The 230,686-nt window shown below is 44.5% G+C and carries 192 protein-coding genes, 1 tRNA gene, 1 pseudogene and 1 riboswitch (2 of these 195 only partly in view); of the genes and pseudogenes, 118 read left to right on the plus strand and 76 right to left on the minus strand.

Annotated elements, in window-relative coordinates; translation table 11 throughout:
- Positions 1–1,352 carry the 5' portion of a DNA cytosine methyltransferase gene (locus tag ACGHAV_RS09340; RefSeq protein ID WP_390379490.1) on the minus strand. The gene continues 259 nt to the left of window position 1, outside the view, so only the first 1,352 of its 1,611 coding nucleotides appear in the window; it begins with the start codon at positions 1,350–1,352; its stop codon lies beyond the left edge, outside the window.
- 424 nt (positions 1,353–1,776) lie between these two features.
- On the minus strand, positions 1,777–3,474 hold the full coding sequence (locus ACGHAV_RS09345) for a methyltransferase domain-containing protein (protein ID WP_390379493.1): 1,698 nt from the start codon (positions 3,472–3,474) through the stop codon (positions 1,777–1,779).
- A gap of 199 nt (positions 3,475–3,673) precedes the next feature.
- Here ACGHAV_RS09345 and ACGHAV_RS09350 point away from each other — a divergent pair, with 199 nt between their 5' ends.
- From ACGHAV_RS09350 to ACGHAV_RS09360, 3 genes are all read left to right on the plus strand, one after another.
- A complete protein-coding gene (locus ACGHAV_RS09350) occupies positions 3,674–5,767 on the plus strand; it encodes a TonB-dependent siderophore receptor (protein ID WP_390379496.1) in 2,094 nt (697 codons plus the stop codon).
- A 163-nt stretch (positions 5,768–5,930) separates the two neighbouring features.
- Positions 5,931–6,464, plus strand: coding sequence for a hypothetical protein (locus ACGHAV_RS09355; RefSeq protein ID WP_390379499.1), 534 nt, complete (start codon positions 5,931–5,933; stop codon positions 6,462–6,464).
- A 111-nt stretch (positions 6,465–6,575) separates the two neighbouring features.
- The gene (locus ACGHAV_RS09360; protein ID WP_390379502.1) at positions 6,576–7,133 is read left to right on the plus strand and encodes a hypothetical protein; all 558 of its coding nucleotides are present in this window, start codon (positions 6,576–6,578) and stop codon (positions 7,131–7,133) included.
- A 66-nt stretch (positions 7,134–7,199) separates the two neighbouring features.
- Here ACGHAV_RS09360 and ACGHAV_RS09365 read toward each other — a convergent pair whose 3' ends face one another.
- Entirely contained in the window at positions 7,200–8,420 is a 1,221-nt protein-coding gene (locus ACGHAV_RS09365; protein ID WP_390379505.1) for an acyl-CoA dehydrogenase family protein, read from the minus strand.
- A 228-nt stretch (positions 8,421–8,648) separates the two neighbouring features.
- Between ACGHAV_RS09365 and ACGHAV_RS09370 the strand changes: the two genes are divergently transcribed.
- The 4 genes from ACGHAV_RS09370 to ACGHAV_RS09385 all read left to right on the plus strand — a co-directional run bounded on the left by ACGHAV_RS09370 (position 8,649) and on the right by ACGHAV_RS09385 (position 12,869).
- Positions 8,649–9,572 carry a LysR family transcriptional regulator gene (locus ACGHAV_RS09370; RefSeq protein WP_390379508.1) on the plus strand — a complete coding sequence of 308 codons (924 nt, stop codon included), beginning with the start codon at positions 8,649–8,651 and terminating at the stop codon, positions 9,570–9,572.
- A 40-nt stretch (positions 9,573–9,612) separates the two neighbouring features.
- On the plus strand, positions 9,613–10,374 hold the full coding sequence (locus ACGHAV_RS09375; protein WP_390379511.1) for an MBL fold metallo-hydrolase: 762 nt from the start codon (positions 9,613–9,615) through the stop codon (positions 10,372–10,374).
- A 174-nt stretch (positions 10,375–10,548) separates the two neighbouring features.
- Positions 10,549–11,937: a YcjX family protein gene (locus ACGHAV_RS09380; protein WP_390379514.1), complete on the plus strand. Its 1,389-nt coding sequence runs from the start codon at positions 10,549–10,551 to the stop codon at positions 11,935–11,937.
- A gap of 2 nt (positions 11,938–11,939) precedes the next feature.
- Positions 11,940–12,869 carry a DUF697 domain-containing protein gene (locus ACGHAV_RS09385; protein WP_390379517.1) on the plus strand — a complete coding sequence of 310 codons (930 nt, stop codon included), beginning with the start codon at positions 11,940–11,942 and terminating at the stop codon, positions 12,867–12,869.
- A gap of 130 nt (positions 12,870–12,999) precedes the next feature.
- Here ACGHAV_RS09385 and ACGHAV_RS09390 read toward each other — a convergent pair whose 3' ends face one another.
- The 11 genes and pseudogenes from ACGHAV_RS09390 to hemC form a co-directional block, all read right to left on the minus strand.
- The gene (locus ACGHAV_RS09390; RefSeq protein WP_390379520.1) at positions 13,000–14,226 is read right to left on the minus strand and encodes a threonine/serine exporter ThrE family protein; all 1,227 of its coding nucleotides are present in this window, start codon (positions 14,224–14,226) and stop codon (positions 13,000–13,002) included.
- Between the two features lie 209 nt (positions 14,227–14,435).
- Entirely contained in the window at positions 14,436–15,569 is a 1,134-nt protein-coding gene (gene thiH / locus ACGHAV_RS09395; protein WP_390379523.1) for a 2-iminoacetate synthase ThiH, read from the minus strand.
- Positions 15,570–15,720: 151 nt separating this feature from the next.
- Positions 15,721–16,482: pseudogene (locus ACGHAV_RS09400) on the minus strand (thiazole synthase); the annotation flags it as partial.
- A 2-nt stretch (positions 16,483–16,484) separates the two neighbouring features.
- Positions 16,485–16,694: a sulfur carrier protein ThiS gene (gene thiS, locus ACGHAV_RS09405; RefSeq protein ID WP_390379526.1), complete on the minus strand. Its 210-nt coding sequence runs from the start codon at positions 16,692–16,694 to the stop codon at positions 16,485–16,487.
- Entirely contained in the window at positions 16,681–17,433 is a 753-nt protein-coding gene (locus ACGHAV_RS09410) for a HesA/MoeB/ThiF family protein (RefSeq protein WP_390379529.1), read from the minus strand. The genes thiS and ACGHAV_RS09410 overlap by 14 nt, the downstream gene beginning before the upstream one ends.
- Positions 17,423–19,024: a thiamine phosphate synthase gene (gene thiE / locus ACGHAV_RS09415; protein WP_390379533.1), complete on the minus strand. Its 1,602-nt coding sequence runs from the start codon at positions 19,022–19,024 to the stop codon at positions 17,423–17,425. Before thiE ends, ACGHAV_RS09410 begins: the two co-directional genes overlap by 11 nt.
- A complete protein-coding gene (gene thiC, locus ACGHAV_RS09420; RefSeq protein ID WP_390379541.1) occupies positions 19,021–20,994 on the minus strand; it encodes a phosphomethylpyrimidine synthase ThiC in 1,974 nt (657 codons plus the stop codon). Before thiC ends, thiE begins: the two co-directional genes overlap by 4 nt.
- A gap of 196 nt (positions 20,995–21,190) precedes the next feature.
- Positions 21,191–21,302: riboswitch (TPP riboswitch) on the minus strand.
- 86 nt (positions 21,303–21,388) lie between these two features.
- The gene (locus ACGHAV_RS09425) at positions 21,389–22,564 is read right to left on the minus strand and encodes a heme biosynthesis HemY N-terminal domain-containing protein (RefSeq protein ID WP_390379544.1); all 1,176 of its coding nucleotides are present in this window, start codon (positions 22,562–22,564) and stop codon (positions 21,389–21,391) included.
- Positions 22,561–23,727: a uroporphyrinogen-III C-methyltransferase gene (locus tag ACGHAV_RS09430; protein WP_390379547.1), complete on the minus strand. Its 1,167-nt coding sequence runs from the start codon at positions 23,725–23,727 to the stop codon at positions 22,561–22,563. The genes ACGHAV_RS09425 and ACGHAV_RS09430 overlap by 4 nt, the downstream gene beginning before the upstream one ends.
- Positions 23,728–24,468 carry a uroporphyrinogen-III synthase gene (locus tag ACGHAV_RS09435; protein WP_390379550.1) on the minus strand — a complete coding sequence of 247 codons (741 nt, stop codon included), beginning with the start codon at positions 24,466–24,468 and terminating at the stop codon, positions 23,728–23,730.
- A 27-nt stretch (positions 24,469–24,495) separates the two neighbouring features.
- The gene (hemC, locus tag ACGHAV_RS09440; RefSeq protein ID WP_390379552.1) at positions 24,496–25,434 is read right to left on the minus strand and encodes a hydroxymethylbilane synthase; all 939 of its coding nucleotides are present in this window, start codon (positions 25,432–25,434) and stop codon (positions 24,496–24,498) included.
- A gap of 175 nt (positions 25,435–25,609) precedes the next feature.
- On the opposite strand from hemC, the gene ACGHAV_RS09445 reads away from it, so the two are divergent.
- Positions 25,610–26,671, plus strand: a complete 1,062-nt coding sequence (locus ACGHAV_RS09445; protein WP_390379554.1) for a GGDEF domain-containing protein — start codon at positions 25,610–25,612, stop codon at positions 26,669–26,671.
- A gap of 125 nt (positions 26,672–26,796) precedes the next feature.
- Here the strand turns inward: ACGHAV_RS09445 and ACGHAV_RS09450 are convergent, their stop codons facing one another.
- On the minus strand, positions 26,797–27,468 hold the full coding sequence (locus ACGHAV_RS09450) for an alpha/beta hydrolase (protein WP_390379557.1): 672 nt from the start codon (positions 27,466–27,468) through the stop codon (positions 26,797–26,799).
- 254 nt (positions 27,469–27,722) lie between these two features.
- On the opposite strand from ACGHAV_RS09450, the gene gmk reads away from it, so the two are divergent.
- The 13 genes from gmk (at position 27,723) to ACGHAV_RS09515 (ending at position 41,774) form a co-directional block, all read left to right on the plus strand.
- Positions 27,723–28,364 carry a guanylate kinase gene (gene gmk / locus ACGHAV_RS09455; protein WP_390379560.1) on the plus strand — a complete coding sequence of 214 codons (642 nt, stop codon included), beginning with the start codon at positions 27,723–27,725 and terminating at the stop codon, positions 28,362–28,364.
- A gap of 172 nt (positions 28,365–28,536) precedes the next feature.
- Complete coding sequence (rpoZ, locus tag ACGHAV_RS09460) at positions 28,537–28,809, plus strand: DNA-directed RNA polymerase subunit omega (RefSeq protein WP_334014604.1); 273 nt, start codon at positions 28,537–28,539, stop codon at positions 28,807–28,809.
- Positions 28,810–28,952: 143 nt separating this feature from the next.
- Positions 28,953–31,064, plus strand: coding sequence for a bifunctional GTP diphosphokinase/guanosine-3',5'-bis pyrophosphate 3'-pyrophosphohydrolase (gene spoT, locus ACGHAV_RS09465; protein ID WP_390379563.1), 2,112 nt, complete (start codon positions 28,953–28,955; stop codon positions 31,062–31,064).
- Between the two features lie 21 nt (positions 31,065–31,085).
- Positions 31,086–31,472, plus strand: a complete 387-nt coding sequence (locus ACGHAV_RS09470; protein WP_334014601.1) for a RidA family protein — start codon at positions 31,086–31,088, stop codon at positions 31,470–31,472.
- A gap of 3 nt (positions 31,473–31,475) precedes the next feature.
- Positions 31,476–32,180, plus strand: coding sequence for a tRNA (guanosine(18)-2'-O)-methyltransferase TrmH (gene trmH, locus ACGHAV_RS09475; RefSeq protein ID WP_390379566.1), 705 nt, complete (start codon positions 31,476–31,478; stop codon positions 32,178–32,180).
- Positions 32,181–32,417: 237 nt separating this feature from the next.
- Entirely contained in the window at positions 32,418–34,490 is a 2,073-nt protein-coding gene (gene recG / locus ACGHAV_RS09480) for an ATP-dependent DNA helicase RecG (protein WP_390379569.1), read from the plus strand.
- Positions 34,483–35,271, plus strand: a complete 789-nt coding sequence (locus ACGHAV_RS09485) for a class I SAM-dependent methyltransferase (RefSeq protein ID WP_390379572.1) — start codon at positions 34,483–34,485, stop codon at positions 35,269–35,271. The genes recG and ACGHAV_RS09485 overlap by 8 nt, the downstream gene beginning before the upstream one ends.
- 9 nt (positions 35,272–35,280) lie before the next feature.
- Positions 35,281–35,754, plus strand: a complete 474-nt coding sequence (locus tag ACGHAV_RS09490; protein ID WP_390379574.1) for a peroxiredoxin — start codon at positions 35,281–35,283, stop codon at positions 35,752–35,754.
- 418 nt (positions 35,755–36,172) lie between these two features.
- Positions 36,173–36,997 (plus strand): hypothetical protein, encoded by an 825-nt coding sequence (locus tag ACGHAV_RS09495; RefSeq protein ID WP_390379577.1) that lies wholly within the window; start codon positions 36,173–36,175, stop codon positions 36,995–36,997.
- Between the two features lie 9 nt (positions 36,998–37,006).
- The gene (locus ACGHAV_RS09500; protein WP_390379580.1) at positions 37,007–38,041 is read left to right on the plus strand and encodes an extracellular solute-binding protein; all 1,035 of its coding nucleotides are present in this window, start codon (positions 37,007–37,009) and stop codon (positions 38,039–38,041) included.
- On the plus strand, positions 38,038–39,558 hold the full coding sequence (locus tag ACGHAV_RS09505; protein ID WP_390379583.1) for an ABC transporter permease: 1,521 nt from the start codon (positions 38,038–38,040) through the stop codon (positions 39,556–39,558). The genes ACGHAV_RS09500 and ACGHAV_RS09505 overlap by 4 nt, the downstream gene beginning before the upstream one ends.
- On the plus strand, positions 39,558–40,589 hold the full coding sequence (locus tag ACGHAV_RS09510) for an ABC transporter ATP-binding protein (protein ID WP_390379586.1): 1,032 nt from the start codon (positions 39,558–39,560) through the stop codon (positions 40,587–40,589). Before ACGHAV_RS09505 ends, ACGHAV_RS09510 begins: the two co-directional genes overlap by 1 nt.
- A gap of 3 nt (positions 40,590–40,592) precedes the next feature.
- A complete protein-coding gene (locus tag ACGHAV_RS09515) occupies positions 40,593–41,774 on the plus strand; it encodes an NAD(P)/FAD-dependent oxidoreductase (protein ID WP_390379589.1) in 1,182 nt (393 codons plus the stop codon).
- 20 nt (positions 41,775–41,794) lie between these two features.
- Here the strand turns inward: ACGHAV_RS09515 and ACGHAV_RS09520 are convergent, their stop codons facing one another.
- Positions 41,795–42,865, minus strand: coding sequence for a carbohydrate porin (locus tag ACGHAV_RS09520; protein WP_390379592.1), 1,071 nt, complete (start codon positions 42,863–42,865; stop codon positions 41,795–41,797).
- A gap of 159 nt (positions 42,866–43,024) precedes the next feature.
- On the opposite strand from ACGHAV_RS09520, the gene ACGHAV_RS09525 reads away from it, so the two are divergent.
- The gene (locus tag ACGHAV_RS09525) at positions 43,025–43,300 is read left to right on the plus strand and encodes a hypothetical protein (RefSeq protein ID WP_390379595.1); all 276 of its coding nucleotides are present in this window, start codon (positions 43,025–43,027) and stop codon (positions 43,298–43,300) included.
- An 18-nt stretch (positions 43,301–43,318) separates the two neighbouring features.
- Here ACGHAV_RS09525 and ACGHAV_RS09530 read toward each other — a convergent pair whose 3' ends face one another.
- Positions 43,319–43,705, minus strand: coding sequence for a response regulator (locus ACGHAV_RS09530; RefSeq protein ID WP_390379597.1), 387 nt, complete (start codon positions 43,703–43,705; stop codon positions 43,319–43,321).
- A 185-nt stretch (positions 43,706–43,890) separates the two neighbouring features.
- Between ACGHAV_RS09530 and ACGHAV_RS09535 the strand changes: the two genes are divergently transcribed.
- The 4 genes from ACGHAV_RS09535 to ACGHAV_RS09550 are packed head-to-tail and all read left to right on the plus strand — an operon-like array spanning position 43,891 to position 47,018.
- Positions 43,891–44,403 carry an STAS domain-containing protein gene (locus tag ACGHAV_RS09535; RefSeq protein WP_390379600.1) on the plus strand — a complete coding sequence of 171 codons (513 nt, stop codon included), beginning with the start codon at positions 43,891–43,893 and terminating at the stop codon, positions 44,401–44,403.
- A complete protein-coding gene (locus tag ACGHAV_RS09540) occupies positions 44,403–44,759 on the plus strand; it encodes a hypothetical protein (protein WP_390379602.1) in 357 nt (118 codons plus the stop codon). The genes ACGHAV_RS09535 and ACGHAV_RS09540 overlap by 1 nt, the downstream gene beginning before the upstream one ends.
- Positions 44,722–45,105 (plus strand): ATP-binding protein, encoded by a 384-nt coding sequence (locus ACGHAV_RS09545; protein WP_390379605.1) that lies wholly within the window; start codon positions 44,722–44,724, stop codon positions 45,103–45,105. The genes ACGHAV_RS09540 and ACGHAV_RS09545 overlap by 38 nt, the downstream gene beginning before the upstream one ends.
- 2 nt (positions 45,106–45,107) lie before the next feature.
- Positions 45,108–47,018, plus strand: coding sequence for an ATP-binding protein (locus ACGHAV_RS09550; protein ID WP_390379608.1), 1,911 nt, complete (start codon positions 45,108–45,110; stop codon positions 47,016–47,018).
- 56 nt (positions 47,019–47,074) lie between these two features.
- Here the strand turns inward: ACGHAV_RS09550 and ACGHAV_RS09555 are convergent, their stop codons facing one another.
- The 3 genes from ACGHAV_RS09555 to ACGHAV_RS09565 all read right to left on the minus strand — a co-directional run bounded on the left by ACGHAV_RS09555 (position 47,075) and on the right by ACGHAV_RS09565 (position 49,828).
- The gene (locus tag ACGHAV_RS09555; RefSeq protein WP_390379611.1) at positions 47,075–47,557 is read right to left on the minus strand and encodes a hypothetical protein; all 483 of its coding nucleotides are present in this window, start codon (positions 47,555–47,557) and stop codon (positions 47,075–47,077) included.
- A 170-nt stretch (positions 47,558–47,727) separates the two neighbouring features.
- Entirely contained in the window at positions 47,728–48,600 is an 873-nt protein-coding gene (locus ACGHAV_RS09560; protein ID WP_390379614.1) for a mechanosensitive ion channel family protein, read from the minus strand.
- A 28-nt stretch (positions 48,601–48,628) separates the two neighbouring features.
- The gene (locus ACGHAV_RS09565) at positions 48,629–49,828 is read right to left on the minus strand and encodes an HD-GYP domain-containing protein (protein WP_390379617.1); all 1,200 of its coding nucleotides are present in this window, start codon (positions 49,826–49,828) and stop codon (positions 48,629–48,631) included.
- A 279-nt stretch (positions 49,829–50,107) separates the two neighbouring features.
- Here ACGHAV_RS09565 and ACGHAV_RS09570 point away from each other — a divergent pair, with 279 nt between their 5' ends.
- On the plus strand, positions 50,108–51,319 hold the full coding sequence (locus tag ACGHAV_RS09570) for a diguanylate phosphodiesterase (RefSeq protein WP_390379619.1): 1,212 nt from the start codon (positions 50,108–50,110) through the stop codon (positions 51,317–51,319).
- Between the two features lie 78 nt (positions 51,320–51,397).
- On the opposite strand, the gene ACGHAV_RS09575 is transcribed toward ACGHAV_RS09570, so the two are convergent.
- Complete coding sequence (locus ACGHAV_RS09575) at positions 51,398–54,271, minus strand: M14 family metallopeptidase (RefSeq protein WP_390379622.1); 2,874 nt, start codon at positions 54,269–54,271, stop codon at positions 51,398–51,400.
- Between the two features lie 321 nt (positions 54,272–54,592).
- Here ACGHAV_RS09575 and ACGHAV_RS09580 point away from each other — a divergent pair, with 321 nt between their 5' ends.
- The 3 genes from ACGHAV_RS09580 to ACGHAV_RS09590 are packed head-to-tail and all read left to right on the plus strand — an operon-like array spanning position 54,593 to position 56,449.
- Complete coding sequence (locus ACGHAV_RS09580; RefSeq protein WP_390379625.1) at positions 54,593–55,321, plus strand: hypothetical protein; 729 nt, start codon at positions 54,593–54,595, stop codon at positions 55,319–55,321.
- 22 nt (positions 55,322–55,343) lie between these two features.
- Positions 55,344–55,847: an RNA polymerase sigma factor gene (locus tag ACGHAV_RS09585; RefSeq protein ID WP_390379628.1), complete on the plus strand. Its 504-nt coding sequence runs from the start codon at positions 55,344–55,346 to the stop codon at positions 55,845–55,847.
- 41 nt (positions 55,848–55,888) lie between these two features.
- Positions 55,889–56,449, plus strand: a complete 561-nt coding sequence (locus ACGHAV_RS09590) for a hypothetical protein (RefSeq protein WP_390379631.1) — start codon at positions 55,889–55,891, stop codon at positions 56,447–56,449.
- Positions 56,450–56,534: 85 nt separating this feature from the next.
- On the opposite strand, the gene ACGHAV_RS09595 is transcribed toward ACGHAV_RS09590, so the two are convergent.
- Both ACGHAV_RS09595 and ACGHAV_RS09600 read right to left on the minus strand, forming a co-directional pair.
- The gene (locus ACGHAV_RS09595) at positions 56,535–58,592 is read right to left on the minus strand and encodes a TonB-dependent receptor (protein ID WP_390379634.1); all 2,058 of its coding nucleotides are present in this window, start codon (positions 58,590–58,592) and stop codon (positions 56,535–56,537) included.
- 144 nt (positions 58,593–58,736) lie between these two features.
- Positions 58,737–59,621 (minus strand): ArgP/LysG family DNA-binding transcriptional regulator, encoded by an 885-nt coding sequence (locus tag ACGHAV_RS09600; protein WP_390379637.1) that lies wholly within the window; start codon positions 59,619–59,621, stop codon positions 58,737–58,739.
- 217 nt (positions 59,622–59,838) lie between these two features.
- Here ACGHAV_RS09600 and ACGHAV_RS09605 point away from each other — a divergent pair, with 217 nt between their 5' ends.
- Complete coding sequence (locus tag ACGHAV_RS09605) at positions 59,839–60,441, plus strand: LysE/ArgO family amino acid transporter (RefSeq protein WP_390379640.1); 603 nt, start codon at positions 59,839–59,841, stop codon at positions 60,439–60,441.
- Between the two features lie 62 nt (positions 60,442–60,503).
- Here the strand turns inward: ACGHAV_RS09605 and ACGHAV_RS09610 are convergent, their stop codons facing one another.
- Together ACGHAV_RS09610 and ACGHAV_RS09615 are read right to left on the minus strand one after the other, a co-directional pair.
- Positions 60,504–61,220, minus strand: a complete 717-nt coding sequence (locus ACGHAV_RS09610) for a DUF1499 domain-containing protein (RefSeq protein WP_390379642.1) — start codon at positions 61,218–61,220, stop codon at positions 60,504–60,506.
- Between the two features lie 91 nt (positions 61,221–61,311).
- The gene (locus tag ACGHAV_RS09615) at positions 61,312–63,219 is read right to left on the minus strand and encodes a CHASE3 domain-containing protein (protein ID WP_390379645.1); all 1,908 of its coding nucleotides are present in this window, start codon (positions 63,217–63,219) and stop codon (positions 61,312–61,314) included.
- Between the two features lie 76 nt (positions 63,220–63,295).
- On the opposite strand from ACGHAV_RS09615, the gene ACGHAV_RS09620 reads away from it, so the two are divergent.
- The 5 genes from ACGHAV_RS09620 to ACGHAV_RS09640 all read left to right on the plus strand — a co-directional run bounded on the left by ACGHAV_RS09620 (position 63,296) and on the right by ACGHAV_RS09640 (position 71,479).
- Positions 63,296–63,982, plus strand: a complete 687-nt coding sequence (locus tag ACGHAV_RS09620) for a DNA-J related domain-containing protein (protein ID WP_390379648.1) — start codon at positions 63,296–63,298, stop codon at positions 63,980–63,982.
- Between the two features lie 256 nt (positions 63,983–64,238).
- Positions 64,239–65,381, plus strand: a complete 1,143-nt coding sequence (locus ACGHAV_RS09625) for an efflux RND transporter periplasmic adaptor subunit (RefSeq protein ID WP_390379651.1) — start codon at positions 64,239–64,241, stop codon at positions 65,379–65,381.
- A 20-nt stretch (positions 65,382–65,401) separates the two neighbouring features.
- Positions 65,402–68,503 carry an efflux RND transporter permease subunit gene (locus ACGHAV_RS09630; RefSeq protein ID WP_390379999.1) on the plus strand — a complete coding sequence of 1,034 codons (3,102 nt, stop codon included), beginning with the start codon at positions 65,402–65,404 and terminating at the stop codon, positions 68,501–68,503.
- Between the two features lie 163 nt (positions 68,504–68,666).
- A complete protein-coding gene (locus tag ACGHAV_RS09635; RefSeq protein WP_390379654.1) occupies positions 68,667–70,508 on the plus strand; it encodes a GNAT family N-acetyltransferase in 1,842 nt (613 codons plus the stop codon).
- The gene (locus ACGHAV_RS09640; protein ID WP_390379657.1) at positions 70,505–71,479 is read left to right on the plus strand and encodes a histone deacetylase family protein; all 975 of its coding nucleotides are present in this window, start codon (positions 70,505–70,507) and stop codon (positions 71,477–71,479) included. The genes ACGHAV_RS09635 and ACGHAV_RS09640 overlap by 4 nt, the downstream gene beginning before the upstream one ends.
- Before the next feature lie 25 nt (positions 71,480–71,504).
- Here ACGHAV_RS09640 and ACGHAV_RS09645 read toward each other — a convergent pair whose 3' ends face one another.
- Together ACGHAV_RS09645 and ACGHAV_RS09650 are read right to left on the minus strand one after the other, a co-directional pair.
- A complete protein-coding gene (locus ACGHAV_RS09645) occupies positions 71,505–72,032 on the minus strand; it encodes a DUF6436 domain-containing protein (RefSeq protein WP_390379660.1) in 528 nt (175 codons plus the stop codon).
- Positions 72,033–72,065: 33 nt separating this feature from the next.
- Positions 72,066–73,547, minus strand: a complete 1,482-nt coding sequence (locus ACGHAV_RS09650) for a methyl-accepting chemotaxis protein (RefSeq protein ID WP_390379662.1) — start codon at positions 73,545–73,547, stop codon at positions 72,066–72,068.
- Between the two features lie 205 nt (positions 73,548–73,752).
- On the opposite strand from ACGHAV_RS09650, the gene ACGHAV_RS09655 reads away from it, so the two are divergent.
- A complete protein-coding gene (locus ACGHAV_RS09655; RefSeq protein ID WP_390379665.1) occupies positions 73,753–74,628 on the plus strand; it encodes a RimK family alpha-L-glutamate ligase in 876 nt (291 codons plus the stop codon).
- A gap of 55 nt (positions 74,629–74,683) precedes the next feature.
- Here ACGHAV_RS09655 and ACGHAV_RS09660 read toward each other — a convergent pair whose 3' ends face one another.
- The 5 genes from ACGHAV_RS09660 to ACGHAV_RS09680 form a co-directional block, all read right to left on the minus strand.
- Positions 74,684–76,189, minus strand: a complete 1,506-nt coding sequence (locus tag ACGHAV_RS09660; protein WP_390379668.1) for a DUF3300 domain-containing protein — start codon at positions 76,187–76,189, stop codon at positions 74,684–74,686.
- Between the two features lie 171 nt (positions 76,190–76,360).
- Positions 76,361–76,975 carry a GTP cyclohydrolase II gene (gene ribA, locus ACGHAV_RS09665; RefSeq protein ID WP_334014558.1) on the minus strand — a complete coding sequence of 205 codons (615 nt, stop codon included), beginning with the start codon at positions 76,973–76,975 and terminating at the stop codon, positions 76,361–76,363.
- A gap of 151 nt (positions 76,976–77,126) precedes the next feature.
- On the minus strand, positions 77,127–79,964 hold the full coding sequence (locus ACGHAV_RS09670; RefSeq protein WP_390379671.1) for an EAL domain-containing protein: 2,838 nt from the start codon (positions 79,962–79,964) through the stop codon (positions 77,127–77,129).
- 82 nt (positions 79,965–80,046) lie between these two features.
- A complete protein-coding gene (locus ACGHAV_RS09675; RefSeq protein WP_390379674.1) occupies positions 80,047–80,370 on the minus strand; it encodes a hypothetical protein in 324 nt (107 codons plus the stop codon).
- A complete protein-coding gene (locus ACGHAV_RS09680; RefSeq protein ID WP_390379677.1) occupies positions 80,358–81,773 on the minus strand; it encodes a YdiU family protein in 1,416 nt (471 codons plus the stop codon). The genes ACGHAV_RS09675 and ACGHAV_RS09680 overlap by 13 nt, the downstream gene beginning before the upstream one ends.
- A gap of 149 nt (positions 81,774–81,922) precedes the next feature.
- On the opposite strand from ACGHAV_RS09680, the gene ACGHAV_RS09685 reads away from it, so the two are divergent.
- Positions 81,923–82,591: a glutathione S-transferase gene (locus ACGHAV_RS09685; RefSeq protein WP_390379680.1), complete on the plus strand. Its 669-nt coding sequence runs from the start codon at positions 81,923–81,925 to the stop codon at positions 82,589–82,591.
- An 81-nt stretch (positions 82,592–82,672) separates the two neighbouring features.
- On the opposite strand, the gene recQ is transcribed toward ACGHAV_RS09685, so the two are convergent.
- The gene (gene recQ, locus ACGHAV_RS09690) at positions 82,673–84,514 is read right to left on the minus strand and encodes a DNA helicase RecQ (RefSeq protein WP_390379683.1); all 1,842 of its coding nucleotides are present in this window, start codon (positions 84,512–84,514) and stop codon (positions 82,673–82,675) included.
- Positions 84,515–84,845: 331 nt separating this feature from the next.
- Between recQ and mgtE the strand changes: the two genes are divergently transcribed.
- Complete coding sequence (gene mgtE, locus ACGHAV_RS09695) at positions 84,846–86,183, plus strand: magnesium transporter (protein ID WP_334014552.1); 1,338 nt, start codon at positions 84,846–84,848, stop codon at positions 86,181–86,183.
- A 215-nt stretch (positions 86,184–86,398) separates the two neighbouring features.
- Positions 86,399–87,310 carry an EamA family transporter RarD gene (gene rarD / locus ACGHAV_RS09700; RefSeq protein ID WP_390379686.1) on the plus strand — a complete coding sequence of 304 codons (912 nt, stop codon included), beginning with the start codon at positions 86,399–86,401 and terminating at the stop codon, positions 87,308–87,310.
- Positions 87,311–87,316: 6 nt separating this feature from the next.
- On the opposite strand, the gene ACGHAV_RS09705 is transcribed toward rarD, so the two are convergent.
- Positions 87,317–88,594, minus strand: a complete 1,278-nt coding sequence (locus ACGHAV_RS09705; RefSeq protein ID WP_390379689.1) for a diguanylate cyclase — start codon at positions 88,592–88,594, stop codon at positions 87,317–87,319.
- A gap of 39 nt (positions 88,595–88,633) precedes the next feature.
- Positions 88,634–90,805, minus strand: coding sequence for a DNA helicase II (gene uvrD / locus ACGHAV_RS09710; protein ID WP_390379692.1), 2,172 nt, complete (start codon positions 90,803–90,805; stop codon positions 88,634–88,636).
- A gap of 383 nt (positions 90,806–91,188) precedes the next feature.
- On the opposite strand from uvrD, the gene cysE reads away from it, so the two are divergent.
- On the plus strand, positions 91,189–91,995 hold the full coding sequence (gene cysE, locus ACGHAV_RS09715; RefSeq protein WP_390379695.1) for a serine O-acetyltransferase: 807 nt from the start codon (positions 91,189–91,191) through the stop codon (positions 91,993–91,995).
- Between the two features lie 99 nt (positions 91,996–92,094).
- Here the strand turns inward: cysE and ACGHAV_RS09720 are convergent, their stop codons facing one another.
- From ACGHAV_RS09720 to ACGHAV_RS09755, 8 genes are read right to left on the minus strand one after another with little or no spacing between them, the layout of a single operon-like run.
- Positions 92,095–92,838 (minus strand): HAD-IA family hydrolase, encoded by a 744-nt coding sequence (locus tag ACGHAV_RS09720; protein ID WP_390379698.1) that lies wholly within the window; start codon positions 92,836–92,838, stop codon positions 92,095–92,097.
- Positions 92,839–92,849: 11 nt separating this feature from the next.
- The gene (gene xerC, locus ACGHAV_RS09725) at positions 92,850–93,770 is read right to left on the minus strand and encodes a tyrosine recombinase XerC (RefSeq protein WP_390379701.1); all 921 of its coding nucleotides are present in this window, start codon (positions 93,768–93,770) and stop codon (positions 92,850–92,852) included.
- A gap of 5 nt (positions 93,771–93,775) precedes the next feature.
- Positions 93,776–94,471 (minus strand): DUF484 family protein, encoded by a 696-nt coding sequence (locus ACGHAV_RS09730; RefSeq protein WP_390379703.1) that lies wholly within the window; start codon positions 94,469–94,471, stop codon positions 93,776–93,778.
- On the minus strand, positions 94,468–95,298 hold the full coding sequence (dapF, locus tag ACGHAV_RS09735; RefSeq protein WP_334014544.1) for a diaminopimelate epimerase: 831 nt from the start codon (positions 95,296–95,298) through the stop codon (positions 94,468–94,470). Before dapF ends, ACGHAV_RS09730 begins: the two co-directional genes overlap by 4 nt.
- 35 nt (positions 95,299–95,333) lie before the next feature.
- Positions 95,334–96,584, minus strand: coding sequence for a diaminopimelate decarboxylase (gene lysA, locus ACGHAV_RS09740; RefSeq protein WP_390379706.1), 1,251 nt, complete (start codon positions 96,582–96,584; stop codon positions 95,334–95,336).
- Positions 96,584–96,775, minus strand: a complete 192-nt coding sequence (locus ACGHAV_RS09745) for a lipoprotein (protein ID WP_390379709.1) — start codon at positions 96,773–96,775, stop codon at positions 96,584–96,586. Before ACGHAV_RS09745 ends, lysA begins: the two co-directional genes overlap by 1 nt.
- Before the next feature lie 51 nt (positions 96,776–96,826).
- Positions 96,827–97,894 (minus strand): MJ1255/VC2487 family glycosyltransferase, encoded by a 1,068-nt coding sequence (locus ACGHAV_RS09750; protein WP_334014541.1) that lies wholly within the window; start codon positions 97,892–97,894, stop codon positions 96,827–96,829.
- Position 97,895: 1 nt separating this feature from the next.
- On the minus strand, positions 97,896–98,414 hold the full coding sequence (locus tag ACGHAV_RS09755) for a phosphatase PAP2 family protein (protein ID WP_390379712.1): 519 nt from the start codon (positions 98,412–98,414) through the stop codon (positions 97,896–97,898).
- Positions 98,415–98,725: 311 nt separating this feature from the next.
- Between ACGHAV_RS09755 and rraA the strand changes: the two genes are divergently transcribed.
- Positions 98,726–99,211: a ribonuclease E activity regulator RraA gene (gene rraA, locus ACGHAV_RS09760; protein ID WP_334014538.1), complete on the plus strand. Its 486-nt coding sequence runs from the start codon at positions 98,726–98,728 to the stop codon at positions 99,209–99,211.
- A gap of 41 nt (positions 99,212–99,252) precedes the next feature.
- On the opposite strand, the gene ACGHAV_RS09765 is transcribed toward rraA, so the two are convergent.
- From ACGHAV_RS09765 to mpl, 3 genes are all read right to left on the minus strand, one after another.
- Positions 99,253–100,062 carry a S1/P1 nuclease gene (locus ACGHAV_RS09765; RefSeq protein WP_390379715.1) on the minus strand — a complete coding sequence of 270 codons (810 nt, stop codon included), beginning with the start codon at positions 100,060–100,062 and terminating at the stop codon, positions 99,253–99,255.
- A 2-nt stretch (positions 100,063–100,064) separates the two neighbouring features.
- Positions 100,065–100,697 carry a flavin prenyltransferase UbiX gene (locus tag ACGHAV_RS09770; protein ID WP_390379718.1) on the minus strand — a complete coding sequence of 211 codons (633 nt, stop codon included), beginning with the start codon at positions 100,695–100,697 and terminating at the stop codon, positions 100,065–100,067.
- Between the two features lie 137 nt (positions 100,698–100,834).
- Positions 100,835–102,184: a UDP-N-acetylmuramate:L-alanyl-gamma-D-glutamyl-meso-diaminopimelate ligase gene (gene mpl / locus ACGHAV_RS09775; RefSeq protein WP_390379721.1), complete on the minus strand. Its 1,350-nt coding sequence runs from the start codon at positions 102,182–102,184 to the stop codon at positions 100,835–100,837.
- A gap of 398 nt (positions 102,185–102,582) precedes the next feature.
- On the opposite strand from mpl, the gene ACGHAV_RS09780 reads away from it, so the two are divergent.
- The 3 genes from ACGHAV_RS09780 to ACGHAV_RS09790 all read left to right on the plus strand — a co-directional run bounded on the left by ACGHAV_RS09780 (position 102,583) and on the right by ACGHAV_RS09790 (position 104,850).
- A complete protein-coding gene (locus ACGHAV_RS09780) occupies positions 102,583–103,551 on the plus strand; it encodes a class 1 fructose-bisphosphatase (RefSeq protein WP_334014534.1) in 969 nt (322 codons plus the stop codon).
- Between the two features lie 140 nt (positions 103,552–103,691).
- A complete protein-coding gene (gene ppa, locus ACGHAV_RS09785) occupies positions 103,692–104,222 on the plus strand; it encodes an inorganic diphosphatase (RefSeq protein ID WP_334014532.1) in 531 nt (176 codons plus the stop codon).
- Between the two features lie 190 nt (positions 104,223–104,412).
- The gene (locus tag ACGHAV_RS09790; protein WP_334014744.1) at positions 104,413–104,850 is read left to right on the plus strand and encodes a DUF3299 domain-containing protein; all 438 of its coding nucleotides are present in this window, start codon (positions 104,413–104,415) and stop codon (positions 104,848–104,850) included.
- 19 nt (positions 104,851–104,869) lie between these two features.
- Here ACGHAV_RS09790 and ACGHAV_RS09795 read toward each other — a convergent pair whose 3' ends face one another.
- Both ACGHAV_RS09795 and ACGHAV_RS09800 read right to left on the minus strand, forming a co-directional pair.
- The gene (locus tag ACGHAV_RS09795; protein ID WP_390379725.1) at positions 104,870–105,568 is read right to left on the minus strand and encodes a 2OG-Fe(II) oxygenase; all 699 of its coding nucleotides are present in this window, start codon (positions 105,566–105,568) and stop codon (positions 104,870–104,872) included.
- A gap of 28 nt (positions 105,569–105,596) precedes the next feature.
- Positions 105,597–106,016 (minus strand): acyl-CoA thioesterase, encoded by a 420-nt coding sequence (locus tag ACGHAV_RS09800; RefSeq protein ID WP_390379727.1) that lies wholly within the window; start codon positions 106,014–106,016, stop codon positions 105,597–105,599.
- Between the two features lie 269 nt (positions 106,017–106,285).
- Between ACGHAV_RS09800 and ACGHAV_RS09805 the strand changes: the two genes are divergently transcribed.
- Complete coding sequence (locus tag ACGHAV_RS09805) at positions 106,286–107,788, plus strand: Hsp70 family protein (protein WP_390379730.1); 1,503 nt, start codon at positions 106,286–106,288, stop codon at positions 107,786–107,788.
- A 133-nt stretch (positions 107,789–107,921) separates the two neighbouring features.
- Here the strand turns inward: ACGHAV_RS09805 and ACGHAV_RS09810 are convergent, their stop codons facing one another.
- The gene (locus ACGHAV_RS09810; RefSeq protein WP_196494310.1) at positions 107,922–108,089 is read right to left on the minus strand and encodes a hypothetical protein; all 168 of its coding nucleotides are present in this window, start codon (positions 108,087–108,089) and stop codon (positions 107,922–107,924) included.
- A gap of 166 nt (positions 108,090–108,255) precedes the next feature.
- Complete coding sequence (gene uvrA, locus ACGHAV_RS09815; protein WP_390379733.1) at positions 108,256–111,078, minus strand: excinuclease ABC subunit UvrA; 2,823 nt, start codon at positions 111,076–111,078, stop codon at positions 108,256–108,258.
- Positions 111,079–111,378: 300 nt separating this feature from the next.
- Between uvrA and ACGHAV_RS09820 the strand changes: the two genes are divergently transcribed.
- A complete protein-coding gene (locus ACGHAV_RS09820) occupies positions 111,379–112,716 on the plus strand; it encodes an MFS transporter (RefSeq protein WP_390379736.1) in 1,338 nt (445 codons plus the stop codon).
- Between the two features lie 69 nt (positions 112,717–112,785).
- Here the strand turns inward: ACGHAV_RS09820 and ACGHAV_RS09825 are convergent, their stop codons facing one another.
- Entirely contained in the window at positions 112,786–113,418 is a 633-nt protein-coding gene (locus tag ACGHAV_RS09825) for a hypothetical protein (protein ID WP_390379739.1), read from the minus strand.
- A gap of 177 nt (positions 113,419–113,595) precedes the next feature.
- Between ACGHAV_RS09825 and ACGHAV_RS09830 the strand changes: the two genes are divergently transcribed.
- A complete protein-coding gene (locus ACGHAV_RS09830) occupies positions 113,596–114,456 on the plus strand; it encodes an alpha/beta hydrolase (protein ID WP_390379742.1) in 861 nt (286 codons plus the stop codon).
- Between the two features lie 364 nt (positions 114,457–114,820).
- On the opposite strand, the gene ACGHAV_RS09835 is transcribed toward ACGHAV_RS09830, so the two are convergent.
- Positions 114,821–115,822, minus strand: a complete 1,002-nt coding sequence (locus ACGHAV_RS09835) for a LacI family DNA-binding transcriptional regulator (protein ID WP_390379745.1) — start codon at positions 115,820–115,822, stop codon at positions 114,821–114,823.
- A gap of 350 nt (positions 115,823–116,172) precedes the next feature.
- On the opposite strand from ACGHAV_RS09835, the gene ACGHAV_RS09840 reads away from it, so the two are divergent.
- The 12 genes from ACGHAV_RS09840 to ACGHAV_RS09895 all read left to right on the plus strand — a co-directional run bounded on the left by ACGHAV_RS09840 (position 116,173) and on the right by ACGHAV_RS09895 (position 130,890).
- Positions 116,173–117,210 carry an aldose epimerase family protein gene (locus tag ACGHAV_RS09840; protein WP_390379747.1) on the plus strand — a complete coding sequence of 346 codons (1,038 nt, stop codon included), beginning with the start codon at positions 116,173–116,175 and terminating at the stop codon, positions 117,208–117,210.
- 182 nt (positions 117,211–117,392) lie between these two features.
- On the plus strand, positions 117,393–118,448 hold the full coding sequence (locus ACGHAV_RS09845; protein WP_390379750.1) for a UDP-glucose--hexose-1-phosphate uridylyltransferase: 1,056 nt from the start codon (positions 117,393–117,395) through the stop codon (positions 118,446–118,448).
- The gene (gene galK / locus ACGHAV_RS09850) at positions 118,441–119,580 is read left to right on the plus strand and encodes a galactokinase (protein WP_390379753.1); all 1,140 of its coding nucleotides are present in this window, start codon (positions 118,441–118,443) and stop codon (positions 119,578–119,580) included. The genes ACGHAV_RS09845 and galK overlap by 8 nt, the downstream gene beginning before the upstream one ends.
- A gap of 360 nt (positions 119,581–119,940) precedes the next feature.
- Positions 119,941–121,503 carry a sodium/sugar symporter gene (locus tag ACGHAV_RS09855; protein WP_390379756.1) on the plus strand — a complete coding sequence of 521 codons (1,563 nt, stop codon included), beginning with the start codon at positions 119,941–119,943 and terminating at the stop codon, positions 121,501–121,503.
- Positions 121,504–121,707: 204 nt separating this feature from the next.
- Positions 121,708–122,289, plus strand: a complete 582-nt coding sequence (locus ACGHAV_RS09860; RefSeq protein ID WP_390379759.1) for a single-stranded DNA-binding protein — start codon at positions 121,708–121,710, stop codon at positions 122,287–122,289.
- Positions 122,290–122,435: 146 nt separating this feature from the next.
- Positions 122,436–123,620, plus strand: coding sequence for a tyrosine-type recombinase/integrase (locus ACGHAV_RS09865; RefSeq protein WP_390379762.1), 1,185 nt, complete (start codon positions 122,436–122,438; stop codon positions 123,618–123,620).
- Positions 123,621–123,639: 19 nt separating this feature from the next.
- Positions 123,640–125,130 carry a site-specific integrase gene (locus ACGHAV_RS09870; RefSeq protein ID WP_390379765.1) on the plus strand — a complete coding sequence of 497 codons (1,491 nt, stop codon included), beginning with the start codon at positions 123,640–123,642 and terminating at the stop codon, positions 125,128–125,130.
- Positions 125,127–127,196, plus strand: coding sequence for a hypothetical protein (locus ACGHAV_RS09875; RefSeq protein WP_390379767.1), 2,070 nt, complete (start codon positions 125,127–125,129; stop codon positions 127,194–127,196). The genes ACGHAV_RS09870 and ACGHAV_RS09875 overlap by 4 nt, the downstream gene beginning before the upstream one ends.
- Positions 127,193–127,606: a DUF6262 family protein gene (locus ACGHAV_RS09880; protein ID WP_390379770.1), complete on the plus strand. Its 414-nt coding sequence runs from the start codon at positions 127,193–127,195 to the stop codon at positions 127,604–127,606. The genes ACGHAV_RS09875 and ACGHAV_RS09880 overlap by 4 nt, the downstream gene beginning before the upstream one ends.
- Positions 127,607–127,609: 3 nt before the next feature.
- Positions 127,610–128,119 (plus strand): hypothetical protein, encoded by a 510-nt coding sequence (locus tag ACGHAV_RS09885; RefSeq protein WP_390379773.1) that lies wholly within the window; start codon positions 127,610–127,612, stop codon positions 128,117–128,119.
- A complete protein-coding gene (locus ACGHAV_RS09890; RefSeq protein ID WP_390379775.1) occupies positions 128,116–130,350 on the plus strand; it encodes an AAA family ATPase in 2,235 nt (744 codons plus the stop codon). Before ACGHAV_RS09885 ends, ACGHAV_RS09890 begins: the two co-directional genes overlap by 4 nt.
- A gap of 18 nt (positions 130,351–130,368) precedes the next feature.
- Positions 130,369–130,890, plus strand: coding sequence for a hypothetical protein (locus ACGHAV_RS09895; RefSeq protein WP_390379778.1), 522 nt, complete (start codon positions 130,369–130,371; stop codon positions 130,888–130,890).
- Between the two features lie 111 nt (positions 130,891–131,001).
- Here ACGHAV_RS09895 and ACGHAV_RS09900 read toward each other — a convergent pair whose 3' ends face one another.
- Together ACGHAV_RS09900 and ACGHAV_RS09905 are read right to left on the minus strand one after the other, a co-directional pair.
- Positions 131,002–131,448, minus strand: a complete 447-nt coding sequence (locus ACGHAV_RS09900) for a hypothetical protein (RefSeq protein WP_390379781.1) — start codon at positions 131,446–131,448, stop codon at positions 131,002–131,004.
- Between the two features lie 21 nt (positions 131,449–131,469).
- Positions 131,470–133,044: a S1C family serine protease gene (locus tag ACGHAV_RS09905; protein WP_390379783.1), complete on the minus strand. Its 1,575-nt coding sequence runs from the start codon at positions 133,042–133,044 to the stop codon at positions 131,470–131,472.
- A gap of 189 nt (positions 133,045–133,233) precedes the next feature.
- Here ACGHAV_RS09905 and ACGHAV_RS09910 point away from each other — a divergent pair, with 189 nt between their 5' ends.
- The 4 genes from ACGHAV_RS09910 to ACGHAV_RS09925 all read left to right on the plus strand — a co-directional run bounded on the left by ACGHAV_RS09910 (position 133,234) and on the right by ACGHAV_RS09925 (position 138,082).
- On the plus strand, positions 133,234–133,824 hold the full coding sequence (locus tag ACGHAV_RS09910) for a recombinase family protein (protein ID WP_390379786.1): 591 nt from the start codon (positions 133,234–133,236) through the stop codon (positions 133,822–133,824).
- A gap of 672 nt (positions 133,825–134,496) precedes the next feature.
- Positions 134,497–135,486, plus strand: a complete 990-nt coding sequence (locus ACGHAV_RS09915) for a hypothetical protein (RefSeq protein WP_390379789.1) — start codon at positions 134,497–134,499, stop codon at positions 135,484–135,486.
- Positions 135,487–135,606: 120 nt separating this feature from the next.
- Positions 135,607–136,887: an alpha/beta hydrolase family protein gene (locus ACGHAV_RS09920; RefSeq protein WP_390379792.1), complete on the plus strand. Its 1,281-nt coding sequence runs from the start codon at positions 135,607–135,609 to the stop codon at positions 136,885–136,887.
- Between the two features lie 103 nt (positions 136,888–136,990).
- Positions 136,991–138,082, plus strand: a complete 1,092-nt coding sequence (locus ACGHAV_RS09925) for a tetratricopeptide repeat protein (RefSeq protein WP_390379794.1) — start codon at positions 136,991–136,993, stop codon at positions 138,080–138,082.
- 46 nt (positions 138,083–138,128) lie between these two features.
- Here ACGHAV_RS09925 and ACGHAV_RS09930 read toward each other — a convergent pair whose 3' ends face one another.
- The 6 genes from ACGHAV_RS09930 to glpK form a co-directional block, all read right to left on the minus strand.
- The gene (locus tag ACGHAV_RS09930) at positions 138,129–140,258 is read right to left on the minus strand and encodes an alpha-galactosidase (protein ID WP_390379797.1); all 2,130 of its coding nucleotides are present in this window, start codon (positions 140,256–140,258) and stop codon (positions 138,129–138,131) included.
- Positions 140,259–140,527: 269 nt separating this feature from the next.
- The gene (locus ACGHAV_RS09935; RefSeq protein WP_390379800.1) at positions 140,528–141,979 is read right to left on the minus strand and encodes an SLC5 family protein; all 1,452 of its coding nucleotides are present in this window, start codon (positions 141,977–141,979) and stop codon (positions 140,528–140,530) included.
- 18 nt (positions 141,980–141,997) lie between these two features.
- Positions 141,998–142,747 (minus strand): SapC family protein, encoded by a 750-nt coding sequence (locus tag ACGHAV_RS09940; protein WP_390379803.1) that lies wholly within the window; start codon positions 142,745–142,747, stop codon positions 141,998–142,000.
- A 13-nt stretch (positions 142,748–142,760) separates the two neighbouring features.
- A complete protein-coding gene (locus ACGHAV_RS09945; protein ID WP_390379805.1) occupies positions 142,761–144,293 on the minus strand; it encodes a tryptophan halogenase family protein in 1,533 nt (510 codons plus the stop codon).
- Positions 144,294–144,404: 111 nt separating this feature from the next.
- A complete protein-coding gene (locus ACGHAV_RS09950; RefSeq protein ID WP_390379808.1) occupies positions 144,405–147,203 on the minus strand; it encodes a TonB-dependent receptor in 2,799 nt (932 codons plus the stop codon).
- Positions 147,204–147,529: 326 nt separating this feature from the next.
- The gene (gene glpK / locus ACGHAV_RS09955; protein ID WP_390379811.1) at positions 147,530–149,014 is read right to left on the minus strand and encodes a glycerol kinase GlpK; all 1,485 of its coding nucleotides are present in this window, start codon (positions 149,012–149,014) and stop codon (positions 147,530–147,532) included.
- Positions 149,015–149,178: 164 nt separating this feature from the next.
- Between glpK and ACGHAV_RS09960 the strand changes: the two genes are divergently transcribed.
- From ACGHAV_RS09960 to tldD, 29 genes are all read left to right on the plus strand, one after another.
- Positions 149,179–149,937, plus strand: coding sequence for a DeoR/GlpR family transcriptional regulator (locus ACGHAV_RS09960; protein WP_390379814.1), 759 nt, complete (start codon positions 149,179–149,181; stop codon positions 149,935–149,937).
- 243 nt (positions 149,938–150,180) lie between these two features.
- Positions 150,181–151,716: a glycerol-3-phosphate dehydrogenase gene (gene glpD / locus ACGHAV_RS09965; RefSeq protein ID WP_390379817.1), complete on the plus strand. Its 1,536-nt coding sequence runs from the start codon at positions 150,181–150,183 to the stop codon at positions 151,714–151,716.
- A gap of 33 nt (positions 151,717–151,749) precedes the next feature.
- Positions 151,750–152,310 (plus strand): histidine phosphatase family protein, encoded by a 561-nt coding sequence (locus ACGHAV_RS09970; protein WP_390379820.1) that lies wholly within the window; start codon positions 151,750–151,752, stop codon positions 152,308–152,310.
- Positions 152,311–152,444: 134 nt separating this feature from the next.
- Positions 152,445–152,948: a hypothetical protein gene (locus tag ACGHAV_RS09975; RefSeq protein WP_390379823.1), complete on the plus strand. Its 504-nt coding sequence runs from the start codon at positions 152,445–152,447 to the stop codon at positions 152,946–152,948.
- A gap of 181 nt (positions 152,949–153,129) precedes the next feature.
- Entirely contained in the window at positions 153,130–154,038 is a 909-nt protein-coding gene (locus ACGHAV_RS09980; protein WP_390379826.1) for an agglutinin biogenesis protein MshI, read from the plus strand.
- Positions 154,038–154,664 carry a PilN domain-containing protein gene (locus tag ACGHAV_RS09985; protein ID WP_390379829.1) on the plus strand — a complete coding sequence of 209 codons (627 nt, stop codon included), beginning with the start codon at positions 154,038–154,040 and terminating at the stop codon, positions 154,662–154,664. The genes ACGHAV_RS09980 and ACGHAV_RS09985 overlap by 1 nt, the downstream gene beginning before the upstream one ends.
- Positions 154,639–155,286: an agglutinin biogenesis protein MshJ gene (locus ACGHAV_RS09990; RefSeq protein ID WP_390379832.1), complete on the plus strand. Its 648-nt coding sequence runs from the start codon at positions 154,639–154,641 to the stop codon at positions 155,284–155,286. Before ACGHAV_RS09985 ends, ACGHAV_RS09990 begins: the two co-directional genes overlap by 26 nt.
- Positions 155,264–155,605: an agglutinin biogenesis protein MshK gene (locus ACGHAV_RS09995; protein ID WP_390379835.1), complete on the plus strand. Its 342-nt coding sequence runs from the start codon at positions 155,264–155,266 to the stop codon at positions 155,603–155,605. Before ACGHAV_RS09990 ends, ACGHAV_RS09995 begins: the two co-directional genes overlap by 23 nt.
- Positions 155,589–157,337: a pilus (MSHA type) biogenesis protein MshL gene (gene mshL / locus ACGHAV_RS10000; protein WP_390379837.1), complete on the plus strand. Its 1,749-nt coding sequence runs from the start codon at positions 155,589–155,591 to the stop codon at positions 157,335–157,337. The genes ACGHAV_RS09995 and mshL overlap by 17 nt, the downstream gene beginning before the upstream one ends.
- Positions 157,338–157,339: 2 nt before the next feature.
- Complete coding sequence (locus ACGHAV_RS10005) at positions 157,340–158,239, plus strand: ExeA family protein (protein WP_390379840.1); 900 nt, start codon at positions 157,340–157,342, stop codon at positions 158,237–158,239.
- Positions 158,236–159,546 carry a tetratricopeptide repeat protein gene (locus ACGHAV_RS10010; protein ID WP_390379843.1) on the plus strand — a complete coding sequence of 437 codons (1,311 nt, stop codon included), beginning with the start codon at positions 158,236–158,238 and terminating at the stop codon, positions 159,544–159,546. Before ACGHAV_RS10005 ends, ACGHAV_RS10010 begins: the two co-directional genes overlap by 4 nt.
- Complete coding sequence (locus ACGHAV_RS10015; protein WP_390379846.1) at positions 159,546–161,258, plus strand: GspE/PulE family protein; 1,713 nt, start codon at positions 159,546–159,548, stop codon at positions 161,256–161,258. The genes ACGHAV_RS10010 and ACGHAV_RS10015 overlap by 1 nt, the downstream gene beginning before the upstream one ends.
- On the plus strand, positions 161,258–162,490 hold the full coding sequence (locus ACGHAV_RS10020; protein WP_390379849.1) for a type II secretion system F family protein: 1,233 nt from the start codon (positions 161,258–161,260) through the stop codon (positions 162,488–162,490). The genes ACGHAV_RS10015 and ACGHAV_RS10020 overlap by 1 nt, the downstream gene beginning before the upstream one ends.
- A 1-nt stretch (position 162,491) precedes the next feature.
- Positions 162,492–162,980, plus strand: a complete 489-nt coding sequence (locus tag ACGHAV_RS10025; RefSeq protein ID WP_390379852.1) for a hypothetical protein — start codon at positions 162,492–162,494, stop codon at positions 162,978–162,980.
- Positions 162,981–163,044: 64 nt separating this feature from the next.
- Positions 163,045–163,629: a prepilin-type N-terminal cleavage/methylation domain-containing protein gene (locus ACGHAV_RS10030; RefSeq protein WP_390379855.1), complete on the plus strand. Its 585-nt coding sequence runs from the start codon at positions 163,045–163,047 to the stop codon at positions 163,627–163,629.
- A gap of 24 nt (positions 163,630–163,653) precedes the next feature.
- Positions 163,654–164,157: a type II secretion system protein gene (locus tag ACGHAV_RS10035; protein ID WP_390379858.1), complete on the plus strand. Its 504-nt coding sequence runs from the start codon at positions 163,654–163,656 to the stop codon at positions 164,155–164,157.
- 1 nt (position 164,158) lies between these two features.
- Positions 164,159–164,620, plus strand: a complete 462-nt coding sequence (locus ACGHAV_RS10040) for a type II secretion system protein (RefSeq protein ID WP_390379861.1) — start codon at positions 164,159–164,161, stop codon at positions 164,618–164,620.
- A complete protein-coding gene (locus ACGHAV_RS10045) occupies positions 164,610–165,113 on the plus strand; it encodes a prepilin-type N-terminal cleavage/methylation domain-containing protein (protein WP_390379864.1) in 504 nt (167 codons plus the stop codon). Before ACGHAV_RS10040 ends, ACGHAV_RS10045 begins: the two co-directional genes overlap by 11 nt.
- Positions 165,113–165,895 carry a prepilin-type N-terminal cleavage/methylation domain-containing protein gene (locus ACGHAV_RS10050; RefSeq protein WP_390379867.1) on the plus strand — a complete coding sequence of 261 codons (783 nt, stop codon included), beginning with the start codon at positions 165,113–165,115 and terminating at the stop codon, positions 165,893–165,895. Before ACGHAV_RS10045 ends, ACGHAV_RS10050 begins: the two co-directional genes overlap by 1 nt.
- Complete coding sequence (locus ACGHAV_RS10055) at positions 165,885–166,400, plus strand: agglutinin biogenesis protein MshP (protein ID WP_390379870.1); 516 nt, start codon at positions 165,885–165,887, stop codon at positions 166,398–166,400. Before ACGHAV_RS10050 ends, ACGHAV_RS10055 begins: the two co-directional genes overlap by 11 nt.
- Entirely contained in the window at positions 166,400–170,134 is a 3,735-nt protein-coding gene (locus tag ACGHAV_RS10060) for a DUF6701 domain-containing protein (RefSeq protein ID WP_390379873.1), read from the plus strand. Before ACGHAV_RS10055 ends, ACGHAV_RS10060 begins: the two co-directional genes overlap by 1 nt.
- Positions 170,135–170,431: 297 nt before the next feature.
- Positions 170,432–171,475 carry a rod shape-determining protein gene (locus ACGHAV_RS10065; RefSeq protein ID WP_014947909.1) on the plus strand — a complete coding sequence of 348 codons (1,044 nt, stop codon included), beginning with the start codon at positions 170,432–170,434 and terminating at the stop codon, positions 171,473–171,475.
- A 37-nt stretch (positions 171,476–171,512) separates the two neighbouring features.
- Positions 171,513–172,400 (plus strand): rod shape-determining protein MreC, encoded by an 888-nt coding sequence (mreC, locus tag ACGHAV_RS10070; RefSeq protein WP_390379877.1) that lies wholly within the window; start codon positions 171,513–171,515, stop codon positions 172,398–172,400.
- Positions 172,393–172,869, plus strand: a complete 477-nt coding sequence (gene mreD / locus ACGHAV_RS10075) for a rod shape-determining protein MreD (RefSeq protein ID WP_390379880.1) — start codon at positions 172,393–172,395, stop codon at positions 172,867–172,869. Before mreC ends, mreD begins: the two co-directional genes overlap by 8 nt.
- A 33-nt stretch (positions 172,870–172,902) precedes the next feature.
- Positions 172,903–173,493, plus strand: coding sequence for a Maf family protein (locus tag ACGHAV_RS10080; RefSeq protein WP_390379883.1), 591 nt, complete (start codon positions 172,903–172,905; stop codon positions 173,491–173,493).
- Positions 173,490–174,956 (plus strand): ribonuclease G, encoded by a 1,467-nt coding sequence (gene rng / locus ACGHAV_RS10085; RefSeq protein WP_334014476.1) that lies wholly within the window; start codon positions 173,490–173,492, stop codon positions 174,954–174,956. The genes ACGHAV_RS10080 and rng overlap by 4 nt, the downstream gene beginning before the upstream one ends.
- A 26-nt stretch (positions 174,957–174,982) precedes the next feature.
- On the plus strand, positions 174,983–178,951 hold the full coding sequence (locus tag ACGHAV_RS10090; RefSeq protein ID WP_390379886.1) for a YhdP family protein: 3,969 nt from the start codon (positions 174,983–174,985) through the stop codon (positions 178,949–178,951).
- The gene (locus tag ACGHAV_RS10095; protein WP_390379889.1) at positions 178,944–179,762 is read left to right on the plus strand and encodes a carbon-nitrogen hydrolase family protein; all 819 of its coding nucleotides are present in this window, start codon (positions 178,944–178,946) and stop codon (positions 179,760–179,762) included. The genes ACGHAV_RS10090 and ACGHAV_RS10095 overlap by 8 nt, the downstream gene beginning before the upstream one ends.
- Positions 179,755–181,197, plus strand: coding sequence for a metalloprotease TldD (tldD, locus tag ACGHAV_RS10100; RefSeq protein WP_390379892.1), 1,443 nt, complete (start codon positions 179,755–179,757; stop codon positions 181,195–181,197). Before ACGHAV_RS10095 ends, tldD begins: the two co-directional genes overlap by 8 nt.
- Positions 181,198–181,294: 97 nt before the next feature.
- Here the strand turns inward: tldD and ACGHAV_RS10105 are convergent, their stop codons facing one another.
- Both ACGHAV_RS10105 and yjgA read right to left on the minus strand, forming a co-directional pair.
- Complete coding sequence (locus tag ACGHAV_RS10105) at positions 181,295–181,723, minus strand: hypothetical protein (RefSeq protein ID WP_390379895.1); 429 nt, start codon at positions 181,721–181,723, stop codon at positions 181,295–181,297.
- A gap of 69 nt (positions 181,724–181,792) precedes the next feature.
- Positions 181,793–182,350 (minus strand): ribosome biogenesis factor YjgA, encoded by a 558-nt coding sequence (gene yjgA, locus ACGHAV_RS10110; RefSeq protein WP_390379898.1) that lies wholly within the window; start codon positions 182,348–182,350, stop codon positions 181,793–181,795.
- Between the two features lie 72 nt (positions 182,351–182,422).
- On the opposite strand from yjgA, the gene pmbA reads away from it, so the two are divergent.
- Positions 182,423–183,754, plus strand: coding sequence for a metalloprotease PmbA (gene pmbA, locus ACGHAV_RS10115; RefSeq protein ID WP_390379901.1), 1,332 nt, complete (start codon positions 182,423–182,425; stop codon positions 183,752–183,754).
- Positions 183,755–183,800: 46 nt separating this feature from the next.
- Here pmbA and ACGHAV_RS10120 read toward each other — a convergent pair whose 3' ends face one another.
- Positions 183,801–184,658, minus strand: coding sequence for a helix-turn-helix transcriptional regulator (locus tag ACGHAV_RS10120; protein WP_390379904.1), 858 nt, complete (start codon positions 184,656–184,658; stop codon positions 183,801–183,803).
- Between the two features lie 157 nt (positions 184,659–184,815).
- Between ACGHAV_RS10120 and ACGHAV_RS10125 the strand changes: the two genes are divergently transcribed.
- Positions 184,816–187,932 carry a beta-galactosidase gene (locus ACGHAV_RS10125; protein WP_390379907.1) on the plus strand — a complete coding sequence of 1,039 codons (3,117 nt, stop codon included), beginning with the start codon at positions 184,816–184,818 and terminating at the stop codon, positions 187,930–187,932.
- Positions 187,933–188,064: 132 nt separating this feature from the next.
- Here the strand turns inward: ACGHAV_RS10125 and arcA are convergent, their stop codons facing one another.
- From arcA to ACGHAV_RS10155, 6 genes are all read right to left on the minus strand, one after another.
- A complete protein-coding gene (gene arcA, locus ACGHAV_RS10130; protein WP_014996957.1) occupies positions 188,065–188,772 on the minus strand; it encodes a two-component system response regulator ArcA in 708 nt (235 codons plus the stop codon).
- Positions 188,773–188,926: 154 nt separating this feature from the next.
- Positions 188,927–190,573 carry a sensor histidine kinase gene (locus ACGHAV_RS10135; RefSeq protein ID WP_390379911.1) on the minus strand — a complete coding sequence of 549 codons (1,647 nt, stop codon included), beginning with the start codon at positions 190,571–190,573 and terminating at the stop codon, positions 188,927–188,929.
- A 126-nt stretch (positions 190,574–190,699) separates the two neighbouring features.
- Positions 190,700–192,124, minus strand: coding sequence for a glycogen synthase GlgA (glgA, locus tag ACGHAV_RS10140; RefSeq protein ID WP_390379914.1), 1,425 nt, complete (start codon positions 192,122–192,124; stop codon positions 190,700–190,702).
- A 189-nt stretch (positions 192,125–192,313) separates the two neighbouring features.
- Positions 192,314–193,396, minus strand: coding sequence for a methyltransferase (locus ACGHAV_RS10145; RefSeq protein ID WP_390379917.1), 1,083 nt, complete (start codon positions 193,394–193,396; stop codon positions 192,314–192,316).
- Positions 193,396–194,115, minus strand: coding sequence for a tRNA (guanosine(46)-N7)-methyltransferase TrmB (gene trmB / locus ACGHAV_RS10150; RefSeq protein WP_390379920.1), 720 nt, complete (start codon positions 194,113–194,115; stop codon positions 193,396–193,398). The genes ACGHAV_RS10145 and trmB overlap by 1 nt, the downstream gene beginning before the upstream one ends.
- Before the next feature lie 91 nt (positions 194,116–194,206).
- Positions 194,207–194,911 carry an alpha/beta fold hydrolase gene (locus tag ACGHAV_RS10155; RefSeq protein WP_390379923.1) on the minus strand — a complete coding sequence of 235 codons (705 nt, stop codon included), beginning with the start codon at positions 194,909–194,911 and terminating at the stop codon, positions 194,207–194,209.
- A gap of 123 nt (positions 194,912–195,034) precedes the next feature.
- Here ACGHAV_RS10155 and mutY point away from each other — a divergent pair, with 123 nt between their 5' ends.
- The 14 genes from mutY to ACGHAV_RS10225 all read left to right on the plus strand — a co-directional run bounded on the left by mutY (position 195,035) and on the right by ACGHAV_RS10225 (position 209,077).
- Positions 195,035–196,168 carry an A/G-specific adenine glycosylase gene (gene mutY / locus ACGHAV_RS10160; protein ID WP_390379926.1) on the plus strand — a complete coding sequence of 378 codons (1,134 nt, stop codon included), beginning with the start codon at positions 195,035–195,037 and terminating at the stop codon, positions 196,166–196,168.
- Between the two features lie 55 nt (positions 196,169–196,223).
- Positions 196,224–196,496: an oxidative damage protection protein gene (locus ACGHAV_RS10165; RefSeq protein WP_334014461.1), complete on the plus strand. Its 273-nt coding sequence runs from the start codon at positions 196,224–196,226 to the stop codon at positions 196,494–196,496.
- A gap of 151 nt (positions 196,497–196,647) precedes the next feature.
- Positions 196,648–196,723, plus strand: a tRNA-Phe gene (locus ACGHAV_RS10170).
- An 859-nt stretch (positions 196,724–197,582) separates the two neighbouring features.
- Positions 197,583–198,254, plus strand: a complete 672-nt coding sequence (locus ACGHAV_RS10175) for a methyl-accepting chemotaxis protein (RefSeq protein ID WP_390380002.1) — start codon at positions 197,583–197,585, stop codon at positions 198,252–198,254.
- A 55-nt stretch (positions 198,255–198,309) separates the two neighbouring features.
- Entirely contained in the window at positions 198,310–198,675 is a 366-nt protein-coding gene (locus ACGHAV_RS10180; RefSeq protein ID WP_334014459.1) for a response regulator, read from the plus strand.
- A 36-nt stretch (positions 198,676–198,711) separates the two neighbouring features.
- The gene (locus ACGHAV_RS10185) at positions 198,712–200,745 is read left to right on the plus strand and encodes a chemotaxis protein CheW (protein WP_390379930.1); all 2,034 of its coding nucleotides are present in this window, start codon (positions 198,712–198,714) and stop codon (positions 200,743–200,745) included.
- The gene (locus tag ACGHAV_RS10190) at positions 200,742–201,245 is read left to right on the plus strand and encodes a chemotaxis protein CheW (RefSeq protein ID WP_334014457.1); all 504 of its coding nucleotides are present in this window, start codon (positions 200,742–200,744) and stop codon (positions 201,243–201,245) included. Before ACGHAV_RS10185 ends, ACGHAV_RS10190 begins: the two co-directional genes overlap by 4 nt.
- A 47-nt stretch (positions 201,246–201,292) precedes the next feature.
- Positions 201,293–204,190, plus strand: coding sequence for a PAS domain-containing protein (locus ACGHAV_RS10195; RefSeq protein WP_390379933.1), 2,898 nt, complete (start codon positions 201,293–201,295; stop codon positions 204,188–204,190).
- A gap of 3 nt (positions 204,191–204,193) precedes the next feature.
- The gene (locus ACGHAV_RS10200) at positions 204,194–205,024 is read left to right on the plus strand and encodes a CheR family methyltransferase (protein WP_390379936.1); all 831 of its coding nucleotides are present in this window, start codon (positions 204,194–204,196) and stop codon (positions 205,022–205,024) included.
- Between the two features lie 27 nt (positions 205,025–205,051).
- The gene (cheD, locus tag ACGHAV_RS10205; RefSeq protein WP_390379939.1) at positions 205,052–205,681 is read left to right on the plus strand and encodes a chemoreceptor glutamine deamidase CheD; all 630 of its coding nucleotides are present in this window, start codon (positions 205,052–205,054) and stop codon (positions 205,679–205,681) included.
- A complete protein-coding gene (locus ACGHAV_RS10210) occupies positions 205,656–206,690 on the plus strand; it encodes a chemotaxis response regulator protein-glutamate methylesterase (protein ID WP_390379942.1) in 1,035 nt (344 codons plus the stop codon). Before cheD (ACGHAV_RS10205) ends, ACGHAV_RS10210 begins: the two co-directional genes overlap by 26 nt.
- Positions 206,691–206,714: 24 nt before the next feature.
- The gene (cheD, locus tag ACGHAV_RS10215; protein ID WP_390379945.1) at positions 206,715–207,332 is read left to right on the plus strand and encodes a chemoreceptor glutamine deamidase CheD; all 618 of its coding nucleotides are present in this window, start codon (positions 206,715–206,717) and stop codon (positions 207,330–207,332) included.
- 2 nt (positions 207,333–207,334) lie between these two features.
- A complete protein-coding gene (locus tag ACGHAV_RS10220) occupies positions 207,335–208,381 on the plus strand; it encodes a chemotaxis response regulator protein-glutamate methylesterase (protein WP_390379948.1) in 1,047 nt (348 codons plus the stop codon).
- A gap of 423 nt (positions 208,382–208,804) precedes the next feature.
- Positions 208,805–209,077: a hypothetical protein gene (locus ACGHAV_RS10225; protein WP_334014450.1), complete on the plus strand. Its 273-nt coding sequence runs from the start codon at positions 208,805–208,807 to the stop codon at positions 209,075–209,077.
- A 112-nt stretch (positions 209,078–209,189) separates the two neighbouring features.
- Here ACGHAV_RS10225 and ACGHAV_RS10230 read toward each other — a convergent pair whose 3' ends face one another.
- Positions 209,190–211,448, minus strand: coding sequence for a TonB-dependent receptor (locus ACGHAV_RS10230; RefSeq protein ID WP_390379951.1), 2,259 nt, complete (start codon positions 211,446–211,448; stop codon positions 209,190–209,192).
- A 398-nt stretch (positions 211,449–211,846) separates the two neighbouring features.
- Here ACGHAV_RS10230 and ACGHAV_RS10235 point away from each other — a divergent pair, with 398 nt between their 5' ends.
- From ACGHAV_RS10235 to ACGHAV_RS10245, 3 genes are all read left to right on the plus strand, one after another.
- Complete coding sequence (locus ACGHAV_RS10235) at positions 211,847–212,869, plus strand: LacI family DNA-binding transcriptional regulator (RefSeq protein ID WP_390380006.1); 1,023 nt, start codon at positions 211,847–211,849, stop codon at positions 212,867–212,869.
- 171 nt (positions 212,870–213,040) lie between these two features.
- On the plus strand, positions 213,041–214,285 hold the full coding sequence (locus ACGHAV_RS10240; protein WP_390379954.1) for an MFS transporter: 1,245 nt from the start codon (positions 213,041–213,043) through the stop codon (positions 214,283–214,285).
- A complete protein-coding gene (locus ACGHAV_RS10245) occupies positions 214,282–215,817 on the plus strand; it encodes a trehalase family glycosidase (RefSeq protein WP_390379957.1) in 1,536 nt (511 codons plus the stop codon). The genes ACGHAV_RS10240 and ACGHAV_RS10245 overlap by 4 nt, the downstream gene beginning before the upstream one ends.
- A 10-nt stretch (positions 215,818–215,827) precedes the next feature.
- Here ACGHAV_RS10245 and ACGHAV_RS10250 read toward each other — a convergent pair whose 3' ends face one another.
- Positions 215,828–217,618 carry a diguanylate cyclase domain-containing protein gene (locus ACGHAV_RS10250; protein ID WP_390379960.1) on the minus strand — a complete coding sequence of 597 codons (1,791 nt, stop codon included), beginning with the start codon at positions 217,616–217,618 and terminating at the stop codon, positions 215,828–215,830.
- Positions 217,619–217,782: 164 nt separating this feature from the next.
- Positions 217,783–218,667: a DMT family transporter gene (locus ACGHAV_RS10255; protein ID WP_390379962.1), complete on the minus strand. Its 885-nt coding sequence runs from the start codon at positions 218,665–218,667 to the stop codon at positions 217,783–217,785.
- A gap of 169 nt (positions 218,668–218,836) precedes the next feature.
- On the opposite strand from ACGHAV_RS10255, the gene ACGHAV_RS10260 reads away from it, so the two are divergent.
- Positions 218,837–219,340, plus strand: a complete 504-nt coding sequence (locus tag ACGHAV_RS10260) for an HAD family hydrolase (protein WP_390380009.1) — start codon at positions 218,837–218,839, stop codon at positions 219,338–219,340.
- On the opposite strand, the gene ACGHAV_RS10265 is transcribed toward ACGHAV_RS10260, so the two are convergent.
- Entirely contained in the window at positions 219,337–219,495 is a 159-nt protein-coding gene (locus ACGHAV_RS10265) for a hypothetical protein (protein ID WP_390379965.1), read from the minus strand. The genes ACGHAV_RS10260 and ACGHAV_RS10265 overlap by 4 nt on opposite strands.
- Positions 219,496–219,577: 82 nt before the next feature.
- On the opposite strand from ACGHAV_RS10265, the gene ACGHAV_RS10270 reads away from it, so the two are divergent.
- Positions 219,578–223,462, plus strand: a complete 3,885-nt coding sequence (locus tag ACGHAV_RS10270) for an ATP-binding protein (protein ID WP_390379967.1) — start codon at positions 219,578–219,580, stop codon at positions 223,460–223,462.
- Here ACGHAV_RS10270 and ACGHAV_RS10275 read toward each other — a convergent pair.
- The 3 genes from ACGHAV_RS10275 to ACGHAV_RS10285 all read right to left on the minus strand — a co-directional run bounded on the left by ACGHAV_RS10275 (position 223,459) and on the right by ACGHAV_RS10285 (position 225,853).
- Positions 223,459–223,782, minus strand: coding sequence for a DUF3392 family protein (locus ACGHAV_RS10275; protein WP_334014441.1), 324 nt, complete (start codon positions 223,780–223,782; stop codon positions 223,459–223,461). The two genes, ACGHAV_RS10270 and ACGHAV_RS10275, sit on opposite strands and share 4 nt — an antisense overlap.
- 121 nt (positions 223,783–223,903) lie before the next feature.
- Complete coding sequence (locus ACGHAV_RS10280; RefSeq protein WP_390379970.1) at positions 223,904–224,821, minus strand: sugar phosphate isomerase/epimerase family protein; 918 nt, start codon at positions 224,819–224,821, stop codon at positions 223,904–223,906.
- 24 nt (positions 224,822–224,845) lie between these two features.
- Positions 224,846–225,853, minus strand: a complete 1,008-nt coding sequence (locus ACGHAV_RS10285) for a LacI family DNA-binding transcriptional regulator (RefSeq protein WP_390379973.1) — start codon at positions 225,851–225,853, stop codon at positions 224,846–224,848.
- A 367-nt stretch (positions 225,854–226,220) separates the two neighbouring features.
- Between ACGHAV_RS10285 and ACGHAV_RS10290 the strand changes: the two genes are divergently transcribed.
- From ACGHAV_RS10290 to ACGHAV_RS10305, 4 genes are all read left to right on the plus strand, one after another.
- On the plus strand, positions 226,221–227,375 hold the full coding sequence (locus ACGHAV_RS10290; protein ID WP_390379976.1) for a Gfo/Idh/MocA family protein: 1,155 nt from the start codon (positions 226,221–226,223) through the stop codon (positions 227,373–227,375).
- 75 nt (positions 227,376–227,450) lie between these two features.
- The gene (locus ACGHAV_RS10295) at positions 227,451–228,518 is read left to right on the plus strand and encodes a sugar phosphate isomerase/epimerase family protein (protein ID WP_390379979.1); all 1,068 of its coding nucleotides are present in this window, start codon (positions 227,451–227,453) and stop codon (positions 228,516–228,518) included.
- Positions 228,519–228,545: 27 nt separating this feature from the next.
- On the plus strand, positions 228,546–229,763 hold the full coding sequence (locus ACGHAV_RS10300; RefSeq protein ID WP_390379982.1) for a nucleoside permease: 1,218 nt from the start codon (positions 228,546–228,548) through the stop codon (positions 229,761–229,763).
- Positions 229,756–230,686: the 5' portion of a hydroxypyruvate isomerase family protein gene (locus ACGHAV_RS10305; RefSeq protein ID WP_390379985.1), read on the plus strand. 8 nt of this gene lie beyond the right edge of the window; 931 of the gene's 939 nt are visible here — the first part of the coding sequence; its start codon is at positions 229,756–229,758; the stop codon falls past the right edge of the window. The genes ACGHAV_RS10300 and ACGHAV_RS10305 overlap by 8 nt, the downstream gene beginning before the upstream one ends.

Raw genomic sequence — 230,686 nt, forward strand, 5'->3', positions numbered from 1 at the left:
GGTAAGGACGCGGGCTGCACTCGGAACCTGTCTGAAAATTTCCCAGAGTTGAAGTTTTTATGATTAGGTATTAAAGCTTTTGGGAATTCATGAGCCTTTGGGCTGAGTCTATCCCAATTTTCGTTAACTCCAACAGCAGCCCAGCTGCTGCAGAATAGGTAGCGTTGTAAATCAAGAGGCAAATGTTTTCTTGTTTCGTGGTTACAGATGTAATCACCAAGATTTCTATCGTAGAACCATTGCAGCAGAGCTTTATTACCCAATGATCCGGAGCGATTGAGCCCAAAGTTACTCCCTTGCTTGTTTTCTGGTATTTTCAGTTCGGAAACTGTTTCAGCTATATGCCTAGCTACATCATACTGGCCGCTTTTTTCAAGAGAAGCTATTGTTTTGCAAGCCAATGATTTTATAGACTCTAGCCAAGCTTCGTCTGTATTTTCTTCGCGAGATAAACCGCTACGTAAACTTGGTAAATCAGACAACACGTCGCTGACTGAAATCGTATCAGAACATTTTTGTAATATATTGTCTCCCCAGTGATCCGCGATATCTGATCTAATACCTAGTAAAATAACTCTATGCCTGCGTTGAGGAATACCATAGTTTTCACTCTTGACGACATAGTCTTTTGCTTCTAGGTCACTACCTATTTTTTTCGCAGTAACAAGTGATACTATTTTGTACTTATGGCCTTTATGATTTATTGGGTTTAACATTGCCGAGCTTGAAGGGTCTTTGAGGTCGTTAAAGATCGACTTATATATATACTCGCCATTTACTTTTGCAGAGAGCATGCCTTTTACATTTTCCATAACAAAGGCTAGAGGTTGGAACAAGGCTATGACCTTTAGATACTCTTTATACAAAAAATTGCGATTATCTAAACGTGCATCGTATTTTTCATTAGATTTGTTCCTTGCAACCCCAGCTACTGAGTAAGCTTGGCAGGGAGGACCTCCAATTAAAACACAATCATCATCCCCCAAGCTTTTAGAAATTGCGGCGTATATTTTCTCGTCATCTTTGCCTAGCTCTAAATTTAGAGCCTCCTTCTCTGCGGCACTCACTTGAGGGGCAAATTTTGGTATTTTGTAGAGTAGCTCTTCTGGTGTGCGCCCCATTTTCCCTTTCAAAAATTCGTAGTACTCCTTGGGAGCTTGGTCGAACTGTCTAAAAAAAGCTCTCAATTTTAGAGTTTGGTGCGCACTAGGATCTTTTTCTATCGAAGAAATTAACTTGAATGGTCTAAAACCGTGTTCATTTTTTAGTGATGAAAACCCTTCACCAAGTCCACCAGGACCTGAGAATAAATCAATTACTTTTATTGGCTTTTGCATTGGAAGTTTTGACAATATTTGTATATTTATACACTATTTTACCTTAAACAGGTGCCCGTTGATAAGGGAAGAGGACAGTTCAATATAAGAAATTGAAGAAATAGCAGATATTTCGCAAAAGGAGCACTCCAAGATTAAGGTTCGCATTCAAACCTTCTATTTTGGTTTAGCTAAGATGAGAAATATAAAAGGGTATGTAGTCATGAAATGGATAGAAAAGTTGCTCGAATGCGGAGCACGATATCCATAAAGAGTGAATAAGGTAATCGAACCCAAACTAAATTCACTATTTTAATAGTTGCTCATTTTCTGATAAAGGTTAGCGGGTATTTAAAAACTGTTGTTATCAATTCTTTTAGAAGCTTTCATAAAAAACAAAAAAGTCTATCGAAATTCTTTCGAATCAAATAAAGAGCTTTCTTAGTGTATTTTTCTACCATCAACGCCAATCCTCCAACTGCTGCAACGCCTTAATACGGTCACGTTGCAGAGCGAAAGCTTCAAATACATCATCAAAGTTTGTGTTGCTTGGGCTTAAATTCGGAAGAGCCAAATTGGCTTGGCTGAAAAATTCTGCTTGGTTGTGCCGCCAGCCTTGTTTCCACCAAGAGAGTATTTGTTCACGAGAACTAGAAAGCTTTAAACCAGTGGGTAACTTGTCTGATTTATTGGCGTTTATGCTCGATTTCGTTGGTAGCAAATTCCAAAGATCGTTGTTAGGCCATCGCGCAAAAGGAAACGCGTGATCGATAGCGTAGCTAGATAGCCTCAAACGCCTACCTGACCAGCAGCATGCAACATTTTCACTCTTTAGTAATTCGTTAACACGCTTTCGAATCCTTGAAGTGGTGCGTTCTGGATCGTCCCATTTAAGTGCATTTAGATAATCTGCTTTAGTAAGTGGTCTTTGTTTGTTTTGGCTGTACCCAGCCATTAAAGAAGTCCATTCATTAATCAAAGTAGGTTCTATCCATACGCTAAACTGCGTTAATGAATCCCAAATATGAGTGGGAACATAGAACTTACCCAGTGAGGACAAAAAATCGAAGTCTAAGAGAAGGTCGGTTTTAGGTTTTCGAGTTTGATTAAGTTCAACATGAAAAACACCATTATTAGTGCCAGGTAACGTGGTGTACTTAGCGGGCATGTTTTTTACTGTCGAAACGATGTCTTTTAGAGTTCGGTAAATCGCTTGAACCGTTGCACTATCTGAATAGTGCGCGCCAATATAAAAGTCATTACTAGAAAAGGCTTTAATTTGCTGCCAGCCGTCTTCCTTGATAAATCCTAATCCTCTGTTCGCATTGCTGTTTTGCTGCATTTCGAACTTATCAATTAAGGGTTTGTAAAGCTTCAGCCAATAGAGCGCCACCAGTCCAACAGGTAAAACTACATGCTCGTTTGTTTGCTCTATTACAGCGCCTGGATGGCCTTCGGCGATTCTAAGCAGTGTTCGTAATAGTGCTATCTTATACGTTGATGATTTACTGTCGTTTATTACGATATTCCTGATTAAAGGAAATGCACCTGTACCATTATCAGGCAGCGTCAGTAAAACCGTTTGCCACTGAACATCAGCACGACCTAGCTCATCGTTTGACTTTTCAGGAGTAAGCAGTCGATAAGTAAGCCCGAACTGGCTAGCAAATTTAGCCAGTTCATCTGCTGAAACAGGGTACATGGTACGTTCGTCAGCGCAGTTGCCATGTCGCAGCGAGATAATTAACTTGCCATTAGGCTTTAGCAAAGAAGATAGCTTTCTAAAAGCCTGTTCTCGCGACGATGGCGCGAGGTGCATCCAAACTGCACTTAGAAGTATTAAATCAAATTTTGTTTGTAAGCGAAAAACTTCAGTCAGTTCGGGTAGTGTATCTGATATCCAGTGAATTGGGTTTGAAACGGTATAGCCTTGCGCGAGCTCTCTAATGCCAGTTGCGGGCTCGACCGCAACCACACCCAAACCCTTTGAGGCTAAATAACGCGCATCACGTCCAGAGCCTGCACCCACATCCAGCACAATTCCTTCTTTAGGTATGGCGTATAACCATTCTTTGTGAACAGACTCGAAGGGTACGCTATCGTATTGTTTCGCAAGTGTCGAAGCGTTAGTTGAGTAGTACGTTATATTTTGGGTCAAACCGCTAACTTTTTGCCAATCCGTTGAGTGTCTATTTCTAAATCATTTAGCAAGTAAACTCAAATCATCCTTCTTAAAACCAAGGAAGATACTCTAAAATTGTAAATAGCAATAATTATCATTTAAATTAAGTTTAAGCTGTTTTATACTCCTGCCCCGAAAACATACAAACACTTCAAAACCAATAGCAGAGAACACCATGAAATTAAGCAGTTTATTTGCACTAACGCCTATCGCGTTTGCTTTATCGGTAAATGCGCAAACAACGCAAAGCAATACAGTAGAAGTTAAAGAAGCAGACGTTGAAAAAATTCGTATTGTTGGCGTTCGCCAAAACCGCGTTAGCCGTGGTGCAACGGGCTTAACCATGGAAATTAGCGAAACGCCCCAGTCTATTAGCATTCTGTCTGAAGATTTAATGCAGTCGTTTGGCGCGTTTAACATTAATGATGCGCTAAAGCTTGCGCTGGGTATTAACGTAGAAGAGTGGGAGACTAACCGTACTAACTATACGGCCCGTGGTTTTGAAATTAAAAACACGCAAATAGACGGCGTGGGCCTGCCGAACGACTGGGGCATTGTTACCGGCGCTATTGAAGCGTACGGTTATGAAGAAATTGAAGTTATTCGTGGTGCTAACGGCCTGCTAACCGGTGTGGGTAACGCCTCGGGTACCATTAACTATGTGCGCAAGCGCCCAACCAATGAAGAGGGTGGTGAAATTGGCGCAAGCATTGGCTCGTATAACTTTAAGCGCGTACAGGGCGACTATTCAATGCTGCTTACTGAAGACGGCAGCTGGGCAGCCCGCGTGGTAGCAAGCGTTGAAGATAAAGAGTCGCACCTAGATGGCTTGGAAAACGATCGCAGCTTTGTTTACGGTGTAATCGACGGCCAGTTAACCGATAACGCTACGGTAACTTTTGGGTTGTCTTACCAAGATGCGAATACGGATGGCAACACATGGGGCGGGCTGGTGTTTAACTACACTGATGGTACCCAAGCCGAGTGGGACATTAGCGATACCACTACCCAAGAGTGGACAAAATGGGATACGGAAACCACCAATGCCTTTGTAGAGTTAGACTACGTGTTCGACAACGATTGGCAGCTACTGCTTAGCTATAACTACCGCGACTTTGAAGATCAAAGCAAACTGTTTTACGCCTACGGCGCTATTGATAAAGATACCGGCTTAGGCCTGGTTGGCTGGCCGGGTCGTTATGACTCAGAGCGCGATTCTCATCTTGTTGAAGGCCGTGTATTTGGTGATTTTTCGCTATTTGGCCGTAATCACGAAGTAAACTTTGGAGTAAGCCACGCTACCAGCGATGACGTATCTTTCGTTCACGCCTTTGACTATGCCACTACACCTGCTTACGGGCCAACACCCGCGTTCCCTTATGCGCTAGATGCGATTGCCGAGCCAGAGTGGCTGGCGGCTTCCGAGTATTCAAACATTGAACAAACCCTAACCCGTTACTTCGGTTCAGCCCGTTTTAGCATTACCGATGAAATGCATGTCATTGCTGGCTTTAACGCTATTGATTTTGAGCGTACAGGGCAAAATGCCGGGGCGGTTATCGATAACTCAGAAAGCGAAGCCAGCCCTTATGTTGGCGCTACTTACGCGGTAACTGAAGATATTAACGCGTACGTAAGTTATTCGGACGTGTACCAGCCGCAAGAACAGTACGACATTAACGGCCAGTACCTTGACCCTACTAAAGGTAAGAACTTTGAAGCTGGCTTAAAGGCACAATGGTTTGACGACAGACTACTTACCACTTTCGCCTTTTTCACAGCAGAGCAAGATAATTTGGCGGCCTATGCAGGCACTAACCCAGACACGCTTCAGTTCTACTACAAAGGCGTGTCGGTAGAGTCTAACGGTTTTGAAATTGAAGTAGCCGGCCAGGTAACCGATGCACTACGTATTAATGCGTCTTATACCGCTATCGACGTAGAAGACGAGCAAGGCAACGATGCTAACCTATGGGCACCGCGCGACGTAGTAACGTTCCAGCTAGGTTATACCGTACCGCAGGCTCCAGAAATTGAAGTGGGTGTTGGTGGTAGATGGCAGTCTGAGATCAGCAACGTAGACTACAATGTAACCCAAGGCGCTTATTTCTTGGGTAACGTTTATGCCTCACAGGCGTTTTCTGAAGACTTCACTGTTCGATTTAATATTAATAATATTTTCGATAAAAAATATATAAATAGCTTACATACGGTTGGCTTCTACGGCGCTGGAATTAACGCACAGTTGAGCGGCTCATATACGTTCTAGTGTGATGAGCAGTATAAAAATAAAAATGCGGCTTAGGCCGCATTTTTTCTGACTATTTCTCAACTAAAACGTTATGTGAAGAGAGTGAATTTAAAAATTTATTAACTGATTAACAGCACAACCGTTGCTACTCTTAACTGGGTTTAAAATGATGGAGTGTTAAATGAAGAAGCATTCGTATAAGTTGTTTTTGTCCACTATAAAGTTTTCAGTGCTTTCGCTATCTATTTTCTTCGGTGGCTACCTTGCTGCGCAAACCAATGACCGAAATTATGAAACTATTGATATAACGGGTGAAAAATCTACGCCACAGTTAAAGCGTGCATTCAAAAAGCAACAAATGGAATTTATCGAACTTTACAACACGGTAAATACCGACGCGCAGTTCGATGTCATTTGTAAATGGCGCAAGTTTACCGGTAGTCAAATAGCCAGAAAATTGTGTGAGCCACGCTACATGATTGACTTTAGGGCGCTTACTGTTCAAACGTGGTCAACGCAGCCTGGTATCGACTTTAACCGTTTACCTAACGACGACACGCTCCGCTTTTTAACACAAGATACCCGTGAAGAAGCTTATAAGCATGTGGCAGCGCTAGTGGCAACTCATCCTAAGTTGTTAGACAGCTTCTTAAAGCTTGATGCCATACACGAACGTATAAAAGCGCGAAAAGAAGCCGGAATGAATGGCGAATAACGTTGTTAGTTCTAAGCTGAAAGAAATTTTTTATGGACTAAAATATAGGCGTCTTGCTTAAAAGTTAGGCGCTTGCTATTGTGATGTTATATCAAGGAAAAAGGATTTTTTATGAAACACGCTTCAATTACTTCACTTCCATTTATTTTCAAGGCGCTTAGTACAGCTTTAATACTTTCTGCATCAAGCGTTGTGCTTGCCCAAGTAGACAAGCCAGAATCAGATAAGAGGACGGTTGAAACTATTGAGGTTACAGGTCAAAAGACCATTGCGCAGCTTAAAGCAGCGTTCGACAAGCAACGCTTTGAGTTTTTGGACTTGTATAACACTATAAACGAAGTAGCTAAATACGATGTGCTGTGTAGCTATCATCGAACATTGGGGTCGAGGATAGCCAAGAAACAATGTGAGCCACGTTATGTAAAAGACTTTCGTGCTATCGCAACGCAAACGGCAATAATGTCATCTTCTAAACCCGGCTTGGATATCAGCCGTCTTCCCACAGATGATCAAATCATTTTCCTTACGAAAGATCAGCGTGAAGATGCCTATAAGCACGTGGCTGCGCTAGTAGCTACGCACCCTGAATTGTACGAAAGCTTCTCGAAGCTAGATGCGCTGCATCAGCATATCGAAGAGCGTAAAGAGCAAGCTCGAAACGGCGAATAAACCTAATAAAAAAGCGGCGTAAGTGAGTAGCCCTCACTTCGCCGCTTTTTTTGTTTGTACTTTATTTTACTGATACTTCTTCAACTCTAAGCGCGATACCATTCCTTTGTGTACCTCGTCAGGGCCATCGGCCAAACGAAGTGCGCGTGCGCCAGCAGCAAAACGTGCAAGTGGGAAGTCGCTACACATACCCGCGCCACCATGAATTTGAAGCGCCATGTCTACTACATTTTGCAACATATTAGGCACTACTACTTTAATGGCAGAGATTTCTGTCATAGCGTGTTTAACACCTAAGTTATCGATTTTCCACGCAGCGTGAAGTGTAAGCAAACGCGCTTGCTCAATGGCCATACGAGCATCTGCAACGCGCTCTAAGTTGCCACCTAAACGAATTATTGGTTTACCAAAAGCTACGCGTTCGTTTCCGCGCTTAAGTGCTAGTTCAAGCGCTTTTTCTGCCATTCCAATTGCACGCATGCAGTGGTGAATTCGGCCCGGCCCTAAGCGTCCTTGAGCAATAGCAAAACCTTTACCCAAGCCCATAATTAAGTTGTCTTTGCTTACACGCACATTGTCGAAATGCATTTCGCCGTGACCATAAGGCGCATCATAATCGCCATAGGCATCAAGCATACGCTTAATGGTAATTCCCGGCGTATCTAGTGGCACAATAACCATGCTGTGGCGGCTGTGCTTATCGTTTTCAGGGTTGCTTAACCCCATGAAAATGGTGAAGGCAGCATTAGGATGACCTAACCCTGTCGACCACCACTTTTTACCATTAATAACAACATCGTCGCCGTCTTCAATAATGGTGGCAGCCATATTGGTGGCATCAGATGATGCAACGTCAGGCTCTGTCATGCCAAATACCGAACGAATTTCGCCATTCAGCAATGGCGTTAACCACTGTTGTTTTTGTGCTTCGCTACCGAAGTGATAAAGCACTTCCATGTTGCCGGTATCAGGTGCGTTGCAGTTAAAAATTTCTGGTGCAAACAAATACCTGCCCATGCGTTCAGCCATTGGAGCGTATTCAAGAGTAGTTAATCCCTGTCCAAGCTCTGCGTCTGGCAAAAACAGGTTTGCCAAACCAGCTTCACGGGCTTTCGCCTTTAACGCCTCTGTGCCGGGGTGAAGCTTCCATTCTTTCCAATTTGCGTGGTGATTTTCTTTGTGATGAAAGTCGTATACTTCGTTTTCGATAGGAGCAATGTGCTCGGCAATAAACGCGTCTAGCTTTTCTAGTAGCGCTTTTGTTTTGTCGTTATGCGAAAAATCCATAGGGCACCTTTAACATTGGCAATGTGATAAACGTTATTGTGCTATTGCACAGCTTATATCCCTAATAGTAGTGAATGTTGTTTAATGAATGAAATGAAATATAATCCTTTATCTCTGTGAATTTAATTCATTGCTTTTGGGTGTTTCCAGTGCCGAAGTAGCGTAAAAAAGAATAACCTTACGGTTATGATGAATTCAAAAAGCACCCAATATTTAGGGTAAGTAGAAATGTTAGAAAGCAGGCAGTTTGAAAAACTCGATTTAAATTTACTTAAAGTGTTTGAAGCGCTGTGGCAACACCGCAACATGACTCGTGTTGCAGAGGCATTACACATTACACCGTCGGCGGTAAGTCACGCCATGCGACGCTTTCGCGACATTTTGGGCGACCCACTTTTTGTAAAAGAAAAGCAAAGCATGCTGCCAACTGCTGCGTGCGAACGTCTTGCTCCGGCAATACTTAACGCGCTGAATGATATTCGAAAAGCGTTAGGCGAGTTTACCGAGTTCAACCCGCTTACTAGCCATCAACGGTTTGTTATCGCTATGCAAGAGTCGCTAGAGTTAGGTGTACTGCCAACCTTGCTTTCAAAACTGGAAAAGGTTGCGCCAAATGTTCAAATAGTAAGCACTCGCTTACATCGTGATGCAATGCTAGCCGACCTTACAAACCGCAATTTACACTTGGTAATAGACATTGGTCGTGCGGTGGCTTCCCCCATTTCACACTCGCTATTACGGCGCGACACCTACCGCGTAGTGATGAACAAACATAACCCGTTGGCTAAAGGGTTAGATAAACGAAAGTACGTGGCTGCGCGGCATATAACGGTTTCTAACCGGGCAAAAGGGGCGTCGGTTGAAGAAATTGCGCTTCAACAGCTTGGCGTAAGTCGCCCAGCGCTATGGCGTTGTCAAAATTATCGGGCTGCAGCCGACGTGGTTGCCAACACTAATGCACTGCTTACATTGCCAGGTTCGGTGGCAGACGCTGTTAGTGCACCAAACTTAATTAGTACCAAATTGCCTTATGGCCTGCCTGCATTGGAAACACACCTTTACTGGCATAGTCAGCAAGAAGGTGAGGCTGGACTGATGTGGTTAAAGGATTTGATGCTACACTTGTTTGCTGAATCTGGTCTTACCAGATGAGCTTTGATAGGATGCAGGCACGAACAGCAGGGCTTAGTTTATGAAAATTCACACGTTATCGGGTTACATTCAACACATCTATCTAGTGGAAGACTCGAAAGGTATTTTGTTGCTTGATGGCTGTAGCAGAGCCGATGTAGATAATGTGTGCCAATACATTACTAAAACACTGTCGCGCCCGTTAAGTGATTTAAAGCTTGTTGTGGTAACTCATATGCACCCCGATCACGCTGGTGGTGCAATGTTGTTGCGTAAGCGCACCGGAGCACAAGTGGCGTCGCACCCGAAAGCCATTAACTGGTATTCTGGTGTCGCCGGTCGCACCGCACACGGTATAGATTTATTGCTTACATGGTGGGTGGCAAGTCGCATTGGAAAGCCAAGAGCCCCCATTTGGTACAGTCCTATTCTGGCGCCTGACTTAACACTTCGCGACAATCAAACGTTGCCAGGTTTTAGTGATTGGCAAGTGATGTATACCCCAGGGCATACCGATCACGATTTATCACTAGTGCATATACCTACCCAGCAGGCCTACATTGCCGATGTACTTGTGCAGGTGAAGGGTGATTTGGTGCCGCCATATCCTTTGTGTCATCCTAATCAGTATCGCGAAAGCTTATCAAAGCTGGCCAATTCACAAATTGATACATTCTTTTGTGCACATGTGCCGCCTACGAAAAAAGATGATATCGACTTCGAACACGTCATTGAGAACGCGCCCCGAAAGCCAAAGAATCACTGGCATTCAAGCAAAAACCGCATTAAGAAAAAACTATTTGGGCTAACCAAAGACCACTAATTTTTGCCTGCCTTTCTTTTCATTTTCGAAGTGACAAACCCTGCAAAGCTTAGTTTTACGGGTTTGTTGCCTTGCTTTTTGATGTGTTAATAACCACATATACTGTATTGGATTAAGCTTAAGAAAGCAGATGTAGCAAGAGAAGCGCAAAGGTAAGGAGTGCAACAAGTTAGTATGCAAAACACAATAGCTTCTTCATTAATGGGAAAAACGCGCGCTGTGGCATCGTTCACCAGTAACACTCTGGCCGACGTGTTTAGCAAAGAAACCCACCGTTTTACCATTACAGGCTTAAGTCGCAGTGGAAAGTCGATGCTTTTTACTAGTCTTATAACGCTGCTAAAAAGCCGAAGTGAAGAAGGGCTAGCGTGCCTGCCATTGTTGCGGTATTTACCGCCTTCCCGTGTGCTTGATATGCACATTGAACCTATTGAAGGTTACAAGCCATTCCCTCATTTAAAAAACATAGCGGCGCTTGAAGCAGGTGATTGGCCAGAGGCCACCGAAGAGGCTTATGGGTTCAAACTTGTTGTTCGACTAAAGCAAACCGCGTCGATCAAACGCCATCTTATGCCACACAGTGACGTTGTGTTTGAGTTTATTGATTACCCCGGTGAATGGATTACTGATATTCCCATGCTTAATAAAACTTACGCGCATTGGTCTGACTCTGCATGGGCGCAGCTAAGTAGTGGGCCGCAGCAATACTATGCCCATGCGTGGAAGCAGGTGGTTAACGAATTCGACTTCGAACAAACACCTACACCGCAGTTAATTCAACAGCTTGTAACTCACTATCGCGATTATCTTGTACAGGCAAAGGCGAATGGCATTTCTCTACTTCAGCCTGGCAGTTTTTTATTAGAATCTAGCGACTTTAACTGGCAAGAGTTTGGTTTTACGCCGCTACCTTCAAGTATTACCAGCGATGTGTCGCATCCTTGGTATAGGGCTTTTGAAAAACATTATTCAGCCTTTCAAAAAAACTGGCTAACGCCACTAAAGCATTCCATTTTTAAAGAAACTGATAAGCAAATTATTTTAGTCGACTTGTTTGAAGGGTTGAATCACAGCCGGCAGCATCTTTATCAGCTAAAAGAAACGCTAAGCCATTTGGCCGATACTTTTGTGTATGGGCAAAGCGGATGGTTTTCGCGCACTGTGCTTAGAAAGCAACAAATAGGTAAGGTAGCCTTTGTCGCAACGAAGTCAGATCTTATCCCTGAAAATCAGCAGCAGAATTTATTAAGTTTACTTACACAAGTTACTGAAGGGGCTCGAGCTCGATTTAACGATAAGCCCATTCAGTTCGAGCATTTTTTAGTGTCGGCCATGCGGATAACTGATGAAGGCGCAAATAAAGACGCTATTCGTTATACCAATAACGATGGTCAGTATGTGGAATCTACCTTCGAGCCGCTGCCTAAAACCTTAAAAGAAATGGAAGAGGGAAGTCACTTTCCGGTGCCAAGTGTAAATGTGCCGGCCGACTTTAAAGCACGCATATTGGCAGGTAAAGGCATAGATAGATTGCTTCAGTTTTTACTGGGCAAAGGAGAGTAATTATGAGTGGCAAGTCATCAGAAAACCCGCCAAGCAGGCCGGAATATAAAACGAAAGTGACTACACAAACGTTAAATATTGCACAGCCCGAAACCAAGTTACCTAAGCAAATAACGGAAGACGTATGGGAGCTTGAAACCGCCTCAACCGGCGTGTCTTTAGGTAGTGCTACCTTAGGGCTTGGCGTGTTGTCGATATTGGGCTTTTTCGTTTTTGATGCCTACACCACACTAACAGCCAGTATGGCGCAGCACCCTGTTGGCACCAGTGTGTTAGGTGCAATGTTGGCAGGCTTTGTAGGCTGTTTTAGCTTTTTAAGTTTTCGAGAGTGGCGCGGTTACAAGCAAGTAAATACGGCAATGCACGATGCTAAGCAATTACGCGATATGTTAGCCAATAAAGGTGCAAACTTTTCGCCTTCCAAGGTAAGCAGCATTTTAAATAAGCATGGCAAGCGCTTTTCTAAAGACAGTTATGCTGCACACTGTTTTGAACGTTACTCACAGCAGCGTCAAAGCGATATGACGTCGGCAGAACTTTTGGGGTTATACGAAGATACCCTACTAACGCCGGTGCAGGAAAAAGCGCAAAAGGTGTTAAATAAAGAGTCGGTAACGGCGGGCAGCTTGGCGTTTATAAGCCCAAATAACCTAATTCAAACCTTGGCCGTTGTTTGGATAAGCTTTCGTACCATACGCCGTATGGCAAAGGTGTACGGCCTTCGCCCCGGTACTGCGGGTAATTGGAAGTTGCTTAAAGTGCTGGCGCAAAATATTGCGGCTCAGGGCATTTTCGACCTAGCTACCGATGAAGTGGCTAATCAGATTGGTGGCAGCTTATCGGCGAAATTTATGGAAAATTCCGCCGAAGCCATTGCTGCAGGAGCACTAAATGCTCGCTTGGGAAGGGCGCTAATTAAGCTGCTTAAATAGTTGTTAATGGGGCGGCTTAAGTAGTTATTGATTAAAGCTGTACCGCAGAAAATAGTGAAGAAGCTGGTGGATAAATGGTAGCAGTGAAGCAGTAAGCTATGACTAAATTTACCTGAAATTAAATAGGCGCTTACAGCGCCTTTTTAGTAGGTACCACCACGTTGGCAAAGATAAGCCCCGCCACTAGCGACATAAATATTAAGAACACTTCTTGGCCTAGATGATCGGCTTTTACAAAGTCTTGCCCGGTCATAAACGAGTTAAGCCCAATATAGGTTTTCGACCCTGGCACCAGCACAATAAGGCCGTGCATTGCTACAATGGTGGCTGGCTGGTTGGCAATTCTAGTAAATGCATTAGCAAAAATACCAAGTGCAAATGCACCAACGAACGCGCCTAGCCCTGGGCTCATGTAATCAGAGCTCCACGCTGTTGTGCTGTAGGCAATGAACGCCGCCGCCAACGCCCATGGAATGTGCTTTAAACGCGTGCGAAAAATAGCAACAAGGGCAAAGCACAGTAAGAACACTGCAAGCCACGTAGCCCAATAAGGTAGAGACTCAGCAGGCGTATAAATGTTTTCTCCAAAGGCGCTGAAGCCTACCGACACACCTAGAAAAGCACCAAAATACAGTTTAAATAGCTGCATAATGGCGTCCATAGTACGCGCCGTACCCGACACCATATTGCGCGACGACAATTCCGCTAGCCCCATGGTTAGCGCTAAACCTGGTACAAACACAATCACAGACGACAGCACCACCAATGGAATGTTTATGCCGGGGTCGATATAGCTGCCGATGGCACACGCTAATATACCGCCTACAAACGCTGTTGCTGGTTCAAGCATAAGGTTCACACGCTTAGAGCGCTGTGCCCATAGTGTCCATATGTAGGCTACAAGGCCTAGTGCACCCGACCAGCCAATTTCACTCCAGCTTGCCCCCATTAGCATGGCGAAGGCGCCAGTGGCCATAGCGAAAGCAACGCCGGTAATAAGTTTGCCGTAGGGGCTGCCCATGGCATCAATTTCATTCAAGCGTTTGTCGGCTTCGCTTAGCGACATTTTGCCGGCGAGTAGTTCACTGGCTAATTCGTCGGTTAGCGACAGTGCGTTCATGTCTAGCTCGCCAGGTAAAAGGCGGGCTGCATGGTTGTACTCATCTTCGTGACGGTCGCTCCAAATAACAAAAGTAAGCGATGTAGGGGTAGAGATAAACGACGCGTGTACGCCAAGGTATTGCGCTACTTCACCTAAATAGGCTTCAAGACGAAACGCAGGCGTACCGTATTTGTGCAGCATTTTTCCAAGCTTCACGATAAATCTACGAATTTGAATAAATTCTACGGTATCCAACGCAGTGTCCTTAATAGGTTATGGTAATAATATGAGGTAATTAAGATGAAAAAGCCAGACGCTACCTGTTAGGTCTGGCTAAAATTTGCGCGGATTGTACGGAGGGTTTTACCGGAAAGCAAAACATATTTTTTCTTATTTTAAGATAAAAAAACTAATGCATACTTAACGGCTTTTTTATTTGCCAAAATGAGATATTTTATTTTATTTCAAGCTGTTGCGTTAAAAGGCATCCAGTCTTTCCACACGGGCTCCAGCCCTTTATCTACAATGGCAGTTACCACCTCTTCCACTGGCCGGTTATCGTCAATATCAAACTGATTAAGTGCAGTAGAAGGCTGGCTGTAGCCCCCTGGCTGGGTTTGTGAGGCCGCACTCATCGACGTAATGCCTAACGGCAACGCGCCGTCTCTAAAGCGTGCCGACTCTCGTGTGGAAAGCGAGAGCTCAGCATAAGGGTTAAAAATACGGTGGGCACATATAAGCTGTAGGAGTTGTTGCTCGTTGGGTAGCAGTTTGTTTGCATATGTATTTCCACCTGTTGTATTGCCTTCGCAACTTCTAAGGCGCGGAAAAGAAATTGAAACACGGCTTTGCCAATAATGCTGTTGTAGTAGCTGTGCATGAAGTGCTGTCATGGTACTGTCTACCCGCCAGTTACCTAACCCCAACAGTGCGCCAATACCTATTTTATCTATACCTGCCGCGCCTATGCGGTCGGTTGCTTCAAGCCGCCATAAAAAGTCTTGTTTCTTACCTCGTGTATGAAATTTTGCATACTGCATTGGACAGTATGTTTCTTGGTAAACCATAACGGCATCAAGTCCAGCTTGTTTAAGCGTGGCATATTCGCTTTGCTTTAAAGGCTGCACTTCCATCATTAGGTAGCTTATCTTTTCCCTTATTGCACTTAATATCTTTTCAAAATAGGCCATGCCTACTTTAGTTTCGTGTTCGCCCGTCACTAACAGCACTTGGCTAAAGCCCATGTCTTTTATCGCTTGTATCTCGGTAAGGGTGTCGCTTACGGTCAAGGTAGTGCGCTTTAACTTATTGCTCATGGTAAAGCCACAGTAGGTGCATTCATTAGCGCACAAATTAGACAAGTAAAGCGGCACAAAAAGCTGCATGGTGTTTCCAAAACGATGGCGCGTAAGCGTGTAAGCACGCTCTGCCATGGCATCTAAATAGGGAGCTGCAGCAGGGGAAATTAGTGCCATAAAGTCGTGTAGCTGCAGCGTGGTTTTGCACAAGGCACGTTCAACGTCCTTGGTGGTTTTGCTGTTTATCGATAGCGCTAAATGCGACAAATCTTGGGCTAACAGTGTTTGAGCAACATTCATAAAAAGGTTACTCCACCGTGCTTTTATTTGAAGCGCTTTTATCTGAAGCGCTAATGTCTGAACCGCTTATATTTGAACGGCCTGTCCCTGATGAGCCTGCATTTGGGCTGGCTGCTTTTGAGGTGGCTGCTGTTGAGGTCTTCTTTTTTGACGAACTTAAAAACGCAGTAAACGGGCTAGAAGCTTCGGCAAACTTACTGCTGTTACTAAGGCCCGCTTCAAATGCCTGCCTACCGGTTTCAACAGCTTGTGCAAAGGCTTCGGCCATAGCAACAGGGTTGTGTGCAGTAGCAATCGCAGTATTTACCAGCACAGCGTCAACCCCTATTTCCATGGCGTGCATGGCTTGACTGGGCTTACCAATGCCAGCATCTACAATTACCGGCACCCGTGCTTGTTCCACAATAATGTTTAAAAATGGCTCTGTTTGAAGGCCTTGATTACTGCCAATGGGGGCGCCCAGGGGCATAACGGCAGCGCAGCCTACTTCCTCTAAACGTTTGCATAGCACAGGGTCGGCACCGCAGTAGGGCAACACATGAAACCCTTTCTTTACTAAGGCTTCGGCGGCTTTTAATGTTTCGATGGGGTCTGGCAGTAAATAACGTTGGTCAGGATGGATCTCTAATTTTATCCACTGGCTTCCAATGGCTTCATAAGCCAGTTCTGCTGCAAATAACGCTTCACTGGCATTCTTAGCGCCAGACGTATTCGGCAGTAAAGTAACGCCTAAATCCCGAAGTGCCGCCAATGTATTATCACTAGCGCTACTCTGTGCTACGCGCTTCATGGCCAAAGTGACAATAGCACTTCTTGATGCTGCAATAGCTTCTTTCATTACTTTCGGGTGACTGAATTTTCCGGTTCCAGTTAGCAGTCTAGATGTAAACGTATGATTGGCGAGTGTAAGCATAGTTATCCTCCTGCCACTAAAGTGAATATGTCAATGTTGTCGCCTTGTTCTAGGAAGGTTTTAGGCCAGTCTTTTTTGCTCACAATGGCGCTGTTCATCGCTATGGCAGTGCCAGTATCGTTAAGCTGTTTTAAGGCAATAAGTTCGGTGAGAGTAATGGGCGAGATAACGCTTAGGCGTTGGCTATTAACGTGAATATTAATGGTTGTCATAACATACCTTGCAGTAAGTAGACCGAGGAAGAGAGAAAGAGTGTATTTCACCTGTGGCTGCATTTGCAGTTAGGTAGTGCCCCCATTTTAAATTAGCGTTGTCTTTTCTAGCTAAGTACAGCAATGCCTGCGTAGTTTGGTGGCATGCAGCCATACCTACTACTGGGCCAAGAACCCCTTGCGTAATGCAGTTTTCTTGTACCTGAATACTGTTAACTAAGCAGTTGTAGCACCCGCCTTCTTTGTTAGTAGCAACGTTAAGCGCTTGCCAGGCACTTCCACTGGCAGCAGCAATGAATAGGGGTATTTGTGCATCAACACATGCCTGGTTTATTTGTTGACGTATTGCTACATTGTCGGTGCAATCTAGCACGCAGTTTGCGGTATTTATTAAACTTGGTAGGTTATTGCTGTCTGCATAAAGGCATTTTGCATGAATATCTATGTTCGGGTTTACTTTGTACAGCTCGTTACTAAGGGCTTTGGCTTTTAAGTCACCAAGGTGCATTTCGTTGTAGCTAACCTGCCGCTGCAGGTTGCTAATATCAACTATGTCGCCATCTACCAGCGTAATGCGTCCTACACCAGCACCTGCTAAATATCGTGCTGCCAAACTTCCAAGCCCACCTAACCCAATTACAACGACATGTGCGCTAGCAATGTTGTGCTGGCCGCTTTCCTCAATACCACTAACTAAAAGCTGACGGCTATATCGTTTTATGTCTTGGTTAGTTAGCAAAGCCTGCCTCCTTCGAAAGCAGCTTGAAGGCACTAACAGGTTTTTCTGCACGTGTGATAGCGGTCACCATGGCTATGCTATTTACGCCGGTTGCCGCTACATCGCGAATGCTGTCGAAGTCAATACCGCCAATAGCCACTGTAGGTGTTGGCTTACACAGCGCTACATATTTAGCTAACCGCTTAATGCCTTGGGGCTGTGACGGCATACTTTTGGTGGTAGTGGGGAATATATGCCCAAGCGCAATGTACGATGGTTGAAGTGCTTTTATACGCTGAATTTCCGCGTAACCATGGGTAGACAAACCAAGGCGTAGCCCTGCTTTTTGTATTGCTTTAAGGTCTGCTTTATCTAAATCTTCTTGCCCTAAATGTACGCCGTAAGCGCCAAATTCTATGGCAAGCTCCCAGTAGTCATTGATAAAAAGCTGGCACTGGGTGTTTTGTGTAATGCTAACCGCCTCTTTTATTTGGTCAGCAATATACTGCGGCGAGCCTTCCTTTACTCGCAGTTGAATTATTTTTACGCCTGTGGGCAATAGCATTTTTATCCAATCAACGCTGTCTACTACAGGGTAAATACCCATGTTTTCATTAGTAAGTGAGGCAAACGGGGCAGTATTAATTTTACAATTTTCGTGATTGCCGCAGCGCTGTTGCTGAAAATGCTGGTATTCGGCACAGCTAGTAAAAACAGCAGGAAATAGCGCTGATTGCTCTGGGAAGCCGTTGGTTCTTGCTAGGTGCGTACTGTTCGAGAGGTTTACGGTATTTGAAGGACGTGCTGTATTTGATAAAGACGTAGAGCACATTGAAGCCGGGTACAGTGAAGATACTGACTTTTCGCGCACGTGCATAACATACGCATTAGCTAGGGTAAGCGCGTCGTCAATGTCGTAACCGTTGACGACAAATGCACACAATGCACTGCTTAACATGCAGCCAGTTCCACGCAGTCGACCATTCGCGTTTCTGGGTTGCTGAAATACGCGAAAATAGCCGCTGGTAATGAAGTAGTCGTTAACGGTGTCTTGCCATTGCGCATGACCACCTTTTACTAAAATCGCATTTGCACCGCCTTCAAGCAGTGCGTGCGCCGCTGCTTGTAGGGTTTCAGTACTGTTTACGGAAAGCCCGGTAAGCTCACAAAGCTCATCCGTATTAGGTGTTACCAAATCCACAGTGCTTACTAGTGTGGAAATAGTGTTTTCACTTAAGTCAGTTAACATTGCGCCCGTTGAGGTGCGAAGCACGGGGTCCCATACCACAAAAGGTCGTGGGGTTTGCATCGACTGTATTCGCGTACACAGCAATAAGGCTTGCTCATCGTTAGCAATGGCACCTATTTTAATTGCTGCGGGCGTACCCTCGTGTTCAAGCACTTGCCACTGTTCGTTAAGTATCGACGCCCTAACAGGTACACTGTTTACCATCATCGTGTTCGACTGCACGGTGATTTGCGTAGTAATGGCACATGCGTGTACGTCTAAATCTGCCAGCGTAATGGCATCGCGGGTTATTCCCGCGCCGCCACTAGAGTCAACGCCACCCACGCACCATACGGTAGGACGTTTTTCACTGTGCGTTGTCATGGCAGTTCAACCTTGCTGTCGGCACTGTGATAAAGCTCGGCGCCAGATGCGTTGAAGGCCTTTGCCATGTCTTGCATACCTTGGCTTTTTACTTGTGCCTGTTCTGCTGCGTTTTGCTTAGCCTCAGCTTGTTTAGCTACTTCTTGTTTCGCCTGATTTTCTCTTGCCTGATTTTCTTTCTCTACGTCACGCACTTCCTGTGAAATTTTCATGCTGCAGAACTTTGGGCCACACATTGAACAAAAGTGCGCAACCTTTCCAGATGCTTGTGGCAAGGTTTCATCGTGGTATGCACGGGCAGTATGAGGGTCTAGAGCAAGGTTGAATTGGTCTTCCCATCTAAATTCAAAACGCGCTTTCGACATGGCATTGTCGCGTATTTGCGCACCTGGGTGACCTTTTGCTAAATCAGCGGCATGAGCAGCAATTTTGTAGGTAATTAAGCCCTGTTTTACGTCTTCTTTATTAGGTAAACCTAGGTGCTCTTTAGGTGTTACGTAGCACAGCATGGCGCAGCCGTACCAACCAATCATGGCTGCACCGATACCTGAAGTGAAATGATCGTAGCCTGGTGCAATGTCGGTGGTTAAAGGGCCTAGTGTGTAAAACGGTGCTTCATGACAGTGGGTTAGCTGTTCTTCCATATTGGCTTTAATCATGTGCATAGGCACATGACCTGGGCCTTCAATCATTACCTGAACATCGTATTCCCACGCAATTTTGGTTAGCTCGCCTAACGTACGCAGTTCAGAGAACTGTGCGTCATCGTTTGCATCGGCTACGCTGCCGGGGCGAAGGCCATCGCCAAGTGAAAGCGACACATCGTATTGCGCGCAAATTTCACAAATTTCGCGGAAATGTTCATATAGAAAGCTTTGCTTGTGATGGCTTAAACACCATTTCGCCATTATAGAGCCACCGCGAGACACAATGCCGGTAACGCGTTTAGCGGTTAAATGCACGTATTCAAGCAGTACGCCCGCATGAATAGTAAAGTAGTCTACACCTTGCTCTGCTTGTTCAATAAGCGTGTCTTTAAACATGTCCCAAGTGAGGTCTTCGGCTACGCCATTTACCTTTTCAAGGGCCTGATAAATGGGCACGGTACCAAGGGGAACAGGACTGTTGCGAAGCAGCCATTCGCGGGTTTCGTGAATGTTGCGGCCGGTGGACAAATCCATAATGGTGTCGGCACCCCAACGGGTAGACCACACCAGTTTTTCTACTTCTTCTTCAATAGACGAAGTAACCGCTGAATTACCAATGTTGGCGTTAATTTTAACCAAGAAATTGCGCCCGATGATCATAGGCTCAAGTTCAGGGTGATTAATGTTGCATGGAATAATGGCGCGCCCAGCCGCAACCTCATCACGCACAAATTCTGGGGTAATTGTTTCAGGTAAGTTAGCACCGAAGTGTTCACCCTTATGCTGCTGTGTAAGCTCAGCGCTTGTTATAGCTTGTCTGCCCATGTTTTCACGAATGGCAATGTATTCCATTTCTGGCGTAACAATGCCTTGGCGCGCATAGTGAAGCTGGGTAACGTTTTTTCCCGGTTGCGCTTTACGTGGTTTACGCTCTCGAATAAAACGGAAATCTTCGGTGAAGATATCGTTTTCTCGTTCTTTAGCGAACGAAGACGATACACCGTTAAGCGTTATCGTGTCGTTTCGTTCGTTTATCCAAGGCTGCCTTAGCGGCGCTAACCCTTTATGAACATCTATAAACTGAGCCGGATCTCCATAGGGACCTGAGGTGTCATAAACCGGAATAGCGGGGTTAGGCTCAAAGAGTGGATTTTCTTCTGTACCGCCAACCAAGCTGTCGTGCTGATGAATATGGCGCATGGCCACATTGATATCGGCACGGCTACCGGTTTCATAGTGACGAGTTGAATTTGGGTACGCTTCGCCCGCTAATTCATTGATAAATTGTTGCGCTTTTTGGCGCTGTTCGCGTCGAGTAGACATAGCATTTTGGCCTTTTGTTTAGGTTTGAAAATGCTTGTCAGGAGTGAAGGAGAATATAACGCAGGATTGAAGCAAGAAAGTTGTCGCGGTATGTGGCTTTTTGCGCGGTGGAAAACCAAGGCATCAAGATGTAAAGACATCCAAGCCACAGTGGCAACGCGTGCTAATACAACAGCACAACAACATTTCAACTTCAGCATTATATTTTCTTGTTCCCTTCGCAGGTATTAGCCTGATCAGGTTCAACGGATCCCGCTTTCGCGGTCTCAGCTTACTGGATATCCAGTGAAGCACTCCGACAAGTAACTTGCTTTTTACTATATAACCAACGCCCAAGATAAAACAAGAGGACGTGTAAAAGTTATTATTAAAAAATCATTATGTGCGCAACACGTTATCCTGCGCTTTGCTGCCCTTCTTTGTAAAGCTGAAGGGCAGTTACTGTATCTTGATTACGTTCGCTTATGGCTGACAACAGCAATAAGTCTTCTTTTCGCGCTTTCATTTTGGTCGCTTTTAACAACGCTTTTTCGGCAAGTACGTCGTCACCTGAGTTAAACGCTACTTGGCCAAGTGTTGAATATAATGCAACGTTTTCTTCGTCTTGTTTAATCCAGCTTTCTAGCAGTCGTAGTGAAGGTGAAGAGTCTGGAATATCAAGCTGTGAAAACAATGGGAAAAGTTCAGTGTTCGGGCCACGCTTTTGCCACTCAACCAAAAGCTGTTGAGCGTCGGCATGCATGCCTTGATCAAGCAGTTGTTGCACGTAAGCCGCGCGGTATGCGTCGTCATGGCGTAGCTTTCTAGGCAGGTTTTCCCAGTAGCTCTTAAGCTCTACAGCACCTTGTTTGCTGGCAATTTCGGCAAACTTACCTTTAGCTATACGCTTGCTCCATGCGGTGTAGGCATCTTTAGGTAGTGCCTTGCGCCAACCTGATAAGTTTTCTTCCAAGGTTTGCCATTTGCCAAGCTCTGCAAGGGTTTGCGCTTTTAACTGAACGACAGGCTTGCTGTCGCGCTCTTGCTCGTCAAGCGCGTCTAGCTTTTCCAGCGCCTCTGCATGTTTGTTATCTACTAAATCAATACGTGCATGCATTACCGTGGCAGCTACTTTAGCTGTAGGAAAGTCGGTGGCTTGTGTTAAAAAGTAACGCGCTTTCGGTAGGTCGCCATTCGTAAACGCAATTTGTGCCGATGCTAAGTAATTTACACCTTCAAAGTCACCGTTAGTGGTTTTGCCAAGGGCCTTCTGCGCTGTGTCTAAATCGCCAGCGGCCATGGCATGTAAACCATCGTAAAAAGCGCGTTTACGCTTGCGGTCGCCCAAACTACCAAACCACTTATGCGAGCCAGTAATAAGACTTAACGCCCACAGTGTTACTCGTGATAACACGTACCAAGCTACAAGCGCACCAATCAGCAAAATACCGAAGCTGATAATATTCATTTCAACGGCGGTATCACCAAGAGTGAATAGTACATAGCCTTGATCGCCTAACAGCATGGGGCCAATAATCAATGCGGCTACGAACGCGGCTAATACCGCAAGGGCAATAGCTAACCATTTCATAGTACGCTTGCTCCTTGACCAAATACTTGTTTAACACGGTTGTCTAACAGTCTTTCTAGCGGCTTTTGCGATACAAGTTCACTTGGAATAGGGCGCGAAACATCGGTTTTCAATAAGTTCTGTAGCGCGCTAACAAAGCCACTTACTTGGCTAGCTTCAATATCAAACTTTTCAATAAGTATGGTTTGAGCGTATTGAAGTGATTGATTGTAAAGCCCTGCATCGCCCCTAAGCGCTGCAGACTGTGCGTGCATTAGCTGCAGGCGAAGCTGCTCTTTTACTAAAAACTGCGCTTCTAAAGACAGTACGGGTTGTACTGGACCATCTATGGTTTTGATGGTGAGGAAGTCGTCTACCAAAGAGCGCCACACTTTTGCCAAGTTGTCTTTCCAATCATCGGCAGACTCTGACAACGTATTGTCTTCGCCGTTAGCATCAACAGGTTTCTCAAATGTGTCTAAAGGCAGTTTATCAATTTGTGCAACCATGCCGGTTAGCGCTAGTGCAACAGAGCTTGGCGATACTTGTTTTAATTGCTGCAACGTTTGAATATCTTCAGCAACAGCTGCACGAACAGGAAGTACAGACGGGTCAGCTAGCGACTTTAAGCGTTTGTCAGCATTTACTAACAAAAGGATGGCAGTGCGAACATCATTTTCCAGCCAAAGTTTTCTACCTGCCATGCGAACTAAATAGTCGGCTTCGGCAATTAACCAATCGGCAGGGCGGCGGCCTTCCATATTCTGAATTTGTTCAAGTGCCGATTCAGCCTGTAGCGCAAGCATATCGTTTTGCTTTTTAAGCGCAGCTACCGTCTCTTGAAGGGCGCTGTTGGTTTGTTTAACTTCGCTAAGCGAGTTAGCAAGCGTTGCTCGGTCTGCCGCTAGCTGTTGTATTTGGGTGGCGGTGTTTTGCTGGGTTGACTGAACGTTGTTGTGAGCAGATTGTTGTTTGGTGTAGTACCAATAGCCTGCGCCGGCTAGGGCAAGTACCGCCAATAATAATATGAAAACCACAAACCACAGTAGTCCGTTACCCGAAGACTTTTTAGCACTTTTGGAAGCTTTGTCAGCGTTAGTTGCAGTCGACTCGATAACGTCTTTTTCTGAACTTACGTGAACAAGTTCCTCATTATGAGGGCTGTTATCTTTATTGTTGGCCATTCAATACTCCCAATTGTCCTTTACCCAAGCGATAAGTGCTTGGTCGGTTGCGCGATGACATATTTGAACGCGCGAAGCCCCTAATCTGTTGAGTGACGTTGCTATGCGTTCACTTACGGTTACCCATGGTAACGTTAGCAATGCATTGCCATAGTGCGAAATAAGTTGCGTCGCCATGGCCTCGCTTGTAGCGATAATGCCGCTAACGTCGGCAATTTTCCACCGTTTTGTGTACACAGGCTGCGTAAGTAGCTCTCTTTTGTATACACAAAATGTGCTAATAATTCTTCCTTCTCTAGCTAAGCCCTCAGCTATTGCTTGCCGGCCGCCTTCACCTTTCATAATAACTACATGTTGAACATTTGCCTCATTGAAATAGTGCATTGCCACTATTCCCTCTGAGGTGTGTGACTCTGGGGTAACGACGTTCTGAGCAGCGTTTTTGGGTAACCCTTCTCGCAGTTTTCGTGCTGTAGCGTCGCCAACAGCAACAAAAATTGGGTAGCTATCGTGTGCAGACACATAGTCTTGCATTGCAGTAAGTACGGTTTTTACGGCGTACACGCTAGTCACAATCACCACGTCTATAGCATTTGTGGTAAGTAATAACAGCGCTGCTTTGTGCTCTGAAACCACTTGAACTATATCTGTTGTGGCTACGCCCACTGCGTTAATACCTGCAGCATCGAATGCTTTAGCAGTGGTATTGAGTTTGGGCAATGGGCGTGTAAACAGTAACATAGCGTATGGTATGGCTCTTAAGTTAGCTTAGTTATACAGCGCTTTAAGGATGTCACCTGCGCCCTGCGCTAACAGTGCTTCGGCTACTTCAACGCCTATGCTCGTAGCGTTATCTCGCGGCGCTGTTGCCGATGCAAAAAGCAGTTCTGAACCATCTGGTTTGCCAACCATACCAGTTAGCGTAAGGGCATCACCGTCAAGCGTTGCAAAGCTGCCAATGGGCACTTGGCAGCCGCCTTCAAGGCGCTCATTCATTGCGCGCTCTGCGGTTACACGACTATTAGTGTCTGTATGGTTTAATGCTTGTAGTAGCTCAATTAATTCAGCGTCATCATTTCTACACTCAATGCCTACAGCACCTTGTCCCACTGCTGGTAGCGAAATATCTGCCGGTAACGGCATACGAATACGCGATTCCATCTCTAGTCGAATTAACCCTGCAGAGGCAAGAATAATGGCGTCGTATTCGCCCGCATCTAATTTGGCAAGGCGCGTGTTTACGTTGCCGCGTAAGTCTTTAATAACTAAGTCTGGACGAAACTTTCTAATTTGGCATTGGCGTCGAAGGCTTGATGTACCTACAACTGCACCGTGTGGAAGAGCATCTAATGAGTCGAAACTATTTGAAACAAACGCATCGAATGGGTTTTCTCGCTCGCAAATAGCATGAAGCCCAAAGCCTTCAGGAAATTCAACGGGAACGTCTTTCATTGAATGCACGGCTATGTCGGCGCGACCTTCAAGCATGGCGACTTCAAGCTCTTTAATAAACAGCCCTTTGCCACCAATTTTGGCAAGGGGAGTATCTAGAATTTTGTCACCTTGGGTGCTCATAGGTACTAGCTCAACCGCCATTGTGGGGTAATGCTCCAGCAGTTTTGCCTTTACATATTCGGCTTGCCAAAGCGCTAAAGCACTTTTTCTTGTGGCAATTCTAATGGTGCGTGTGGTGTTGAGATTACTCATGGCCTTTCCAAAACTCTAAATTATTAAACTTTATCTATTTCTAGTGCTTAGTATACGCGTTTTCGAACACAAAGTTTGCATGTATAACGAGTTTTCTATTTGTAGATTGGATAAAAACCAGTCTATGCTATGTGTGAATTATGTAGTTGATAATTAAACGGAGATTAAGTGTTGTATGGACCATTCATCGGTACGACAGTTGTTAAGGAATTCGCAGCAGGATGAAGCCGAAACGAAAAGAAGGCGATTAACGCTTTATTTTATTTCGTATGTTGGCGGCACCATTATGGCCTTTATGGCGTGGCTCAACTATGGGGGCGGCGATACATTGCTGGTTGGCTCTCTGGCGGCATCAGCTGCGGTAGTCTACGCCAATGTTGCGCTTTCCCATGCGTTCCCGCGAAACGATACGTTTTATTATATTGCTGGCCTTATCGTAGTCTTTACCGTTAATGCGCTGGTGTACACCGGTGGTTTGAATAACACGGGCCTGTACTTTATTTTTCCACTCATTTTCATTCAAATTATAGTGGTGCGTTTTAAGCCTGCCATCGTGTATGTGTCGGTTACTTTGGGTATAGCCATAGCCCTATTGTTCAATCAAGAACTCATAGTTGCAGAATATCCGCCTGAACACGTGTCACGATTTTTAATTGCTACGCTTTGTTTTATTTGTGTTGCGTTTATTGGCGAGAACTTTTGGCATCAAAGCCGAAAAGAAATGCTGAAAGAAAACTTAGAGCGAATGCGTCAGGCGAATACCGACCCACTCACTAAACTGCCAAACAGACGCTTTCTTGATGCGGTATTTTTTGATAGAGCCATGGAAGACCCTGTATCGTATTTCCCTTTAAGCGCGGTAGTGGTTGATATTGATCACTTCAAAAAAATTAACGACACCTATGGCCATGACGTGGGTGACGATGTGCTTATTCATTTCACTCAGCTAATGAAAGAATGTGTAAGAAATACCGATGTCGTTGCTCGAACAGGCGGTGAAGAGTTTCTCATTCTTTTCCCTCACGCTACATTAAGCCAAGCGGTAAAACTTGCAGAAAAAATTAGGGAAAATGTAGAAGCAAACCCGTTTATTCAAGGCGACATTAACCATCCAATAACGGCAAGCTTTGGTGTAGCAACTGCGTTAACAGACTCCAATATAAACGCCGCCCTTAAACAGGCTGACGATAAACTTTATGTAGCGAAAAAGAACGGTCGTAACAGGGTGGTGGAATAACACTGTTTTGCTTCGCTGGCATTGAGGTATTGGTAATTAACGGTGCTATAAATGCTGTTATTAAAACTAAAAAACCGCTTTTTAAAGCGGTTTTTTGTGTTTCTAACAATATAGGAACTGGCGTACTACTTAAGTACCTTCTGCAGCCAAGCGCTTATGTCGTTTAATTCTTCTATGCATACGTTGTGCTGCATCATATAAGTTTGCCACGTCACGTCAAACCCATTACCTTTCAGTACTTCATACGCTGCGTTACCCATGAAAACAGGTACCACTTCATCTTGCTCACCGTGGGCCATCATTATGGGCGTTGTTTTATTTGTGTTCTGCGCATCGTTTACTAGTAAGGTTGGCTCGCACATATAGGTAGAGAGCGCTAGCACGCCGGCAAATTTGTGTTTAATTCGCGGTGCAATGTGAAGTGCAATAACACCGCCTTGCGAGAAGCCTGCCAACACAATACGGTTTGCAGGAATGCCATTGTCAATTTGCGCTTGAATGAGCTGTTCAACTTGTTCTGCAGATTCTTGTACACCCGCTAAATCGGCGCGGCTGTCAAAATCCATTGATTTTATGTCGTACCACGCGCGCATGCGCATGCCCCCGTTTATAGTGATAGGGCGTTCCGGCGCGTGGGGAAAGATAAACTTAACCGCAAGGCTACTGGGAAGCTTTAACTCAGGAACGATTGGCGCGAATCCGTGACCCGAGTCACCAAGGCCGTGTAACCAAATAACACATGCTGTAGGTGTTGTTGTTGGATTTATTTCCACGCATGGTAAAAGTTGCTTATTCATCTTTCTTTTCCTAATTATAAGCGCTTTTTTAGTTACTACAGGGCAGTAACTGAAGTGCAACTACTACAAAGCGATATCCTTTATCGCCCTAAAAAGCACGGTTTCTCTTGTTTTAATTTAGGTTCAGAAGCCACACCATATTGTTTAGTGGCGTGCAGCATAGCTCACACAATATTGGTTGTTACGGCTGTGATGCTAGATATGCTATCATTGCGATAAGAAATCACCATACTTTGATAGAATTTTAATATTTTATGGCTTCACTCCTTGGCAACTTATTTATACTTGCAGCACCTTCCGGTGCGGGCAAATCTAGCCTGATAAAGGCACTCATGGAAAAATACGAAGGGAACAGCACAACACCAATGCAGGTGTCTGTGTCACATACCACGCGTGCACCGCGCCCGGGCGAGGAAGACGGCGTGCATTACCATTTTGTAAGCCGAGAGCAGTTTGAAGCACTTATCGAACAAGGCGTATTTTTTGAGTACGCCGAAGTGTTTGGCAATTATTACGGCACGTCGCGCGTTACTATTGAACAAACACTGCATCGAGGAATAGACGTGTTTCTAGACATCGACTGGCAAGGTGCAAGACAGGTGAAGAAGCTAATGCCAGATACCTGTGGAATCTTTATTTTGCCACCATCGCTTAATGTATTAGAGCAGCGCCTAAACAATCGCGGTCAAGACAGTGAAGAAGTCATAGCTGGACGTATGTCTCAGGCTGTTTCTGAAATGTCGCATTTTAACGAGTTCGATCATGTAATAGTCAATGACGACTTTGCAACCGCGCTCAGTGAACTTGAAGCAGTGGTTACGGCACAGCGTTTACGAACTGTAAAACAAGAAATGCGTCATCAACCTTTGTTGGACGAATTGCTTGGTAGCGCGTAAGCTAAACCCAGTAATTAGATAATGTGATTTGCAAAATTAGCCGCGAAGGGCGTGATCAACGCGATCTTGCTGTGCTAATTTCAAACAAAACGCTAGGATCGCGATATACAACCATGTATACTACGCGGCCGTTTTTTGAATAACTTGCTCAACCTAATTTTCGGAGATATACATGGCTCGCGTAACTGTAGAAGATGCCGTAGATAAAATTGGTAACCGCTTTGACCTAGTGCTTGTTGCTGCACGCCGTGCACGTCAAATTGCCACTGAAGGCAAAGATCCTATGGTTGACGTTCAAAACGACAAGCCAACCGTAACTGCACTTCGTGAAATTGAAGAAGGCTTAGTTACTGCTGCTACACTTGAGCAAGCAGAACTTCAAGCTCAAGAACAGCAAGAACACGCTGAGTTTGCATCGGTAGCAAACATTTTATCTGAGCAGTAAAAAGTACCCTTTAAGGGCTTTTACGACAAATTTAGCGCCAGTGCTTTGAAAAAGCACTGGCGCTTTACTTTTGGCGTATTGGAATATAGCAGAATAAGACGTATTCTTAAGGTTGTAACGTTTTATAAGGGTCACGCTTAACAGTGTATTTGTTTGAAGGTTTAAAGCAGAAAGTTATTGAGTATTTACCAGCCGAGCGAGTGCAGCTGGTTCAAGATGCTTTTATTTTGGCGCAAGAGGCCCACGATGGCCAAATGCGTTCAAGTGGCGACCCCTACATTACGCACCCTGTAGCTGTGGCAGGTATTCTTGCCGATATGCACCTTGACCATGAAACTATCATGGCAGCACTTTTACACGATGTTATTGAAGATACGCATTACAACAAAGAAGATTTAGCCAGTGCATTTGGCGACACGGTTGCGGAGTTAGTTGAAGGTGTAAGTAAGCTAGATAAACTGGCGTTTGGCTCCAAACAAGAGGCGCAGGCAGAAAACTTCCGCAAAATGATGATGGCCATGGTACAAGATATCAGGGTTATTCTAATTAAGCTGGCCGACCGTACTCACAATATGCGCACGTTGGGCTCACTTCGCCCAGACAAGCGCCGTCGTATTGCCCTTGAAACCCTTGAGATTTATGCGCCTATCGCGCATCGCTTAGGTATTCACGATATTAAAAACGAGCTTGAAGATTTAGGTTTTCAGGCCATGTACCCAATGCGCCATCGTGCGCTCAAATCTGCTGTTCGTCAGGCGCGCGGTAACCGAAAGGAAATCATTGAAAATATTCGCACCGAGCTAAATACTCGCTTAACCGCTTATGAGATTGAGTCTGATGTTCTAGGCCGAGAAAAGCACCTGTATTCCATTTACCGGAAAATGAAAAACAAAGAACTGATGTTCAATGAGGTAATGGATATTTATGCTTTCCGTATTGTGGTGAACACGGTAGATAATTGCTATCGCGCGCTAGGCGCAATGCATGGGCTATATAAGCCTATCGAAAACCGCTTTAAAGACTACATTGCTATTCCTCGCACAAATGGCTATCAATCGCTGCATACGTCACTCATTGGGCCTCACGGTATACCCGTTGAAATCCAAATTCGTACACAGGAAATGGATCAGATGGCCGACAAAGGGGTGGCTGCGCATTGGCTTTATAAAGAGCCCGGCGACAATGGCACAACCGCGCAGCTTCGAGCCCGCAAGTGGATGCAAAGCCTGCTTGAACTTCAACAGTCGGCCAGTTCGTCGTTTGAATTTATTGAATCGGTAAAAACCGACCTTTTCCCAGATGAAATTTACGTTTTCACTCCAGATGGTCGCATCATTGAGCTACCTATGGGCGCTACAGCGGTCGACTTTGCTTATGCCGTACACTCAGATGTGGGTAATACGTGCGTTGGTGTGCGTGTTGAACGCAGAAACTTTAGCCTTAGTAAGCCGCTTGAAAATGGCCAAACCGTAGAAATTATTACTTCACCTAAAGCTAAGCCTAATGCGAACTGGCTGAACTTTGTGGTGAGTGCTCGCGCTCGTGGCAGAATTCGCCAGTATTTGCGCAAACAGCACTCGCAAGAAGCAGTGAACATGGGTAACCGTCTGTTACGTCATGCATTAGGCACGGTGAAACTTGACGATATTCCGCAAGAAGATATCGATCGCGTAGTCGCTGAAACCAAGCACGACAGCTTTGACGACTTGCTGGTCGACATTGGTTTGGGCAACGAACTTAGCGCCATTGTTGCGCGTAGGCTACTTGGTGAAAGTACCAATGACCTGTCGGACAAAAAAGGTAATGTAGCCATTCGCGGAACGGAAGGGCTTTTAGTGAATTACTCACGTTGTTGTCATCCTATTCCAGACGATGAAATTGTGGCTGTATTAAGTCCTGGTCGCGGTATGACCATTCACCAAACAGGCTGTAACAACATTCGTAAACTTGCACGAGAAGAGCCACAGCGCGTGCTTCCAATGCAGTGGGACGATGAACCACAGGGCGAATTTAAAGCGTCGCTACGTATCGAACTGTTTAACCATCAGGGCACACTGGCAACATTAACGAACACTATCTCTGGGTGCGATTCCAATATCATTGGTCTGCAAACTGAAGAGAAAGAGAGTAATATTTACTTTATTGACCTAGAACTCACTACACATAACCGTGTGCACTTGGCTCGCGTGATGAAGAAAATTCGTACCATGCCAGAGGTTCAAAGAGTGTCTCGTCACAGTCAATCTCGACACTAAATTACATTTTTAGGAACTCTTATGTCTAAGTCTATTATTCAGACCGATAAGGCACCTGCTGCTATTGGTACTTATAGCCAAGCAGCGAAAGCAGGCACTACCGTTTATTTATCAGGCCAAATTCCACTTGTGCCAGAAACCATGGAAATGGTCTCTGACGAGTTTGAAGCGCAAGCTGTACAGGTATTTGAAAACGTGAAAGCAGTGTGTGAAGCTGCTGGTGGTAGCACTAACGACTTGGTGAAAGTAAATATCTTTCTTACCGATCTTGGTCATTTCGCGTTAGTGAATGAGATTATGAGCCGTTATTTCAATACGCCTTATCCAGCACGTGCAGCCGTTCAAGTTTCAGCGCTTCCAAAGGGCGCACAAATTGAAATTGATGGCGTAATGGAACTGCCGGAGTAAGTCATGTCACCTGAGCGTTACCAGCGAATTAGAGAAGTGCTGGAAAAAAGGCAAACCGACTTAACGGTATGTCTTGAAAATGTGCATAAGCCACACAATGTGTCGGCGGTTGTACGAACGTGTGATGCAGTGGGCATTCATCGTGTACATACCGTGTGGGAAAAGCAGTATCAATTCAGACGCGGTACTGCCATGGGCAGCCAGCAATGGGTACGCCAAACAAACCACATGAATATCGCAGATGCTATGACTGACCTTAAAGGGCAGGGCATGCAGGTATTGGTTACTAATTTGTCTGAGACCGCTGTAGATTTTCGTGATATCGATTACACCAAACCTACCGCTATTTTGTTTGGACAAGAAAAATACGGCGCTACAGATGAAGCTAAAGCATTAGCCGATCAGGATATTGTTATACCTATGATGGGCATGGTGCAGTCGCTTAATGTGTCTGTTGCAGCAGCACTGGTACTTTACGAAGCACAGCGTCAACGCACTATTGCGGGTATGTACAACACACAGCATCTTGCAGAAGAAGAGTGTCAGGCACTGGCATTTGAAAATGGTTATCCGCGTTTGTTTAAGCTTTGTCAGCGTAAGGGGCTAGCACTTCCACCTATCAATGAATTAGGTGAAATTGCTGCCGATGATAGCTGGTGGCAAGAGATGCAAATTACTCAAGCCGAAGCGAACGCGTTAGAAGCATAATAGCAAATAGGTTAAACAGCCTTGCGCATCGAGTATCGGTATATCGAGTTTTGGTACAAAGCACAAACAAATAAAAAGCCTGCCTAAACCGCAGGCTTTATTTTTGGCCTTAAAAAACTGGACCAAAGCGTACTCGCCAACCTAGCCACAATCCTTTACACTTTCCGTTACTAAGGGCATGTTATCCCTCATCGTTTTTTATTTTTTATCAGTTATTTGAAAGAAGGACATAACTGAATGCAAGCACTCGCCACTACTCCTATTACTGCGCTTAAAGGCGTAGGCGCTAAGGTGGCAGAAAAACTCAACAAAATAGGGCTATTTACGCTTCAAGACATTCTGTTTCACTTACCGCATAGGTATGAAGACAGAACGCGTATTTACAGTGTGGCCGAGTGTCGCCCTTTTACGCATGTAAGTGTGCAGGGCGAGGTAATGAGTGCCGACATTCAATATGGTAAAAAGCGAATGCTGGTGGTTAAGCTAAGCGATGGTACGGGCACTATTACCCTGCGCTTTTTCCATTTTGGTGCTGTGCAGCGTTCTATGATGACGCCGGGCAACACGGTTCGCTGCTTTGGTGAGGTGCGAACCGGCAAGTGGGGCATTGAAATGATGCACCCTGAATTTAAGCTGGTAGATGAAGACGCCCCGCCCAGTGAAGAATCACTAACCCCAGTTTACCCGACTACTGACGGTGTAAAGCAGCTTACGCTTAGAAATTTAACGGAACAAGCATTAGCATTACTTGATAAAGGCGCACTGGCAGACCTGCTGCCGGAAGGCATATACGACGAACAAATTAGCCTGAATGAAGCGCTTCACCTTGTGCATCGGCCTCCGCCAGATGTAGATGTACATGAAATGGAAGAAGGACTGCACCCTGCACAATACCGTCTTATTCTAGAAGAGCTGCTGTCGCATCATTTAAGCGTTTTGAAAGTGCGCAAGCTGTCTGATGCACAACCAGGCATTCCAATTGAAGTAAACCAAACACTTATCGATAAGCTTCTTGCGCAGTTGCCCTTTTCGCCAACCGGTGCTCAGCAGCGTGTTGTTGCCGATATACAAAAAGACATGCAGCACGCCAGACCAATGATGCGCTTGGTCCAAGGCGACGTAGGCTCGGGTAAAACCTTGGTAGCTGCACTTGCCGCGCTGTCGGCTATTGGCGCGGGCCATCAAGTGGCGCTTATGGCACCAACAGAATTACTTGCAGAACAACACGCCAATAACTTTAGAGGCTGGCTAGAGCCGCTTGGCATTGAGGTAGGCTGGTTAGCCGGCAAACTGAAGGGCAAGGTACGTAATGAAGTATTAGCGCGTCTAGAAGCTGGCGATATTCAAATGCTGGTCGGCACACACGCAATTTTCCAAGAGAGCGTGAACTATCAACAATTGGCGCTTGTGATTGTAGATGAGCAGCACAGGTTTGGTGTACATCAACGACTAGCCCTACGTGATAAAGGTGAACAGCAGGGGCGTTATCCGCACCAGCTTATTATGACTGCCACACCCATTCCAAGAACGCTGGCAATGACCGCTTATGCCGACCTAGATACTTCTGTGATTGATGAACTTCCTCCAGGGCGCACCCCTGTGCAAACGGTGGTGCTGCCTGATACGCGTCGCGCCGACGTTATCGAGCGTGTACGCCAAGCATGTAAGGACAACGGCAGACAAGCGTACTGGGTGTGTACGCTTATTGATGAATCGGAAGTGCTTGAATGCCAAGCTGCCGAAGATGCAGCAGTAACGTTACGTACGGCATTACCCGACTTACAGGTTGGCTTAGTACATGGGCGACTAAAGCCTGCAGAAAAAGCGCAAGTAATGGCCGACTTCAAAGATGGAAAGTTAGACTTATTAGTCGCCACTACCGTCATTGAGGTAGGCGTAGATGTCCCTAATGCCAGTATTATGATAATTGAAAACCCAGAGCGTTTGGGCTTGGCTCAACTGCATCAGCTGCGCGGTCGAGTAGGGCGGGGCGCTGTAGAAAGTCAGTGCGTGCTAATGTATCAAAGCCCGTTATCAAAAACGGCTACTCAGCGTTTAGGGGTGCTACGAGAGTCGAACGACGGGTTTTACATAGCGCAGCGCGACTTAGAAATTCGTGGTCCGGGTGAGTTTATGGGTACTAAGCAAACGGGCATGGCAGAACTTAAAATTGCCGATTTGGTGCGCGATGCCGCATTAATACCAAGAGTACAAGAAATTGCATACACGCTATGGGACAAATATCCATCGCACGCGCAAGCAATTATTAACCGCTGGATTGGACACAAGGAGCAGTACGGCCATGCTTAGTCAGCTTCCTATCGTTGTTGCCAGTGCATCAGATGATGAATTGTACGAAGCCGACAACCAGCTAGCGCTCAGTATAAGCGCTAAATGGGGCTTCCCCGTACTATCACACAATGAAAAACCGTCGGAAGGGCTTTATTTACAAGTATACCAAGACGTACTTGGTCTTGCTGATGCAAGTGAGAAAAAAGTGCTGCCGGTGGAAGTGGACTTTGCCTCACCGGCCAGTTTGTACAGAAAGCAGCATGGTGGCGGGCGTAAAGAGCCGATAGTAAAGGCAATTGGGCTTAAAGGTAACGATGCATGGCATGTGGTTGATGCAACGCCAGGTTTAGGGCGCGATGCCTTTGTACTGGTAAGCGTAGGTTGTAGTGTAACTATGATCGAGCGGTCGCCGATAGTTGCTGCCTTGCTTGAAGATGGAATACGGCGTTTAGCGCTGACTTTTCCTGACCTTGCCAACCGAATGTCACTTCAGCATGGAAATAGTGCCGAGGTAATGCAATACTTCAAAGGTGAAAGCGTGGATGCTATTTATCTAGACCCCATGTTTCCACATAAAAAGAAATCAGCCTTGGTGAAAAAGGAAATGCGGCTGTTTCAGCAACTGCTAGGGCACGACCCTGATGCAGATGCGCTGTTGCCGCCAGCACTAATGCTAGCCACGCACCGGGTCGTCGTGAAACGCCCAAATAGTGCAGATGTGCTGGCCGGAGAAAAACCATCAATGGCCATTGAGAGTAAGAAACATCGATTTGACGTGTATTTGTGTCAGAAAAATTAGGAGAACCATATGATACAAGTTGGAAGCACTCTGCCTGAGGTGGATTTTAGCTTATTAGAAAACGGTGAAGTAACTAACCCTGGTACAAATGAACTGTTCACTGATAAAAAAGTGGTTGTGTTTGCTGTGCCTGGCGCTTTTACGCCAACCTGCTCGCATTCTCATCTTCCAGGCTATGTTGCCCTAGCAGATAAGATTAAAGCTAAAGGCGTCGACAGCATTATTTGTTTGTCGGTGAATGATGCGTTCGTAATGGATGCATGGGGCAAAGCAAACAATGCAGAAGAAATTTTAATGGTTGCCGACGGCAATGGTTACTTCACTAAACAAATTGGCCTAGACATGAGTACTGGTAACTTTGGCGGTATGCGTTCACTGCGTTATTCAATGCTTGTTGAAGACGGTAAAGTGAAAAAGCTTAACGTTGAAGACCCAGGTCGTTTTGACGTAAGCGACGCGCAAACCATGCTAGATAGCCTGTAAAAGCTAACATTCTCTTATGCGCCCATTGATGAAAACGGAAATGTGGCAAGCATAAGTACGCTAAATAATAAAAAAGCCCGCTGCAAAGAGCGGGCTTTTTGTTGGGATAGTGAAAAATTTGTATTTATGACCTTAACGTGTGAACTCTTTTATACAAGGCAGGTCTTTTTCATTAAACTGTCATAAGAGTATGATCTCTCACTTTCATTAATACGTTATATAACATGCGCTTAAAGTAGCATTAGTGTGCTTGTAATGCGTGCTAACAGCATTGAATAACGCAATGTTAACGTTTGAAATACGAGTTAAAACGCAGAGGGTGTGTGCGGTAAGCAGTAGCTGTTCGCGGCGTGTCACCTTTACTCTATTAATGATAATAAGTATCATTTGCGGCGATAATTAAGAATTAGGAAACAGTATGACAACAACACTAAAACGAATGAGCGCGCTAGTTTTTGCTTCTGCGATGTCTCTAGCTGTGGTGTCTCTAGCTATGGTGTCAAGTAGGGCCATGGCCAATGGTGAAATAGGCGACCACGTAAATAACCTGCATGCACATATCAGTGAATATACTGAAGAAGTGCATTGGTTAGAGAGCAAGTTCGGTAGTGTAGTTGACGCATACGCTGCGAAAGATAAGTCACTTAAAACAGATGCGCTTATTGAGTACTGGGAAGAAGTGGAATTCCATTCGGCCATTGAAACTCAATTTGTGCCAATTTATGCATCAATTTGGCAAGGCATATACGGCGTTAAAATGGCAATAGACGGTGGAAAGCCGTTGAGCGAAGTTCGCAAAGAGCAAGAGAACTTAAATCATGCCTTGTGGCAAGCGCTAGGCGCAGTTAAACTTGCCGCCCAATATCAGAAGAAAGGCTTAGTGGACGTGGTGAAAACTACGGAAAAAGAACCTACTACTGGCCCTGAAATGATTGACGATATTAAAACTCGCCTTGATCGTGTGGTGGCTAAATATGCAGAGCAATTACACGAAGTAGCAACAACGCTAGTTCACGACACCTATCTTCAGCGTTTCGAAGGTGTTGAAGGCGACCTAATTACAAAAGACGCAGCATTGGTTGAAGACTTGGAGAAAGACTTCAACGTTACGCTACCTCAAGCTATTTCGAAAAATAAAGGGGTAGACAGCGTACGAGCCGTAGTAGAAACCATGCAAACTAAGCTCGACCGCGCTCGCGCACTGCTAGTAGAAGCAGAAAAAAGTCGTAAAGACGTATTTTAAGGAAGCTTTATGCAAAGAAGAACATTCTTACAAGGCTTAGCGGCAGCAGGTGCGTTGGGCAGCATGCCCTTCGGTGCTTTGCAAGCCATGACGCAAACGGGCAGTGTGTCGGTTGAAACGCTTCCCAAATTAGAGGGTGATTTAACCCTTTACCTTGGTCGTGGTGAGGGCGGTCTTTACGAGAATGTGCTTAAAGCAATTGAAAAGCGTAATCCCAAACTAAATCTTAAAGTGCGCCGCGGCGGTTCAGCGGCGCTAGCCAATACTATTGTGGCGGAAACAAAAGCAGGTGTGAAACGCGCCGATTTGTTCTGGGCAGTAGATACGGGTTCTATTGGTGTAGTAACCGATGCAGGTGCGGCAAAGCCATTACCTGCCGACTTAACTGCCCAACTTAAAGATGGTTTTCAATATTCTAGCTGGTCTCCGGTAACAGGGCGCGTTCGTACGTTGCCATATAACACCAAGCGCGTATCTGAACAGCAAATCCCCGACAGCGTAATGGCACTTGCCGACAGCGACCTAAAAATTGGCTGGGCGCCTGCGTATTCATCATTCCAGTCTTTTGTAACTGCTATGCGTATTCTAGAAGGCGAAGCGGCAACCAAGTCATGGCTTAAGGGGATTAATCGTAATTCGAAAAAATACGCTGGTGAACTTGGTGTAGTAATGGGTGTTGAGCGAGGTGAGGTAGATATAGGTTTTGCGAACCACTATTACACCTTGCGCTTGAAATCAGGTAAGCCCGACGCCAACGTAGCGCTTGCCTATACCAACAACGATGCAGGATGTTTGGTGAATGCATCTGGCATCGTTGCATTAAGTGAAGGCAGCTTACCGGCTAACTTTATTCGTTACTTACTAAGCATTGAAGTTCAGGCGTACCTAGCTCGTGAAGCTTACGAAATACCCCTGGTACAAGGCGTAGACCAGCCTCAAGGGCTTGTAAGTTTAAGCGACCTGTCGCCGCCCGACATGGACCTGCGTAAATTGGCAGACTTGCGCCCCACTCTTAATATGATGAGGGATGTTGGCGTACTGTGACAAACTGGCCAAAGTCGTACCCACTGGCTCTACTAATAGCGCTGATGGCTTTATTGCCCGTCGGCGTTTTGTTTTCTTTAGCCCAAGACAGTGCGCAACTTTTCGATACCCATAACCTTCGCGTTTTAGGCAATACTTTATCTTTAGTGGTGCTAACCATCATTGGTGCTGTCGCTATCGGCGTACCACTTGCCTTTTTCACAGCCTACGTGCAAATGCCGTTTAAACGCTTTTGGCTAATATTACTTGCCGCGCCTCTTGCATTGCCCAGCTACATTGGCGCGTTTGCCATGTATTTCTCCTTTGGCCGCGGTGGTGAAATAGAAAACGTACTGGGCTTTTCTACTCCGCCTATAAGTGGACTTTGGGGCTCGGCACTTGTAATGAGCCTTTACACATACCCTTTCGTTATGATGACAACCCGTGCAAGCCTTTTGAGCTTAGACGCTAGCTTGGTAAATGCAGCGCGTACGTTAGGTTTGTCGCTTGGTGCAAGCCTATGGCGAGTTGTGCTGCCACGCGTAGTAAACAGCGTTGCAGCAGGTGCTCTATTGGCAGCGCTGTATGCGTTATCCGATTTTGGCACGCCTGCCATTATGGGGTTAGACACCTTCACGCGAGTTATCTTCGTAGAATACAACGCGTTCGGGCTTAGCCAAGCAGCCATGCTGAGTTTGCAGCTAATGGTTATTGTGTGCCTGATATTGTTTATAGAGAGCCGAATAGGTGGGGCAAAAGAGCGACCAGGTAAGCACCTTATGCTGTTTCCGGCACGTTGGCAGTGTAATGCCATGTTAGCCGCTGCGTTTCCTGTGGTATTTATGGCTATTATTTTGCCGTTGGCGGTATTTATATTGTGGCTTGTGCGCGAGGGCACAGGTGGGTTCGAGCTTGCTTATGCATGGAATTCTGCCCATGCGTCGTTTATTGCAGCCATTGTGGCGGTGTTATTAGCAATACCCGTTGCCAATGCGGCTATTGCAGGTAAAGCAGGGCGCTTTATGGAACGCATCACCTATTTTGGTTTTGGCGTGCCCGGCATTGTTATGGGTACGGCGTTGGTTTATGTGGGCCTTCAGCTTCCCGCGCTTTACCAAACCTTGAGCTTGCTGGTAATGGCGTATGTACTGCGTTTTATCCCGCTAGCGGTAGGTAGCGTTCGAACCACCTCTGAAAATATAGATTCTGGCTTAGTTAAGGCTGCCCGCGTATTAGGCGCTAGCCCGCGTGAAGCGTTTATGCGCATTACGCTTCCTCTTACCCTTCGTGGTATGATTGCAGGCGCTGCACTCGTATTTCTTGAAGCTATGCGAGAGCTACCCGCTACACTAATGCTTGGACCTACAGGCTTTGAAACACTGGCTACCTATATGTGGCGTGTATATGAAGCGGGTTACTTTGGCCGCGCGGCAGTACCTGGTTTATTGCTTGTGTTGTTATCTGGCGTAGGCTTAGTGCTTATGCTGTCGGGCGAAAGAAAAGCCCAATTTACTGTTACTGAGGATGATCGTTCGTAATGCTAAGTGTTAGTAATTTGTCTGTGAATTATGGGTCAACCCGCGTAGTCGACAAGTTAAACCTAGAGCTTGGGCACGACGAAATTCTTATGTTGGTAGGGCCGACTGGCTGCGGTAAAACCACTATATTGCAAGCACTAGCTGGGCTTATTCCTATTTCTGAAGGTTCAATGTCGTTGGGCAATTGGGAAAGCACGTCATCTAAACACGTACCACCTGAAAAGCGTAATGTGGGCATGGTGTTTCAAGATTTCGCTTTGTTTCCGCACCTTACCGTTCAGCAAAACGTGTGCTTTCGTTTAAAAGACACTGCCCTTGCTGATCATTGGATAAACCTACTGGGGCTAGATGCATTTCGCGATGCCAAGCCTGCGCGCTTGTCGGGCGGGCAAAAGCAACGCGTGGCGCTAGCAAGGACCTTAGCGCATGAGCCTTCGTTTGTGTTGCTAGATGAGCCATTATCGAACCTAGATGCAGCGCTTAAAGACAGTCTACGCTGGGAAATACGTGATGCACTTAAAAAAGCGGGTGTACCAGCCATTTGGGTAACGCACGACCAAGATGAAGCGTTAAGTGTTGGCGACAGAGTAGGTATTTTGAATAAAGGCGTGCTAGAGCAGTTAGACACGCCAGAAGCATGCTACTCAACGCCTTCAAGCCGCTTTGTGGCGCGCTTTATGGGTGAAGCAAGTTTCCTAACTGCCACCTTTGACAACAGCAGCAATAACCCAGATAACACGGTTGTTACTGATATAGGTAATGTTCCGGGTACGCCACTTCAAAACGCCAATGGCGATGTGGACTTGTTGGTTCGCCCTGATGACCTAAGCTTAAGTGCAACTCACCCTCAACCAAACGGCACGGTAGATTGGGTGCGTTACGAAGGTGAAAGTCGCTTGTATGCGGTTACACTAGATAACGGTAGCCAACTTAAAGTGCGTGTAAGCCATGAAAATGCCATTAAGCCCGGCGAACGAGCACATATGGCCTTAATTACCACACACCCACTCGCTGTATTTCCTCGGGGCTAAAACGTGATAAAGCGCGATGTAATTGTTATAGGTGCTGGTGCTGCCGGTCTTTTCTGTGCAGCACAAGCAGGTATGCGTGGAAGAAGCGTTGAAGTGCTAGATCATGCAAAAAAAGTAGGTCGCAAAATATTGATGTCGGGCGGTGGCCGCTGCAACTTCACTAATATGTATGCAGGCCCAGAAAACTTTCTTTCCCAAAACCCTCACTTTTGTAAGTCGGCATTAAGCCGCTACACCCAATGGGATTTTATCGGGCTAGTGGCCGACTACGGCATTGCTTATCATGAGAAAACACTTGGGCAATTGTTTTGCGACGATAGCGCAAAAGACATTGTAGATTTACTGCTTAAAGAGTGCGACAAAGCGGGCGTTACTATTACTACGCGTTGTGAAATTTTAAGCGTAGAAAAAGTAGAAAGTGGGTACTTACTTTCAACGTCGAACGGCGATTACGAATGTGAGTCTTTGGTGATTGCTACTGGCGGGTTAAGCATGCCTAAACTAGGCGCTACACCGTTTGGTTATAAAATTGCCGAGCAGTTTGGTCTCAATGTTTTGCCCACGCGGGCGGCACTTGTGCCATTTACGTTGCACGACAAAGACAAAGAAACGCTGGCAGAACTTAGCGGTATAGCCGTAGACGTTTACGCAAGCTGCAACGACACCACATTTAAAGAAGCTATGCTGTTTACTCACCGCGGCCTAAGTGGGCCTGCTATGCTGCAAATTTCAAGCTACTGGGAAGCGGGCGATAGCTTAAGCATTAATACGCTACCAAACCACGACACCCACGCATTTATTAAAGAAGCGCGTGAAAGTACACCCGATGCGTTGCTGGCCACATGCTTAAATAAAGTATTTCCAAAGCGCATGGTACAAAGCTTCATTGAGTATAATCAGTGGCGCAACGTACCAGTGAAGCAACTATCTCACACCGAATGCGACACCATTGCCAACACGTTAGAGAATTGGCAAGTAAAACCTAACGGCACAGAAGGCTACCGCACCGCAGAAGTCACCATTGGTGGTGTAGACACTAATGAACTTTCATCAAAAACCATGATGGCGAAAAACGTAGAAGGCCTATATTTCATTGGCGAAGTAGTAGATGTAACGGGCTGGCTAGGTGGCTTTAACTTCCAGTGGGCATGGAGCAGCGGCTGGGCAGCAGGGCAGGTGGTGTAGTAGCTCTTACAGTGTTTCTCTTAGAAAGTAACTTGTAACCTTACTCCAAGTGCCAACGCATGCCTGTTCTCAAACCCAGCGTTCTCAATGTATTGAACGTTGGGCTGAAGATAAAAATACTCATTAATGTTCTTAAGATACGTCAGCTCAAAGCTGGTTTCATGAGGTTGCGTTAACGCACGCTCTGCATCGTCTCGTTCGCCTCGCTGCACATACGCTATCGCGAAACCTGCAATATCGTTTTCGTTAATATTAAAAGGGTCTGTGTAGCTTATTCCTGTGCCGATGAACCAATCATGCAGATTGGCCTTTTCATTGGCATAGCCTATGCGAACAAAAGCTTGGGTTCGCTGATCGTTAAATTGATGTTCGAACCTTGCGTAAGCGCCCATATTCTTTGTTTGCCTGTTGTTCGTCTCAACGTCTTTAGAGTACTGCCACACACCTAACAACAATTTGCTACGTTGAAGTTCATAAGCGTATTCTGCAATGGTAAAGAAGCCCTCATCACTATTGAATTCTGGTTGTGGTGTATTTAGCGATGTTTCACTGCCCGGAGCGGCATCTAAAATAGCCACTTTAATACTTTGGTTATTATGAATATTAAATTTTGCTCTAACGCCAAAGCTGTAGAAGGGGTAAATAGATGGCCCATTTTCTCCGGTAAGCGCAATATCGTTGCCTATACCATGTGCGCTATTTATAAATAAGTTGGCACTTTCAAGTACATCAAATTCGGCGTTGATATCATAGAGGCCTACTAAAACTGAGCCTGCAGTACTTGTTAGTTGAACCGTTGCTTGACCAAGCTTGGTAAAAGCGCCGCCGCCGTCTAAGTTTGATAAAATGTGTATATCACCTGCTAACTCTTCTGATATTGAATTACCGTTGCTGTAAAGCCCTTGAACTGCGGCCGTTAGTGTCCATGTTTTTGATAATTCGACATCGGTATTTAATGTGATATCTAACAGATCAAGATACTCATTACCTCTGCGAACTCCACCAGAAACGTTTTGAAAGGTATCGCCGGTATATGACACCGACATTGTCGAACTAATACCCGCTAGCGCAATTGGTGAGGAAAAAATCATAAGTGCACTCATGCACATTGAGCGCAGATAGACCTTTGAACGTGATCGAATGACTTTCATAAAAGAGGGCAACAACAATTGCATGAGTCCTATGGATACCTTAGATTTTTTCTTACGGTTCAATTATATCATCGGTGTTGTATAGACTGCCGACGAAAAATGAACGCAGTAAACCATATGATTCAACCTAGCCAACCACCAACTGTCTCTGCATTTTGCTTGCCATCGCTTTTCATTATTTCGCAGTTAAAACAGGTGATCGAGACCATGATTGGTAAAAGTGTTCAGCGAAAGTCGCTAATGCGTAGAGTGGAAGCTAGCGATATGTTTGAAGAAGTTGATGAAAAGGCAATAACGGGTAAGTCACAAGCCCAACTTTACAAACTAAAGCCAGGCGTAAACATTGTTAACTTTGAAAGAAATTTAAGCGTGTAGAATGAAAACTATAGTTTGTCATACCACTGCCTGTTGTGAAAAAGCCTGAACACATGATGTCACCTTATTGTTCAGTCGTTCGAAATCAACAGGCTTTAAAAAATAATCGGTAAATCCCTTTGCTATGAACCCTTGTGCCTCTAAGTCTGTAGCAGCGGTTACCGCTATAATAGGCGTTAGTACGCCGTCTTGTCTTATACAGCGCGTAGCTTCAATTCCATCGCAAATTGGCATTTGGATATCCATCAAAATAACGTCGTAAGCGTCGTTTCTGGTTTTTTGTATTGCCTCTTTACCGTTGATTGCGGTACTTACATGCGCACCTTCGCTTTCAAAAATAAACGACAGCATTTCAAGTATTTGTGCAGAATCATCTGCTATTAGTATATTTAAACCGTCAAACATACGTCATTTCCACCACTATTAGTGTTTCAAATAACAGTAGTTTGCGGTCAAATAATGTTCAATTTTTAGCTTTATTTTTATACTAAAGTATAAGGTCGTTAGGTTTATAAAAAACGACAGCTGTTCTATTTTTGTACAAGGTAGTACTCAACGCTTCCTATAAAGCTATCTACAAGGATAAGGCAATGGCAAGGCATACCAATGGAATTTCAGACAGCGATAAAATACAACACCAGCATGCAACTATCACAAGTCAAAACAGCAAGATAGATGAGCAAAAGCTAGAAATTGATGATTTGAACGACCAAATTCTTGCAAGCCGATTTGATTTACCATTGCTCAAAATAGCCGAAAACGTCCTTATGGTGCCGTTAGTGGGGGCGATGGACTCGGTGAAGTCGCAAAAAGTGATGGAAGACATTTTAGTAAACATCAAAGAGCAGGCGACACGTGTTGCTGTTATCGATATTGCTGGTATTAATATTGTAGATAGCTCGGTGGCGGCACATCTTATCAAAATAGCGAAAGCTACACGCCTTATGGGCTGTAGAGCCATTGTTTCAGGTATATCCCCGCTAATTGCGCAAAATATCGTTAATTTAGGTATGGATGTTTCAGACCTCATTACCACCACTACACTGCAAGATGCTATGCGTGAAGCCTACAAGTTGATTGGGTACGATTTGGTAAAATTATAATGGCGACGTTAAATAGTAAGGTCTCCCAATTACGTGGTGTATCGGTTGTTGATCTTTGTATTGAAGATTTGAACAAAGATAAACTTTGCTATGCCTTTTGCAAAAAAATAGATGCCGCAGGAAGCCAGCAGGTAGTAATCGACCTAACGTTGGTTGATGTCATAGTAAGGGCTGATTTAGAAAAGCTTACAGCGTTAAACACAGGGCTGAAGATGATGGGGCGTAAAGTAATGTTTTGTGGTTTAAACCCTTACACAGCCGCAGTTTTACTGACTTTCGACGCTGAAGTTTCACTCGATACAGAGCTGGATGTTGATCATGCAATCAAAGCGCTTTCATATTCAAGCAAACACTGACGTTCACGCTCTACTGAACAATGTGACCTACCTTACCCGTCAAAAAGTGGTAGACGAGGTAGCTATCACTGAGATTGCTACTGTAACCTCAGAGTTGGCGTATAACATCATAAAATATGGGTGCAGCGGCACTATCACGCTCTCTTACTCAGATAGCCAATGCATCATCGAAGCCATCGATAACGGTACAGGTATGCAAATGAGTATTGAAAAAGCGTTTGTTGAGGGTAATAGCTCATCTGGAAGCCTTGGATTAGGCATGTCATCAATTGTAAGGATGTCAGACGAATTTAACTTATCGACCTCTGATAGCGGTACCTGTATTACGTGTGTAAAAGAGTACTGAACATGGTGTCTCATACCTTTAAGCTTAAACCTTTTACGTCACTAAAAGGCTGTGGAGATTTTGTATGCGTGTTCGAACGAGACAATGACCTGCTTTTTGCACTAGGTGATGTTGGGGGCTATGGAAATATTGAAGTAGGTAATCTAGCCGAGAGAATGCGCACATGGCTAAATGAAAACTACCGGCTATCTATAAAAGAGTTGTTCAATGGCTTATCGAAGGTAGAAGGGGTTGAAAAGTTTGGCGCCACTGTCTTTTTAGGGCGTGTTGATACTGCACAATCGCTACTGCATTATATGAGCATTGGCGATGTTAAAGCAGTTAAAATAGCGTCAGCTGGAGTTAAAAAACTATCAACACAACATGGCGTGTTGGGCTTTACTGCGCCCAGCTCGATGAAAGAATTTGTTACAAATCTAAATCAAAACGATGGCATAGTGGTGGCGTCAGATGGCATAACATCGTTTAATGATGCACTATCACACTTTTCCATGAACTCTGTTGAGACTGTGTGCGGTCACATTGTATCGCAACATACAAAAAAAGATGATGACGCTAGCTGCTTGGTGCTGAAAATGGCAGGAGGCAAGAGTAAGCGAAAAGTACTTGATAGCGCTATGGTTGAAAACGGCGTTACTCAGGAAGAATACAACCACATTGAAACGCACAATAGTACCGCTGCCAAAATCACAGCAAAACAATTATCTCTTCAAAATTCATCATTAGAAATTGCTCATCGACATAGTCCAGATGTTATAGCTTTGCCGGATGAAAACACGTTTTTTTGTGTGTTGGACTCGCAGCTTGCAGCTCGCAAAAAGATAAGAGAATTAAAAGACTATTTGCAGCTTAGTGATAAGCAGCGAATTTCAATGAAAAGCATTGCACTTGAAGCGATATCGACCTTGGGCGTAGACGTAAATGTGTATGTAAGCGAAAGCAGGATGTCTATCACATTTCCCTATAACAATGCTTTCTATCAACAGGTGAATTTAGTAATTGGTGGAGAGCATGTAGGTATTTCACCGTGCGGAAAGTGGCTTGTCGTTTGGGTTGTGTTAGCAAATAACGTAAACATTACATCTACTGTTTTTGACGAATTTAAAGAGCGTGTTCAACTGGGTATTAGTGAAGAAAACTATGCCCAATATCAACAAGACCAAAAGCGCGATGTGGTACTAGCTCAGCAGGCAAAGTTAGCATCTATGGGCGAAATGATTGGGGCCATTGCGCACCAATGGCGCCAACCGCTTAATGAGCTGGCTTTACGTATTCAAACGCTTAAATACAAAGTGAAAAAAGGGATAACCGACGACGATATCAATAGTTTTATTAAAGACAACCTAGTGACTATCGACTTTATGAGCAAGACGGTTGATGACTTTAGAAATTTTTTCCGCATCGATAAAAGCAAAGAAGTGTTTGATGTTGCCAAAACTGTCGAGTCGGTAGTCGTACTGCAACAAGCACAGCTACAAAGTAATGGAATAGATTTAGTTATAACAGGTGCGACGGGCGATGTTGAAGGTTTTAAATCTGAGTTTCAGCAAGTTATTTTAAATTTAGTGAGCAATGCCAGAGATGCATTAAATGCCAAGGGTGATTCCAATAAGGTAATTGAAATTGCTTTCGATCTTAACAAAATAACCGTTACCGATAACGCGGGTGGCATACCGCCTGATGTTATTGAGAGAATTTTTGAACCCTACTTTACTACCAAAGCCCACGGAGAGGGCACTGGAATGGGGCTGTATATGTCGAAAATGATTATTAACGACCATATGAAAGGCGAAATAACAGCTAAAAATGTAACTACAGTAAAGGGTAAAGGCGCTGAATTTACTATAAAGCTGCCGTTCTATGATTCGCCAAGAAATAAACTACCTAAAGCCACGGCAGAACCGAGAGTTTAAGCTCAATAAGACAATCAAAAAAACACTAATTGATAAAAGTTGGTACGTAAACAGGGTTAAAACGAAAAGCCCACAGCAATACCGGCAACTACAGCATCTTCATGATCATGATGATAATCGTAGTGTAGCTGTGGCGATACGGTGAAGTTGTTTATTTCAAACTCATACAGTAACCCTAATCGCCCAACGGCAATTTTGCCACCGCCATGAAACTCTACACCAGGGCCCACCTGTGCAATAAACTTGGGTGTTATATGTAAGTCGGCAACCAGCAAGTATGTATAGGCATCAAGATCTTCAAAGGCGTATTCAGCCACCACACCTACACCTAGAAAGTCGTTAATTCTGTATTCATAATCGATACCGAAGGTGAATGCATGTCCATGTTCGTCTGTGTACGTGGTGCCGGTTAATGCGGAAAGATGATGAGGTGAAGACTGCCAATGATGATGGCCTGCGCTGTTGGCACTAACGCTATTTGGTACGCAGAGCGCTACAACGGAAATCCCAATGGCGCCAATAAAAAATTGCTTGCTCATACTAACCATAACTTGCACAACTACCCGAAACACATTGCTTTGAAAAAATGCTGAAGCAGTAAAAGGGTAGAGTAGTTTTAGCGTTTATGCGCACTAACAAATGCACATAAAGTGCGTCGCTTGTGCAAAGTTATTGAAAATTAGTCGGTTATTTTTAATATGTGGCGTACTTATTTAGCATTCAACGTTTCTTTGCTCGAAAGTAAAAGTTCTCCATCAATATGAATATCTCGTTGTGGGAACGCAATAACAATTCCGGCTTTTTCAAAGGCTTCACATATTAAAAAGCGACAATCACTTCGCGATTTACGCCTTTCCATTTCTGAACTGGCGTTAAGCCAATAATACACTTCAAAATTAAGCGCATTGTCACCAAAGTCATCGAACATAACTGCTGGTGCAGGTGTGCTAAGTACACCGTCTAGCTTTGCTACGGCATCGTATATTAACCTTTCAACTTCTCTTACCGACGAACCATAAGCAACGCCTACGGTTACCGACGTTCTGGTTTCGGTATTTACCAAATTCCAGTTTATTACTGTGTTTTCAAGCAGCTTGCTGTTGGGTACTAGCATATGAACACCATCTACGCGGCGTATGCGGGTAGAACGGGTATTAATTGCTTCTACCCTACCTCTGGTATTATCAACCTCTAGCGTGTCGCCAATGCGGATTGGGCGCTCCCACATTAAAATCCAGCCGCTGATGAAATTGTTAATTATGTTCTGAGCGCCAAATCCAACACCTATAGCAACGGCGCCGGAAACAAAAGCAAATGCGGTAAGCGGCACATTCAAAATGTCTAACGCCGTTATTACCATCACCACAAGCACCAGAATTTGAACAACACGATTGATTAAATGAACGGCATCAGGTGTTGCCCCATTTTTAGAAAGCAGTCGTGGCACTATTTTCGATATAAATTTAAGAAGCCATACGGCTAGAAGGAACATGACGGGGATAAGAATTAGCATACCCACGGTAAATTCCCGCGACATAAATTCAAACGCGGGTTTATTTAAAAACGCTAGAATTCTTTCCATGCTGTTCCTTACAAACAAATTTCTGTTGTTACTGCGTTACTATAAGCTTGTCGATTACTGCATTAATATCAATATCGAAATCACGAGGGTTTACGGCTTTTTCGATAGAATCACTTACTTTTTTTGAGCTTAAGTCGAGCGTCTCTACCTCAATATGCCTTTTATATTTAGCGTTGTAAAAAATGGTCACCGTTGGCTTCAGCGGGTCTTCAAAATTAGTCTTTGTTACCACTGCAATTTTCTGGCTTGCCATCATTACAAGTGTGCCAATAGAGAATAGTCCAACGGCCTTAATGAATTCGTTTAGCAAGGCATCATCGAACTGCTCTGGTCCGGCTTTTTTCATAAGTTTAAAAGCGTGATGCGCAGTCATTGCTGGTTTGTAAACCCGCTCTGCAGTCATAGCGTCGAACACGTCTGCAATGCAGCTCATACGAACATACTGATTCAGCTGGTGTGCAAGCAATCCGTGAGGGTATCCAACGCCTGACAGTCTTTCGTGATGTTCCAAGGCAATTTGAACTGCAAGGCCGTCAATATCCGCTTTCTCAAGAATTTCTGCGCCGTATACGGTGTGATTTTTTATTTCTTCGTATTCAGATTTAGTTAGCTTACCGTTTTTTAATAAAATATCGTCACTAATACGCACCTTTCCCATGTCATGTAAAAGCCCAGCAAGGGTCAAGCGCAACGCTATATCGCTATTAAAATTGAGGTGTTTGGCAAAAATGGTGAGCAAAATAGACACATTTAAGGAATGCTCAAGCAAATAGGCGTCTTTGTTTTGCATCTTGGTCATGCAAAGTAGTGCGTCTGAATTGCGAGTTATGGAATCTAAAAATTCCAACGCCAGTGCTTCAAACTCTTTTGCGTTAAAAGTGCCTTCGCGCTTTAGTCTATCGAATGTTGTGCGTTGAAATTCTCGCGCCTTAGCGTACATTTTTTTAGCAACAGGCAATTCCCGAGCTAAAGGCGTGGCGTTTACTACTTCGCTGGATTTATCCGTATTATCAATCGTAGCTTCAGCAGTCACATCGTGGGAGCTTTGACCTTCGCTTCGGCTGGCGTCAATTTCGACTTCAAGCACTTTCAGCTTTTTCAGGTGCGCTATATTGCCAGTACTTTTGATAATGCCTTCAGATGTCATGATGGCTGACCGTTGAGACTTGGTAACCCTGGTCACATACATGCCGACTTCAAGCTCGTTAACACCGACTAATTTCTTCATACATTAAACTGCACTTGTATAAGAGCCAATAGAGACAACCTGAGTATTAATACTAGGTTACGGTTTTTTGCCTACAAAGCATTAGAGAGCTTATACGAATAGCACAGGATTTAGTTTCTGTCGCATTAAATCAAAGCGTGTTTGTTGGCGCTCGTTTCCTAGAAAACTGTGCGGGCTCCTCAATTGGATACTATACTTTAGTATAGGCCGTGATGTGTAAATGTGAACTTCAGCAATTTTAAGGTGTGTGAAGTTTACCGTTAAAAATGGGGCTCCGATGTGCTTAGACAGTTAATTTACAGAAGTCGTGCAAGCAATGGAATGAATGAGAAGGAGCTTAAAGACTTAACGGATAAAGCGTGTGCAGCGAATAAGCGTCACAACATTAATGGATTGTTGTTGTTTGACGGCGAGTACTTTTTCCAAGTGCTCGAAGGTGACGCAGACGCTGTTCATTCGTTGTTCAAAGTCATCAAAGCCGATAGCCGGCATAATAATGTCGTAAAAATAATGGATACAGTAACGCATAAGCGCGATTTCGGTTGCTGGTGTTTACGAACCATAACGGTAGAATCAGGTAGCGGCTGTTATTGGACTCCACCTGAACTTAATCTTCACCGAGAGAGTCGCGTTTTCGCATTACTTAACGGGTTTGCTACAGGCAAATGGCGTACCTGTTTATCTGATGAAGCGCGCAATGCACTTCGCAATAAGGTGCAGGCACCTTCTGTGGAAGTGTCTAAGTACCCATCTTCAAACATTCAGTTTGCGTTTCAGCCTATTGTTGATACATACAGAGGAATAATTTCATCGATAGAAGCACTGCTTCGCTCTGATGATGGACGTTATCCCGAAGACGTTTTGAATAGTATGTCGCCTTCGCAAAAGTACGAATTTGACTTAACCTCCAAGGCTATTGCCATCTCTCAAGGTGCCCGTCTTTTGCAAGAAGACCAATCGCTGTCGATAAATCTGTGCCCCGGCGCACTGACTTACATGGACGATGTAAGTGGCTATTTATTTGCTTTGGTAGAGTCCAATAATTTAAAGCCTCAGCAACTCGTGCTTGAAGTGACAGAAACGGAAATAATTAAAGAAAGCGCTCCTTTTTACCGAGCTATCGAAAAAATACGTTCCAAAGGAATACGCATAGCCATTGACGATTTTGGAGCCGGATATGCTGGGCTGTCGCTGTTAGCTGACTTCCTGCCAGACAAAATTAAAGTAGACCGCAAAATTACAACGGGTATTCATGAGAACGGGCCAAGACAGGCTATCACTGAAGCGGTAATTGAGTTCGCTAATTCAATGGGAACCCCGGTTGTGTTTGAAGGCGTTGAAACTATTGATGAATGGCTTTGGCTTCAGCATGCAGGCGTGCATCGCTTCCAAGGCTTTCTGTTTGCGAAGCCTAAACTTAACGGTGTTGAACAGCTCACTTTCGACGCTGCCGAACTTACGGTAATGGCTGACAATAGAAAGGCTGGTTAATAAGAACATAAGCGCATTCATGAAAAGTAAAATAAGAAAGGGCCATAGTTGGCCCTTTTTTATAAAGCTATGTTTGCATTAAAGCACTATATGAGCACGGCTGCCTAACCCTGGACCGTAAACAATAGCGTTTAACAGCAAACGGTTGGTTCCATGCGATGCTCCGCGGAAATTAGGTTGGCCAGAGAACAAAATAATTTGCCCTTTTCCGCTGGCTTCACGAGTAAGATAGGCGGTATTTGCAATACGCTGTTGTGCTTCAGGCCATAGTAAACCGCTCATGCGTACATTAAGCGTCTGTCCTTCAGGCAAGGTGAACCATCTATCCGCATTCTTTTTCTCTGTGCTGCTTTCTTTGCGTTTGAAAGGACGGTATACGCCTGCTCGCACAACGGCTTCGCTGCTGTCGTCTGACATTAACAAGGGTTGGTTGCTATATAACAGCGGAAGTACGTCGGGCGAACCTGCAGTTAACCAATGTTTCTGATCGGTTCTGCCTGCCACCATGGCACCGCTTGGCATAAAGATGCGAAGCCACTTGTCGCGGCGAAGCAGTTCTTCGTCTTTAAGCGGTTTTGGAAGGTCATCCCAGGGTACGGTGTAGTCTTCGTCAAAAGCATGCGTCATAGTTGCGTTGGTATCAACCTTGTCGCTAAGTGCCATGTATTCGCGCATAAGCGATATGTCGTAATCAACGGCGTTTTCGAAGCTATTTTCTATGGTTTTCACTTTAGCAATGCCGTCTTTTCCTGCAAGGGCTTGCGTACTGCGGCCATGAGCTATTAGCGTACCACCATTTTTAACCCACTCGTTTAAGGTCGCTTGTACGGTTTTGGTTAGTGCTCCATAGCTGGTGGGAAGCACAATTACATTGTAACGACGAAGGTCTGCACGGTTAATAGAACTTACATCAAGCTGACTGTGGCGAATGCCTAGATTGGTATCGATACTGTGCCATGTTGCACCCACGTCATAGCTTGAGAAGCTTCCGTGGCTAAGAATGGCAACCTGTGGTTTTGTTAATAGTTCAAAGTGCTCACCACCCCATTCAGGTAAATCGCCTTCGCCAAAACCTGTTGTAGAAGCATGAACTGCAATGCCCAGTTCGCCTGCAGTATTGGTAATAAGACTTTCTAGATTCGCGTTATTGGGGTTGTCGGTTACCGTTACGGCAATAGTGCCACGGCTAAAATGGTTACCTTCGTACTCCGATTCTTTATTTACAAACCTTACATACACGCCTTGTTCCATAAGGCGTGCTGCAAAAGATACAGAGCGGTCATCTGCGCCATCAACAAACCACACAATCGCGTTTTCTAGCAGTGTGTTTTCAGCCGAAGATGCCGTGTAAGCAGACAGGTTACGGGTTAAATGTTCAGGTACGGTTACTGTTTCAAGGCCGTACATCATAGATAGGTTCCACGCCGTAGTGTCGTACATGACCGATGAACCATCGCGCAGTGTTTTTTGGCGTTCCTCAACTAATACTGAGTTGTTAACGCCCGCATCGAATTCCATAATGGCAGCAATGAGCGGTGCTTCTGGCTGTCTATTTGGTACAACAATGCTGCCCTTTGGAATAACAAAATCGCTTTTGGTTTCACCCATTTGTGTAACGACTTTGTCTACTTCAATATCCTTGTCGGCTACATAAACATTGATGTCTTGTTCCTGTAGCTTACTTACTAGGGTTTCAGTACGGCACACATTACCATTGGCTAAGATGACAAAAGTGCGTTTGGCGAATTTACCTTTAGCTGCCACGTTTGCCTTTCTACCTTTCCAGTAATCTTGGTACATGGCTTTGCTGTGTTTATCCAGCGTTTTTAAGTTTGCCAGCGTAGACACAAACTGATGATGTACCGATTCGGTGTAGGTTTGAACTGTACCTTCTGGGCGTCTTACACCGTCTTCTGCCATGCGTGACTGTTCATAAAGAATATGCATTGTGCCGCGATATTCTGCGTAGTTTGAGTAACCTGGGTACCAATTTTCAAACCATTCACCCGTATAGTAGCGCCAGCCTTTTTCATCGAAGGCAGCAGACTGATCTTCGGCAAAGGTTACGGCCCATTTCTGTAGGTTTTTATCTATGTTCTGATTTAATGGCTGACGAGGTGGACCCATCAGATAAGTGTCTTGACTTCCCATCTCATGGCCGTCAATCATGAGCTGCGGGCGCCACTGATTGATTAGGGCAACGCGACCTACGGTTTCAGGTTGGGTTAGGTAGAAGAAGTCACGGTTAAGGTCGAAAAAGTAGTGATTAGTTCTACCATATGGCCAATCACCTCGGTGTAACAATGACTGATCATCGACGTTAGGCGCTGTACCGCGATACTGTTCGAGCGACTTTGCAAAGCGAGCACGTCCGTCGGGGTTCATCATTGGATCTATAACTACAATCATATTGTCTAGCAGTGCAGAAACGTCTGCGTCTTTACTGGCAATAAGGTGGTAAATTGCTGCAAGCGCAGCGTCTGCCCCTGATGTTTCATTACCGTGAATAGAGTAGGCCATCCACGCAACGGCAGGCAATGTGTCGATGAGTGTATTAGCTTCGCTGTCACTTGTAGAAAGCGGGTTGGCTAACTTGCCAATATCACCTTTTATCTTGTCGAGTTTAGCAAGTAGTGCAGGTGTTGATATGAACGCCGCTATTAGAGGGCGCCCCTCATGAGAACGCGCGTATTCAACAACATGAAGCCTATCGCTCTGTTCTGCCCACGTCATAACGGCGTTATGAATTTGCAACGGCGTAGCAACCCTCGAACCAACGTCGAAGCCTAAAAGTGTGTCTGGGTGCGTAATACTAGTATCGTAATTGCCGTCTAGTAGCTTTCCGTTGTAGTGAAGGTCTGGGTCGTTAATGGGTTTCATTAATACCGCGGCATAAGAGGGGGCTACTGCAAGTAGCATAAGCAGAGCAGCCCATTTCTTTATGGTTTGCATGTGTATTCCCTTGTTGTTGAACAGTCGCTTTCTTTGAAATGTGAGGCGCACTTTTTATTTTATTCGATAGTGTAGTGTATAAATTGTGCAGTCAATGCGGTTGCGATGAATGTAAGTATTGTTGAGCTATAAAAAATTGTTTTAAATTATTGGTTTACGAATTTTTTAAAAAAGTTTTAAAAAAGTTGTCAGGTTTTCTGAGGTTGTCACGTCTATAGGGGTAATTAACACGGTGATGTCCTACAGGTGAGTCCTTTAGGTGAGAAGTCATAGGCTGTGTTTATAAAGTTTATTAACCACTACAACGCCAAGGAATTTATGATGACTACATCAACTACACAACCGGTTTATAGCGCAGTATCTGCAACGCATTCTCTTAGTACTGGCAAGCCTAAAGTAGGTGAAGCTAAAGAATGGATGAAAAGCGGCTGGACCTTATATAAAAAAGCCCCTGTAAAGCTAACACTTATTACCATGCTGTTTGTTTTAGTGCCGGCCGTGTTTCAAGCGTTGCCAGCGCCTTATGGCGTAACGTTTTCAAAGTGGCTTGGCCCGCTTCTTATGGCTTTGGTTTGGCCAATAATGCATAACATAGCGAAGGACGATAAGTTTTCGTTTAAGCATAATGCAACGTGGGCAAAATGGGGGCGCTTGGCGCTTTGGTCGCTCAGTGGCATTGTGTTTATGGCCCTACATTTCGCTTTTGCGGGTTTGCTTATTGAAGGAGAGCAGTTAACTTCACTACTAGCTGGCCAAGCGGTTGATGTTGCACCTTGGAGAGTAGGTAGTACTTTTGCGTTTATGACGTTAGTGCAAATGCCGTTTATGTTTGTAGGCGCGCAAATTTTAATTGCCAACAAGTCGATATTGCGTGCTGTGAAAGACAGTGTGTCGTCTATTGTGCCTGCATATAAGCCAATGGCATTGTTAACATTAATTGCAATGTTGATTGCATTTCTGGCACCTTATACGGCAGTTTTATCTGCACTACTGCTAGGTCCCATTCTGACTTGCTGCCTATTTAGTGCATATAAGCAGTTAATAAAATAATACATTGCCACATGGATGTACGGTGAAATTACACGTTCCAATACACACTATCTTAACAGAGCACGCGCCTTTATTGGCGCGTGTTGCTGCCACCTTCGAAGCTAATCTAGCGCTTCAAGACGAACTTATTCAGGAAATGTCGCTTGCTGTTTGGCGCGCTTTCGATGCCGGCAGTTTTTCTCATGATGAGGGGTTTCGTGGCGAGGCAAGCATTAAAACGTACGTGGCTAGAATAGCGCACAACAAAGCCGTGGATCACGTTATAAAAGAGCAGAAACGTGTTGAGGTTTCAGGAGCTGAAAACGTGCAGTATGAAAATGCAGTATCAGAGGGTGATTGCACAGAACAAACCCTTGATTTAATGAGTGCACTGCACAAGTTAGAGGTGAAATACAGGCAGGTGATGGCGCTACAGCTAGAAGGGTTTAATCAAAGCGAAATAGCGCAAACACTTGGGTTAACTGAAAGCGCTGTAGCAAAGCGCGCAAGTCGAGCACGTCAGCAGCTTACCAGCTTGATGGGATAGCTTTGTATTAAGCGTAAATTTGAAATAGGTTTGGAAACACAATGAACGTAGATGACCAGCTTGCGAAGTGGCAGACGTCATTTAAACAAGCGACACCAAAAGTAGATGTTGCAGCGTTAATCGAACAAACAAACAAAGCACAACGCGCTTTGAAAATGAAGGCCGCGGTCGACTTGTTACTTGGTGTGGCTGTATCGCTGTTTTGTTTGTATGCGATGTTTTTTAAAGCAGAAACGAGCAATCAAATGCTTCTGTTCGCAGTGCTTGCACCTGTGCCATTAGGGTTTGGCATATGGGGCTATAAGTTCAGGCAGACACAGCTTTTAACCGACACTCTTGATACAAAAGCGATGTTAGATTTTAAACAGCATCAACTTGTGCAGCGTGTGACCTATTGGAAAGTAAGTCTATATGGGTTTGCTGTACTATGGACTGCACTTTTAGCGGTATCACTTTATAACTTCATAGTAGTTAACGCGTACCTAATATGGACAGTTCAACTTGTTATTAATAGTGTGCTTCTTTTATTTGTATATTGGCGGTACGTACGTTTAAAGAAGCAGCTGCCACAGGCGCTTGCTAACATTGATGCCATGCGGTAAATAACCGCATGGTCAAGGTTACTAACACGCTGAAAGATAAGTAGTTAGCCTATCTACATTTTGTTCTTTATCGAAGCCATGTGAATTAATAGCGCAGTGCAAACGACAGCCTTATGTTGCGCGGCTCTACAGGATGAAAGTGTAGGTCCTCTACACCTTCATTAGGCTCACCTTGTAACCGCGATGCATAAAAGTAATCGATGTCATGGTCGTCACTATCGAGTGTGTTTAATACCTCTAGTACAACGTCCCAGTTAGTTGCTCGATAGCGAATTTGTGTGTTAACAATGAATGTTGAAGGAGGAGATATTTCATCATTACTGTCTACAGTGCGCGAGCTTAAATAGCGTGCACGTAAAGTGTAACTTAATCCTTGCTTATTGCTTTGTTCATAATAGGTCAAGCCAGCACTTATTATCCCCGGAACTGTTCCCTCTATATGGTCGCCTTCACCATCAACACTGTTGCTAAAACGAGCGCGGGTCCATGCTGCCTCTATGTCACTAGTAACATAGTCATTTATCCAATAGTACGCGCTGAACTCCACGCCGTAACGCTCAGATGGTCGACTAGCTTCAGTAAACCCAGCGTCGCCTACGTAAACCAGCTCGCTATCGAGTTCTAAATACCATAATGCAGCAGACACATTGAAGGTATGGCTATCGGTAAAGTTTATGCCAGTTTCATAGCCAAGTGACTTCACTAAAAGTGGTGATGGCTCAGTAGACTCTCCGCTTACTGGATCTACATTAAGGGTTGCGCCTCTAGCATCATTTGAGTGAAAGCCTTGGCCTATGTTGATAAAAGTAGTGACTTCGTCGCTTGATAAGTATTTTAGTCCCGCTTTTAGGGTAAATAGGCCGTCGCTGTCATCGCCACTATTAACGGGTAAGTCACTTTCTACGTCAACAGACAAATAGTCATACCTTCCACCTAAGGACAGGCTAAGTGAATCAGAAAGAACAATATTAGATTGTGCGAACAAAGCGCCGCTTAAGCTATCTATAGCGTCTTCTCTAGTAGTGCTAAAACGTTGTAAATTCTGTGTACGGTAAAGCCCAACGTTGCCAATGTCGTCATATTGAAACTGGCTACCTATTGTTACACTGCTTCCTGGTGTAATAGACAAGGGAAGTACAGTAAAAATCTCGCCACCGAAGATGTTGCGCTGGTCAGTTTGTTCGAACTGGTCGCCTCTTGTTGGGTCATCAAGAAAATAGGTAAAGTTTGAAAACAACGAAAGATCGCTATCAATGGCATAAAGTGATGCATTGAAGGCTTCACTTTTATAATTTGCCGATAAGCTGTACCGCGATGAGGTACCGCCAACTTGTGTATCCAGTGAGCCAAGTCTATCTATTAAACCGGTTTCAACGGCGCGCTCTGGTATTTGATCAGCGCCATTCCAACTGTTGTCGTAGGCCATTGCAGTTATAGATAATTCGCCATCAGCAAGCGGTGTAACGTAACGAATGTTGGCATTCTTTTTACGCACATCCTCACTTACGTCTGTCCACGGTCCATCATACGTTTGGTATTCAAACGCAGAGACGATGTTTCCGTGTTCAAGCTCTAATTGATTTAATGCCACACCGCGAAAAAAACCATATTCACCTACCGTGAACACCGCTACGTTCTGCTGAAGCGAGTTTCTTAAGCTGAATAATGCGCCGCCTGCACTCGAAAAATCGCCGATATTCGCATAATACGTACCTTTGAAAAAACGTAAGTTATCTATGAGCTCGGGGATAATAAAATTTAAATCGCTATAGCCTTGTCCATGACCATGGCTACGCATATTAACTGGCATGCCATCTACGTTAACGCTGAAATCTGTTCCGTGATCAAGGTTGAAACCACGAAGAAAATACTGGTTTGCTTTACCCGAACCACTATGCTGCGTGACCATCATGCCTGGAATAAACTCAAGAATTTCGCCCGTACGCAAAGTTGGTCTTTCAACAAGCGTATCGCCGCTCACCCAGCCCTGCGAGGCAGAGACATAAGCGCCATTCTTAGTGCTAACATCACCCTTTACGCGGATGTGCTCAATGTCAGTTATTGACGTTCCATGAGCATGAGAAAAAGTGGGAGTGATTGAAAGAGCGGTGGCAATCCCTAACCACAATTTTTTGTAATTCATTTTGCAGTCCAATTGAATAATGTAATAAGCAAAACGTTTCAATACCTGAAACAGACGCATTTCATTAAAAAAATAAAATGCTGCTCTCAATGTGTGCTCTAAACTCACAACAAGTAAAGTGTAGTGCCCTTTTTCGTTTAAGCGTTAGTAAAGCTCTGCTTTTGCTACTTTTTTTACTGCTTTGGTTAAATCGTCAAGGGCACCTGAATCTAAAGTTAGCCAATGCCAGAACAGCGGAACGCCAAGCGCTTTGTCGGGAAATAAAGGCACTAGTTCGCCGTTAGCCACTTCGTTTTTAACCTGAAGCGTTGGCAATAGCGCCCATACCACGCCATCGAGCGCCATTTTTACAAACCCATGGGATGAAGGGTACCAATGGCAAGTGGTAAAAGACGGTGCAATATCCAAGCACTCTCTTTGATAGTCGGTAAGTAGGGTTACATCGAACTCGTCATATAAAAGACCCGGTGTGTTCATAACAGAGTCTGGCGTGATCCCTTTATTCAAATGACGCGAGATAAAACGAGGAGAGGCAAATAGCTGGTATTTCATTGTGCCAAGCCTAATCGATTGGCCTCCAGTAACAGGCGTTCCCGTTTGGCTGATGCATGCCATTACGTTACCTTGTTGAAGGATATCGCGGGTTTGTGTTTGATCGGCGTTAACAATATGAATGGGATTGGCTCGTGTATCGCTAAAGTGCGCAATAACTTGTGAAAACCACGTAGCCAACACATCATTATTCACCGCTACATTTAATGGTGACGCGCTAGACTCAAGGCCGCTTTGAATATTCAATGCTTCCTCAAGCACACTCACTTTTTGAATATGCCCCAACAGTACCTTTCCCAAAGGTGTTGCTTTAAGTGGCTTCGTGCGAACCAGTACAGGCCCTCCCACGCTTTGCTCTAGCCGCTTTATTTTTTGTGAGACTGCAGATTGTGTAAGGCTAAGTGCTTGCGCGCCTTTCTCAAACCCGCCGTAGCGCAGCACTTCGTTGAAACAGCGTAAAGCATCGTAGTCCAGCATACAGAGTTACCTTATCCGTGCCACTTTTGAAAAAGCAGTGGGTGTAAAAAAAGCGTTATAATTATTAATTTTTCTTATTAAAAACAAATATCATTAATTTAATTTAGTCTATAAGGTTGATTAAAATAAAGCCAATTCATTAGCAGTTAGCGCTTTAAACGTGAAGGTACACGTTGTAAGCAAAGCAAAAACTTAAAGCATATAGAGGCGATTAATTATGTTGGCGGCGGTAACAAGCGGTCTTGTTATGGGTGGTACCCTTATTATTGCAGTAGGGGCGCAAAACAGTTTTCTTATTGAACAGTCGATGAAGCGTCAATGGACAGCACTTTTTGTCATTCTGTTCATTTTAAGCGACGCCATTTCAATTAGCCTTGGTGCAATGGGCTTTGGGCTTCTACTACAAGAATACCCGATGCTGGTTACCGTCACTAAGTGGGCTGGCGTGGCTTTTTTATTGTACATTGCATTTAACAAAATAAAGTCATCAATGGCAGACGACTCTCTTGTGCTAGAGATGGCAAAAAAGCAGCTGTCATTTAAAAAAGCATTGTTGATAGCATTAGCGGTTACTTGGCTTAACCCGCATTTTTACTTAGATACGTTATTGTTAATGGGAAATTTGGCCAGTCAGTGGCAAGAAAATAAGTGGTGGTTTGTCGGTGGTGCCATCGGTGCGTCGGTGGTGTGGTTCGTTGGTTTAAGTACGCTTACCGCTAAATTTGCTCATCATATGCAACGCCCTAATTTCTGGCGTTGGTTTAATAGGCTTAATGCCGCTGTATTGGGTATGGTAAGTGTTCAGTTAGCAAGCCTGTAAATTAGTGTTCGTATCATTAAAAAGCCCGCTGCAGCGGGCTTTCTTATAACAACATCGTTTGCTTAATGATAACCAAGCTGGTTGCGTAGTTCGAAAAGAAACGCATCAATTCGCTGCGCATTTTTTCCTAAATCGCTTTTTCCAACGCGAGACTTGCTTCGAACGTCTACCAATGTATCGTCGTTTTGAACGGTTAAACGAACCACCACATCATCCTTAAAGCCGAACCACGTCGTAGTGTCTGTTGCTTCAAGCGTGTTTGGCAATGCGCCTACCGTTACACGTTCCCACCCTAGTGCATCAATGGTGCGTTCAGCGGCAATGTAAACTTCATTAATGCTTTGAGGAAGAAGTTGTGTTTTAATCTCTGGGTAGGCTTCAAGTTGCTGCTTAGTTACATCTCCGCCTTCGTAACTTACTGGGTTAGGAGCGCCCTCGCGTAGTGGTGCGATAGCAACGAACTCAGGTGGATTAGTCACGTCGGTAGTAATATCGTGAATGGGCGGAACTGCACTGGCTTTGCTCATCATGCTTACAGGCATGCCTACTGCAACAAGCGCCATAGCTGCATAAATAAAGGTGCTTCCCCAGCTTACACTTTTGCGATTTATCAAAACCTGCAAAATGATTAGAATAAGGGCTGCACCGCCTACATACACGCCAAAACGAAGAGAGGTAAATGCAGTGCCAAGGCTTACACCCGCGAACTGATAGAGTGGTCCAGGTAGTACCACCATTAAAAAGCCAACAATGCTGGCAAGGGCAATTAATACTTTCAAGTGAGCTCCAGTTTTTATTATCGTTGTTACTTTAACTTATTCTTTTCGATAATAGTTCAAAAGACTTCTCACAATCGTATCGTGCAAACTATTATGTAACAAGCTGTCGTAGTGTGCTGTTGAGTGCTTTCAAATCTAAAGGCTTTTGTAAAACGGCGTCAAACCCGGTAGCTGTATAAATTGCTTCGTCATCAGCCATAACATTTGCCGTTAATGCAACCACAGGGATCTTTGAATTATCTTTTTTCATAAGCTTACATGCTTCTATGCCATCCAATATCGGCATTTGAATGTCCATTAGTACAATATCGAAATGTTTCTTTTTAAACTGATTAAACCCTTCAGCACCGTTCTCGGCTTGCGTAGGCGTTGTGCCTAGTGCTTCAATGGCTTCTGATATAACAAGCCGATTAATGTCGTTGTCTTCTACTATAAGTACAGACTTATCGTCCAGGCTGACGTGCACTTCTCGCTCGTTTTCTATCGTATTAACTGGGTCTGTTGAACGTGTCAGCGGAATGCTTACTGTAAAACTGCTTCCTTCACCAAACGTACTTTCAACTTTTATTGTTCCGCGCATTAAGGTTACCAGCTGATGTGTAATTGCCATACCTAGCCCTGTTCCACCGAAGCGCCGTGTTATTGTGGAATCTGCTTGCTCAAAACGCTGAAACAGGTGCTGCTGCTCGGACTGTGTCATACCAATACCGGTATCTTTTACGGTTAAGGTTATTCCAGAACTGTCGGCGTTATCTTCAATATTAAAATACACTTCGCCGCTTTGAGTAAATTTAAGTGCATTGGAAACAAGGTTGTCGATAACTTGTTTTAGCCTCACTGGGTCGCCTAGCCAAAAAGGGGGGCTTACGTTGTTACTTTGCGTAAAAGAAATGCCTTTATTGTGTGCGCGTATTGCAACATCAGACAGGCTAAGTTCAATGAGTTCATTCATGTTGAAGGTAGTTTCTTCAATAATTAGTTTACCCTTCTCAATTTTGGATATATCGAGAATGTCGTTAACAATAGCGTTTAGCGATTTAACGGAATACATAGCACGTTCGATAAGTTGTGTACTTTTAGGAGGCTGTTCCTCGTTACCTATGAGCTGAAGTGTGCCGTAAATACCATTCAAAGGGGTTCTTATTTCATGGCTCATATTAGCTAAAAACGTACTTTTCACATTGGCAAGTTCTTCACTCTTTTGTTTCGACTCAGTTAATGCGCCTATATAGGTGGAGACGTTGTGCGCCATATTGCGTAACGTAGAAGATAGCTTCTCAATTTCTGATGTAGAAGGGGGGATAGAAAAGTCGACCTTTTTAGCGTTGTTATAGTGCTGTGCCGCTTTAGTAAGTTGCCTGATAGGTTCAATGACGCGACGGTTAAGCACGAAAATCGACGTTAAAACGACAATGAGCAAAGGAAATTCTGCGAACATGACACCAAAAAAGTGTCGGTTTTTAGAGAAAGCGTGATTTTCCGTTCTTACAGCAAGCAATGCCTGCTCTTCGCTGTTGAATTCATCTAGTAGCTGCCTTATTTGCTGCATTAACGACAGGCCTAAATCACTTCTAACAAGTCGTAGTGCAGCGGCTTTTTCATTGTTATTGGCAAGGTCAATGGTGCGCTTTAGTTCGCGTAATTTCGCGTCAATTAGGGTGCTTAAGTTTAAAAGGCGAGTTTGCTGAGAAGGGTTATCTTTGGTTTTGTTTTGAAGTGTTCGAAGTAGCTCTTGAATACGATCGATACCAATGAGATAGGGAGTTAGATAAGAGTTATCCTCAGTAAGTAAAAAGCCGCGCTGGCCAGTTTCAGCATTTTGAATTTGAATAAAAAGCTGCTGGCTTAATTGTATTACTTCATGAGTATGGGTAACCCATTTTTCATTGTCTTTAGCGTCTGCGCGCCCAGCAATAAGAACAACAAAATTAATTAACAACACAATTGACGCACAAGCTATAAAAAATGCGAGCGCTTTTTTTAAGTCTATCTTGGTCATTTTTTTAGCCCTAACGCTTCCAGCGTTTTTGTGCTTGAATGTTTATCCTAGTCAAGTAACCCAATAGAGTAAAGTTGTGATAAAAAACAAGGCTGAACAGGCTTTGCATCTTCAATTTAATGAAGTGCTGATTGACGCAATAGACACCCTGCAAGAAGAGTTGCAGGAGGGTATAAGTGAATATGCACTTATCTCATTACTGCAAGCACCACCGTTTAACCTTTTTGATGAACGTTGTTTATCTGACCAGTCTACGTTGTTTAAAACTCACTTTATCTTGTTTCACTGCCTTTATCGGCTGCAACAACACTACTTAAAAGCGAACAAGGGATACTTAGAAATACATGCTTTGCGTATTCAGCTAAAGGTGTTTAATTGCAAGCAAGAGCCCACTAGCGACGAGTATTCTAGGCAAAACTCGGTTAACGTGTCGGAACAAGATGAGTTGGCAAAGTATTATTTAGACTGGTCGAATTACAAAACGACAGACAAAGAAATAGACGCATTACTGGCGAGTTTCTGGGAAAGGTTTGTTAAAGGTGGGCATGACAACCTAGCTAACGCGAGTAGTGAAGGTATTAATGCGGCAAGAAATCAGCTAGCGATTCCTGTAGACGTAACGCTATCACGCAGTGTATTAAAGCAATATTATAGAAAGGCCCTTCAACTAGCGCACCCAGATAAAGGGGGCTGTAAAGAGCGTGCACAAGCCGTAATTGCTTCATACAAATTGCTAGTACCCCACGTCACTGCCAGCGATTAAGGTATTCTAAACAGTCTCATCAGTGATTTACCTGAAACCTTCGTTGCTTCGCCTTCCTTATCTTTCATCTTTTTCGTTTCCGCCGCACAATTGCAGCACTTGGTAACACGGAATGAGCAAGCATTTTTAAGCTACATAACGTTACGTGTTCGCATGTTCTATATTTAACCTTATATATCACGTAGCTCGGCGTCTTTTGTAAACGCAAACGGTGCTTTAGCGTTGTCCGAGCAAACTACTGGGAATTTGATTGACTATGAGTCGCATTGTTGATGTTGTCGCAGCGTTGTTTGCGCTGATGGTTATTACTGGTTGCTCAAATGAAAGTGAGCAGTCGCAGAGTGCGCCTAAGCAAATGCCAGCCACTGCGGTGTCTGTTGTTACTTTAAAAAAACAGCCAGTAGTACATGAAATGATATTGCCTGGTAGGGTAAGTCCTTCTCGTCAATCGCAAGTGCGCCCTCAAGTAGACGGTGTTATTACCGAAAGACTTTTTGAAGAAGGTGCTCAGGTTGAAAAAGGGCAGCAGCTTTATCAAATAGATGAAGCGCGCTATTTAGCCCAATTAAACAGTGCTAAGGCAGACCTGAAAAGTGCACAAGCTAACTTAAAAACGCTGGAAGCTAAAGCTAGACGTTACGATGACTTGGTAGCGCAAAATGCGGTAAGTAAGCAAGAATATGACGACGTAATTGCACAAAAGGAGCAAGCGCAAGCGGCTATTTCTGTGGCTGAAGCTGCGGTGGATGTGGCGAAAGTGAATATGGGCTACACCAAGGTGTACGCACCTATAAGCGGTCGTATTAGTCGTTCATTCGTAACAGAAGGCACGCTGGTAACAACAAACCAAGCGCAGCAGTTAGCTACTATCACTCAGCTAGACCCTGTATTTATTGACATGCAAGAGTCTGGCTCGGCCATTTTGACCCTGCGTCAAGCTATGAGTAAACAGGGCGCTATGGATGTAGAGCTCACCGTAGACGAGGTAACAGGAGCGCGTTATGCCCATACTGGAAGCGTAAAGTTCTCTGAGGTAACCGTAGATGAGTCGACAGGCTCGGTAACGCTTCGTGCTGAAATGCCAAACCCTGACAGCGTGCTATTACCAGGTTTGTTTGTGAAAGGTCATGTTATTACCAGCCGAGAAGAGGCATTACTGGTGCCTCAGCGCGCAACAACTAGACAGCCGGATGGCTCGTTGTCGATTTATGTTGTGAACGGCAAAAGTGAAGTAGAAGGGCGCACGCTAGAAGTTGGTAAGATTTATCGCGACCAATACGTTGTACTTGGCGGTGTGCAAGAGGGTGAGCAGGTTATTGTTACTGGCTATCAAAAAGTGAAACCTGGCGCCAAAGTTAACGCGTCATCATGGCAACCATCTTCACGCGGCTCACACTAAGCACAAGGGAATTCACTATTATGGCGCGCTTTTTTATCGACAGGCCTGTATTTGCTTGGGTATTGGCAATAATTACCATGATGGCTGGTGTGCTGGCTATCTACACGTTGCCCATTGAGCAATACCCTAAGGTTGCTCCTCCTACTGTTAGCATTAGTGCTACTTACCCGGGCGCTTCAGCGGAAACAGTGGAAAACTCGGTTACTCAAGTTATCGAGCAAAATTTATCGGGCATCGACAACCTACGTTATTTTTCGGCCAGCAGCTCGAATAGCCGTATGTCCATTAACCTAACCTTTGAGCCCGGCACCGACCCAGATATCGCGCAAGTTCAAACCCAAAACAAAGTACAAGGTGCACTGCCGCTGTTACCCAATCAAGTGCAGCAACAGGGTGTAACGGTCACCAAATCAAATAGTGCGTTTGCGTTAGTTATTGGGTTTTATTCAGAAGACGACAGCATGACGCAATACGATTTAAGCGACATGCTGATATCGCAATTTCGCGACCCTATTTCGCGCGTTAACGGCGTGGGCAATGTACGCGTTTTTGGTGCGCAACGTTCGATGCGTATTTGGCTAGACCCAGATAAGCTGTATAGCTACAACCTAACGCCAAACGATGTTCAAGCTGCGGTGCAGGTGCAAAATACCGACGTATCTGCAGGTCAGTTAGGCGGTATGCCGTCTATCGAGAACCAGCAAATTAACGCCACTATTCAGGCGCAAAGCCGCCTGCAAACAACAGAAGACTTTGAAAAAATTGTGCTGCGTGTGAACACCGACGGTTCACAGGTTCGTGTGCGCGATGTGGCTCGCGTAGAGCTTGGGGCCGAAAGTTACGATGTAATTGTTCGATACGACAGAAACCCAGCGTCTGGTATGGCAGTTAGTTTGGCATCGGGCGCAAACGCACTAGATACCATAGAAGCGGTAAAAGCCCGTGTTGAAGAGCTTCGCGCTAACCTTCCCGACAGCGTAAAAATAGTATATCCACTAGACAGTTCGCCGTTTATCGAACTGTCTATCGAGTCGGTGGTGCATACGCTGATTGAAGCGGTAGTGCTTGTATTTCTAGTGATGTTACTGTTTTTACAGAACTGGCGGGCAACGCTAATTCCTACCATAGCCGTGCCTGTTGTACTGCTAGGTACCTTTGCCGTGCTGCTGGCCTTTGGTTTTAGTATTAATGTTTTAACCATGTTTGCCATGGTGTTGGCTATTGGCTTGTTGGTTGACGACGCCATTGTGGTGGTTGAAAACGTTGAGCGCATTATGGAAGAAGAGGGGTTATCACCCGCCGAAGCCACTAAAAAATCGATGACCCAAATTACGGGTGCCTTGGTGGGAATTGCCGCGGTATTGTCTACCGTGTTTATACCAATGGCGTTTTTCAGCGGCTCTGCTGGCGCTATTTATCGCCAGTTCTCTATTACCATTGTGTCTGCCATGGGTTTTTCCGTTTTAGTTGCTATTGTGCTCTCGCCTTCGCTGTGCGCGACCCTGTTGAAAAAGCACCCTGAAGATCACGACAAAAACAAAGGCTTCTTTGGCTGGTTTAATCGAAACTTCAACAAAGGGCGCGACCGCTATCAAGCTACTACTACACATATGGCGAAACGCGCTAAGCGCTATTTTGTTGTTTATGGTCTGTTAGTTGGCGGAATGGTATTTATTTTCAATCAGCTGCCGGGAGCGTTTTTGCCCGACGAAGATCAAGGCAGAATGATGGTGCTGGTTAGCACGCCACCGGGAGCTACTGCAGGTCGTACGTTAGAGTCGCTAAAAGAAGTAGAAAACTACATTTTAGATAAAGAGCAAGACGCCGTTAATGGCATGTTTGCGGTAGTGGGTTTTAGCTTTGCTGGACAGGCGCAAAATGCGGGTATGGCGTTTCTAAACTTTAACGACTGGAGCGTGCGAGACGAAAGCAATTCTGCTTTTGCTGTGGTAGGGCGTGCTTTCGGCGCTTTCTCACAAATACAAGATGCATCTGCCTTTCCTATTGTACCGCCACCCATAATGGAATTAGGAAATGCCACTGGCTTTGACATGCAGCTAGTTGACCGCGCAGGCAACGGCCATGAAGCGCTAATGAATGCCCGTAACCAGCTGTTGGGTATGGCAGCGCAAAACCCTAAACTGGCAGGTGTGCGTCCAAACGGACTCAGTGATGTACCGCAGTTTAAAATAAATATCGACAGCGAAAAAGCGTCGGCACTTGGGCTTAATTTAAGTGAGATAAATAGCGCACTGCAGATTGCGTGGGGCTCAAGCTACGTGAACGACTTTATTGATAAAGGGCGAATTAAGCGCGTGTATATGCAGGCAGACGCGCCGCACAGAATGACGCCGGAAGATTTAGATAAGTGGTTTGTTCGAAACAGCGACGGCGAAATGGTTGCCTTTAGCACTTTTGCCACTACTCAGTGGGTTTATGGCTCACCGAAGTTAGAGCGTTTTAACGGCGTATCGTCTGTGAACATCCAAGGTAGTGCAGCGCAAGGTGTGTCATCAGGTGAAGCTATGGCCGAAATGCAAAAGCTGGTAGCGCAACTACCACCGGGTTTTGCGGTTGAATGGTCGGGACTGTCATTTGAAGAACAACAAGCGGGTTCGCAGGCGCCAATGCTGTATGCCATTTCAATATTGGTAGTATTTTTATGCCTGGCTGCTTTGTATGAAAGCTGGTCGGTACCTTTTGCTGTAATGTTAGTAGTGCCGCTAGGTATTCTTGGCTCGGTAACTGCTGCATTTATGTTTAGCCTGCCTAACGATGTTTACTTGCAGGTGGCATTTCTAACCACGGTGGGTTTGGCAGCGAAAAACGCTATTCTTATTGTGGAATTTGCCAAAGAGCAGTTTGAGAACGGTGTAGACTTAATGACTGCGGTGTCTAACGCCGCGTCTCAACGTTTTCGCCCTATCCTAATGACATCAATGGCATTTATTTTAGGGGTAACGCCATTAGCGTTGGCAAGCGGTGCTGGCGCAGCAAGTCAAAATGCTATTGGTATAGCGGTAATGGGCGGCATGTTTGCGGCCACTTTCTTGGCCATTTTCTTTGTACCCATGTTCTATGTAATGGTAGAAAAACTGTTTCACGGAAAGGAAAATACGTAGGCAGCTTATCAAGTGTAAAGTAAACACTTCTTTACCCCTATTTAAGACCAAAAGCGTAGACCAAGTAATGGTTTACGCTCTCCCGCTTAGCGTTTGGCTATGGCATTATGTCCTAGCGATAAAAACCATGACACACAGGGTTTAACGAGAAAGGGTAAAAGGTATGGCATTTGAACTACCGCAAGCACCACATTGGCCTTCGTTAATTAAATCGGGTTGCCGTGTTTTTGTTGGCGGCAATGCCTCAGTACCTTACGCATTAATTCAGCACCTTATTGATAATAGCGAAGGCTTTAGCGATATAGAGTTGGTGCACATGCTTGCATTAGGCGATACGCGCTGGGTGCAAGACAAATACAAGAACTTGTTCAAAGCCAATACATTCTTCATTGGTGGCAAGGCTATGCGTCAAGCTGTTGATGAGGGGCGTGCCGATTACACCCCTGTGTTTTTATCTGAAATTTCCAGTTTGTTTAGCGACGGAACCCTTCCTCTTGATGCGGCTCTTGTGAATGTGAGTCCGCCTGACGAATTTGGTTATTGTTCATTAGGCGCAGCGGTAGACATTGCCATGTCGGCGCTGCGACAAAGTAAGAAAGTGATTGCGCAAATAAACAAGCAAATACCGCGTACGGCAGGCCATTCCTACATTCATATAAGCGAAATTGATGCCTGTATTGAAGCAGAAGAACCCTTAGTGGAAGTTGCGCCGCCACCTATCGACTCGGTTGCTGAACGAATTGGGCAGTATGTGTCAATGCTGGTGGATGACGGTGCTACTTTGCAGTTTGGTATAGGTAAAATTCCCAGTGCCACATTAAAGTATTTGTGTAATCACAAAGACCTAGGCATTCATAGCGAGATGCTTACCGACAGCATAATAGAACTTCTTGCATCGGGGGCGGTGACTAATAAGAAGAAAACCTTCCACCCAGGAAAAGTGGTAACCAGTTTCGCCATTGGCACCCGTAAGTTATACGACCTTATCGACAACAACCCTCATATTGAATTTTACCCCAGTAGCTATGTGAATAAGCCAACCAATATTGCTAAAAATGACAATATGGTGGCCATAAACAGTGCGTTAGAAGTTGATTTAACTGGACAGGTTGTGGCCGATTCATTGGGGTACGACTTTTACAGTGGTATTGGTGGGCAAGTAGATTTCGTCACTGGCGCGTCTATCAGCAAAGGTGGCAAAGCCATTATTGCACTGCCGTCTACCGCAAAAGGTGAAAGTGTTTCGCGCATTACGCCACGTATTAGTGAAGGTGCAGGCGTGGTGACCTCACGCGGCAACGTACAGTACGTAGTAACTGAATACGGTATTGCGTCGTTGAAAGGAAAGAGTATTCGAGAGCGTGCGCTAGAACTCATACGTGTTGCACATCCGAAGTTTAGAGCAGCGCTTTTAGAAGAAGTACGACAGCATTATTGGGTGCCGCACTACCAAGAAAAATACCCTACAGATATTGCTGAGTTAGGAGCTATACAGCTTAAAAAACTCGATATTCAGGGCGAAATATTTTACATGCGGCCGCTAAACCCGGCAGACGAGCGACGTTTGCAAGAGTTCTTCTATTCACACACCAAAGAAACGCTAAGATTGCGTTATAACTACGACCCTAAGCAAATGTCGCGAGAAAAATCGTGTAATTTAGTGTCGGTAGATCAAAGCACCGATGCAGCACTTTGCATTGTTCGCCAGGAAGGGTCGCGCATTACCATTCACGCGGTAGGGCGTTTTTATTACAACCCGTCAGATAACACTTGTGAAGCGGCGTTTGTTACACGGGAAACTCAGCAAGGAAAGGGTATGGCAAGTCGTCTTTTAAACGAGCTAATCAATGTGGCAAAGGCGCGAAAGATAAGCAAAATGATGGCGTATGTACGGGGCGACAACAAGCCTATGATAGCGATATTCGAGCAAGCGCAATTTAAACGAAGATTCACCGGTGACCCCAGTGATGTTGAGTTGGTTCTAGATGTGGCGTCGCTAGCATGACAGTAAAGATTTACCGCGGATTACACGGCACCAAGCACGACCTAGGTAACGCGCACCCTGAATCACCAGACAGGCTATTTGCGATTGATGATCAGCTATTGGCTTCAGGTTTAGATATGGTGTGCGAGCACGCTGATGCAAAGCCTATTGCTGAAGCGCATTTGCAGCTAGCCCACGACCCAAACTATATAAAAAGTGTGTTTGAACGTGCTGCACAAGCTAACTTTGGTGATAAAGCGCAAACTTTGTATGCAGGTGAAAAGCAAAATATTGCATGGCTTGATGAAGATACTGGTCTTATGCGACACAGTCTTACCGCGGCGCTAGAGTCGGCGGGAGCAGGGTGTGAAGCCGTAGACTGGGTAATGAGCGGCGAAGACAGACAAGCATTTTGTGCTACACGGCCGCCTGGGCACCATGCCACTTATGATAGCGCCATGGGGTTTTGTTTTTTTAATAACATTGTTATAGCGGCGCGCTACGCGTTGCAGCATTACGAGCTAAAGCGTGTCGCCATTGTCGATTTTGACGTGCACCACGGTAACGGTACCGAAAGCATTGTTGCAGGCGATCAGCGTATTATGCTGCTAAGCAGTTTTCAGCATCCATTTTATCCACATACCGGCTCGCCAGTGCTCGCCAGTAACATACTGTCTGTACCGCTTGAAGCTGGCACCACCGGTGACGTGTTTAGAAATAAAGTGCAGCATTGGTTCGATGCGATTAGAAACTTTAAACCAGAGCTTATTTTGGTATCAGCGGGGTTCGATGCTCACGCCGAAGATCCAATGGCACATTTGCGACTGGTTGAAGATGACTATTTTTGGATAAGTCAGCATTTGCGGGCGATAGCCGATGAATGCTGTAGTGGACGTATAGTAAGTATGCTTGAAGGCGGTTATGACTTAAGTGCACTAGGACGAAGCGTGGTGGCGCATATTAAGGGTATGAGCCAACACCACTCTGAGTGAATTACTGTTTAACTCCACTTTGTTGTTAAATCTGGCAAAAGCAGCCTTGTGCATCAGCATTAATTACGGCTCCTTGATACGGAGTTTGTTTGGTATACGTAACAACCTGATCCACCATATCTTTGCCTGTGAAACAGCCGTAGCCTGTGGCATAAGGGCCTACATATCTAAGTTGATAGTCTTTATCAACAATCACGAGTGCAGGCACCGAGCTAAGCATTTTTTTGAGCATGGCCGCCGACTCAATATTTATTGAAGTAAGCTGATATTGCTCGTTTTCAAAGCGATTGAGCAGCTGTGTCTGATGTGGTTTGGTGAGGCTATTGCAATAGCAGTTTGAGGCAGTACCAATATGTACAATGCTACCTGCTTCTACGTTTTGTTCCTTCAAAAAAGCAACAAAATTACTGTCGAAGTTCGGTGATGTTGAAGCGTGCAGCAAAACACCATCCGGATCGAATTCAGAAAGCTGGCGCTGCCCATGAAGAAGCAGCGCCACAAGCATTGAAACAGCCCATCCTATAAGCAGAGCCCAGTGAATGGCTTGTCGCATGATGTTGCAAGCTTAAAGCTTAAAGCTTAAAGCTTAAAGCTTAAAGCGTTCAATAGCACCACGCATTTTACGCGACACTTTAGTAAGAATTTCAACTTCCGACGCTAATGACTTCGCCGTTGCTACTTCTTCAGAAGTAAATTCGCTGAGTCGCGCAGTGCTTTGTGCAATGGATGATGATGCGGTTTTTTGCTCCATCGCCGACGAGGCAATTTCAGTCATACTTTGGCTTGCATCACGAATCAAGCTCATAATTTGTGTCATAGAATTTGAAGCGGTCTCACTAGATAGCACAGCCTCATCAACCAGCTGTATACACCTTTGCATTTGTTCTACTGAACTTGCAGTTTGGGCAACAAGCTGTTCGGTAATACTGGTAATTTGGTCGGCACTTTCTTTTGAACGAATAGCTAGCGTTCGCACTTCGTCAGCAACCACAGCAAAGCCTCTACCGTGCTCGCCCGCTCTCGCAGACTCAATAGCAGCGTTAAGTGCGAGCAAGTTTGTTTGTTCCGCTACTGCTGTAATAGAACGCATGGCCTCTGAGATATGCGCGCATTGTTCATTAAGCGCAGAGTTGGTTTTAGCCGCGTCATTTAAGGTTTTACGTAATGAATCGACCGTGCGGCTTGAACTTGAAATTGACTCACGCGTTGCTTGAGATGAAGACTCTGCCGCAGACGCTTTGTCGCTAGCCACAGCGGTTTGTTCTGACGACAGCTGCATGGTTTGGGCGATTTCTTCTGAAGACGTTGAAACCATCGCAATTTCTTGGTCAGTTTTATGTGTTATTTCAAACATTTCATTGGCTGAGATTTCCATTTTGCCGCACCCACGAACTACGTCATCAGTAAGCGAAGATGCCAGTTCTACAAGATCCTTTACCTGTTCGATAAGCTCAGCGAATGGCCTTACCACTCTGTTTTTCTTATCTATCTCAACGGTAAGGTCAAGTTTTCCATCGTCTAGCTGCATACTGTCTATCGCTAAGCGAAGTTCGGCTGCACCTGCGCCTTCTTGATGCGCTTGCTTGGCCATATACATTAGAACGCCCCCTTCAGACACTGCAAAAGCAGCATGCATCAGTAGAAGCGGGAAAGTTACGTGGCCTTCTTCGAAAATAAATAGCGGTGCGCCGCCTGATTGCAGAAAGAAAAAGCTAATGTGATGCACAGCTACCACACCAGTGCCGGTAGCTACCACTTTCCAATCACGAAAGTAAGATAAAAATGCCAGCAGCACGAATATCTCGAAATGCATTTCGATTAAACCGAAAGACTGATGTATATGCAGTGCCGTAAGTAGCTGTGCGCCAATGGCCATAGCATGACGGCTTATGGCAGAGTATGGGTCTTGAAAGCTTAAAAATAAGGGGACGGCAGCAATAGGAATACCAAACACAAACGCAGGCAATAGCTCACCAGTAAATATACCTATGGCCACTGCCATAATAAGCTGTGCCACTATAACAACGCGAAATATTTTATGACCTTCCTGAAGCCAAGGGTACTGCATGCTATTCTCCGACCAATATTCTGATGTAATTGTAGGTTATAAATTTAAGGTGTGCTAACTTCCAAAGTTTTACGTAACCGAGTGATTTAAGACCAATTAACTTTGGTTTAAAAAAACATCAAGAAGTGTTTTTTGTTTCCTGTTGCATGTAGAAAAATAAACAACAAAACGTTAAATATGAAAAATCGGGTAAGGAACTAGAGGCATGCCAAACATTGCATTGTTATCGACCGACAATCTTGAAGACTTTTTCGTGTATGACGAACTGTTGATTCCGTATTTCAACAAGCAGGGCTGGGGGGTAGAAACGGTTTCCTGGCACTGTGCATCAGAAAACTGGTCCCGTTTTGATTATGTCATTGTGCGCAGCACGTGGGACTATCAGCAGCACGCAGACGAATTCCTTTCATGTCTTAAGGCCATTGATGCGTCGAAGGCTAAATTATTAAATCCACTTCGTTTAATGCAATGGAACATTGAAAAGTTCTATTTGAAAGACCTATACAATAAAGGTGTAAACATTGTAGATACACTGTGGTGTGACGCCTTTGACTCAAGCGTAATAGAAGACGCCTTCGCCCATTTTGCGACCGATACCATTGTGGTAAAGCCTGTATTAAGTGCCAATGCAGACGATACTTTTAAGCTATCTAAACAGGGCTGGGCAGCGCAATTAAATACTCTTGCGCGCGTGTTTGCATCTCGACGTTTTATGATTCAACCATTCCTAACGAGCGTTGTGGAAGAGGGGGAATACTCGTTATTTTATTTCGGTGGGCAGTTAAGCCATTCCATAAAAAAAGTGCCCCAGCGTGGTGATTTTAGAGTGCAGGAAGAGCATGGCGGTAGTTTGTTTTTGATAAACGCTGATGCCGCCCAACAAGAAATAGCGACTCAAGCGTTAAATGCTATGCCGCTACCCGCGTTATATGCCAGGGTGGACCTGATTAAACAAAGTAACGAATGGGCAATAATGGAGTTGGAGCTTATTGAACCTTCGCTGTACTTTAACTTAGATGATGCTTCGCCTGAACGTTTTGTAAACGCCTTGTTGGCGTATCATGAGGTTGCACAAAAATAAAAAGGCCCCAACAGCGCAGATTCTCCGTTGGGGCAAAGGCTAAAAGCCTGAAGGGTTAATGTCTTACCATTTGTTTAGACGACACCGAGCGCTTACTCTGTATAACGCTTCGCTGTGGCGCTTTGCTAGGGCTTGCTACGTTTCTGCTCACCTTGTTACTTATTTGTCGACTCACTTTGCTACTTTCGCGCTGCGTTTTTAGTTGCTGAGGAGCTCGTCGTTCGTTATAGGTTTTCACCGCTTTTGATTGCCTAGCAGGCACGGTGCTAGTCTGTCGCTGAGTTCTAAAACTGTTATCCACTCTTGCTAATCGCTCAGACTTGGCGCTGGTAATGCGCTGTGTTTTCGCAGTTTTTGCTGAAACGGGCGACAGCCGTTCGGATCTACTTTGCTTAAGCTTTTGAAGCGTTGCTTCTCGTGACGGTGATAACCGACTTTGCTTTGTTTGCTTCAGCTGCGCAGTGGTCTCTAGCTTATGCTTACGCGGCGTAGTGTTGCGCAATTTGTCGCGATGTACGTTTACCGCGGCCTCTTTCTTTCCAGAAAGTCTGTTGGCTTGTAAAGCGCGCGATGTGTTGGCACTTATCTCTCGCTTCGTTACGGCAAGGTGGTTTCTTGGCGACGTAGTTGTGCGTACTACCGAAGAATGTCTGCTTTTACTTTGCGCGTGCTTGGTGTAACGCGCCGGTGCATGATGAACAACCCGTGAAGAATAGCGTGCTCGTCGATGTTCACTTCGATGTTGCCAGCGTTGATAGCCATTGCTTACAGCACGTTTACGCGGGCTGCCGTGATAAAAGTGGCGAACCGGCTGTCTATGCACCACCACATAGCGGTTATGCCAGTGAAGACCGCCAAAGTAGAAGAAACTCGACAAACGAACGCGAGGCGCCCAAAACACATTATGGTGATGGTGATAGCTTACGCGATGGTGCCAGTAAATAGGTGATGTGGCATGCCACCAATTACCATACACAACGTGTGGATTGTAGAACGGTACATACACAACCTCACGCTGGCGGGGGGCAATGTAGATTATCTCTCGTTCACGCTCACGCTCTCGTTCAACTTCAATGTAATCGTTGGTGACAAGGTTACCTGTATTATGTGCATGCTGTCGAAGTACCTGAACGCGGTCTAATACGCGTGCTTCGCTAATCAATACACTATCGCCTAACTGCTGCAACCACTCAAGGTCGCTAGCCATGGTATTGAGTAAGTCGGTAAAGGGCGCTAGTGCTTTTACGCTTGGGTCCCAAGTTACGCTCTCTAATACATTTTCCACTTGCTCGGGCGTCAAATGCTGATTGCTCTGACGCCAGCGGTCGGCAGCAACCACGTCAAGCGGATAGGTAGCAGCAATAAGAATATGTGACAGTAGCGTGTCGGGATATAGCGCGATTGGCGCAAGCATGCTGTCTAGCTCAGCGTCTGAAAACTGCTGTTCACTTGAAACAACAGACATGTCGGCACCACTGAGTAATGGCTCGGTTTGCGCGAGCGCAGGCAACGAGGCTGTGCCTGAAAGCGCTAAAAGTACTGATAAGGTTATGTTTTTCATACAGTCTCCTTACATTGCTCTGCAACTTCACTAAGAAATTACGATGGCAACGTGGTAAGTCTGTATATGTTATAAACAACCTTGCATTAACCTAACCTGAATAAAAAGCCCGCAATTGAACGTGTTTTCAAATGCGGGCTTTTTAAATTGTAGTTATGAGCGGGCTACTTACTATTTAAAAACGTGTGGGTCGAATGCGTGCCCTAGCTTCTCAGTTTTTGTTTTTAAATAGTGTTTATTGTCTTTGGTAATGCCATGATCTATAGGCTTTCTAGCCACTACGTCTATGCCCAACGCCTTCAATGCGCCTAGCTTCTTAGGGTTATTGGTCATTAGTTCTACGTGCTTTACGTTAAGCGTGTCTAGCATCAACTTACAAATGTCGTAGCTTCTTAAGTCTGCGTCGAAACCAAGGTGCTCATTGGCTTCTACGGTATCCATACCGCTGTCTTGTAAGTTGTAGGCACGTATTTTATTTAAAAGGCCAATGCCTCTGCCTTCTTGGCGAAGGTAAAGCAAAACGCCATGCCCTTTATCAACGATATTCTGCATCGCTTTTTCAAGTTGAAAGCCGCAATCGCAGCGGGTGCTAAACAGTGAGTCGCCGGTTAAACACTCTGAATGAATTCGAATTGGCACAACATCGTCTTCTTTCCAATTACCATAGGAAAGTGCAACGTGCTCTTGGCCACTGGCTTCCACAAAGCCGTGAATTTTAAAATCACCCATTCGTGTGGGCAATTTTGCTGAACTGACGAATTCGTATTTAGGCTGTTTGCTACTCATGTTACTTCTACACTTTGGACAGTAAGCAGTAAGTGGGGATAACTTTGTTTTTTGCAAGACAGTTATCGCCAACTTTGGGGCTTAACATATCGGGTTTTCTACATTATACGCGTTTTATCGTTATTTAGCGCGCTCATGGGCGCGTTGAAAGTTACAGAGGCGTGAAATCTTTAAGTGGAGCGGGCTTAGCTACGCCAAAACCTTGGGCAAAGTCTATGCCTATTTTGCCTAGCTCTATCATTATGGCGTCGCTTTCAACAAACTCTCCAACGGTTTGCATGCCCATGGCTTTGGCAACGTCATTAATCGACGCTACCATGGCGGTATCTACACTATCGTTTAGCATGTCTTTTATAAACATACCGTCTATTTTTACCTGGCTTACGGGTAAGCTTTTTAGGTAGCTATAAGATGAAAAGCCACTGCCAAAGTCGTCAAGTGCAAAAGTACAGCCTAGACGATTGAACGTGCGCATAAAGCTAAGCGTGTCTTCCATTTTTATTATGGCGACAGACTCAATAACTTCGAAACATATTTTATGATAAGGAATGTTGTAGGTTTCAAACGCGTTTAACACAAATAACGTGAAGTCTCGGTCTGCTAAAGAATGGCAGTTCAAGTTAATACTACAGCGTTTAAGCTGTTCTAGGTGCTCAGGGTTTTCCGCAAGCCATGTAAACGTATTGGTGATTACCCACTTATCTACCTTCACGTTCATTTCAAATCGTTCGGCCGTAGGAAGAAAGTTAGCGGGTTCCACAATGTTGCCGTTGGTTTCTCTTAAGCGCAGCAGAATTTCGTAGTAGTGACCCTCGTTAGCTTGCCTTAATGGTCTAAGCGACTGGTAGTAAAGCTCGAAGCGACCTTCTTCTAGTGCATTGTTAATCGATGAAACCCAGTCTAACTCTCGTTGGTATCGCTGCATGCTTTCATCATTTTTATTATAACGATGAACCTGATTTCGCCCTTGTTCTTTAGCAAAATAACATGCCGCATCGGCCATACTTAAATACTGACCTGGGTTAACCGTGCTGTCATCGCACACCACCATACCAATACTTACGCCTAGGTTGAAAATGCGGTTGTCCCACATAAACCGATATGCTTGAACGGCATTAAGTATTTTTACTGCATTTACATAAACACAGTCATCATCTTCACCAAAATATATGATGCCAAACTCGTCGCCACCTAAGCGTGCCACCAGTGTGTTGCTGCTAACGGTGTTTTCTATTAATCGAGCAATATCTTTAATTAGCACGTCACCCGCTTTATGGCCGCAGGTGTCGTTAACAACTTTAAATCGGTCGAGATCGAGGAACAACAAGCACATCGGAACATCGGGCTCTTGCGCTATTTTATCTTTGAATTCACTTTCAAATTGCCTGCGGTTGTACACGCCGGTTAATGAGTCGTGAGATGCGAGATATTGCAAGCTCAAGTCAGACTGCTTTTTCTCTGTAATATCAATAATAGAACCATACAGATATTGCCCTTCATCACTCTCTCTTGACTGGCACGACAGTGAAAACCAAAATTCGCTGCCGTCTTGTCGTTTGCCGCGTATTTCCTTACCTGTAACATGACCTTGTTGAGAAAGTTCACCAAGCAGCACGTTTCTGTCTTCTGGGTTGGCGTAAAAGACCTTAGTGCTGGCGCCTTCCGACAACATACTATTCTCGTCCTTAAAACCAAACACTTTGCACATGGCTGGATTCACTGAAATGAGTTTGCCGTTCCACGTAGACGTATAGTGACCTTCTGCAGAATTTCTGAATAAGTCGTAGAAGTGATTAAGGTTGGTGATGGTTTCTGCTTGTTTAGATAGTCGTTGCTGATTAAGCGTTCGCTCTTTTGTAATAACGGCAAAGCCAAAACACATGAAGCCCATGGTAAGGAAAAACAGCATGCCTACCGCTACGTCAATGGTGTAGAGAAGGTTGCCAAACAGGTTTTGCGATACTAGCGCGTAAAAAACAAAAAAAGAAAGCCACGCCACATTATAAGTGCGGCTTACCGTTATGCTGGCATTTTTGTAAAACATTAATGAAAGGGTGACCTGATAAACACCCATCGCGGCGGTAAGTACTAGCAGTATAAGAGTAACGGCGTAGGCATCTAGCATGAAACAATAAGCAACAGCGGCGATAGGCGCTGCATAGTTTGCTAGCCGTAATAGTAGTGGCAGTGGTGAAAATAAATGGTGTGTTACTTTTGCAAGGCATAACAATAACAAACCAAAACATGCGGCGTATGCCCATTCGCTGGTGTTAGTAATAGACTGCCACATCGCTAACCCGCCTTGCGTGATAAATAGCAGTGCCACAATAGTGAGCGACGACATAGTTAACCAAAAGCGTGTAGGTATGCGTTGGTACAAATAAGAGAAGAAAAAGTAGAACGTAAGCACTGCCATCACACCCGACACCGCCCCTAGCAATGTGAGTAAATGGATGTCGTGTTGCCTTAGTAAGTCACGGTTCCATAACGCAATAGGGAAATGCTGTAGCCCTTGATCTTTAATACCAATAAGCAGCTTGGCATCTTGTTGCGGCTGAAGTGAAAACGACAACCTAATGTTGGGTAATGGTTGTTTTAATGAATAATCGCCTATACCCGCCCGATAACGGTAAGACTTAATAATACGCTGACTGCTATCAAGCAAATAAATTTGTAGGTCGTCTACGTTAAGGCGGTCAATGTTCAACACCAAAGGTACTTCGCTGTAGCCTTCGTGGTTAAGTACTGTGGTAAGCCATAGCCTATTGTTGCTTGACGATACGTCAACGGCATGACTGCCTTTCAGTACATCAAAATAGGTTGCAGCATTTGGTGCTACGGTGATGGACGCGTGTTGATTAATAATCTCGCGCGAAAAAGATTCGTTTACCTCAAGCTGCCCGTTAGCATTCGCAGATGTACAAGAACACACGTAGCTAAATAGCAAAGCTACAAGGGAAATTAATAGCGGTTTAGGAAGCAGATTCATGGCAACCTTCGCACTTAAACGTGTGTTTTCTATGAAATAATACTAATCCACATCACGTTATAAAAACAGTTTTGTTTCATTTTTACTCATCAACATTATGAAAGTAACGCATAAGTGCAGCGGTATCTTGTTGAGTGCCAATAGGCTCTAACCATATAGATTCACACAGCCATTCAATGCATAACACGCATTGCAAGAAAGGTTCGCTTGATGTGCTTGAAAGCACCACTTGAAAACGGTCTGCCCCCCAGTCTGACTCACTCGCATCTAACGAAAATAGTTGTTTGAAAGTATCTACCCACTGCTGAGTTTTTAGCGGTGTTGAAGGGAGTGGCTGCATAATTTCAATACTTGTTTGTCCAACACGCATGCTGTTTAGCACAGTGCTTCTTGTTAACTGCTGCATGATAAGCTGACCTGGTTTGAATTCTTAGGAGGCATTGCAATATCGTCGTTGTCCCATTGTGCGTTATACGGTGTAGACGAAGCTTTAAGCACCTGCTGTGCAAGGGTTAAGTCGCCGTTTTCTGCACGCTCAATTGCTTGCTGCAAAATATGCGTTCTTGGAATAAAAGACGGGTTAAAAGCAAGCGTATCACGGTTTACTACAGCCCCTTGGTATGCCGTATACCAGCTATCAAATTTCTCTCTATTTACAAAAAAGTCGCGAATTGGTAGCTGCGATTGGGTTTGTTGTGAAAGCGACAGTGCAAGTCGTCTAAACGACAGCGTGTAGTCTTGCTGCTCGTCTTCTATCATTGCGATAAACCCTTGCATTAAGCCAACGCCTTCCTGTGTAGCCGGTAAGCCCATTCTTTCTGTCATTGCCTTTTGGTATTGGCTTATAAACGTTGTTTCAAATAGCGAAAGGGTTTCTTTGATTTCCTCAATACTCACAAATGGCGAGAAGGCGTGGGCAAGCGCATTTAAGTTCCAAAGTGCAATACCAGGTTGCTGGTTAAACGCGTATCTGCCGCTGTAGTCAGAGTGGTTAAATACCGCATTGGCTTTGTAGTTATCGATAAATGCATAAGGGCCGTAGTCGAAGGTTATTCCATGAATAGACATGTTGTCGGTATTCATTACACCGTGAACAAATCCGTGGGTTTGCCACAAAGCAATCATTCTTGCGGTTCGTAATACAATGGCTTTTAACATTGCTTTATGTGGATTATAGGCACTTTTACACTGTTGAAAATGGTGTGTAAATGCGAAATCAAATAACGCATCAAGTCTGTCTGTTTGACGAGCGTGATAGAAATACTCGAAATGGCCGAATCGAAGGTGGCTTGGTGCGGTGCGGATCATCATCGCACCCATTTCAGGTTGTTCTCTGTAAACGGTTTCGCCACTTGTAAACATGGCCAGTGAACGGCTTGATGGAATACCTAAGTAATGCAGAGCTTCGCTGCCAATGTATTCCCGTAACGTTGAACGTAACACGGCACGACCATCAGCATGACGAGAGTAGGGTGTTGGGCCTGCGCCCTTTAGGTGTAGGTCGGTCGTTTCTCCGTGGCTATTGGCAACCTCACATAACAACAGCCCTCGTCCGTCTCCTAATTCTGGGTTCCATTGACCAAATTGGTGGCCACCATACTTTTGTGCAAATGCCTTTTTTGTAAAGGGGGTAACAGGAGATAAAAGCCACGGAAGCAGCGTTTCTGAGCTATCAATATGCTTATCTAGGCCAATTTCTTGGGCAAGCGACGCGTTAAAAAATGCAAGCTGCATTTCTTTTAATGGTGTGGGTGTTATAACCTGACCTAATGATGACAACGAATCTGCATAGTTATGGGTTATTGTCATCAAAGATCCTTAGTAATGAAGTGCATGAAAGAGTGCATTTAAAAAAAGCAATACATTGAAGCTTAGGAATTAAACCAGCATCCATTAATTGCTGTATATATTACAACACAATAACAACAGCGTTAATAAAGCGTTTTGAGGGAAGGGATATGCTAACACTACATCATTTAAATAATTCACGTTCACAGCGAATATTGTGGCTGCTTGAAGAGCTTGGAGTTGAATATAAAATTGAACGTTATCAGAGGGATAGTGTTACCAATTTGGCGCCTGATTCGCTTCGAGCTGTACATCCATTAGGGCGCTCACCAGTACTTAGCACACCAAATGGTGCCATTGCTGAGTCGGGAGCTATTATTGAATATCTCATTCACAATCATAGTGACTCGCATTTTAAAACGCCTACCGAACCAGAAGCCTTACAGCAATATTGGTTTTGGCTGCATTTCGCTGAAGGCTCACTCATGCCGCCATTAGTGGCAAACTTGGTATTAGAAAAAGCGCGTCAAAAAGGGTCGAAACCTTTCTTTATTAAACCTATTACCAACAAACTGGTAGATGGTATTTTAAATGCCTATTACGGCCCTAATTTAGCGCAAAGCCTGCGCTATGTTGAATCTTATCTATCTAAAAACGACTGGTTTGCTGGCGACGCACCAACGGGCGCTGATGTGCAAATGATTTTCCCACTAGAATCGTTAGTAGCTAGCGGTCGCGCCAAAGACTTCGCCGCCATTCAAAGCTATGTAAAGCGTGTTCACGCACGAGAGGCTTACAAAGCAGCGCTTGAAAAAGGTGGGGAATACGCTTACGCATAGCGCTGTGAAGTACTGCAAGCGTGAAATGGTAAAACGTGAAATAGTATAATTAGTGCACTGTGAGCGACGACAGGTAACCGCCTAGTCGTCGCGGCTTATGTAGTCGCTAATAAGCTGAATAAACGCTTCGCCATAACGTTCTAGTTTAGTTTGCCCAACACCGCTCACATCTAGCATGGTGTTCTTGGTTGTGGGTAGTTTGCATGCCATATCTACCAGTGTGGCATCGCTGAATACCACGTACGGTGGCACCTCGTTTTCCTCTGCCAATACTTTGCGTAAATGCTTTAGGCGCGTAAATAGGGTTCTGTCGTAATTAGCGGGCGCATGCTTGGCTTTCTTCTTATCGGGCTTAAATTCTAGGCGCGGTACGGCTAGTTGAACCGCCACATCACCCTTAAGTACCGGGCGAGCCGCTTCGGTCAATCGCAATGCGGCATGCGCCGTAATATCAACGCGAATAAGCCCTTTGTGTACCAGCTGATTGATAATATTGGCCCAGTAGCTGTCAGACTTGTCTTTGCCAATACCATAAGTTGAAAGCTGATGATGGCCAACTTCTTGAAGTTTTCGCAGCTGTTTGCCACGTAATACGTCAATAACGTATTGGCTGGAAGCCTGCTGTGAAAGGCGCAGAATACAAGACAGTACTTTTTGCGCTATCACTAACCCATCAACCATTTTAGGTGGGTCTAGGCAAATATCGCAGTTACCACAGGCGCTATCGCTAAATTCAGAAAAGTAATTTAATAGAACTTGTCTGCGGCAGGTTTGTGCTTCTGAAAAAGCCTCCATAGCCGCAAATTTTTGTAGCTCAATATGATTGCGTTCGGCAATTTCGCCTTGCTCAATCCACTGCTTTACGCGCGCTGCGTCTTTCTCATCAAATAGCAGTAGCGCTTCTGATTCTAGTCCGTCTCGTCCCGCTCTTCCGGTTTCTTGATAGTAGCTTTCAACGCTTCTTGGCACATCGTGATGTACCACATAGCGCACGTTCGATTTATTAATGCCCATACCAAACGCAACAGTCGCCACTACAATATCGACTTTGTCGTTTAAGAATTGTCGCTGAACTAATTCGCGTTCATCAGAGTCCATGCCTGCATGATAAGCTGCACAGCGGAAACCTTGGCGACAGAGTTTGGCAAATAGGTCGTCTACTTTTGCTCGGCTATTACAGTAAATAATACCGCTACCGTCCTGCTGTTTAGCGTAGTCGACAACCTGATCGAAGGCCTTGTATTTACTCATAACGCGATAGCGTATGTTTGGGCGGTCGAAACTGCCTTTGTATACAAGAGGCTCGGTTAAATTAAGCTGAGTAAGAATATCTGCCTGAGTGGCGGTGTCGGCTGTGGCAGTTAACCCAATAACAGGTATGTTAGGAAAACGAGACTTAATTTGCCCCAGCGCGCGATAGTCTTGCCTGAAGTCGTGGCCCCAGTGCGATACGCAGTGTGCTTCATCAATAGCAAACAAACATATGTTGGCATGGCTAAGTGCTTGCTGAAAATAGTATTGCATTAGCCGTTCTGGCGACACATACAAAAGGTCGAGCTTGCCAGACTGAAGGTCGTCGTTTATACGTGCTTGATCTTCCGGTTCAAGCGTAGAGTTCAAATACGCGGCTTTAACGCCTAACGCTTTAAGCTGTTCCACTTGATCCTGCATTAAAGAAATAAGCGGGGATACCACAACCGCCGTGCCTTCACGTACCAACGCTGGAATTTGATAACACAGCGACTTGCCGCCACCTGTTGGCAATAACACAAGTGCATCACCACCGTCACAAACATGGTGAATAACTTCGTCTTGACCATCACGAAATGCACCATAACCAAACACGTCTTTTAATACACGTTCGGGTGTGGGTTTGGTATCAGATAATGGTTCTGAAATGTTGTCGGCAAAAGCAGATGTCATGCGTGAGATTTTACGCTTTTTTCTTGTGAGCTTCACGGGCAAATGCAAAAACTAGACTAAAATTCAGCGTAAATTTATGCGATAAGGGTGTGACACGGCTATTTTCAAAGCGAGTGGATGAATTTTGTTCGGTTAATTGATAAAGCCAGTCGGAACGCCAGCAAAATTGTGGTTGGAGAGTAATACGATATAAGAAGAGCGGTGATCGCACCGCGTTTGGCACCGGTACTTATGTGCTGGGGTAAATAACCATATCGTAGGTGTTTGTAATATGGGAAAATACTCACCTATAAGCATGAGTTGAAGTCAGTGTTTTTACAGGAGGTACAGCGTGGCTGAACCATTACCAGATTTAATTGAAGAGATTGTTACCGAGAGTATGGGTGACGATCCGGCCACACTATTAGCCACGCTCAGTGGGCAAGATGACGTAAATATTGCGTCGTTACTTGAATCTTTACCTGTTGAAAAGCGTCTTGCTGTATGGGAAGGAATTCCCCGTGACCGCAAATTAGATGTGCTGGTTGAAATGCGTAGCGACCCGCGTGAAATTCTTATCGACAATACACCGCATAATGAATGGGCCTCTATCTTTGCAGACATCGACGCCGAGGATTTATTGGAGCTTTTAGACTCTTTACCGAAGCGCCTCGTTGATATGGCCTATGAGTCACTTGACTCAAAAGAGCGAAAGTATTTTAGAGAGGCAACCCAATTTTCTGACAATCAAATAGGTCACTGGGTTAATCACGAGCAACTGGTACTGCCTTCAAACGCCAAAGTGCGTGAAGGTCTTCGTTTGCTACGTCGTGATATACCGCAGCACTGCGACAGCATATTTTTGGTAAATCGCTCTGGACAGTTTTCTGCTTTGGTCAAGATAAATCATTTATTCACCGCGCAAGACCATGTGTCGTTGTTCGATTTATCTGAAGAAAATGTTACCACTATTCAAGGTGAAGACGACGCCACTAATGCTTCGTTATTGGTGCAACGTTCGGGCCTTGCTTCGTTACCCGTAGTCGATGAAAACAATAAGTTACTGGGCCGTTTGGATGTTACTTCGGCAAGCGAATTGGTAAACGAATTCTATGAACGCCAAGTGATGGCGTCGGCGGGTATGGATGAAGACGAAGATTTATTCTCGCCAGTGGCTAAAAGTGCCAAAAACAGAGCCTTGTGGTTAGGCATTAACTTGTTAACCGCGTTTTTAGCGTCGTGGTTTATAGGGCTTTTTGAAGGTACGCTTCAACAAGTTGTGGCACTTGCAGTGTTGATGCCAGTAGTAGCGAGTATGGGAGGCATTGCCGGTAGCCAAACACTAACGCTTATTGTGCGAGGATTGGCGCTAGGGCAGGTAACCCCTGCAAACTTGCGGGCGCTAATGGTAAAAGAGTTAAAAGTGGGTGGCGTAAACGGCGTTATTTGGGCCCTGGTTATTGGCATAGTGGCGTACTTCTGGTTTACCGACGTTATGCTTGGCGTGGTAATTTGTCTGGCAATTTTATTTAACATCGTAGCGGCTGCATTAGCTGGCGTGTTTGTGCCGGTAATTTTGGATAAATTGAAAATAGACCCAGCGCTTTCAGGCTCGGTAATTCTAACAACGGTTACTGATATTGTTGGTTTCGTTGCGTTCTTAGGATTAGGCACACTTTTCTTACTGTAAATATGTTTAAAGGGCAGCTCAGTGTGCTATAGAGCTGCCTTTTTTCATTTTTAAGAAGCGCAATATCACATTTGTAAGAACACGATTAACTAAACACGCCCTTACATCCTCTATCTTATTGCTTTTGCCGCATCGGAAAGTAAAAAAGGTTGTTAAATCACCTACCGTGATAAACAATACGCGCCTTTCTCCCCCTAGCATATTCGGAGTCTTCCTTGTCTAAGCAAGCAAACGCTGCCCAAGTTGGTGTTATCTGCGCTATTGCCGCCTACAGTATGTGGGGCGTTGCACCAGTTTACTTTAAACAGCTAATGGTACTTCCGGCTGCGGAAATTCTAATGCACCGCGTTATTTGGTCGGTGATATTGCTGGTGGGTTTAATTGCAGGTTTAAAGCAGTGGCCGAAAGTGATGGCAGCGTTCAAAAATAAACGCGTGATGCAGATTTTGTTTGTAGCCGGCTTGCTGCTAGGTGCGAACTGGTTACTGTTTATATGGGCTATTAATAACGATCATATTCTTGATGCCAGTCTTGGTTATTATATTAACCCGCTTATAAACGTGTTCTTGGGTAGGTTATTTTTAGGTGAGCGCTTGCGCACATTGCAACGAGTAGCGGTTGGACTAGCCGTGGTTGGTGTTGCTATTTTGGTTATATCCTACGGACAAGTTCCTTGGATTGCACTTGTGCTTGCAGGTAGTTTCAGTGTTTACGGTTTATTGCGCAAGCAAGTTGCAGTTGATTCTTTACCCGGCCTTTTCATTGAAACGTTAATGCTGTCGCCTTTAGCGATTGGGTATTGGATATTCTTTGGTTCAGAATACAGTAACCTATTTAATAACGACACAACGCTAAACCTGTTTATTTTGGCTGCAGGAATTGTGACTACAGCACCATTGCTATGCTTTACGGCAGCGGCACGACGTATCATGTACTCAACCCTAGGATTCTTTCAGTACATTGGCCCTTCGCTGATGTTTATTCTTGCGGTTTACCTATACAACGAGCCACTTGAGGAGTCGCGTTTGGTAACGTTCGGTTTTGTATGGTGTGCTTTGCTGCTATTCAGCGCAGATTCCCTGGTGAATTACCGTCAGCAGCGTAAATTAAAGCGCGCTGCTGCGTAAGCGTAGTTAAAGTAAAGATGCTTGCTCGATACTAGATGTGTCGGGCTGTTCGCACATTACTTGGTTTCGGCCGTTATTTTTTGCCGCATATAGCTGTTTGTCTGCACTGCTAAGCAGTTTGTCTACACGCTGAGTGCGCGCGCCACACACGCCAATACTGCACGTTACTTTTATGTCGGTTGTTGGTAGCTTGATAACTTCGGCTTCAACTACTTTTCTAAAATCATCCAGTCGTTCACACGCTTCATCAAGAGGCGTGTTTGGCATATAGATACAAAACTCTTCGCCGCCAAACCGCGAAATTATTTCGTCGGGAAAATAAAACTCGATAAGAGCTGCCATTGCTTTTAACACAATATCACCCGCATCGTGGCCGTGGGTGTCGTTTATCGATTTGAAAAAATCCAAATCGATTAGCGCGAGAGCATGATCTTCAGATAAGGACTGGTGCTGAACGGTAACCGTGTAAAAGAAATGGCGACGGTTAGGTAACCCAGTTAAATAGTCGGTATTAGCTACGCGTCTTATTTCTTCAACGCTTTCAATATATTCAACGTTTTGCATAACACGGCAAAGAAATTCTTCATGGCAGTAAGGAATGCGTAAAAAGTCGTTAGCACCACTTTTGATGAAATGGGCAGACATCAACATACCTTGTCCACCTGCTACGCCCATAATGGCCAGTTGCTCTTTTGAAAAAGACTTACGCAAAAACGCAACAAACTTGGTACCTGTCATATCGGGCAACGTGTTATCGGTAATCACCAAACGAATGTTCTGATGCCCCGATAGCTGCTGCATAGCGTCGTTAGCAGTAAGTGATTCAAAAGCAACAAAGTTGTGTCGTTGAAGTAATGAAATGGTACGCGAGCGCAGCACACGATTGGTGCTCACTACTAAAACGCCTGTCGATTTATTCTTTTCTAAACGACTAATAAGACGGCTTAGGTAGTCATAGTTTTGTGAGTTTTCTTTGGGTACATAATCAACCACATCACGCTCTAGCACTTTATCTCGGGTGGCATTGTCGAGGTTTTCTGTGGTGGCGATGGTAGGAATATAAGCACTGGCAGTAAAGTCGATAGCTTGACCGTGAGGGGCATCAGGAAGCGAATAGGCAACAATGGCGCACAAAAAGGTTTCAGGCACATTTTGAGAAAAGCGTGCCTTTCCTTCGGTAAGCGACGTTGCGCCCACAGGTGTTAAGCCGGCGCGACGCACCAGCTTTGCTATAAGTTCAAGGTTGCCTTCACCATTTTCGATGATCAGCACGTGTTGCTGCATACATTCCAACTTAGGTTTGGGCTACCCTGCCGTTATGTTTTACGCTTTTTCCAGCTTAGCGTAGGCAAGGACTAGCCATTTACTGCCGAACTCATCAAAATTTACTTGAACACGTCCGTGTTCACCGCTGCCTTCATAATTCAGAACTATGCCTTCACCGAACTTGCGATGTACAACGCGCTCGCCTAATTGAAATCCAGTCTCTTCAAAGCTTGCGTGCGATGTTGCTTGGCTAAATCGGTTATGAACAGGGCGTGAGATGGTTGATTTTAAACGTACTTCTTCAACGCAATCCGCAGGCATCTCACGAATAAAACGCGATGCCGTATGATACTTATCTTGACCGTACAATCTACGACTTTCTGCATACGTTATATACAATTTTTGCATGGCACGCGTCATACCAACATAGCAAAGGCGGCGCTCTTCTTCCATTCTGCCTGGCTCATCGTTGGTCATTTGGCTTGGAAACATGCCTTCTTCAACACCGGCTAAAAACACCAGTGGGAACTCGAGCCCTTTTGCGGTGTGAATAGTCATCATTTGCACAGCGTCTTGGTCAGTGTCGGCCTGTTGCTCGCCAGCTTCCAACGATGCGTGTGCCAAAAACGCAGCAAGCGGTGTCATTTCTTCGGCTTCTTCAGGCACGATAAAGGTTTTACATGCAGTAACCAGTTCTTCTAAGTTTTCTAGACGCGCCTGTGCCTTCTCACCGCGCTCTGCCTGATACATAGCGTATAAGCCAGACTGGCGAATGGCTTTATCTGCCTGCTGATCAAGAGGTTCATCAAGGGTTGCTTGTTCTAGTTCGGTGATAAGTAACACAAAGCTTTGCATTGCATTTAATGCACGGCCCTTAAACCCACCTTCGTTGATAAGCAGCTGACACGCCTGCCACATAGAGCAGTTGTGCATACGTGCAGTGTCTCGCACTTGAGAAAGGGTTTTCTCACCAATGCCTCTACTAGGCGTATTTACAACACGTTCAAAAGCGGCATCGTCGTGTGGGTGGCTAACCATGCGCATATAGCCCAGTGCGTCTTTAATTTCTTGGCGCTCGAAGAAGCGTAAGCCGCCATAAATACGGTAGGCTAAACCTTCGTGCAGCAGCGCTTCTTCCAGCACTCGAGACTGGGCGTTGTTACGATACAAGATAGCAGTATCGCTTAACGCATTGCCTTGATTCAGCCAATCTTTAATTTTAGACACAATAAAACGCGCTTCATCAAGCTCATTAAAGCCTGCGTAAACTGAAATAAGCTCACCCTGTGCGTCTTCGGTCCACAGCTCTTTGCCTAAACGCCCAGTGTTATTGTCGATAACGGTATTCGCGGCTTTAAGAATATTGCCTGTCGAGCGGTAGTTTTGTTCAAGGCGAATAGTAGCAGGGTCATTAAAGTCTTTAAGAAAGTGCTGAATGTTGTCTACGTTAGCACCGCGCCAGCCGTAAATAGACTGATCGTCGTCACCCACAATCATAATGTTGTTGTCGCCACCGCTACATAACATGCGAAGCCAAGCGTATTGAATGTTGTTGGTGTCTTGGAATTCGTCCACCAGTACTGCACGGAAACGGCGTTGATAGTGCGCAAGTACCTCTGGGTTTTTCGCCCATAATTCATGAGCGCGAAGTAACAGTTCGGCAAAGTCTACCAGACCTGAGCGGTCGCAAGCATCTTGATAGGCCGCATATACTTCACGCATGGTTTTTTGAATATGATCGCCGTGGGTTTCAATGTGTTGAGGGCGTAACCCTTCGTCTTTATTGCCGTTGATATACCACTGGATTTGTCGCGGCGCCCAATGTTTTTCATCCAAATTCATGGCTTTTAAAATACGGCGAATTAAGCGGTATTGGTCGTCTGAATCAATAATTTGGAAGTTTTCGGGTAAGTTAGCTTCGGCGTGATGGGCACGCAATAAACGGTGTGCTAAACCGTGGAAAGTACCTATCCACATATTGTGAAGGCTGCGACCCATCAATGATTCAATTCGGCCACGCATTTCTTTTGCGGCCTTGTTGGTGAACGTTACCGCTAAAATAGAAAATGGTGCAATATTTTCTACTTCCATTAGCCACGCTATGCGATGAACAAGAACACGGGTTTTACCGCTGCCTGCACCGGCTAAAACAAGTGCGTTTTGCAGTGGCGCTGCTACCGCTTCACGTTGTTTATCGTTTAGCTCGTCTAGCAGTCGAGATACATCCATAGTGTGGCACCTATATATTGAATTTCATTACAGCATGTACGCTTTTCGGCGAGGCCAGTATTATGCCAGCTGCCTGTTAATTTATACAGTCCAGTTTTCAATTGCCTGTCTTTGATACATGGTTTGACCGTGCGGGCATAGCGCTTAGGTAGAACGCGTAAATTGAAATAAGTAATAACGAAACAATTCGATAAGTTGATCGAATTATCAGCTCGAAAGGTACAACTTCGGTATTGCCGCTTACTATTCTCAGGTACACTTTAGCGTATGCTTGCTGGCTAGTGATACGGATTAAAATCGACAAGAAGCTAGCTGCACATGCACTAAATCAAGCACTAAATAGTAAAAGACAAACTTAAGTACACTTACTTTGGAACATGCCCATGACCGCACAAGCTATGCCCATTGATTTTTGGTCAACGTTGAAACAAGAAGCGCAAGTTGTAGCAGACAACGAGCCTTTGCTTTCAAGCTACGTCCACGCGAGTGTGCTTGCTCATCATAACTTTGAGTCGTCGCTGAGTTTTATACTGTCTAACAAAATGGCAGACGACGTTATGCCTGCATTGGCTATTCGTGAAGTGTTCGATGAAGCATACTTGCTAGAGCCGGGCATAAGCGAAGCGGCTATGGCCGATATTTTAGCCATTAAAGCCCGTGACGCCGCGGTAAATGACTTCCTTACACCGCTACTTCATTTCAAAGGGTTTCACGCGGTTCAAGTGCATCGTATGGCGCACTATTTGTGGGTACATGGCCGCCATCAACTGGCGCTTTTCCTACAAAGCCGCAATTCAGCAAGTTTTGGCGTAGACATTCACCCTGCTGCTCGAATCGGCAGTGGCGTTATGTTTGACCATGCTACGGGCATTGTGGTGGGCGAGACTGCAGTGATCGAAGATAATGTATCTATTCTACAAAGTGTTACGCTAGGTGGTACCGGTAATGAGTCTGGCGACCGCCATCCTAAAATTAGGCAGGGCGTGTTAATAGGTGCGGGTGCGAAGATACTGGGTAACATAGAGATTGGCGAAGGCTCAAAAGTAGGTGCCGGAAGTGTAGTATTAGATAATGTGCCAGCCCACGTGACGGTTGTCGGGGTACCAGCGAAGGTTGTAGGCCGACCCATTTGCCAAAGCCCATGCGAGTCGATGCTTCAAAATGTGTTAGAAGACAACTCCGAAGTGTAAACCCTAAAGGGATAGCATTTACTGATCCTTTAAGCGCAGTATACGCGCGGTAACTCTCACTATCTTCAAGCCAGACTATTGGTCGATAAATTCTGGTGGCTAGTTGATAAAAAGAGTAAGTTCGGTCAGTGAATCAAGCTGCACATGTGGTAACAATCGCGCGGGTTCACTGTTTAAATTCATGGGTCTGTTACACGCAAACCATGCGGTTTGATATCCAGCATTTAGTGCTCCGTACACGTCTTTAATGATATTATCGCCCACATGCAATATGTGCATTGGCGCAATATCTAGCAAATTGGCGGCTTCGTTAAACATATCGGGCGCTGGCTTCATTGGTCGTTGTAAACTTGCGTGTAAGCTTGCTTGAAAGAAATCATCTATTCCAATCTTTTTAGTGTCTACATTGCCATTTGTGATGGCAACTAGGGGTATGTGGGCACTTACTTTTGCAAGCGTTTGAAGAATGTTTTCTTCAATAGCGAAATTGCTTCTTGCATCGTAGAAGCAGTTGAAGCATTCATCAACGGCCTGATTCAACAGCGGGTCTTCGGATGGCGTTACGCTTAAAGCGTCAGGCGCTGTTCCAGATAGCGCAGCGGTAAGTACTACGCGACGTAACTGACCCATATCAGACGCCAGTCTGTTGTCTTTTACTATGGCTTGTTTTTTTAGCGCAAACCAGTCATTTGCAGCCAGCTTGGCTGCTACTGGATGATGTTTAGCGATATGCGCCTGAAGGGCTTTTTCCGCTTGTCTTATAATGGGTTCATTGTTGTAAAGCGTATCGTCGAGGTCGAAGGTCATCGCCTTCACCTTATTGATAGGTCTAAAAAACTGCATGGTTTACGCCTTTATTTTTTATGTGCACGGGGGTGCGCGGCATCATACACGTTTGCAAGATGTTGAAAATCAAGGTGGGTATACACTTGCGTGGTAGACAAGTTTGCATGGCCTAACAGCTCTTGTACTGCGCGTAAGTCACCGCTTGACTCTAATACGTGCGTTGCGAAAGAATGGCGCAGTTTGTGAGGACTTACTTTTTGCGAAAGCGATTGCTCCTCTGCCATTTTATTTAGCCTGTTCGCCACTTGCCTATTGGAAATACGTGTTTTTCGTTTGCTAACAAATACAGCACTTTCATAGGGTGATGCGTAGGCTGGTCGTACTTTTAACCACGCATTAAGCGCCTTTTGTGCATGCCTTCCAAGGGGAAGAATACGTTGTTTGCTGCCTTTACCCATCACCTTTACTGTGCCGTCTTTTAAACAGTCGGCTAGGTTCAGGCCGGTTAACTCGCTTAATCGAAGGCCGCATCCATACATTAATTCGAACATAGCGATGTCACGAAGCTGCATGCCTTCATCGTCATCAGTGCTCGATACCTTCGAGCCTAGTAATTGTTGCATTTCATCAACGCTTAACTGCTTCGGCAAAGGCTTACCTTGCTTGGGCGCTTGTATACCTTCAACGGGATTGCTGAATAGCTGTTGATGATCGATAAGATACTGACAAAAGGTACGAAGAGCAGATAGGCGCAGCGCTATGCTGCGCGCGCTGTGGCCAGACATTTTTGCATCTGCCATTACGCGCTTAATATCGCTTGGTGTAAGTCCTGACCATTCATAAAGCCCTAAAAGCTTACCCACTTCGCTAAGCTGACGCTTGTAGTTAGAAAGGGTATGAGGCGATAGGCCTCGTTCAACTTGAAGGTGAAGTAAAAACTTATCTAGCCATTGCTGGCATGGTTCACTAAGTAACGCGTCCGTAGACACAACCGTTAGTATCCCATCATTTCTGGCAAAATAATGTTTAACACTTGTTGAAGCTGCTGAAGAAGCAAAGTGTCCATATCGGGGGTGAAATGGCTGGCATCGCTACTACTAATGCCCAATATGCCGATATCTCTGTTATCGCCCAGTAACATCAATGCCACTGATTCAGCTTGGTTTTCACCAAACAAAAGCTGTCGTTCGTGTTGCGATAAACGTCCAAAAAAGAAATTGGTGTTTTTAAAACGCTTTTCGGTGAAAAGGCGTTGCTGCAGTTCAGGGATTGCGTGTGGCCCTTTAAAACTTTTTATTATTGCTGACGAAAGCTGAAGGCGCTCTTGAAGCACATCTTCTAGTGTGAACTGTACTTCGGCAACGCTCTCACATCGCAATAGCTGCACGTTTAGGTCGGTGTAAACGCGGTAAATCTTTTCGTTTTGTTTGGCAATGGTTACCAGCTGATTTAGCTTGTGCGTTAAGTGACGTACCTTTTTGCGAAGTTGGTCACTTTGAATCTCGACCAGCGATACACTGCCTTTTTGCTCGTGTGGAAGCCTTATTTTTTCAAGAAGGTCGGGATGTTGAGCAAAGAACTCTGGGTTTTCTAACAGAAAATCGCGTATCTCTTCCACAGAAAGCGATGGCGTATTATCAAACGGCTCAACTATGTTTGTGGCGCTAGAGTGACCTGTTACTTCGCTCATAAATTAATGTGTCCATCGTATACGTGTTCTGCAGGCCCTGTCATTTTAAGTACATTATCTGGGCCCGGCCAGCGTATACGTAAGCTGCCCCCGGGTAAATCTACCCGCACGTCTTTGCTTAATTTACCCTGTATTTGACCAATTGCAACAGCGGCACACGCTCCACTACCACAGGCAAGGGTTTCACCAGAGCCACGCTCGAATACACGTAATTTGATATGCGAGTCGTTTAGAATTTGCATAAAGCCAACGTTTACGCCCTCGGGAAAGCGCTCGTGCTTTTCCACTAGTGGTCCTATTTCAGCTACGTTGGCAGTGTTAACGTCGTCTACTTCCATAACGCAGTGAGGGTTACCCATTGACGCAGAACCAATAAACAGCGTGCTTTCACCTACGCGAAGAATGTAGGTATTTTCCTGCTTGTTAGCTTTAAGAGGAATGTTAGCTGGCTCGAACTCAGGCTTACCCATATTCACGGTAACTTGGCCGTCTTTTTCAAGGTACAGCACCATTTTGCCAGCTTTTGTACTTACCACAATTTTATTGCGGTTAATTAAACCTTTTTGTTTTACGAATCGGGCAAAGCAGCGCGCGCCATTACCGCATTGCTCTACCTCTGAGCCATCGGCATTAAAGATGCGATAATGGAAGTCTTGTTCGGGGTCGTAAGGCGGTTCAACCATCAACAGCTGATCGAAGCCTATACCAAAGTTACGGTCGGCCAGTTGTTGAATTTTTTCTTTTGAGAAAAATACATTTTGAGTAACGTTATCAATAACCATGAAATCGTTACCCAAACCGTGCATTTTTGAAAATTGAACCTGCATTAACAGCGCATCTATCTTATTAGTTTGTCTCTAGTTTACGGAAGTTTGTACTCACCTTTCCAGAGATCTTTTTGATTTTCTCTTTCACGCACCACAATTGCCTTGTCACCATCAACCATAATCTCGGCTGGACGGCAGCGGCTATTGTAGTTCGAAGCCATTACAAAACCATAGGCGCCAGCACTGCGTACCGCAAGCAAATCCTTTGGTTCAATGGCTAAAACGCGGTCTTTTCCAATAAAGTCGCCAGTTTCACATACTGGCCCTACAACGTCGTAAGTGCGCGGCGTAGCAGCGCTGCCTTCTTTTACAGGAATAATTTTTTGCCAAGCCTGATATAACGACGGACGAAGTAAGTCATTCATTGCTGCATCAACAATGGCAAAACTTTTCTCTTCACCTTCTTTAATAAACTCAACTTCAGTAATTAAAATGCCTGCATTGGCTGCGATTGCACGGCCTGGTTCAAGAATAAGCTTTAAGTTCTCGCGGCCTACCATTTTTTCTGCCATGGCCTGTGCGTAAGCTTTGGGATGGGGCGGCTGCTCGTCGTTGTAGGTCACGCCCAAACCACCACCAACGTCTAAATGCTCAATAATGATACCGCGTTCAGCAAGCTCGTCGATAAGTACTAACAAGCGCTCTAACGCATCTACAAATGGGCCAATTTCAGTAAGCTGTGAACCAATGTGGCAGTCCATACCTACAACGTTTAGGTTGGGAAGTGAAGCTGCTAGTTCGTAGGTAGACAAAGCGCGCTCTCGCGCAATACCAAATTTGTTAGCTTTAAGACCGGTAGAAATGTACGGGTGCGTTTTTGCGTCTACGTCTGGATTAATACGCAGCGATATAGGCGCTTTTACACCTAATTCACCCGCTACTTCATTAATGCGGTGAAGTTCTGGCTCAGACTCAACGTTAAAACACATAATACCTTGTTGAAGGGCATAGCGTATTTCATCATGCTTTTTGCCTACGCCTGAGAATACTACCTTTTTTGCGTCGCCACCGGCTTCAATGACACGGGCTAGTTCACCTGCAGATACAATGTCGAAACCAGAACCTAGTTTTGCTAAAACGCTAAGCACACCAATGTTCGAGTTAGCTTTTACCGCGTAACACACTAAATGTGGATGTTCGCCGATAGCGTCATTAAAAGCATGCCAATGACGTTCTAGCGTAGCACGTGAATACACATACACAGGTGTACCGTGAGTTGCAGCAATTTCGGCAACCGGCACTTGTTCAGCACACAGTTGGCCCTGGTTGTAAGCGAAATAATCCACTAATTAAGTTCTCCAGAGGTAAATGCGGGGGTATCAGTGTCTGAAGAAGGAACAGCGCCACTAGCGTTATCAGAGGGTGTTTCAGAAGGTGCATTTTGCGTGGGCGCATCTGGAATATAAAGCGCCCCTTTGTAACCACAGCCACATAATGCTGTAAGTGTTACCAGAAAAAATACCGACTTTTTAAGCACGAAAAATCCCGCGAAGATTACGACAAATGCCGCTATCATCGCATTGCGGTACTAAATTGCAAGAGCCAATAATCGTTCTTTCGTCTTATCACCATATTGCACGGTTTTCCACAGAGCATCGCAAAGGCTTTTGGTATCAGAAAAGTCGCCATTTTTCAGCCAATCAATAAGAATATTGGGGTTGTCTGGAAAGGCAATGGCTTCGTTGTCTGGCGCTTCTAACCACTCTTCAACAATGTCGGTATCTAGCTGAAATAGTGTTTGGCACAAGTCTAACTGGCTGAGCGTTAACACATTTGATAATTGCTCGAACTGACCGTGAAGCGGCTTTATTAAGAGTTTTTTACCCAGCTGTAATGCTTCACTAGACAGTTCAAAGCCGCCGTTAGCGATTACGCCACTGCAATGTTGAAGCGCTTTTTGGAATTGTTTTTTAGACGTTGGATACCACGTAATATGCCCAGCCGTCTTTTGCTCCTCGATATTGGGATGAAAGCATTGAAACTGCTGATCGCTTAACGGTTCGAGCATTTGCTGTATGTCTGCTACTTCTTCAAACGGTAAGTATACCAGTACGTGGCCTTTAGCTGGCGTGAGGGCAGGTTTGTCTACCACAAACGGCGGTATAATTGGCTGATTAAAGTGATACCAATGCACGCCTAGCTGTAATTTTGTTGGCGCAAAGATTTTCATTAACAAGGTGTCTAAAAACGTGTTACCACTTTTAGGAACATCGTAGGTAAATGATGCTTGGTGGCTAATAGAGATTGACGGGGTTTCTTGTCGTCTTGCAGCCCACGCTGTTACCGGCTCGAAATCGTTGATGAGCAGGTCGTAGCCTGAGGTGTCAAAGGCTTTTACGTCTTTAATAAACTGGCTAATGTTGGCGTCTTTTACCGTGGCCCATTTATCTACCTTTCCACTTTTTGTGATAAAGCTTAGGCCTGTGAACGTTCGATAACTACCAAATACATCCATATCGAAATATTTGTTGGGCGGGCGACCAGTAAAAACAAAGTCGACGTCTATGTCGTCACGTAGTGCCAATGCGGCAGCCATAATTCGAGCGCGTGCTATGTGGCCGTTACCTGTGCCTTGAACGCCATATAATAATTTCATATCAACCTAAAATGTAAATGCTGGTAGAAGCGATAGTGATGCCAAGTAAGGTGCCTGCCAACACATCTGACGGGTAGTGTACGCCAAGTAAAATGCGCGACATGCCAATAAGCGAAGCCCAACTGTAAGCAATAACTGCAAAAGGCGGATAATAGTGCGCAACAATGCTCGCCATTAGCCATGCTGCCGCTGTGTGGCCCGAAGGAAGCGAAAACTTATCTGATGGTGTTACGTGTGCCTTTAAATTGATAAGGAAGTCACATGGGCGAGGGCGCTTAAACATTTTCTTAAGCAATACATAAATAGGTAGCTCAAGGGCATATGCCATCAGTGCCGTATAGAGGAATATTTCGCCGTGCTCTGGTTCGAAGGCCCAAAGCAGCATGCCGATAACGAAATAAAGGTAGCCGTCACCTGTTTTAGACAACCAAATAATGCTGCGACAGTCTCTTTTTAGCGTCAGTTTGTACAGGCGATAAAATAAGTCAGTATCGACCTTATTCAAGGATTTTATAAGCATCGCCTCGTCCTCTTTCGGTTATTTAATGCACAGGCTAAAGTCGCTCTGTGACCTGTGGGTGACGAAAAAAAGAAACTTTTCTTACAATCAAGCACACAATGTTGTCTGCACCATAGGTTTAACAATGTGTGTTAGCAATATGTGTGCTCATTTAACGCATGCGTTAAATATAATGATGTTGTTTGACTGAAACCGAATAATTCTGCGAGTGACGAATAATCAGAGGTTTGCATTACTTCATTTAATGCTATGCTAGTTATTAAGAGGTCTAAACTCCTCTCTCTCGTTATCAATGTATGTAAGGCAGAGCAATGGAATACAACACATCTGAATTATGCGATTTGTTTGCTGACAACGTAGACGTGGTAGACCCTATTTTCGCAAGTTTTGGCGGTCGCTATTCCTTTGGGGGAGAGGTCACTACAATTAAGTGCTTTGAAGATCGAGGGTTGATAGACCGAGTGCTCGCTCAACCCGGCGCGGGAAAGGTACTTCTTATTGATGGCGGCGGTTCAACACGACGCGCGCTTTTTGACGCCTCGTCGGCGCAAATTGCCATTGATAATGATTGGGAAGGCATTGTTTGCTATGGCAGTGTGCGAGAAGTGGATAGCCTGGCTGAGTTAGATATCGGTGTGCTGGCTGTGGCCGCAATTCCGGTAAATGCAGAGAGTGAAAGTATCGGTGAAGTTGATGTGCCAGTAAATTTTGGTGGCGTTACATTTTTACCCGAAGACCATCTTTATGCAGACAGTACTGGCGTTATTCTTTCGCCCGAACCTCTCGATGTTGATTAGATTTTCATAAAAAAAAACGGAGGTTTTAGCCTCCGTTTTTCTTATCGCTGTGCCTCTTCAAATACCTCGTTAAGGTACATAGCAATGCGGATGCCAGCCATTTGTAAACGTTTCTTCGCCGTGGGCAAATGGTTGTAAAGGTAGTCATAGCTCATGTTATTCGCATTTTCTGGGTATATAGTGTCGCGAATTTCAGTGCTTTCTCTTATCCATATCATAACGTCAGTGGTTGCCCAATCACGAATATCTTGTGAAGTAATGGTTTTGCTAAGCCACTCAGTCCATTCTGTATAAGACAAGTCGCGCTGATCTAGCATTTGCGAGTCCCACACGCGGTGTAGATTAGAGTCTTGCCAGAAGAAACGTACTTTAACATCGTTACCACCGCGGTCGGTGCCGTTACCCGCATGAAGTGGCTGATGCAAATCGCCAACAATGTGAACGATAAACTGAAGCGCTAAGCGTTTCTCATCAATAGTTGCGGTTTTGCTTTTCAACGTTTCGGTAAATTGCTTTAGTGCGGTTACTGCATCGCCCTGAGGAGGCGCACCTACCTCATGGTATTCTTTGCCTTCAGGCACAGAAACATAGTGCCATGGGCTTGCCGTTTTTTGCCAAAATTCACTTGGGTTAGAGCGCATTTCGTCGGCATGTGTCGATGCCTCGGCAAGCGAACCATGCGGTAATAATTCCATCAGTGCCGCTTGTGAAAGTGGGCTTAAATACTGCTCGGCAATAGCCCCTGTTACACGGTGACCTGTTTGCCCCCATCCAAAAGCGGGTGTTGCGGCACATAATGCCATTACTGCGCTAAGCGCGACTGCGCAAGTCCTGTTTGCGAACGCGAACATAGTTATTCCTCTGCGTGTTTCTTAGTGTGGTAGCCCCAACGTGCTACCAATGATTGTTCAATACCTAGATGGTCAAGTATACGTGCTACAACAAAGTCTACCAAGTCATCAATAGTTTTAGGGTTGTGATAAAACCCTGGCGCAGCTGGCATTATGGTTGCGCCCATTTGTGATAGCTTTAACATATTCTCAAGATGAATTGATGACAGTGGCATTTCTCTCGGCACTAAAATAAGCTGACCGCGCTCTTTAAGTACAACATCGGCAGCGCGTTCAATTAAGTTGTCGCTTGCGCCAATGCTTATGGCAGACAGCGTACCCGTTGAACACGGGCAAACCACCATTTTAGCTGGTGCGGCCGAGCCCGACGCTACCGGGGAAAACCACTCCTCTTTACCAAATACTTTTATTTGGTCAGGTTTAGCGTCGCAATGTTCGGCAAAAAATGCTGCAGCATCTTCAGGACGCGCTGGAATTTTTATATTTTCTTCAGTGGCAAACACTACTTTTGCCGCCGAAGAAATTAATACGTAAACCTGATAATCAGCGTTTACTAGCGACTTAAGCAGTGTAAGCGCGTAGGGGGCACCTGATGCGCCTGTGATAGCAAGTGTGACTTGCTTGTCGTGTTTCATTTTATTGCCTCAATGATATGCGCCAATGTCTAGCGACAGTGGAAAGCACAGATGCTTGGTGTCCATGTGTAGGGCATTCTGTAACAAGCTTAAACACCGCTATCTGTGCATAAACGTAACTATTGTCTATATGTTTGCTACTTGTTTTCTAACGCTTGCAAGATGCGCCCATGAATACCTTCAAAGCCACCATTACTCATTATAAGAATGTGGTCGCCTGCCTGTGCTACGTTTGTAACCTTCTGAACGATCTGTTCCACATCTCGAAAACACTGTGCGGGTGCGCTGCTTCGTTTTACAGACTCTACCAGAGACCAATCCATACCCTGTGGTTCATACACAAATACGTCATCGGCTTTCTGCCACGAATTAGCCAGTGTGTCTTTATGTACCCCCATTTTCATCGTATTAGAACGGGGTTCAAGCACGGCAAGTATGCGCGCGTTACCCACTTTTTTTCGAAGCCCGTCGAGGGTTGTGGCTATTGCGGTTGGATGATGTGCGAAATCATCGTATACCGTAATATCATTCACTTGCCCTTTAACTTCCATGCGTCGTTTAACGTTTTTAAAGCTTGATAGCGCGTGAATGGCGTCTTTTAATGTCACGCCTGCATGGTGCGCCGCACCAATAGCCATTAATGCGTTATCGACATTATGCTGCCCCATTAGTGACCAGTTTACAGTACCCACTACTTCACCGTTGTGTAACACATCAAATGCACTGCCATCTTTATTGTGCAATGCTGCTGACCATGTTTTACCCAAAGATTGACGCGACGACCAACACCCGCGCTGCAAAGTATCTTCTATGGAAGGGGTATCGTTCGGGGTAAGTATAAGACCGTTTTCAGGCACCATTCTTACTAAATGATGAAATTGCGTTTGAATGGCATTAAGGTCGGTAAATATATCGGCATGGTCGAACTCTAAATTGTTGATGACCAGTGTTTTAGGCCGATAGTGCACGAACTTAGATCGTTTATCGAAAAAGGCACTGTCGTATTCGTCAGCTTCGATAACAAAAAATGGGCTTTCGCCAATACGAGCAGAAACCCCAAAATTCTCAGGTACGCCGCCGATAAGATAGCCAGGGTTGAGTCCTGCACTTTCTAATATCCACGCCACCATACTTGTGGTGGTTGTTTTACCATGAGTTCCCGACACGCCTATAACCCAGCGGTCTTTTAAGAGGTTGTCTAGTAACCACTGTGGGCCGCTGGTGTAGGGCAAATTACGGTTTAAAACGTATTCAACAGCCGGATTCCCACGCGACATCGCGTTACCTATTACTACCATATCAGGTACAGGGTTAAATTGGCTTTCATCATATCCTTCGGTAAGTTCAATACCCAAGGCTTCAAGCTGCGTGCTCATAGGAGGATAAACATTGTTATCCGAACCAGTTACTTTGTGACCTAGCGACTTAGCGATAGCGGCAATACCGCCCATAAAGCTGCCGCAAATGCCTAAAATGTGTACATGCATAGCGCATTCTCTAAGAATTATCATGTGATAGGGTACTGTATCAGAACCGCGTAAGGCTGCCATCATGCAATTTATGGGTTTTTATTGCTTGGCTGTGAATTTATGAAACGCTGTTGGGCAGTGCCTTAGCGGTGTACTTGCCTAGCAACTTTTTGCAATCGCCCTTCAGCCTAAAACTGGTATGTTGTGTAGTAGGTTATTGATATGCATGTTTCACTTGAGGTCGAACACGGTTACAATCTAATCATCGATGACATAAGGCATGCACGCAGATGTTTCTGCAAAGCACAAAAAATAGAACCAATGCACCGATAAATGTAAAAAGCATCGCGACCACTAAGGAACGTGGAGCCGCTTTTCACATAAACACCCTACACACGAAAAAAGGCTTACATTCAATGAAACGTTTAAATTCCCAATTGCAACAAGACGGTGCACCGCTTGAGTTAATTCTGCTCATTCGTACGCTGTTAGCAGGCTGCAAAGAAATCTCTTTCCGCGTGAGTCAAGGCGCGCTAGCTGGTGTACTCGGTTCTACACTATCTGAGAACGTTCAGGGCGAGACACAAAAAAAGCTCGACGTTATTTCAAATCAAATTCTTAAAGATACGCTTCGTGAGTCTGGCTATGTAAAAGCAATCTCTTCTGAAGAAGAAGACGACGTTGTACCGTGCAATCCAGAAGGTAAATACTTAGTAAGCTTCGACCCGCTAGACGGCTCTTCAAACACAGAGATTAACAGTCTTATTGGTACTATCTTCTCTATTACTCACGCGCCTCAATGGATGGAGCCTGACGACCCATCGGCGTTTTTACAGCCGGGTACACAAATGGTTGCTGCAGGCTATGTGCTTTACGGCCCGTCTACTATGCTTGCGCTGACTACAGGTCGCGGTACGCATATCTATACGCTTGATAAAACCCACGGCGGCTTCCTGCTTACGCATCCAAACATTCAAGTGCCGGCAGATACGTCAGAATTTTCCATTAACGCATCTAATCAGCGTCACTGGGAACCTTCAATGCAGGCGTACATTGCAGACTTGCTTGCAGGTAAAGAAGGGCCGCGCGAAAAGAACTTCAATATGCGTTGGGTTGCCGCCATGGTGGGCGATATTCATCGTTTACTATGCCGCGGTGGTATTTTCATGTACCCATATGACAGCCGCGACCCATCTAAAGCGGGTAAGCTGCGTCTGCTTTACGAGGCAAACCCTATGGCGTTCCTTATGGAGCAAGCGGGTGGTAAAGCCGAAACAGGTGATGGCCGTATTCTTGAAGTTATGCCCGAAGAAATTCATCAACGCGTTCCTTGTATTATTGGCTCAAGTAATGAAGTAGATATGTGTGTGAGCTACCGTTCATAAGCAAATAACGGTAAAAAGTGGCAAAATTTAACGAAAAATAAAGAGATTAGTACGACAAGAGTCGTAAACCGTTTTTATTTTGCCGCGCTCGCCGTATACTTAGCGCAAAATTTCTCACATATCATTGAAAGGACCATAGAATGAGCTTAAGTGCTATTTCTGCTGGTAAGAATGTACCAGACGAAGTAAATGTAATCATCGAAATTCCAGCGCACGCTGACCCGGTGAAGTACGAAGTAGATAAAGACACAGGTGCACTATTTGTTGACCGTTTCATGGCAACGTGCATGCACTACCCAACTAACTACGGTTACGTTAACAACACCTTGTCTGAAGACGGTGACCCAGTTGACGTACTAGTAATGACACCTTTCCCTCTTCTAGCGGGTTCAGTAATTAAGTGTCGTCCAGTTGGCGTACTAAACATGACTGACGAATCTGGTAAAGATGCAAAAGTACTAGCTGTACCAGTAGACAAGCTTTCTACTATTTACCGTGACGTTAAAGAAATTGAAGACTGCCCAGCGCTTCTTCTTAAGCAAATTGAACACTTCTTCGAGCACTACAAAGATCTTGAAGAAGGTAAGTGGGTGAAAATTGACGGTTGGGCAAATGCTCAAGCGGCTAAAGACGAAATTACCGCAAGCATCGCGCGTTTCGAAGCAGAATAATTCACGCTGCTACACATTAGTGATAAAAAGGGCTGGTTGATACCAGCCCTTTTTGTTTTTAGCTAAGATTCTGTAAAGCGTATTTTGTAAAGCGCTTAGTTGAAAAAGCAAAGTGAAAAGAAAAGTAGAGAAATAAACAGATATGCAGTTTTTAAAAGCAACACGGTTATTAACTTTGGCCTTGTGTGTGATGATGACAAGTCTGTCGTTGTCTGCAAACAACGAACCTGTAGAGGTATACTGGGAAGACTTGGTGCCAGAGGGTTTTAATGAGCTTGCCCCACCAGCTGTACAGCACAATGGCGAAATGAGTCAGCTTCAACCCGATGCACCTGTAGTTGAAACCTACGACAAAAAACGGGTAAAAATTCCAGGCTTTGTTGTTCCGCTAGAAGGTGACGGTGAACTTACCACTGAATTTTTGCTTGTGCCTTACTTTGGCGCATGTATACACGTACCGCCTCCGCCATCAAATCAAATTGTGTATGTAAAATTTGAAGACGGCGTGCGCATAGACAATATCTACGATGCCATTTGGGTTACTGGCACCTTGTCTACCGATGGGTGGAAAGGCGATATAGCGTCGGTGGGATACCGCCTAACAGGTGAAGCTGTAGAAGGTTTTTAAACCTAGCTAGCCTTAAAGGTTAGCTTTGCGTGTAAATTTGCTCGGCGCGGTTGAATAAAAGCCAAGATGTAAGAATATACTTGTCGTTACTCTTTGGAATTTGACCGCGATGCGTATGGGTAAAATACGCAGGCGCAATAACCATTCTTCCCGCCTTGGGTTTAACCGCACGATTTTGATAATAGAACTCGGTTTCTCCACCTTCTTCCACATCGTTTAAGTAATACATAAACAGTAAAATGCGGTGCAGTGCGTCGTTGTGCTGCATTTGTGGGTACACTTCAGAATGCCAATAAGGGTAACCACCATTCCCCGCTGTGTAGCGCTGCGCGTTAACATCACCTACGCGAAATAGGTAATTCACAAGGTTGGCAAGGTTGGGCTTACCCACTTCTTCAAAGTTCTCGCCTGTTACTTTTACGGGCTCACCGGTTTTAGGGTGACGCACCGTTAGGCCAATTGGGCCTACCAACGCGTAAAAATACTTCTCTATGTAGGCTACAAGTTGCTGACCCGTATGCTGCATTACCTGCTGGAATAAGTCTTGAAACTCACTATTTCGACTTATCGACACATCCATACTGCGTTTTTTATCTAAATCAACACCGCCGCCAGTGCGCCCTTGTACTACGTTGGGGCTACTTTCAAAGCGCGCCATTAATTGCGTACATAACTCTGGAGGAAGTACATCGTCAATTACTTCAATAAAATCACTCATGGGCGCCTCGCTAACTGCTGGTGGTACGTTATTTGGTTTCTAGTGTTTTAAAATGACTTTGAAGTTCTGCTTTTATGTCATCAGGAATGGGCGCAGAGCGCTGTGTTTTATAATCGAAATGCACCATGGTGGTGATGCCTGTCGAGCATAACTTTTCGTCTTGCCAAAGTTCCTGAAATACATCGAAAGCGCTGTTGCCTAAACGGCTTATATAGGTTTTTACCGTAACGGGTTTGCCGTAAAAAATCTGGGCAAGAAAGTCTACTTTGTAGCTTGCTAAAATAAGCGGCCAGTTCTGTAAATCAAGCTCGGGCGTAAACATGCGAAAAATGGGCTCGCGCGCAGCTTCAAACCATGCAACTAACGCGGTATTACTTACGTGCTGCAGGGCGTCTGTTTCACAAAAACGTACGTCAAAAGACGTTACTAAAGGTGCTGTATCTGTCATAACGTGTGTAGGACTTTTTTGGTTTTAATATCACCACTTTAGCACTAAGGCGACGGCTTTTCAGCGCAAAATCGCCATGGCTTAACATTCTTTGTTTAGAGTATGGCAACCAATGTGCACAAGTCCTAGGGCTTCACGGAATTAAACCAGAGTGTTTGTAGAGCATGCCTAAAAACATTTGAAGAAAACCAACGGTAGAAAGCACAAACGCTTTTCCTTACAATCGCGCATCACTGTGTTTAATGCGAAATGATTTAAGCGAACAAATTATGACTGCAATTGGGATTGACTACGGTACATCAAATTCTGAAGCTGTATATTTTGATGGTAGCACCCATCAACACATCAAGCTTGACCCACTAGATAAGAAAGGGAATAAGATTCGCTCTTCGGTATTTATCTATTTTGAAGATGAATTGCCGCCACCGCCTGATGCTATGGTAGAGGCGAAAGTGTCGCAGCTACAGCGCGCTATCAATGATCAAATCGATAAAGCGAAAGACGGCTACTATTCGGCTAAAGATCCAAAAGAGCAGGCCATGTACAGCGACCGCATCGATTCATTGCGCGGCGACCTTCACAACAAGCCAGCACTGCAAAGAAAAGCCATTGCGCAGCTTATGCATGCTATGTCGCTTGATGAAATTCCATTACTTCGTTTGGTAGAACACGGAAAATTTGCGTTTGGTGAAGAAGGCTTTCGTCGCTTTTTAAAAATGCCTGATAAGGGCAGATTAATTTACTCGCCAAAGAACTTTCTTGGCGCGTCGCTTGATGGTGATCAAAAGCAGGCGTTTATTGGCATTATTGCAAAGCAGCTTGCGTATTTTAAGCAGTGTGCAGAACAGCAGTTAGGTAAGCAGGTTCACAGCGCGGTAATAGGTAGACCCGTTAAGTTCCACGGCACGCGTGGTGAAGAAGGTAATGCCCAAGCTATACAAATTATGACCGAAGCTGCTACTAAAGCTGGCTTTACTGGTGTGAATTTCTTGGATGAGCCTATAGCCGCGGCATATAAAATTGAACAAACACTGCCAAAAGACACCACCACACTTATTGTTGATATCGGCGGCGGTACAACCGATATCTGCAGTATTAAATTGTCGCCAGAGCGCTCAAATCTGCTCGATCGAAAAGACGATGTACTGTCGGTAACGGGGCGTCGTTTAGGTGGAATGGATTGCGATAAAAGCTTAGTACTTAAAGCTATTGCGCCTGAAATGGGAATGGGGCTTAAAATGATAAACGGGCTGCCTGTTCCGCCTACCTATTTTTCCGACATGTGTGCAGTAGACAATATTCCTGCGCTTACTCGCTTTTTCTCAGATGACTATGGGCTAGATATTTCACAAACCATGTCGGTCATTAAAGAGCCTGCACAATTAGAACGTTTGCTAATTGTTCAAGAAAATAAACTGTCGGCACGGGTAGTGAATTCGGCTCGCCTTGCCAAAGAGCTGCTATCCAGCAAGCAAAATATAACGTTACCGCTTACTTATATTGAAGATGACTTTACTGTTGAAATTTCACAAGATGCGCTGAAAAAAGCATTAAAGCCGTGGCTTGATAAAGTAAAAGCGCTAGTTGTTGAATGTTTAGCAAATAGCACTGAAAAGCCCGAGGTGGTAATGATTACAGGCGGGATGAGCTTGTCGCCTATTGTGGTTGACGCCTTATATGAAGAGCTTCTAACAGGGCTGCCGCGTTTAGAGAACGATGCGTTTAACTCGGTGTGTGAAGGGTTGGCGATTCAAGCGGCGAAGCATCAGTAGCACAATGAAAAAAGCGTTAACCCACAAAGGGCTAACGCTTTTTTTGAATCTGATGTTGCCTTGGTTAGTTAGGCTTATCTACATGGTGCCTAACCGATAGGGCAAACTAGGGTAGCGCTAAGTATTTAAGGCCCTAGTGCTTAAGGATGTTGTGCTCTTTAAGGTACATCGCGATTGCCTCAGGAGACTCAAACGCTTTTAACAACATCTCTTGAGCACGCGCTTTCACGTCATTGTCTTCCGATGAAGACAGTAGGTGGTACCAAGTTTTAACAAGGGCAAGTGGTGGCGTTTGATTCATTCTTTATTGCTCCGGCAATGCTTAATGCAAATACGTTTACTATCCTATCTTAGGAAATCCCAAAACAAGCTCTGACCAGCGCCACTTTTATGAATTTTTGCGACAAAACACACGTTTTCACTGCGTAATGCCGCTTAGATTGATAAAAGCACGCTCTTTTAGCTTGTTACAGCATGGGCTTTAAGAAACGACCTGTATGTGAAACGTCTTGTTCAGCCACATGCTCCGGTGTTCCCTCTGCAATAATCTGGCCACCTCCGGATCCACCCTCTGGACCCAAGTCCACAATCCAGTCAGCCGTTTTAATTACATCAAGGTTATGCTCAATAACCACCACGGTATTACCGTGATCGCGCAGCCTGTGAAGTACCGCAAGTAGTTGTTTAATATCGTGGAAATGAAGACCTGTTGTCGGTTCATCCAGAATATAAAGTGTTTGGCCAGTGTCTCTTTTTGACAACTCTTTTGCCAATTTTACACGTTGCGCTTCACCACCTGATAACGTGGTTGCAGCTTGTCCTAGTCGGATATAAGACAAGCCAACATCCATCAGCGTTTGCAGTTTTCGGGCAATCGAAGGAATCGCATCGAAGAACGTGCGAGCGTCTTCAACGGTCATTTCTAATACTTCATGAATGTTCTTATCTTTGTATTTAATCTCCAAGGTTTCACGGTTGTAGCGTTTGCCCTGGCATACATCACAAGGAACGTATACGTCGGGTAAGAAGTGCATTTCAACCTTAATGACACCGTCACCCTGACATGCTTCACAGCGGCCGCCCTTAACGTTGAAACTGAAACGTCCTGGCTTATAACCGCGAGAGCGTGACTCTTGGGTACCAGCAAACATTTCACGAATAGGCGTGAAAATGCCTGCGTAGGTTGCAGGGTTTGAACGTGGTGTTCTTCCAATGGGGCTCTGGTCGATATCGACCACTTTGTCTAGATGTTCCAAACCCGTCATAGATTTATGCGGGGCAGGTTCAGACGTGGTGGCTTTGTTAAGCTCTCGCTGAGCTATCTTATAAAATGTATCGTTAATAAGCGTAGATTTACCTGAGCCCGACACACCGGTTACACAAGTCATTACCCCGGTAGGAATGCGCAGGTCGACCGATTGTAAATTGTTACCTGTTGCGCCTTTTAACTCTAACCAATGATTGTCTTTTACTGGTGTGCGGGAAGCTGGAACGTCAATCTTCTCCCTGCCAGAAAGGTATTTCCCAGTAAGTGAGTCTTCACTGTTTTTGATATCGTCTAGCGAGCCCTCAGCAATAATCTGCCCGCCGTGCACACCAGCACCAGGTCCAATATCAACAATGTAGTCTGCTTCGCGGATTGCATCTTCGTCGTGCTCTACCACAAGCACGGTATTACCTAAATCTCGCAAATGCGTAAGCGTTGATAATAGGCGTTCATTGTCACGCTGGTGCAAACCGATAGACGGTTCGTCAAGCACGTACATTACGCCTACCAAACCCGCACCTATTTGGCTCGCTAAACGAATACGCTGCGCTTCACCACCCGATAGCGTGTCGGCACTACGCGACATAGACAGATAATTAAGCCCCACGTTTACTAAGAAACGAAGGCGGTCCATTATCTCTTTTAAAATCTTTTCAGCAATTTGCGCTTTTTGCCCTGCAAGGCTCAGTGTTTCGAAAAAATCGAACGCATCGGCAATAGACATATCGGCGATGGCAGGTAAGTTTGTGCCTTCAATAAACACGTTTCGCGCTTCCACGCGAAGGCGTGTACCATCACAACTGTTACAGGGCTGTTGGCTTAAGTATTTTGCTAGCTCTTCTCGCACCGAGTTAGACTCGGTTTCACGGTAGCGACGCTCCATATTCGGAATAATGCCCTCGAAAGGGTGCTTACGCTCCATAATATCGCCGCGCTCGTTAATGTACTTAAACGAAAGAGACTTGCCCTTTGAGCCGTATAGCACGATGTCTTTGTGCTTTTCATCTAGGCTTTCAAAAGGGTCTGTTAAACTGAATTCGTAATGGTCAGCCACTGCTTGCAGCATTTGGAAGTAGTAATAGCTGCGTTTATCCCAGCCTCTAATAGCGCCGCCGGATAAACTTAATTCAGTATTGCCAACAACGCGGGCAGGGTCGAAGAACTGTCGTGTGCCTAGACCATCACATGTAGGGCAAGCACCAGCAGGATTGTTGAAAGAGAACAAGCGAGGTTCTAGTTCACTTAAGCTGTAGCCACAGTGCGGACAGGCAAAATTAGCCGAGAATACAATTTCTTCAGCGTCTTTATCGTCCATGTCGGCAACTACAGCGTTACCGCCAGCAAGTGAAAGGGCGGTTTCAAACGATTCAGACAAACGCAGTGCCATGTCGTCGCGTACCTTGAAACGGTCTACAACCACTTCAATGGTGTGCTTTTTATGCAGGTCTAGTGGCGGTGGATCGGATAAATCGCACACTTCACCGTCTATACGAGCGCGAATAAAACCTTGGGCAGAAAGATTCTGCAAGGTTTTAACGTGTTCACCTTTTCGATCTTTCACAATAGGCGCCAGCAGCATTAGCTTGCTACCTTCAGGCATTGCCAACACCTTGTCTACCATTTGGCTTACCGTTTGTGCATCCAAAGGCACATCATGGTCTGGGCAACGCGGCGTTCCTACGCGAGCGAACATCAAACGTAGGTAGTCGTAAATTTCTGTAATGGTGCCCACGGTTGAGCGAGGGTTGTGCGATGTTGATTTTTGCTCAATGGATATTGCCGGCGACAGGCCCTCAATATGATCAACATCTGGCTTTTCCATCATGGAAAGGAATTGACGCGCATAGGCCGATAACGATTCAACGTAACGGCGCTGGCCCTCAGCGTACAGCGTATCGAATGCAAGAGACGATTTGCCCGAGCCAGAAAGGCCGGTAATTACCACCAGTTTGTCTCGTGGCAGTGTTAAATCGATGTTTTTCAGATTGTGGGTGCGGGCACCGCGAATTTCGATTTTATCCATTGAAGCCTAAGTGAGAATAAAAGTGTGAGAAAAAGAATCAGTATGCCATAGGTGTCAACTAAAGTGATATGACAATCAAGTTATACTGCGTGTTTAGTGTGGAGATCACATTGCATTGTCTACAACGCGTGGAATTCGATGCGTTGAATTAACTTACTAGAAGTGTGCGAATTAATCCGCGTTAAGGTACGTGGGAAGCAATACAATTTATGCTACACTCCTGCACCGTATTTTTGCCGCAGAGTAACTTACTCTGGGGCGCTGAGCTTCAGTTTTGATTTTTTGAGGAATACAGCTGCTTTGAACGCTTTGGAATTACGCGCTGCGTTGGCGCTAGCATCGGTTTATGTTTTGCGCATGATGGGTTTGTTCATGGTGATGCCCGTGCTCGCTGTCGCTGCCATGGACTATCCTGATTACTCTCCTTTGTTCGTTGGGCTGGCCGTTGGTGGCTATGGCTTAACTCAGGCGGCGCTACAAATTCCCATGGGCATGATGTCTGACAAATGGGGCCGCAAGCCAGTCATATTGCTTGGGCTTAGTGTTTTTGCCGTGGGCAGCTTTATTGCCGCGCAAGCTGATAGCATGGCGATGATGATTGTAGGGCGTATTTTGCAAGGCGCTGGTGCAATCGCTGGCGCCATTATGGCGTTAGCCACCGATGTAAGCCGAGAAAGCCAGCGGGCTAAAGTACTTGCCATTATTGGTATTGCTATTGGCTTTTCCTTTTATTTAGCGGTAATTGTTGGGCCGCTTATTGCCAATAGTTATGGTTTGGCGGGCGTATTTGCTATCACAGGTCTGCTAGCGGTGCTATGCATGCCATTGGTGAAATGGGTTGTACCTAATGGTGAACAGCTAAGTAGCGGCGACACGCTTCCTCAACAAGGCCAGTTAAAACGACTTTTCTTATCTCCTCAGTTATGGCGTTTAAACGTAAGCGTTATGTTGCTGCACATGCTTATAACGCTGCTTTTTGTGCAGCTTCCCGTTACGCTTTTAAACTTCGACATCTCACTAGCAGAGCACTGGACTGTGTATGTTCCTGTGTTAGGTATTTCTATTGTTGGCTTAGTGATAATGATGGGAATAGCGCGAGGAAGAACCCCTAAATCTTTGCTTCTTGCCGGCGTAATGTTGATGGGCTCTGCATTTACTATGCTGGCGTTTCAAGCACAAAGTTGGTGGATGATAACCGCTGCAGTTGTACTTTTCTTTACCGGCTTCAATTATCTAGAAGCCAATTTCCCTGCGCTTGTTTCAAGCATTGCACCTGCAGGTCAAAAGGGAACAGCTATGGGCATTTATGCCAGTTTCCAATTCTTTGGAGCGTTTCTTGGTGGTGTGCTGTCTGGCGTAGTCACCGATATATGGACACCTGAAATGGCGTACCTTGTGGGCGCAATTAGCACTATTTTATGGTTAAGCATATTAAGCGGCATGAAAGAAGTTAGCCGCGTAAAACGTGTAATGATGCACGGTGATTTCAATGAGACCAAGCACCCTAAGATTACGCACGACCTACTACTGGTGCCCGGTGTACTAGAGGCAACGCTTAGCCCTGAAAATGGCGCGGTATATCTAAAGGTTGACCGCGACTTTGATGCCGTCGCGGCTAGAAAAGTCCTTAACGGCTAAAAAAGCTCTCAACGGCTAAATAGTCTGCAACGGCTAAAGAGTCTTCAACGACTACAAAGCCCTTAACGGCTAGTTTAATCCCGCAATACTGTCTACTGGGTCGTCACATTGGTGCAATAGTGACGACTTAACGCGCTGTGTAGCTTTGTGAATCGCTTCTTTTACAGCACCTTTTGCCACTAAGGCGTAGTCGTCGTTGTCACTGTTTGTATTCACTTTTACGCTTTGCCCTCTGTACGACACTTCGGGTGAAAACTCGTCTGCATAGTGCGGTTTGTATTGAACATTTATTACCACAATCGCCATTAGGTTGTTGCCCAGTGTTTTTACAAACGCTTTTTCAAGGGCCACTTTAACGCTGTTGTTACTTTCAACCGTTGGCGCAACATTCATGTCTAGTAAGCTTTGCTCTAAAAAGCCGTACAGCGCATCTTCCGAAACACTATTACTACCTACCAGTAAGTCTTTGCTAGCGCGTATGTCAGTAAGTTCATCTAAGTGAAGCGGACACGCTTTTGCTTTAGACATACTTGCTTGGTAACCCTTTCGTTGAGCTTCAGGTATTAGCGTAGAGTCGAGTACAGGCATTGGTGTCGACTCGCACGCTACAATCGCCGTAACAGATGCACAAATAAGTGCCGTACGGAATAACTTGGCAAAAAGCTGAGAGAATGGCGTAGCGTGAAAATGCGAAGTCGTCATAAGGAGATTCTTCTTGTTTGTTTTGCTGGGAGGCGTCTTTATGCACTTGCCCTACTTATTTATTCTTAAGTATAAGAAATTATTTAAGGGCGTTAAACACAACAACTGTTGCAAACTGTTTCAGTTGGCATAGCATGTAAAGTCTAACATTTAGACAGCACGGACAGTGTCCCTATAATGAAAACTAGTCGAGCGCTTTACCTTTTCTTAGGCGTTATTACGCTTTGTGGCTGTGCTATTAATGTCACACCATCAGCGTTTTTTTATCAAGACAGCGCCACTAAACCTCTAGACACAACAAAGCTTCACGCGTCTATTCAAAACGATAAAACGTCTGCGGGTATTACACGTGTTGAAATAGAGAACACGCAAGGGCTAATACTTAGAGGCGTGGCGGTTTCTTACCCTAATCCTATAGTAAATGTTGTGTTTTTTGCAGATAACCGTATGGCAATTAGCGAAAATAACAGTGTTATTCATCGCTTAGGGCAGTTGCCTGCCAACATACTATGGCTTGACTACCAAGGCGTTGGTGCCAGTGACAAAGCGATGAACTTAAGCATAAACGCTATCAAACAAGATGCGCTTACGCAGTATGATTATGCCGTGACAACGTTTGATAGTTCACTGCCCACTATTGTTCACGGCAGAGGATTTGGAAGTTATTTTGCCAGTCATGTGGCTGCAAATCGCAATGTTAATGCGCTAGTCCTTGATGGTGCGTTTAACGATATTTCCGACTTAATTGCTAACATAATGCCTGGTTTTTCAAACGCCATAACGCGTATGAAGCTGCATGACGAAGTACACAGCATGCAGATAGCGCCTATTCTTCGTCATTACGATGGCCCGCTTTGGTTACTTGTAGGCGAAGCTGACAAAATTACGCCTTACCCTATCAGCCAACAGCTATTAGAAACTGCCGCAAGTTCGCAAAAATATATTTCAGTAGTGCCAGGTGCAACCCACAAAGCAACGCTGAAATCAGATTATGCAATTGCAGAATACAAACAATTCATTACGCGTTTCACACAGTAAATTGACGCTTTTTTTACCTGTGGATAAATAGTGGAAAACCTTGTTGGTAACTCTGTTAATAGCTATGTGGAACAACAGATCACGATCTTACTCGGGATATCTGGTCCGATCACGGCTTTTCAGTAAAATCAAGTGGTACAGCAGGATAAATGCCGATCGTGATTGAATTTGATCGAACTTAGATGAAGGATCGTGCGATTTTCACGATTGGGGATAAAAACTTTCCAACACGATCAACACCCTTGTATTGTCAATAGATTGACGTAATGAAATTTTTAGAATTGAGCTGCCACTAAACTCCAGTAATAATCGATTAGAAGGTTATAGCGATTGAAAGAACTTACCGACTAGAACCGTCTGTCGATTACACCCGCACCATAGACTCTCGTTTCACAATGGTGGGTGTGTATTTGAAAGTAAGCCCGTCTTCAGGCGTACTGCCCGATGCATATTTAAGTGCAAGCTCGGCTGCCTTGGAGGCCATCATTTCAACTGGGTAGCGCAGCGTTGTCAGCTTAGGGCGACAATACTTTGCGAGTAATACATCGTCGTACCCCATTACAGAAACGTGCTCGGGCACTGCAATTCCGTGGTCTTGAAGCATTGTCATTGCACCCGATGCCATAGCATCGTTATAGGCCAATACGGCAGTAAACTTAGCACCAGTTGCTAGCAAGTTTTGCATAGCCAGTTCGCCACCTTCCTGATCAGGTGTGGCGTATTCAATCATGCTTTCCGGCAACGACAAACCAGCGGTGTCCACGGCATTTTTAATGCCCTCTAAACGATGATTTGGGTCGTCTATTCGATATTGACTGCTTATAACCGCCAAGTTTTGATGACCTTGGTTAATCGCATGCTCAGCCATAAGACGGCCGCCAGTTATGTTATCTAACCATACGCAGCGATTAGCAATTTCGGGAATGTAGCGATTTATCAGTACAAAGCCTGGTACTTGGTTCGCAAACCCAATCAGCGTATCATCGTCAAGCGCTTTACTGTGCACAACCATTGCTTCTACCCGATGCTCAAGTAGTGTTTCAATGGCTTGTAGCTCAGTCTCTTTTTCGATAGACCCAGCACTTAACAGTATTTGCACGTTGTTCTTGCGTGTAACAGACTCAACGCCGTGCGCCAGCATGGCAAAGAAGGGGTCGTGAAGTTCGGCGATAACAACGCCAAGCGATGCACTTCGTTTTGTAACCAATGCTCGAGCGTTAGCGTTCGGACGATAGCCCATTTCCTGCATTATTTTTTTAACGCGTTTGCGCGTGTCATCGCCTACCTTAGGTCCGTTATTAATGACTCGTGAAACCGTCGCCAGTGATACACCCGCTGCTTGAGCGATATCTTTTATTGTTGCCATGCTTGTTGCTATTTCTTATTAGGGTTTTTAGGCCAACCTTCGTGATGGGCACATTACAGGTAGGCATTATGTAAGTAATGAACCACTAGCGTACATTATATTTACATAAAAAGATAAGGTTCTACGAGTTTACAGCAGTGAAAGTAGTGCAAACTTTAGTACAAAGCCGTTACATACGTATTTATTGGCAAATACACTATTAAAAACAATGGAAAACGTATAACCTCAAAGCATTATTAGGTGAAAAAAAGATGCTACCTGTACAACAATACGCGGTGTTTTGAAATCAAACACGTACTAGTTGTTACGTCGCATCGTTTGCCAGCTCAGCTAAAGGTTAAAAAATTGTTATGAAAGTAGATGTTTCTACATTCGGTGAAATTGACGGTGCTACGGTTTATCAGTACGTGCTAAATAATACCAACGGAATGAAAGTTGCGCTTTTGAACTATGGCGGAATTATTAAAGAAATTGTGCTGCTTGATAAACACGGTAATCAGAAACACTGTGTTCAAACCTTTAACACGCTACAAGAATACATCAATGATGAGAGTTATCGCGGCGCCATCGTAGGACGATATGCAAATAGGATAGGGCAGGGTAAATTTTCGCTCGATGGGCAACTGTACCAACTGGATAAAAACGGCGGTGAGCACAACTTACATGGCGGACTTGCTGGGTTTCACAAAAAAGTATGGCATGGACAATACAGTGAACCAGAGAACAGTGAATCAGAAGACAGTGTAAGTGTAACCTTTACACTTAATAGTCCAGATGGTGAAGGGGGATTTCCTGGAAATGTGTCGGTAGCCGCTCATTACACATTGAACAATGACAACGAACTGTCACTTCACATTACAGCAAACACAGACAAAGCCACGCCGATGAGCTTTACGCAGCATGCATATTTCACATTGGGTAATGAAAAGACCATAGGTAATACACTGCTTTATATTGATGCTGACCAAGTAACCGATGCTGACGAGACACTGTTGCCAACAGGAGAATTAGTATCAGTAGAGGGTACCGAATTCGACTTCCGTGAACTGTCTGTTATTAAAGAAAAAGCGGCTAGTTCACCGGCTTCAGCACTTTACAAGATGGTGGGCGGGTACGATCACAACTACGTATTAAACACATCGGCAGAAAATGCGATGCAAGCCTTGGTAAAGGCTGAAGATACCGGCATTTCCATGGCGCTTTTCACCAATCTCCCTGGCCTGCAGTTTTACACCGGGTCATTATCTTCACCCCAACAACTTGGCGCATTTTGTCTAGAGCCTCAGCAATTTCCCGATGCACCTAACAAAGCGCAGTTTCCCAACTGTATAGTGCAGCCTGGCGAAACACTACATGCAAACTTTCGCTATCAATTCTCTGTTCAGTAACCTAATAGCTGCTTACTACATACCAAAAGAAAATTAAATGTTATTAAATTAACATTTAATTTTCTTTGCTGTGGGTTTGATAAACATCTATTCTTGATATACTATTGTTGGGTAAACGTTTAACCCGTTTCAATCTAAAAGTTTAAGAGCAAGTTTTGTAACGCCTTTCTGAGAGAGTGATTATGGCAACGCCATTCGACCCAACAAATGATCCGCACCGCCGATTTAATCCTTTACTGGGTGAGTGGGTTCTTATATCTCCGCATCGCGCTAAACGTCCTTGGCAGGGCCAGTCTGACGAACCGGATAACGAACAAAAGCCTTCTTACGACTCAACCTGTTACCTGTGCCCTGGTAATAAAAGAGTGAATGGCGAAGTAAATCCGGCGTACACAGGTACTTTTGTTTTTGAGAACGACTTTGCTGCTTTAAAGAAAGACACCGAAGTAACAAGCGAAAAGAACGGCTTATTTCAATTTGAAACGGAACAAGGCTGTAGTCGTGTAATTTGCTTTTCACCTGATCACAGCAAAACATTACCCGAACTAAGCGATGAAGAGCGTGTTGACGTAGTAAATTGTTGGAAGCAGCAAACTGCCGAGCTAAGTGAAGATTATTGCTGGGTTCAGGTATTCGAAAATAAAGGCGCAATGATGGGGTGCTCAAACCCTCATCCTCACGGACAAGTGTGGGCCCAGAAGCACATCCCTTCTGATCCAGCCAAAAAACTCGTTCAGCTAACGCAATATTTTAACGACAACAACACGCCAATGTTATTGGACTACGCTGAGCAAGAAGTCAGTAAAAATGAGCGTGTCGTGTGCTTAAACGAACATTGGGTAGTGGTAGTGCCTTATTGGGCAGCGTGGCCTTTTGAAACACTTCTTCTCCCACGATTTAATGTGCAGTCGATGCATGAATTAAACGACGAACAGTCTTTTAGCCTCGCTCAAATTATTGGCGATATTACTGCGCGATACGACAATTTATTTGAAACGTCTTTCCCTTACTCGATGGGGTGGCACAGTGCACCGTTCGATGATAACGCACATCCAGAGTGGACGCTTCATGCACACTTTTTCCCGCCGTTGCTTCGATCTGCCAGCGTGCGTAAATTCATGGTGGGTTATGAAATGATGGCCGAAGCGCAGCGCGATTTAACGCCAGAACAAGCAGCAAATAGGCTAAAAGCACTGTCGAATGTGCATTACAAAAAACGTGAGAACGCGAATGGATAATCAGACACTTTCTGCTACGTTTCAACAGTTTTATGGTGAGTCGCCAGCACTGGTTGCGCATGCCCCCGGCCGCGTGAATTTAATTGGCGAGCACACCGATTATAACGAAGGGTTTGTTTTTCCCGCAGCAATTAACTTTGGTACGTGGGTGGCGGCGGCGAAGCGTAGCGACGACGTTATTAACGTAACGGCCATGGACTACGACAACCAACAAAACGAATTTGCATTAACTGATATTAAGTATGATGAAAACCAAGGCTGGGCGAATTACGTTCGTGGCGTTGTAAAAGTACTGAAAGAAGCCATGCCCGATTTTAGTGGTGCCAACCTACTGGTAACAGGAAATGTGCCACAAGGTGCAGGGCTTAGTTCGTCAGCATCGTTTGAAATTGCAATTCTTAAAGCACTTAGTGCGCTTTATGCATTACCGTTAGATGGAATTAAAGCAGCGTTGCTGGGGCAGAAGGCGGAAAACACTTTTGTGGGTTGCTCTTGCGGCATTATGGACCAGCTAATATCAGCTATGGGTAATGAAGGCCAAGCGATGCTGTTAGATTGCCAGTCGTTAGATATTCAGCATTCTCCATTACCTGATTCACACCAGATAGTCATTATTAACTCGAATGTTAAGCGTGGACTAGTAGACAGCGAATATAACCTTCGACGTGAACAGTGCGAGGAAGGCGCAGCCATTCTAGGTGTTTCGTCTTTGCGCGAAGCCAATATGACTATGCTTGAAAAGGCAAAGTCTCGCATGTCAGACGTAGTGTACCGACGCGCTAAACATATCATTACTGAAAACCAGCGTACCCTTGAAGCCAGTGAAGCCCTTAAAGTAGGCGATATTCAAACGGTGAGTACTGCCATGGCACAGTCTCATGTGTCGATGCGTGACGACTTTGAAATTACCGTTCGTCCTATTGATTATTTGGTAGAAATTATTGATGAGGTGCTCGGCAATACCGGTGGTGTACGTATGACTGGCGGTGGTTTCGGCGGATGCGTTGTGGCACTTGCTCCTACCGACAAAGTAGACGCTGTTAAGCAAGTTGTAGCTAATAAGTATTTCGACGAAACCGGCTATCAGGCAGACATTTATGTTTGCACAGCTACGCAAGGTGCTTTTGCTTAAACAGTGAATTGATACACCAACTCATATTCCTTTCTTGTCAGAACAATCCTACCCGTACGATTGTTTGTGTCCCTTGAGCCGTATCTTTGATGCGGCTTTTTTTACATTTTTGCATATTTCTTGTTAATTTCTGTTAATGCGACCGTTCAAAGTGTGATACAAATATCGCACGCCGACCGCGAAGTTAATAACAAAACTCATTGATATCGCATATGGTTGGCACCAGCATCTGCCTAAAGGTGCAACACTGGTGTGGCATACTTAAAATTATAAAAAATACAATTTTCACCTGTGTACCCTACTACGTATATCGCTACGTAAGTGCCGCCGCACCCAAAAATGAACACTTTGGGAATAACTATGAAATTAGCATCATTAGATATCACTTTGTTCGTGATATATGTTGTAGCGCTTATCGGAATTGCATGGTGGGTGTCGCGCGAGAAACAGGGTCATGAAAAAGATACCAACGATTACTTCCTAGCTGGCTCAAGCCTTCCTTGGTGGGCCATCGGTGCATCGCTCATTGCCGCCAATATTTCAGCGGAACAAATCATTGGTATGTCTGGCTCTGGCTATCAGCTAGGTTTAGCCATTGCATCGTATGAATGGATGGCAGCCATTACCCTAATTATTGTAGGTAAGTTCTTCCTGCCGGTTTTTCTTAAACACAAAATTTACACCATGCCGCAGTTTCTTGAGCAGCGCTACGATCACAGGGTACGTAAAGTGATGGCGGTATTTTGGTTAGGTGTTTATGTATTTGTAAACCTGACCGCGGTGCTATGGCTTGGCGCCCTAGCTATTAACACCATTGCCGGCGTAGACATGATTTACGGTATGATGTTTTTGGGTCTTTTTTCGTTGGCTTACTCACTTTATGGTGGTCTTAAAGCGGTTGCCCTAACCGATATTATTCAAGTGGTATTGTTAGTATTTGGCGGCTTGTTTTTGTCATATACCGCGTTAAATCTTATCAGTGATGGTAATGGCGCCATTCAGGGCTTTATTGATTTAACCAACAAGCTTCCTGAAAAGTTCGACATGATTTTATCGAAAGACAATCCGCACTATATGGACCTGCCCGGTATCTCGGTGTTAATAGGCGGTATGTGGATAATGAATTTATCTTATTGGGGCTTCAATCAATACATTATTCAGCGTGCCTTGGCAGCTAAAAGTGTGCAGGAAGCACAAAAAGGTATCGCGTTTGCTGCATTCTTGAAATTGTTGATGCCGCTTATAGTCGTATTGCCTGGTATCGCTGCCATTCTTATTGTTCCAGACCTTGCAAAGCCAGACCAAGCCTACCCAAGCTTAATGACGCTTATGCCTATTGGCTTAAAAGGTATTATCTTTGCGGCATTGGTGGCTGCGATTGTGTCGTCTCTTGCGTCGATGACCAACAGCGTGTCTACCATATTCACGATGGATTTATATAAAGACAAACGCCCAAATGAAACGCAGCAACACTATGTAAAAGTAGGCCGAACAGTGAGCTTTGTTGCATTGGTTATTGCCATGGTGGTGGCAAAGCCGTTACTTGGAAACTTTGACCAAGCGTTCCAATACATCCAAGAGTTTACCGGTTTCTTTACTCCGGGTATTTGTGCTCTGTTTGTGCTGGGTATGTTTTGGAAACAAACCACAGCGAACGGTGGTTTGTTGGCTGCGCTAGGGTCGTTTGTATTAAGCATTTTATTTAGACAGTTTTGGCCAGAGCTACCTTTTATTGACCGTGTTGGCCTTATTTTCTTACTGTGTGTTGCCCTTGCCGTAGTGGTGTCTTTAGTTGAGAAGAAAGGTGTGCATAAGAACGCGGTGGAGCTTGGCGCTGTTGATTTTTCAACATCAAAAGGGTTTAACATTGCGTCAGTTGCCGTGGTGTTTTTGCTTATCGCATTCTACGGAGCGTGGTGGTAAGGATTGTTTTAGAACGAACGGTTCTAAAGTGCAGAAGACGCTTTGGCAAAATTCTGTTAGCTTTTAACGGGAAAGCTGGACTTTGCAGAAAAACTTCCAATATCGTGAATAAAATACGATATACTAACCGGCTAATACCGATACAATTTCGTGCTTGTTGCAGTACGCAGTAACAAGCCATTAAATACGTTACAGGAGACATCAATGGCAACGAAAGGCGTTAATAAGGTTATTCTTGTTGGAAACCTTGGCAATGATCCAGAAGTTAGATACATGCCTAACGGTAACGCCGTTGCGAACTTGAGCCTAGCAACTAGCGAAAGCTGGAAAGATCAACAGGGTCAGGTTCAAGAGCGCACTGAGTGGCACCGCCTTACTATGTATCGTCGCTTAGCAGAAATTGCCGGAGAGTACCTGAAAAAGGGCTCACAAATTTACGTTGAAGGTAAATTGCAAACGCGTAAGTGGCAAGATCAGCAAGGTCAAGACAAGTACACAACTGAAATTATCGTAGACCAAATGCAAATGCTTGGCGGTCGCGGTGGTGAAGGCGGTGGCAGTAACGGTGGTTATCAGCGTCAGCAAAACAACCAAGGTGGCGGCTATAACCAAAATCAAGGTGGTTATCAGCAGCAAGGCGGCCAACAACAGGGGGGCCAAGGTGGTTATAACCAAAACCAAGGTGGCGGTTATAATCAAGCCCCACAAGGCGGCAATCAGTCTCAGCCTAAAACACCACCAATGGCAGAGCCAGACTTCGATTTTGATGACGATATCCCGTTCTAGTTTTCCAACCTTTACAGTGTAAACTTAATTTATTTAAAGCCCTTATTTTTAAGGGCTTTTTCGTTTTTATGGTGTAAACTTTAATTTGACAAGGCCCTTCACTGATACTATAAATATACCAAACTTAAAATGTAAAGTTTAAGCCTATGAAGTTACGTAAAGTCAGAAAAGACGGTATTAATGAAGTTGGTTGTCTTGTGGTTGATGATAACGGCGTGCCTATCGACCGAATTTGTCGCTACACCCTCATCTCTCTTGATGGTCACGCAAATAACACCCAAGAGAATATTACACGCCATGTTATTCACATTGAGCGCTGGGCACAAAAGCTCGAAATCGACTTAACGGAAGAGGTTGCGCTTCATGGCCTCAACAGAGGTGAACTCTTTATTTCGTTGATAAGGCATCTAGGCCGATATGCAAAGCATGCTGACGTTGTTGTTCCTATCAATCAAAAACCCGTAGAGGCAGAGTATTTCAATCAGCGTATCGATGCGTGCTGTGGCTATTTCGATCATATGGCCGAACGAGCCACGAGCAAGCGCAAGCCGAACGACCCTATGAACAAACGAATCGAAGAGAATGTTCAACGCCTTGTCGCGCGGTTAAAAAAGCGTAAACAGAGCACGGTCAAAGCTTCTATGGTTACAGGATTGTCCATACAACTTCAGGCATCGCTTTTTAAAGGGCTAAAGGATCCTAAGTATTTCGGATGGAGCGCAGGTGCAGCATTGCGTAATCGTCTTATCATCCGCTTGTTTTATGAAACGGGTATCCGTCGGGGTGAGCTTTTATCGTTGACGATTGAGAACTGCCATACTACTAAACTCGCCCATGGTGAGCGACCTTTTATTCATACAAGACACAATGTGAAATACGATGATCCTCGTAATGACATCCCTCACGAAAAGACGGACGAACGAATCATACCCATATCGAATGACTTAGCGGAGTTAATTAATCAGTACAAAGTGGTGAGAAGCGTACCAAAAGCTGCTCGAAAGCAGCCTCCTTATTTAATCCTTTCAAGCCATGCTCCTTATCCACCGCTATCAACGTCAGCACTAAGCTCTGTATTTGACGCGATAAAAAATAAAATCCCGGACATTAATGAAATTGGCTCTCACCGATTGCGGCATACCTTCTTCGAAAACCTCGATCGCATTCTTGAGCGTGATGGTTATGACGATGAACAGAAGAAGAAAATCAAAAATAACATCGGTGGTTGGAAACCGTTATCACGCCAAAGTGAAAATTACGAAAAACTTGCTACATACGAACAAAGTATCGAAGCAATGAGCAGGTATCACAGTTTTCTTGAGAATAACTGATAGTTAAGGAGTAGAAGTAATGCAGTACAACGTAGTCTTGAGTGACGCTCAATTAACGACTGTCAGTTTTGAATCAAGCGATAAAGAGATTGTCTATGACCCTTTTCCAATTTCTCAAAGTGGACAACCACTGGATTTAACGCAAACAAAAGTTCATCTCTTGCCAGAGAGATTATCGTTAAACTTTGAACTTGTTGATCCACACCTTCGCGAGCACGTGAAAGCATTGGTTTCATTTGCATGTAAAAAACGCGCTAACACCTCAATTTACAATCAATTTAACATAATTAAAACATTAAGGTTATCTGGTAGCCATGGTGATGAGGAAAGCATACAAGAGCTGATCGAGCGCCAGGTTCGAGATGTTATGGAAAATGACCAAAGTGCTACGATCAAGTCGGTGTTACGCTCTCTTTATGGCTGGTTTGTAGAAGAAGAATTCCCCTTCTTCGATGAAGACTTCTTTGACCTGTATTTAGATGTGCTCAAGTTTGGTACCGATGATGGTAAAGGCAAGGATGTCATTATGGAATTGCCGAACAGAGGGCCTTTAACACTTAGGGAGCAGCACCTTTTTCGAGAAGCCATGGCCTCAATCGATACAAGCAACTTATCGCTTACTGAGTTACAAGGAATGGTGGCATTGAAGCTCGGGCAAGTACTAGGTGCTAGAGATACACAAGTAATAAAGTTAAATTTTGAAAACATTGGTACAAGTGACAATGGTTCATTTTTCATTAATGTTCCGCGCGCGAAGCAGCGCGGTCATAAACGTAATAATCAACATAAAAAAAGACCTATTACCAACTCACTTTTCGAACTAATAATGACTCTTAAACAACGGTACGAGTCATCATTAGGCAAGAAAACAGAGGATAAGTGGCCTCTCCTATGTACTTTGACTCCACGTACAGGAAAACCAACGAAATTAAGTGTTACAACTGATATCTTTTTGACTAGGAGGTTGGCTTTTGAAAATAAACTATCATTAGGCTTTAAAGTCACAAATCGCCGATTGCGGAAGACTTTTTGCACGCAGTTAATCGCAAAGGGAACACCTCTCAAAGTAGTCGCCGAACTAATGGATCATACAGATCTTCAGCAGCTCGAAGTGTATTACCGCCACACTCATCATGTCGCAAAAAAATTGGATGACGTACTTAAAACAGAAGCCAAGGACGTCATTGATGCATTTAAAGGAAAGGTAATTAGCCCTGGACAATCATCTCGATCAGGCCAACAGATATTCGCCCCAACGAAAAATCAAAAACTGCACCTTATTGGCAGTTGTGCAAGCAAAACGCCATGTTCACTTAACCCTCCGTTGAGTTGTTACGGCTGTGCATCTCTTGAGGCATTCGATGACGTTGACCATAAATCCGTTGTTGAACACTTTGTTTCTGAAGCAAAGGAAACCTTTGGCGAAGGTCATGCTGTCGAAATACTCAAACACAAGGACTATTTGGCAGCATCTAAGTTCGTTCAGCAATTAGAGGACGGTGAATTATGAGTAATGTGGTCGCGCTGATGCCAAGGCCTGGTAACGATGCTCAGAGAAATCTTTCCGAGTTGGTTACGTTTTATAAAAAACATACACCCTTCCAGCATAAACAGGATTGGTGTTGGGATAATCTATATTGGAATGTGAAAGGCATTTGTAAGAGTGAGGTAAGAAAAGCTACTAATAACTCTTTCCTATATTTTAACAGAGACAATCAGAAGGGCAGTAATAAAAAAGACTCCAGGGACGACATGCTGCCATTTCATCATCAGGAGCTTTCCGATGTTGCTAAATGCCACGTTACGGCACTTCAAATTGAGAAAGCAAAAAACGTGGGCTCGCTTCAGCTATGGATCAATGCATACCGCTATCTGGACAATGTACTTGGCCATTCTAAAAAGTGCATTAGCGAACTGTCGGCACATGACTTCAAACTGGCTGAATTAGAGGCTCAAAAACACCTAAAAGACAGTACTTTTTATCGAATAGGCGCGAAGCTGGAAGGGATTTGTAAGTTTATAAATCAGAAAAAGCTAACAGATCATAAGATTACATACCGTAAGTCCTCTAAGCGGGGGGAAACTCATACCAACAGTGACTCAAGAATTGATCATGAGTCAGTCACAAAGCGGTCAGAAAAACTACCGCCAAAAGAAGCCCTGATGGCACTTGCTGCGCTCTCCAATAAACCCTTGAAAGGAGATGACAGACTTTTCCAAGCTATGGTGGAGATCATGTTCGCTACAGGTCTTCGGTTTGATGAATTAGTCTCATTAGACAAGAATTGCGTTTACGACAAAGAAATAGAAGAGACTAATGTTTTAACAGGAAAACAAGAGGTCTTTACGGTTTATGAAATCCGATATAAATCAAAGAAAAGCGGTGGTTATCGGACGAAAACAGTTGCAAAAAGTCTCGTTCCTATATTAAAGAAAGGCGTAAACACGGCTAAAAAAATCCTGAAACCAGTAAGAGATACGATTACCGAATTATCACGAAATCAAATGGACTTTTTTCCTCAGCTTGAAGATGCTGTCGAGGCTACGATCCCAGATTCTTGGAAGTTGTTGAACTGGTCTAGTAACTCTAATTTCCAAACGTACTTGAAGAAACGAGCCGTAACAATTACCAAAAGAGCCCAGAACGTCCTAGGTAAGCATAAAACTGTTTCAACATTTCAAACCTCTGAATTAAAGGAGAAAACCGTGGAGTTGGCGCGGGAGTCACTTTCCGTTCTTTGGGAGTCTGTAAGGAACCAAACGGTTGCCGAGAGGCCACAAGACTTACTCTTTATCACACAGCACCAAAGGCATCATTCTGTAAAGTCTACTGAGCCATGGAGATTTACTATGGTCAGTCATACGCAAATCACAGACTACATCAGCGGTCGGCCCAGTCTGGGCGTCAAAAGTGTGTTTGAGCGTAACAATCTCACTTTTGAGGGGGTGCCAATCCGTATAACCTCGCATCAATTTCGTCATTTTTTGAGTACGATGCTGGAATTGAGTGACACGGTTTCTGACATTGAGGTAGCACGCTATTTTGGTAGGAAATACATGGGCGATAACGCGACCTACAACCACACGAATAAAACAAAGAAGGTAATGGATGAGGCGGACACAATCATCGCCTCTACAGCGTTATCTCGTGAACAAGAAAAAGAAGCAGCAATACTTTTCACCTTAGTGGATAGAGAAGAAGCGCTCGATACCATCCAGGATCTAACCACCACACTGACCACCTCAATTGGGCTGTGCAAGCATGATTATAATGACTCACCTTGCGGTAAGCACTATGCGTGCTTGAGAGGCTGTGCTGAGTATTACCGGGTTAAAGGCAACCCCTCTGAAATTGATGAAGTAAAGCGCATTCGTGATCAACAAAAACTGCATGTCGAAGCCGCGAGAGAAGCAGTTGAAGAGGAGTATCACAATGCAAATAACTGGCTACTCTCGCATGAGGAGTTATTGAATGGATGTCAGATGGCGTTGGCCATCGAGAACGATGACTCGATCGCAGTCGGTGAGCGAGTGCAGATTTTTCCTGATGGCAAAACGAAATGTGAGGCTGTATGAAAAAGAGTGCCAGAATAACCCCCGAAGCCGAGAAGGAAATCTGCGAAACCATTAAGAGAATGGCCTACCTCTCCAAGAACGGTAAAGTCACAATGACTGATATCGCAAAGGAAGTGGGTTTTTCCAGACCTGCGTTATACAAAAATGAAGCTATCGCCGCGCTATACAAGGAAATCAATGAGACTCAAAATCTGAAAGAGCATAATTCGCAGACAATAGAAAAGTTGGAAGCAGACCTGGCAAAGGCAAAGGAAAAAATTAAGCGTCTCGAAGCGACACTTGCTGAATATGACTTGAAATATGTTCGCTGGCTTTACAATGCGACAAACGCGAATATCACGATTGAGCAACTCAACGCACCGGTCCCTGAATCGCTTAAAACGGTTACACGTAAACGTGGCAAAAGATAATAAATGAAATTCGACGTAGAGAAAGAGTTAGTTGACTTCAATTTAGAGCGCATGGGCCATAAGGGCAAAGCGAACCTTATCAAGGTTGCTGAACTTTTGGGTATTCTCGATGGTGATAGTTGGGGAGATTATATAGAACACGGCTACATTGATCTCACAGCTATTGCTAAAGAGTGTGGTATCAGCCGCTCCAGCCTATATCAAAATCCACATATCAAACGCTATATAACGGGAAAAGCGGAGGTGTTAAAGATGCAGGGATTGCTTCTTCAACTACCCTATCAAAGCCCAGAAAAAACGCAGAGCAATGCCAAAGCAACGGTCTTATACACAGCCTCGGAGAAAGAAATCAAGGAGAAAAACGCGGAGATAAAACGCCTTCAGTCGCAAGTTGCTGAGCTATCAGCGGACAAAGATAGACTCAAAGAAGAGCTTAAAGCGACAAAGGCTGCATTGGAGCGTGAAGGTACCCGCGGCGATTATCTGGCAAAATTCAGTAAACATTTACGATGAATATCGGTTACTCCAGACCTATTACCGTTCGCGTCACACGAAATGCCTATCGAGGAAAGGAGGGTGCAGTTGTACATGGTGTTGAAGTCGACCCGGAAACGTTAGTAAAAGCCAATAGGTTTCAGCACTTAGTCATCTCTATCGAAGGAAGTGACCAAGACGCCGTTATATCTGAGCTCAAGAAAGGCATGTTGATTGACGTCTGGCCTAAAACGAAGCTGAAAGGCAGAACAGAAGATGGATTTGAGCGGTTTCTCATCACGACCAGTAATGTGGATATCTTACGTCCACAGAGCAAGTTGATTGTTGACTTAATCGGTGGCAGTAGTTGCTTCAAAGGAATTGGACCGATTAAGGCACAGAAGCTTTGGAATCATTTTGGTGAGGAACTCTTCAAGCACCTGGATAACGGTGATATTGAGACTCTACGTCAGATATTGACTGAGGAAGCTGCTAACAACGCTGCAAGTGCATGGCAGAAATATATCCTCCTCGACGAGATGCGCTACTGCAATATGACCTTGAAATTGCCCGTACCCTTGTCAATGCGCGTTGTAGACTTCTATCGAGATGAAACGATAGCAAAGCTTAATGAAGATCCTTATCGGCTTCTCACATTCGGCTTATCGTTCGAGGAGTGTGATGGCATTGCAAGTGATTTGAACTTTTTCCCAGATAGTGCAATAAGGTTGGCGGCGGCGGTCGAAGCTGCGTTATACAAAATACTCGACAAAGGAAGCACTGCTGCCCTTCAAAATGAACTTACAGAGCCACTCACGCAACTTTTGAAATCAAACGCTAATGCAGGTGATGATTCAGAAGAACTCGTCTCACAGGCGCTCTCTGAGGCTTATTTGACAGATAATTATGTGCGCTTGGCTGAAAAAGTTTACCAGAGCAATGGCGCATTCATGATGGAATGCTTTGTTGCTCAATGTTTATTCGAACTGATTAGAAAGCCGACACAACTTAGAGCGTCCCCTTCTCAGGTGAATGAAATCATTGAAATGTATGAGCACGAAAAGGGGTTCACGCTCACTTCATTACAAAAAGAAGCCGTTAAAAAGGCTACGCAACATCACTTCTTTATCATCAACGGTGGTGCCGGTGTTGGTAAAACCACAGTGCTTGATGCCATGTATCGCGTGTTTGCTTGTATTCATGTGAAGCCAATACAGATTGCCCTAGCAGGAAAAGCGGCGAAGAGAATGACCGAAGCTACAGGATATGAGTCGTTCACCATTGCCCGCTTTTTGCGGTCATTCGATTTCAAAAAGTATAAAGGGATGGAGCTCGTTATCGTAATAGATGAAAGCTCAATGGTAGACCTCCCAAGTATGTACAGGCTTCTCAAGTTTATCCCGTATGGTACGCGTATTCTGATGTTGGGGGATACCGGGCAATTGCCGCCAGTCGATTTTGGGCTAGTGTTACACGAGTTAATAGAAATAGATTTAGTGCATAAAATAACACTGACAAAGGTTAAGAGGCAGGGTAACGACTCCAACATTCCGGCAGCCTCAATTAAGATACGACAAGGTGAGCTGCCCGATTTTGGAAATGATGATGTTAGGTTCATCATGGCGAATAGTCATGGGGTTATTAAGAAAGAGGTCGCTGCACTCTATAAAGAGTTACCAGATTCAACTCAAGTCATCTGCCCAACAAACAGAATGGCAGATGCAATTAATGAATTGTGTGCATCTTTCAACAAAAAGCCGCGCTTGAAGGTTTTCGTAGATGACTATGACAGATATCAAGAGACGCAATTTAGATTGAATGACAAAGTAATGTGCTGCAAGAACCTCTACGATATGGACATAATGAATGGTTCGGTTGGCGAGGTCGCAGAAGTATACAAGAAACAACGAGTAGTTAAAGCCGAGACAGGTGATGATGAGATCGTAAGTTACGGCAAAGTTCTCTGGGATGATGGCGTGACGAGAGAGGTTACCATTGAAGTTGTAGATGCGTTGAAGTTGGCTTATGCAATGACGATACATAAGAGCCAGGGGTCGCAGTTTGAACGTGTGGTTATACCCATCGATGGTGGCAACCATACAAGCGTTACTATGTATTACACAGCTATCACCAGAGCTGAAAAAGAAGTGATTTTTGTTGGCAACCTAAAGCTATTACAGGCAGCCTTATTACGGAACTCAGCCAACGACAGAATGGTTAATCTAGGTGCGAAGCTACGTCACTGCTTTGCTTTGGAAGACTCTCATTAATTAATACAGAGGTATCTATTGGAACTTACACCACTATTAGCCAACCTTGCTCCTGACACCAAGCAGTTGTGCGATAGGGAATTCAATCGACAGCTCGATAGTACTGACGGGAACGTTTTTATTTTCCCTGAGGAAACCTTTCAGGGTATTAAACTAACATCACCAAACGAAGCTGGCTTGCAGGTGTTGTATTACTTTGCTGATTTAGGTTGCCCGATAAGTATGGCTCGGCTATGTGTAGCATTGCATCCCGCTGTGGGAGCGCAATGGCCAATAATGTGTTCATCACATAGTCTGGAATGGTTTGAACACACAGTGAGGGCCTTAGACTCGACGGTATACGATCCCTTGTTCTCCAATGTCTATGAAGCATTTGTTAATGGCGCATTAAATGCAGAACTTATGGCGGTATTAAATATATCGTACGATGGTTTAAATGAAGATATTGCGGTATTGGATATTACTTCACAAGCTCGAAACGGCGGAGTTTCTTTATTTTGCCCCAGAGGTGATTTTGTTCGGGTTTACTTAGGCACATAAAACTACTTCGTATACCGTGTTTTCTTTTGTTTTTGTGGCTTCTCTTTTCCTTAGAAATTTACGCGAGCTCGCGCCGCTTGAAACTAACAAGGACGGCGCTCATAGGAAATTTTACTTGAGTAAGTTTTTCTTAAGGGTTTTGAAATAATCAATTACGTCATCTAAGAAATCTGGTTCAGATTCTTTAATTTCTTTCCAAGGTATTTTCGTATTGATGATGACAAATATCTTTCCCTCTGAACGGTTTTGCCAGTCTTTCAACGTTGTTTCCACCTCTTTGTTGGAAGAGCTGAGAGAGTCAAACTGTACCTTTATATTTTCTATAATTTTATCAGTGTTAAGGTAATCATCATCGGGCATTTCAAGTGGGTTTATTTGCCTTACTGATTTCAATTTTATTAAGCTTTCAAGCAACAGATCCAAAGCTTCAAGTTCCGACCTATTTAATATTAGACTCTTGTTGAATTTGAGAGCTCTATCAGCAACTCGCCATGCAAAAAAAGCTGACAATGCAGAAAACATAGCGGCGAAAGTACTTACACCGGAAAAAAAATCCATGATATAGCTTTCCTTTAACATTTATTCAGCAACTACAAGCACAACGCTTTCAGAAACACTTTCCACAAGCTCTGTTTTTTTCAGCTTCTTGGTGTTATCTGGTTCGATATATCTCACACCATGATTGATCAACATTGGAAGTGCGTAGGCGATTTTTACAGCGTAGTTAACATTTTGTGCTAGCGTTCCGGTCACCTTAAAAGCTGCTGATTGGTCCAGCGTAGCTGAAGCGATACCAATCACCACACCATGGTTATTCATCATCGGGCTACCTGAGTTTCCTGGCTGAATGGGCGAATCTATCTGGAAATATCTAGTATCGCCCTGTATGCCAGAATTTGAATTAATGTAACCAAACGTTGCTTTTTGTTCATTGCCCTGCAATCCAATGTTTGGATAGCCGAGAACGGCAATTTCTGTTCCTTGTTTTGTTTTATTTTTAAGTTCAATTGATAGACCTTGTACCTTTTGGTCAACCTTTAGCAATGCAATATCATTACTACTATCGTTGTCTATCAGTCTGGCTGGTAGTGACTTACCGTCTAAAATAATAGAAATCTTCGAAGAGCCAGCTATCACATGACTGTTTGTGAGAATGTACCCATCGTTTGAAATGAAGAATCCTGTTCCTGTAGAGAGGCTTTTAGAAGGTCCGGTTTGTTGTTTATTTGGTTCAGGATTTGAGCGTGACATCTGCTCAACACTAGCATCATATTTTTGTTTCATGGCTAAGGCTAACTGCCCAGCTTCACTAGCTTTGTTTGCAATTGTAGCCGCTTCTGAAGACACTGACATAATCTTATTAATATAATTTTTAGGGAGTTGAACATTTTCAACTAGATTTCCAAATTCATAATACTGATGCCACAGCCCCTGTGGGTTTTTCAATACAACATATGATTCGGGTTTGTCGTTTACTACATTGACAAATCCCCAAAGATTTACCGCTGCTGTATTTTGGGAGTCGAAAAATTCCCCTGTTCCGAAAAACAGTTTATTTCCAAATGTTCCCGTATATTTTGCTTTACTTCCGTCTCCGTATTGTCGTGAAAAAATACCTTTTGACAAAGCTCGTTTGGAGTCGATTTCGACATATGCGAAATTAGTGTCTATGCTTCCGTCCGCACTGGTCGTAGCTTGAACCTCGTACAGCCCAACAGATTTACCGCCTTCCCTTTTATACATACCGTATTTAACATTATTGCTACCCTCAATACCTTGGTAATAATGCCTGTCGGTAATGCCTTCATTGTGATAAGCAATTTCAAACCAATCTAGGCTTCCAGCATTTACAGTCATTTTTCCTAAACCATGAACTTTGCCGTTTCGGCAGCTTCCGTCCCAATGAAGGTCTTCAGAATTTAATTTCGGTTCAGACTTTCCTTCAAAATGATACCCCTCTATCAATAACTCGCATTTTTCTATCTTGTTTCCGGGTTGAATCCAATATGAATGGTAAGTCCCCTCAGATATGTCACTTATCTTTGTCATATAGTTTGGGACTTCAAAGTCTGAAACTTTTCGGTGGGTTGAAGTAGCGTTACACCCTGTCAACAGAACGAGGACCCCAATAGCTAATAAAAAAATCTTCCTCATATTAATTCCTTTTAAAAATTATCAGTGTGTATAGGCGTAAATATATCATGTATATAGGGCTTAATCCTCTTTTTAGTATCAAAAGTTTTATGAATATATTTGAACTGTTCAAAAATGCGATTTTTGACTTTTGTGCGTCGGCACCCTATAGTGTTCAAAAGTTAAGAGTTTTGTGCAAGAGGATAAGCCATGGCATTTGTTGGTTTTGCAAGGGTAAGTACAAGTGACCAGGACCTTTCAGCACAAGTAATCATGCTTCGTGCAAACGGTTGTAATGAGATATTTGAAGGCACACAGAGTGGTGTATCGAAAAGCAACGAAGACAAAATAGAAGACCTCATCAAATATATTCGTAAGGGCGATATCGTCTTAGTGACAAAAATAGATCGACTCGGTCGTTCACTTAAATCAATTTTAAAAACGATTGAAAGAATTCATGAGAAAAATGCAACGTTGAAAAGCCTAGATGGGGCTATCGACACGTCCAATGAGTCACCATTTGCTAAAGCCACAATCTCATTGTTGGGGACATTTGCACAGCTAGAACGCGACCTTATTGTGGCCCGAACGAGTGAAGGCCGAAAGCAAGCGATGGAGGATGGTATCGCATTTGGTCGCCCCCCCTCCCTTAGTGAACGCGATAAAGCAGCCGTTTTTAAAAGTTACAATAAGGGAAAAACAATGCAGGACTTAGCGCTTAAGTTCAACGTTTCAAGAATGACGATATCGCGTGCTATTCAAGAATACAAAGCCTTATCAGGAAAAGAAAAGTTGAAGTAAAGCACTGTCTGAATATTGTCTCATTTCTTTTTGAAATTTTCTGATATTATACGAGCTTGCACTTGATCAGAGTATGCAAGCTTAATGGACTAAGGAAAATATTTTGGGCACCAAGTCATCAGCCAATTTACTTCGACAAATCAAATCCAAGGCCAGGTTGCGAACCACGCTCTCATATCAGCGTCAGCTGAGTTAGACGAATATCACGTTGCAGGTCGTCAGTGGTCTATTCAGGATACAAAAGATACAAAAGGCAATGTGTAAACTTTTCGGTTGGTAATATAACAAAGTTTACATAAGTTTATATTTCGACAGCCAGAAAAATTGATTTTTTTGCAAATCAAAAAAATAATATTGTGCTAGTATAGTAATTAAGGTGGCATTGGGCTGATGAGTCACACACACACCTAAGTTTACAGTAAAAAATGGTGCACTACCGTTCTAAAATCAGTAGTGCCTATCTTTTCAAAAAGCCGCGTTTAACGCGGCTTTTTCTTGCCAGTTAGTTTTTTGAAAGCTTACTTTCTATAGGTTTTCAACTTTTTTACAGCCCTACCTCATTTTTCAGGCTCAACAGCATACAAGTGCGTTAATTGAAGAGACTATCGCGTAAATATTGGCTAACATTGACAATAATACTGATTAATATTTTGGCACTGGAACTTCATTTACGTGCAGACGTTGGTTCAAAAGGTATTATTTGCTGTTGTGTTTTTTTATGCGGGCTTCGTTAGCGCGGATCAAGCAGAGGAAAGCACCTTCGAAACGACCACGGTAGTTTGGTTGCGTCCGCCAGAAGCTAATATGGCAATTGATGGTGTAACCATCGCTTCTGGGCCAATACTCGAGAATATGAAGCACCTCGCTTCGCACCTTCCCGAATTCCGTCATAGGTTCGAGACGTATCCCGTAAAACGTGCTCTATCACTGGTAAGAAAGGGAAGTAGCAACAATAACGTTTACTGCTTTTTTGGTGCTTCTTTAAATGAAGAACGAAAGGAATGGGGATATTTTTCAACGCCCACTTCAATTAATCTTCCTATTCTAGTGCTAGGCAACCAAGCTGTAATAACCCGCGAGCAGGCTGCTGGCACAACAGATATCAACGGCCCCTTTCCTTTAATTTCTATTCAAAATTTGCTTGAAGCAGACTTCAAGACTGTGTTGTACGAAGGCGTAACAAATGCCTATGGTAAAACGGTGAAGAAGTGGCAAACCTTAGAGAACGTTATCGTGCTTAACGGGCTTGGAAAGGATCTTGGGTTACATACCATAGCGTTGCTCAAAACCGGGCGCATTGACTTTGGGTACGTAGGTCATAGTGAATTGAATACGCTTTCGCCAAATGAGCTTGCTCAGTTCACCACGTTTCAAGCAGAAGAACTCTCTTTTAATACAAGAGGAACAAAGCGACTGTTTTGTTCACTAACGCCGCTTGGTAATAAGGTTGTGGCGGCTCTTGACCAAGCGATAACAAGCATTTTACTTAGTGAAGAAAGTGCCAATACATTGCGAGACATTAACTTTGAAGCAGAAGGCTATTCACCGATGTTCAAAACGTTATTTGAATCACGCTGGTCTACTTTTCAAAAGCTCGTTTCACGCGGAGAACTCTCTCGTCATTCCGTTTATTTCAACGTGGTTGAAGAGAACGTAGAATAAACGCCTAATCAATTACTTGGTGTTATGTTTTACAATCATTAATAACAATGGTTTGCGGGTTGTTTGGTAGGTTCAAAAAGCTACACTGATACTTCAAATAACAACTTATAAGTCACAATTATGAAAACGTTAACCCTACTTTGTGGCGCTGCACTCTTTGCCCTTCAAACGCTGTCTTTGACAGCAAGTGCTGCGCAAACGCTTTATAAACCTTTTCCCCATGACGTTATGCCTGAACTTAGTGATAGCGGCCAATTCTCTGTGGGCGTTCGAACTGTCGAAGTAGCCTACCCAGAGATGGTGCCAGATTTGATGAAAGGGATGGCAGATCGTTCGTTAACATTAGAGGTGTGGTACCCAGCAGAACAAGGGAGTGCTTTAGCGTCTTATAGTAATGAAACTCGCAGCGGTAAGCGTTTTGAAATTCAGGGGAATGCGTATAGAGATGCAGCTATCGCGATGTCGAAAGAAAAATACCCCATTATTGTTATTTCTCATGGCTACACGGGCTACAGAACGCTTATGTATTATTTGGGTGAGCATTTAGCGTCTCATGGCTATGTGGTTGCCGCTATCGACCACACAGACTCAACCAACGAAGACGTTAATTTTGCTGAAAGTCCTTATTCAGGATTTCCAAGCACATTGCTAAACCGTTCTAGAGATCAAGTATTCACCTTAGGCGCAGTAGCAAACCATGCTTTGTTTCAAGAAGCGGTAGACGCCACAAAAGCGGGCGTTATTGGCTATTCAATGGGCGGCTATGGAGCAGTAAGTACTGCTGGTGCGTGCTATGCATTTAACGACCAAACTGCGGCAACATTTACTGGCACTACCGCGCCAGAGATAGTAGCAAAGGTGAAGCAAGCACTGAATACCTGTGCTGGTGGCAACGCATCAAGCGACAAGGTTCTACCTGAGTGGAAAGCGGCACTGGCACTTGCGCCTTGGGGTGGGCAACACCAGCTGTTTGATGTGAAGTCGTTGAACGATATCCAAATTCCAGTGCTTTATGTTGCAGGTGACAACGACGATATCTCAGGCTACGACGGCATAAAATGGCTTTTTGATAACACCGGCAGTAAAGGTACAAAGCTGCTTACGGTTAAAAACGCACGTCATAATGTGGCAGGGCACCCAGCGCCAGCAGAAGCTTACGAAAATGAATTTGATTTAGGAAGTTATATAGAACCTGCGTGGGAGATTCAAAAGCTAAATGCCATAAATGAACATTTTGCGTTAGCGCTAATGAACTGCCATGTGAAATCATTGTCCCAATACTGTGACTTTTTAAACATTGAAGGCAGCAGCGCGCAAGTTCCTGTAGACGGTAAGAAACCCTCGCCGTGGAAAGGCTTTGACGACCGCTGGGCCCTTGGCTTAGAAATGCAAGGCAAGTAAGTTTTGAAAGGGCGCTAAGCGCCCTTTTTTATTGGCTTATGTTTGCTTACTAATAACGCTCATAAAGTTTAAATCAATACCATCCAGACCATAGGGACGTGATATGAATTACCGAAATTTGCTCGTAGCTGCATGTGCTTGCGCTTTATTAACCCCTTTTTCTCATGTTGCGGCCGAAAGTCATGACGACAGCCCTACCAATGTTGTTGAATCAAACAACGAGGAAATGCTTCTAAAGCGTTACTTTAAGCAGGGCGAATTTTCGCGCATTGTCGAAACGCTAGATCCAATTAAGTCAAAAACGCCACGGCAATACAATATGTTAGTGTCGTCGCTTATGAATATCGATTTGGACGATGCTGAGGAAGCGGCAGAGCAGTTTATAGATGCCCATAGCGACAATTATAAAGCTTACCACATGCATGCAAGTGTAATGGGGGCACAGGCATCTAGCAGTATTTTTTCGGCGTTAGGGTATGCAAAAAAAGCTAAGGAAAGTTTAGAGACAGCAGTAAAGATAGCGCCGGATAATGTTGAGGTGTATCAGGCGTTAATGCAGTTTCATATGATGGCGCCGTCTATTGCTGGTGGTGATATGGAAGAGGCTGCACTGCTTGCTCAAAAGATTTCAGACCTAAACGAAGTAGATGGGCAGTTTGCTTTTGCCCGTTTGTATCTTCAGGACGATAAACAAACAGAAGCAAAAGCGCTGTATGCGTCACTAATAGAAAATGAGAATACGCAAATTCGGGCGCGTATGGAGCTAGGTAGCTTTTACTTAGCAGAAGAGGAATATGCCGCTTCTTACGATGTTCTAGCACCGCTGGCGGTGCTCAAGTTGCCCAGCGTGTCGAAAAGCAGTGATAAAGCATGGGAGAGCTATCAAGAAAATAAAAGTACCTTGATGTACGGCCAATACCGTATTGGACATTTAGCGGTTGAAAGCGGCGACTACACGAAAGCGGGTATTGATGCGCTCGAAGGCTATTTGACGGAATATGCAGTGGCTGACATTGATACTGAAGGCTTGCCTTCAACAAATTGGGCGCAGTTGCGATTGGCCGAATTATATCTAAATGCAGATAAAATTGACGAGGCGCAACGTGTGGTTAATGAGTTAGGTGAGGAAAGCGACAAACGATTTGTGAAGATCCTCAAGAAAATTAAGAAGACAATTAAAAAACGAGCGGTATAAAGCCGAAGTCATTTTGCTGCTCGTTTTTATTGCATAAAGCGGTGTATTACACCGCTTTAACTGCGTAAATTAATGCAGTCTGTGGAAATAATACAGGCAGCTGCATACCGTATTTCATTAGCACTTCACCTGAGAAAATTTGCCCTTCGGTTTGCTGTAAAATAGACGGCGTATATTCTTTTAATTTTCCAGGCCATACACGTTCAATGGTGTACTGTTTATCAGCATCTAGCCCTGCAAAATAGAAACGGTTAGGTGTAGTACGCACTGTTTCAATAACGCTGTTATAGGCGAATATACCTTCTTGTTTGTCAGTAGAGACATATCCAAACTTAACATTCATGCCGTCGTCATCCATGCGATACAAGTTGCCGCTGTGGGTGATGTGTCGATATTTCTTATACAGCGATATAGCGTCCGCTAGTACTCGCTGTTCGTGGTCGGTTAGCTCTCGTGGGTCCATCTCTATGCCCATGTGGCCAAACATGGCGACAGCCGCGCGTATCTCTATTGGTAAGTTGCGCCCTGTAATATGGCAATCACGCGGACCAACGTGTGCTCCCATTACTTCAGAAGGGAAGAAGTATGAGCATCCGCGCTGAATGTAAAGGCGGTCAAGCGCATCGTTAGAGTCTGATGTCCAAAAACGGTCGGTATGAGGTAAAATGCCTAAATCAACACGACCACCACCAGAACAGCAGCTTTCAATTTCAATACCAGGGTGCACAGCTTTTACGCGGTCAATAAGGCTATACAGCGCTGCCATTTGCCCATGCATTGCAGGCTTACCGGCATGATTTCCTGGATGATTCACATCGCGATTCATATCCCATTTTATGTAGCTGATTTTGGGGTATGTCGAAAGCACGTCGTTTATCACATTAAACAAATAATCAACCACTTCAGGGTTGGTTAAATCCAGCACATATTGATTTCTGAAAGGCACGTGCGGGTTGTTCTGCGTTTGCAGCGCCCAGCCTGGATGCGCACGATATAAGTCGCTATCAGGGTTAACCATTTCAGGCTCAAACCAAATACCAAACTCCATTCCAAGACCTGTTACGTGGTCAATTAACCCGTCAAGGCCATTTGGATAGATAGCTTCGTCTACAAACCAATCTCCAAGTCCTGCTTTATCGTTTCTTCTTCCTTTAAACCACCCGTCATCCAATACAAATCGCTCAATGCCTAATGGCGCCACTTTGTCTGCAAGTGCTTTAAGCGTTTCTTCATTGTGGTCGAAGTAAATGCCTTCCCATGTGTTGTAGTGAACAGGTCTAGGCTTTGACTGTGCATCGTGCTTTAAAACGTTTGCGCGAATGAACTGATGAAACTGCTGCGAAAGCGACGAGAAACCTGTATCACCAAAGCCGGTATACAACACTGGGCTGGTGTAGCTTTCACCAGCACTGAGTACCACTTCGCCAGGGAAGAGAAGCTCGCCGAACTGCACGTAGCTGCGTCCATCCGCCATTAACTCTGCCCGTAACCTATGATTGGCCGACGCGCCTAAATGATAGCCGTAACACTCGCCCTGTAATTCCCCTGTACCAGGACTGAATGCAATAAGGCCGGGAAATGTATCGTGAGAGGTTTTTCCTCTGCGGTTTTCACGCACATAGCTTCCAAAAAACAGGTCGTGATCTTTGGTTTGAAATTCAGCAGACCATCTTCCTTCGAAGGTTTTAAGTTTTGTTACTGTGGTGGGAAGCGGCAGACAAGCCGCGTTTAAATAACCCAAATTAATCGCTGTTGAGCCAATGTTTTCTATGCGTGATGAATACTGCGCTACCGACGTATTTTCATCTAACGCAACAGAGGTAATTAGGCGCATGCCGCGATGGGTGTCTTCAGCTACAAACGCAACCGCATTATTGGTTTGATTAACCTCTACCAAAGTAAAGCCCGCAGACCATTGGTCGGCATCACCTGATACCTCAAGTCCTGGTTGCGCTGTCCAACCTTCACCATGAGTTGGCACCAATGTAATAGGTGGCTCAATAACCGGGGCGCACTTTGCCTCTTGTCGCGTATTTAATACGGACATCATTTGTGGTGTTGTACTTTCGCTTAACGCTGCGCCGTAATAAATGACTTTAGGCATTCGCCCCTGACAGTCGAAAATGAGGGTGGCTTTTTCATTCGATAAACGAACGAAGGGGGTTATTGACGACATAGAAACCTCAGCGTTAAAAAAACGTAAATTTGGCGTTGTAGAAAATTTGTTAAGCCTTTTTGAAAGCTAATGCTTAACGCGATCTTGCATATTTAAGCACGTTAAACACGGCGTTTCTAGTATAAATGGGTAAACGTTTAACTTATTGCAATATATGACGCTGAAAGCAACCTGGCTTAAGCATTTATATTCAAATAGTAGTTGAAATAAATTGTTAACAAATAAAAAAGGGTGCACAACGACACCCTTTTTGTATTGTGAATTTTTTGTTAGTCGTTTTTGTAAATCGCTAATGAAAACTCAGCCTTTTGGCGAAACACCACGCTATTAACGATTAATGCGAATGCAACACAACCGATAAGCGTAGCGAACATTAAGTGGATATAGTGTAAGCCAAATGGCGCGTATAACGGTGATGCCTCAAAGCTCATAAGTGCATAAATAGACACGCCAAAGACAACCGCTCCTATGGCTGCAAATGCATGCACATTTCTAAATAATAGGCCCACTATGAATACCGACAAAATAGGCATGCTTAGTAATCCGTAAAGCTTTTGAACTAGGTTAATAATGCTGTCTGCTTGCTGGTATACCGGAATAAGAGCAAGAGACACTAAACAAAGCAATACGGTAACATAGCCACTAAGCTTGGGAACGTTTGGCGTTTTATTTACATAGCTTTCGTGAATATCGCACACGTACAGCGCTGCCGCAGAGTTTAGGTTGCTGTTGAAGGTAGTGAGTACTGCCGCTGCCATAGCTGCAGCAAATACACCGGAAAGCCAATCGGGTAGCACGGTAGCTACGATTTTTCCGTAGGCGCTATCACCAATATCACCAAACAGTTTAAAAGACACAATACCAGGGATAACGATAATTGCAGGCACAATTAGCAGGCGAATACCGGCAGCAGCAAAAACCCCTTTTTGTGCTTCTTTTAAAGAAGGTGCAGCCATTGCGCGTTGGGTAATAACTTGGTTAGTGCCCCAATAGAACATCTGAATAAAAATCATACCCGTGAGTAAGGTGTGCCAAGGAATAGGTGATTCATCATCGCCTAAAAGGGTTAGGCGTTCTTGAGGAATACCATCGAAGTTGTAATCGATAGCTTGAAGCGCAAGTATGACGACGAGCACAGCCATGGTAAGCAGTAAAACACCTGAATAGGTATCTGATACCGCAACGGCGCGAAGACCGCCGAATATTGCATAAAGTGCGCCCACTATAACGAAGGTAACTGCAATATACATAAGCGGTAGTTCAATATTGAACATTGACTGCATAAACAGCGAGCCAGAGTAAATTACCGCGGGGCAGAAGATTAACGCGCTACCGGCAAAAAATAGCGCACTGATAACGGCGCGAATGTGTTTGTCGTGATAACGCTGTTCTAGCAGTTCGGTAGTTGTGGTGCACTTAAACTTGTAATAAACAGGCAGAAATACTTTTGCTAAAACAAATAAGCCTACAACCGCAGCAAGTTCCCATAAAGCAAGCAGCGCCATTTGGTTACCGTTCATACCTACTAGCTGGTCGGTACTTAAGTTAGTAAGGGTGATACTACCTGCAACGAAATACCATGCTAAACCACCACCAGCAAGAAAGTACTCACTTTGTGATTGCGAGCCCCTGTTTTGCCCGCGGCAACTCAGGTAAGTAAGTAAGCCAATTAGCGCAGTCACAAATACGAAAACAGACACCTGTAGCGTGTTAGAAAACATAATTAACTCCTAAGGTGCTTATGACTTGCTGGTTTCGAACTTAACGTTCTTAACAGCGCGAGATGGAAATTTGGTGTTGTGCAGTCGAATAATGCGGTTTACCTGAAAAATCGATCCAAGCACGTTAAACAGCACATTCAGCAACCCTTTTTGATGAAGCAATGCCATTTCATCACTGCTTAAATTGTGTAAACGTTGCTCGTTCACGGTAGCAAGGCCGCCAACGCGCTGTTGGGTGTTGTCAGCGTACTCGATAATTAAGTCGACAGATTGAATTAGCTCCATTTCGTTCACTTGATTAAGCAATGCAGCTGTTTGCTGCATCGCTGACACACGCTCTGAAAGCAGCTTATTCTTATTGTCTAAGTAGGCGGTAGGGCGCCTTGAAGAGAGAAAAAGGGTTTCACCAGTATTTTGCGAAACCGCAGGAGAATCCATATCTAAAAGTGTGTCAGGCTGGTTTGTGCTTTTTTCAAAGCTCAATGTGAACGGAAGCGTTTTTAGACTTAATGGCGTAAAGTGTGCAAGCCACGCGCCTTGTGTTTCAAATACATTCTCTTGCGGTGCTAAACCGCATAATGCGGATACAGTCCAATACTGGTTATTTGCGGCTTTGCTAAAAAAAAGAGGATACTCGCAAGAGGCTTGAACAGCTTCTTTAACCTCTACATTCACCAAGTGGAACTTTGCGAATGTAGCGGTAAGTTTGCTTTCATCGATACGTATTTCGCTGTGTAGGTCAGATGATAACGTCTGAAAGTTTGGCATATTATTATTCTCGTTAGCTTGCTAACCACTGCTCTATATAATCGCGATGGTTCGGTAAACTACTTAGTTTTTGCTGTGTAATAAGCTGATTTTGTTGAATAACCTTATCAGCTAACTGGCGTTCTGTGTAGAAATGAGATTGCAAGGAAAAGTCTGGTGAAAAACCCATTCCATACAATACATACTGATAACTTGCAGCTGGGAAAAGCTCTATCGCTGCAGAGAAATCAGCAATTTTAGGTCCACGATATTTCCATATCTCTAGGTCTTCTTTTAAAGAATCAGGAATAGACTTGGGGTCGCGATTCGCTACCCAATAAGGTTCGCTTCGCTGGTTAAAAATGTAATGAAGTTTTAGAAAATCGATAATGCGTTGCCAACGATATTGCATTTGTTTGTTAAAACGCTGGCTCACTATTGGCATGGCACTGACCGGCAGCGGCATTTGCTCTGCAATAAAGCGGGCCGATATTTCAATAAGCATTAATGCGGTGGCTTCAAGGGGCTCTACAAAGCCCGCTGACAAACCAACGCCAATACAGTTGCCTTTCCAAATACGCTTTTTATAACCGGAGTTAAAGCGAATGATTCTTGCGTTTAACTCGCCCTTTTCGTCGCCCACATATTGGCGTAACACCTCTTCTGCACGGGCGTCGTTGGTGTAGTCGGTAGAATACACATGACCAACACCACGCCTTGATGACAAGCCAATATCCCAAATCCAGCCTGCTTCTTGTGCTGTTGCTTGGGTATAGGGCTTTATCTCAAAATCATCTTCATAGGGTACATGAAGGGCTATTGCTGAGTTGTTAAACAATACATCGTCGGTAGAAACCACTGCTTCGCCAAGGGTTTCACCTAGTAACAAAGAGCGGAAGCCTGAGCAGTCTACAAAAAGGTCGGCTTCAAGCGTGCTACCGTCGTTTAGTGTAATGCTTTGAATATGCTCGCTTGATGTGGCGTGAACACGTTCTACGGTGGCAACTTTGTGATTAACGCCAAGCTGATTTTTACTAAATTCTTTTAGTAAATCAGCAAATGCGCCCGCATCTAAATGATAGGCATAATTTGACTGAGCACTGCTGTATTCTTCTTCGTTAAGCGTGCGCGGCGCCATATTGCGTTCACATACGTGCTGCTGGAAATTGGTTGCATTAGCAAACTCTGCAATGTTGCCTACATAAGGCGCCATTTCAACGCGACCATAACCTAGTGGCACGGTAAATGGGTGATAGTAATAGTCGCCTTCTTCTTTTACCCAGTTTACGAACTTACCACCTTGCTTAAAGGCAGCGCTGCAGCGTCGAAACACTTCTTTTTCAGACAAACCAATGTCTTTCAGCGTGTTTCGCATAGTAGGCCATGTACCTTCACCCACGCCCACGGTAGGAATATCGCTAGATTCAACCAGCGTGATATCAAGCCCGCATTCACCGACAGCAATATTATGCTTTGCCGCTACTATGGCAGCTGTCAGCCACCCAGCCGTGCCGCCGCCGACAATAACGATGCGTTGCTTTTTAGAAGATTGAGTAGATTGGTTCATGAGTTGTCGCTACTTAAACGTGTTTACTACATTTATTCATAAACTCAAATAATTTGCCAATAAGCTTATGAATAAATGGCAGGGACTAGTCCCTGCCAAAACACACGCTTCTTAGAAAGAGCCGCGTATACCCACTGCGTAACGAGAGCCGTTATCTTCAATTGAGTAAATTTGGTCTGGGAAACGACCAACTTGCGTTAGTTCTTCTTCAGTTACGTTAATACCTTCAACGAAAACCGTTAGATGTTCGTTGATGTCGTAACTTGCGCTTACGTCCCACTGACCGTATGTTTCGGTCGTAGTTGGTTCGCCTGAGAAGCCGTTATCAAGTGCAAACAAGAACGACTCACGGTTGTTAAATGCAACACGCGCTTGGAACGCGTCTTTCTCGTAGAACAAAATAAGGTTCTGTGAATCGCCGAGCCCTTCTAACGCAAATGATTGAGTGATATCGCCAGAGACCTCAGCGTCGCTGTTCACTACTGTAGCATTTGCTGTTACACCAAAGCCGTTATCCCATACATGGGTAAGTGCAATTTCATAACCGTTAACCGTTGCTGTTTCACCATTTTGCGGACGCGTTACTGTGTAAACTTCACTTGCACCATTGAGTTCTTCAGTATCAGCTACTACATCGCGAGATGGGTCTTGTGGGTCAAGAGATACACCCGGAGCACAATCTGCTGCAGCGCAACGGAAATCTCCAGGAAGACGGTCAGTCATGTTGTAAGTTTCCGGACCAGACAGCGTAATAATAAAGTCTTCTACTTCCTTGCTGAATACTGCAAACGAGAATACAGAGTCATCGCTGTAATACCATTCAAACGATAGATCCCAGTTCTCCGCGCTAAATGGCTTAAGGTTAGGGTTGCCACCACTAGCCTGAAGGTTTTGACGACGAGGTTCACCAAAAGTTGTTGCTGGAGACATCTGCGACATTGTTGGGCGAGTCAATGAGTCGTAGCGCGAGAAGCGAACTATCATGTCTTCTTGTACTTCAAGCTTAACGTTCAAGCTAGGAAGGATATTCGAGTAAGACGACGTACCCACTATGTCTTGAGCTGGCGCAAAGCGGTTTGCGAAAAGCGTAAGATCTGACGTTGGAACGACGTCAGAGATAAATGCTTGAACTGCTGAAACAGCTACGTCAGTCTCTTCATAACGTGCGCCGAAGTTCATGGTTAATGGCATATCACCGATGTCATAACCAAACTCGAACTGTGCATATAACGCTGTTACTTCTTCTTCAATGTTGTAATAGTTATTTTGCAGCGTAGGCGTAACTGGAGCACCCTGAGAAGCAAGGTAGTCTAGGTAAGCATCACCGTCATAGGTATACCACGTGTCAATAAGACCGCTAAAGAAGTTGTTTGCAGTAAATGGACGAATGTTCAGTGCATCAATCGGTGCAGCAGTGCCATAACCGCAAAAAGCACATTGAGAAGCGAACTCTTGGAACACAAATTTTTCACGCTCTGAACGCAAAACGCCGAAGTCGACTTTGCGGAACACTTCAGAGTCAGCAAGATAAGTGAAATCAGCTTTATATTCAGTTACTTCATCTTCAGATGCTACAACGTTACCGAGGTCGTTATAGTGCAGACGGTTTAAATTAATGTCTGGTAGTTGACCGTTGCCAAAACCGTCGTGAATGACTGTTGGCGTGCCGCCAGTACCGTCAAATTCGTAATTGTTAATAATACCTACAACGTTGAAGCGACCTCTGCCGCCGATATCATTTTTGGCGTCAGAATTCGAAACATCAAACGTTGCAGAAAGTGCATCAGTAACCTGCCAATCAACATTTAAACCAAAACCTTTATTGGTAACATCACGAACGCCGCGGGTTGAGCTTACGAAGTCAGAGGCAGGGTTACCACTGCCTTGGTGTAAATCAATTTCTTGGGTAAATTGAATGGCGGTGCCGTATTCTGAAATAGTTGCAGAGCCTACGCGATCTGGCTCGAACCATGATGCAAGGTCAGTAACTTGAGAATCAACCTCAAACTTAGACACGAAACCGTCTAGGGTAATAGTAATATCGTCACTTGGCGCAAACTGAGCAACCAATGATGCGTTGGTACGCGTTCTTTCTTGCTGGTCGACAACTTGGTCCCAGTTACGAGGAAGGTAAACGTTGCTTGCTAATACGCCGTCATTACGGTTTGAAAGCGTTAAACCTGGACGCCAGCCAGCAGTTTGAATACGGTTAATTTGTACATCACGCTCTTGATGAGATACGGCAAGTAATAAACCAAACTTGTCGTCTGCGAATGTATTACTTACAAGGAAAGACGCTTGTGGCGACGTCTCTTCAGAAAGGCTTTCGTACATGCCTTTAATACTACCGACCGCTTGGAAGCCGTCGTAGTCGAATGGGCGAGCCGTTGTTACGTTAATGGTTGAGCCAATACCGCCCGACTGTAAGTTAGCTACGCCACTTTTGAAGATATTCGCACCCGTAATTTGGTCGGCTGCTAGTACGTCAAAGTTAAATGCACGGCCTGCATCGTCAGAGGCAATTTGACGACCGTTTACAAGTACCGTGTTGAACTGCGGGCCGAAACCACGCACGGTTACTTGTTGACCTTCACCGCCACTTCGGTCAATTGAAACACCAGTGATGCGCTGAAGTGATTCGGCAACGTTCAGATCTGGGAACTTACCAAGGTCTTCAGCAGCGATACCATCTGACACGGCAAGGTTTTCTTTCTTGTCAGACATGGCACGCTTAAGACTACTTACGATGCCGCGAACCTCAATAACTTCAACAGGTGCATCGTTTACATTTTGAGTGTCAGCGTCTTGTGATAAGGCAATCGGTGAGTGTAGGGCAGAGGCGATTGCAACACCAAGCAGAGAGCGCTTTGCAATAGGGCCTAGCTGTGATGTGTTAATTTTATGTGTCACTGTGTTTTCTCCGTGAGTAGGCTACGTTCTAACGTACTTTGCACTTTAATTACGTTTTTAGTATGTGCGGAACAAGCTTATTAACATTACTTTTACACATTTAGCGTTATTTTTTCTTACTTATTATTTGTAACTTCTTGAAAAAAATAACATTTATTAATCAAGGTAAAAGGTGAAACGTTTACCTTGATTTCAATACTAACACAAAATGACAATGTAATTACAATGTTATAAAATTTTTTTTGTATAAAAAAAGTGCGGTTTATAACCGCACTTTATTAACATATAGAAAATACTAACAGGTTGAGAAGCTTTGCAGGGCAAGATTAGCTACAACGAATACGATCTACCGCCTCTTTCCATCCGTCATAGGCACGGTTGCGTTCGTCTTTGGTGAGTCTTGGGGTGAAAACGCTATCACTCGTCCAGCACTGCGTTAAATCATCTAAGGAATTGAAGATCCCCGCCTGTAGGCCGGCAAGAAAAGCTGCGCCTAACGCCGTTGTTTCCGTGTTTTCAGGTCGCTCAACTTCTGCTCCTAGAATATCTGATAAAAAGCCCATTACCCAGTCGTTACGCGACATACCACCGTCAACACGTATTGTAGTAGGGCGCGCGCCGTCACATTCCATGGCTTTTTGCAAATCTTTAGTTTGGTAGCATACCGACTGAAGACCCGCAGCAACAATTTCGCTGATTCCAGTGTCTCGAGTTAACCCTAAAATTGCGCCGCGCGCATCGGGGTCCCAATACGGTGCGCCAAGACCGGTAAAGGCGGGCACTAAAAATACGCCGTTATCTTGTCTAGCACGCTGCGCAAGCGCTTCTGTATCTGCGGCGTCACCAATTAATTTAAGACCGTCGCGAAGCCACTGTACCGTGGCACCCGCCATGAATATACTGCCTTCTAGTGCATACGTTGTTTTTCCATCTATTCGATAGCCAACAGTAGTAAGCAGTCTATTTTTCGACTGAAGCGGCTCATCACCTGTATTAAGGATCATGAAGCATCCAGTACCATAAGTGCTTTTTGCCATACCTTTTTCAAAACACGCTTGCCCAACAAGCGCTGACTGTTGGTCGCCCGCAACACCTTGAATAGGAATAGCCCGTCCAATAATACTTTCGTCAAGCACGCCAAAATCTGCTGCACAGTCCATAACCTCTGGCAGCATTGATGCTGGAATGTTGAAAGTTTTGAGCAACTTTTCATCCCAACATTGCTTGTTTATATCAAACAGCATGGTACGAGATGCATTGGTTGCATCGGTCTTGTGTGAAGCACCGTTTGTTAAACGCCAGATTAGGAACGTATCAACCGTTCCAAATAGCAGTTCGCCGTTTTCTGCCTGAGCACGTGCGCCCTCTACATTATCCAATATCCATGCAATCTTTGTAGCAGAGAAGTACGGGTCAAGTAGTAAGCCTGTTGACTCGGTAATGTGCGATACCAATTCCGCATCTTCACTTAGCTCTCTGCAAAGTGGCGATGTACGTCTGTCTTGCCACACAATAGCCGGATACACAGGCTTTCCTGTGTCTTTGTGCCATACCAGTGTAGTTTCACGCTGGTTTGTAATACCGATAGTTGCAATGTCTTTAGCAGTAAGTGCACATCTATCAAAGACGTTTTTTATTGTAGAGACAACGCTTTCCCAAATTTCCTCAGGATTGTGTTCTACCCATCCATCATGCGGATATTTTTGTGAAAACTCAGTTTGGGAAATAGCTTCAATGGCGCCGTTTGGCGAGAAGATTATGCTTCGTGAGCTTGTAGTACCTTGGTCGATGGCAAGAATATGCTGCCCCATGACGTCACTCCAAAAAGATATATTTTTTAGAGTGTGCATTATTTACACGTGATTAACAATGCTCTATTTTCGAAAACGAACATTTGTGTTTTCGATTTTCGTGTGAAGTAAACGCATTAATCATTATACTAGTGCCTAACTAATAGGTAGTTTTGGGGTAAATAATGAATCAAACGCAGCGACATGAAAAAATTGTTGGCTTAATAAAGCTACATGGCTTTATGTCTATTGATGATCTTGTTTCTGCATGCGACGTTACGCCACAAACTATTAGAAGAGATTTGAATCAACTCGCCGACAGCGGTGTATTAAGTCGCTATCACGGTGGTGCTGGGCTGAACAAAAGCTGGGAGAACACGCCTTACCAGGAGCGTAAAACTCAAAATGCCGAGGTAAAAGAAAAAATTGCCGATGCTGTGGCCGCTATGATACCAGACGGTGCTTCACTGTTTATCAATATCGGTACCACAACAGAGCTTATTGCTACTAAGTTGCTGAACCACAAAAACCTGCATGTGGTTACCAATAACATTCATGTTGCTACTATTTTGTCAGCTAAAGAAGACTTCTCAGTCATTATTGCTGCCGGTGAGGTGCGCTATCGCGATGGCGGTATTATTGGTGAGGCTACATGCGACTTTATCAGTCAGTTTAGAATGGACTATGGCATTATTGGCATCAGTGGTATTAGTGCAGATGGCGCGTTATTAGATTTTGACTTTCGCGAAGTGAAGGTATCTCAAGCCATATTACAACATACACAGCATGTTATTCTTGCCGCCGATTATAGCAAGTTCGAGCGCCGCGCTATGGTGGAGCAGGGGCATATCTCTCAAGTGGATTGTCTTGTTTGTGATAAAACGCCACCTGAAAGTATTATGGAAATAATCGAAGAAAATAACATTACTTTCGTTAAAGCCTGACACCTTCTCGTCATAAAACTTATCTACCTTATTACTTCATAGGTTAAGACCCACGCAAGCTCCTGCGCTACTTTTGCGCCTTGCGTTTTCCATTGGACTAATATTACTTTCTTAGCCGTGCTGATAGCGCTTTTCTGATTCTTAATTTTTCTTTAATGTTCGTTTGTTTTCGTTTTGTGTTGACTTAACAATAAATTGGTTGTCAAATAGCCAAAAGATGAGAAAGCCATGTAAGGGCGAACAATGACTCAAAGTAATCAAAATGAACATGTATTAGATACGCTTGTTGTTGGCGGAGGCGTAAATGGTGTTGGCGTTGCTGTTGATGCGGCCGGCAGAGGCCTTTCGGTTATGCTTTGTGAAAAGGGTGACCTTGCTGGCGCTACTTCGTCTTCAAGCAGTAAGCTAATCCACGGTGGTCTTCGATACCTTGAGCACTATGAGTTTCGTTTAGTGAAAGAGGCTTTGGCAGAGCGCGAGGTTTTATTGAAGAAAGCGCCGCATATTATGTGGCCGCTACGCTTTAGATTGCCACATCAAAAACATCTGCGCCCAGCGTGGATGATTCGTATTGGTATGTTTCTTTATGATTCTTTAGCTAAACGCAACGTGCTTCCTCGTTCACGAAAACTAGCAACTACTCCGCAAGGGCCACTAGTTGAAAGTATTTCTACTTGCTTCGAATACTCAGATGGTTGGGTAGACGATGCCCGTCTAGTTGTTTTAAATGCACTTGCAGCGCAAAACCAAGGTGCAGAAATTCTAACTCGCACTGAGTGCGTTAGTGCAGAGAGACAAGATAATTTATGGCTTGTGACTTTACGTGACGAAAGCGGGAAAACGTTTACAGTTAGGGCTAAATCTATTGTAAACGCCGCAGGCCCTTGGGCTGTCTCGTTTCTAGATCGCTTAGTGAATGTGAATAACCCAAATGCCATGCGTATGGTTAAAGGCAGCCACTTTATTGTTCCTAAGCTGTACGACACAGAAGAAGCTTACATTCTGCAGAACAAAGACGGACGTATTGTTTTTGTTATCCCTTACGAAGGTGATTTTTCTTTGGTAGGCACCACCGATGAAGACTTTACGGGCAACCCGTCAGATGCAGCCATTTCAGACGCAGAAACCCACTATTTAATTGATGTGGTAAATGAATACTTTAAAACTAAGATTACCCGCGAAGATATAGTCCATAGTTACAGTGGCGTGCGACCTCTTTTAGAAGAGAAAAATGCATCAGCACAAGAGCTTACCCGCGACTACAAAGTAGAGCTAAAAGGCAGTGCGGGCGAGCCAATTCTGTTGAATATTTTTGGCGGTAAAATTACAACCTACAGAAAACTTGCTGAGCATGCCGTAGATAAATTGGTTACGTGTTTTCCAAAGGCGAAAAAAGCGTGGACGAAAGAGGTTCCGCTTCCAGGTGGTGCATTTGAAAGCCAAGAACGTTTTGTTGATAAGTTAACCAGCGACTTTCCTTGGTTACCAGTTTCTTTAGCGCAGCGATACGCTAAGCAGTACGGGTTGTTGTGCTTTAAATTCTTAAAGCATGCAAAGTCGTTGGACGACCTTGGTGCTGATTTTGGCGCCATGCTTTACAAAGCGGAGGTTGATTATCTTATTGCGTATGAATGGGCAAAGAACGTAGACGATGTGCTTTGGCGTCGTACCAAGCACGGTTTACGTTTATCTGAAGATGAGAAGCATGTGTTGGCAGACTATATAAGTCAGGCTGTTTATGGCCAAGGGGCCAATAATACCGTACTTGAAACAGCCTAAAAGCTATTAGTACAGCAGCACAGGGATGTGACGATGAAAACAAATCAAAAGGAAGTGGTGTTTATTCGCCATGGTAAACCACTGTCGGCACATAACGACAAAGTAAACGCAGCAGATTACGCAAAGTGGGTAAAGGATTACGATAAATCTGAACTTGACCCTGCCAGTCTTCCGGAAGAAGAAGCGAGCCTTGAGGATAGTTATGTAATAGTTAGTCCTCTTTTACGCGCTCAATTATCAGCAAAACAGTACGGCGCTGTAAACATCAATGAAACGTGCCACAACTTAAAAGAAATGGACATTCCTTTCTATAACATTCCGTTAAAACTAAAAGCATGGCACTGGGTTTTGCTAAGCCGTACGCTGTGGTTTGCCGGATTCAAAGGCGACTTTGAAAGCTTTGCTCACGCCAAAAAGCGCACTGTGAACCTTGCTCAGCATATTCAAACACTCAGCGAAGCGCACAATCGTATTGTGTTATTCGGCCATGGCATGACTAACTATTTCACTCGTAAGCAGCTAGTTAAAAACGGCTGGCAGCTTCAAAAGAAAAGTGGTGCTTTTTGGGGTATCACAACGCTCACAAAATCATAAACTTAAATTAATTAAGTAAGATGAAAATGTGGAGTAGCTTTATATTTCCGTCATAATGTCGATAAAAATATAAATAAAGACCTATTTTTACCAGGAATCGCTCGGTATAAATAGACGCAGGCGGAAAACAATAAATGAAGAAAAAAACCAACAAGCCTTCGCAAGATTACGGATTATTAAAAGTGGGGGCGGTTATTGCCACCATCGCTTTAATAAGTGTACTTGCTACTACCTTTAAGTCTGATGAAAACGATGTCACATTAGAAGTTTTTACAAAGCGTATGTCTCAGTTTCAGCATCATGTTGAGTCGTCACACTGGCAGTGGAAGGTGCAACAACCTACCTCTATGATTATGCTTCGTCACTACGACAACCAAGGAAAAGAGCGAAGCAGACGTCCTGTGCCTATTAATCATTTCGGATGGCCGGGCGGCGAAATGAATGATGAAGGCTGCGAAAAGCTTTGGACATCATTAACCGCTGAGGATTTAAACGTCGATGGCTTTAAAGTACATGCCCGTTTTTATTCTCAGGACAATGAAAGTAGCGAAGTCTATTGGTGTCGATTTGGTTTAAGTCGAGGGCCTTATTTCGACTACTACCCCGCGACTGGTAAAATATCTGATTTAGAAGACTAAACCACAACTCACTTTATATGCGATTTTCATTCTATTGTTAAGTTTTTGAAAGTCGTTTTGCTACTGGTTGTTGTTTCTACACAATTAGTCTACTTTTTAGGTGGTGTCGTGTTAGTACAACGTGTGGTAAGGTATTGTGATTACAATAATTAATGCGCTTGAGACGAAAAGAATTCTATAAATGCCCATTCGCTTATTTTCATCAAAAAGCAAGGTTCCCACGGTGTTTGTTGGGGTGTCTGTATGTGCTTCCCATATCCGTTTAGCCGCGGTTAACAACGTTACCGGCAGTCCCGTTATCGAAACTGTGAACACGCAGCCTTTTAATGTAAATGTCCCGTTAGAACAACAGATTGGTGCAATTTTAGAGTCGGTCGAAGAAAGCTGTACGGTATCGATAGTGCTGTCTCAAGAAATGTATCACATGGTACAGGTGACAAAGCCAGAAGTACCTGAGGAAGATATCGCGGCTGCATTGCCATGGACCCTTGGTGACCTGGTTCCTTACGAGTCTGCCAACATGGTAGTCGATTACGTTGATTACCCTGTTAAAAGCAGAACGGGCGAACAAAAAATAGATGTGTTTGCGTCAGAAAAAGCCCCTCTTGCTTCATTAGCAGCAGCACTTGCCAAACAAAAAGATAAGCACCTTACTCATATTCATACCAAAGAAGTATTGGTTGCCGAAATGGCGCCAGATGATGAATACGCACGTTTGCTTATTGTTCAAGAGCCCAATAGTGAACCCTTTTTGATGATTGTAAGGTCGGGTTCCATTTGGCTAGCTCGTCGCCTTCGTGGTTTTGTAAACAAGTTTAATGAAACCACAGATGTATCTCAGGTAAGCGATACGTTAGGTCTTGAAATACAACGTTCAATGGATTTCTATGAATCGCAGCTTAAACAGCCGCCTTTAAAAGAAATTTTGTTTAAAACTCAGTTCGATTGCGAGCCAGTAATAGAACGTTTAAAACCTTTTCAACCCGCTGCTATGAAGGTGTTTACACCTGAATTAGAACTGTCTGACGTTGTCGACTCTACGTGCCATTTTGCGCTCGCTAGTGCGTTAGTTGCATCAAGAGAGGTGTAATGAAACGCACGATTAATCTTTATCAAGAGTCACTGAAGCCGCAAAAGGAAAAACTTCCTTTTGATAAGGTGTTGTGGATAAACGGTGGCGCCTTTGTGGTAATGCTAGCCCTTACTATTGTCTTCAATGTGTTGGCAAGTAGTAAGGAATCGGCATTAAAAGCCCGCGCTAACGACGTATCAGTACTGAATAACGAGTTAAAACAGCTTCAAGCACAACTTGAAGAAAAACGTGACATTACCGCGCTAGAAGCGCAGCTTGCTGATGTTCAGAAGAAAATTCAAAACAGAGAAGCACTGTTCGAATTTGTAGAAAGCGGCGAACTTTCTAACGATGCCACACAGTTTGTTGAAGTCATGCGCGACCTTGCTACCTATCATCACAACGACTTATGGCTTACGCAGATTGAAATTGACCCTTCAAAGGTGCGGCTAACAGGTCAAACTGTGACACCGGCGGCCGTTCCAATTTGGTTAGAGAAGCTTGAACAATCACCCTTTTTCAAAGGTAAGTCGTTTTCGCACGTTAAATTCGATCAAGTAGCAGATAAAGATCGCGTACGAACCTTTGTTATTTCAACCGATTTTGAAGGAGAGACTAATGAGTCAGTATCAGCAGCTCTCTGATAAATTCTCAGCGCTTCAGCCACGTGAGAAACAATTGGTATTGTGGGTAAGCTTTGGGTTGATAGTGTATTTATTTTATTGGTTCGGTGTAGCGCCTGCGCTAGACGACATGTCGGCAACGAATAAAAACCTTGAACGCAAAGACATAGAATATAACGGCCTTGTTTTACAGCGAGATGCCTTGAATGAAGCCTTGGCGGTTGATTATGGCAAACAGGCACAAGCCCAGTTAGACAGTGCGCGCAAAAAATTACTTGAGGTGGACAACAAACTAGCAAGCCTTAATAACAGTTTTGTTGCTGCAGACCGTATGCCGGCCTTGCTTATGACTTTGCTGGATCAGCAGGGCGATATACGTTTGTTAAGGTTTGATGTTTTGCCAACAACAACGCTGCGATTTGGCGAGGAAAAAAGTGAAAGCGCAACCCTATTTCGCCACAATATGACGCTGGTTATTGAGGGCGAATATTTCAACTTAAAAAACTATTTAGCACGTTTACAAGCAGCACCTGAAAAGGTGGTTATTACCGATTTTTCGTACAACGTGACAGATTACCCCAAAGCACAACTTAGTCTAGCACTGGCCACGGTAAGTAATAATGAAACGTTTATTTCGCTTTAACTATATAGGCACCGTCGGCGCGTTTAGCATGCTAGTGTTGTCGAACGGCGTGTTTGCAGCTGAAGTCGATCCTACCAAACCGGCAGTGGCGGCGCTTGGTGCAAACAAAGCGCAAGACGTTGTAAAGGGCGACCTTGCACTACAATCTATCTTTAAACGCGTTGACGGAAAGACAGCTATTATCTCGGGCAAATCGTATCGTCAGGGAGATACTGTGGGCGAATTTACTATCTTAAAAATAAATGCAAAAGACGTTGTTATCAGCGATGGACGTGAGCAACGAACACTTGAACTGTACACCTATGAAATTAAAAAATAGCGATATCGCAAAAGCGTTGTTCATAACACTGGTTATTACGGTTGCTGGCTGCAAATCGTATGGCGTGGGCGAAGAGGTAAAGCCTCATATTCGAAATGAACTAAACCAGCAACAGCAGCTTAAAAACGACACGCCACCACCGCCTCCTGATTTTAATCAAGAGCTATTGTCTGAAGTATCTCGGTATAAAGCGTTGCCGACGCAAACGGCTACCAAAACTTTTGATGTATCGGCAAGCGATGTTGATGTTCGTCCTTTCTTCGACGCATTAGTCGACGGTACGCCTTACAGTGTAGCCGTACACCCACAGGTATCGGGTCAAATTAGCTTAACGCTGAAAGAAGTTGCGCTGGATGACGTGCTGAAAATTGTTTCTCGTATGTATCCTTTGGATGTTTTTATGGAAGGCAAAGTCATTCAGGTTATGCCTTCTCAGCTGAAAACAGAGTCCATCCCCGTAAATTTCTTAATGATAAAACGTTTTGGTTTGTCTAATGTAAGCGTGATTGCAGGTGGCGTAAGCGAGCAAAATCAAAATAACGGTGGCAACAACGGCGGTATAAACGGTAACAACAATATTGCGGGCAACGGTATCGGTGCTCAAGGTGGTGTGGGCGGTCTAGGCGGAGTTGGTGGCAATAACATTCAGCAGCTAAACGGCTCTAACATTCAAACCACCAGTGAAAACGATTTTTGGGAAGATTTAAAAGAGGCCCTTGCCATATTATTGCCACCTGAAGAAGGCCGTCATGTAGTGGTGTCACCGCAAGCTGGTTTGGTGACGATTAGAGCGTTACCTAGCGAAATTGCGGTAGTAAAAGACTTTTTAACGCAAAGCCAAGAAAGCCTTCAGCGTCAGGTTGTGTTAGAAGCACGAATTATTGAAGTTACGCTTAATGACGGTTATCAACAAGGCGTGCGTTGGGATCGCATTGCTAGCGGCCTTACTGGCCGAGCCAACTTTGGTTTTAGCGGCGGTGCTTTAGCGTCTAATTTTGCAGCAAATACGGTAAATGGTATCGACCCTGCTATAAATGCCGTAAACGGTATTGGAAATACCATAAGTACGGATATTGGTGGTGTGTCAACGCTTAGAATTGCAGCCGGTGATTTTGATGGTGTTATTAACCTACTGCAAACGCAGGGCGATGTGCAGATGCTCAGCAACCCTCGTGTTACCGTGACCAACAATCAAAAAGCGGTAATTAAAGTGGGGCAAGACGAATACTTTGTCACTGATGTTTCCACCAGTGAGCAGCTAAATGCCGCAAATACACAAAACGATAATGACATTGAGCTTACGCCATTTTTCTCGGGTATTGCCCTTGATGTAACCCCTCAAATTGATCGTTCTGGCTCGGTCATTCTTCATGTGCACCCGTCGGTCACTGAAACTGCGGAGCAAACCAAAGTAATTCAAGTGGGCGAACAACAAATTCAGCTGCCGCTAGCACAAAGTAACATTCGTGAGTCAGACACCGTTATTCGCGCAAGAGATGGTGAGATTGTTGTTATTGGCGGTTTAATGGAAACGGTAACCAACGACACCGAATCGAAAACTCCATTTTTAGGCGACATTCCAGTGTTTGGTAATTTGTTTAAAAATATCGCCAAAACACAAACCAAACGTGAGCTAGTGATCTTAATTCGACCGTCTGTCGTGCAGCCTGACTCATGGGAAAAACAGCGCAAGCGCACGCAGTCGTTGCTAGATCAGTGGTATAGAAACTAGCCATGTACCTCGACTTTTATCACTTCAACGAAATGCCGTTTTCGCTAACGCCAAACACAGAGTTTTTCTGTGCGTTAGCACCGCATAATGAAGCGTTAAAAGTCATTTTGTCTGCGCTTAGCATGGCTGAAGGTTTTATAAAAGTAACTGGCGAAGTAGGTACAGGCAAAACGCTGTTATGCCGAAAGCTTATCAACCATTTAAACGATAAGTTTGTTGCTTGTTATTTGCCAAACCCTTATTTGTCGCCCGATGAACTGCGCATGGCGTTTGCAAAAGAGCTAGGTGTGGATACCGAGCAGGAAGGCGTACGGCAGAATTTGCACAATGCTATCGAAGCTCAATTGCTAATGCTTAAGAAAGAAAACCGACAGGCGGTGCTTATTATTGATGAGGCACAGTCGCTTAGTTGGGACGCGCTTGAAATGCTTAGGCTGTTTAGTAATTTAGAAACGGAAAAAAGTAAGCTGCTGCAAATTGTTTTATTCGGTCAACCAGAGCTAGATCATAACTTATCGAATCCTAAAGTACGTCAAATTAGGCAGCGCATAAGCTTCTCGTATACTTTGCGTACTATGTCTTCTCAAGAGGTTGCTTATTACATTGGTCACCGGCTAACTATGGCAGGTGGAAGCGAAAGTATCATTCCTCAATCGGTTAGAAATGTTATCGCGCTTGCCACTAAGGGTACGCCGCGACTAGTGAATATTGTATGCCACAAAATGTTACTGCGTGCCTATGGGCAGGGTAAAGAGCGGGCCAGTTGGTTTCATATGTTAAGTGCCGTTGCCGACACAGAAGACTGTAAAAACCGGCTTCTTCCCAATACGCGTACTATCTACCTTTCAATTTTTCTTATTGCCGTTTTTCTCTCTTTTAATGTTTACAAGGGCGCGTTATGAGCATTCTGAATAACACGCTTAAATCGTTAGATGAACGTAACGAGTCGAATGATTTTGGTTTATCGCCTACGGTTCAACTTCCCAAGCAACGACCGACGTTGCGTATTGCACTTGTACTGATTATCGTAATATTAATAGTGGCCGCCTATTCTTTTTTTACTGACAATAGCAGTGACCGTGCAGACACTGTTAAAAGCACTTCTGAAAAAGCGAGTCAGACTGCGGCAGTACCTAATAAGGCAAACACGGCAGACGCATCAACACCAGGGGTTGAGTCACAGACAAGCAGTACTGTACCAACTGCCACACCTACTTCCAGCACCATGGAAGGTATTACAACAAGACCGTTGTCGAGCGAAGATTTAGCGTTGAGAAACAAAGGGGAGTCGGTTGCCGAACAAGCATTGTCTGATACAGAACAAGCTGTAGACGACGAGGAACCCTTTCGACTTGCAGCATCTTCTGTAGAACAGCAAGAGGAAGGCACTGCGTTAACGAGTCTAATAGCACAAAATACAGCTTCATCAGCATCAGAGCCATCTGCGCTTGAAATAAATACCGCTGACACAAGTGCTGCGAATGTAGCAAGTAATGATCAAAGCAGAGCTGAAAACACTGGAGCTGAAAATACAAGCACAGATAACAACGAGGCGGTTAGTAGCGCAACGCAAGAGAGCATTATCACACGTGGTCCCTCTACAACGGTAAAACCAAAATCTGCAGAAGAACAAAGCGAAATACACTTTGCTGCCGGTATGAAGTCGTATGAATTCGGTATGTACCAAGAGGCGCAAAAAAGCTTGTTGCTAGCATTAACAGCTAACGCAGAAAACCACGAGGCAAGAAGGCAATTAGCTGCACTTTATTATGGTCAAGGCAGCATCACTCAAGCGCTTTCCATACTTTCAGATGGCGTGCTGTTAGCGCCTACTAATCTTGAATGGCGCGAGTTAATGGCAAAGATTCTTGTTGGCGAAAATCGCTTTGAAGAAGTGCTTAATATTATGCCAGACAATCTTGACGAAAATGCGCTTCAAGCAAGTAGAAGCGATTACCTCATACTAAAAGGTACTTCGGCTCAGGCGGTTAATAAGCCTCGTCAAGCAGTATCAGCGTTTAGCGCAATGACATTACTAGAGCCCAACAACGGTAAGTGGTGGATGGCGCTTGGTATAAACCAAGATGCGCTAGACCAAGCACAACAGGCTGCTACCGCGTATAAACGCGCGCTTTCTCTTGGCGGCCTTTCCTCAGCATCAGCGCAATACGCAACTGCGCGATTGCAAGCTTTACAGGAGCAACGTTAATGCGACCTCGATTAAAAATGCGACTGGGTGATTTACTGGTTCATGAAAACATTATTTCTAGTGAACAGCTTGATAACGCATTAGCGGCGCAGCGTACGTCTGGCAGAAAACTGGGTGATACGCTCATTGATTTAAGTTACATCAGTGAACCTCAACTCCTTCGCTTCTTGGCTCAGCAGCTTAATATTCCATTTTTAGATATTAACCAACGTCGTATCGACCCTGAACAAGCTAAAATAATTCCAGAAACTTACGCTCGACGTTACCGCGCACTTGTTTTAGAAGCAGACGATCAAGAAGTGCTGATAGGAATGAGCGACCCGACCGACCTTGGCGGACTCGATCAGCTTGGCCCCTTGGTTTCGCCTCGACATATCGAGCTTGCCATTGTTCAAGAGCATCAAATGCTCGAAGCGTTTGACACGGTATATCGAAGAACACAAGACATTGCATCTTTTGCTGAAAAGCTTGGTGAAGAATACGATGACGATACCGAGTTTGAACTGTCTGCGCTTGACGATACGACCTCAGACGCCACGGTAGTTAAGCTGCTGCATTCTATTTTTGAAGATGCAGTGCAGGTACGCGCATCAGATATTCATATAGAGCCTGATGAGAAAACCCTTCGTATCCGTCAGCGTGTCGATGGCGTGTTGCAGGAAAATACGCTTGATCAGGTAAAGATTGCCTCAGCACTGGTGCTTCGACTTAAACTAATGTCAGGGCTCGATATTAGTGAAAAGCGTATTCCTCAAGACGGTCGTTTTAATATTAAAGTAAAAGGGCATTCGCTTGATGTGAGGGTGTCGACCATGCCCGTTGCAAACGGCGAAGCGGTGGTTATGCGTTTGCTTGACCAATCAGCCGGATTATTAACGTTAAATCAAACCGGTATGCCTAGCGCTATGGCAGAAAAGTTTAGAACGGCTATCAACCGCCCACACGGAATGATTTTGGTAACCGGGCCAACAGGTTCGGGTAAAACCACTACCTTATACGGTGCACTGAGCGAGCTAAACAAACCAGAATTTAAAATTATTACGGTAGAGGACCCTATCGAATACCGCCTGCCGCGGATTAACCAAGTGCAGATAAACGCAAAAATTGGGTTAGATTTCGCTGCCATTCTTCGTACTACACTTCGTCAAGACCCCGACATCATCATGGTAGGCGAGATGCGTGACCAAGAAACCGTTGAAATTGGCCTTCGAGGCGCACTCACAGGTCACTTAGTATTAAGTACGCTGCACACTAACGACTCAGTAACCAGTGCAATACGTTTGATTGATATGGGGGCTGCACCTTATCTAGTGGCAACGTCGTTGCGCGGTGTGTTAGCCCAGCGTCTTGTGCGTCGAATTTGTGAGAACTGCAAAACAGAAAAGGCCCCTTCTGCACAAGAACAAGCATGGGTGCGCTACTTGAAGCCAGATATGGGCGAAACAAACTTCTTCACTGGTCGCGGTTGCAACAGCTGCAATCAAACCGGTTATAAAGGGCGAATTGGTGTTTTTGAATTCCTAGAAATGAACGAGGAAATGATGGATGCGCTGCGTGACAATGACACGCAAGGCTTCGTAAACGCCACTAAAGCAAACAAAGATTTTGTGCCGCTTTCTCATATGGCTTTAGATTATGCTGCAGAAGGAAAAACGTCGTTAGATGAGGTGTTTAAAGTGGCTGAGTTTGTGCCTGAGGCGGTAGGTCAGTAATGCCACAGTTTAAGTACGCAGGAAAAACAGCCCAAGGAGGTGCTCAAAACGGTGTTATTGAAGCCGCTTCTGCGCAGGCTGCGGCTCAAGCGTTACTTTCACAAAATGTTGTGCCAACAAGCATTACTGAAACCAAACGGGGTAATGCCGCCAGCAGTGAGGGCTTGTCTGCCATTAGTTTGTTTGAACAGAAAGTGGGTATTGACGAGCTCATTATTTTTGCTCGACAAATGTATTCGCTGTTAAAGGCGGGTATTCCCATTATTCGGGCCATTAAAGGCTTAAGTGAAAATGCATCGCACAAGCGTTTTCAAGAAATATTGAAAGACATTGCAGACCAGTTAGAGCAAGGCAGAAATTTGTCGGCAGCAATGGCCAAGTACGAGAAAATTTTCACTCGCCTGACTATCTCTGTGGTAGTGGTGGGTGAGAACACCGGTAAGCTAGATGATGTATTTTTGCAGCTTGCACTATACTTTGAGCGAGAGCAGGAAACGCGCAAGCGTATAAAGTCGGCGTTGCGATATCCAACGTTCGTGATTATTGCGCTAGTTATTGCCATGTTTATTCTGAATTTGTTCGTGGTGCCTGTGTTTACGCAAATGTTTGAGCGGTTTAATACCGAGCTTCCCATTATGACGCGAGTGCTTATTGGTACGTCTGATTTTTTCGTTAACTATTGGTGGCTGTTACTTATTGGTATTGTTGGCGCAATAGTTGTGGTAAAACAATACGTTAATTCCGAAGTTGGGCGTCTAAAGTGGGACAGAACTAAACTAAAGTTGCCTGTTGTGGGGAGTATTATTGAGCGATCCTTGCTGTCTAGGTACAGCCGAAGCTTCTCAATGATATTACGCGCAGGTGTACCACTTACGGCAGGGCTATCACTTACCGCTGATGCCGTAGACAATGCATTTATGCAGCAGCGTATAAGAGAAATGCGTCAAGGAATAGAAAAAGGCGAAAGTTTACTGAGGGTGTCGAAGAACAGCGAGCTGTTTTCAACGTTGGTATTGCAAATGGTTGCAGTGGGTGAAGAAACCGGGCGACTAGAGCCGTTGCTTGAAGAGAGTGCAGATTATTACGAGCGCGAGGTTGATTTTGACCTTAAAAGCTTAACGGCGAAGATTGAACCTATTTTGATTGGTTTTGTGGCTGTAATGGTATTGATTTTGGCGCTAGGTATCTTTACGCCAATGTGGAACATGATGTCTGCGGTGAAAGGCGGATAGCATGGCAAGGGTGAGAGGCGGCCTGCTAAACTTTTTGATAATCAGTTTGGTGTTGGTAGTAGTAGGGGCAACCTATGTGTTCTATGCAACGCCCATTATCGATGAAGCCGATAAGGTAAGTAGGCATAGCGCAATAGACCAGTTCAAACGCGCTGTGATGATAGTTAGAGCGCAGTGGATAAAACGCAAGCAAAACAAAGTGTTTATTTACGACACTCAGCTTCGAGAAGATGGTGTCATTGAGCAGGATAAAACCGCGGGCGCCGTTGTTATTTTAAATAACAAAGGGTGGCCACAAGGTATGGACAATATGTCGAGCAAAGCCTGTGAACAACTGCTTCATATGGCAAACCTGCAGCAGGTAAATTCACCTACTGATGTGTATGTTGACGATATTTATAAAAACGGAATGCTGTATTGTGCGTATTACTTAAAAGGTGATCCGTGGTTTAGTTACAGTGCAGCAACGGGCGAGGTAAGCGAATTGTAATTGTGAATGGCGTTATTGTAATGAGAAAAGCACAACACATTTTTAGGGCGCTTGAGGAGAAAATATGAACGTAAGACAACAAGGTTTTACGCTAATAGAATTAATTATAGTGGTGATTATATTAGGCCTTTTGGCCGCAACAGCGTTACCGCGTTTTATTGATGTTACCGACGAGGCGCGCGAGGCGAGTGTTGAAGGTGTTGCAGGTGGTTTTGCCGCGGCCGTTGGTTTGGTGCGTGCGCAATGGGAAGTGGAAGGGCGCCCAAGCAATAACAACGGGGCCAATAGCACCGTTGTCACCTACGACCAAACACTAGTGGGAGTAGACGGTACCATCGGCTATCCAACAGGTAGTGTAAACGGCAGCACACTTGTGGCGGCAATGAACGAGCAAGAGTGCAAAAATGTGTTCGACCTTATTTTACAATCGTCACCTACTAATACGATTTCAACGAATGACGCAGATGTAGTGCAGTTTAGGTATCTTGTGCGCAACGATGCTACCGGTGTGAACATATCTTGTGTTTATTACCTTGTTGAATCAATGGGCTTACCCAATAACCCAGCGCCCGCGAATGGCGCTCCTGACGGCACCATTTACGATGGATTCATTTATAACCCTGCCACTGGCCAGGTCTCAGTGTTTTAAAAATAACTATTAGGAAGTAAAGCTATGCAAAAATTATCGACACAAAAGGGTTTTACCCTTATCGAACTTATCATTGTTATTGTACTACTTGGTATCTTGGCAGTAACTGCTGCACCTAGATTTCTAAACCTTCAAGACGACGCACGAGATGCAGTGCTACAGGGAGTTGCAGGCTCTCTAGAATCAGCGTCATCTGTTGTTTACGGTAAAGCACTGATTGCTGGCCAAACAGGTGGTACTGGTTCTGTTAATGTCGGATCAGGTACATCTGTAACTACTGTTTTTGGTTATCCAAATGCTGCTACAGAAGCAAACTTCACTAACATCTTAGATGCTGACTTTACGAATGAGTTTGGTACAGCTGTTATTACAGGCACGCCAGACGCAATTCTTATCTACTCAACGGCATTTGGCGATTACGCAAACACTGCCCCTAGCGCATCGGGCGCAGCATGTTCTGTTGAATATACCAACACTACATCAGCAGATGTTCGCCCAGTAATCACTGTGAACTCTTGCGTTCAATAATGTGAATAAACGTGGTTTTACACTTGTAGAACTTGTTATAACCATTTTGGTTATTGGGGTGTTGGCAGTCACTGTCACGCCCCGCTTTCTAGGCAGTGATGCGGAAGACGCCATTGCGCTACGTGACCGTGTACTTCAGTTCACACGCAATATGCAGCTTCGCGCAATGCAAAACGTAAACGACACCAGCTGCGTCAAAATTACCGCAACCACCATTGCTCCTCCTGCTTCTCATGACTGTGCTCAAGCATTGTCTACGAGCTTTGATGCCGATCAAGTTATAAGCAGTGCTGGTACCGACTACACCTTTGTAACGTCTGATCAAAACAGCGATGCGTTTTCGCAAATTCAATTCAATAATTTAGGCCAGCCTACCAATATTACATGTGCTGGTACATGTCGCATAACGGTAGGCAGCTTTGCTGTTTGTTTAGAACAAGAAGGTGCGGTTTATGCGTGTTAACGCAGCTACGCAAAGAGGTTTTACCCTTCTAGAGCTGGTTGTAGGCATTGTGGTGTTTACTATTAGCCTAACGCTGGTGCTGTCTTTAATTGCGCCACAAGCGGCCCAAACTGCAGAGCCGCTTCGAGAGGTCAAAGCCGCTAAGCTTGGCCAATCTTTAATGAATGATATTTTAAGTCGGTCGTTTGATGAAGGCAGTGATCGCGGCCCACCGTTTGAAACCTGCAATGAAAAAGGCACGTGCTCATCAACGCTGGGGCCCGAAGAGGCCAGCGAGGCTAATTACGACGATGTAGATGATTACAATGGTTTCAGCGTTACTGATGTGGGTGGTGTTTACGCCGGCTTTAGCTATACCGTTGCGGTAGAGTATGACAGTGACTTTAATACTGGCACCGCGTCTGACGGCGATACCTTCAAGCGTGTAGATTTAACGGTAACCGTACCGGGCGGCCAATTATATCGCTTTAGTGCTTATCGAGGTAGCTATTGATGCCAAAGCACTTAAAACCTAAGTTCTTAACGCAAATGAACTCGGCGCACAAAGGCTCGAAAGCACGTGGCTTTACGCTAATTGAGCTCATTTTGGTTATTGTTATTCTAGGCATAATCAGTGTTTCAATTGCACAGGTTATTTCAATTAGCACACAAATTTACATCTCGGGGGCTGAGCGCGGCAGGCTGGTTGCCGATGCGCGTTTCGTTATACTGCGTCTTGAAAAAGAGCTACGTAACATTGTGCCTAATTCAGTGTCTTTCGATGCCACACTTGGCTGCTTAACTTACTATCCCATTAAAAGTAGCGGTACCTATGTAAATGATGCCTTTGATAATCCGATGCATACGGTAGTTTTCGATAGCCAAGTAAGCGTTGGCGACACATTGGTGGTATACCCTACAAGCCCCCAAAGCGTTACTGATAACGGCAGAACGATAAGTAATATTAGTGTTGCTGCTGATGCGCCAAGCAGTGTAAGGCAATACGATTTCACCTTGAATTCACCGGTTACACAAACATCACCTGGCAAGCGTTTTTTTGTTCCTGAACCCCAAGTGACCGTTTGCCGACAAACCACCGCGCAAGGTGAGTCATTGGTAAGAACGCAAAGCGGCGTTTCAGGGTTATTGGTAACGGGTGTATCGCAATGGAATGCAAATGTAGTAACGGCAGGGCTGCGTCAAAATGGTCTTATTGAGCTGCAAATGACGTTGGACGGCAGTGATAATGAACAGTTAGCAGTATTGCATGAGGTGCACTTCCCTAATGTTCCTTAACGCATCGCACCAACTAAACAGCAACGAGCGTAAACGCAAATTCAGACGCGCGCCGCAATCGCTAAAAAAACAAAATGGTTCAACCATTATCGTGGCCGTTATCATAAGTCTTGTGTTATTGGGGCTTGGCATTGGCTTATCAAATCAAATTAGTTCGAATGTGCGGCAGCAGTCTATTGAGTTTCTTGGTGCCCAAGCTTACCTTGCTGCACAAAGTGGCATGGAGCTAGCGGTAAGAAGCATAGTGATAAGTACCGAAACAAGGATGCAGGATGGCAGTGGAAATACACTAAATAAAAAATGTGCTGATGTACCTCAAACCCAAGTCAGTCTTTTTGGATACTGTACGTTTAATTTGTCATGTGCCATCGAGAACGACGTTAACGAGCCTGAAGTGCCGGCGGGCGTAGTCGACATTTATCAACTAGAATCTATTGCGGTGTGCGAAAATGGCCAGCTAACTACGTCGCGCAGTGTTGTTGTTGAAGTAAGGCAGGAAAATTAATGCGTTTTATCTCACCTGTTCAGTTAGTCGTTTTTGCCATCGCCGTTTTTGTGTCTCGTATACTATTCGCTGTACCGCAAATTGAAGGGCGCTTTATAGAGCTTCAAAATACCTACAATAAAGCCGAGTGGACCACCATAAGCTTTTCTCAGGTGTACGATGAACCGCCAGCAGTATTTATGTTATCGACCAACCAAGGTAATAACCCTGCCATCGTAAAAATAAGAAATGTAACGCGTACGGGCTTTGAAGCACTGCCACTAGAACCATCTGGCGAAGATGGCCCCCATATAACAATGGGCGCACATTATCTTGCTATTGCCTATGGTGTTCATGAATTTCCCAATGGCGACATTGTTGAAGTGGGAAAAATGAATGTGGGGAGTAATGCAGTGCAAGCGTCGCCAAATTCGCCTTGGTTTGGCACTTCTGAACTGTCGGGTAGTGATGAGTCGCGTTATGTTCAGGTGCCCTTAATTACTGATTTTGGCGAGCAGCCCGTTTTTTTCCACTCTCTTCAAACAGTAAATAATCAGGTGGACGTCAATGGCAAAACGCCTCCTAATACGTATTTATTACCCTTTTTAACCGTTGCCGCTAAATACGATAACGTTGGCAGCAATTTAGTGCCACCTGTACCTCAATTGAACGAAGCGTACTTTATCGCGTTGGAAGCTTCAGAAACCTTTTATCAAGAAGTAACGCGCAATGAAACCATAGCTTATATGGCAACAACAGCGGGGTCAGGAAGATCGTTTTTTGATGACAATGGGCTACAAGTAGAGTGGGAGGCACACTTCGCCGAAACCCTTATAGAGGGGTGGGATGATGGCTGCTTCAGGAATGACTTTAAGAATAAGTATAATCAAACCCCACTTGTGGCAGCGAGCAAGATTACTCGCAACGGACAAGACGGCGGTTGGTTAAGAAGCTGTGGTATTAATAATAATAGAATAGGTCTTAGAGTTGACGAAGACCGAAGCTTAGATTCAGAACGAAACCATACCGCAGAAGAGGCGAGCATTATTGCTATGACCTCTGAGTTTGTATTTAGCGGCGATTTACCAAGCTGTGATGTGGCATTTCCTGGGGCGCTTGCAACATTTAACGGTAGTACAGTTTACCTTGGGTCTAACAGCAGAATCTTCGATGAAAATGACGGTGCTTTAACCACTATCGACGTTATCAGTGATGTTAATAAAGGCGACCCTAATTTTCCAAAATGTGGCGAAAATGCAGTAGCCTGTTTCCCATCAAACACAGATGCATTAAGCGCATCACAAGTGCGTGCTATTCCTACTATTTCGATAGATGACAGCGGGCCAGAGCTAGCAGCCGGTGATCTGGCGGGAGACTATTTCTTTAGCCGCAAGGTGGTAACCATGGCGGCAGGCGCGTACACAGTGAAAGCACCTACGCGTATATATGTTGCCGATCCTGGCGGTATCGTCAACACCTCTACCATTTTTTCGATGGTTAATGCTTCTATTACTGTGGAAGACGGTGCTTATCTTGCTATTTATGTAGATGGCGATGTCGTAATTGATGGTACTAATCCAAATGCCATCATTATTGCTACAGGCAATATTAGTTTTGTTAACGTAACCGGAGAAACTATTTCGGGGCGTTTTACCGCCGGAGGTGGCGTTACGGCGAATGTCGCCGTTAGCGTTCTTGCGAATGAAGTTCCCAACAATATTCCAGGTATTTGCGGGCGCGATGTTATTGAAGTGCTAAACCATTACCGGTTTGAAATGGCTGATAACTTAGGCAGTAGCTGTGCCGCGAAAGAAGTTACGCTAAAAGCCTGTGCCGATGTAAATTGTGATTTGCTTTACTCACAAGAGGCAACAGTGAACTTAGTTCCCACAAGCGGAAACGACTACGTGTGGTCTCCTGGTGATAGTGTGAATTTTATTGGGCAAACGTCGCTCACGATAGAAAGCCTCAGAGGTAACGATCCAACCCTAGCTACATCAGGTGAAACACCGTCGTCGCAGCTACGTTGCTTTATTGGAGGTAGCGAGGTTGCACTCAACAGCTGTAAAATTAACTTCAAGTCTGATGGTTTGGTTTTTTCAAACATTAGCGATGGAAACGAAACCATAGTCACGCAGCTGTCTGGCAAGCCTTCAGACTCTGGCTTTAACGCAAAAACGTATGCCATAGAAGCGTGCGGTAACACCGATTTACTGCGTAAGCAAACCGTAGACGTTGAACTGAACTACAACTGCGCAAGCTCAAGTAATTGTTCAAATTCACTGGTGTTTTCAAATAACAATAGCGATACAGAAATAGGCCTTTCTGCCACTACAGTGCCAGTGTATTTTGATGACGATTCTAGAGCTTTATTTTCAGTGCAGTATCCTGACGCAGGCGAAATTTCATTAACTGCAGAGTTGAGCGAAAGAAGCAGCATTGCGGGTTCTTCGAATATCTTTAAAGTGCGCCCTTTCGGTATCGCTGTAGAAGTGCTTGATGACACCGGTACCAATATAAACCCAAATGCCACCGCAGCTAACGCCAATGGCTCGCTATTAAAGCTAACAGGGCAAGATTTTGTGGTGGGTTTACGCACGGTACAGTGGGTAGCAGGTGAGGATGGTGACAGTGATGGCGTGCCAGACGATTTTACATCGCTTTTAAACAACAATACGGCAGAACATTTCTCGGGCACAGTTGAACTTACTCCAACCACGCTGCTTCCGGCATCAGGCGTTACTGGTTCGTTGTCGGGGGGCACCAGCGTGGTGTTCACTGACGAGGGTAAGGTAAACACAACGGTGGATTACGACGAAGTAGGGGTTATTAATATTAATGCTTCTAGCAACTATTTGTCGTCTACCACAGTGCAAGGGCAAATGAGTAATGTAGGTCGTTTTGCGCCTTCTAATTTCATATTAAGTGGCGACGTGACCCCTGCATGCGATGTGGCAAGCGCCTTCACCTATTTTGATGAGCCATTAGATAGCGTCAGTTACACGCTTCAAGCTGTTAATCAGAATGGTGCCAAAACTGTCAATTACTTCGGCGGTTTTGATAAATTAAACGCAAATAATATGCAAATGGAACACAGCGGTAGTGTTTATAACCGCCTTGTGAATGTTGATAGCGTAACGTGGCCACAGTCTGGCGTAACGGGGCGCATAGATTTTACCGATACCGATATTGCCGTTAGCCGACTTGCCGATGCCAACCTAGATGGTGCATACATGGGAGCGTCGTTAATCCTTGAATTAGATTCGGCGCAGCTTGAAGGTGCTACGTTCAACGGTAGCTACTGTACGCCACCTTGTTTGGCGGTTATCGAATCAAGTCTTAACTTTGCTTATGGGCGCGCCACATTAACCAACAATTACGGCAGTGTAGATGAGTCGCTGTTGCTACCCATGACAACCCAATATTGGGATGGTAACGATTGGCGAATTAATATGGCCGACAGCTGCTCTACTTTCGACCACAACGACATCGAAGAGTCGACAGGACAGCTTGTATCAAGTCAAACCGGTAGTACCCTATCTCAGGGAGCCTATGCAGGACGTGAAGGTATGCGTTTATCATCTCCTAACGGTGAAGGAAACTTTTCGGTAACTTACGAGGTTCCTCAGTGGCTGCGTTGGGATTGGGATCAAGATGGTAATGCTGATGAGTCGCCCTCAGCTACGGTAACGTTCGGCGTATATCGTGGCAATGACGATATTATTTACAAACGCGAGCGCGTCGGAAACGACTAACATACATCTTAAGCGCAACCGCGCTATAGGTGTAAAGACAAGTTTATCGTCATAAAAGTAGCATTTAAATATTGAACCTTTTGGTCTATAAGTAGTCCTCACTGTGTCAACCAAGGAAGCGTTGTGCACAGCAGTGAATTGCGCTAAATGAAGATATTTTAACGGTAAGTTACACCATTACTTGCCCAAATTTGCCCCCATTGTTAAAGTGTGCGAATAAATATCGACTTCACGTTAAAGCGTCGCCATCTCACCTTTGCAAGAACGCGTTAACACAAGAACAGGAATACACTCTTCATGTTTAAAAAGCTTCGAGGCATGTTCTCTAACGATCTGTCCATCGACCTCGGAACAGCTAACACGCTGATTTACGTTAAAGACCAAGGTATTGTACTTAATGAACCTTCTGTTGTAGCTATTCGTCAAGAGCGTGCTGCGGGGCCAAAAAGTGTGGCGGCAGTGGGTGCGGAAGCTAAGCGTATGCTTGGCCGTACTCCTGGTAATATTCGCGCTATACGCCCAATGAAAGATGGTGTTATTGCCGATTTCTATGTAACAGAAAAAATGCTTCAGCACTTTATTAAACAAGTGCATGACAATAACTTTCTTCGCCCAAGCCCTCGCGTACTGGTTTGCGTACCATGTGGTTCAACGCAAGTTGAAAGACGTGCTATCAAAGAGTCTGCTCTAGGTGCTGGCGCGCGTGAGGTTTACCTTATCGACGAACCTATGGCCGCCGCTATTGGTGCGGGTTTGCCTGTATCAGAAGCAACGGGCTCTATGGTTGTTGATATTGGTGGTGGTACAACAGAAGTTGCTATTATCTCACTAAATGGCGTGGTGTACTCTTCATCAGTTCGTATTGGTGGTGATAAGTTTGATGAAGCCATCATTAACTATATTCGCCGTAACTTTGGCTCACTTATTGGTGAAGCAACCGCTGAGCGTATTAAGCATGAAATTGGTGCTGCATACCCAGGTGAAGAAGTGCGTGAAATTGAAGTACGTGGTCGTAACTTGGCCGAAGGTGTTCCTCGCGGCTTTACACTGAATTCAAACGAAATATTAGAAGCGCTTCAAGAGCCACTAACGGGTATTGTGTCTGCAGTAATGGTAGCCCTAGAGCAATCGCCACCTGAACTGGCTTCAGATATTTCTGAGCGCGGTATGGTGCTAACCGGCGGTGGTGCGTTACTTAAAGATCTAGATAGATTACTCATGGAAGAAACAGGTATTCCGGTTGTTATTGCCGATGACCCTCTTACCTGTGTGGCACGTGGTGGCGGTAAAGCATTCGATATGATTGACCTTCACGGCGGCGACCTGTTTAGCTACGAATAAGCAGGGAAGGCAACCTTAAGGTTGCCTTATTTGTATAATGGACACCATATTTACTCGCGGACCATCGCTAAACAACCGACTTACACTGGCACTTGTGTTGTCGGTGCTGTTGATATTTGTTGATCACAAACTCGATGGCTTTAAGTCGACGCGGGTATACCTCAATTCTCTTATGAGCCCTTTGCAATATTTGGCAAACCTGCCTGGGTTAATGCTAAGTGAGAGCGCGCAACGACTTACTTCTCAAGAAGATCTACTGGCTGAAAATCAAAAATTAAACAATCAACTGCTGCTGATGAGCGAAAAGCTGCAGCAGTTTAATGTTTTAGCAAAAGAAAATAACCAGCTACGAGAGCTTCTACAAGCACCGGTGAGAACCGAGGCTCGTAAGATGGTGGCTGAACTAATGGCAGTAGATAAAAACCCGTACAGCCAGCAAGTGGTGATTAACAAAGGCGCAATAGACGGCGTTTACCTATCGCAACCTGTTATCGACGATGAAGGTATTGTAGGGCAGGTAATGGAAGTGGGGTCGACTAACAGCAGAGTGTTGCTTATTGCCGATGTTACGCATGCAATACCCGTACGTTCATTAAGAAATGATATCCGCTTTATTGCCACAGGTAGCGGTACCTTAAACGAGCTTTATCTTGAACATGTACCTCACAGCGTAGATATTCAGGTGGGCGATACACTCATTTCTTCAGGGCTCGGTAATGTGTTTCCCGAAGGTTATCCTGTGGCCGAAGTAACTCGCGTTATTCGTGATGAAAGTCGCCCATTTGCGCGTGTAATTGTATCGCCTTTGGCAAACCTAGACAGGCTAAGACATCTTCTTTTGCTGTGGAACGCGAAAGACACAGCAAACGAAGACAACACGCAAGAAAATAACACCACAAATACCGACGAGGAAAACGATGCGTAAACGTAACCTCGTGATTTGGACCAGCATTCTTATTGCCCTTGTTTTACAAATAGTACCGTTACCTATTCAGGTAGATGTATACCGACCAGACTGGGTGTTAGTGGTATTGGCGTACTGGAGTATGGCACTTCCGCACCGCGTTAACGTAGGCGTTGCGTTTATTACCGGCATAATGGTGGATGTGTTAGTAGGCACTACACTTGGAATACACAGCCTTGGTTTAAGCATATGTGTGTACGTGCTTGCTGCAAACTATCAGCGTTTGCGTAATTATTCGGTTTGGCAACAAGCAATTATTATTGGCCTACTTTCGTCTTTGTATCACCTGCTCACATTTTGGGTGCAGCATCTACTTACCGATATCTATTTTCAAGTAGCTTATCTGTGGCCTGTAATCACCTCTATGGTGCTGTGGCCGTGGGTATTTTGGTTGCTTCGTCGCACGCGCCGTCAATTCTCTATCTCTTAAGCTTTTCAAAACATTTACCAGTAGGGCAACACCATGACCAAATCAGTAGTGTTAGCATCAGCGTCACCTAGGCGTACTGCGTTACTTCAGCAAATGCGCATTGAACATCGCATTTTTCCTGCCGATATTGATGAAACGCCGCGACCCAGTGAAACACCTGAAGCACTGGTAGAGCGTTTAGCTAGCGAGAAGGCCCTTGCGGTAAAACAGCGGCTTATTGAACAAGGTGAAATGACTGACGATACGGTAATTCTAGCCAGTGATACGCTGATCTCTTTCAAGGGCGAAAGCGTTGGTAAACCTGAAGATAAAGTTGATTCGAAACGCATTCTCTCCATGCTATCGGGACAAACCCATGAAGTGCTTACTGCGATAAGCGTTGTAAGTAACAGCAAGCAGCAGACCGAGATAATTCATACCTTTGTTACTTTTGCGGCATTGACGGATGCCCAAATTGACGCATACTGGGAAACAGGAGAACCTGCCGATAAAGCAGGTAGCTATGCCATTCAGGGAATTGGCGGAGAATTCGTTATCTCAATTAATGGCAGCGCTAGTGCTGTTGTTGGTCTTCCGCTTTATGAAACCCGCCAATTACTCAATGCTTTTGGAGTTGTGTCGTGAGTGCTGAACTGCTGATTAACGTTACCCCGTCTGAGTCGCGTGTTGTATTAATTGAAAACGGGATCTTACAAGAGATACATGTAGAGCGTCATACCAAGCGCGGTTTAGTGGGTAATATCTACCGTGGAAAGGTAAGTCGTGTGCTTCCGGGAATGCAGGCGGCATTTGTGGATATTGGGCTAGAAAAAGCCGCGTTTCTGCACGCCTCAGATATTGTTATTCACAACGAAATAGCAGAAGAATTTTCTGCCAGCAACATACAGAAACAAGATATTCGAGAGCTTGTGCGCGATGGACAAGACATTGTAGTACAAGTGGTAAAAGATCCCATCGGCACGAAGGGCGCAAGACTGACTACTGACATCACTATTCCAAGTCGTCATTTGGTGTTTATGCCGTCGGTTACTCACGTTGGCGTATCACAGCGAATTGAAGAAGAAGCTGAACGAGAACGCTTGAAGTCGCTGGTACAAGAGTTTTGTGATGAAAACGGTGGTTTTATATTAAGAACTGCCGCAGAGGGCGTTGGTAAAGAGGAGCTGCAGTCTGATGCAGCGTTTTTGCGAAGACTGTGGGATAAAATTCAGTCGCGCATGAAACGCCGCAAGTCTAATGTGCTTTACGAAGACTTGCCTCTCGCTAGGCGTGTTTTGCGTGACTTTGTAGGCACCGAGCTAGATCGTATTCGCATCGACTCAAAGCTGTCATTTCAAGAGCTGCATCAGTTCACTAAAGAATATGTGCCAGAGATGAATGGCAAGTTAGAATACTACACAGGCGACAGACCTATTTTTGACCTGTATGACGTAGAAAATGAGGCGCAGCGCGCACTAGAACGTCGCGTTGATTTAAAGTCGGGTGGATATTTAATTATCGATCAGACTGAAGCCATGACAACCATTGATATCAATACAGGTGCGTTTGTTGGTCATCGTAATTTAGAAGAAACCATTTTTAACACCAATATTGAGGCAACACAGGCAATTGCCCGTCAGCTAAGACTGCGTAATTTGGGGGGAATGATCCTTATCGACTTTATCGATATGATGGAACCAGACCACAAAAGACGTGTCTTACACTCATTAGAGGTAGCGACAAACAAGGATAGAGCCAAGATAAATATTCATGGGTTTACCGCATTAGGGCTAATTGAAATGACCCGCAAGCGAACCCGTGAAAGCATTGAGCATATTTTGTGTGGAGAGTGCCCCGTCTGTAAAGGCCGCGGTACCGTGAAAACCATTGAGACCATTTGCTTTGAAATAATGCGTGAAATTGTGCGGGTAAATCGCGCTTATGACGCTGATAAGTTTGTGGTGTATGCGTCGCCAAAAGTGGCCGAGGCACTCATGGGCGAAGAATCACACATGTTGGCCGAACTGGAAGTGTTTGTATCGAAACAAATTAAGGTACAAACCGAAACTTTGTACAATCAGGATAAGTACGACGTCGTTATGATGTAATGCATTAACTTATACAAAGGCAAAGTGTGACAAATTTTTCGTCAGTAGCCGCTTATCTGCTTAAGAAGTTTTGGCTACTTCTTGCCGTATTGCTGGTTTTATTCGCACTGATATTAAGTGCAGCTCGCTACGCGCTACCGCATATCGAGAACAACAAACACTTGTTGGAAAACTATATCAACGAGCAATACGGTGTAAATCTATCAATAGATAGTGTTTATGCGGTGTGGCAACAGGATGGCCCGAGCATTGTTTTAAATAACGTATCCTTAGCAAAAGATGATGCGTCTCCAGTGGCGCTCGATATTCGTCAAATTTACGTGGAAGTCGACTTTTGGCAATCTATTCGTCAGCGCCTACTGTCATCTCCCCGCTTTGAATTACGTGGCCTTCATTTAGATATTGATGCCGATAGGCTCGCCGGTGGCCAAAAGAATAATTTCCCCGTTGTTAAAGCCTTGGAACAGCTGTTTTTACAACAGCTACAAAGCTTTTCGCTTGAAGAGGGAAGCGTGTCAGTTAACCGCGCAGGCGGTACGAATTCATTTGATATTGAAAGTTTGTCGTGGAATAACTTTGAGGATCGCCACCAAGGCCTTGGACGTATGAAGTTGGCAGATGTATCTGCCAATTCAGCATCGTTTATTATTGACGTAACCGGCACGTACGAAGACTTTGAAGGTGTGTTTTACGCTAAAGGTGAAGACCTAGATATTTCGCCTTGGGTGAGTGATTTAATTGCCACAAAACGTCCGCTTGCGCAAAGCCGAGCAAACTTCGAACTGTGGGCAAACCTTAAGAACAATAATATTACTTCGGTGCAGGCTAAGCTGAATAACAGCTTATTACAGTGGGGCGACGACGAGCTTAAAACTGTAACAGGTATCACCGGTGGCAGCATTCAGGCGCTACCAACTACTGACGGTTGGAACGTGCGCGTCGATCAACTGGTGCTTAATTCAAGCAACGAGTCGCTTACCACTGACTTAGTTGGCAGTGTTAGTGCAAATGGCGATGTGCTGATTAACACAGTTAAGCCAGTTCAAATCAATCCGTTCTTACTGCTGCTCCCACTTTTTATGGACGACACCAGCGAAGATGAGATTCGCGCCTTAAATCCAAAAGGTGAGTTAGCTACGTTGCAGCTTAGCGTTAAAAATGGCGCGCCGCTTTTGGCGGCAAAAGTGGTAGATTTACAGTGGTCTAAAGCGAAGAGCACGCCAGGCCTTTCTTCTTTAGATGCCGATTTATACTGGTATAAAAACAACGGCGCGGTTTACTTAAGTAGTTCAAACAGCACGCTTTATGCCGACGGCATCATTAAAAAAGACGTCAATATCAACACGCTTGAAGGCAACTTTTTTATATATCGCGACAGCCCTTTTGCAGAAGAAAAACAGATAGAAAACAGCAATTCGCAGCATTGGATTGTTAAAGGAGAAGGGCTTCTTTTCGACTCTGACAGCGTCACGCTTAAGCCTCAATTTAAACTGAACGCGTCTACGTCTTTTATGGAGTTATATGTCGATGTGGACCCGGTAGCACTTAGCCGAGTGAGCGAGTTATTCCCCAGCGCGGCAATGGGCATTAATACAGATAAATATTTAACCCGCGCTTTCAATGGCAACGGCGAAATTGAACGAGCTCGTGTTCTGTGGCACGGCAAACCAAGCCAATTTCCGTTTGATGACAACACAGGTATTTTTCAGGCTTACGTAGACATTAAACAGGGGGATTTTCTATTTGCTCCCGACTGGCCTGCGCTTAACCAGCTAGATCTCTCGCTGTATTTTGTAAATAACGCGCTGGTTATGGAAAGCCCCACTGCTACTTTAGGCGGCATGGAAATAAGCAATATGTCGGCTGCCATACCAAACTTTAAGTCAGACTCTCGACTGCTAATATATGCAACGGGCGCGGGTACCGGTGAAGCCCTTACCCAGTTGATGATGGACTCTTCGATACAAAATTCACTGGGTGACATTCTTCAAAATGAAGTGCAGGTTAGCGGCCCGCTTTCTGCAGACATAAAACTTGATATCCCGCTTAAAGGGAAAGATGTAGTAGCGTCTGGCACAGCGCATTTGAACGAAAATCCAATTTATATTTCTCGTACTCGCATGCAATTTGATGATGCGGTTGGCGATATCAAATTTGTGAATGGCAATATTGATACGACTTCTTTGCAAGCGAAATTTTTACAGCAGCCTATTACACTGTCGTTTAGAGGCAGACAGAACGAAGATTATTCGTTAGATGTAGCATTAGGTGGCAAGTGGCATGTGCATCCGCTGGCCAACTACGTAAACACCGACTTAACTCAATATATCGATGGTGAAACGACGTGGCATACCGACGTGGCAATGACATTGTCTAAAGACAATTTTGCCTACAGGGCAAAACTGTCTGCCGATTTAACGGCAACACAAAGCGTGCTGCCTGCTCCATTCGATACACCTGCGGGTACAAGCTTGCCGCTTCGTATTAGCAGTGAAGGTGATGCAAAGGCGTCTTCGGTATATGCAACGCTGGGCGATGATATTCGCTTTTCCGGCGTGTTGCCTCACGAGGAAATGCAATTTTCGCGGGCACATTTAGCGCTTGGTGAGAGCGATTTAACCAACATAGGCACTGGGTTTAGTATTGCAGCAAACCTGCCTTATGCTGACGTGCAGGAATGGTTTAGTACGGTTGATATGCTAGTGACAGGGAAAGCGCTTGATAAGCAATCATCTAACAATTCTGCCATCAGTAGTGACAAGAGTGATACCCAGCAAAATAGAAGTATTTTTAGCACGCCTTCGCGTATTTTCGCCCGCGCTGACACTTTAAGCTTTGCAGGACACACCATTGAAAATGTTGAGATGAGTGCTGCAGAGCGCGATAAAGATTGGATTTTAGATGTTGCATCGGCGCAAGCCCGAGCCACTATTCGGGTGAACAGTGATTTAGACGCGCAGGGCATAGAGATTAATGCCGATTACTTGTCGCTAGATAAACCAGATGATAATGCTATTAATGTGCGAGATATCGCTGGGTTAACAAACACAGATACATCGCCCTATCAGATAGACCCTAGAACATTGCCGCCAATTGACTTCTATTGTCAAACATGCAGTGTGCACGGTATCGATTTTGGTGAGGTAACGCTGGATGTTGACAAGGTAAAATCTGGACTGAAGATAAGGCAATTACTCGTGCGCTCGCCTGAGACGAGTATTACTGCTAACGGCCACTGGTCATTGGTAAACGGAAACAGCGAGAGCGCCATCGAAGGTAACTTAACGTCGCCTGATGTGGGGCAAATGTTGAAAGAGTTCGGCGTTGAGTCGGGCATTAAAGACTCTAGTGCCGATGTAAATTTTGACATTAACTGGCAAGATTCTCCGTTTAACTTCGGCTTAGCAAAGCTAAATGGTGACGTAACGTGGTCACTATCAGATGGTTACTTAACTGAACTTAGTGACCAAGGTTCACGTATTTTTACCTTGTTTAGCTTAAACTCATTAGTAAGAAAGCTAAGCCTAGATTTTAGAGACGTTTTCGCAAAAGGGTTCTTCTACGATGATATGGGCGGAACGCTAAAAGTAGTAAATGGTAAGGCCTACACCGATGATACCGAAATTGATGGCGGCGCCGGTGAAATTGAAATTGTAGGGTATACAGACTTAGGAACGGGCGAGTTGAATTACAATGTGTCGTTTGCACCTAATGTAACGGGAAACCTGCCGGTATTAGTGTACTTCCTAGCAACACCGCCAACAGCACTTGCCGCGTTAGCTATTGACCAAGTACTGACATCGGCAAAAGTAATATCTAACGTTAACTACCGCGTTAGCGGCACTATACGAGAGCCAAAGTTTGATGAGGTAGAGCGCAATGCCAAAGATATAAGTTTGCCAGCGCAAAACGCGCCTGTACCGTCAAACCCACAAGACAGGCCGTTAACTGAAGACGATGTGCAAATGATGAAGATGGAGATAATAGATGGTTAATCTTATCGCTCTGCAAATGACATCTACGCCACGTGTTCAAGAGAATCTCGATACCGTGTCTGCACTGATGGCCAGTAATAACATTCAAAAGAACAGCTTAGTTGTACTACCAGAGTGTTTTGCTTGCTTTGGTGGTAAAGATAGAGGGCAGCTGGCGATAGCGGAAACGAAAGGCAGTGGCCTTATTCAGTCGCATTTAGCACGCTTGGCCAAGCAGTATCAGTGCTACATCGTGTCTGGCACATTCCCCGTTGCTACCGCTAACCCAGATAAGTTTTCTGCGGCATGTATGTTATTTGGCCCTAATGGCAATGTACTGGCTGACTATCGTAAAATTCATATGTTCGACGTGTCTGTAAACGACAAAACGGGTAGTTATAAAGAATCGGCAACAACGTTGGCCGGTAATGAAGTTGTTGCCGTGGAAACGCCAATTGGCAACATTGGGTTAGCCGTATGCTATGATGTACGCTTTCCAGGGTTATTTACTGCAATGGGCGACATCGACATTTTGGTGTTGCCAGCAGCGTTTACACAGCGTACTGGTGAGGCGCATTGGCATGCATTATTACAGGCACGAGCAATCGAAAAGCAGTGCTTTGTGGTAGCGGCAAATCAGGTAGGTGTTCACGAGAACGGTCGTGAAACTTACGGACATAGTTTGGTATTGTCGCCTTGGGGCGAAACGCTTGCCCAACAAGCACATGAATTAGGGGCAGTGCAAACGTGTGTTACCATTGCAGAAAGAGAAACCATTAAACAGAATATGCCGGTTGCCGAACATAACCGATTCAGGAGTCATTTTGTCTAAATCTGTTGAGCGTCATTTATTATCCGACTCAGGACTAGATATTAGCAAGCTAGAGAAGGCGCTTGCCACTATCCACCGCCACGACACCGACTATGCCGATTTGTATTTTCAATCAAGCCAGCATGAAAGCTGGGTACTTGAAGACGGTATCATCAAAGAAGGCAGCTACAATATTGAACGCGGCGTAGGTGTTCGTGCAATAAGCGGTGAAAAAACAGGGTTTGCTTACTCAGACGAAATTAGTGAAGACGCACTGACTAAAGCGTGTAAAGCAGCCAGAGGCATTGCGCCAAGTGGTGGCACACAGCAAGTGTCGGCACTAGGGCAAAAGCCTGTTGAGGCGCGTTACAGCGAAAATAATCCTATTCTTGCTATGCAAGACGCTGAGAAAATATCACTGCTTAAAGCCGTAGATACGTATATTCGCCAGCAAGAGCCATCGGCTAATCAAGTTGTGGTAAGCCTTAGCGGTGTGTATGAAGAAATTTTAGTGGCAGGTAGCGATGGCACGCTAGCAACCGACATTCGCCCATTAGTGCGTTTGAACTGCTCGGTATTATTAGAACAGGGCGACAGACGTGAGCGCGGTTCAGCAGGGGCTGGTGGTCGTTATGCCTATTCATTCTTCCAAAATGACGAAGACGGTAAACCCTACTATGAAGCCTTAGCAGATGATGCGCTGCACATGGCACGTGTAAACATGCAGGCGGTTGCTTCTCCGGCAGGTGCTATGCCTGTAGTGTTAGGTAACGGCTGGCCAGGCGTTCTACTGCACGAAGCGGTAGGCCATGGCCTTGAAGGCGATTTTAACCGTAAAGGTGCTTCAACGTTTAGCGGTCGAATTGGCCAGCGTGTGGCGGCAAAAGGCGTAACCGTGGTTGACGATGGTACGCTAAACGACCGTCGTGGCTCGTTGTCTGTTGATGACGAAGGTACGCCAACTGCGCACAATGTGCTTATTGAAGACGGTATTCTAAAAGGCTACATGCAAGACAAACACAACGCCAAACTGATGGGCGTTGCGCCAACGGGTAACGGTCGTCGCGAGTCTTATGCGCATTTGCCAATGCCGCGCATGACAAATACCTACATGCTTGAAGGGCAGCACGACCCACAAGAAATTATCGCCTCTATCGACAAAGGTATTTACGCGCCGAATTTTGCAGGTGGTCAGGTAGATATTACGTCAGGTAAGTTCGTATTCTCTAGCGCCGAAGCGTACCTTATCGAGAATGGTAAAATTACCGCGCCGGTAAAAGGAGCAACCCTTATTGGCAATGGCCCTGAAGTCATGCAGAAAATATCTATGATTGGTAACGACACCGCGCTAGATAAAGGCGTTGGTGTGTGCGGAAAAGATGGTCAAAGTGTACCGGTAGGTGTTGGGCAGCCAACGCTTAAAATTGACGAGTTAACGGTAGGTGGTACGGCCTAGTCAAGTTGAGCTCGTTATAATGCGGTTTAGACTGCTGATAAATAAAAAAGGTTGGTGCAAATGCCCAACCTTTTTTTGTTATAAACCTGCAGAATCGCTAGCCCTTAAAGCCTTTGCCCTCAAGCCATTGCATAGCGTCTTGTTCGTCCGTAAATACACCAAGTTCTAAACCTGCTTTGTCGTATATTCTCTGAAATTGAGATTTCACCAATGGTTGCACTGTAGTCTCGCCTATAACTAGAGCTCCAAGTGCCATTCCGCGTTTGGCGCGCCATTCGATAGAGTGTTGGAGTTCTTTTTCACCCGCTTTAGTCAGAAGGGCCGAGCCGTGAAGAAAGCCTAAGAATGCCCAGTGGTTACCCGCAAAGCTATTAACCACTTCCATCATATCTCGCGCGTAACGCTCAATGGCTGCGCCATCGGCTATACCTTCAGCCGACACACCAACTACATTGCCTAAAACGGCAATCTGGTACTGACCATACTTACTTTTCAACGTTGCATTAGGGTTAGAAAAAATTTTCATACTACCCCTCTTTTATTGGGTGAGCCTTCGACCCGTTCCTAGGCGTTCAGATCACGATATAGATTATTTTTATTCTTCGTGAATAATGTCTTTCAAATATTGGAAAAGCTCTCTAAACGCTTTAGGTGGCGCATTTTTTTCGCGCTCCTTTTTAATTTGGCGATGAAATTGGCGAAGCTTCTGGCGGTCAAGCTCAGGATGCTGTTCAATAAGTTTTTGAATAGCTGGGTCGCCTTGCTCAATAACCGCTTCACGGGCTTTCTCTAACGCATGAAACGCTGCATTAGCCGCTTGGTGCTGGTGGGTAATTTTAGCAAGCGCTTCTTCGATAGGAGCCACATCGCGCTGACGTAGAACCTTACCAATAAACTGTAATTGACGACGATAGCCGTCCTTTTTCTTATTTACCTTTCTTGCTATTGCTACAGCATCGGCTAGCTCTTCATCCATAGGAATGGTAGCAATGTGAGCGTCGGTCAGGTTTACTAGGGTTTCACCTAGCTTGTGAAGCTCTTTCGCTTGGCGTTTAAGCTCAGTCTTACTGACTAACTCTTCCTCTTCGAACTCATCTGCTTGCGCATCTTCGAAGTAAGGATCTTCAGGAGAATTATGTTTCTGATCACTCATTTCAAACTCATTAGTGTTACACTTTAGCTAAATTGTAACTATCACAGTCGAATTAAGACAGCGAAACTTACTATGCAAATTGAGCAGCAGTTAGCCGACATCCAAAATGTCGTAGATGATGTACTGAAATTAGCCCTGTCAAAAGGTGCAACACAAGCCGAAGCTAGCATGTCAAAAGTGCAGGGCATTGCCGTTTCTTCACGTATGCAAGAAGTTGAAAACGTAGAGTTTACCAACGATGGCGGCCTAGGAATTAGCGTTTACGTAGGCAAGCGAAAGGGCAGTGCGTCTACCGCCGATTTAAGCAAAGAGGCGCTTACGCTGGCCGTTGAAAAAGCCGTAGATATTGCGCGTTATACCAGTGAAGATCCTTGTACAGGTTTGGCTGATGCAGAGCTTATTGCTACCGAATTTCCCGATTTAGACCTTTATCACCCACAAGAGCTGGATACCGAGAAAGCCATTAAAACGGCCATTGAAGCGGAAACGGCTGCAATGAATTACGACAAACGCATCACTAACTCTGACGGTGCGTCGTACAATGCAAACTTAGGTATGCGCGTTTACGGCAATACGCATGGTATTAACGCAGGCTATCCAAGCAGCCGCTACTCGCTTAGCTGCATGGTAATAGGTGCAGAAGGCGAAGACATGCAGCGCGATTACGCGTACACCGTAAATCGCCAAGCGCCACTTTTAAAATCTGCAGCTGCAGTAGGTGAAGAAGCAGCAAAAGCAACGGTTGAGCGTTTAGGTGCTAGAAAAATTAATACCGCAAATGTACCTGTCATTTTGCATCGTGATGTAGCGTCTAGCTTGTTCGGGCATTACGTTGGTGCTATTAGCGGTGGTAGCTTGTATCGTCGCTCTAGCTTTTTACTAGATAGTTTGGGTAAGCAAATTTTTCCTGAATGGTTAAACATTGAAGAGCGCCCGTTTATAAAAAGTGGTTTAGCAAGCTCGAGTTTCGACAATGAAGGTGTAGCCTGCTCAGATATGACCATTGTTGAAGCCGGACGCTTAGTTACCTATCTGTATACCACCTACTCATCGCGTAAGCTAAATACGAAATCTAATGGTCATGCGGGTGGTATTCACAATTGGTTGGTAGGCGACACAGGCCACAGCGACGCTGAGTTATTGAAAGAAATGGGTACCGGTCTATTAGTTACTGAACTAATGGGGCAAGGCGTTAACGGCGTAACCGGTGACTACTCTCGCGGTGCGGCTGGTTTCTGGGTTGAAAATGGCATTATTCAGTATCCGGTTCACGAAGTGACAATTGCGGGCAACCTGCGCGATATGTTCAGTTCTATTGTTGCTATCGGCGCCGAAAAAGACGTGCGTGGCAGTGTGCAAACGGGCTCCATACTAATCAATCAAATGAAAATTGCAGGCAGTTAATTACTGGCTATTTTCTTTCGTTCCTTCTGCTTTTGCCTTACTGGGCCTAGTGAGCACTCTCTATTCGGTACTCGCTAGGCGACACACCTACCGACTTTTTAAAGCGTTTTGAAAACGTAAAAACGCTTGTATAACCTACATAATTCGCAATGTACGAAATAGGCCACTGGGTACTAGATAACAGGTTTTTAGCGCGCTGCATACGCAAGTGAATAACGTGCTGCATTGGGCTTCTACCAAAAGTGCTTAAACAAAGCCTATGTAAATGAGCAGCTGAATAGTGTGCGCGCTCACTCAATGTTTGCATATTCCAGTTAAATTGAAGCTGTTTATCTACATTTGAAAACAAGGCGTTTAGTCGTGATTCATGCCGCGTTTTGGCATGGGGCGTGTTGGCATCATTGGTAATTTGCGTTTTTACCACCTGTTCAAGATAATGCATTACAATGTGCATGGCGTGTTGTCGGTTTTCAGCACGGCTTTCTAAATATAAAAGCTCCATCGCGTGATGCAAACCTTCAAGCGTTAAGTGCTCTATCACCAGTGCTTTTGCTTTTGGCAGTGCCTGCCACCTTTCAGTATTAGCCAAGTTTAACCAAATAATATCCCACTGTTCGCACGCAATGCTTACTTCAAAGCTCTGCTGTGCAGGCAATAATATAAGTTGCCCTTGAGTAAGACTGAATTCTGCTGAGGGCGTGCGAAAATGCCCAGCGCCTTTTAAAGAATAAAACATCGTATGGTTTGGCGGCGTTACGCGCCCCACAACATAGTCGCCTGATAAATTTGAGCAACCGGCAAGCTCAATATCGTAAATACTGATTTCTGGCGTATTCGTGCTATCAATAAAGCGTTCAAAGCACTGTGGGCCTATGTTTACAATGTCTTGAAAATTCGACTTCATGATAAAAAGAGAGTTTTGGATAAACTATTGAAAGTTTAGAGCATAAAGTAATAGGACTATTTTGGCTATATTTCACCTAAGCAAAATAAAACAAACAGGCGCAACACACATTGCTGTGTTGTAGGCATCTGTTGATGTGAAAAGCAAAGGATAAACTATGAAAACCGTGGCAAGCGTTGTTGCTCAAAATGATTGGCAAAACCCAGTGGTATATCAGCGCAATAGAGTTAACGCGCATAGCCCGCTTCATGGGTTCACATCGCTCCAAGACGCAATTCATAATACAAATGCACAAAAGACCTGTTTAAATGGCTTATGGGATTTCAGGTTATACGATGCACCAGAAAAGGTGCCGGAAGACTTTATCGCTGAAACACTTGAGAGTGAAGAGGCAACACACTGGACTAGCATTCCTGTGCCGTCGAACTGGCAGTTAAACGGTTTCGATAAACCCATTTACTGTAACGTAAAGTACCCATTTGCAGTAAACCCGCCAATAGTGCCAGCACAAAACCCCACGGGCTGTTACAGAACAACATTTATTGTTAGTAAAACACAGCTAGCGAAGCAAAATCATATTGTGTTTGAAGGCGTGAACAGTGCCTTTCACCTGTGGTGCAACGGCGAATATGTAGGTTATTCACAAGACAGCCGACTACCCGCCGAATTTGACTTGTCGCCTCTGTTACGTGAAGGCGAAAATAGACTGGCAGTGATGGTGATACGCTGGTCTGACGGTAGTTACCTTGAAGATCAGGATATGTGGTGGCTAAGCGGTATTTTTCGTGATGTTAATTTGGTTTCAAAACCTGTACACCACATTCAAGACGTGTTTGTAACGCCCTCTCTTGATGCCTGTTACAGAGATGGTGAAATAAGTGTGCGAACGGCTATTAAAGCCCCTTCTACCTATAACGTTGCCGTGCAATTGTTCGATGGCGATAACGCAGTAACAGAGCAGAACATCGCAAGTACCAACAATAAGCGCATAGACGAAAAAGGCGGTTGGGATGATGTGATATTTCAAAAGCTGGCAGTGAAAGAACCTAAGCACTGGACCGCAGAAACACCGAACTTGTATCGCATTGTGGTATCGCTGCTTGATGCAAACGAAAACGTGGTTGACGTTGAAGCCTACAACATAGGCTTTAGAACCGTTGAAATGAAAAACGGGCAGCTGTTGGTAAATGGCAAGGCGGTACTTATTCGCGGTGTTAATCGTCACGAGCACCATCAAACCAGAGGCCACGCCATAAACGAAGATGACATGCTAGAAGACATAAAGTTGTTAAAACAAAACAACTTTAATGCAGTAAGAACAGCACATTACCCGAATCATCCAAGGTGGTATGAGCTGTGTGATGATTACGGTTTATATGTAGTTGATGAGGCAAATATCGAGACCCATGGCATGTTCCCAATGGGCCGCCTTTCGCGCGACCCACTGTGGGCGGGGGCCTACATGGCGCGTTTTACGCAAATGGTCGAGCGAGACAAAAACCACCCTAGTATTATTCTTTGGTCTTTGGGCAACGAATGTGGTCACGGGCCAACACATAATGCCATGTACGGTTGGGCCAAGGCGTTTGACCCTTCACGGCCTGTACAGTACGAAGGCGGCGGCGCAGATACTTCGGCTACCGATATTATTGCACCCATGTACGCCCGTGTAGACACCGATATTGAAGATGACGCAGTGCCAAAGTGGGCCATTAAAAAGTGGCTGTCTATGCCTGGTGAAAATCGCCCCGTTATTTTGTGCGAATACGCCCATGCTATGGGTAATAGCCTTGGCAGTTTTGACGAATACTGGAACGCATTTAAAGCCTATCCTCGTCTTCAAGGTGGGTTTATTTGGGATTGGGTAGACCAGGGGTTAACTAAACATACCGACAGCGGTGAAGCCTATTGGGCATATGGTGGTGACTTTGGTGATACCGAAAACGACAGACAGTTTTGTATTAATGGTCTGCTGTTTCCCGACAGAACGCCACATCCGCATTTATTTGAAGCAAAATACTGCCAGCAGCACTTAAGCTTCGCATTGCAGACACAAGACGATACGTTGCTTTTAACAGTAACCAGCGACTATTTGTTCAGAGCTACCGACAACGAACGTTTGAAATGGCAGGTGTTGGAAGATGGCGTTGCTGTAGAGAGTGGAGAAGCAGTATTAAATGTACCGCCGCAAGGAAGTCAGCAGCTATCAATAGCCCCATCATTTGCCTATAAGCCTGGCTGTGTGTATCACTTAAATATTGATGTTGAACTTGTACAAGACATGTCGTGGGCAAAGGCAGGGCACGTTTTGGATACGGCACAACTGCCATTAATAAACACAGCAGGCATTGGAGGGTTTACTCGCATTGCTGTTGCACGAGCCAGTAATGATAGCATTGAATTGACCACCGACGCTGTAATGCTGCACATCAGAGCAGCAGACAATACCTTTAGCTTCAATAGCGAAACGGGATTACTAACGTCGTGGGTACATGCTGATAGCGATGTGTTGACTGCGCCTCTAGAAGATAGTTTCTTTAGAGCACCGCTAGACAACGACATAGGGGTAAGCGAAGTAGATAACCCTGATCCGAACGCATGGGAATCAAGATGGCGCCGTGCAGGGGTAGGGCAATGGCAGCGAACTTGCACAAGTATTGATGTTCAGCAAGGCACGCACGATGTACGTATAACAGCGTTATTTGATTATGAACATGCCAATAAGCGTGTTGCTGCAACTAAGTGGTGCTATGTAGTTAATACTCTGGGGCAATTGAGCGTAAGCGTATCGGTGTTACTTGATGATAGCCTGCCGCCAATGCCACGAATTGGACTGCAAACCGCAGTGCCTTCAGCAAGAGAAGGCGCACTTGGTGAAATGAGTGTAAGTTGGAAAGGGCTAGGGCCACATGAGAATTATCCTGACAGACTTGCTGCCACTCGCTTCGGTCACTACGCATTACCGTTACGCGATATGCAAACGCGCTATATTTTCCCAACCGATAACGGGTTGCGCTGTAATAATCAGTGGCTGAACGTGGGTAATTTAACTGTTTCTGGAAAGTTTCACTTCAGCGTAAGTGAATATGGGCAAGCCCAACTAGATAGCGCAAAGCATACCAGTGATTTAACAGCGCAAGACTGCGTATTTGTGTATATCGACCATGCTCATATGGGAGTGGGCGGTGATGACTCTTGGAGCCCAAGTACGCACAAAGCGTTTTTACTTGAACAGAAGGAATACAGCTACAGTGTTGTGCTTAACGCGCACTAACGCATAAGAAAGTACGCATAAAAAAAACGCACAAAAAAGCCGCCGTTATTTCATAGTAACAGCGGCCTTCTTTTATTTGGTTTGGTTGTTTTAACCTAGAAACTGGTTCAACCTTTAGCGCTAATGTAGGGGTTAGCCGTCAACCTGACCACAGAAGCGATAACCTTCGCCGTGGATGGTTACAATCAATTCTTCATCTGTCGGATCTGATTCGAAGTGCTTACGAATACGACGAATAGTTACGTCAACAGTACGGTCATTGGGACGAAGTTCACGGCCTGTCATTTCCATAATAAGCTGTTCGCGGGTAAGAATTTTACCTGGGTTGCTAAGGAAAAGGTGCAATGCACGGAATTCACTGCGCGGTAGACGGAATTCTTTACCGTTAGGCGAAATCAAAGAGCGGCTGTCGCCGTCTAACGTCCAACCGTTAAAGCTTACACGGCTTGGTAAATCGTCATCTTCTGAAGAGTTAGTAGTACGAGACAGTAAGTTGCGAGCGCGGATCGTAAGTTCACGTGGGTTAAACGGCTTCGTTAAATAGTCGTCGGCACCAATTTCAAGACCTAGGATACGGTCCACGTCGTTGTCACGGCCTGTTAGGAAGATTAGACCTACGTTTTTGCGGTCGCGAACTTCGCGCGCTAAAATGAGACCATTCTTGCCAGGTAGGTTAATGTCCATGATCACCAAGTTAATTGCGTGATTCTCGAAGAAGTCATGCATTTGATCACCGTTTTCGGCTTCAAATACATTGTACCCTTCCGCCTCAAATAAACTTTTAAGCGTGGTACGTGTTACCACTTCATCTTCAACAATTAACACATTTGGCGTCTGCATGGTGTTCTACACTCTTTCTAAAATACGATTTAAGCAACTAACTGGTTAAATTCTAATATTCATGTACTTGATTGCAAGTAACTTGTGAATATTCTTACTGTTAAGGTATTGGGGTTAGCCAACAAAATTCAAGAAAAGTTCATACTATATACAACTAATTAGACGTTTTAGCATTGGCTACAGGGAAAAGAATACTAAATTCTACGCCTTTGCCTTCCTCACTGGTAATCGAGATAGAACCATTGAGTGCTTGTGTCACTAAGTTATACACTAGATGCATTCCCAAACCTGAACCGCCTTGGCCGCGCTTTGTTGTCACAAAGGGGTCAAAGATACGTTTGCGGATCTCTGGGGAAATGCCTTTTCCGTTGTCGGTATAAACGAGCTTCAGTTTATTACTACTCACCAACTCAGCACTAATTCCTATAGTGCCTTCTTCGATGTTTTCAAAACCGTGAATAACCGAATTCATAATAAGGTTAATCAGAATTTGATTTATCGGGCCAGCCTTCGTTTCAACGCTTAAGGTAGGGTCGCATACTACGTTGATGTTGTGTTTTAGTTTTTTAAGTCGAGGCTGCAATGACAATAGTATCTCATTAACTAGCTGTTCAACGCAAAAACTTCGGCTAGATTCTGATGTTTGATCTACGGCAACCTGTTTAAAGCTTGAAATAAGCTCGGCCGCGCGGTTCAAGTTACGATAAATAATATTCAGGTTTTCGTTACTTTCATCCAAAAATCGCTTCATTGCACTGGCTTTCAGCGTTTTGTTTTCGAAGTCTTTTTGAATGATAGCTAAACGGTCAAGCATCATAGTTGATGCCGTAACACCAAGCCCTATTGGCGTATTTACCTCATGGGCAACACCAGCAACCATGTCGCCAAGCGAGGCCATTTTCTCATTCTGCACAATTTGTCGTTGAAACTGATGCAGCTTTTCCAAGGTTTGGATAAGCTCTTGGTTTGCATCTTTTAGCGCGGTGGTGCGGTGATTTACCATATCTTCCAGGCTGGCGTTTAACTTTCTGTGCTGCTCTTCTGCTTGTCGTTGCTTTTGCATATATTCCTGCATACGAAACAGCATGATATTTACCGAGTCGGCCAATATATCCAATTCGTGAATGGCTGAGCCTTCTGCACGTGCAGAGTAATCTCGTTGTCTTGATGTGCGCTGCAGAAAACCTGCAATTTCTTCAACCGGACCCGTTACCACACGCTGCATTTTTACTGCCGTGTAAAAACTAATACCAAGCAACGCGAAGGCTACAATAATATTAATGAGTATCGACTGACCCACTAAGTCGTTAAAGTTCTCCGACGATACTCGAATATACACCCAACCTAGCTGTATATTGGTTTCGTCATCAAATATTTTTGTGCTTAGCTCTAAGTAATTACCTGTGTCGGCTAATCTAGGTGAAAGGTATAACGCTTTTAGCTGGTTTTCTTTTCCACCTAACAGCAGCTGACCTTCACTATTAAATGATGCGAAAATTTCAGGCTCGTCTGCGTTGCTTTGCGATTTATAAACATGGGCATTTAACACGTGATCAGCTGCGCCTAAGTTAGCCAGTGCTTTTTCAATGCCTTCAGGGGTGTCATCATAAAGATAATTTGCTGCGCTATTGGCAACTAATTTAATAAGAACAATAGCGTTAGATTCTAATTCGTGGCGGTAGGTTTTTATCTGCGTATAAATAGACAGGCCCGATAGAACAGCAAGCGAGAAAGCAGTAATAGACATTACTACCCATAAAAAGAGACTGCGAATTGAAAACTTAACTGTTTTATCCGTCATTTACGTTTTTATTCTTGGTCCATCGCGCGTTCCAATAATTTTATATTGGCGTATATTTGTGCAAAAAGAAAGACGTGCGTTAACAAACATTAACTTTAGTGAAAATGTAACGCTAACGCTTTGTGATTAGTGAACTATTTTGTCGTAAAGCTGTTGGTATTGCTTGGCCGATGTCTCCCATGTGAAGCGCGTGTTCATGCCGCGAACCTGCATTTCTCTGAATTTCGCGGTGTCTTCATAATAAGACAGTAGCGCACGTCGTATACAAGCCAATAGCGCCTCTGGTGTAGGCTCGTCGAACACAAATCCGGTACCTTTGTCACAGTGTGAATGATCAATTACGGTATCCTTTAGGCCGCCCACCGAGCGAACAATAGGTACTGTGCCATAAGCCAAACTATACATTTGATTTAGGCCGCAAGGTTCAAACTGTGAAGGCATAAGGAAGAAGTCTGCGCCGGCTTCTACTAAATGGGCGTGCTCGGAACTAAAGCCATTGATAAAGGCAAATTGGTTAGGGTGTTGTTGCGCAAACTCGCCTAAATCCATACAAACTTTTGGGTCGCCAGTACCCACAATAACCATCTGCAAATTGTGTTTCACCAGTTCATCTAAAATTGGCAGGATGTAGCCAAAGCCTTTTTGCTCGGTCAGTCTGCATACCATGCCAATTAGCGGTAAGGAAAGTTTGACTGGCAACCCTGATTTAGTTTGCAAGGCTTCTTTGCACGATTGCTTTGCATGTAAATTCGACACGCTGTAGTTGCGCGGTAAATAAGGATCGGTCTCTGGATTCCATTGCGTGTAATCGCACCCGTTCAATATGCCGCTTAAATCGCTGCTTCTACTTACTAATCGTTCATGAAGGCCATGGCTTCCTAAGTCGGTAAGGAGCTCTCTAGCATAATTAGGGCTTACCGTTGTTACCTTCGTGGCATACTCAATACCGCTTTGAAGCATATTAATGTAGCCGCCGTGTACCTGCGCCAATATACTAGGGTGGTGGCGAAGGAAAGGAATATCTTCCAGTTTGTGCACGCCTTGAAAAGCCGCATTGTGAATAGTGAAAACGGTTTTACAGTAATCGAAAAAGCCGCTTCTATCGTGAGTGAGCAAGAAAGGTAGCATTGCAGTGTGCCAATCGTGGCAATGAATTACATCGGGCTTTTTGTCTATGGCTTTAAGCGTTTGCAACACCGCACCACTAAAGAAGCTGAAGCGTTCGCCATTGTCTTCATATACTTCGTAGGCATTTGAATACAAACCGTCGCGCATAAAGTGGTCGGGTGAGTCGACAAAGTAAACGGCCAAATTGTTCCACTGCATGTAGCGAATGTCGAATTGGTAAACCTGCCCTTCAGTAAACAGCGTTTGCTGCTCAGTAATGGATGGTAAGTTATATTGCTCTGCCAGTATTTTGTAGTAGGGCATAACGATAGTCACGCTTTCACCAAGTGCATGAAGTGCAGATGGTAATGCTTTACCCACATCGGCAAGTCCACCGGTTTTAACCAGTTCTTCTACTTCTGAAATCGCAAATACAATATTCACAGGACATCTCCTTTGCATACAAAGAACAGGAACGCGTACATTCGTTATAAAATAATAAAAACGTTGGGTGGGCAAGCGGCACGGCCAGTTTATATCTATAACTTTTCTGTATAGCTAGCAGCAGTGCACGGTTGAGCTTTTACGTTAGCACAAGCTCAACCACTTTTTAATTAGTAGAATGTTTAATATTTAAAACGTAGCTTGATATACCGAAAACTGTGACGTTTGCGCAGTGGTATAAACCGTTTGAAAATGCTCTGCCAGCAGTCCTGGGTAAGGTAAAAAGCGGTTTGCTACCATTTGCATTGAGCCTTGGCTGGTTAACAAGTTTTTTGCATCTGAAATAAAACGCTTAGTAATAGTGTAGTCGGTTTTTATACCCGTATGAAATGGTGGATTAGTAAGTATGTGCTGAACTTTCTTGGTGAATCCATGAAGGCCATCTGCTGCATATAAGGTAGCAGTTAAATTGTTTTTAGCTAACGTTAGCGCACTGCAGTAAACCGCTAACGCACTTACATCGGTAAGGTGTAGTTTTAAATGCGGGTACTTCAACATAACGTAACTGGCAATTACACCTGCACCGCAGGCAAAATCAAGCACATCGCCACTCAATGTAGTCGACAGTTTTTCCAGTAAAAGCTCTGTGCCTGTATCAAGTTCTTGATAACTAAATACGCCCGGCATCGACGCTACATCCCACGTGCAACCATCAACACTATAGCTATTAAAATCTACCCAATCTGCAGGGTCGAAAGCTAAGTGATCACTTTCAACTAAAACTGTGATAAGACTACAGTGACGTGCGGAGTCTACCTTTTGCGTAGGGCCATATTGCTGCATAAGCTTGGCCGCACTTTTAATACCGCCTTTATTCTCGCCTACTACGTGAATTCGACCACCTTCTCCTACCATACCTGCAGCCATTCGCAGCAGCATTTGGAAATGCGTTTTCGCTTTAGGCAAAAATACCATTACATCAGTATGAGATTTTGAAAGCGTTACAAACGGTGCAAAAATGTGAGTGTGGTTACTGACCTTTTGGGTTACCTCAAAGCCTGTATTGGTAATATCCCTGCTGTCGAACGACACCGTAGGAATAACTCGCGCACATTCGGCAAATACATCAAAGTACTGATGTAGCACGGTAATGTGTTTCGACTTAATACCGTCAAAAAAGTATGCGTCAGACGGATTAATAAAAGCCCAACTTCCAGTGTTGAATAACGAAATGTTGCGCTCTAGCAACTGGCTTTGAGGTGTAAGGATCATTATTTGGTGCGCTCGTAAATCAGGTCCCACACGCCGTGACCAAGTTTCTGGCCGCGGGTTTCAAACTTAGTAATAGGGCGATAGTCAGGGCGAGGCACGTAGTCACCTTCTTGGGCAGTATTGGTGTAGCCTTCTGCCGCGTTCATCACTTCTGCCATGTGCTCAGCGTACTGTTCCCAGTCTGTTGCCATGTGAAAACAACCGCCAATAGCAAGCTTGGTTCTTACCAGTTCGGCAAATTCAGCTTGAACAATACGGCGTTTGTGATGACGCTTTTTGTGCCATGGGTCGGGGAAGAAAAGCTGCAAGCGCGCTAAGCTACCATCAGGTATCATATTTTTAAGCACTTCTACCGCGTCGTGTTCCATTACACGTAGGTTCTCAATGCCTTGCTCACCGGCATCAGACAAACATGCACCTACACCAGGGCGGTGTACTTCAATGCCTACAAAGTTTTTTTCAGGTGCTGCGCCGGCCATTTCAACAAGAGACTTACCCATGCCAAAACCGATTTCAACAATTACAGGCGCGGTGCGGCCAAATACGTCACTAAATTCAAGCGGTGCATCAACGTAGTCGATACCCATTGTTGGCCAGTGGTCTGCCAATGCTTTTTCTTGACCTTTAGTGAGTCTTCCTTCGCGTTTAACGTAGCTTTTTACCTTGCTAACGTATACACCAGCGGCTTCTGCTTCCGCCTGACTTTTGAATTGCCTCATTTGCAATGCCTTACTTACCCAAATTTCTGGTGGCGCATTATCCACTTACCTGCGTCTTATGCAACGCCATAATAAGAAAAATGCTGTATTTTTAATCGCTAACTTGCTTATCAATAATAGTGGCTAACTGCGCAGTTTGCTCTAGCGGTATCATATGACCCGTGTTTTCAAGCTCATGAAGTGTTGCGCGAGGTATTTGCTTGGCAGAACGTTGAATGTCATTTAACGGCGCAATGTTATCTTGCTGCGCAGCAATAAAAGTGACGGGAGCATTAATCTTTGCCAGCACTGCTGTCGTATCTTCTCGGGGTGTGGTGGCCTGTGTGTGATTAAGTAAGGTATTTTTACCAAGGTCGTTCGCCATTGCTTTCACTACACCAATAACACTTTCATCGTTCATACGTGAAGGGTGTACGAAGCGCGACAGATAAGCATGGTTATCGGTTTTGAACTGACCTTTTCTAAGCATAGTAACAAGTTGCTTTCGCTTAGTTATTTCGTCAGCTGACAACCCTAAAGGACTATAACCAATAAGAGTAATAGAGGCGATTTGCTGTGGCACCATGCTGGCAAATAACGCTGCAATATAGCCACCCATTGAGTAGCCAACCAGATGTACCTTTTCATTGGGAAGTACTCTGTCTCTACTTAGCGCTAGCATGTCGTCTTTCGTTGCCGCCCACTGAAGTGGCACATAACGACGCTGTGCAAGTGATAGCGACTTCCAAAGTGGAAGAAATATTCGTTCGTCGCAAAGTGTTCCAGGAAAAAACAATACAGGGTGCTGTGCGGCCACACAAATTCCTTAACTAAAACTATTCAGCGTACATGCTACCATAGCAAGACTGTTTATGAATGAACGACAAGAAAACAAAGCGACCATTAAAATAGCCGGTGGCATCGCCATATAAAGAGACATATGAGTTCAAAAGTAGTAACCCAAAGAAAAGATATCCAAAAAGCCGATATCCAAGAAACAAATATCGAAGAAGCAACTTATAAAGAGCGAGGCAAGCCGCCAAGTTTTTCAGACCGCGTACTTGCTTGGTTTGATAAACACGGCAGAAAACACCTGCCGTGGCAGCAAGATGTTACGCCTTATAAAGTGTGGATATCTGAAATTATGCTTCAACAAACGCAGGTTACTACGGTTATTCCGTATTTCGAGCGTTTTATGCAGTCGTTTCCAACCGTGTTTGATTTGGCAAATGCTTCGCAAGATGATGTATTGCATCATTGGACAGGCCTTGGCTATTACGCGAGGGCGCGTAATCTTCACAAGGCATCAAAAATGCTGGTAGACAATTACGACGGCGAGTTTCCAAATAATATTGAAGACGTTATTGCGTTGCCGGGCATTGGCCGTTCAACGGCAGGAGCTATTTTATCGTTGTCTAGAAATAGGTGCTTTCCCATTTTAGATGGCAACGTAAAACGCGTTCTTGCTCGCTATTACGCCATAGGAGGCTGGCCAGGACAGAAAGCGGTTGAAAACGCACTATGGGAAGTGGCTGAACAAAATACACCGCAAACACGTTGTGCTAATTACACTCAAGTCATGATGGATTTGGGGGCAATGGTGTGCACACGCAGCAAGCCCAAATGTGATGAATGCCCATTGCAAGCAACCTGTTTGGCTTATGCGCAGGGCACGCAAAGTGAATATCCAGGCAAAAAGCCAAAGAAGACACTACCCGTAAAGACCACGTTTATGCTGGTGCCGCAGTTTAATCAGCAGGTTTACCTGCAGCAGCGTCCGTCCTCTGGTTTATGGGGTGGATTGTACGGCTTTTTAGAAACGCCGAGTGTAGAGGACGGAATAGCGCAGCTATTAAAAAATGGCATTACCGTTGAAAGTACTATTAAGCTAGAACCGTTTAGGCATACGTTTAGTCACTTTCATTTAGATATAACGCCGGTGGTTGCCGTGGTAAACTCTGCGCCACAAAAGCAGGTGGCTGAAATGCCGTCGAAGTGGTTTACGCTGAACGAACCCATTGAAGTAGGGTTAGCCGCACCAACTACAAAAATTATTAAACAGTTAGCACTTTAACTAATTGGTTACTGCTCACCTAAAAGGTAGGCAGCAACGTAAAAGAGGATTACCCATGGCAAGAACAGTATTTTGTCACAAGCTTCAAAAAGACGCCGATGGCTTAGACTTCCAACTTTACCCGGGTGAATTGGGTAAGCGCATTTTTGATAACATTTCTAAAGAAGCATGGGCGGAATGGCAAAAAAAGCAAACCATGCTAATTAACGAGCATAAGCTTAATATGATGGACCCTAACGCGCGTTCGTTTTTAGAAGAAAAAATGTCTGCGTACCTTTTTGATGGTGTAGAGCCTACAATTGAAGGCTACGTTCCGCCTGAAAAATAGGCAAAAATGCGGTTTTTGAATAAACAATGCGCAAACAGTCATAAAACCGAAAAAAAAGAGATAAAAACGGTTGACTTGTTAGGGCGAAAACCGTTTAATACGCACCCACAGCAGGACAGGCAGTAAGCGCCTGAAACGCTAACCAGTTTTCGCCTCGATAGCTCAGTTGGTAGAGCAGCGGATTGAAAATCCGCGTGTCCCTGGTTCGATCCCGGGTCGAGGCACCATCATCAAAGCCCTTGCAGAAATGCGAGGGCTTTTTTGATCCCGGTGTTACTAAATTCTTTCTACGTCTAAATTCTTAATCCACAACACATTCCTGCCTTTAAGCAATGTTATGAAACATTTCAATTAAATTTTTTTGCATATTCTTGCCTACTTTTAAAAATGGGTACTACGCTTACAACATGAAAAGAAGTTTAGACTTTAGTCCCTCGCTGCTTATTTCTAATGGGCTGTATTTTTATCTGTTAATTGGCTTGCTAGCTCACATTAGATAAAGGGCGTTGTTTTAACACCGCGCAGAATAAGTAATCAGTGGGCATGTAAGCAAGGAGCATGTATTTGTCGTCTGATAACCGTTCTGAAGAAAACGAACTAAGGGTTATGCTGCGTAAGGCAGTAATGGTGGGTGTCGCCAGTATTGCCATAGCGTGGTTATTGTTTGTTTTTATTTCCCCTTTTATTGGTCTTGTTGCTGCAAGTGCAGCGGTACTGGGTTTGTTACTACTATATAAAACGGCAATACCTGAAAATAACGCAGCTATATCTGAAGTGCGATTTGAAGCGGTACCGCCCCAGCTGTCAGATAACAACGATATTTTAAAGGCCAGTGGAACTTTGGCAGCGTCGTTATCTACTTGCGATGACAATTTGACGGCTATTAAGTCAACGCAAGACGATGCAGTAGAAACGTTGGCAACGGCGTTTGGCAGTTTGAAGTCGCTGGTGTCACAGCAAATAGAGTGCATTGAAGATTTATTAAGTGTTGATAAGGAACACACCTTGTCTTATTCAGACAGAATGCGCACGTTTGCGAAAGAAACTGACGGCACACTAACGCAATTCATTAATTCTACCGAGCAAATGTCGTCGTCTACAGAACAGCTGATGTCGCAAGTTGAAACTATTCAGCAGGCGATGCCTACGGTTATTGAAGCACTTAGTGGCATTGATGATATTGCCGCGCAAACAAACTTACTTGCTCTTAACGCCGCCATTGAAGCGGCACGTGCCGGAGAGGCTGGAAGAGGTTTTGCTGTTGTAGCTGATGAAGTACGCGCGCTATCAACTCGCTCTACGCAGTTTAGTGACGTTATAAAAACGCAGGTGGAAAACATTCGTAGCCTTGTTGATAAACTTACCGGTACCGCAAAAGTCGTAGCCTCGCAAGACATCTCCCATGTGGTTAAAGCAAAGTCGCATATTAGTGCGCAATTAGCTGAAATTATCCAAAAAGCCGAGGCTGACTTACACACCACCAAACAAATAGAAGACATTGGTCAACAGCTTGATGAAGCGTTAAGCAATACTATTCGAGGTATGCAGTTTGGCGATATTAATGGCCAGCATATTCAATACACCCAAGATATTGTGAAGTTTATGGTAGAGCGATTAGAAAAGCTCACTGCCGATAACGTTGACGAATTCGTTACTTCGCTTAATGAATACAAAAAAGGCTTAGCTGATAAAGGTAAGAACGATCACAACCCTGTTTCTGCAACCTCGATGGATGCGGGAGAAGTAGAGCTGTTCTAGCGTCAAAATAGATAGTTCAAGGAACCAGTGAAGGTTGAATGAAAAAGGTGATGTTATGGGAAAACAAATACTAGTAGTAGATGACTCGGTATCAATTAGGCAAATGGTTGAAATGACGTTGAAAGGCGCTGGCTATGCAGTAACTACTGCACAGGACGGCCAAGACGCTTTAGACAAGTGTAAAGGGCACCAATTTGACTTCGTATTGACCGATCAGAATATGCCTCGTATGGACGGCCTAACACTGGTGAAAAGCTTACGTGGCTTAGGTAACTATGCTCGAACACCCGTTGTTATGTTAACCACAGAAGCGGGTGATGATATGAAAGCAAAGGGTAAAGCGGCGGGTGCAACTGGCTGGATGGTGAAGCCGTTCGACCCAAATAAATTATTAGACGTTACGAAACGCGTGTTGGGGTAGTTAACGCGTCCATTCAATTCTCTGGAAGGATTCAGAATGAGCATCGATATTGAACAGTTCCATAGCGTGTTCTTCGACGAAAGCGACGAACACCTTGACGATATGGAGCAGCTATTGATGAGCCTTGATGTTGAAGCACCTGATCCGGAGGAGCTTAACAGTATTTTTAGAGCCGCCCACTCAATTAAGGGAGGAAGCGGTATTTTTGGTTTTGATGCGTTAATGAACCTAACGCATGTAATGGAAAACCTACTAGATAAGGCGCGCAATAACGAACTGCAGCTAACCGCCGACATTGTAAACGTGCTGCTTGAAACATTGGACGTATTAAAAGCAACACTAGACGCATACAGAAATGCTTCTGATGTTCCTGAAGATGAAATAGCTCAACGTATTGTAGTGTTAAACAATGCCATTGAAGGGCATCAGCAAGACGCTACAGACTCAATCGCATCACAGCCTTCTGAAGAAGTCGCTAGCGAAGACAATAGTTTTGGCTTTTTCGATGATGAACCCAGCACATCACAAGCTGTTTCAAGTTCTACTGCCGATAGTAATGACGATGGCTTTGGTTTTTTTGACGACGAGCCTAACATTGAACCTTCTACCACTACCAAAGCTGATGACGACGGTTTCGGCTTTTTTGATGACGAACCTGTTGGAGTAAAAGACGAAGAAGAGAAAGCACAAGGTTTTGGTTTTTTCGATGAAGATGCATTACCAGGCTCTTCAAGCGAAAACACTGAGGCTAACTCCAAGCCTTTAAATGAAGGTGAACCTAAAGCTCACACACCTCAAGTCCAGCCTTCGAAAGAGGTTATTACAAAAGCGGCTAGTCCAAAAGCATCAAGCAAACCGGTAGCAGCGAAGAAAGCGCCAAACCGAGAGTCAGCATCTATTCGTGTCGATACACACAAAATTGACGCCATGGTGAACTTGGTGGGTGAACTGGTAATTACACAGTCTATGTTGTCTATGGTGGGTCAAGAGGTAGACGGTCAGCTAGGCGAAAGGCTTCAACTTGCTATCGATGAACTTCAGCGTAATACCCGAGAAATTCAAGAGTCGGTTATGTCTATGCGCATGCTGCCTTTAACCGCTACATTTAATCGATTCCCTCGTTTAGTTCGCGACCTTGCTGGAAAGCTTAACAAACAGGTGGAGTTGGTATTACAGGGTGGTAGCACCGAAATTGATAAAAGTCTTATCGAAAAAATCGTCGACCCGCTTACTCATCTTGTACGAAACAGTGTGGATCACGGAATAGAATCTCCGGAGAAACGCGTAGCTGCCGGTAAACCCGAAAAAGGCACGGTAATACTAAGCGCCGAACAAAAGGGCGGCAGTATAATTATCAGTATTGTCGACGATGGTGGTGGTTTGCATCGCGATAGAATATTGGAAAAGGCACGAACCAACGGGCTTCCTGTGTCGGACGATATGCCCGACGCGGAAGTGTGGCAGTTAATTTTTCAGCCTGGTTTCTCAACAGCTGAAGCCATTACTGATGTATCTGGCCGCGGCGTAGGTATGGATGTAGTGCGCCGTAATATAGAGTCTACTGGTGGTCGCATCGACATTGAATCGAATGCAGGTGAAGGCTCTGCATTCTTCATCCACCTCCCTTTAACGTTGGCCATTGTAGACGGTATGTGCGTGTCTGTTGGCGAGCAGATATTCGTTATTCCTTTACTCAACATCATTGAGTCTTTCCAGCCCACTAAGCAGCAGCTTAAAACGCTAGGCAACGACACAGTTCTCCATATTCGAGATCAATATTGGCCACTGGTACCCCTTTACGACTTTATGGAAGTAGAGGGAGCCGCAAAGTGCCCTACACAAGGCATTGTTGTATTGATAGAGAGCAGCAAAAAACGCTTTGGCATATTAGTGGATGCGCTGGTAGGTCAACAACAGGTTGTTATTAAAAGCTTAGAAGAACATTACCGAAAAGTCGCAGGTATAGCAGGGGCCACCATTATGGGCGACGGTAAAGTAGCGTTAATCATCGACGCCGACTCTATCGCAACCACGTATACCTCAAATCAGATAGAGGAGTTGCTTTCATGAGCGAAGCAGTTGCACACCAAAGCGCTATGAGCAGTCAAGATAAAGAGTATTTAAGTTTTGTTTTAGGTGAAGAGCATTATGGGTTGGACATCACCACGGTAAAAGAAATTCGTGGTTACGAGCAAGTGACCAAAATAGCGAATGCTCCAGCGTTTATTAAAGGCGTGATAAATCTTCGTGGCGATATCGTTCCTATTGTCGATTTGCGTATTAAATTCAATGTGGGCGAAGCCACTTATAACGACTTCACTATTGTCATTATGCTGAATATTCAACAGCGCATTGTAGGCATTGTGGTAGACGGCGTCTCGGACGTTATTAGATTGTCGGAAGAGCAGGTTTTACCGCCACCAGAGTTCGGCGTAGCGTTCGATAGTCGCTACTTATATGGCTTAGCTGATGTAGACGAAAGCATGGTCATTCTTGTGAATATAGAGAGTTTAATTACTAGTGACGAGCTAGGTTTGGTTGCACCTGAAAGCGTAACAGAGAGCGCGTAGTTACAAGCTGCTACCTAAACATAAACATGAAATTGGGAACATGAGTTATGGGCGTATTTAATTTTCTGAATGGCGAAGAGTTAAAAACAGCGAAGCACGAAGCATTGCTTAAGTCGAAGATTTTAGAGGCAAGTGCATCAAACCTCTGTGTCATTGATAGTGCAGGTGTAATTGCCTACCACACTGCGGGTTTTTTAGCATTGGTGAAGAGCTATACCAGCGACTTTACTGCCGAGAATATTGGCGGCTCGTTAATTGGCAAGCCAATTGATGAAATTGCTACCGCCGATACAAGTGTTACCCAAACGCTGTCACAAAGCGGCAATAAAAAACGGTTTGTATCATTGGCCGCGCATACTTTCTGTGTTTCCTGCACGCCACTATCTGATGAACAAGAAGGTATTCAGCTTTATGTATCGGAATGGCAAGACAACACCGAAGCCAAGCGCAATAAGGGGATGGTTGAGGCTATTACCCGCAGCCAAGCCGTAATTTCGTTTACCACAAAAGGTGAAATACTGTCAGCAAACCCTAATTTTTTAAATGCCATGGGGTATCACGAAGACGAGGTTGTAGGTAAGCACCACCGTATTTTTGTTGATAGTGACTACGCCCAAAGCCCTGAATATGTTGAATTTTGGAACAAATTAGCCAGTGGAGATGTGCATAGCGGAGAATTCCGTCGCATCAACAAACAAGGCGAGGAGGTATGGATCCAAGCAACCTATAACCCGGTCTTCGATGCCAATGGCAACGTTGAGTATGTCATTAAATTTGCCTCGGATATTACTGCGCAAAAACACAAAAATGCAGATTACGAAGGGCAAATAACGGCAATTAATAAGTCGCAAGCAGTTATCGAGTTCGATTTGGAAGGCATCATTCTTAACGCCAATGAAAATTTCTTGGCGGCGATGGGGTATAGCCTTGGGGAGATAAAAGGGCAGCACCACAGTATGTTTGTCGACCCCGCCTACAAACTCAGTAACGAATATGCCGCATTTTGGCAGAGTTTACGTTCTGGCGAGCACAGTGAAGGTGAGTACAAACGCGTTGCTAAAGGTGGTAATGAAATATGGATTCGAGCGTCTTATAACCCCATTTTAGACAGCAGTGGCAAGCCCTTTAAAGTGGTTAAATTTGCCACCGATGTAACGCAAGATAAATTACGTAATGCGTATTTTGAAGGACAGATTGACGCTATTAGTAAATCTCAGGCGGTTATCGAATTCGACGTAAATGGCAACATTATTACGGCTAACGAAAACTTCTTAAGCACCATGGGCTATCGCCTTGATGAAATTAAAGGTAAGCATCACCAAATGTTTGTTGATGCAGAAACTCGTCAATCGGAAGAGTACCAGCGTTTTTGGGGTGAGCTAAAAGCCGGAAAGTTCTTTGCCGGAGAGTTCAAGCGTATTGATAAAGACGGCAAAGCAGTATGGATCCAAGCGTCTTACAACCCAATTGAAGACATGAACGGTAAACCGTTTAAGGTAGTGAAATACGCTTCTAATATTACTGAGGAAAAACTCAAGAACGCTTATTTCGAAGGGCAGCTAACGGCAATCAGTAAATCGCAGGCCGTCATCGAATTTAACATGGATGGTGTTATTCAAAACGCCAACAGCAATTTCTTGGCAGCCATGGGCTATACCCTTGATGAGGTGAAGGGTAAGCATCACAGCATATTTGTAGATCCTACCTATAAAAATAGCCCTGAGTACGCCGCGTTTTGGGAGCAGCTTCGCCAAGGTGTATACGCTAGTGGCGAGTACAAACGTTTCAATAAATTAGGGCAGCCCGTATTCATTCAGGCCTCGTATAACCCCATTCTTGATCAGGAAGGAAAGCCGTTCCGCGTAGTAAAATACGCTACAGATGTAACAGGCCGGACGCTGGCTGTTGAAAGTATCAAAAATGTTATGGCAAGCCTAAGTGATGGCGATTTATTAAAGACCATCGAAGAGCCGTTAGAAGGTGACTTTAAGGTATTAGGCGAGTCGATTAATCACTTTATTGAAGAGCTTAAAGATACCATTGTAAAAATTCACCATGCAGTAGAAACCATTGATACTGCATCTAATGAAATTGCCACAGGTAATGCAGACTTATCTAGCAGAACCGAACAGCAAGCTTCAAGCCTTGAAGAAACGGCTTCTGCTATGGAAGAGTTAACTAGCACGGTTAAGCTAAATGCTGAAAATGCCGACCAAGCAAAAGGGTTGGCTAGCCAAGCGTCTGAAGTTGCGTCTGAAGGCGGAAGAGTGATCGAGCAGGTGGTGCATACCATGGGCGAGATTAACGATTCGGCACAGCGTATTTCAGACATCATTGGCGTAATAGACGGCATTGCGTTCCAAACCAACATTTTAGCGCTTAACGCTGCGGTTGAAGCGGCCAGAGCGGGCGAGCAGGGTAGAGGCTTTGCGGTTGTAGCTTCGGAAGTTCGTACGTTAGCACAGCGTTCGGCAGAGGCTGCAAAAGATATCAAAGCCCTTATTTCAGCGTCGGTTGATAAAATTGGCGATGGAAACGTGTTGGTGAATAAGTCGGGTGAAACCATGTCGAATATTGTAACTGCGATAAAACGCGTGAACGATATTATGTCAGAAATTGCGGCGGCGTCATCCGAGCAAGCCACGGGCATTCAAGAGGTAAGTAACGCAGTTGTTCAAATGGATGAAATGACGCAGCAGAATGCTGCTCTAGTGGAAGAAGCCGCGGCTGCAGCAGACAGCATGAGACAACAGTCGGGCGAGTTATCACAGCGCGTGTCGGTATTTAAAGTAGGAGGGAAAAGTAAGCCAAGCAGAGAATCTGCGGTAGCCCCTACGTTTTTAAATGGTAATCACCATTTACCCAAAGAACGTGAAGTACCGAAACAGCCCGTGCAGGCACTTAATCCAGCGTCGCCGGAGGGCGAGGATTGGGAGGCGTTTTAGTGTATGTCAATCATACCCAGCACGGATGCACAGCGCGAGTTTGCCTACAGCCGAAAAGACTTCGAGCACGTTAAAAGTCTGCTATTCAAACATGCAGGCATCAATTTAGCAAACTCGAAAGATGCCATGGTTTATAGCCGTCTAGCAAGACGGCTACGTGCCTTAGACCTGGGAAGTTTTAAAGACTACTTAACCCATGTGTCTAAAAACAAAAGCGAGATGGAGCATTTCGTTAATGCACTAACAACCAACTTAACGGCTTTTTTCCGAGAGCCACATCATTTTGAAGCGTTACAGCAATACATTCGGCGCCATCCAAACATAAAGCGTATTTGGTGTGCTGCAAGCAGCACGGGAGAAGAGCCATACAGTATTGCGATGACGGTGGCCGCTACTTTAGGCACATTTAATACTGGAATAAGTATAGTCGCCACCGATATCGACAGCACTGTACTGCAAAAGGCGCGAGACGGCGTTTATACACAAACCAGTATTGCCCAGTTACCTAATGCGTATAAATCACAGTTTTTCTATCGCGGCAAGGGCGCACAAGCGGGAAGGGTGAAAGTGGTTGCTGAATTGCAAAAAATGGTGCAGTTCGAACAGCTAAATTTAACCTCTGCACAGTGGTGTGTTAGTGGCCCTGTTGACGTAATTTTCTGTCGAAATGTGATGATTTATTTTGATAGGCCTACGCAGAAGAAAATACTCGAGCGAATGGTAAAAATGATGCCAACTACAGGGATGTATGTTGCGGGCCATTCCGAAAATTTCACTATGTATCCTTCGCTTGTTACGCCCATGGGTAAAACCCTTTACAGGCCTGTAATCTAAGCCAGCAACCTTTGAAGGTGTAGCAGCATGAGCCAAGACGAAACGCCAATAAGTTATTTCGATCGGCGTCTGAAAATAGACGCAGTAAAACTGCTGCCCGGACAATATTACGTTACGGCATCAAACAAAGCGCTGGTCACTATTTTGGGCTCGTGCGTTGCCGCGTGTATTTACGATGAAGAAAAGCAAATTGGGGGCATGAACCACTTTATGTTGCCCGACTTAACGGCAAGTAGCGACATTACAAACAGCCTAGTCACTAAATACGGCGTGCATGCTATGAATGTGTTAATCAGCCAGCTTATTCGTTTAGGCGCAAGAAGAGAGAAGCTTGTTGCAAAAGCGTTTGGCGGCGGCAAGGTTGTGCAAGGCATGGTGCAGCAAGATATCGGTAACGTAAACGCAGAGTTTGTGGTTCGATACTTAAGTAACGCCAATATTCCGCTTAAAAGCTTTGACTTAAAGTCAAACTACGCCAGAAAAATTTATTTTTTCCCAAGTAATGGCAATGTGTATATGAAACGTATTCGCGATTTCCATAACGAAACGCTTCAGAACCGCGAGTCTGTCCATTACAAATTGTTATCTGATCAAGCTCAAAGTGGCGAAGTACCGCTTACAGAAGCGCTTTATGCTTATAAAAGTTCTGGTTGTTGAAAACTCGGCATTGGTCCGCCAAGTGCTGTGCGACATCATTCGTGCAGATAAGGCTTTTTTGCTGGTTGGGGCTGCATCTGACGCTCATATGGCTAAGCGCATGGTGCAAGAGTTTCGTCCAGATGTTATTGCCCTTGATGTTGAAATGCCCAAAGTCAGCGGAGTTCGTTTTTTAGAAGTGATGATGAAAGCTATGCCTACGCCAGTTGTAATGATATCTGCGCTGTCTAAACAAAAAGCTAATGATATTTTACGTGCGCTAGAATTGGGTGCTGTTGATTACATGGCAAAACCGAAAATAGGCATTACTTCAGGCGATAAAAATTATAGCTATGTGTTTACTCAAAAGTTAAAAGCTGCTGCTCGTTCCACACCCTCAAGTCCAACTCATGCTCGAGAATGCCAGCACGCGGAACTGCGTAAAACAAGTACGGCAAAGGTAATAGGTATAGGCGCTTCGACAGGCGGCGCAGAGGCTATAAAAGACGTCATAATGCATTTTCCTAGTAATGCGCCAGCAACGGTAATGTCGCTACATATGCCACCCGGCTTTACAACATCTTACGCGCACAGACTTAATCAGCTTTGCAAAATAGCAGTTAAAGAGGCTAAGGGTGGTGAGCAACTGCTTCCCGGTAATGCTTATTTAGCACCTGGAAATCGACATTTAATGGTAGAGAAAAAGGGCGCTAACTATTGGCTTAAACTAGATGACGGCCCAAAAGTAACGGGTCACAAACCCTCTGTTGATGTGATGTTTAGCAGCTTAGCCAAGCACGCCAAGAAAAACGCCGTTGGCGTGTTGCTTACGGGTATGGGGAAGGACGGCGCAAAAGGTATGACTGAAATGAAGCAAACAGGTGCCGTTACTTTTTGCCAAGACAAAAACAGTTCGCTTATTTATGGCATGCCAAGGGTGGCTATTGAGCTTGGTGCGGCAACTCATATTGTGTCGCTTAGTCATATGTCTGACGCCATCTTAGACACAATAGAGGCAATGAGTTCATGACACCACCGAGCATCAGAGGTTGGCGTGGAGTCTTGTAATTTTGAAGCGCCAATAAGCTACTTCGATAAAAGATTCGAGATAGACGCGGTAAAGATTTTACCGGGGCAATACTTCGTTACTACGCAAGAAAAAATGCTGGTGACCGTACTGGGTTCCTGTGTGGCAGCCTGTTTGTACGATCCGCAAACAGGAGCCGGTGGCATGAACCATTTTATGTTGCCAAGTGTGAACAAAACTGTCGTAGAACTTGAGCAAGACGCATGCATGATAACTAAATATGGTGTGCATGCTATGGAGATATTAATTAACGATTTAGTAAAAGCAGGGGTAGATAAACAGCGCATAAAAGCAAAGGTGTTTGGCGGCGGAAAAGTTGTGCCGTCATTTGTACAGCAAGACGTGGGCAGGTTTAACGCAGAGTTTGTAACGCAGTTTCTTCATACCGAAGGCATTGAGATTTTGGCGAGTGACTTGTGCGACGTATATGCGCGAAAAATATATTTCTTTCCTGCAACGGGCAAGGTGTTAATGAAGCGTATTCACGAGCTTAATAACGCCACTATTATAGAACGCGAAAGCAAACACCGTTGGGAGCTAACACAACAGGCTCCTAGCGGTAGTGTGGATATGTTTGAGGACTAACTATGCCTATTAAAGTATTGGTAGTGGACGATTCAGCGCTAATTAGACAAATTCTCAGCGAAATTATTAAAAGCGAACCCGACATGCAGTTAGTGGGCGCAGCGCCAGACGCATTTGTTGCTAAAAAAATGGTTTTAGAGAGAGCGCCCGATGTTATTACGCTAGATATCGAGATGCCCAAAGTTGATGGACTACGATTTCTAGAAGTACTTATGAACGCTCGGCCTACGCCAGTTGTGATGATTTCAACACTTACTGAGAAAGGCGCACAAGCCACACTTCGCTCTTTAGAATTAGGAGCCATAGACTTTGTTGCCAAGCCTAAAATCGGCGTGGCCGAAGGCATGGCTGCCTATCATAAGCTCATTGTTGAGAAAATTCGTACGGCGTCTAATTCAAAGGTTAAAAAATCGGTAGGCTCAGCTACACCTACCGTCAATAAGGTAAGTTACTCTGGTACTGAAAAGCTTATTGCTATTGGGGCTTCTACAGGCGGCACAGAGGCAATTAAAGAAGTGCTAATGTCGTTTCCTGCTAACGCGCCCGCCACTGTTATTACACAGCATATGCCGCCCGGCTTTACATCAACATACGCTAGGCGCTTAGACTCTTTGTGCCAAATGACAGTACGAGAAGCCAGTGGGGGAGAGCGTCTACTGCCAGGGCATGCGTATTTGGCGCCCGGTGATAAACATATGGAAGTAGAGCGAAGCGGTGCCGACTATCGTATTCGTTTAACCGATGGTGAGCGTGTTTCAGGGCATAAACCGTCGGTAGATGTGTTGTTTGGTTCTATCTGCAAAAGCGCTGGAAGCAATGCGCTAGGCGTATTACTAACTGGAATGGGTAGCGATGGCGCCCGTGGTTTACTTGAACTCTTTAGCGAGAATTGCGAAACATTTTGCCAAGACGAGGCAAGCTGTGTGGTGTTTGGAATGCCGAAAGTGGCAATAGAAAAAGGTGCAGCAAAACACGTATTACCGCTAGATGCTATGGGTAAGGCAATAATGCAAAGCGTGGAAAAAATGGCTGCTGGCAGTCGTTTGTAAGTACGTGTGTGCGAACATACCTATTTTGGATTGAATACGTGTTGTAAAAGCAATGGGGAATTTAACTTGTTACCCAGTGTTCGCAATGTTTTAATAATGCGCGCTTAACTGCAAGTGATGCTGCTACAGAAAGCTGTTGCTGTGGCCGATACTATGGAAAGACGGGTAGTTGGGCTAGTTAGAATAGAGACATTCTGAACACCAAAAACATATAGCAAATTGCTGAAAAAATAATAAGTCAAATATAACAATGCATTGCGGATTTATTGTTTTTGATAAATCGGTTTTTCATTACAGCGTATGTTTTACAACACCTAAAGAGCCGAAAAGGCCTGCTATATTTGTTTCAGATGTAAGGGCAAATACGCCACTTCTAACGGTATTACACCTATCAGAAATAATAACGAGTAGTTGGGGACTCTTATGAAACAGCACACACTAATTGCATTAGCAGCACTAGCTTTTTCTTCATCAGCACTAGCAAGCGGTGGCTTCGAACCAAACAAAAAAGCCTGTGTAAACGTGGGCAAAGAAATTTCACGTGTTAGCACCGAAATGGACACAGCAAAGTCGAACATTCAAAAGTCTTGGCTAAAGCGTCAGCTTAACGCCCTTAACACAAAGCGTGGCTCTTGCAGCATCAAAGGCTTCGAGTCAAAAGCACCTAAAGCTGTAGCGCAGGTTGCTAAGGTATAATTACCCGTTAAAAAATTAATAATAAAATTAAGCCATACCTAGTGTAAGGTTTTTTTATACAAAAAAGCCGGTGCAATTGATTACACCGGCTTTTGTTTATCTTCAAACAAGTTTAGAAGAACATATAGGTTGCGCTTAGCTGCATACTACGCGGCATAATGTAGCGGCCGTTTGGCGAGTCTGGGTTACGTGGATCGCCCTCAGTAATACCTTGTTCGTCCGTTAAGTTGTCAACCGAGAACTGAATGCGAAGCGACTCTGTAGGCTCTACAGTAAAGCCAACGTCTACCTTTTCATAGCCATCTAGTACAACGGTGTTCTCGTTGTTACCAAAGCGATCATCTACTGCTGATAGCGTACCGTACACTGTGGCAAACATATCGCCAATTTCGAAGCCATAGCTTGGCGTTACACGTACTTGCCAGCCCGGTTGACGCTGAGCTTCGTTACCTTCGTTAGTGGCACTTGCTGTAATTTCAGTCTCTTGGATCGTAGCATTTACACTTAACGAGAAGCCTGAATCGTGGCTATAGCGACCATCTAATTCCACACCGTAGGCTTCGTTTGTAAGTATTTCAGCCGGTGCACCAGGGCGACGAACAAATGTATCGCCTTTAACTTCGTTGGTAAACGCAGTGGCGAAGAATTGAATTTCTTCATTCATGAACTTATAGCCCAATTCACCCTGAGTAACTTCTTGAATAAGGTCGTTACCTGCTGAGAATGCACCAAAGTTGTCACGGAAGTCGTCGAAATACGGCATTTTATAACCGCGGTTCATACGCACAAACACACCGCTGTTGTCGGTTAATGCGTAGTTTGCGCCTAACGTCCATGATGTTTTAGTTTCATCGTACTGTACCGCTTTTGTAATTACGCCATCTAGGCCCTCATCTACCGTGTAGTTCACTTCGTGATTTTCACGACGAATACCCGCGTCAATGCTTAGGTCTGCGTTGTAATACCAGGTAGAAGTAGCATAAAACGCCATGGTACTAGCGTCGCCTACAGAATTTATGTCGTAATTCCAGCCACAGCCTTCAGCGCTGTTATTACATTCAATACCGTTTAGGGCTTCACCGCCTGGTACCAAAACATGATAGGCATGGTTGCCAAGGCTCCACCAGTCTTCTGCTTTGGTTGTAGCGCTGTAGATACCGAAAGACGCGTCAATGCTATCCCAGCTTTTTGATACCGCCAGATCGTTAGTGAACGACTCGATATCTTTAAGTACTACCCAACGGCCAATTTGCTGAATTGGCGTGTCTGCATCATATACAGTACCCGTTACTGCACCCGTTGCCGATTCGCCGTTGTCAGCTACATCGCCAACCGTTACCGCAGAACCATTTGGCACGAGACCAAACGTATTGGCAGCGCCTTTTGTAATATTAAAACGATCTATTAGCGCCCAGCCATCTGCTAAATCAAGCTTTAAGCTACCGCCACTAACGTGACCATCCCAGCCTCTACCGTCACCAAAATCGAACGACTCAGTAACATTATCTGCACCATAAGTAATGGTAGCTTGGCGGTTCAATGGCCCAATTTGTGTGTAGTTGGCATCAATGCCTTCAGCATTAAGTGGCGTTGGCAAATACCATGTGCCGCGATCGTCAGTTTGGCGTGTGTAAAGGTTTAGCTCGCCGTTGCCGAAAACTTTGGTGATGTTAATGGTGAACTGATTGCCCTGTTCTGAATTAAAGCCAGCATCGCGAATGCCTTGCGAGCTCTTAATGTAACCACCAACCATGTAGTACAAGTCATCGTCTAACGCGCCGCTTGCTACAACGTCTACGCGGTTCAAGCCATAGTCAGAAACCGTATATTTTGCTAATGCTTCTGTGGTGTCGCTACCGCGCTTGAGGCGGAAGTTTGTGGTTAAACCAGGCTGACCATTGCTTACAACAGGGTTAGGGCCGCCGCGTAAACCTTCTACCATTTGAATGGTTTCATCAATTCGGAAAAGCTGTGAGTTTTCTAAAAATGATAGGGTAGGTGCCGGATAAATTGGCGAGCCATCCATTGCAATGGTTAAGAAAGGTGCATCGCCGCCACCCGGGAAACCACGTACAAAAACGTTTGCGCCCGACTCACCACCTGAGCTTTCCACCCAAACACCCGGAATAGCTTTAAATAAGTCGGCAGTAGACTTTGGCGCCAAGCGACCAATGTCACCCGCATCAATGTTTGTTACCGCAAAGCTTGCGTCAATTTTTCTTATTCCCGCGCCACCTGGCGTACCGCTTACAATAATAACTTCAGTATTGTCGCTAGTAGGTTGCTTCGACTCTTCTTGTGCCATGGTAGGCTGCGCCAGTGCTACCGCTACTGCACTGGCTAGCATTCCCTTTGTAAACAACGTTTTCATGGTGTGTGCTCCCGAAAAGTTTATGTTCGTTGCTAACTGAATGCGCTAAACAGGTTAATGAATTGTTATACGCACCTCGATTTGCGAACAAAATAGATCTGTTTGCAATCGATTGCAAGAACAAAATGCAATCGATTGCAAATTTATTATTGTATGTTGTTAACAAGGTTTTACGTGTATGCAATGTAGGGTATATTGGTGTAGGACGTTGAAGGGGCTTTCTTGGCTAGCGTTACGTTTTTGTGGTTGAGCCAGTCGCTAAACTGAAAAATAATCAATACAAAGCCTGCAAAGCTAATGCAGCGCCCCAACAAATATGCAGGACAGTATTATTCAGAACACTATTATGCAAAACAGTAGTATTCAAAACGTAGCACCGATCATTGAGACAACCAACATTGGCATCTGAAACTAAACTTACACTGGCTAAGCTAGCAGAACTTGCAGGGGTATCTACCTCTACAGCATCGCGTGCGCTTAACGACAACCCGCTTATAAAACAAGAAACACGCACTAAAATTCAGGCTCTAGCAAAAGCGCATAATTTTAGTGTGAATGCCGCGGCTAGTCGCTTACGTACGCAAAAAACAAATGTGATTGCCGTTATCTTGAATTTAATCGATAACACCGAACAAAGCACCACCGACCCATTTTTATTGAAGCTTGTTGGCGAATTAAATCAAGCGCTCAATGCCAAGGGCTATGAGTTGCTACTGTCTAATTCCTTTATGGCAAGCGACGACTGGGCAAACTATTTCATCCGCAGTCAGCGTGCAGATGGCATCTTGGTAATAGGTCAAGGAAAGTCAGACGAAAAAATTGAACTAGCAGCGCAATCGGGAGTGCCTATTGTGGTGTGGGGCGATGCGAAAACCGAAGCTACCTATCCGGTTATTGGTGGTGATAATTTTTCAGGCGGTTATAGCGCTACTAAGCACTTACTAACTCAAGGCGCTAAGCAAATTATTTTCTTGGGCGACCCTGAACACGCGGAAATGCAAGAACGCTATAGAGGGTTTTTAAGAGCCCATGAAGAGCACGGCATTCTGCCAAGCGAAAATGCCGTTTGTGCTATCGATATTACGTCAAAATCAGCCTATCAATTTATTAACGATCGCATCAAAGCAAACGGGTTAGATTTCGACGGTATTGTTTGCGTTAGCGACATGGTGGCCTTCGGCGCATTAAAAGCCTTGAAAGAACGGTACGTTGGCATACCCAGTGATGTAGGTATTGTGGGGTACGATGACATATCGCTTGCAGAACTTATGCATCCATCGTTAACCACTATAAAGCAAAACACACAGCAAGCCGCTGAGTTAATGGTGGCACAGCTTATTAATCAGTTAGAGAGAAAGCCTACTAGCAGTCAGGTGGTAGAAACGTCGCTTGTTGTTAGGCGTTCAACCAAGCACGACTAAGCTCTTTAGAACTTAAACAAACGTGTTATGTTAGCTTTTAAGAAGTATTTGTTCTTTTTTTATTCCTCTTAATGGCCTTTTGGTGTGTAATAGTTGCTAAATGCAAACGTTTGCATTTTGTGATTCTAAATACTACACTCCAGCCTGAATTAGTTAACAGAGTGTTTACACATGTCGCGTTTGTTGGTTATTGCAGCTATTGCTATTAGTTACTACGTCTTTGCCATACTACTTAACAGTGTTGGTACCGTTATTCTGCAATCTATCAACAGCTTCGACATTACAAAGCCGCAGGCCAGTACGTTAGAAGGGTTTAAAGATCTCTCCATTGCGGCGGTTTCTTTTCTGGTTGCCAGCTTCATTCCGCGGGTAGGCTATAAGCTTGCCATGTTGCTTGGTTTAGCGCTGGTGGCTGTAGCCTGTGCACTTACCCCCAGTGTTGCTAGCTTCTGGTTTATAAAACTACTGTTTGCCTGTATCGGAACTGCGTTTGCGCTGGTTAAGGTATCGGTTTATGCCATTATTGGGCAGCTTTCCGCGTCTACCAAAGCCCATTCGTCACTAATGAACACCGTAGAAGGCATATTTATGCTGGGAGTATTGTCGGGATACTGGGTGTTTGCGTGGTTTATCGACCCCACTAACGACGCGTCACTTAGCTGGCTTAATGTGTACTACTTATTGGCGGCGCTAGTGGCGCTTACCTTTGTGATAGTTATGCTGGCGCCAATAAAGCCGGTGGAAAATGCACAGGCAACTAGCGCATTTACCGCGTTTGTAGACATGCTTAAACTTGCCTATAAGCCACTGGTGCTTGTTTTTATATTCTCTATCTTTTTGTACGTGCTTATCGAGCAGGGCATTGGCTCGTGGTTACCCACTTTCAACAAAGAAGTGCTGGGCCTGCCAACGCAAGTTAGTATTCAAATTACCAGTATCTTCGCCATTGCGCTGGCCGTTGGTCGCTTGACCGCAGGGGCTGTACTTACTCGAATGCATTGGTACCCCTTTTTAAACATATGTCTAGCAGGTATGGCAGTAGTTATGTTGCTAAGTCTGCCTTTGGCCGAGAATGTTGCTGGTGAAGACATTTCTCATTGGTTTGATGCGCCACTAGCTGCTTTTTTAATTCCATTAATTGGGTTAATGATGGCGCCCATTTACCCCGTTATAAACTCGGTTATGCTAAGTGCCCTTCCTCAAGAAAAACACGCGCCCATGACGGGACTAATAGTAGTATTTTCTGCGCTTGGTGGTACTACTGGGTCTATTGTTACTGGTTTTGTATTCGATGCGGTAGGCGGTCAGCAAGCATTCTATTTGTCGCTTGTTCCTATCTCCATTTTGGTGGTAACGCTCTTCTTCTTCAAAAAATCTTCGTCTTCACTTGCCGTAAAAGGTACGCAAACACTATGAGTTCTTCATCACATAATTGGCAGGCGTGTTTAGCCTTTTATGCCAGCGATCTATTTCGCGACGTTCAAATGGCAAAGCTGTTTCCAGACAGTAAAACCTTTGCCGATGCAATTGTGAAAACCAGTTTGCAGCAGGCAGTGGCCGCCTATCAAAATGAACTTAACCGTTGCAAAGAAAACGAAGAAACCATCGATTTAGCTGGTTTTGTTCAGCAGCACTTTGCTTTACCCAGTTCACAAAATGCAACGTCGAACCAAGTGTTTTCAAATGCGAGCGAGTACATTGACCATATGTGGGATGTACTAACCCGTGCGCCTGATACGCAGTACAAAGGTAGTCTAATCGCGCTTTCTCGCCCTTATATTGTGCCCGGCGGTCGTTTCAGAGAAATTTATTATTGGGATAGTTATTTCACTGCCTTGGGTTTACTTGATGCGGGGCGAACCGATATTGCCGTAAACATGCTAGAAAACTTCGTTGATATCTTAAATGAAGTGGGCTGTATTCCTAATGGAAACCGCGCGTACTATTACTCGCGCAGTCAGCCGCCAATGCTTGCACTATTTTTTAATCTATTAAAGCCGTATTTATCAAGTGCGCAAACCCAATACGTTATAGAAGGTTTGAAGAAAGAATACGCTTTTTGGATGAAGGGCAGCGAAGACTTTGCCGTATTAAGTTCAGGCAAACAAATATCGGCATCGCTGCGTGTTGTAAAAATGCCGTGCAACACGTTGCTAAACCGTTACTTCGATTCCGAAACTACGCCAAGACCAGAGTCGTATAGTGAAGATATAGAAACCGCTGAACACATAGGTGCGAACAAAGACGAGTTTTATCAACACATTCGTGCCGCATGTGAGTCGGGTTGGGACTTCAGCTCAAGGTGGCTACAGCAGCCAAATGAACTAGCCAGTATACGCACCACCGAAATAGTGCCTGTAGATTTAAACTGTTTGCTTTACACCTTAGAAGATACGTTAGCTAACGTATGCACCGGTAGCGACCAAGTATTTTATAAGAAGGCCGCAAAAGGCCGTGCGAAGGCCATTAATACTTATTTGTATCATGAAGAAAAGGGCGGCTACTTCGACTATCACTACCCTTCAAATAGCCAAACTAATGTAGTGTCGGCAGCGATGACAGTGCCTCTTTTTGTTGGAATAGCTAGCCATGAACAGGCCGCGCGCGTAAATGCAACCGTGTGTGATAGTTTGTTAAAAGCGGGTGGAGTTGTAACCACCACGCAAAGCACTCCTCAGCAATGGGATGCACCTAATGGTTGGGCGCCGTTACAGTACTTTACCGTTCAAGGGTTCTTAAATTACGGTTTTGAGGAAAGTGCATTCAACATTATGAAGCGCTTTAACAAAACCATAGATAACAGCTTCGAAGTAAATGGCGTATTGCTTGAAAAATACAACGTGTGCCAGCCTGAGGTAAAAGCAGGAGGCGGTGAATACGACGTACAGCTTGGGTTTGGTTGGACAAACGGTGTGTATACGCGCTTTCAAACACTACTAAAACGCTAATGCCAGCTACTTAATGCTGGCGTTGGTTCATGCCTAACGACACCACCATGTCATCTAAAACAGCGTTAAGCCCCTCTATTTTTTCATGGGAAATAAAAATGCTCATGCTCGATTCTACATTTAAGTGATCGGCCGTAGCATCGGTTTCAAAGGTAGTGTTCAACGCGCTTTGCACCCTTTCAAAGAACGTGCGAGCGCTGCGCTCTTCAATATTGTGCAAACACAGAATGAACTGTTCGGTGCCAAAACGCCCCAAAATATCGTTACCGCGAGTGGCATTTTGCATAGTCTGTGAAATTTTTCGCAATACGCTATCGGCACGAGTAGATCCCAATTGACGGGTAATTTCCCTTAAGTTGCGTACATCAAAAATGGCAATAGCGATGGCACGGCTCTCTTTAGGCGCAGGCAGTTTGTTTATGCGCGCAATAGCTGTTTCGGCGTTAAGTAACTGTGTGGCGGGGTCGATAGCTTTGCTGGCTAAAAACTTTCTACGCAAAACAAAAGCGATAATACCGCTTAACAATGTCATTATTGCGCCAAGTAGATACAGCGTATTAGTGCGGCGCTTTTCCGCGGCTTCTATTTCTGATTCCAGCGTGTAAATTTTGTTGTAAAGCGTAGCCGAACTAAGCACCCTTGCCGAGTCTTGCTGCTTTACAAATTTTCTATCCACTTCTTTGGCCAGCGCTGTGGCGGCAACTTTAGCCTTCTCAATGTCACCCAACGCCAAATACAGCGATAAGTTGAAAGACAAGTAGTCTAAATTCGTACGTAAACGCGGCGGAATGTAGTTCTCCCCTTGCTCAAAGCCTTCAATGTAGTCTTGCAAGCAAGGCAAATTGTTGTCGTACAAACACACCTCAGTAGCATGCCAGTTATAAAAAAGCTGACCTAGCGAGCTAGATACCGCCGATAGAGCCTCTTTGAAATCGGCAAGAGTAAAAGCGAGCTGCTCGTAGTTGCGCGTTTTACGATAGTAAAACGACAGCGCGTACTGGTAATGATAATTTGTAAGGGGCGTGTCTATAGTGCTGTTTAATCGGCCATATTCCAAAATACGCTGATATGCTTCATCGGTTTGCCCACTGCTTAACAGCGACACAATAGCGCTTATTAAAATACTTAACTTATTACTGCCTTCATATACCTGAAGCCCCATTTCGTGGGCTTTTAAATATTGCTCTGCCGCTAATGAATGTTGCCCAAGGCTGCCGTAAAGCAAACCAATAGAATTATGAATGTGGGCAAGTTCACCCGGGCTGCCAACGCCAGAATAACGCTCCAGAACGTTAAACATTTTGCCTAGCCTTTCACCAACATCTGATGAAGCTGAACAATAGGTAATGAGGTTTAACGAAGAACTAGTAAAAATGTCACTGTGATGTTGTGGCGACGACAACGTTTGCGCTTCGTTATAATACTCACACCGTTTAGGGTTTTCTTGCGCATCGTAAACAAAACCAATTTGATAAATCGCAGACGCATAGGCGTAAGAGGTTTTATCAATATCGTCTTGAGCAACTTGCTGCTGAAGTAAACTAAGCGCGTTGGCGTAGTCGCCTCTGCAAATAAGAAATTGGCCCTTTGCTACCGATAGTGCAAATCGCTGTCGCTGAGTTAGCGTGTCTTGTGATAGTAGGGTTTCAAGTTCAGGAAATAGGGCGTCGTTGGGGCAATCGTAAGTGTGCGCACGCATTTTTGCTAAAGTAGCATCAAAATCTTCATTAGCACTTGCGGAAAAACTGAATGCAAGAAAGCTTGCAAGTGCCCAGATTATAAAAGAAATAAGTAAGCGCATGGTTAAACAGAGTTGTCACTTTTACTTCATAATATCGGCTTGCAGCAAGAACTACTACCGAACATCGCTAAAAATGCGCTGTTTTTTGTGTCTAAGTGTAACAACTTGGCTGTTTTACAGCCATTATTCTCACGAGCAGTACAGACGTTAAAACCGCGTTCGTACTAATGTGTTGGTGGTGAACCATAGCTAACAAGAATACCTACGCCAACCAGTGCGATGGCCGACCACAACACTGTAGCCTTGGTGGCTTTTTCGCCCAGCACCCACGCAACGCCTAGCGACATAAGTGCACTAGTGGCAATTAGCGTTTGTACTACCGCCGCCTTTGCATAGGCAAAAGCGAACATTTGTAGGTAAATAGCGGCGGTGGTGCCCAACAATGTGGCCAAAACAAAGGCCGGCCAAATGCGCTTGCCGTTTTCAATAACAGGCATGTACTTGGTTTTGGTAAACGCAATAAAGGGTACTACAAAAAACATGCCGCCAATTAAGCGCAAAAAGGCAGCACTAGCGGCATCTATTTCGCCTGCACTTAAAATGTCGCGGCTAACTACTGCGCCAACAGCTTGGCAAAGTGCAGCGCCTACGCCATACAAATAACCGCTGGTTGCAAACACATGGGTGGTACTGCGTTTGCGCGCTTTTATCACCATGTCTACCGACAGCAGCACAATGGCAACGCCTACCCACTGCTGCCACGTAATCCATTCGCCAATAAACGCCATGGCAAACAATGCGGTAAAAAGTGGGGCTAAGGTTTCTGCTACTAATACCGCTTGGCTGTCACCAATACTTTGTAGCGCCTTAAAAAAGCAGGTGTCGCCAATACCAATGCCTATAAAACCGCTTAATAATAGCCATAAAACAATATTGGTGGTTAACCCCATAGGCTGAATAAAAAGCAGCACTACCGCCAAAATGGCAATAGAAATTAGGCCTTTCCAGAAGTTCATGGTTAGCGGCGAAAACGCGTTACCTGTTCCGCGAAATAAACGTGCAGCAATAGCCCAACAAAGGGCAGTACCTAGCGCAGCAAAAACACCCATTAAACACCTGAAATTATGTGCAATTAAAAAGAGCGGCTATGCTAATGCATGCAATTACTGGGGTAAACTTAATTTATATTTGTGAGCTTCATAAACCCATAGCAGTTAAGCAGCGTAAATATATGCACAAAACATTTCAAAAAATAAAAAGCAGTACAGAGGTAAAGTGATGAACTTAACGGGTATTAAAGGCGTAATTTTCGACTTAGACGGTACGTTGGTAGAGTCGAGCTTAGACTTTACGAAAATGCGCGCCGATGTTGGTTGCCCACAGCACGAAGACATTCTTACCTTTGTAGATGGCATTTCATGTGAAACCACCAAAGCCAATGCCCATAACACCATTTTGCAGCACGAACTAGAAGACGCGCAAAACGCCAAATGGTTAGATATTGGTAAAGAAATGGTTGAAAAGGCACAGGCGCAAAACCTGCCTATGGCCATAGTAACCCGCAACTGTCGCCAGGCTACTGCCATTAAGCTTGCCAATAACAATATACCGATAGACTACGTATTAACCCGTGAAGATGCCCCCGCCAAGCCCGACCCAACGGCGCTATTAATGGTAGCCAATACATGGCAGCTTCAACCTGAAGACTGCCTGTATGTAGGCGACTTTATTTATGACCAGCAAGCCGCCGAGAATGCTGGTATGAAGTGGTTGTTGGTTTAAATTTTAATTGCATCTCCATCTGGCGGCAGGGGGAGTTCTGGCAATATGGTTTCGCTATGGATGACGATAACCGTTTGATTGTATGCTCCACCATATACATTAGTATAATCTTGCTCAGTCAGCTCTTGCATATGTTTTTCTTGTTCGTTATTCATATTTAATACTCTCTCAAACTATTTGAAATTAATTGCTTTGTTTAGCGCTTAATAAAGTAGTTTATTTGCTGGACATATGGATATGCGGAAAAGGACAGAAGTATTTGTCGTCAGTCTCGCCAAGGTTTTTGGCTCATTTTTACTATTTTTTTCATTACTTTACTCAAATAGCACATTTGCTTTTGGTGCAACTCTTCAAGGGAAAACAAAGTTCTCAGGTATACCCTCTGGAATTATAAGGGATATTGAGGTAATTGGAGATGCTACTTATATAGCTTCAGAGAACGGTGTTTTTCGTATACTGGGGAGTCATTCCGAACTTATTCCATTTGGAGATAAACGAGAGCGGCGGGGAACACTTTCCGACTTATATTTTGATAATCAAAATACACTGTGGTTGGTGGAATACGGTGTTGGCGTTTTTTCGAAGAATTTAATCACTGGTGAGACAAAAGAACATTTCACACAGGCTTTGTGGCCTAAATTTGCTTGGAAGATTGTTGAATCTGAAAACTATCTCATTGTCTCTTTGATCAAAGGTTTTTTGGTTGTAGACAAATATTCAGGCGAAGTTTTACCTTGGGGTAAAGTTTTAGAGGGAGTCAAAAATGTATTTTCTATCGCAAAGGTTGCTGAGCATCGTGTGATGCTTTCATCTTCTAATTTCCTTTTCATAATTAATTTAAAAGACGAGGAAATTAGTAAGTATGCTATTTCTGAATACTTTCCTAAGCTGTCTTCAATTTCTGTTGTCTCAATTTTTAAAGATCACATCTTTATTGGGGGAGCAGAAGGAATTTACAGAATCTCTTCATCGCTAGACACTGCGACAAAAATTTTCTTTCCTATCGAGAGAACGGGAGAGTCGGTTCACGATATTGACGATATATTCTTTACTAAAGACGAAAGGATTTTAGTAGCCGCGGGTGGGCTTTATGAGTTAAACGATGAATACATATCCGTACCCAATTACATGGCTCCTTTACTTAATAGTGAGAGTATTAAAAGTATTGTCAAAATAAGTGAAACTTCTCGCGGAGAAGTTCTTTTAGCTTCTTCGCAGCTTGGTCTTATAGCTCTTACTCATAACCACAAATCAATTAACTTAGTTCATGAAGGGAACGTCGTCTTAAGAGAAAACATTAAAAGATTTGGTACGACCATAGATGGAAGAGCGTTTGTAACCACCAATAAAGGAGATAAAGAACTTAGCCTAAGTTCTGGTGAAGTCTCTGACTACGTTGATACAGGTATTGATTGCGAAACGATTGAAACTGTATCTCTAAGATACCCGGTTACAGCGTTGCCAAGTTCTTCAATCGATTGTGGCGACGGTTTTAAATTTAAATTTTCAGATGGTGACTCTGCTTTTCTTTATCATGAAAATGGTGAAGAAAGCTATTTCACGATTTTGAACAGAGGAGGTGTAACCGATAGATTACCTGCGCCGCCAAATGTGGTAAATGCTTTTCTTTCTTCTTCCGGAGAAATAGTCGGCTTCGACTCGAGCAACTCTGTCTTCATGCAAATGACCCGGTTCAATTGGAGAACCTTTAGTCCCAATGCTGAAGGATGGGGAAACATTCATTGTTTAATTGAGTACGGAAATGAATATCTAGTCTGTACTTCTGGTTATGGCATTAGGTCAATTAATAAAAATACCGGGGAAGTAGGGTCGTCAAAAATTTTAGAGGGCGAGGATGTTCGATTTATTCGCGGAGGCATAAAATCTGATGATGGTCATCTTTGGTTTATCACAAATATGGGCCTCTACTCCTATTCAACAGACGGGGATTTAGCATTATATTCTGAAGCACAAGGGATTTTTGATAGTGACTTTGAATATGGTGGAATTGCACAACTTGGTAATAAAGTCGTCGTCTTAGGTGATAGGTACTCTTATATACTTGATGAAGATAAAGCGATAAGTTCTTCTTCAAAAGCCCTCAGAGATCTGGGCGAAGTTATAATTTCAAAGGTCACGATAATCGACTCACAAGGTGATGTAAAAATTCTTTCATCGCATGCTTTAACAGCAATGGAGCCTATCGAGCTTGAGCATGATTTCAATGAACTAGAAATAGTTTTTCAATCTAACAACTTATTGCCGCCCAAAGTTCAAAATTTAGAGTTTAGGATTTTAGGTTTAGACGATACGTGGAAAATGCATCCTAAGTCACAAGCTTATCTCTCATTATCTGAACTTGATTACGGTGACTATCAGATTGAAGCTAGACTACCTGGTGAATTAAATGTGGTTGCTAAATTTGCATTTAAAGTAATGAAGCCGTTTTATTTTCAACCGCTTGCTATTAGCCTTTACTTTATCTTATTCATTGTTGTTAGCGCGATGTACCGTTTAAATCTTATTCAACCTCGCTGGAAGCAATTCCAAACCACCAAACTCTACAAAGCCCTTACACGCTACGAAATAACAGACGGCCAGTCTAAGTTTGAGAAAATGCTGCGAAGTAAAGAGTTGGTTATTAGTGATATCACTCACGAATTAAGAACACCTCTTCAAATTATTAAAAGCACTATAGACGAAGTGGGTGATTCACCTGTTCAAAAGGTTAAAGCTATAACCAGTATTGAACAAAATATGAAGCGAATTGAATTACTTATCGACCAACTAAACGAAGACCTTCCAATAGCCAAAAATAAACGAGAAAACTACCGTGCTTATACCGTAGAGGCAGCGCGCATGATTGTGTATTCACTCGACCCTTTGGCAAATCAAAAGCGTCAGAACCTTGAAATAAGAACGCGTGGAAACAAGGAATTAAGTATTGCTTTGCTTAGCGATAGCTTAGAGAAAATACTGACTAATCTTGTTCAAAATGCCATTAAATATACGCCAGAGCATGGCAACATTCGCGTGGTTGTGTCACTTGACAGTAAACACTTAAAGATAGTTGTTTCAGATAACGGTCCAGGTATCCCTAAGCATCAGCAATCGAATATATTTAACCGTTTTACACGAGGAAAAACACAGGAAAACGGAGAAGGTATAGGCCTTTCTATTGTTAAAAGCCTCGTTGATTTAAACCAAGGAAGTATCACTTTAGACAGTGAGGGCGAAGGCTGTAAATTTACAGTCATTCTGCCAGTAGATGACATTGAGTTTATCAATAGTCAGTCGCAAGTAGACCTAGCAGATGATTCTCAAAAAAGAAGGAAATCATTGCTTATTGTTGAAGATGACAGAGAATTCAGGACCTTCTTATTTGACTTGCTTTCACCAAAGCATCGGTGTTTGGTAGCAAAAAATGGTAAACAGGCGCTAGATGTTTTAAATCGTTTTATGGTCGACCTTATTATCACCGATCAAATTATGTCAGAGATGGATGGGCTAGCGCTTGCAAGGGAAGTACGAAATCATAATGTACACGCCAATACTCCTATACTGATGCTTACTGCGAAAAACGATCGCGAAACCGAGAGGCTTGCTATCGAAGAAAAAATTGATTATTTCCTGACGAAACCCGTATCCAATGACGAGATAAAACTTCGTGTAGAGCACTTACTCTCTGTTCGCGAAAGTCAGCAGGGCAGCAAGGTTAGCAGCGATATTCCGGTGTTCAAATACGGTTGCTTGAAGATCCCTGAATTTACTAACGAAAAAGATATGGCGTTTTACCTTAATTTTATCGCTGTATTAGAGAAGAACTACCACGAAGAAACGTTTAGTAGGGACCAAGCGGCGGAACAACTTTTGATGAGTGGAAGAAGCTTGAATCGTAGAATGGCCGAACTGTTCGAATATAATTTCAGTGAATTCCTATCGCGCTATCGTGTAGAGAAATCCATACCTTTGTTATTAGAAGGAAAGACAACTCTTGATACGTGTTTAGACGTGGGGTTTGGTACGGCGACGTATTTCTCAACGTCATTCAAAAAAGTAATGAAACTGCCGCCTAAAAAGTACATCGAGCAATATCATAAAACAGCAGTCGAACAGTGCTAAATATACCTTCGCCTTTCCGCCAAAAAGCCAATTAACATAAACGAGGCTACATAGCCTGCGCCTTGGTACTGCCAAGGCAAGTAGGCTATTACATGCTTTAAAAAAGGTGCACCGTATAGGGTTAACGCACCATAACCAAAAGCACACAGCACCACGAACAAACTTACGCGAATAATAAAATGGTAGGGCGCTAGTATGCGCTTTACATGGCCGTTAATAATATCGCCATATACCACTAAAATAGTGGCCATAAGCATTATGCTCATTTCGGTGTAGTAGGGGCTTAGTGCGCGCGAAAGGGCGCTAAATAATTCACTCATAACGTACTGCGTTTATAAGGTTTTTAAAAGACGATAAAAGCATGGTAACCGCTTCTGTTTTTTCACAAAAGCGGTTTTTTAAAAGGGGGAAGGTAGGTTTTTGGTGCTGGCAGAAAAGAGTTTACCCTTTGCTTATTCCATTATTTAATGCACTTACTGCTTTATAACCTTGCTCTACCGTGGCAATTCGGTCGGTGGTGTGGTCGCGCTCTACAAATTTGTGTTCAACACCGGCCAGTTCGCCATGGGCAAATATGTCTTTAAAATTAATGGTGCCTTCACCTACATCGGCAAAGCCACCATCTTCTGCCAAGTCTTTTACATGCCATAGCTTAAAGCGGCCTGGGTAAGCTTTAAAATAGTCTACCGGGTTCTTACCTGCTTTAACTGTCCAGTAAAGGTCTAGCTCCATGGCCACTAGGTAAGGGTCGGTTTGCGTAATCAGTACATCTAGCGGTATTTGTCCGTCGCGGTTTTCAAATTCAAAGTCGTGGTTGTGATAGGCAAGGGTAATGCCTTCCTTTCTGCAAGCTTCGCCTATGTTATTTAGTTTTTCAGCCAGCGCTTGGTAAGGGGCAATGCCTTCGCCACGTTCCGCGCTGCTTAACCAAGGCACAACCAAATACTTATGGCCAACGGTTTGGGCATCGTCTAATACTTTATTTAAATTTGTGTCGAACTCTTCAAGCATAATGTGTGCTGAAGGGGCAGTTAAGCCGTTGTCGTTAAGCAGCTGTTTAATATGTTTTGCGCTGTGGTCGAAATACCCAGCAAACTCCATTTCGGTATAGCCAATGTCTGCCACTAATTTTAACGTTGCAGGCACACTTACTTTCATAATATCTCGCAACGTATAAAGCTGAAGCCCTACGGCATTTGCAGAATTTGAATGCATAACGGCGCTATCCTTATGACTATTAGCCAACACCATTGGGGCACTTAATGATGCCAGCGCACCACAGGAATATGTCATAAACTGTCGCCTTGTTAGTGCAGCGTTTAGGCTATTCATTGGTGTATGGTGTTGTTTTAGGTTCATGGCGATGTCCTTGTGCTTTTATAGTTAGCGTGGTGCGGCTACACCAGTGCTCTCTCTTACAATTAATTCAAACGGCAAAATTACTTTAGGTGCTTTCTTAATTTTGCCGTTTAGTAAATCGACCAATAGCGTTACCGCTGTTCGGCCAAACTCTTCCGCAGGCTGGGCAATGGTTGTTAGCGGTGGGTCAACAAACGCTGAAAAGGCAATGTCGTCGAACCCTGCAACCGAAATGTCGTTTGGTACCTGCAAGTTGGCTTGTTTAAATGCTTTCATAGCGCCAATGGCGGTTTCATCGTTTTCACAAAATACAGCGCTTGGCCTGTTCGCTAGTTCGCTAATAGTAACCCCTGCGTTGTACCCGGCTTGTAAGGTAAAGTCGCCGTCAAACAATAGGCTTTCATCAAAGGTAATGTTCGCGTCGCGCAGGGCATCCTTGTAACCGTTGAGGCGCTCTTGTGTTAACGGGCTAGAGTGCGGGCCTTTAATCATGGCAATACGTGTATGGCCAAGCGATATTAAATGCTCTGTCATGGCCTTTGCGGCAGCGCGATTATCTAAACTCACCACAGGGTATTGCCCGTCTTCAATAACTTCACACGCGTTTACCATTGGCAGTAAACCGTTGTCGTTTATCATGCTGGCATCGAAAGGGTTGTGTGCACGCAGCTGAATAAGACCGTCGGCTTGCGACGTACTTACCATTTTGGCGTAGTGGTTTTCTATATCGTTATTACCAAGTGTGTTAGCTAGCAAAATGGAATAGCCCAGTTCGGCAGCAGCTTCTTGCATTCCGCTTATAACCCGTGCAAAAAACACATTCGCCACGGTAGGTACCAGCACTACCAAATTGTGCGTTTTACCCGACCTAAACTTAACCGCCATAAGATTTGGCTTATAACCCACCGCCTGTACGGCAGCCATAACTTTATTGCGCGTTTTCGGCGACACCCGCTCTGGTTGTTGTAGTGTTCTCGACACCGTAGCCACAGACACGCCAGCGTTGTCTGCTACATCTCTAATATTTGCCATTTACTTCAATCGTATGGTTAACGCTTGTGCACATTGTACCCTTAAGGCTTTTAGTTTCTGAATACTTCAATATTTCTTCACTACAACAATATGCCATGCATTTTAAAATGTAACCGTTTTCATATTTGGTAAAGAATACCTACTTTTTCATCAATATCAAATGCAAGATGTAGTTTATTTGTAAAAGCTATAGGCTTTCGTGGTTGCTTTTATTTCCGTATTTTCTGTTGCTAGCAGGTTAAAAAGGTCGATATGTAAATTATTCTTTAACAGTTTGCTGCGTTTCGTGTTGACAATACAAAATGTAACGGGTTACATTTTAATGCATTAAGTAAGTCAACATGCAACAGCGTGAAGAGGAAAAACAATGCAACCAATTCGAATGGGAATGATAGGCGGCGGCGAAGGTGCATTTATTGGTGCTGTTCATCGTCATGCAGCAGGCCTAGATGGTCATTATCAATTGGTGTGCGGTGCGTTCAGTCGCAATGAAGACAACAATGCACGAACGGGCAAAAGCTTAAACGTTGAAGCTTCTCGCTGTTACGCCAGTTGGCAAACCATGTTAGAACAGGAGCTTGCATTGCCTGAAGAACAGCGCATGCAAGTAGTGGTTATAGTTACTCCAAACAACCTTCACGTTCCCATTTCTATCGCCGCGATAAAAGCGGATTTTCATGTATTTTGTGAAAAGCCAGCAGGCGTAAGTTTTGGCGAAGTGAAAGATCTACAAGATGTTATTCATGCCAATACCAGTCTTTATGGGTTAGCGCACACCTATTTGGGGTATCCCATGGTATGGCAGGCGCGTCATCTAGTTACTAGTGGCATGCTAGGAAATATCCGCAAGGTATACGTGGAATACCCTCAAGGTTGGCTATCGGCTGAAGAAGAAACCCATAACAAACAAGCGCAGTGGCGAACCGACCCCGCTATTTCAGGGGCAACGGGAGCAATGGGCGATATTGGCACCCATGCGTTTGGCTTAGTTGAATTTGTATTAAGCGACTCGGTAACCGCGCTTAGCGGCGAACTGTATACCCACGTTGAAGGCCGTCGATTAGACGACGATGGCGCAGCACTTATTAAAACAAAGAAGGGTGCTACAGGCGTGCTAGTTGCCTCGCAGGTTTGTGCAGGTGAAGAGAATGCGCTGAAGATTCGTGTTTATGGCGACAAAGGCGGTTTAGAGTGGCTGCAGATGCGGCCCAATTCAGTTATCTACCGTCCTACCGATGCGCCTTACCAAGTATTTAGAGCTGGGCAAGGTAATGTGGGGCTTTGTGATGAAGCGTCTTCACGTTGCCGCACGCCAAGTGGTCATCCAGAGGGGTATCTTGAGGCCATGGCAAATTTGTATACCGACTTTGCCAAGGCTATTCGAAGTGGTGATTCTGGCAAAGCCGAAGGTGTACCGGGCATTAATTCAGGCCTGCGCGGTATGGTGTTTATTGACGCTATGCTGGCCAGCAGTGGCAGTGATGTTAAATGGACGCCGCTTAGTGAAGAAGGCACGAACTAATGCGTTACACACTAGAGCACTGCAATATTGGCAAGCCATCTGATAAGCAAAATGAACTGAAAGAAGGGCGGGAACATGGCGAATAATCAACAAGCAATTAAAGGCCCTGCTATTTTTCTAGCACAGTTTATGGGCGACAGTCGTCCATTCGACACCTTAGAAAATATGGCTACGTGGGCGGCATCGTTAGGTTACAAAGGTATTCAAGTGCCTACCGACCCTAAGCTGTTCGACCTAGAAAAGGCAGCAGAAAGCCAAGCTTATTGTGACGACGTTGCTGAAACATGTCGCAAAGCTGGCGTGGAAATTACCGAGCTATCTACCCACCTTCAAGGGCAGCTAGTGGCGGTGCATCCCGCTTACGACGAGCTTTTCGATAATTTTGCTCCCAAGCATTTACACGGAAAGCCGCAACAGCGTACCGAGTGGGCTATTAACCAGCTTAAGTGCGCCGCAATTGCCAGCAAGCGTTTAGGGTTAAAAGCACACGCTACCTTTTCAGGTGCGCTTATGTGGCATTTAGTTTATCCATGGCCTCAACGTCCGTCTGGTTTAGTAGAAAAAGGCTTTGCTGAACTCGCAAAACGCTGGAAGCCAATTTTGGATGCGTTTGACGAGGCCGGTGTTGATGTTTGTTATGAAATTCACCCTGGCGAAGACTTGCACGACGGCGCGTCTTTCGAGCAGTTTTTAAAAGCGGTAGATAACCATCCTCGCGCCAATATTTTATTCGACCCCAGCCACTTTGTATTACAACAACTCGATTATCTCGATTTTATCGATCGTTATCACAGCCGTATAAAAATGTTTCATGTAAAGGATGCCGAGTTTAACCCTAACGGTAGAAATGGCGTTTACGGTGGTTACCAAGACTGGCAAGAGCGAGCTGGGCGTTTTCGTTCGCTAGGCGACGGGCAAGTAGATTTCAAAGGTATTTTTAGCAAGCTTACCCAATATGGGTTTCAAGGGTGGGCAGTACTTGAATGGGAATGTTGCTTAAAAGACAGCGCCCAAGGTGCAGCAGAAGGGGCGCCGTTTATTGCATCGCACATTATTGAGCCAAGTAAGTATGCGTTCGATGACTTTGCTGGCGGTGACGTAAGCGAAGAAAAGAATAAACGTATTCTAGGGATAGTGCGTTAAGCCAAACGCATAAGGAAAACAATAATTATGATTACCCTACGACTCAGCATCATGATGTTTCTACAGTTCTTCATTTGGGGCGGCTGGTTTGTCACGCTTGGCACCTATTTGTCGAACACACTTCAGGCGAACGGCGGCCAAATAGGCATGGCGTTTTCTACCCAAAGTTGGGGCGCTATCATTGCGCCTTTTATTGTGGGGCTTATAGCAGACCGTTTCTTTAACGCAGAACGCATTTTAGGTTTGCTGCATTTGGTTGGCGCAGCGCTAATGTACTTTATGTATCAGGCGAGTGATTTCGCCAGCTTCTATCCTTATGTTTTGGCATACATGATTGCCTACATGCCCACTTTAGCGCTGGTAAATTCGGTGTCGTTCGGGCAAATGGACGACCCATCAAAACAGTTTGGGAAGGTTCGTGTATGGGGTACGGTCGGCTGGATTGTGGCAGGACTTATGATTAGCTATGTTTTTTCATGGGATTCCGCACAGTCTATTGCCGACGGTATGCTTAAGAACACATTCTTACTTTGCAGCATAGCGTCTTTGGCGTTAGGTGTATTCAGCTTTACGTTGCCTAACACGCCGCCGCAAAGTAGTAACCAATCGGTTGGTTTGCGCGATGTATTGGGGTTAGATGCGTTAGCCCTGCTAAAAGATAAGAACTTTTTGGTGTTCTTTTTATCTTCTGTGCTTATTTGCATTCCACTGGCGTTCTATTACCAGAATGCTAACCCGTTTCTTACTGAAATAGGTGTTGAAAACGCAACGGGTAAAATGACGTTGGGTCAGGTATCTGAAGTGCTGTTTATGCTGGCATTACCGGTTTTCCTTAATCGCTTCGGCATTAAATTAACCTTAGTCATTGGTATGGCGGCTTGGGTAATTCGTTACGCCTTGTTTGCCTTTGGCAACGCCGACGACGCCTTGTTCATGCTTATCATCGGTATAGCCCTTCACGGTATTTGCTACGACTTCTTCTTTGTATCTGGGCAAATTTATACCAATGCAAAAGCTGGCGAGGCTGTAAAAAGTGCTGCACAAGGCTTAATTACCTTGGCGACTTACGGCGTTGGTATGTTAGTAGGCTTTGCTGTTGCGGGTGCTATTACCGACACTTACACGCTGGAAAGTGGTGCGCATAGTTGGCAGCAAGTATGGCTGTTCCCAGCGGGCTTCGCTGCAATTGTACTGGTGTTGTTTGCTTTACTGTTTAAATCTGAAAAGGTGCAAACAGATGCATAACGAAAATCATAACCTTACGCGCCGCAAGCTATTACAAAGTATGGCCATAACGGGGGCTGGCGCGTTGGCAGCAATGCCGGGTTTATCGGTTGCTCAAAATGCAAAAGGCGATGCCGCTTATGATAGTGCAGGGCAAACAAATACCACAAAGCCAGTACTAAAAGGCAATGTAAATCATTCGGTAAGCCGCTGGACTTATGGCGATTTGTCTATTCAAGAACTGTGTAAAACCGTTAAGTCACTTGGCTTTAATGCTATCGATTTAGTTGGCCCTGAAGACTGGCCTGTTCTTAAACAGCACGGCATCAATTCTTCAATGTGCAATGGCGCAGAAATTAGTCTAGAAGAAGGGTTTATTCACACCGAGCTTCACGATGAACTTGAGTCTCGCTACCTCAAACATATCGACCTAGTAGCAGACGCAGGCTACACAAATCTAATCTGCTTCAGCGGTAATGCTAAAGGCATGTCGTCAGAGCAAGGGTTACTAAACGCTGTTAATGGTTTAAATCGCATACTGCCTTATGCCCAGCAGCGTGGCGTTGTTATTTTTATGGAGCTATTTAATAGCAAGATAGACCATCCCGACTATATGGCAGATAACTCGGCGTGGGGTATAGAGCTATGCAAAAGGCTTAACAGCCAGCATTTCTCTTTGCTTTACGACATCTACCATATGCAAATTAATGAAGGCGATATCATTCGCACCATTCGTGAAAACCATCAGTACTTTGGTCACTACCACACTGCGGGCGTGCCAGGTCGCCACGAGATTGATGCTTCACAAGAACTGAATTACCCAGCTATTGCCAAAGCCATAATTGATACCGGGTTTACAGGTTACTTGGCTCAAGAGTTTATCCCAACACCTAAAACCGAGGCCGGCAGAATTGAATCGCTTAAAGACGCGATACAAATCTGTG

The organism is Alteromonas sp. MTD1, from assembly GCF_042848195.1.
Classification (GTDB): Bacteria; Pseudomonadota; Gammaproteobacteria; order Enterobacterales; family Alteromonadaceae; genus Alteromonas.

Coding starts and splice junctions, on each gene's coding strand:
- glpK (WP_390379811.1), bottom strand. CDS start 149,014: ATGGGGCAGCATATTCTTGCCATCGACCAAGGTACTACAAGCTCACGA.
- ACGHAV_RS09935 (WP_390379800.1), bottom strand. CDS start 141,979: ATGTTTTCTAACACGCTACAGGTGTCTGTTTTCGTATTTGTGACTGCG.
- ACGHAV_RS09510 (WP_390379586.1), top strand. CDS start 39,558: ATGCTAAGTGTTAGTAATTTGTCTGTGAATTATGGGTCAACCCGCGTA.
- ACGHAV_RS10030 (WP_390379855.1), top strand. CDS start 163,045: ATGAACGTAAGACAACAAGGTTTTACGCTAATAGAATTAATTATAGTG.
- ACGHAV_RS09425 (WP_390379544.1), bottom strand. CDS start 22,564: ATGAAATGGTTAGCTATTGCCCTTGCGGTATTAGCCGCGTTCGTAGCC.
- ACGHAV_RS09430 (WP_390379547.1), bottom strand. CDS start 23,727: ATGGCCAACAATAAAGATAACAGCCCTCATAATGAGGAACTTGTTCAC.
- ACGHAV_RS09960 (WP_390379814.1), top strand. CDS start 149,179: ATGAATCAAACGCAGCGACATGAAAAAATTGTTGGCTTAATAAAGCTA.
- ACGHAV_RS09655 (WP_390379665.1), top strand. CDS start 73,753: ATGCCAAACATTGCATTGTTATCGACCGACAATCTTGAAGACTTTTTC.
- ACGHAV_RS09635 (WP_390379654.1), top strand. CDS start 68,667: ATGGCATTTGAACTACCGCAAGCACCACATTGGCCTTCGTTAATTAAA.
- ACGHAV_RS09835 (WP_390379745.1), bottom strand. CDS start 115,822: ATGGCAACAATAAAAGATATCGCTCAAGCAGCGGGTGTATCACTGGCG.
- ribA (WP_334014558.1), bottom strand. CDS start 76,975: ATGAGTAGCAAACAGCCTAAATACGAATTCGTCAGTTCAGCAAAATTG.
- ACGHAV_RS09685 (WP_390379680.1), top strand. CDS start 81,923: ATGCTAACACTACATCATTTAAATAATTCACGTTCACAGCGAATATTG.
- ACGHAV_RS09800 (WP_390379727.1), bottom strand. CDS start 106,016: ATGACAGATACAGCACCTTTAGTAACGTCTTTTGACGTACGTTTTTGT.
- ACGHAV_RS10265 (WP_390379965.1), bottom strand. CDS start 219,495: ATGAATAACGAACAAGAAAAACATATGCAAGAGCTGACTGAGCAAGAT.
- trmH (WP_390379566.1), top strand. CDS start 31,476: ATGTCACCTGAGCGTTACCAGCGAATTAGAGAAGTGCTGGAAAAAAGG.
- ACGHAV_RS10195 (WP_390379933.1), top strand. CDS start 201,293: ATGGGCGTATTTAATTTTCTGAATGGCGAAGAGTTAAAAACAGCGAAG.
- ACGHAV_RS09450 (WP_390379557.1), bottom strand. CDS start 27,468: ATGAATAAGCAACTTTTACCATGCGTGGAAATAAATCCAACAACAACA.
- ACGHAV_RS09495 (WP_390379577.1), top strand. CDS start 36,173: ATGACAACAACACTAAAACGAATGAGCGCGCTAGTTTTTGCTTCTGCG.
- ACGHAV_RS09445 (WP_390379554.1), top strand. CDS start 25,610: ATGGACCATTCATCGGTACGACAGTTGTTAAGGAATTCGCAGCAGGAT.
- ACGHAV_RS09645 (WP_390379660.1), bottom strand. CDS start 72,032: ATGCGACAAGCCATTCACTGGGCTCTGCTTATAGGATGGGCTGTTTCA.
- ACGHAV_RS10285 (WP_390379973.1), bottom strand. CDS start 225,853: ATGGCAAATATTAGAGATGTAGCAGACAACGCTGGCGTGTCTGTGGCT.
- ACGHAV_RS09860 (WP_390379759.1), top strand. CDS start 121,708: ATGGCAACGAAAGGCGTTAATAAGGTTATTCTTGTTGGAAACCTTGGC.
- ACGHAV_RS09530 (WP_390379597.1), bottom strand. CDS start 43,705: ATGTTTGACGGTTTAAATATACTAATAGCAGATGATTCTGCACAAATA.
- ACGHAV_RS09900 (WP_390379781.1), bottom strand. CDS start 131,448: ATGGATTTTTTTTCCGGTGTAAGTACTTTCGCCGCTATGTTTTCTGCA.
- ACGHAV_RS09885 (WP_390379773.1), top strand. CDS start 127,610: ATGAAATTCGACGTAGAGAAAGAGTTAGTTGACTTCAATTTAGAGCGC.
- ACGHAV_RS09875 (WP_390379767.1), top strand. CDS start 125,127: ATGAGTAATGTGGTCGCGCTGATGCCAAGGCCTGGTAACGATGCTCAG.
- ACGHAV_RS10290 (WP_390379976.1), top strand. CDS start 226,221: ATGCAACCAATTCGAATGGGAATGATAGGCGGCGGCGAAGGTGCATTT.
- ACGHAV_RS09575 (WP_390379622.1), bottom strand. CDS start 54,271: ATGCAAACCATAAAGAAATGGGCTGCTCTGCTTATGCTACTTGCAGTA.
- ACGHAV_RS09890 (WP_390379775.1), top strand. CDS start 128,116: ATGAATATCGGTTACTCCAGACCTATTACCGTTCGCGTCACACGAAAT.
- ACGHAV_RS09380 (WP_390379514.1), top strand. CDS start 10,549: ATGCAAAACACAATAGCTTCTTCATTAATGGGAAAAACGCGCGCTGTG.
- ACGHAV_RS09470 (WP_334014601.1), top strand. CDS start 31,086: ATGTCTAAGTCTATTATTCAGACCGATAAGGCACCTGCTGCTATTGGT.
- ACGHAV_RS09520 (WP_390379592.1), bottom strand. CDS start 42,865: ATGATTTTTTCCTCACCAATTGCGCTAGCGGGTATTAGTTCGACAATG.
- ACGHAV_RS09605 (WP_390379640.1), top strand. CDS start 59,839: ATGTTGGCGGCGGTAACAAGCGGTCTTGTTATGGGTGGTACCCTTATT.
- ACGHAV_RS09490 (WP_390379574.1), top strand. CDS start 35,281: ATGATACAAGTTGGAAGCACTCTGCCTGAGGTGGATTTTAGCTTATTA.
- thiS (WP_390379526.1), bottom strand. CDS start 16,694: ATGACAACCATTAATATTCACGTTAATAGCCAACGCCTAAGCGTTATC.
- ACGHAV_RS09375 (WP_390379511.1), top strand. CDS start 9,613: ATGAAAATTCACACGTTATCGGGTTACATTCAACACATCTATCTAGTG.
- thiC (WP_390379541.1), bottom strand. CDS start 20,994: ATGTCTACTCGACGCGAACAGCGCCAAAAAGCGCAACAATTTATCAAT.
- ACGHAV_RS09500 (WP_390379580.1), top strand. CDS start 37,007: ATGCAAAGAAGAACATTCTTACAAGGCTTAGCGGCAGCAGGTGCGTTG.
- ACGHAV_RS10175 (WP_390380002.1), top strand. CDS start 197,583: ATGTCGTCGTCTACAGAACAGCTGATGTCGCAAGTTGAAACTATTCAG.
- ACGHAV_RS09940 (WP_390379803.1), bottom strand. CDS start 142,747: ATGCCAAACTTTCAGACGTTATCATCTGACCTACACAGCGAAATACGT.
- ACGHAV_RS09880 (WP_390379770.1), top strand. CDS start 127,193: ATGAAAAAGAGTGCCAGAATAACCCCCGAAGCCGAGAAGGAAATCTGC.
- mreC (WP_390379877.1), top strand. CDS start 171,513: ATGGACACCATATTTACTCGCGGACCATCGCTAAACAACCGACTTACA.
- ACGHAV_RS09855 (WP_390379756.1), top strand. CDS start 119,941: ATGAAATTAGCATCATTAGATATCACTTTGTTCGTGATATATGTTGTA.
- ACGHAV_RS10060 (WP_390379873.1), top strand. CDS start 166,400: ATGCGTTTTATCTCACCTGTTCAGTTAGTCGTTTTTGCCATCGCCGTT.
- rraA (WP_334014538.1), top strand. CDS start 98,726: ATGGAATACAACACATCTGAATTATGCGATTTGTTTGCTGACAACGTA.
- pmbA (WP_390379901.1), top strand. CDS start 182,423: ATGCAAATTGAGCAGCAGTTAGCCGACATCCAAAATGTCGTAGATGAT.
- ACGHAV_RS10055 (WP_390379870.1), top strand. CDS start 165,885: ATGTTCCTTAACGCATCGCACCAACTAAACAGCAACGAGCGTAAACGC.
- cysE (WP_390379695.1), top strand. CDS start 91,189: ATGACCGCACAAGCTATGCCCATTGATTTTTGGTCAACGTTGAAACAA.
- ACGHAV_RS09945 (WP_390379805.1), bottom strand. CDS start 144,293: ATGAACCAATCTACTCAATCTTCTAAAAAGCAACGCATCGTTATTGTC.
- ACGHAV_RS09925 (WP_390379794.1), top strand. CDS start 136,991: ATGAATTACCGAAATTTGCTCGTAGCTGCATGTGCTTGCGCTTTATTA.
- ACGHAV_RS09910 (WP_390379786.1), top strand. CDS start 133,234: ATGGCATTTGTTGGTTTTGCAAGGGTAAGTACAAGTGACCAGGACCTT.
- ACGHAV_RS09845 (WP_390379750.1), top strand. CDS start 117,393: ATGGCAACGCCATTCGACCCAACAAATGATCCGCACCGCCGATTTAAT.
- ACGHAV_RS10025 (WP_390379852.1), top strand. CDS start 162,492: ATGGCAAGGGTGAGAGGCGGCCTGCTAAACTTTTTGATAATCAGTTTG.
- ACGHAV_RS09920 (WP_390379792.1), top strand. CDS start 135,607: ATGAAAACGTTAACCCTACTTTGTGGCGCTGCACTCTTTGCCCTTCAA.
- ACGHAV_RS10220 (WP_390379948.1), top strand. CDS start 207,335: ATGCCTATTAAAGTATTGGTAGTGGACGATTCAGCGCTAATTAGACAA.
- ACGHAV_RS10065 (WP_014947909.1), top strand. CDS start 170,432: ATGTTTAAAAAGCTTCGAGGCATGTTCTCTAACGATCTGTCCATCGAC.
- ACGHAV_RS09540 (WP_390379602.1), top strand. CDS start 44,403: ATGGCGACGTTAAATAGTAAGGTCTCCCAATTACGTGGTGTATCGGTT.
- ACGHAV_RS09795 (WP_390379725.1), bottom strand. CDS start 105,568: ATGAGTGATTTTATTGAAGTAATTGACGATGTACTTCCTCCAGAGTTA.
- recG (WP_390379569.1), top strand. CDS start 32,418: ATGCAAGCACTCGCCACTACTCCTATTACTGCGCTTAAAGGCGTAGGC.
- ACGHAV_RS10165 (WP_334014461.1), top strand. CDS start 196,224: ATGGCAAGAACAGTATTTTGTCACAAGCTTCAAAAAGACGCCGATGGC.
- ACGHAV_RS09770 (WP_390379718.1), bottom strand. CDS start 100,697: ATGAAACACGACAAGCAAGTCACACTTGCTATCACAGGCGCATCAGGT.
- ACGHAV_RS10225 (WP_334014450.1), top strand. CDS start 208,805: ATGAAACAGCACACACTAATTGCATTAGCAGCACTAGCTTTTTCTTCA.
- ACGHAV_RS09750 (WP_334014541.1), bottom strand. CDS start 97,894: ATGAAATTATTATATGGCGTTCAAGGCACAGGTAACGGCCACATAGCA.
- ACGHAV_RS09675 (WP_390379674.1), bottom strand. CDS start 80,370: ATGCAGCAGTTAACAAGAAGCACTGTGCTAAACAGCATGCGTGTTGGA.
- ACGHAV_RS09840 (WP_390379747.1), top strand. CDS start 116,173: ATGAAAGTAGATGTTTCTACATTCGGTGAAATTGACGGTGCTACGGTT.
- ACGHAV_RS09985 (WP_390379829.1), top strand. CDS start 154,038: ATGAAACGCACGATTAATCTTTATCAAGAGTCACTGAAGCCGCAAAAG.
- ACGHAV_RS10255 (WP_390379962.1), bottom strand. CDS start 218,667: ATGGGTGTTTTTGCTGCGCTAGGTACTGCCCTTTGTTGGGCTATTGCT.
- ACGHAV_RS09830 (WP_390379742.1), top strand. CDS start 113,596: ATGAAAACTAGTCGAGCGCTTTACCTTTTCTTAGGCGTTATTACGCTT.
- ACGHAV_RS10200 (WP_390379936.1), top strand. CDS start 204,194: ATGTCAATCATACCCAGCACGGATGCACAGCGCGAGTTTGCCTACAGC.
- ACGHAV_RS10245 (WP_390379957.1), top strand. CDS start 214,282: ATGAGTTCTTCATCACATAATTGGCAGGCGTGTTTAGCCTTTTATGCC.
- ACGHAV_RS09990 (WP_390379832.1), top strand. CDS start 154,639: ATGAGTCAGTATCAGCAGCTCTCTGATAAATTCTCAGCGCTTCAGCCA.
- ACGHAV_RS10015 (WP_390379846.1), top strand. CDS start 159,546: ATGCGACCTCGATTAAAAATGCGACTGGGTGATTTACTGGTTCATGAA.
- ACGHAV_RS10275 (WP_334014441.1), bottom strand. CDS start 223,782: ATGAGTGAATTATTTAGCGCCCTTTCGCGCGCACTAAGCCCCTACTAC.
- ACGHAV_RS09555 (WP_390379611.1), bottom strand. CDS start 47,557: ATGAGCAAGCAATTTTTTATTGGCGCCATTGGGATTTCCGTTGTAGCG.
- ACGHAV_RS10270 (WP_390379967.1), top strand. CDS start 219,578: ATGCGGAAAAGGACAGAAGTATTTGTCGTCAGTCTCGCCAAGGTTTTT.
- ACGHAV_RS10295 (WP_390379979.1), top strand. CDS start 227,451: ATGGCGAATAATCAACAAGCAATTAAAGGCCCTGCTATTTTTCTAGCA.
- ACGHAV_RS10120 (WP_390379904.1), bottom strand. CDS start 184,658: ATGAAGTCGAATTTTCAAGACATTGTAAACATAGGCCCACAGTGCTTT.
- ACGHAV_RS09670 (WP_390379671.1), bottom strand. CDS start 79,964: ATGAATCTGCTTCCTAAACCGCTATTAATTTCCCTTGTAGCTTTGCTA.
- ACGHAV_RS10185 (WP_390379930.1), top strand. CDS start 198,712: ATGAGCATCGATATTGAACAGTTCCATAGCGTGTTCTTCGACGAAAGC.
- ACGHAV_RS10135 (WP_390379911.1), bottom strand. CDS start 190,573: ATGACGGATAAAACAGTTAAGTTTTCAATTCGCAGTCTCTTTTTATGG.
- ACGHAV_RS10210 (WP_390379942.1), top strand. CDS start 205,656: ATGCTTATAAAAGTTCTGGTTGTTGAAAACTCGGCATTGGTCCGCCAA.
- ACGHAV_RS09550 (WP_390379608.1), top strand. CDS start 45,108: ATGGTGTCTCATACCTTTAAGCTTAAACCTTTTACGTCACTAAAAGGC.
- ACGHAV_RS09360 (WP_390379502.1), top strand. CDS start 6,576: ATGAAACACGCTTCAATTACTTCACTTCCATTTATTTTCAAGGCGCTT.
- arcA (WP_014996957.1), bottom strand. CDS start 188,772: ATGCAGACGCCAAATGTGTTAATTGTTGAAGATGAAGTGGTAACACGT.
- ACGHAV_RS09720 (WP_390379698.1), bottom strand. CDS start 92,838: ATGCAGTTTTTTAGACCTATCAATAAGGTGAAGGCGATGACCTTCGAC.
- ACGHAV_RS09810 (WP_196494310.1), bottom strand. CDS start 108,089: ATGAATCAAACGCCACCACTTGCCCTTGTTAAAACTTGGTACCACCTA.
- hemC (WP_390379552.1), bottom strand. CDS start 25,434: ATGAGTAATCTCAACACCACACGCACCATTAGAATTGCCACAAGAAAA.
- ACGHAV_RS09680 (WP_390379677.1), bottom strand. CDS start 81,773: ATGACAATAACCCATAACTATGCAGATTCGTTGTCATCATTAGGTCAG.
- ACGHAV_RS09545 (WP_390379605.1), top strand. CDS start 44,722: ATGCAATCAAAGCGCTTTCATATTCAAGCAAACACTGACGTTCACGCT.
- ACGHAV_RS10145 (WP_390379917.1), bottom strand. CDS start 193,396: ATGATCCTTACACCTCAAAGCCAGTTGCTAGAGCGCAACATTTCGTTA.
- ACGHAV_RS10240 (WP_390379954.1), top strand. CDS start 213,041: ATGTCGCGTTTGTTGGTTATTGCAGCTATTGCTATTAGTTACTACGTC.
- ACGHAV_RS10080 (WP_390379883.1), top strand. CDS start 172,903: ATGACCAAATCAGTAGTGTTAGCATCAGCGTCACCTAGGCGTACTGCG.
- ACGHAV_RS10125 (WP_390379907.1), top strand. CDS start 184,816: ATGAAAACCGTGGCAAGCGTTGTTGCTCAAAATGATTGGCAAAACCCA.
- ACGHAV_RS09970 (WP_390379820.1), top strand. CDS start 151,750: ATGAAAACAAATCAAAAGGAAGTGGTGTTTATTCGCCATGGTAAACCA.
- mshL (WP_390379837.1), top strand. CDS start 155,589: ATGAAATTAAAAAATAGCGATATCGCAAAAGCGTTGTTCATAACACTG.
- ACGHAV_RS09650 (WP_390379662.1), bottom strand. CDS start 73,547: ATGCAGTACCCTTGGCTTCAGGAAGGTCATAAAATATTTCGCGTTGTT.
- ACGHAV_RS09595 (WP_390379634.1), bottom strand. CDS start 58,592: ATGAATTACAAAAAATTGTGGTTAGGGATTGCCACCGCTCTTTCAATC.
- ACGHAV_RS09755 (WP_390379712.1), bottom strand. CDS start 98,414: ATGCTTATAAAATCCTTGAATAAGGTCGATACTGACTTATTTTATCGC.
- ACGHAV_RS09765 (WP_390379715.1), bottom strand. CDS start 100,062: ATGTTCGCGTTCGCAAACAGGACTTGCGCAGTCGCGCTTAGCGCAGTA.
- ACGHAV_RS09485 (WP_390379572.1), top strand. CDS start 34,483: ATGCTTAGTCAGCTTCCTATCGTTGTTGCCAGTGCATCAGATGATGAA.
- ACGHAV_RS10250 (WP_390379960.1), bottom strand. CDS start 217,618: ATGCGCTTACTTATTTCTTTTATAATCTGGGCACTTGCAAGCTTTCTT.
- galK (WP_390379753.1), top strand. CDS start 118,441: ATGGATAATCAGACACTTTCTGCTACGTTTCAACAGTTTTATGGTGAG.
- trmB (WP_390379920.1), bottom strand. CDS start 194,115: ATGAGGCAATTCAAAAGTCAGGCGGAAGCAGAAGCCGCTGGTGTATAC.
- ACGHAV_RS09355 (WP_390379499.1), top strand. CDS start 5,931: ATGAAGAAGCATTCGTATAAGTTGTTTTTGTCCACTATAAAGTTTTCA.
- ACGHAV_RS09825 (WP_390379739.1), bottom strand. CDS start 113,418: ATGACGACTTCGCATTTTCACGCTACGCCATTCTCTCAGCTTTTTGCC.
- ACGHAV_RS09625 (WP_390379651.1), top strand. CDS start 64,239: ATGAGTCGCATTGTTGATGTTGTCGCAGCGTTGTTTGCGCTGATGGTT.
- ACGHAV_RS10180 (WP_334014459.1), top strand. CDS start 198,310: ATGGGAAAACAAATACTAGTAGTAGATGACTCGGTATCAATTAGGCAA.
- ACGHAV_RS09370 (WP_390379508.1), top strand. CDS start 8,649: ATGTTAGAAAGCAGGCAGTTTGAAAAACTCGATTTAAATTTACTTAAA.
- ACGHAV_RS10095 (WP_390379889.1), top strand. CDS start 178,944: ATGGTTAATCTTATCGCTCTGCAAATGACATCTACGCCACGTGTTCAA.
- mreD (WP_390379880.1), top strand. CDS start 172,393: ATGCGTAAACGTAACCTCGTGATTTGGACCAGCATTCTTATTGCCCTT.
- ACGHAV_RS09870 (WP_390379765.1), top strand. CDS start 123,640: ATGCAGTACAACGTAGTCTTGAGTGACGCTCAATTAACGACTGTCAGT.
- yjgA (WP_390379898.1), bottom strand. CDS start 182,350: ATGAGTGATCAGAAACATAATTCTCCTGAAGATCCTTACTTCGAAGAT.
- ACGHAV_RS10190 (WP_334014457.1), top strand. CDS start 200,742: ATGAGCGAAGCAGTTGCACACCAAAGCGCTATGAGCAGTCAAGATAAA.
- cheD (WP_390379939.1), top strand. CDS start 205,052: ATGAGCCAAGACGAAACGCCAATAAGTTATTTCGATCGGCGTCTGAAA.
- ACGHAV_RS10280 (WP_390379970.1), bottom strand. CDS start 224,821: ATGAACCTAAAACAACACCATACACCAATGAATAGCCTAAACGCTGCA.
- ACGHAV_RS09930 (WP_390379797.1), bottom strand. CDS start 140,258: ATGTCGTCAATAACCCCCTTCGTTCGTTTATCGAATGAAAAAGCCACC.
- thiE (WP_390379533.1), bottom strand. CDS start 19,024: ATGACAACGCACAGTGAAAAACGTCCTACCGTATGGTGCGTGGGTGGC.
- ACGHAV_RS10020 (WP_390379849.1), top strand. CDS start 161,258: ATGCCACAGTTTAAGTACGCAGGAAAAACAGCCCAAGGAGGTGCTCAA.
- ACGHAV_RS09660 (WP_390379668.1), bottom strand. CDS start 76,189: ATGAAAAACATAACCTTATCAGTACTTTTAGCGCTTTCAGGCACAGCC.
- ACGHAV_RS09590 (WP_390379631.1), top strand. CDS start 55,889: ATGAACGTAGATGACCAGCTTGCGAAGTGGCAGACGTCATTTAAACAA.
- ACGHAV_RS10260 (WP_390380009.1), top strand. CDS start 218,837: ATGAACTTAACGGGTATTAAAGGCGTAATTTTCGACTTAGACGGTACG.
- ACGHAV_RS09975 (WP_390379823.1), top strand. CDS start 152,445: ATGAAGAAAAAAACCAACAAGCCTTCGCAAGATTACGGATTATTAAAA.
- mpl (WP_390379721.1), bottom strand. CDS start 102,184: ATGCATGTACACATTTTAGGCATTTGCGGCAGCTTTATGGGCGGTATT.
- recQ (WP_390379683.1), bottom strand. CDS start 84,514: ATGACATCTGCTTTTGCCGACAACATTTCAGAACCATTATCTGATACC.
- ACGHAV_RS10050 (WP_390379867.1), top strand. CDS start 165,113: ATGCCAAAGCACTTAAAACCTAAGTTCTTAACGCAAATGAACTCGGCG.
- ACGHAV_RS09905 (WP_390379783.1), bottom strand. CDS start 133,044: ATGAGGAAGATTTTTTTATTAGCTATTGGGGTCCTCGTTCTGTTGACA.
- rpoZ (WP_334014604.1), top strand. CDS start 28,537: ATGGCTCGCGTAACTGTAGAAGATGCCGTAGATAAAATTGGTAACCGC.
- ACGHAV_RS09980 (WP_390379826.1), top strand. CDS start 153,130: ATGCCCATTCGCTTATTTTCATCAAAAAGCAAGGTTCCCACGGTGTTT.
- ACGHAV_RS10035 (WP_390379858.1), top strand. CDS start 163,654: ATGCAAAAATTATCGACACAAAAGGGTTTTACCCTTATCGAACTTATC.
- ACGHAV_RS10045 (WP_390379864.1), top strand. CDS start 164,610: ATGCGTGTTAACGCAGCTACGCAAAGAGGTTTTACCCTTCTAGAGCTG.
- ACGHAV_RS10230 (WP_390379951.1), bottom strand. CDS start 211,448: ATGAAAACGTTGTTTACAAAGGGAATGCTAGCCAGTGCAGTAGCGGTA.
- glpD (WP_390379817.1), top strand. CDS start 150,181: ATGACTCAAAGTAATCAAAATGAACATGTATTAGATACGCTTGTTGTT.
- ACGHAV_RS09640 (WP_390379657.1), top strand. CDS start 70,505: ATGACAGTAAAGATTTACCGCGGATTACACGGCACCAAGCACGACCTA.
- uvrD (WP_390379692.1), bottom strand. CDS start 90,805: ATGGATGTATCTCGACTGCTAGACGAGCTAAACGATAAACAACGTGAA.
- ACGHAV_RS09630 (WP_390379999.1), top strand. CDS start 65,402: ATGGCGCGCTTTTTTATCGACAGGCCTGTATTTGCTTGGGTATTGGCA.
- ACGHAV_RS09560 (WP_390379614.1), bottom strand. CDS start 48,600: ATGGAAAGAATTCTAGCGTTTTTAAATAAACCCGCGTTTGAATTTATG.
- ACGHAV_RS09730 (WP_390379703.1), bottom strand. CDS start 94,471: ATGAGCGAAGTAACAGGTCACTCTAGCGCCACAAACATAGTTGAGCCG.
- ACGHAV_RS09535 (WP_390379600.1), top strand. CDS start 43,891: ATGGCAAGGCATACCAATGGAATTTCAGACAGCGATAAAATACAACAC.
- ACGHAV_RS09780 (WP_334014534.1), top strand. CDS start 102,583: ATGAAACGTTTAAATTCCCAATTGCAACAAGACGGTGCACCGCTTGAG.
- ACGHAV_RS09365 (WP_390379505.1), bottom strand. CDS start 8,420: ATGGATTTTTCGCATAACGACAAAACAAAAGCGCTACTAGAAAAGCTA.
- ACGHAV_RS09790 (WP_334014744.1), top strand. CDS start 104,413: ATGATGACAAGTCTGTCGTTGTCTGCAAACAACGAACCTGTAGAGGTA.
- ACGHAV_RS09385 (WP_390379517.1), top strand. CDS start 11,940: ATGAGTGGCAAGTCATCAGAAAACCCGCCAAGCAGGCCGGAATATAAA.
- ACGHAV_RS10010 (WP_390379843.1), top strand. CDS start 158,236: ATGAGCATTCTGAATAACACGCTTAAATCGTTAGATGAACGTAACGAG.
- ACGHAV_RS09580 (WP_390379625.1), top strand. CDS start 54,593: ATGACTACATCAACTACACAACCGGTTTATAGCGCAGTATCTGCAACG.
- gmk (WP_390379560.1), top strand. CDS start 27,723: ATGGCTTCACTCCTTGGCAACTTATTTATACTTGCAGCACCTTCCGGT.
- thiH (WP_390379523.1), bottom strand. CDS start 15,569: ATGAATGTTGCTCAAACACTGTTAGCCCAAGATTTGTCGCATTTAGCG.
- ACGHAV_RS10300 (WP_390379982.1), top strand. CDS start 228,546: ATGATTACCCTACGACTCAGCATCATGATGTTTCTACAGTTCTTCATT.
- mutY (WP_390379926.1), top strand. CDS start 195,035: ATGAGTTCAAAAGTAGTAACCCAAAGAAAAGATATCCAAAAAGCCGAT.
- ACGHAV_RS09565 (WP_390379617.1), bottom strand. CDS start 49,828: ATGAAGAAATTAGTCGGTGTTAACGAGCTTGAAGTCGGCATGTATGTG.
- ACGHAV_RS09705 (WP_390379689.1), bottom strand. CDS start 88,594: ATGCAGCAACACGTGCTGATCATCGAAAATGGTGAAGGCAACCTTGAA.
- ACGHAV_RS09615 (WP_390379645.1), bottom strand. CDS start 63,219: ATGACCAAGATAGACTTAAAAAAAGCGCTCGCATTTTTTATAGCTTGT.
- uvrA (WP_390379733.1), bottom strand. CDS start 111,078: ATGGATAAAATCGAAATTCGCGGTGCCCGCACCCACAATCTGAAAAAC.
- ACGHAV_RS10105 (WP_390379895.1), bottom strand. CDS start 181,723: ATGAAAATTTTTTCTAACCCTAATGCAACGTTGAAAAGTAAGTATGGT.
- ppa (WP_334014532.1), top strand. CDS start 103,692: ATGAGCTTAAGTGCTATTTCTGCTGGTAAGAATGTACCAGACGAAGTA.
- dapF (WP_334014544.1), bottom strand. CDS start 95,298: ATGCAGGTTCAATTTTCAAAAATGCACGGTTTGGGTAACGATTTCATG.
- ACGHAV_RS09350 (WP_390379496.1), top strand. CDS start 3,674: ATGAAATTAAGCAGTTTATTTGCACTAACGCCTATCGCGTTTGCTTTA.
- ACGHAV_RS09435 (WP_390379550.1), bottom strand. CDS start 24,468: ATGTTACTGTTTACACGCCCATTGCCCAAACTCAATACCACTGCTAAA.
- ACGHAV_RS09995 (WP_390379835.1), top strand. CDS start 155,264: ATGAAACGTTTATTTCGCTTTAACTATATAGGCACCGTCGGCGCGTTT.
- ACGHAV_RS09525 (WP_390379595.1), top strand. CDS start 43,025: ATGAACGCAGTAAACCATATGATTCAACCTAGCCAACCACCAACTGTC.
- ACGHAV_RS10005 (WP_390379840.1), top strand. CDS start 157,340: ATGTACCTCGACTTTTATCACTTCAACGAAATGCCGTTTTCGCTAACG.
- ACGHAV_RS09805 (WP_390379730.1), top strand. CDS start 106,286: ATGACTGCAATTGGGATTGACTACGGTACATCAAATTCTGAAGCTGTA.
- ACGHAV_RS09865 (WP_390379762.1), top strand. CDS start 122,436: ATGAAGTTACGTAAAGTCAGAAAAGACGGTATTAATGAAGTTGGTTGT.
- ACGHAV_RS09600 (WP_390379637.1), bottom strand. CDS start 59,621: ATGCTGGACTACGATGCTTTACGCTGTTTCAACGAAGTGCTGCGCTAC.